Below are 230,686 nucleotides of genomic sequence, written 5' to 3' on the forward strand. Positions count from 1 at the left end.
CCAATTGAATCAACGCTTCAGCCGAAGTAGAGTGGGTGGGGCAGTGAGAGATCCCCAGGGAGACAGTAATGGTTTTCCCTACAGGATTCGAACGTTGTTCGAGGGTGTTGCGTATGCGCTCCGCCACCCAGTAAGCCTCTCTGGAGGAAGCGTGGGGGATGAGAGCGATGAATTCTTCTCCGCCGTACCGACAGCACACATCACCCGGCCTGATGGAGGAGGCGATGATATTCGCAAAATGCTTCAACACGTCGTCCCCAGCCTGATGACCGTAGGTGTCATTGATGGATTTAAACCTGTCTATATCCATCATGATAATGGAAAAGGAGGTTTCCTCCTCGAGCCATTTCTGCATGATTGCTTCAAGTGTTCTTCGATTTGTCAATCCGGTTAACGGATCCGTCATCGCTTCCAGTGTCAATTGATCGGTTTGTTTGGCAATCTCTCTGACGGCATAGCGTATGGCATCTGTCAGCAAATTTGCCTCTCTGTTCCAATGCCGCCCTCCTTCGGGGAGCTCCACCTTCTCCGTGCCGATTTTGCCCACGAGGTTGGCAAGTGAAACAAAAGGCTGTGCCAGACGGCGTGCTAACAGGATGACCACCAACATCAACAGTGCAAACGGAGTCAAGGTATACAAGAGAATAGCGAGAATTTGCGCGTTCAGTTGTTCGGTAATGACACGGATCGGCGACACGACGACGACCCCCCAACCGTTAGCAGGGACATTTACGTAACCCGCTAGCAGCTCTTCCCCTCTCAGGTTAACCGACTCTTCACGACCGTTTCTATGCTGCAGAAGCTTTTTGACAACCTGATTCTCACTGATATCCTCACCGATTCGATTTTTGTCGCGGTGGAACAGCACATGTCCGTTAGATCCTACGATGTAAAAATAGGAGCCTAGCTCGTCCAAAGGGTTGTTCGCGAAGATCATGTTCATTACGTTTTTTTCCTGGAGGTAAAGGGATCCTCCTATGTAACCGCGGTACATGCCGTTATGATCGTAAATGGGCTCGCTCATGAATACCATGAGCCGTCCAGAAGCAGTGGAAATGTAGGGTCTGGAGACGTACGGCTTTTTCAAGGTCAATGCGGCTCTCGCTTCTTCTGTCACGATATGCTTGCCACCTGTGCCGAGTGATTTCGGAGACACGCTGCGGATTAATCCCGTTTCATCCACCAAGGCAATGGAATTGAAGTAATTGCTGCTGTTGCGCAATAGCTCCAAGGTAGAGGAAATCTCTTCAGCAGGCATGGCGTTCATGTTGGTAAGGATGGAGGCGGAATAGCGCAGGCTGTTTTGCATGGAGATAAACAAAGAGTCGATGGTCTGACTCATCTTTACCGCGCTAGAGTAATTCAAGGTAAGTGTCGTGTCGATCAGTGATTTTTTTTTCGATTGGTAGGAGGCCATTAACAGAATCGTCAAAGTGAGTAAAACGGAAAGGGATACGAGTCCCGTCAAAAGTGTCGTCAAACTAATGTTTTGCCTTTGCTCATCTTTCTTTCTGGGTAGCACGGCGATCAAACAACCCCCTCAAGTTCCATAAATGCAATGCGGACAAAAATGATCAAAACTCTATCATTTTAATCCATTCATGGCATTTGATCTATATGTAAATAGCGAAATTTTCATAAGGAATATGAAAAAAAACAGTGCGCACCGGATAGCACCGTAGCACACTGTTTGATTTGGATATCTTTTTTTATAGTGCCTTGTCGTTCACGCTGTCGAGCCAAGCATGAATGTCACCTATTACGGACTGGACGCACCCATCTTCAAACGGAGAATAGAGCTTTGCGACTTTGACCAACTCCGTAAACGACTTGCTGCCGCCTTCACGACACAAGGTCAGGTAATCCTCCCAAGCCTGTTCGCGATTTTCCTGGGCACGCTTCCAGAATTGGAAGGCGCAAATTTGGGCCAATGTGTAGTCGATGTAATAGAACGGGTCGCGATAGATGTGGCCTTGCTGCTGCCAGAAGCCGCCTTCCTCGAGGAATTCATTTTCGTCGTAATTGCGATGAGGGAGGTATTTACGTTCAATTTGGCGCCATGTTTGTTTCCGCTCCGCGGGAGTCATCTCCGGATTTTCATAGATCGCATGCTGGAACTCGTCTACGGCCACCCCATACGGAATGAAGGTGAGCCCGCTTTCCAAGTGCGAGAATTTGTACTTCTCCGTATCCTCCTGAAAGAACAGCTCCATCCAGGGCCAGGTCAAAAACTCCATGCTCATGGAGTGAATTTCACAGGCTTCGTAAGTCGGGAAATGATACTCCGGGACTTCGAACCCGCGACTTACATATACCTGAAACGCGTGCCCTGCTTCGTGGGTCAGGACGTCAATGTCTCCAGAGGTGCCATTGAAATTCGCGAATATGTACGGCAGCTCGTATCGGCTGATGTATGTGCAGTAGCCCCCATTTGCTTTTCCCTTTTTACTGAGCAGGTCGAGGCAATCGTTTTCCAGCATGAAAGAGAAAAATTCATCCGTTTCCGATGAAAGCTCGGCATACATCTTTTTGCCGTTTTCGACGATCCACTCGGGGGACCCCTTTGGCGTCGGATTCCCTGTAGCGAAGTCGAAGCCCAGATCGTAGTACTTCATAACATCGACACCGATGCGCTCACGCTGCCGCTCTGCAAGCTTCGAAGCGACAGGAACGATGTGCTCGTAAACTTGCTTGCGGAAATTGGCTACGTGCTCCGCGCTGTAGTCGGTTCGATTGAGGCGCGCATAAGCCAGCTCCACGAAGTTAGAAAATCCGAGCTTCTCTGCAATCCGGGAGCGGACCTTGACCAAATCGTCGAAAATGCGGTCTAGCTCTTCCGAATGGGTTTTAAAAAATGCGTATTTCGCCTCGTGGGCGCGTTTGCGTGTCTCTCTGTCCTGTGAGCTCTGGAAGGGGATCAGCTGCGGGATCGTCCGCTCCTCGCCGTCAAACTGGATTTTAGCGGAAGCGATCAGTGCGACATACCGGCTGACCAGCTTGTTTTCTTCCTGCAGATCACCCACGACGTCTGGCGAAAAGGTCGTGAGGGTAGTATTGGCTATGCGAAAGAGCTGTGCTCCCCATTTTTCCTCAAGCTGAGGACGGAATCGGGAGTGGACGATCGCCTCGTAGTAACGGGAGATGAGTCCTTGGTACATGGGTCCTACTTCATCCCAATAATCCTGTTCCTCTTTGTAGGTAGGGTCCTCCGTATTGATGGTATGGCGGATCTGTGCGACTTCCCGTGCAGATTCCACTTCTTGACGCAGCTGGATCAGCTGTCCCATCACCTTGTCTTGCGCTTCAAAGCTTGCAGCTTCCTGGAAAGAAGCCAAAAGCTGGTCAAATCGCTGCTGCACTTGATCCATATCGACTCGTTCATAAGCTATTTGAGAAAACTTCATGGAGGCTCCACCTCACCTTCAAAATTTTCCGATCCATTATATTTTAATGTGTAAGAATTTGTTATTGCAATAAGTAAGCAAACAGAAGCTCGTTATTTTTTCCAGAAGCTGGGTGGCGGTTGCGAGTGCATTCATGGATATGGATGAAAAGTGGTGTTTTTGTATAGAAACCGTTATAATGAAGCAAGCGTAAACGAAGCGTGATATGTAGGCTCTGCCCAAAGGGGGAGCCGAGTTTTCCATGGGTTGGATTGGATTGCAGCACGCACAATCGCCGGAGAACGAACAGTGGAAAGTGAGGAATACCCATGCTGCTGACTACCATAAATGATCCTCAAGATTTGAAAAAGTGCTCACAGCCGCAGCTATATACGTTGGCAACAGAAATCCGCCAGTTTCTCGTAGAGAATCTGTCCAAAACAGGCGGCCATTTGGCTCCAAATCTCGGCGTGGTCGAGCTGACGCTGGCCCTGCACTATGCTTTTGAAAGCCCTAGGGACAAATTGATTTGGGACGTGGGCCATCAGGCGTATGTACATAAAATGTTGACGGGGCGCCGTGAGATGTTCCCGACTCTGCGTCAATACAAAGGATTGTGCGGGTTTCCAAAAATGATCGAAAGTCCTCATGACGTCTGGGAAACCGGGCACAGCAGTACATCTTTGTCTGCTGCGATGGGGATGGCAACGGCACGGGACCTGAAAAAAGAAAAAAATCACGTGGTTGCCGTGATCGGGGATGGAGCACTGACAGGCGGAATGGCGCTCGAAGCACTGAACCATATCGGTCATGAGCGCAAAAATGTGATTGTCGTACTGAATGACAATGAGATGTCAATCGCTCCAAATGTGGGGGCTTTGCATAACTATTTGGGCAAATTGCGTTCCACCGAGAATTATCAATGGGCCAAGGATGAGCTGGAGGGGCTTTTGAAATCCATCCCGGCGGTTGGCGGGAAATTGGCGAACATGGCCGAGCGCTTCAAGGACAGCATGAAGTATTTGCTGGTTTCCGGCGTTCTATTCGAAGAACTCGGATTTACGTACATCGGTCCGATTGATGGCCATGACATAGGTCTTCTGCTGGATACAATGAAGACAGCGAAGCAGACAAAAGGGCCAGTCCTGATTCATGCGATTACGAAAAAAGGAAAAGGGTATGCCCCGGCTGAAGCGGACTCTGTCAAATGGCACGGGATCGGCACCTATAAGATCGAGTCTGGAGATACACCGAAATCAGCGCCGACGTATACGTCCATCTTCGCTGATACGATGATGAAGCTGGCGAGTGAGGATCAGAGGATCGTAGCCGTTACGCCGGCAATGCCTGCAGGCTCCGGATTGATTCCATTCGGACAGAAATATCCAGATCGATTGTTTGACGTAGGTATTGCGGAGCAGCATGCTTGTACCTTTGCAGCGGGTCTGGCGACACAGGGCTTAAAGCCCGTCCTGGCCATTTACTCCACGTTTTTGCAGCGGGCATACGATCAGCTGATTCACGATGTAGCGCGTCAAAAGCTGAATGTCGTCTTTGCGGTGGACCGTGCGGGATTGGTTGGCGCGGACGGGGAGACTCATCAAGGGATGTACGATACGGCTTTCATGCGAATCATTCCCAACATGGTCATCATGGCTCCAAAAGACGAGAATGAGCTGCGTCACATGATGAAAACAGCAGCTGTGTACGAAGACGGCCCCATTTCCTACCGTTACCCGCGTTTGCCAGCACGGGGAGTGGAAATGGACGAAGATCTGAAGGTGCTCCCAATCGGTAAAGCGGAAATTGTGGAAGAGGGCAAGCACGTTGCCATCGTATCCTTTGGCCATATCTTCGAGGTTGCCGAGCAGGCAGCGAAACAGCTTCGTGCTGAAGGCTTCGAGCCAATGCTGATCAATGCACGCTTCTGCAAGCCGTTGGACGAAGAGCTGTTGCTGCGTCTCGCTCATGAAGGCTATCGGATCATTACCGTAGAGGAAGGTTCGGAGATGGGCGGCTTCGGCACCGCTGTACTCGAATGCTACAATCGTGCCGGCTGTGACGATGTGCATGTGGAAATGGTTGCCGTACCAGACTATTTTGTCGAGCACGGCAGTGTCAAAGAACAACGGCTAGAAGTAGGACTCACGGCAGAGGACATCGCTTCCCGCGTGCGCGCTTTGATGCCTTCGAAGGGCGTAGTGGAAGCATGAGCATACGAAAAGAACGCGTAGATGTCCTGCTCGTGGAGCGGGGCTTGTACGAAACGAGAGAAAAAGCAAAAGCGGCAGTGATGGCCGGGCTCGTGCAAGTGGCTGGCGAGCGGTGTGACAAGCCGGGAACCAAATTCCCGGAGGATGTCGCCATCACGGTCAAGGGCGAGGTCCATCCCTATGTCGGGCGGGGTGGACTCAAGCTGGAAAAAGCATTGCGGGTATTTGGGATCGACATGACGAATCGGGTCATGATGGATATCGGTGCATCCACCGGGGGATTTACGGACTGTGCCCTGCAGCATGGTGCGCGTCTCGTTTATGCGATCGACGTGGGCTACGGTCAATTGGCCTGGAGCCTGCGGCAGGACGAGCGGGTCGTCGTGATGGAGCGAACCAATTTCCGTCATCTGGATCCCGAAACGTTTGACCATGAGATGCCTGACTCGGCGTCCATCGATGTATCCTTCATATCCTTGCGTTTGATATTGCCGGTTTTGTACCGCTTTCTCAAGCAGGGGGGAGACGTGGTCGCTCTTGTGAAGCCGCAGTTTGAGGCAGGCAAGGAGAAGGTCGGGAAAAATGGCATTGTACGCGACCCAGAGACGCATCAAGCCGTTTTGACAGACATCGGCGAATTTGCACGAGGTCTTGGGTTCGCACTCAAAGGTTTGGATTTTTCCCCGATCACAGGGGGAGAAGGCAATATTGAATTCGTCATGCATGCTGCAAAAAGCGACGCGGGACTGGATTCGGAGGAGTGGCTGAAACTGGTAACTGAGGTAGTCGCTTCTGCTCACGCCGTGTTAAAATAAGGAAAGTTACAAAGCCTCGGGAGTTTTGTCCGAATCGAGGCTTTTTATTTATGCAAGAGAAGTTGTATACTTGTATAAAGGATTTCCAACCAACCAGTTTGGGGTGGACCATGTGAAGAAAATTGGAATCATAGCGAATAAAGGGAAACCAGAGGCCCGGATAGTTGCAAGAGAGCTTCTGTATTTGATCGAGGCGCGCGGTGCTCAGGTTTTTCTGGATGAAAACATCTCATCTGACCTGGGACGTGCCGAACTTGGAACGACAGTGGAAGACATCGGGAAGCATGCCGATCTGGTGTGTGTTCTCGGCGGAGACGGAACTCTCCTGGGGATTGCTCGCCAGCTGGCGGGACGCTCATTGCCGATACTGGGGATCAATCTGGGGACGCTGGGCTTTTTGTCGGAAGCAGAGCCAGAGGACTTGCCGCATGCAGTCGATAATCTTCTGTCAGGCAAATATGATATTGAAGAACGCACCATGCTGGAAGCCACTCTCGTCCGCAAAGAAGAGCAGTTGGGAACGTATACAGCGATGAATGACATCGGGATTGCGAAAGGCTCCTTCTGTCGGATCATACAGTGTGCCGTTTATTTGGACAATGCGTATATCGCTACCTTCAGTGGAGATGGCGTCATCGTTTCGACACCGACCGGATCGACTGCGTACTCCTTGTCGGCAGGTGGACCGATTGTAGCGCCCAATGTGGACATGCTATTACTGACACCGGTTGCCCCGCATTCCCTTACAGCGCGGCCGATGGTGCTTTCCGGTAATGAAGTGATCCGAGTCGACGTGGATGCTGTCCATCAGGAAATGGGCTTGTCGATCGACGGACAGTTCGGCTACAGGCTTGAGGGCGGCGATCAAATCTACATTAAGAAGTCGCCTCACGTAACTCCGCTGATCAAGTGGAGGACAGGTGGCTTTTTCGAAGCAATTCGCACGAAATTACAAGGGGAATGGGAGTAAATCATATGAACAAAGGGCAACGACATATCCGGATCAGGGACATCATCAGCAGTGTGGAGGTAGAGACCCAGGACGAGCTGGTGGAGCGTTTGCGTGCGGCCGGATTTAATGTGACGCAAGCAACCGTGTCCCGAGACATCAAGGAGTTGCACCTCGTAAAAGTGCCGCTGCCAGACGGAAGGTACAAATACTCAGTTCCTACCGAGCAAAAGTTTAATCCTCTGCAAAAATTGAAACGCATGCTCGTCGATTCATTTATGAGCATCGACAAGGCGGATCACTTTATCGTATTGAAGACACTTTCGGGACATGCAAATGCGGTAGCCGAGCTGATTGATAACCTCCCGTGGGAAGAAATCATGGGCACGATCAGCGGGGACAACACGATCCTCATCATTTGCCGTTCCAAGGAAAATACCGATGAAGTGACAAAGCGCTTAATGGAAATGCTGTAAAGGTGGTCGCTTGCCATGTTAGTAGAACTCTCCATTCGTAATTTTGCCATCATCAAATCGGTTACGGTTTCCTTTCAAAAGGGTTTGAATATCCTCACCGGTGAAACGGGTGCAGGGAAATCCATCATCATCGATGCACTAGGCCTGCTGCTCGGAGGCAGAGCGTCTGCTGACTTCGTTCGTTACGGCGAGGCGCGTGCCGAGGTCGAAGGGCTGTTTGAACTGCCAACGGGTCATCCGGCATTGGCGGTGTGCGAGAGCGTCGGTGTCCAAATCGAGCAGGACGGTATGCTGGTTGTGCGGAGGGATATCTCCAATCAGGGAAAAAGCATCATCCGGTTGAACGGACAGCTGGTGACCCTCGCGATGCTGAGGGAGCTGGGGCCTTGGCTGGTGACCGTGCACGGACAGCACGATACGCATATGCTGATGCAAGCGGACAAGCACATCAACTGGCTGGATGCCTATGGGGAGTCTGCTCTCGGGAGCGCGAAGGCCGAGTACACCAATCTGTACACGGCATTCCGCAAAACGAAGCAGGACTTGGATCGAATGGCTCGCAATGAGCGGGAGCTGGTGCAGCGAATCGATCTTTTGCAATACCAGTTGAATGAGATCGAATCAGCGGCGCTCGCGCCAGGCGAAGACGAAAAGCTGCAGCAGCAGCGCAAAAAGTGGATGAACATTGAGAAGGTTTATTCATCGATCCAGGATGCGTATCGCTCCTTGTACGGGGATCAGAGGGGGATGGATTGGCTGGGTCACGCCATGGGTGAGCTGGAGCGCGTGGCGGGGTACGAGGAACAGCTGACACCGATTCTGGAAACGGTGCAAAGCGCGTATTACCAGATCGAAGACGTCGTTCACCAGCTGCGGCAGCTGTCCTATCAGATGGACTTCGAACCGGCCCAGCTGGCGGAGGTCGAGAGCCGTCTGGATCAGATCCAGTCGCTGAAGCGCAAATACGGAAAAAGCGTAGATGATATACTCGAGTACGCCGCGACCATCTCAGATGAGCTGGATGAAATGCATCACTACGAGGACCGGTTGCAGCAGGTTCAGGAACGACTCGCGGAGCTTGCGGCCGATTTGGCTGTCGAAGCGCTCGAATTGTCTGTGATCCGTCAGGAATGCGCACAAAAGCTGGCGGTGGAAATCGAGCAGCAGCTCAAGGAGCTTCATATGGAACGTGCCCGCTTCGCCATTGATGTCAGACAAACTCCGGATGACGACGGGGTCGAGATTGAAGGCATCAAACGGCACGTGGACGCGAACGGGATGGATCAGATTGAGTTTCTCATCTCCCCCAATCCAGGCGAGCCGCTTCGTCCGTTAGCCAAGATCGCTTCTGGCGGTGAGCTCTCTCGGGTCATGCTCGCGATCAAGACGATCCTCGCGGGAACAGACCAGGTGGAGACGCTCATTTTTGACGAGGTAGACACAGGGGTGAGCGGCAGAGCCGCACAGGCAATCGCGGAAAAGCTGGCGCGTGTCGCCGGGAAACGCCAAGTGCTGTGCATTACCCATTTGCCACAGGTAGCTTCGATGGCAGACGCCCATTTCCTCATCAAAAAAGAAATGAGCGAGTACGAGACCATGACCATCGTCACCAGGCTGTCTGAGGACGAACGTGTCATTGAGCTTGCACGCATGCTGAGCGGCGCAGAAGTCACGGCGAAAACAGAAGAACATGCCAGAGAAATGATTTTGCTCGGGCGCGAAAGAAAGACTGTCAACTGATCCATGTTGGCAGTCTTTTTTTCCTGACATAATCCGCTTCCTTGGAGGCAACATTAAAGGTACACAAGGTGGAGGTGTCACATAGGTGTAGGTAGGGAACGGTAGGAGTGATTGCTGGTGATCCGACAGAACAAAAGAAAATGGATGGGAAGTTTCCTTCTCCTCATCACGGCCCTAGTCGTGAGTTCCACCCCGTTCCGCGATCTGTCATCCTTTCCCCATGAACTTCGCATGATGGAAGGGAGCCTCGAACAGTTGCGCGTCTCCGTGCCAGTAATGGGCACTCTTGTCAACAGCAACCCCGACATTTTGCACGTCAATGGGACGCAGGCGCGTGAAGTGTCCGTTGATCTGAGCAAGCCAATGTCCGTCGAGCCTCGTCGGGCTGGCGAAGCAAGGCTGCAGGTGAAATGGCGAAACATCCCGCTGACAGCAGTAAAAGTCAATGTACTGCCCGATTTGCGCATTTATCCGGGCGGTCAATCCATTGGCGTGAAGCTGCAGACAGCTGGTGTCCTCGTCGTCGGTCACCATCTGGTGGACGATGGTAAGACCAAGTACTCACCTGGTGAGCAGTCTGGGGTACATGTGGGAGACACAATTGTCAAAATGAATGATTTGTACATTAACGACATGAATGATGTAAAGCGGATGATCAATGAGGCAGGAAAGAAAAATCACCCGGTTCAACTCCTCGTCGTACGCGGAAAAGAAAAGCTGAATCTCACGCTGCATCCCGCCAAAGACAAAAAAGACAACGAATTCCGGATGGGCTTGTACATTCGTGACTCTGCCGCTGGGGTAGGCACGCTCACCTTTTATGATCCCCAGTCCAAAGCATATGGTGCACTGGGACACGTGATTTCCGATGTGGATACGGGTCAGGCGATCGTCGTCGGAGATGGGCAGATCGTGCAAGCAAGCGTGACATCCATTGAAAAAGGTCAGAGTGGAAATCCGGGTGAAAAGTTTGCCCGTTTCTACAATGAAAGTGAAGTTCTGGGGAATATCACGAAAAACACGCCATTTGGCATTTTCGGCAAGATGAAGGATGAACCAAAACGAAGCTTCTATGACGAGCCGCTGCCGGTGGCGCTCGCCGAACAGGTAGAGGAAGGTCCGGCAAAAATATTGACTGTGGTGAATGGGCAAAAAGTCGAGGAATTCGATATCGAAATTGCCAATGTCATCAAGCAGCACTTTCCTGCCACAAAAGGCATGATCATTAAAGTGACGGACAAACGTCTCCTGGAAAAAACGGGCGGGATTGTTCAAGGAATGAGTGGCAGCCCGATCATCCAGAAAGGGAAAATCGTCGGAGCTGTCACCCATGTTTTTGTCAATGATCCAACGTCTGGTTATGGTTGTTACATCGAATGGATGCTGCAGGACGCCGGAGTAAACGTCCGCAAGAATCCTGATTCGCAGTCAAAATCAAACACGGACACTGCAGCCTGAAAAAGAGACGAGCCGTCACGCTACGATAAGCGAGGCGGCTTTTTCATTCATTCCCATCAGGCATCTGACAAATGGACGTATTCTTTGTCGAAATATCACTTAAATCATTCAATCTTTCGTCATTGGCAGGAAAGGGTTTCGGTTTGTCGAATTGGTTTAGAAGTGAAAAGAATGGCTTGGACTGATCCTTTTAGATTATAGACCTCTGAGATGCCACCTTCTTTCCAAAAGATCGTCCATTGTTAGGAGGAACGACTTTGAGCAAGATTGAAGTGTTGTTGGCAGATGATAACCGCGAATTTGTAAACCTGTTGGAAGAGTACATTAGTAGCCAGTATGACATGAATGTCGTAGGCGTAGCGTACAACGGTAACGAAGTAGTTCGACTGCTCCAAGAACGTGTGCCCGATGTTCTGATTTTGGATATTATTATGCCGCATTTGGATGGATTGGCTGTTTTGGAACAAATCCAGGCCATGCGTCTTTCTCCGCAACCCAAAATTATTATGTTGACTGCATTCGGACAGGAAGAAATCACGAAAAAAGCGGTAGAACTGGGTGCTGCCTACTACATCCTCAAGCCGTTTGACATGGAGGTACTGGCACAGCGCATTCGTCAAATGATTTCGACCAAGCCTGCTTCCAATTTTGTTTCGTCAGTGAAGCAGCAAGCTCCTCTGGCAGTGAGAGGACGTAATCTGGACGCAAGCATCACCAGCATTATCCATGAAATTGGTGTTCCAGCACATATCAAGGGTTATTTGTATTTGCGTGAAGCGATTACCATGGTGTACAACGATGTGGAGCTCCTCGGTTCGATCACCAAAGTCCTGTACCCGGACATCGCGAAAAAGTTCAACACAACAGCCAGCCGCGTAGAGCGCGCCATTCGCCATGCGATCGAGGTGGCTTGGTCCCGCGGGAATCTGGATTCCATCTCCAGCTTGTTTGGCTACACGATCTCCAATACCAAGGCGAAGCCGACCAACTCCGAATTCATCGCGATGGTGGCGGACAAGCTGCGGATTGAAGCGAAGATCAGTTAATTCCTGTCTTCGTAATAGCGCTAATTTGCTGCGATGCATGTGACTACCCTGTTTTTGGTTACGACCACCAAGGACAGGGTACTTTTATTTCCTGAAAGGAAGCTCACATCGTAGGCATGATAGAGAGCAGATTCTTTCATGAAAATGTCGCAAACGCTTGAACGACCAGGATATACATGTAAAATAGAGGAGAAACTATTCTGAGTGAGGCAGGTGTGTAATTGATGCGCAACCTAGATGAGATTCTCGCATTCAACCGTCAATTTGTGGAGAATAAAGAATATGAAAAATACCAGACAACCAAATTTCCTGATAAACGGTTAGTTGTCCTTTCTTGTATGGATACGCGTTTAGAGGAGCTCCTACCGAAAGCGATGAATATGAGAAACGGGGACATCAAGCATGTAAAAAGTGCGGGTGCGATCGTCTCCCACCCGTTTGGCAGTATCATGCGCAGTATTTTGGTGGCAATCTATGAGCTCAATGCAGCGGAAGTCATGGTGGTCGGACACTACGATTGCGGGATGAGTGCCATGGACAGCAGCCGTACGATGCAGAAAATGATGGAACAAGGCGTATCTCCTCAAACGTTCTCGACTTTGCAGCACGCTGGCATCAATCTGAATCAGTGGCTGCGCGGATTTGATTGTGTAGATGACAGTGTCAAAAACAGCGTCGAAACGATCAAAAACCATCCGCTGCTGCCGGAAAGCGTGGCTGTCCACGGATTGCTGATCGACCCTGCGACCGGCAGACTCGACGTGGTCGTCAACGGATACGATCAAGCGTAGTGGATGGGAGATCCAAAGGTCACAACGATTTCTCGAAAGACATTACTGCATAAGTGGTTCCAAGCGGCCCTCAGACTTCTCGGCCTTGGAGCGGTTGCCTGCTTGTACAGCTATGGCTGGGAACGAAAGTGGATCGAAGTCACGCAAGTTCCCATTGAAGTGCCGAGTCTTCCCGAAACGTTCAAAGGTATGAAGCTGGTGCATTTCAGCGACCTTCATCTGGGCCATTACTGCGAGCCTGAGGACGTCAGGCATGTAGTCGAACTCATCATGCAGGAGCGTCCGGATATGATCTGCTTTACAGGCGATCTGGTGGATGAGAGCACACGCTACCTATCTGCTGTCGTCCCGATTCTTCGGCAGCTGCGAGCTCCTTTTGGCAAATACGCCGTTCTGGGCAATCACGACTATCGCATGCGGGAGCAGCATGTCGTGCGTGACGCACTGTCCAGCAGTGGATTCGAGGTCCTGGACAATCGGCATATTCGAGTGGAGAAACAAGGCAGCGCTCTTTGTGTCGCAGGTGTGGATGACGTGTTGTTTGGTGTACCTGACTTGACACGGGCGGTCGCAGAGATTCCTGCAGGGGATACCGTCATTCTGCTCGCACACGAGCCGGATTTCGCTCAGGAGGCAGCGGCTTTCCCAATTCATTTGCAATTATCCGGTCACAGTCACGGAGGGCAGGTCCGACTCCCGTTGATTGGACCGATATTGACGCCCAAGCTTTCGCAAAAATACGTGCAAGGCTTGTACCGGGTAGAGAAAAAGGACATGCAAGTGTACACAACGAGAGGGATTGGCACGACCATCCTTCCGATCCGGTTCCTTTGCAGACCGGAAGTAACCGTGCTTACCTTGCGTTAATACGCTTCTTTCATCCAGTGGACGAATTGCTGAAAAGCTTCGTCCTCTTTTTTTGGATGCAAATAGGCGATCAATGTGGGGCGCAGGAGCTGTCCGTCAGCGATGTCGTGGGCAACAAGGGTTCCAGTTGCGATCTCCTCCCGAACGGTTCGCTCGGGCAGCATGGTGATCCCGAGCCGCTGCTCCACCATTTTTTTGACGGCGCTAAAGCTGTCCAGCTCCATGATGACATTTGGGAAGACGCCATGCTGAGCGAGAAAGTGATCGATGCGCTGGCGATAAGGTGCCGTATGGTTGCCAAAGAGGATCATTTCTTCCGTACCCCATTCTGGAAAACCGGGGAAGCCTTCTGCCCATGGATGCTCAGGCGCAGTGACCAACAGGATGCGATCGCTCGGCAAAAACTCCTGGTAAATATGCGGGTGATACATCTCGCTTCCGAGAAAGGCAATATCGGCTGTCCCCGTCAGCAAGGCATTGAGGGACTCTTCATATAAGGTCGAACGCACGTAACAGGTAAACTGCGGGTTGGCCTGACGATACTTCCCAATCAACCGGGGCAGCTCATACGCAATGAAAGCCTTGCCTGCCACGATGTTCATGGATTGACGCTGCTCTTTTTTCTCGGTAAACGAACGCATTTGTTCGACGATATTGGCGGCGATGGGAAGCAATCGGCGTCCTTCCGCTGTCAAGGAGACCCCGGACGCGGTGCGTACAAAGAGTGTAGTAGCAATTTGGCGTTCCAGCTGCTTGAGTCGGTGCGTAACGGTTGACTGCGCGAGAAACAAAGCCTGCGCCGCCCGGTTGATCGATCCATGACGAGCGATGGTTAAAAACACTTCAAGACTCTCTTTATCCATGTAAGCTGCTCCTTAGCAATTTGTTCGATATCTTGTTAGCAACATTCTATAACAAGGCAGGTGATTTTTGGAATAAGATAGTGGCAGGAGGTGTTCTTCATGGTAAAAAAGGATGAAGTCAAAAAGGCGGTTCAAGAACAATTCGGAAGAAACGCCGAGCAATACGTCCAAAGCCAGACGCATGCGAAAGGCGATGACTTGGATCTGTTGGTGCCTTGGATGCAGCCTCAAAAAAATTGGACGGTTCTCGATATTGCGACTGGCGGCGGGCATGTAGCCAGAAAGCTGGCACCCCATGTGGGCCTCGTAGTGGCGACGGATCTGACGCGTCCCATGCTGGAGGCAGCCAGCCGGGCGAATCGCGAACAAGATGTCGATGGCATTCTTTACGTGCAGGCCGATGCAGAAGCACTGCCATTCCTCGATGAAGCGTTTGACGCTGTAACGTGTCGAATTGCTGCTCACCACTTCCCGGATCCGGATGCCTTTGTCCGTGAAGTGAGTCGCGTGCTGAGACCAGGGGGAAGCTTTCTCCTGATTGATAATGTGGCCCCTGATGATCCTGATCTGGCCGCATTTATGAATAAAATTGAAAAGCTGCGCGATCCAAGCCACGTGCGCTGTCTATCGCCGGGCGAATGGCGAAGCCTCATGGAGAAGCATGGGTTGGCTGGCAGGATGCAGCGGCATCGCATGAAAAAATTCGACTTTCCGCAATGGGCGAAACGAACCTCAGAGTCATTGCAGCAAGAAGAAGCGGTCGAAAATGAGCTGCTGCAGGCAACGGAACAGCAAAAAGCCTATCTGGAAATGGCAGTGGAAAATGGCAGAGTACGCACTCATCAGATTGAAGAATGGATGGTGCTTTATCAAAAAACGAGAGGAGATCATTGAGATGGGTAACGCATTTGAATGGATGGGCATTGATCACGTGCAACTGGCGGCTCCAGCTGGCTGCGAGGAAGAAGCACGACGATTTTTTGGGGATTTGCTCGGAATGACAGAGGTCCCTAAACCGGAAAAACTGAAAGTGCGCGGGGGCGTGTGGTTTCAATGCGGCCCGCAGATGATTCACATTGGCGTAGAAGCAGCCTTTCAGCCAGCTAAAAAGGCTCATCCAGCTTTCTTGGTTCACCAGATTGAGGGATTGATGAAACACCTGGAGGAGAAGGGAGTCGCGATCCGAATCGACGAAGAAATCCCAGGCTTGATCCGCTTTTTCGCAGAGGATCCGTTTGGCAACCGATTGGAATTTATGGAGGCGAAGTGAAATGGGGATTGATTTTCATGCGGAAGAAAATCAAGGCGCGTACATAGGAAGAGCAGCGGATGAAACCTGGCTCCAAGCTATGCGTTCCCTCGTCAATCCAAAAGGAAAAAAAGTAATGGACATCGGCTGTGGAGGAGGGATCTATTGCAAAGCGTGGGTAGAGCTGGGGGCTGAATCCGTGATCGGTGCGGATTTTTCCGAAGTCATGCTCAAGGCTGCGTGGGAAAATTGCCGGGGTGACGAGCGAATCAAGTTTATCCGCCGAGCAGCGCACGCTACCGGGCTGCCTGCGGGCAGTGCCGATATCGTCTTTGCACGTGCACTGATCCATCATCTGCCTGAGCTCGACCCATTTTTTGAAGAAGCTTTTCGCCTGCTGTCTCCAGGGGGGATCCTTATCGTGCAGGACCGTACCATGAAGGATGTTCTGATGCCGGCTTCCCCCAGCCACTTCAGAGGATATTTTCTGGAAAAATTCCCACAGCTGCTAGCCAAGGAATCGCGAAGAAGGCCAGAGGATGAGAGCGTGCGGGAAACGATGCGAAAAAACGGATTTGTCCAGGTTGACACCCGCGCCTTGTGGGAAGTCAGGCGCACCTATGAGGCGTGGTCCGAACTGGAAACCGATCTGCTGGCGAGGACAGGGCGCTCCATTTTGCATGAGCTGTCGGATGAAGAGCTGCAGCAGCTTGTGGAGCATATCGGAGAAAAGGTTTCCCATCAACAAAACATAGAGGAGCAAGATCACTGGACAATTTGGATAGGAGTGAAAGGTTGAGGCAAACTAGGGAAGCAATCATGAACCTAATTGTGAAATCGTCTGTCACAAATTTGGATATGCTTGTTTCATAATTGGCAAAGCTATATAATGGAATTGCCATTGTATTCCGGTTTGCGTCATCTTGGTAAAGGAGTTGTCGACCTTATGAAAGTGATTCTGTTTGATTTCCTCATGTTTATTTTCACGTTTTTTATCGCTTGGGGCTGTGTGAGCTCTTTCAAAGCGAAAAACAAGTTTGCAATCGGTTTCGGGATTATCTCTTTGCTGGTATTCCTTTTTGCCGATGGACTGATCATTTACTACGCAACCAAAGCGACTGCGTAGAAGCAAACAAAGAATGGAAGTCTGAAGAGAGGGTGCGCGAGATGCGCAGCCTCTTTTTCGTGTTTTACGCATGGGCCGAGGAAATTTTTAGCATACTAAAGGCGGAGGTGAAGCGGGTGATCAAGCGAAAAAAAACGGGCGCCTTTACGTACACGTCTGTGATCATGGCGGATCACAAGACCAAATTGCTCTGCAAACGGCTTCACTCCGACCATATTGCGCTCATCGATCATCCCGATGTCGATGAGATGGCTGCTAGATCGTTGCAGGATGCGGGCGTATCAGTCGTCATTAATCTCTCACCCTATATGACGGGTAAATATCCGGCAGAAGGGGCGCGCAAACTTTTACAGGACGGGATCAAGCTCTTCGAAGTCCCGCTAAGGCTCTATGACGTTACACTGATTGAACAACTCGATGGCTGCCAGGCCAGGATTGAAGACGATCAGCTGATCATTCACGCTGGGCAGGGAGAATGCCAAAGCATTCCCCTTGAGGCAGTCACCGAAGAACATATACAGGCCAAGTGGCTGGAGGCCAACCGATCTCTCGACGAGACGCTCTCACGCTTTATCGATAATACCCTTCAGTATGCCGGACGCGAGAAGGATCTTTTTTTAAAGCCGCTCTGCCGCCTTCCCTTGCGCACCCGCATGGATGATCGGCATGTCGTGGTTGTCGTCCGCGGGAAGCATTATCGCGAAGATTTACAGACATTGCATGCGTACATACGCGAGTACCGCCCTGTACTGATAGGGGTGGATGGCGGAGCGGATGCCCTCATGCAAGCGGGGTATATCCCTGATTTAATCGTCGGAGACATGGACAGCGTTTCTGACAAGGCCTTGCTATGTGGTGCGGAGATTGTCGTCCACGCCTTTGCGGATGGGCGAGCCCCCGGGCAATGCAGGGTGCAGGAGCTCGGCGTACCTTATCATCTTCTCCCTGCCCCAGGGACCAGTGAAGATGTCGCGATGCTGCTGGCCTATGAAGAACAAGCCGAGCTGATTGTCACGATCGGCACGCACACCAATATGATCGATTTTCTGGAAAAAGGGCGAAAAGGGATGGCGAGCACGCTGATAGTCCGAACCAAAATCGGCACAAAGCTGATCGATGCCAAAGGAGTCAACCAGCTATATCAACCACGCTGGTCGTGGAAGCTATGGGGCTGGTGCCTGGCCGCCATGCTGACTCCTGTGGGAGCTGCGCTGGTGATCAATCCCGTAGCCCGTCATGCTGCCCAAATGCTGTGGACGCAATGGCGTACTTGGGCCTATTAGGGAGGCGGATGTATGATTCCTTTTCGTTATCACCTCTTATCACTTGCAGCTGTCTTTTGCGCAATGGGGGTAGGGATCCTCTTGGGAGGCATGGCTGGGCATTCCTGGTTCACGGTCGGCGAACAGGAAGTGCTGGCAAAGATGGAGGCAAAATATGATAGGGCCCTGAAAAGCAACAATGAGCTCAAGCAGCAAATGAGTCGTTTGCTCATGGAAGTCGAGCGCAGCAATGAGGAAGTGATACACCTCATGGCGATGCGTTACTCACAGGACCTGTCCGGAAGCAGGGTGTTTGTCTGGAACCAGCCTGGTCTTCAGCCTGATTCCATCACGCGCCTGCTGCGATCTGTCGGCGTGGATGTGATTCCGTACCAGGAGGGAGACTCACTGGAAAATGGACTGCTCCTGGTGTTCGCTCGCAACGAACCAGCTTGGCTGTCTGAATTGCCGTCTCCCCGTCGCTGGGTGCAAATCGAGCAGATGCCTGATTCACCTGCCAAACAGTGGGCTCTTCTGGAAAAAGTGCAGAAAATGTTGACGGAAATGAGGGTGGAGCATGAAAAAAGTTAGTGTGGTCATCCCGGCCTACAACGAAGGTGATGCAATCGGGGCTACACTGCGTGCCATACGGGAACGATTTTTTTGTCAGGAGCTCATTGTTGTCGATGATGGGAGTGTGGATGGGACGGGAGAGTTGGCCAAGAAATGGGCTGACCTCGTAGTGCGTTTTCCGGTAAACCGCGGGAAAGGAACGGCTTTGCAAACAGGCTGGCAGCTGGCAAAAGGCGATGTGGTCATGCTCTTGGACGGAGACCTGCGTGAGAGTGCAGCCGAGGCCGCTCACTTGCTGTCGCCTGTGCTAAAGGATGAGTGCGATATGGCTGTAGCTGTCCTCCCGCCTCCTCGGTTACAAGCAGGAATGGGGCTGGCAAAGGGACTTGCTCATCACGGCATCCGCATGCTGACCGGATTTGAGGCGGCTGCTCCTTTGTCGGGTCAGCGAGCCATTCGCAGAGAAATCCTTCAGCAGATGGGCAAGCTCGATAAAGGCTTTGGAGTTGAGGTGGGCCTGACTGTCGATGCTCTCCGAGCCGGGTACCGCGTTCAGGAGATACCCGTGTCATTTTCGCATCGCGAGACGGGAAACGACTGGCCAGGCTACTGTCATCGCGGAAAGGAATTCGTCGCGATCAGCCGTACGCTGTGCCGGAAATGGTGGGAGGGAAATCGATGGAGCCGCAATGGCTAGTAGCAGCTGCGATTGGACTCGTCACGCCAGTAATGCTTCATCGCCCGTTATTTGCCTACGCTCGGAAGAAGCTGAGTAGGCGTGGGATGCGTCGGTTGAATTATCGAGGGCTTGAAGTGGTAACGGGGGAGGAGTCATTCTCGTCGCTTCGTCCATCATTGCGATGCTCTTCATGCTGGGATATGTCATTGCCGCATCGTCTGACGGGAAGGAAGGAATGCTGCTCGGGGCAGGACTCTTGGCGACAGCCCTTTGGGATGGCAGGATGATTGCTCGACAGATCAGCAGACCAAAGGGTTTCGAGGTCACTTTGGGACGCTGTGGAAGGAGCGGAGAATCACCAGTGGAATGCGGAAAGTCTGGGGAGGGGGAAGCACCGCGGTCGTCATTGCATGGGGGCTCGGGGTTTCCGATGTTTGGTCGGGGATGCTTGCTGCCTGTTTGCTGGCAATCTCCCCCAACCTGCTTAATCTGTTTGACCTGCGACCCGTGAGAGCCATCAAAGTGTATTGGCTGCTCCTGTCCCTGGCGATGGTCATCGGGTGTTGCACAGGAGGAGTATCCAGCAGCTATGTCCACGTGCTTTGGCAGCTGCCCGTGCTGGTAGCGACGTGCCTGTTTTTTCGGCACGATGCCGGCGGGCGCATCATGCTGGGGGATACGGGGGCAAACGCATTGGGGTTTTGCGCCGGGTACATGTTTGTCGTCAGCGCGCCTGTGGGCGCTCAGGCACTCCTGCTTCTGGTATTCATCCTCTTGCACATCGTAGCGGAATTCTTCTCGATTTCGAGTTTGATTGAAAAGCATGGCTGGCTGGAGCGCATCGACAGGTGGGGGCGACCGGCAGAGCCGAAATGAAAAAGAAGAACCAGGCTGAAATCCTGCCTGGTTACTCGTCTTCGTCTGTCTCTGGAATCATGAATCGCGGTTGTACCCGATTCTTTTTTCGTTCATGATGCAAAATGAATCCTGCAATAAAAAGGACGGGGATGGCAAAGCAGAGGATGCCGAGCACGAGCTTTCCCCATAAAAAGCCGATCTCCGAGGATATGGAGTAGAAGAAGGCATCTCGGATTAATTTAATGCCGTACATGGCGATGGCTGCTGGAATCACCATGATCAGAAGGGCGATGACTTTCTGTACAACCAAGGGTGTTTCACACCTTTCTATCTCATCCCATTCATCATAGCGAAAGCAATCCGGCTTGTCCATAAGCGACCTGCACACGAGCGAGCGCACGCTAGGCAACTACGCCTGTCCATCCCTGAACCATTGGAGTACAATGGTAACGAGTATGATTGTTAAAAGTGAGGGGGCACACATGCACAAGCTGCTCATCGTTGGTGCCGGACGTGGCGGAACAGCACTCCTGCGCATGCTGAACCAAATGGAGCGCATCGAGATCGTAGCCGTAGTAGATCACCGAACCGACGCCCCAGGTCTTGAACTGGCACGCTCATTCGGCATCAAGACCGATACCGATTATCGCCCTTATCTAAATGACGATCTGGATGTCATCCTGGAAGCGACAGGAGACTTGGGCGAGTATAAGCACTTGCGCCATTTGAAACAGGACAAGACCGTACTGATCCCAGGGACTTTTACCCGCATCGTGATGAAGCTGATCCGGGAGAGAGACAAGCTGATCGCAGTCATGACGCAAAATGAACGAGAGCGGGAAACCATGCTGGATTCCACTCACGATGCCATCATCGGGGTGAATCGGAGGGGCATCATCACCCTTTTCAACAAGGCAGCAGAGCGTTTGATGGGCATCGATGCCAGCAAAGTGTTGGATACGAAAGTAACGGAACGTATACCTAACACTCGGTTACATATCGTATTAGAGACGGGCACACCCGAATTGAATCAGGAGCAGATATTGCCCAATCAGACCCGCATCATTACCAATCGCGTCCCGGTTCGAAATGAGCGGGGAGAAGTGGTGGGCGCTGTCGCCATTTTCCGCGACATCACGGAGATCATGGCGCTCGCCGAGGAAGTGACAGACCTAAAAGAACTGCAGAGCATGCTGCAGGCCATCATCGATTCGTCCGATGAAGCGATCTCCGTCGTGGACAGGAACGGGAACGGCCTGTTGATCAATCCCGCCTATACGAGGCTCACGGGCTTGACGCCCGATGAGATTATCGGAAAGCCTGCTACCGTGGATATTTCCGAAGGCGAAAGCATGCACATGCAGGTACTGCGGACCAAAAAGCCAGTCCGGGGAGTGCCGATGAAGCTGGGCCTCAAACGCAAAGACGTCGTCGTAAACGTAGCACCAGTCATGGTTGACGGCGAGTTGAAAGGCAGTGTCGGGGTCATACACGACGTCTCCGAATTCAAGCGGCTGACCGAAGAACTGGAAAAAGCACGCCGCATTATTCGCACGCTGGAGGCGAAATATAGCTTTGCAGACATTATTGGGTACAGTGAGCCCATGCGTGCAGCCATGGATCAAGCACAGAAGGCAGCGTTGACCCCTGCTACCGTATTGCTTCGCGGTGAGTCCGGGACAGGTAAGGAACTGTTCGCACATGCGATTCATAATGCCAGTGAGCGCAAGTACAAGCAGTTCATCCGCGTCAACTGCGCCGCCATTTCCGAAAGCCTGCTGGAGAGCGAGCTGTTCGGTTACGAAGAAGGGGCGTTCACCGGTGCACGCAGGGGCGGCAAGCGCGGGCTTTTTGAAGAAGCGAGCGGTGGTACCATCTTTCTCGATGAAATTGGCGAGCTGTCGATGAGCATGCAGGTCATGCTTCTCCGTGTCCTGCAAGAGCGGGAAGTCGTCCGTGTCGGCGGCACCAAGCCTATCCCTATTGATGTACGGATCATTACCGCGACGCATGTGAATTTGGAATCTGCGATTAGCGCGGGGAAGTTTCGTGAGGACCTGTATTATCGCCTGCACGTCGTTCCCATTCAAATCCCTCCCCTGCGGCAGCGGTTGGAGGATATCAAGCCCTTGGCCATGCACTTGCTCCGAAAATACAATCTGGAGTACGGACGAAACGTGGAAGAAATCGATGAACAGGCTCTGCAACAGCTGCTCTCCTACCACTGGCCAGGAAACGTCCGTGAACTGGAAAATGTATTGGGACGAGCGATGATCCACATGAGGATCTATGAGCGAACCATCCTGCCTGAGCATTTGCCGCCACTGGATCGGAGGCTCGCATCTACAAGCAGTGATCCTCGGAAGGGCACTGGAGCCTCCGGCAAGACATTGAAAGAAGCCGTAGAAGAGGCAGAACGTGACCATATTTTGCGGGAGCTCGCCGCTGCTTCCGGTAATCGCACGTTGGCAGCGAAACGTTTGGATATCTCGATTCGCAGCCTTTACTACAAGCTGGAGAAGCTAGGGATTGTGGAAGATCAGAGTTAAAGCGGACGACCATGCAAGAAGTTGCATGCATACTATTGCAAGGTTGTGCAAAAAACTGCACACTTAATTAAGGGAGCCCGCATCCATAAACAGCTAAATAAAGCGCTTTCAAACCAACTAAACTATTGGCACGACTTTTGCATTAACAGCATGACGGGGAAATGATCCAGATGAAACCTATGTATCCCATCTAGGAGCAACCATGACGAACAACGATTCATACTAGGGAGGTCTCTTCAGTGAACATCTTTGACTACATGCAAAAGTACGATTACGAGCAATTGGTTTTTTGTCAGGACGAAAATTCCGGTTTGAAAGCCATTATTTGCATTCATGATACGACATTGGGTCCAGCACTCGGCGGTACGCGGATGTGGCCGTACAAAACAGAAGAAGAGGCGATCATTGACGTTCTGCGCCTCGGACGCGGCATGACATACAAAAATGCAGCTGCTGGTCTGAACATCGGCGGAGGAAAAGCGGTCATCATCGGCGATCCTCGCCAGCATAAAAGCGAAGAGCTGTTCCGCGCGTTTGGCCGATACATCCAAGGCTTGAACGGACGCTACATCACGGCAGAAGACGTAGGTACCACTGTAGCGGATATGGACATGATCCATTTGGAAACCGATTATGTGACAGGGGTATCCCCTGCATTTGGCTCCAGCGGCAATCCATCGCCGGTGACCGCTTACGGTGTCTACCGCGGAATGAAAGCGGCTGCGAAGCTCGCTTACGGCAGTGATGACCTTTCCGGCCGCGTAGTAGCCGTACAGGGTGTGGGCAACGTGGCATACAATCTTTGCCGCCACCTGCATGAAGAAGGTGCGCATTTGATTGTGACTGACATCAACGAAGAAAACGTCAACCGCGCAGTCAATGATTTTGGCGCGAAAGCAGTTGGCGTGAATGAAATCTTCGGCGTGGATTGCGACATTTTCTCTCCATGCGCGTTGGGAGCGATCATCAACGATGACACGATCCCGCTGTTGAAAGCGAAAGTCATTGCGGGTGCCGCTAACAATCAGCTGAAAGAAGATAGACACGGCGATCAAATTCATGGCATGGGCATCATCTACGCACCTGACTATGTCATCAACGCGGGTGGCGTGATCAACGTAGCAGACGAGCTGCAAGGCTACAATCGCGAACGCGCCCTGAAAAAAGTAGAGACCATTTACGACAATATCCTGAAAGTGTTTGAAATCGCTGAGCGCGACGGAATGGCTTCTTATCAGGCTGCTGACCGCATGGCAGAAGAGAGAATTGCCAGCGTTGCGAAATCACGTAATACTTTCCTGCAAAACGGCAAGACTGTTTACCAGCGCTAATTTTCTTGAGAGCACAGCACAATTCCCCTGGCCATCACTCTGGTAGTCAGATGGCCAGGGGGTACATATGGTTTTTTCATTGAATATTCATATTCGCTTCAAAACGTGGGTGAGCTCACACGACATTGATGGGACTTTGAGCGGCTTTTTCATGTTCTGAACGCAAGATAGGGTGAGCGTCCGCTACTTGCATTGCCGCTTTAAAACAACCCGCTTATACACGGTCGCTCATCGTGAGCAGGCATCGGTAGAGGTTTTCTTATGAAAGGAGAGATCGGTTATGTCTCAAGAGTTTGATCTGGTCGTTTTGGGCGGAGGGACTGGAGGATACGTGGCGGCGATTCGCGCCTCCCAGCTCGGGATGAAAGTGGCAATCGTCGAAAAGGAAAAGCTCGGCGGAACCTGCTTGCATCGCGGCTGCATTCCTTCCAAAGCGCTTTTGCGAAGTGCAGAGGTCTTTGCCACGCTCAAAGAAAGCGACAAATACGGGGTGTCTGCGGGCGTTGTCGGCTACGATTTTGCCAAAATTCAGGAGCGCAAGCAAGGGATCATTGAACAGCTGCACAAAGGAATCCAGTACCTGATGAAAAAAGGCAGCATCACGGTGTTTGAAGGCTTTGGGCGTGTCATGGGTCCTTCCATCTTTTCACCGCAAGCTGGCGCAGTGCGTATTGAAAAGGAAAACGGTGATCAAGAGATGATCGTCCCTCGCTTTCTTTTGCTTGCAACGGGTTCCCGCCCGCGCACGCTGCCGGGGCTCACAATCGACGGCTCTTACGTGGTGACCAGCGATGAAGCCCTGCAATGGGAACAGCTGCCTGAGTCAGTCGTGATCGTAGGAGGTGGCGTGATCGGCATCGAGTGGGCCTCTATGCTGAATGACTTTGGCGTAGACGTTACGGTAGTTGAGTACGCGGATCGCATCCTGCCGATGGAAGATGAAGAAGTGAGCAAAGAGATGGCTCGCCTATTGAAAAAGCGAAAAGTCAACATCGTAACTTCTGCCAAAGTGCTGCCTGAATCTCTGGAAAAAGGAGAAGGGCGCGTCATGATCCAGGCAGAGACGGCTGGCGGCGTGCTTTCCTTTGAAGCGCAAAAAGTTCTGGTTTCCGTAGGACGACAAGCCAATGTGGAAAACCTGGGATTGGAAGCCACTGAAATCAAGGTGGAACGCGGTGTAGTTGTCGTCAACGAGCACTTTCAAACCGCTGAATCACATATCTACGCCATCGGAGATGTCATCGGCGGGCTTCAGCTCGCACACGTGGCATCCCATGAAGGCATTTTGGCTGTGGAGCACATGGCGGGGCTGCAACCTCATGCCATGGACTACACGAAAGTTCCGAAATGCACCTACAGCCGTCCGGAAGTGGCGAATGTCGGCTTGACAGAAAAAGAAGCGAAGGATCAGGGCTTTGACGTGAAGGTAGGCAAATTCAGTTTCAAACCGTTGGGGAAAGCGATCATTTACGGAGAAAACGATGGATTTGTCAAGGTGGTCGTGGATGCCAAAACGAATGATCTGCTTGGGGTCCACATGATCGGACCGCACGTGACGGACATGATTTCGGAAGCGGGTCTCGCTCGTGTACTGGATGCTACTCCTTGGGAGATCGGTACGACGATCCATCCGCATCCGACACTGTCAGAAGCGTTGATGGAAGCAGCATTGGCGGCTGACGGCAAAGCCATTCACAATTAGCGAGGAGGGCATAGGGCGATGACAACCAAACGGCATGAACAAGTAGGTTTGACGGATGCGCAGGTACTTGACATGTACTATTACATGCTGCTTGCGCGTAAAATTGACGAGCGCCAATGGCTGTTGAATCGGGCGGGCAAGGTTCCGTTCGTCATTTCTTGCCAAGGGCAGGAGGCAGCTCAGGTCGGAGCGGCTTTTGCGCTGGAAACGGGGAAAGATTACTTGTGTCCGTATTATCGTGACCTCGGATTGGTGCTCGTATTCGGACAAACGGCGAGAGATTGCATGCTGTCCGCATTTGCGAAGGTAGAGGACCCGAATAGCGGCGGACGCCAGATGCCAGGCCACTTCGGCGGCAAAAAATACAACATCTTGACTGGCTCCAGTCCGGTGACGACACAAGTGCCGCATGCGGTAGGGATGGCGCTTGCGGGCAGAATGCAGCAAAAAGATTTCGTCGTGTACACTTCTTTCGGAGAAGGCTCCAGCAATCAAGGGGACTTCCATGAAGGGGCCAACTTTGCCGGTGTGCACAAGCTGCCTGTCATCTTCTTCTGTGAAAACAACAAGTATGCGATCTCTGTTCCGCTGAAAAAGCAGCTGGCGTGCGAGAGCGTGGCTGACCGTGCCATCGGCTATGGGTTCCCGGGTTTCAGCGTGGATGGAAATGACCCGATTGAGGTCTACCGCGTGATGAAGGAAGCGGTGGAGCGCGCGCGCAGAGGCGACGGCCCTACCTTGATCGAGGCGGTCATGTACCGATTGGTTCCACACTCCAGTGACGATGACGACCGTGTATACCGTACACGCGAGGAAGTGGAAGAGGCGAAAAAGAAGGATCCGCTGATCGTTTTCGCAGCATACCTGCGCGAAATCGGTTTGCTGGATGAAAATACGGAACAAGACATGCTGGCTCGCGTGCAGTTGGAAGTGGATGAGGCGACCGAATATGCGGAAAACGCGCCGTATCCGACGCCAGAATCCACAATGACACACGTATACGGGGAATAAGGGGGGAATCCAGATGGCGGTCATTTCGTTTATTGATGCGATTACGATGGCGATGCGTGAAGAGATGCGTCGCGATCGGAGTGTATTTGTCCTCGGGGAAGACGTCGGAGTGCGCGGTGGGGTTTTCCGTGCCACCGTGGGTTTGATTGAAGAGTTTGGCGAAGAACGCGTGATTGATACACCACTGGCTGAATCCGCGATCGTCGGTGTCGGGATTGGGGCAGCGGCGTACGGCATGCGCCCCATTGCGGAAATTCAGTTTGCCGATTTTATCATGCCTGCTGTCAACCAGATCGTCAGCGAGGCTGCAAAAATGCGCTACCGCTCCAACAACGACTGGAATTGCCCGATCACGATTCGCGCACCATTCGGAGGAGGCGTCCACGGAGCGCTCTATCACTCGCAGTCCGTGGAAGCGATGTTTACCAACATTCCTGGCCTCAAGGTCGTGGCACCTTCCACTCCTTACGATGCGAAAGGCTTGCTCAAGGCTGCCATTCGCGACGAAGATCCAGTCTTGTTCTTCGAGCACAAGCGCTGCTACCGTCTGATCAAAGGGGAAGTGCCTGATCATGACTACGTGCTGCCGATCGGAAAGGCGGATGTCAAGCGCGAGGGAACGGATATCACTGTGATTTCGTACGGATTGGCCCTGCACTTTTGTCTCCAGGCGGCAGAAAAGCTGGCGCAAGAAGGCATCAGTGCCCACGTGCTTGATTTGCGCACCCTCTATCCATTGGATAAAGAGGCGATTGTAGAGGCGGCGTCCAAGACAGGGAAAGTATTGATCGTGCATGAAGACAACAAAGAAGGCGGAGTCGGCGGAGAAGTGGCAGCCATCGTCGCTGAGCAGTGCCTGTTCGATCTCGATGCTCCGATTAAACGTCTGTGTGGTCCTGATGTACCGGCTATGCCGTACAGCCCGCCGATGGAAAAATTCTTTATGCTGAACCCGGATAAAGTATTGGAAGCAATGCGGGAATTGGCCAACTTTTAAGGCGAGGAGGACCAAGGATCATGGCAACGAAAGTAGTAATGCCCCAGCTCGGAGAGAGCGTGACCGAGGGCACCATCAGCAAATGGCTCGTCAATGTGGGAGATACGGTCAAAAAGTACGATTCGCTCGCTGAAGTGACGACAGACAAGGTCAATGCGGAAGTGCCATCTACGGTATCGGGTCGTGTCACGGAGATTGTAGTTCCAGAGGGAGAAACGGTCGCGATTGGAACGTTGATTCTGTATATAGAAGAAAGCGGGGCAAGCACGGAGACTCAGGCACCTGCCGCCCCAGCAGCGGCCCCAGAAGTGCCAGCGGCTCCTGCCGTACAAACGGCCCAGACTGCGCAAGTCACACAGAAGCCGGTACAGGAAGGTACGAAGCAGCGTTACTCCCCGGCAGTAGTGGTATTGTCTCAGGAGCACGGTATTGATCTGTCTCGCGTCGTAGGGACGGGTGCAGGTGGACGCGTCACGAGAAAAGATGTGCAAGCGATCATTGATGCAGGTGGACAAAAGCCGGCTGAGACAGTGCAAGAGAGAGTGGCAGAGCCAACTGCAGCGCCGGCAGAGACTGCTGCACCTGCAAAGATTGCACCTGCCCCAGTGGCACCGACTCCAGCTCCCGTGGATATTCCCGTTGCCAGCGGAGACCAGATCATTCCGGTCACACCGATTCGCCGCACGATCGCCAGCCGGATGGTCCAAAGCAAGCACGAAGCACCGCATGCTTGGACGATGGTAGAAGTGGATGTGACCAATCTGGTGAACTTCCGCAATCAGGTGAAAGGGGATTTCGCTCGCAAAGAGGGCCTCAATCTTACCTTCCTGCCATTCTTCATCAAGGCCGTCGTCGAATCGCTCAAAGAATATCCGATGATCAATTCGACGTGGGCGGGAGACAAGATTATCGTCAAGAAAGATATCAACATCTCGATCGCGGTAGCGACGGATGATGCTTTGTATGTACCTGTGATCAAGAATGCCGATCAAAAATCCATCTTGGGCATCGCGAAGTCCGTGGACGATTTGGCAGCCCGCACGCGTGCAGGCAAGCTGACGATGGACGACATGACAGGCGGTACGTTTACCGTCAACAATACCGGCTCTTTCGGGTCTATTCAGTCACAGCCCATCATCAACGCACCACAGGCTGCCATCATGAGTGTAGAATCGATCGTGAAACGTCCAGTCGTCATCAATGACATGATTGCGATTCGCTCCATGGTCAATCTGTGCATGTCCCTGGACCACCGAGTTCTCGACGGACTCATTTGCGGACGATTCCTGCAGAGCGTCAAGCAAAAGCTCGAGAATATCGGACCGGATACCAAACTGTATTAAACCGATGCCAAACCAGACGCTTTCACAGGTCTGGTTTTACTCGCGTTATTGTAAAAATATGACAGGTAAAAATATTTTTTATTCTACCCGAAACGGATGTAACTTTTGGCTGAATCGTTGCGTCTTAGCAAATGTATGCAAGGAGTCTATCATTTTCCGTAGAATTGATTTCCTACGTTAAGCATTTATGGTAAACTGATAGCGATCTGCTAGAGAAACATTTCCTGATTTTAGGTAAATATGGGAGGAAAAACATGGAGAAGAGTAAAAAAGCACTGCCGATCGTACTCGCATCAGCACTGGCAGCGACCCCATTGGTAGCAGTGCCGCAGCAAGCGCATGCTTTGAGTGGCGTTACCGTAACGGCTGATGACAATACGGCTGGTGAAGATAGCGAGTATGATATTGAATTTACCACTGAGGAAATTATTGAAGAGGGCGATACCATTTATGTCAAATTTGATAAAGAATTTGACGTAGACAAAAATATTGACGAAGATTCCATTGATGCTGATTTCGACATCAAGAGCGTAAAAGTCAACGGCAATGTGATTGAAATCAAAGTGGATGAAGAAATTGATGAAGAAGAGGATGTGTCTTTTACTATCACGGATGGTATCACGAATCCAGATGATGAAGATACGTACGAGGTAGCCGTTCAAACTACGAGTGAAAAAGGATATGAGTCTGACGACGTCAAAATCAAGGAAGACGGCAAAAAAAGCAGCAGCAGCTCCGATGATGAGTTCAATGTCGATCTGAGCAGCAATAAAGCGGGCGAAAAGGTTTCCATTGAATTGGGCGACTTCGATCTTGACGGCAAAGATGAGCTGGAAACAGGGGAGACCATCACCGTTATTTTCCCGGATGAAGACATGCTTCCTAGCAGCATCAACAAAGCCGATGTAAAAGTAAACGGCAGTACCGCAAAATCCGTGGACGTAGATGGAGACGAAGTCACGATTGATGTTCCAAGCGGAGCAGACGGTGATGACTACATTAACATCGAGTTCCTGAAAACTGCTGGCATCAGCAACCCGGATACAGCTGACGATTACACCTTCAAAGTGAAATATGACGGAACTACATACGAGTCGGAATCGTTTGAAATCGCCAAATCTGGTTCCAGCTCCAGCACCGTCTCTGGTGATTACACGATAAACCTTTCGGATCCAGCAGCAGGCGCGCGCTCCAGCTATACATTTGAAACCGATTTTGGAAAAGACCTGAAGGCTGATTCCGATCTGGTCATCGAGTTCCCATCCGCGGACATGGTGCCCATGATCTTGAGTCCAAATGATTTCACCGTGAACGGCAAAACCCCGAAAAAAGTGGGAGCATTGGGCAACAAAGTATACATTACGACTCCAAGCAATTTCACTGCGGACAGCACGGTAAAGGTGGTAGTAGCCTACACAGCTTGGATTACCAACCCGAAAACAGCTGGCTCCTACAATCTGAAAGCGACTGTAGCAAACAAGACGATTACGTCCAAAGCGTTCACAATTGGTGGATCTTCGGTTAATCCGACAACTCCAACAACTCCGACCAATCCGACGACTCCTACACCAAATCCAACCGGTGTAAACAACAGCACCGCAACCATCACGCTGACCAACACAGCTATGAATCAAGCGACTGGCGTCAATGTGGCGATCAAAGGTCTGGGAGTAGGACTCGCTAAGCAACGTGACTTTATCGAATTGGTGTTCCCGGCAGGCTATCGCGTGCCAGCTTATATTGCGCCTGCCAACATCAGTGTGAATGGCGTTGCGGCGAACTATGTAGCCGTTCGCGGCCAAAACGTGTTGGTGTATCCAGCGCAGGATATCCCAGCAGCTACGGCAGCGAATGTATCGATCACAGCAGCTGCAAACATCGTGAATCCAGCAGTCAAAAATGCGTATAGCATCAGCGTGTTTACTTCCGAGGAAAAAGGTCTGCAATTTGCTCGTGCGGTAGGAGTAGGGATGCCAGCTCCGGCTCAGCCAGTCGTAACGCCTCCGAAGCCAACAACGCCGACTCCGCCAACCACGCAGCCTGCTGTGAATGTCCCAACCAATGCGGCACTGTTCAAAGTGAATGCGAAAACGTTCACCTTGCACGGGAAAAACTACCCATTGCAAGTAGCCCCTTACCTGGCTGGTGGCAACACGACGATGGTACCTGCTCAATTCTTCAAGGAAGCGTTGGCTCTGACCACTCAATGGAACAATCAATCGGTTGCCATTATCAGTGGTACCAAAGTGCTGAAGTTCACCGTCGGATCGACAAAAGCACGTATTGGCAACCAGGAAGTAACGCTGCCATCTCCAGTGGTACTGAAGGAAGGCATGCCTATGATTCCAGTCCGCTTCGTTACCGATAACCTCGGCTACAAAGTCGGTTGGGATGCCAAAACGTCCAGCGTATACGTCTATCGTTAAAAATCAAAACCCCCTTGCGAGGATTGCAAGGGGGTTTCATCATGACCGTCCTTATTGAAAATAGAAAAACGTCGGGACAACCAGGGAGAGAACGATAATGCCAATGAGGATTTTGGCCACTAAGGATTGCTTCATCTCGATGATCCTCCTTTCTGTAAGTGAAAAATGGCAGATCTGAGGAAAATGGCGGTATGGGAAGGTGCGGGGTATGCTAAAATTGGGAAGAAGCAAGCTCGCGAGCAGTCTCTCAGCCAATCTTCATCATTTCAATTTTACCGAATCGTACAAGGTGTAGCAACAGGGTTGTCCACTAAATCCGATTACATCGCAAAGGGTGAATAGAGTGAAAGCACCGAATAAGATCGCGCATATCGGGATTGCCGTCAAAAGCTTGGAGCAGGTGTTGCCCTTTTACACCGAGCAGTTGGGTCTGACGCTTCTAGGCACGGAAGAAGTAGAGAGCGAACAGGTAAAAGTAGCGTTCCTGGAGATCGGAGAAAGTCGTATTGAACTTTTGGAACCGCTTTCGGAAAGCAGTCCAATCGCGAAGTACATCGAAAAAAGGGGAGAAGGCATTCACCATATTGCGCTGGATGTCGATGACGTCGCGGCACGTCTCACCGCCCTCAAAGACAACGGTGTACCTTTGATCCATGAGAAGCCAAAGGATGGGGCACACCATGCGCAGATCGGTTTCTTACATCCGAAAGCAGCCAATGGAGTCTTATTTGAGCTGTGCCAATATCCAAAGTCGCCTGATCAGGACGAGTAACCTGTCGGGCGATGAAGTTTATGACCTTTTCATGGTAGAAAAAATTTTTTTGCGGTATACTGGAACTTGTGAATATGTACCAAAATCGGGCTATGATTTGGGAGGTTACGCGTGTGATTAATCAGGAACGTTTGCTAAACGAGTTTTTGGAGCTCGTACAGATCGACAGTGAAACCAAAAATGAAGCGCAAATCAACAAAGTGTTGAAAGAGAAACTGGTTGAAATGGGCTTCACGGTTCAAGAAGACGATGCTGCTGCCAAAACTGGCCACGGCGGAAATAACCTCATCGCTACACTGGAGGGCACTGGAAACGGCCCGGCGATCCTGTTCAGCAGCCATATGGATACGGTAGTTCCTGGAAACGGAATCAAGCCGCAAGTTCGCGACGGATATGTGTATTCCGATGGCACGACCATTCTCGGGGCTGATGACAAAGCGGGCATCGCGGCAATCTTTGAAGGAATTCGCACGATGAAAGAGCAAAACCTGCCGCATCCGACCATTCAGGTCGTTCTGACAGTCGGAGAAGAATCCGGTCTGGTCGGCTCCCGTGCAATGGACGCAAGCCTGCTCAAAGCAGAAATGGGCTTCATCCTTGACTCTGAAGGCCCAGTAGGAAAAATCACTGTGGCAGGTGCAGGTCAATACCGCATCGTCACCAAAATTCACGGAAAAGCGGCTCATGCCGGCGTCAATCCTGAAGACGGAATCAGCGCCATCTCCGTGGCTAGTAAAGCAATCTCCCGCATGCCACTCGGACGCATCGATGCAGACACGACAGCAAACATCGGCCGATTTGAAGGCGGTAAGGCGTATAACATTGTGACCGACTACGTAGAAGTATGGTCGGAGGCGCGCAGCTTGGTGATGGACAAGCTGGAAGCGCAAGTGAAGAAGATGACGACTGCTTTCGAAGAGGCTGCGGCTGAAATGGGTGCAACGGTAGAAAACGATGTCATCTTCATGTACCACGGCTACAAATTCAATGAAGAGACGCCAGTCGTACAAAAAGCGATCAGTGCAGTGAAGCGTGTGGATCGCAATCCTGAGCTGGTAGCGAGCGGTGGAGGAAGCGACGGAAACGTGTTCAATGGGTACAACATTCCTAGCGTTAACTTTGCGATTGGCTACGAAGAGATTCATACCAAGAGCGAGCGCATGCCGATCGCTGAGCTGAACAAAGCTGCCGAGCTGGTTCTCGCAGTGATTGAAGCTGTACAAGAATAAGATTCCTTTCCAGGTAACAGGCGGGATTCCCTCGGGAGTCCCGTCTTTTATTCGTGAAGGCTCGGCAAAAGATTAGCTGGCCGACACGGTGAATCGTGATTGAGCCAAGCTATGCCAGTCATACACTAAAAAGAGCAATCGCGACGCAAAGGAGGTAGATTTAGCTATGCTTTGCCTGACTGTGGGGACGGTAGTGAGAGTTGTGGAAAGACGATCAGGGATGCAGCTGCTTGAGGTTCAGATTGCGGTAACGGATACGAAAGAATTGGCTGTGTCCTTTGCCCATGAGCCGCATGCTATCGGAGAGAATTTGATCGTGAACACAACGGCCGTTCGTCTTCACCTTGGGACGGGCGGCTATCATCTCGTGGTAGGCAAGGCGGATGCTGGTTCAGAGATTGACCTTTTCCCGAACCAGTGGGGGCATGTGATGAAGATGCGCTACTCTCCTTGGCAGCTGGCTGTCGATACGGTAGAAGAGCAAGATAGCCCTTTTCACGAGCTGTTCGCCCAGCAAGATCTTTCCCTGCAAGGTACGCCTGTCCTAATCGGCGAGCTGCACAGCCTGCTCCCTGCTGCGGTCATTGCCTTGAAGCAAAACGAACCGCAAGCGAAAATCGTGTACGTCATGCCAGATGCAGCATCACTGCCCATCTCCTTGAGTGGGCATGTCCATCAGCTGCAGCAATTGGGTTACCTGGATGCGACGATCACGACGGGACACGCATGGGGTGGCGACCGCGAAGCCGTTACGATTCACAGCGGGTTATTGGCAGCGCGGCATGTAGAACATGCGGATATCATCGTTTGCATTCTCGGGCCGGGTGTGGCGGGTACAGGGACACCGTATGCCTTTTCCGGCATCCAGCTGGCAGAAGTCATTCATGCGGTGTCTGCATTAGGCGGTTTCCCGATGATGATCCCGCGCATCAGCTTTGCAGATGCAAGGCGCCGTCATTTTGGTATCAGCCACCACACAACAGTCCTTTTGAAGCGGTTTGCGCTTCGACCGGTCGTCCTTGCGATGCCTCAAATGGGTAATGACTTCGATGCAGTTTTGGACCAGCAAATTGTCGAGCTTCAAAAGCTGGATAAGCATATCATTATCAGGGGAATGGTAGCGGATAGGAGCAGGATTGCCAGTATGGAGAAAGAATATGGCTTTGGCTTTACGACCATGGGCAGAAGCTGGCAAGCAGATCCAGTACCCTTTCAAACTGCTGTCATTGCGGCAGATTTGCTCAGCCATTGGCGTGCGGATTTGGCGAAGGTCTTCAGCGACGACCCGCAATGCTTCTCCTCTCGAGATAAGCTTGCAGCGTTAGATCTTTTTTGGACCAGGAACGAAGAGCAGCCTTGATTTCCCAAGCTTTTCCTACCATGCGCAATTGCTTTTCACTCACATAGGTTTTCATCTGTGATCTCCTCCGCTACAATTAGTGTGGACAAGCTTCATGGTCCCAACTTATGGCGCAATCGGAGCTTTTAGAACGATGGAATTGGAAAATGGGGGGAATAGTCATGGATAAATACGAGCACTTATATGAAAAAACGATTTCGAGCCAGTCTATCTACAATGGGCGAATCATTAAAGTCAAGGTTGATGAAGTACTCCTTCCGAATGGAAATACCGCAAAAAGGGAAATCGTGAATCATCAAGGCGCCGTAGCCGTTTTGCCTTTGACGGATGATGGGAAAATGATTGCGGTCCGCCAGTTTCGCAAGCCTCTGGAGCGTACGATTGTGGAAATCCCTGCAGGCAAGCTGGAAGCGGGAGAAGAGCCTCTCGCTTGCGCCATTCGCGAGCTGGAAGAGGAGACGGGGTATACGGCCAAGCATATGGAGCTGCTGAGCTCGTTTTACACTTCCCCCGGATTTGCAGATGAGCTTCTTCACGTATACGTGGCAACCGGTCTGACAAAAGGGGAGAGCAGACCGGATGAGGACGAGTTTGTGGACGTGCTGGAGCTGACTCTCGAAGAAGCGCAAGAGCTTCACCGAACAGGTGAGATTCGGGATGCCAAAACAGTAGTCGCGCTCTTCGCTTGGGAAAGCAGGGTGCTTCGTTCCCGTGGCTGAGTCCAACCTGGCTGAATACTTTTGTGATCTGCACATTCATATTGGGGGAACCCGCAGCGGAAAGCCCGTGAAAATTACGGCATCTAGGCAAATGACGTTGACTGCCATACTGGAGGAAGCGTCCGAGAGAAAAGGCATGGATGTCGTGGGAATCATCGACGCCCATTCCCCAGAGGTACAGGAAGAGCTGCTGGATCTTTTGCAGACCAAGGAGGCAAAAGAGCACGAGGATGGCGGAATTATATACAAGAAGACGATGCTGATACTCGGGTGCGAGGTGGAGATTAAGGAAGGGGACAGAGGAGAAGCTCACTTTCTCGTGTACATGCCGAGATTGCGCGAGATGCAGTCATTTACCAAATGGCTTGCGGCGCGGTGCAAAAATGTTCAGCTCAGCTCTCAGCGAATTCATGCCAGTCTTAGAGAGCTGCAAGCAGTTGTAGCTGGGCTGGGTGGCATGATCATCCCCGCCCATATTTTCACGCCGCACAAAGGGCTCTACGGAAGCTGTACCGACTCGATGGCGGAAGTGCTGGACCCCTCGATGATTCCAGCAGTCGAGCTGGGGTTGAGTGCAAATACAAAGATGGCCGACTGCTTGTCAGAGTTGCGTGACAAGACGTTTCTCACCAATTCGGATGCGCATTCGCTGGGGAAAATAGGCCGAGAGTACCAGACGATGCGAATGAGAGAGCGGACGTATGCAGAATGGGAAAAAGCCGTTTGGCGATTGGACGGCAGGGGAGTGGCAGTCAACTATGGCTTGCAGCCCCAACTGGGCAAGTATCATCTGACGGCGTGTCAAAACTGCCAATCGATGCTTCCGGCAGACAGTTCGGGACGATGTCCGGAATGCGGGCATAAGCGTGTCGTGCGCGGAGTCGCTGCCCGGATTGAACAGCTGGCTGATCAGCCATTCGGAAAACACCCAGCTCATCGGCCGCCTTATATTGAGCAAGTCCCGCTTGAGTTTATCCCAGGGGTAGGTCCCAAGCTGCTGCAAAAGCTGTACGCCGCATTTGGGACGCAGATGAATGTGCTGCATCGAGTGGACCATGAAGCCCTGGCTCGAGTGACAGGCGAAAAAATTGCCGACCTCATCCAAAAAGCGAGGAGCGGTTCGCTGGCTATTCAGGCAGGCGCCGCAGGAACCTACGGCAGGATCGTCCGTGAGTGAAGAGTCATAGCGCCAGCCTTGTCCGCATAAGCTGTATCGTAATCAGTGAAGCGGGAGGCGACGCAACGTGCGTTCACGAGTCGGACAAACTATCCAGGCTTATGCGAAAGATCATCAGTCGCTCTATTGGTTCACGATTGTTTTGTTTACCATGGGCATTATTTTTGGAGCCGTACTGGTCAATTCCCTGCCGCTTTCTCAAAAGCAGGAGCTGTACGGTTTCCTGCAATATTTTTTTAACAGCTTGTCTACGCAAGGCATTCCTGAGACGAACACCCATTTTCAGGAGGCCTTTGGCAACTATGCAAAAACCGTCGCAATCATGTGGGTGTTAGGCTTGTCCATCATTGGCCTGCCTATGATTTTACTCATGCTGTTCCTAAAAGGAGTAGTCGTCGGCTTTACGGTCGGCTTCCTGGTCAACCAGCTGCAATGGAAGGGTGTTATGTTTGCGCTCATGGGGGTGCTTCCGCAAAATCTATTGGTAGTCCCCGCGTTGTTCATCGTAGGCGTGAGTGGAATTTCCTTTTCGCTGCGCTTGATCAAAACGAGATTGGTCAGCAAACGCGATGGGATCATGCCTCATTTTGTCGGCTACACGGTCCTTGTTCTGTGCATGCTCGCAGTATTGACGCTGGCAGCGCTGTTCGAGACGTTCATATCGCCCAGACTCATGCAGCTGGTGCTTAATTAATAATTATTCTCATGTAAGAACTTCTGCATTTGACTTATTCGATGACCCTCTACTATAATAGGAACAGGTTTCATGCGAGCGGGGAGGGGCATTAATGTTGGAAGAAAAGTTAGAGAAAATTAAGCAACAATTACATTCACAGAACTACAAGTTGACACCACAGCGTGAAGCCACTGTTCGCGTTTTGTTGGAAAATGAAGAAGACCATCTGAGCGCGGAAGATGTCTATCTCCTGGTAAAGGATAAAGCGCCGGAAATCGGGCTTGCAACTGTATACAGGACATTAGAGCTGCTTAGCGAATTGAAGATCCTTCACAAAATGAACTTTGGCGATGGCGTGGCTCGGTACGATCTGCGTGATGACAATGCTGCTTATCATCACCATCATCTGATTTGCCTTAACTGCGGTACCGTCGATGAAATATTCGAAGACCTGCTTGTCACGGCAGAAGAAAAAGTCAAGAATGTTTATAACTTTTACATTACCGATCACCGCTTGACCTTTTACGGCATTTGCAATCGCTGTATCGATAAAGTCAACGTGGAAGACTTCAAATAAGGAAAACTTCTCTGGGAACGGAGAAGTTTTTTTCTTTTGCTCGCGGAATTATTCCGTTTGTAATGGTCATCGAACTCCTGTGGCATCATAAAAAGGTAGTAAGAGACAGGAGGTGGGCTCACAGATGATCATCGGGGTACCAAAGGAAATCAAAAATAATGAAAATCGTGTTGGATTGACTCCGGCTGGAGTGAGTTCCTATAAACAGGCAGGGCATCGGATTCTGGTCGAAACGCAGGCAGGGGCAGGATCGGGATTCAACGATGAGGATTACGCGGCGGCTGGAGCAGAGATTTTGGAAAACGCCAGCGATGTATGGCGAGAGGCCGAGATGATCTGCAAAGTGAAAGAGCCATTGGCCCAAGAGTATCCCTATTTTCGGGAAAATCAAATCTTGTTTACGTATTTACACCTGGCACCCGAAAAAGAGCTGACGGAACAGCTCGTTGCCAAAAAAGTGGTGGCGATCGCTTACGAGACGATCCAAACCGATGACCGTGCACTTCCACTGCTAATGCCAATGAGCGAGGTAGCCGGGCGGATGTCCGTGCAGATTGGAGCGCAGTTCTTGGAGAAACCGCATGGCGGTAAAGGAATTTTGCTCGGAGGAGTGCCGGGAGTTCCCCCAGGGAAGGTCGTCATTGTTGGGGGAGGTATCGTGGGCACCAATGCAGCGAAGATGGCGATCGGTCTCGGTGCAGATGTGACGATTCTGGATGTGAATGCGAATCGGCTCAGGCAATTGGACGATCAGTTTCAAGGTAGACTGCATACGCTGATGTCCAATCCTTACAATCTAGCGGAAGCGGTCAAGCATGCGGATCTGCTGATCGGTGCTGTCCTCATCCCTGGAGCTCGAGCGCCTCGCCTTGTCACGGAGGGCATGGTGAAATCCATGACACCCGGATCAGTCATCGTGGATGTAGCGATTGACCAAGGCGGGTCCATTGAAACGGTCGACCGCATTTCCACGCACAGTGACCCGACGTACGTCAAGCACGGTGTGGTGCATTATTCAGTCGCCAATATGCCGGGTGCTGTGCCGCGTACCTCGACGATCGCACTATCCAATGTCACCCTTCCTTATGGCTTGCTTTTGGCGAATAAAGGTTACCGTGCAGCCATCACCCAAAACCGAGCATTGGCGCGGGGGGTTAACGTCATCAATGGGAGCATCGTATACGAGGCGGTGGCAAGATCGCTGCAAATGACCTACACACCTTTGGACGACGTTCTGGCTGACATGCCGCTGTAACGTCGAATGGAGAAGAGGACAAGTGCATATAATGGAGGGTAGCAAAAAGGAGGGGATACGCATGCGGGTACCGTACCGCCGTATGATGGAGGCGCTGCGATTTCTGCTCTTGTTTGTGACGTGTACGCTGCTCTCTTACGGAATCATCACGTTGATCACAGCCAAACTGCTCCCGGACAATCCTTATGGAGAGCCCCACGGCAACGCTGTAAAGGTCGTAAAGCTGGTGAATTCCCCCGAAACGCAGGATCTGGATGGCTATTTGTCGCGTCTGCAGCTTTTCTACGTGACAGGGGAGTAAGTATCTGAGGAAACCTTTCCGATAAAGAAGTTTTTCTATTGAACAAAGAAGGAGTTTCTTTATCTTTGTGGAAAGCAATACAGGATACTTATCACCTGAAGGGGACAGCTTCATGGACAGTCTGATTGATCAATTCATCCATTTCCTGGCTGTAGAAAAAGGGCTATCGCGAAATACTCTAGAATCGTACCAGCGGGATATGGTGGCCTATACTACGTATTTGCAGGACCAAGGAATCACGCGTATTGAGGATTCGACGCGCACCGAAATCATCGGCTACCTGCTCGTACTCCGGGAAAAAGGGAGAGCGACAGCTACACTTTCTCGCAACATGGCATCCATCCGGGCTTTCTACCAGTTTCTCGTTCGGGACAAATACATAGACAAAGACCCATCGATACACCTCGAAACCCCGAAGATCGAGAAACGACTGCCAAAGGTGCTTTCGATTGAAGAAGTGGAGCGTTTGCTGGAAAGTCCCCCTGTTCACAATCCGGCAGGGCTGCGTGATAAAGCCATGCTGGAGCTTTTGTACGCGACAGGGATTCGTGTCTCTGAGCTGGTCAATCTGGATGCAGCTGATGTGAATTTGGATATGGGATTCGTCAAGTGCATGGGGAAAGGCTCCAAGGAGCGTATCATTCCATTGGGATCTGTCGCCGTGCAAATGGTTCGGCACTACTTGTCTGCCGGTAGGCCCAAGCTGGTAAAAGGGACAGGTGATACGGCTTTGTTCCTGAACCATCTGGGAAAGCAGATCACGCGCCAAGGCTTTTGGAAGATCATCAAGCGTTATGCGGTCAAAGCCAATATCCGTGCCGAAATCACGCCGCATACCTTGAGACACTCCTTTGCCACCCACTTGCTGGAAAATGGGGCGGATTTGCGCTCCGTTCAGGAAATGCTGGGCCATGCGGATATTTCCACGACCCAGATTTACACGCACGTCACGCGTACCCGAATCAAGGATATTTATGCCAAGACTCATCCACGTGCGTAATGCATGGATGAAAAGAAAAAGAGAGAGAACAAAGGTACAGAGGACTCCGTCATGCTATCGGGCGGAGCAAACTTTTTTGCATCAGGTCAGACGTCTGACGACTTGGCTCTGAATCATACTTTTGTGGAACTGGAGGCGTTTGCTATGCGTTTTTCTCGTATTTTTTTGATTGTGATGGATAGTGTAGGAATTGGTGAGCTGCCGGATGCTCCGAAATTTCGCGATGAGGGTGCACACACGTTGGGGCATATTGCAGAGAGAGTCGAAGGTTTCAAGCTGCCGCATCTGGAAAAGCTGGGATTGGGAAATATCGCGCCCTTGAAGAATGTACCTGCGGCCTCTGCACCACTTGCTCACTATGGAAAAATGCAGGAAATATCCATGGGGAAAGATACGACAACGGGACACTGGGAAATCATGGGTCTTCATGTCTCCACCCCGTTTAATACATACCCGGATGGTTTTCCTGCCAGTCTGATCAGCGAGTTCGAACAACGAATCGGTCGCAAGGTTTTGGGGAACAAGGTGGCTTCCGGTACGGATATTCTGGACGAACTGGGCGAAGAACACATGAAGACCGGAAACGTCATTGTGTACACTTCTGCTGACAGCGTTTTCCAGGTAGCTGCTCATGAAGACGTGATCCCTCTCGAGGAGCTTTATCGCATTTGCGAAATCGCCCGCGAGCTGACCCTGAGAGACGAGTATGCCGTTACCCGTGTCATTGCGCGTCCATTTGTAGGGGAACCAGGCAATTTCTCGCGCACTTCGAATCGCCATGACTATTCGGTGAAGCCATTTTCTCCGACTGTCATGAATCATCTTCAAGATGCAGGGCTGACCTCCATAGCCATCGGCAAGATCAGCGATATCTATGCGGAAGAGGGGATTACAAAGTCCATTCGCACCAAAGACAATATGGATGGCGTCGATCAGCTGCTTGGAACGATGAAAGAGTCCTTTAAGGGGCTCAGCTTTGTCAATCTGGTTGACTTCGATGCAAAATTTGGTCACAGGCGTGATCCTCAAGGCTATGGAGAGGCTCTCATGGAATTCGACTCGCGGATCCCTGAGCTGCTGGCGGCACTTCAGGATGGCGATCTGCTCGTGATCACAGCAGACCATGGCAACGACCCCGTACACCACGGTACCGATCACACGCGGGAATACGTTCCGCTACTCGCTTACCACAAAGGAATTGCACAGGCGCACAATCTTGGAATTCGCGAGACCTTCGCTGACTTGGGTGCGACGATTGCAGACAACTTTGAAGTGAAAGCTCCTGCGATAGGAAAAAGCTTCCTGAGTGGTTTATAAAGATTAAGCAATTATAAACATTTATATAGAAGAAACAGATAAAAAGGAGAGTTTACAATGGCAAATTTCCATGAAGCAGTAGCCTATATTCAACCAAGATTGGCAGAAAAACCAACGATCGGTCTGGTGCTCGGCTCCGGTCTCGGCGTGCTGGCGGATGAAATTGAAAATCCGGTCGTCATCCCCTATCACGAGATTCCAGGCTTTACCGTATCGACGGTAGTAGGGCACAAAGGCCAACTCGTTATCGGTACGTTGCAAGGAAAGCAAGTCGTTGCCATGCAAGGACGCTTTCACTTCTACGAAGGCCATGGCCTCGATGCGGTCGTTTTCCCGATTCGCGTCATGAAGCTGCTCGGTGTGGAAACCATCATCGTGACAAACGCTGCTGGCGGCATCAATGAAAACTATGATCCAGGAAACCTGATGCTCATCGCGGACCACATCAACATGACATTCCGCAATCCGTTGATCGGAGCGAACGATGAAGCAATGGGCGCTCGTTTCCCTGACATGTCAGAAGCGTACTCCAAAGAACTGCGCCAGCTGGCAAAAGAAGTGGCAGGCGAGCAAGGTATCGAATTGCGTGAAGGCGTATACGTCGGCCTGCTTGGACCTAGCTATGAGACCCCCGCAGAAATTCGCATGCTGCGCATTCTAGGCGGAGACGCGGTAGGCATGTCCACCGTGCCGGAAGTCATCGTTGCCCGTCACATGGGCGTAAAGGTGCTGGGGATTTCTTGCATCAGCAACATGGCAGCAGGCATTTTGGAGCAGCCATTGTCTCACGATGAAGTGATGGAGACCACGGAAAAGGTGAAAACACAGTTTTTGGCTCTGGTTAACGGAATCGTTGCCAAGCTGTAAGAGCTGACCCAAGGAGGGACTTGCTATGCGTATGGTCGATATCATCGCCAAGAAAAGAGATGGCGTCGAGCTGACTTCAGATGAAATTCAATTCCTGGTTGATGGGTACACAGATGGCAGCATTCCGGATTATCAGATGTCTGCATGGGCGATGGCCGTTTTCTTTTGCGGCATGACACCGCGGGAGACGGGAGACTTGACGATGGCGATGGCGGGGTCTGGTGAACAGCTTGACCTCTCCTCGCTTCAGGGAATCAAGGTAGACAAACACAGTACGGGCGGAGTCGGAGACAAGACGACATTGGTTGTCGCTCCTCTCGTTGCCGCTGCGGGCATACCTGTGGCTAAGATGTCTGGTCGCGGTCTGGGGTATTCGGGCGGGACCATTGACAAGCTGGAATCTTTTGCAGGTTTTGCTGTGGAACGCACACGCGAGCAATTTTTGCAGCAAGTGCGGGATATTGGCGTGTCCGTGATCGGGCAGTCAGGCAATCTGACGCCTGCAGATAAGAAGCTGTATGCCTTGCGCGATGTGACAGCGACGGTGGAAGCCGTTCCGCTGATCGCCAGCTCCATCATGTCCAAAAAAATCGCGGCAGGTGCAGACGCTATCTTGCTGGATGTGAAGGTGGGCAAGGGCGCATTCATGAAAAGCCTGGAAGAAGCGGAGACTCTCGCACGCGCGATGGTGGCGATCGGCAGCCAGGTTGGACGCAAAACAGTGGCTGTCATCAGCGACATGAACCAGCCGCTGGGCTTTGCTGTGGGCAATGCGCTGGAAGTGAAGGAAGCGATCGAGACGTTGGCAGGAAAAGGGCCGCGTGATTTGACAGAGCTGGCACTCGCGATAGGATCCCGGATGCTTGTTTTGGGCGGTCTTGTATCCGACGAGCAGGAAGGCCGCGCAAGGCTTACGGAAATCATGGCAACAGGCAAAGCGGTGGAGAAGCTGGCGGAAATGGTGGAGGCCCAGGGCGGGGACAAGCGCGATGTGTATGATACAGGCCGTCTGCCGAAAGCGACGATCATTCATGAAGTCGTTGCTGCCGAGGATGGCTATTTGACAGCCATCGATGCCGAAGCAGTCGGGCATGCCTCCGTCGTTCTGGGCGCAGGCAGATTGACCAAGGAAATGGCCATCGATCTGGCAGTTGGCCTTGTCCTGCACAAAAAGCGCGGAGACCAAGTCAAAGCGGGCGACGTGCTCATGACCATCCACGCCAATCAGAATGACCTGCTGCAAAGCGCTCTGCGGGAGCTGGAAGGCGCATTCGCTTTTTCGACACAGCCACCGACAGATCAGCCGCTGATTTACAAAATCATTGACTAGTTAATTGATTGATTGGCAAAACAAAAAGAGGTATGCGCTTTGTTGCATGCATGCCTCTTTTATGTTTAAAAATACAGTTTTTCGAGAAAATATAGTTGATTAAATCTTCAATTTCATATTCAATATGTATTACTGATAGATGTTTAGTAAAGTAAAAAATATTTGATTGGTCGGACGCTCTTTATAATGTTTTATAATTCTACTTGTCAAATTTCGTTGACACCGCTATCAATTCAGATTACTTTTAATGTAACAAACAAAATGTTAAAGATTTTTTCGAATTTCGTAAAAAATGGATGGAGGTTCCCGGAAAATCGTATTTATGAAAAAGCTAGACCATGTTGACAAGCAGATCCTGCAAATCTTACAGGAAGACGGACGAACACCGTATACAGAAATCGCGCATCAACTTGGTGTTAGTGAAGGTACGATTCGTTCCCGTATTACCCGCCTGCTACAAGATGGAGTCTTTCAATTCATCATCCATCCTGACCCGGAGAAATTGGGACTACATGTACAGGCTATAATCGGATTGACCACAAAGCTCGGCATGCAGAAAAATGTCGCGGAAGAGCTGAGCAAGATCTCAGCCGTCAGATTTGTGGGTGCATTTAGCGGTAAGCACGACTTGATTATCCAAGCGTGTTTCCATAGCAATGACGAACTGATCACCTTTGTCAATGAACGACTCTCTCAAATTGAAGGTATCGCTGCTGCTGATGTCTCGCTAGAACTGAAGCAGTACAAAGATTCCTTCTCTTTCGTTCAGGATGACGAGGTGACCTTGCAGTGAAAGGGGTTGATGCCTTCCAGCCGTAGTCGCTTTGCTTCGCGTCATGTTCGTTTTTTTTAGTCCTTTATTTTCAGAAAAAAGACAAAAAAGAAAAACGTACTGGGGGTAATTGCGTTGAAAAAGAATATTTTTGCATTGGTGAGTTCTGTAGCAGTACTCGGGACTGCATTGGCTGGTTGTGCCGGCCAACAAGCTTCTCAACCGGCAGCACAGCAGCCAGCTAACAACACTCAAACCCAAACGCCGGCTGCACCTGCTCCAGCAGAGAAAAAACCGCAAGTGCTCAGAATGAACCTGCACTCCGAGCCGCCAACTGGCGACCCAGGACTCGCTGAGGATACCACATCTGGTGCGGTCATCCTGGCTACCTTCGACGGCTTGACACGGATTGGTGCGGATGAAAAGCCGCATGAAGCTGCAGCCGAGAGCTACACCGTTTCGGATGACAAGCTCACGTACACCTTCAAAATCCGTGATCACAAATGGAGCAACGGAGATCCTGTTACAGCAAAAGACTTTGAATTTGCTTGGAAGCGCGCTCTCGATCCAAAAACGGCTTCCAACTACGCATATCAGCTGTACTACATTAAAAACGGTGAAAAAGCGAACAAAGGCGAAGCAAAGCTTGACGATGTCGGTGTGAAGGCACTCGACGACAAGACTTTGGAAGTGAAGCTAGAAAACCCAACTCCATTCTTCTTAGAACTGCTCGCGTTCCGTACCTATTTCCCAGTAAACCAAAAAGTGGTTGAGGGGAATGAGAAGTGGGCAGCTGAAGCGAAAACCCACGTAGGTAACGGTCCGTTCAAAATTGAGTCTTGGGAACACAAGAGCAAACTGGTTCTCGTGAAAAACGACAACTATTGGGACAAGGACAACGTAAAGCTCGACAAAATCGAGTTCTCGATGGTCGAGGATGAAAACACAGAATTGTCCATGTTTGAAAATGGCGAACTTGACTGGGCCGGTTCTCCAATGAGCTCCCTGCCGACAGATGCGATTCCTGCTCTGAAAGACTCCGGGAAAATGGTTACCAAACCAATCGCGGGTACTTACTGGTACAAGTTCAATACGGAAAAGCCGCCGTTTAACAACGTCAAGATTCGTAAAGCGTTTACGTATTCGATCGACCGCCAAGGCTTGATTGACAACATCCTGCAAACGGGCCAAATCCCGGCGACTGGTGCAGTTCCACCGTCCATGGTGTTGAATCCGAACGGATACTTCAAGGATAAGGATCTCGAAACAGCGAAGACGCTGTTGGATGAAGGGATGAAAGAGCTGGGCATTACCAAACTGCCAGCCATCACACTCTCGTACAACACTTCGGAAGGTCACAAAAAGATCGCTGAGGCGATTCAAGACCAGTGGAAAAAGAACCTCGGCGTAGATGTAAAGCTCGAGAACAAAGAGTGGAAGGTTTACCTCGAAGACTTGCATGAAGGGAACTTCCAAATCGGGCGAATGGGCTGGCTGGGTGACTTCAACGACCCAATCAACTTCCTCGAGCTCTACAAAGACAAGATGGGTGGAAACAATGACACCCGTTGGGAAAATCCGAAGTTCAAGGAGCTCCTGAACCAATCTGCACTGGAATCTGATCTGGACAAACGCAAAAAGATTCTGGCAGATGCCGAGCAAATCCTGATGGATGACATGCCAATCATGCCGATCTACTTCTACACGCAATCCTGGGTACAGAATCCAAGCGTTAAAGGTGTTCAAATGACAGGGCTGGGCGATGTAGACTGGAAGAGCGCTTACATCGAATAGGATCGTAATCGCGCACATTTTCTGATTCTTATGAAGGAATCGGGCTTGGCAAAGAGAGGGGAGTGCTCTCGGGCTTCTCCCTCTCGCATGCCGACCCTTTCCATATAAATTAGATGGCAAAAAAGCCAGTAGAGAAAAAAGAGATAATCTTTGCAAGAGATCTTTTTATTGGGTTATTTACACAGCCGATTTTTGCACTGTGTCGGTAACGTCCGCAGTGTAAAGATGGGACGTGAAAGCATTCATAATCTGTCAAGGGGGTAAGTTAGTTGATCCGTTATCTTGGTAAGCGCATCATCTTCATGCTCATCTCACTCTTCTTGATCGTAACAGCCACCTTCTTCATCATGAAAGCAGTACCTGGTGGTCCATTTACGTCAGAGAAAAATGTTCCGGATGAGATCAAAGCGGCTCTGGAGGCCAAATACAAACTAAACTTGCCATTGCACGAGCAGTACTTCAATTATTTGAAAGGTGTTGCTACGTGGGATTTGGGTCCGTCCTTTACGGAAAAATCCTCGACGGTCAATGACATGATCAATCGCGGATTCCCTGTATCCGCTCATTTGGGAGCACAATCACTCTTGCTGGCTGTATTTGGAGGCATCATTCTCGGTGTCATTGCAGCACTCAAGCATAACAAATGGCAAGACTATTCAGCCATGGTGATCGCAGTTTTAGGGCTATCCGTACCAGGTTTTATCCTGGCTTCATTTTACCAGTATTTCTTTTCCATTAAATGGGGCTTGTTGCCTATCGCGAAGTGGGAAGGTTTCGAGTACACGATTCTTCCGTCTCTGGCGCTTGCAGCATCTCCAATGGCATTTATCGCACGTCTGACTCGTTCCAACATGATTGAGGTGCTGGGACAGGACTATATCAAAACGGCAAAAGCAAAAGGGCTGCACACTTTCACCATCACCGTGAAGCACGCGATCCGCAATGCTCTCTTGCCGGTCATCACTTACCTGGGTCCATTGATTGCCAACATTTTGACGGGTGCATTCGTAATTGAGCGTATTTTCGGTGTTCCTGGTCTGGGCCGTGAGTTTGTTCTCTCGATTACAAACCGCGACTACACCGTAATCATGGGTACGACCGTGTTCTACTCCATCATCTTGGTTGTCATGATCCTGATCGTTGACGTAGCCTACACATTGGTTGACCCACGGATTAAGCTGGCAGACGCAGGAAGGGAGTAATGATAAGATGCAACAATTGACGAAAGAGCATTTTGAACCAATTTCCGTTGACCTTCGCCAATCAGAAGCAATCAAACGCCCTAGCCTGTCGTTCTGGGCTGACGTGTGGCGCCGTTTGAAAATGAATAAAGTCGCAATGGCATCCATGATCTTTATTGTGCTGTTGATCGTTGCGGCGATCGTGGTTCCTTTAGTGACGAACAATGACTATTTTACGACCGATTTGGCAGGAAAGAACAAAAAACCTTCCGTTGAACACTGGTTTGGTACCGATGATTTGGGACGCGATGTGTTCGTGCGTATCTGGTACGGCGCGCGCATCTCTCTGGAAGTAGGTCTTGCAGCAGCGTTCATCGACCTGATCGTAGGGGTCATTTGGGGCGGTCTTGCAGGTTTCTATGGTGGAAAAGTAGATGAGATTATGATGCGTATTGCCGATATTTTGTTTGCGATTCCATATCTTCTCGTTGTTATTTTGCTCATGGTTGTGTTAGAACCGGGAGTAGGGACGATTATTATCGCCTTGACGATAACGGGCTGGATCGGGATGGCCCGGATCGTGCGGGGGCAGATGCTTCAGCTGAAATCACAGGAGTTCGTCCTGGCAGCCCGCTCTCTGGGTGCAGATTCTAGCCGTTTGATCTTCAAGCACTTGATTCCGAACGCTTTGGGACCTATCATCGTTACACTGAGCTTGACCGTACCATCTGCTATTTTCGCAGAGTCCTTCCTTTCCTTTATCGGTTTGGGGGTAGCAGCACCTGTTGCTTCCTGGGGTACGATGTCTTCCGAGGGTCTTCCGGCCATGAAGTACTACCCGTGGCGATTGATGTTCCCGGCATTGTTTATCTCCGTGACCATCTTGGCATTTAACTTGTTCGGTGACGGTCTGCGCGACGCAGTAGACCCACGCCTGCGGAAATAGGAGGGATCATCGTTATGGAACGCATTCTTGATGTAAAAGACCTGCATGTCTCCTTCCATACGTATGCAGGGGAAGTAAAGGCAGTACGCGGCGTGAATTTCCACGTAAACCGCGGGGAAGCAGTAGCCATCGTAGGGGAGTCTGGCTGTGGTAAGTCTGTGACAGCTCAAACCTTGATGAAATTGATTCCGATGCCTCCTGGCGACATTAAAAAAGGGGAAATCCTTTTTAATGGCGAGGACATCGTCAAAAAGTCTAATAAACAGATGGAAGCAATCCGCGGGAAAGATATCGGGATGATCTTCCAGGATCCAATGACCTCTCTGAACCCAACCATGACGATTGGGAACCAGATTACAGAGGGCTTGATCAAGCACCAAAATATGTCCCGTACAGCAGCTCGTGAGCGTGCCATTGAGCTTTTGACCATGGTAGGGATTCCACAACCGGAGAAACGTATTGAGCAGTACCCACACGAATTCTCCGGGGGGATGCGTCAACGCGCGATGATCGCAATCGCATTGGCATGCTCTCCTAAGCTGCTGATCGCGGATGAGCCGACAACAGCGCTGGACGTAACCATCCAAGCACAAATCTTGGACTTGATGAAAGACCTGCAAAAGAAAACAGGCACTTCCATCATCTTGATCACCCATGACCTCGGGGTTGTGGCGGAAATGTGTGACCGCGTTATCGTAATGTATGCGGGCAAAGTGATTGAAACGGGAACAGTAGATGACATTTTCTACAACCCGCAACACCCGTACACCAAAGGACTGCTGCGTTCTGTTCCACGTCTTGACCTGAACCGTGACGAACCGCTGACTCCGATTTTCGGAACTCCGCCGGATCTGTTGCGTCCGCCAGTTGGCTGTGGCTTTACGGCACGCTGTGAATCTGCGATGCGCGTATGCCAAGAAATCGATCCTGAGTTGAACGACGTCAGCACGACCCAACGAGCAGCTTGCTGGCTCCAGCATCCGCTTGCTCAAAACCGCGCAGGATCGTAGGAGGAGGGTAAACCGTGGATAATCGTGATACGCTGATTGAAGTCCGGAATTTGAAAAAGTTTTTTAGCATTGGTGATAACACGCTGAAAGCTGTTAATGATATTTCTTTTGAAATCAAACGCGGCGAAACACTCGGTGTCGTAGGGGAGTCCGGCTGTGGGAAATCCACGGCTGGCCGTACCTTGCTCCGCTTGTACGATGCGACTGCTGGGGATGTCCTGTTTGAAGGCAAAAGCATCATGAATTTGAATAACCAAGAAATGAAGGCGATGCGCCGCAACATGCAAATGATCTTCCAAGACCCGTACGCTTCCTTGAACCCGCGTATGACAGTCGGGGATATCATTGGTGAGGCGCTGGACATTCACAATCTGGCTTCGGGTCAAAAACGTAAAGAGCGCATCCAAGAGCTCCTGTCTCTGGTAAGCTTGAACCCTGAGCATATGAACCGCTTCCCTCATGAATTCTCTGGCGGTCAACGCCAGCGGATCGGGATTGCACGTGCGCTGGCTGTAGAGCCTAAGTTCATCGTTTGTGACGAGCCGATCTCTGCGCTCGACGTATCCGTGCAAGCGCAGGTTGTAAACCTTTTGGAACAATTGCAGGAAAAAATGGGTCTGACCTACATGTTCATCGCCCATGACCTGTCCATGGTAAAATATATTTCTGACCGCGTTGCCGTTATGTACTTGGGTAAAATGGTCGAGCTGGCTGATAGTGATGCACTCTATGAAAAGCCGCTTCACCCATACACGCAAGCTTTGCTGTCCGCGATCCCGATTCCGGATCCAGAGATTGAACGTAACCGGGAGCGTATCGTTCTCCAGGGTGACGTACCAAGCCCAATGAATCCGCCAAGCGGTTGCCATTTCCGCACGAGATGCCCGAAAGCCATGCCGGAATGTGCAGCTTCTGTGCCAGAATGGAAAGAAATTGAGCCTGGTCACTTTGCTGCTTGCCATTTGTATAACTAAGCTTAACAACAAGCGGGTTCTCTGGCCTTTTGCCGGGAACTCGCTTCCCTTTCTGAACGTATAAAGCTCTCCCAAACACAATGATGTGCCAAAGCGCGTCTGCATGGCCATGGAAATGCCTCATAAGAGGTTTTTAAAGTGGTTTTACCTCTGAGAAAAACGGGTATATACCCAAGAGTATTTTCTATCAGAGGTATTTTTTTCTGCTCTTCGTCTGGTAAAATGTAGAGTATTTAGAAAATGGGGGTAGGCAATATGAAAAAAATATCAGTGCCGCGATGGAAAGGAAAGGGATCTGGGAGTCTTTCATCGTACTTTCAGAAATTGAAGTCCCTAACTGAAAAATCTACGGTGCAAGTAAAAGGTTCATTGGCAACAAAAATGATCGTGTTCGGCCTGATTCTTGTACTTATCATTATTGGATCCCTGCAATACATAGCGCTTTCCTTTTCTAAATCCACACTGATCAATATCACTTCCAAGCAAGCGAAAATGCTAGCTGAGCAGCATGCGACCAATATGAACGACTGGTTGAATTCCATTGTGGCTTCTACAGAAGCGGCAGCCTCCAAGCGCGTCATGGCCACAGATCTGGAGCCACTCGTCCGTGAGCAATTCACGCTGCTGCGGCAAAGTCACAAAGAGATTTCGAAAATTTATCTAATCGATACGACTACCGGGAAATCCATCTATTCGCTTACCGGGAAAAACGAGATTGATTTCAAGCAGAAGCAGTATTTCCAAAAAGCGATGAGTGAAGGAGCAACCGTCGTATCGGATGAAGAAATCATCGAAGGAATTAACAAGAGTTTTCTTTATATTGCGACACCGATCGGAGAAGGCAACAAAGATACGCAGCGTTTGTTTGTTGTAGGTTTTACGATTGATCAAATCGTGGAAAAGATTCATGATATTCCTTTCATGCAAAACGGATACGCTTTTGTCGTTCGTCAGGATGGTCTGGTAGTGGCTCATAAGGATGTCGAGCAAAACAACAAGCTGATCCTTGCCGGGAAAAAGGAATACAGCGACATGCTGGAAATGATGAAACAGGATGTGAGCAACAGCCTGCTCTACACCGACAATGGCAAGGCCAGCTTTGCAGCCTTTGCCCCGATGCCTACGCTGCACTGGCATGTGGTACTTTCGACTGGTGTGGATGAAGTGTACGGGGAAGTCAACAGCATGGGCTGGTACTTTGTACTCATCAGCATCCCGGTTATCGGTATCTCAGTCTGGCTTATCTGGTGGTTTGCCAAACGCATCCGGACCTCCTTGTTTGCAATCGCGCAGGACATGGACCGGATCGGTGCCGGACATTTTGATGTGCATGTAAAGGTAAATGGAAATGACGAGCTTGCCATGGTAGGACGCAAAATGAACGAGATGGCGGCAGAATTGCGCAAGCTCATTGCGCTGGTTCAAGGCCAGGCAAATCAACTGAACATCGCGACGGATGAGCTGACTTTGTTCGCAGAAGAAAACAAAGGGGCCATCAATGTAATTACGGATAACATTTCCGCGATTGCCCAGCGTGTCTCCACACAAACGAGTGAAGTGCAAGCAACGGCACATACCGTTTCGGAAATCTCTCAAGGAGTTGAGCAGGTAGCAATCGCAGCGGAATCTACTTCCGTAGCCACAACACGTACCTTTGAGCGTGCACAGGGCGGTATGCAGCTGGTGGAAGACGTCATTGGTACCGTACGTCAGGCGAGCGCCGAAGTAGAACGTACTGCAGGCCAAATGCACAGTCTCCGTGAACGGGCTCGTCAAATTACAAGTATTGTCGAAATGATCAGCAGCATTGCATCCCAGACGAATTTGCTGGCACTCAATGCAGCGATCGAAGCGGCACGCGCAGGAGATGCCGGCCGCGGATTCTCCGTAGTAGCGAGCGAGGTTCGCAAGCTGGCAGAAGAGAGCAGCTCTTTCTCTGAAAGAATCGCATCGATTGCGCACTCCATCAACGACGAGGCGATGGACATGAGCAAGCATATGGATGAGATCGTCGCGATGGTCAGCGGAGGACTCCAATCAGTCGAGTCGGTTGGAACTGCTTTCCAAAATATCGTCGCAGATATTCAATCGGCTGCAGAGCAAAGCGAATCGATGACGGCAACCTCCGAGGAAATGGCAGCGGGCAACCAGGTCGTCACGAATTCGATGCAGCGCTTGGCTTCCATGTCTGATGAAATCAGCGATTCGATCACAGGCGTTGTCGAAACGGTGGATGAGCAGCTGCATTCCATTGCACGGATTAATGAAAATGTTGAGCAACTGAAAAAGATGGCAGATGAATTGACGGACAACGTGAGCCGTTTCGTCATCTGATGAGTGGGCCCCTTGTGTGAAACGCACGAAGGGGCCTTTTTCCGCTTCCTTTCTTACCCATAATCAGTGGTTGGCAAAACCAACGTTTCTAGTGAATATTTTCCTGATCGGTTGGTGAGAATAAAACCATGAATGGAGGGAAGAGACTGCTATGAAACGGAATGGATATCTCGCTCTATGCTTCATCATGTGTTTCACCTTCTTTTCTCCGATGGTTGTTGCGGCGGCTGAAAAGTCAGGGCCCAAAAACGGAGAAATGAATTTTGCACCACACGCTCGTTCAGCGGTCATGATTGAGGCTGACACGGGAACCGTTTTGTACGACAAAAACGCGAATGAAAAAATGCCGCCTGCCAGCATTACCAAGGTAATGACGATGCTCCTCATCATGGAGGCGATCGAACGGGGAGAATTAAAGCTAACGGATAAAGTAAGGACAAGCGAGAGAGCGGCCTCGATGGGCGGTTCGCAAATATTCCTTCAGCCAGGCGAAGAAATGACGGTGGAGGACATGATCAAGGGCATCGCAATCGCATCGGGTAATGACGCGTCAGTGGCGATGGCCGAGCATCTGGGGGGGACCGAAGAAGGCTTCGTCACCCGTATGAATGAACGAGCCAAGCAGCTTGGCATGAAAAACACCCATTTCGTTAATTCGAATGGATTGCCGGCGGAAAACCACTATTCCTCGGCTCAGGATATCGCAATTATGTCAAGAGAGTTATTGAAGCACGAGGGAATCACGAAATTTACCGGAACCTATCAGGATTATTTGCGCAAGGATAGTGCAAGCCCGTTTTGGTTGGTCAACACGAACCGGCTGGTGCGTTTTTATGAAGGTGTAGATGGATTGAAGACGGGCTATACAGGGGAAGCCAAGTATTGCCTGACGGCGACGGCCAAGCGCAACAATATGCGTGTGATTGCCGTCGTCATGGGTGAGCCCGATGTGAAAACTCGCAATAGCGAAGTTTCCACGATGTTCAATTATGCGTTTACTCACTTCCAAGTCATGCCGATGTACAAAAAAGGGGAAGCGGTTCAGTCGATCACTGTTGATAAGGGTCAGCAGCCGCAGATCAATGCGGTGACTCCTCACTCTGTCAGCATGCTGATGAAGAAAGGAGAATCAGCGGATCACTATACGCGGGAGGTCGTTCTCAATCAGCGTGTAAACGCCCCCGTCAGCAAGGAACAGGTCATTGGTCATATCTTCATTCGGACCAAAGATGGGAAAGAAGTGAACCGGATCGATTTGTATCCGGAGCAAGCAGTGGCAAAAGCAGGCATGTGGGAGATTCTTAAGCGGACGACCAAGAACGTATTCATCGGCTACTAGTGACACCTTAGAACGCGAAAAGAATCGAGTTGCCTCGAAAGACATACGGCGGCTACTCGATTTTTTTGTTCTTTTGTCGACTGGCAGGAATTGGTTTAGCAGAGGAAGAAAAGAGAGTTTCATTACGGGATGAAGGAGTGTGTCAGCCATGAGTTTGCGCATCGTGATGGAAACCAGACAGGATGTATTGGTTATCCGTTTGCAGGGAGAGCTGGATCATCATACAGCAGAAGAGCTGCGAGGAAAAGTAGATGAGATTTTGCGCGCCCCCGATATTCGCCATATTGTATTGAGTTTGGCTGATTTGACGTTTATGGACAGTTCAGGCATCGGAGTCATTTTGGGCAGGTATAAGCAGATATCCGCACGTTCGGGGGACATGTATGTCACCTCCATTAATCCGACGATCTATCGGATCTTTGAGATGTCCGGCTTATTCAAAGTGATCAAGTTTCGTGAAAACGAAGCAGATGCTCTGCTTGTTCTGGGGGTGGCGTAATCGATGGCACAACGCAACTTTATGTCCGTGTCGTTTGCAGCTTTGAGCCAAAATGAAGCATTCGCTCGTGTGGCAGTGGCCTCGTTTATCTCACAGCTCGATATTACGATGGACGAACTGGAAGAGATCAAGACAGTGATTTCCGAGGCTGTGACGAATGCTATTATTCACGGATATGACGAAAATCCAGAGGGTGTGGTACATATCTCCGTGCAAATAGAAGATGGAACGATCGATCTCATGGTAGAAGACAACGGAAAAGGGATCGATGATGTGGAACAGGCGATGCAGCCACTTTATACGACAAAACCAGAATTGGAACGTTCCGGAATGGGCTTCACCATTATGGAGAATTTCATGGATTCTTTGGAAGTGGCCACCGTCGTCGGAAAAGGGACGACCGTTCGCCTGACCAAACGCCTGTCGTTTGCCAAAGCATTGCAAAATTAGGGGTAGTGCCAATGGGTGCCGATATCAAAAATGCGAGTCAACCATTTCTGACCAATGACCAAGTGAAAGATTTGATAGCCAAGAGCCAAGCTGGCGATACGGATGCACGTGAGCTTCTCGTGAATAGCAATATCAGACTGGTCTGGTCCGTCGTCCAGCGCTTTATCAACCGCGGGTATGAAGCGGATGATTTGTTTCAGATCGGTTGCATTGGCTTGCTCAAGGCCGTTGACAAGTTCGATCTTTCGTACGATGTGAGATTTTCGACCTATGCGGTGCCAATGATCATCGGAGAAATTCAACGCTTTTTGCGCGATGACGGTACGGTTAAGGTCAGTCGATCGTTAAAAGAAACAGCGAATAAGGTGCGGCGATCAAAGGATGAATTGTACAAGCAATTCGGCCGTGCCCCCACGATCGCAGAAGTGGCAGAAGCAGTGGGAATCACGCCGGGATCCACTAGTAACGGCCGCCAGTGTGCTGGAATTCGCCCTTTGATATCGAAGTTCCTATTCCGAAGTTCCTATTCTCTAGAAAGTATAGGAACTTCTCGCGATAAGGGCGAATTCTGCAGATAGCGGATGAAGGTGTGAACAAGTGGTTTGAGAAAATTGCCTTGAAGGACGCCATCAGCAGGCTGAGCGAGCGTGAGCAGCTCATCGTCTACCTGCGCTATTACAAGGATCAGACACAGTCTGAGGTAGCAGAGCGTCTAGGGATTTCGCAGGTCCAGGTCTCGCGTCTGGAAAAGCGTATCCTGCTAACGATCAAGGAGCAAATTGAACATTAGCGTTCATGCTTTGAATGAATGAAAGACACCAGAGCCGGCTGCTTTGGTGTCTTTTTGTCTGTCCATGCCACAAAAATCGCTGGGGTATGGCATTTGGGGAGGGGCACATACTAGCGAATACAGGAGAAGGAGCAAAAAGGAGGGGTTTTTTTGATCGAACCGATGTTTTTGCGCCTGCGCAAACGATTAGCCGTGAAGCCGGATGCCCTTATTACGATGGGCGATGTCTGCCAGATTTACTGGAATGGAGAACGGGAGGATGCCATTAAGAGAATGCCCATCTACCGAGTGAAGCCTGAGGACGGGAATCTCATCATCATCGATATCATGCAAGTGATCCAGCGCCTTCGATCGGCCTATCCGGAAGCGGAGCTGGATATCCAAGGCTCCCCGCAAATTATTGTCGAAGTCCTCAATCCACGCAAAAAGGCCAATCTCGTTCTGGTGGCGTTCGTTTGGGTTTTGCTGTTCGTTGGTTCTGGGCTGGCGATCATGAACTTTCACACGGATGTGAGCATGATGCAGGTCCATCAGCGCATCTTTTTTTTGATTACCGGTCAGGAGAGCAAACAGCCGTTGTGGCTTCAGATTCCCTATTCAATCGGCATCGGCATGGGGATGATCCTGTTTTTTAATCACATTTTCAAGAAAAAAATCAATGAGGAGCCGAGCCCGCTGGAAGTCGAACTGTTTATGTACCAGCAAAGTCTCGATCAATACTACATCCAGCACGAAAATAAGGAAAATCAGCGGAATAAGACATGACTCTCTGGACTGCGTTTTGTCTGGTGCTCATTGGTCTCGGAGGCGGGTTGGCTGTCGGGAGCGGATTGGTAGCGTTCATCACCGTGCTGGATATCATTCCGCGTTTGACCCAATTGACCAATTCGCATCGCTTCATTCGGGCATTTGAATGGTCCTTGGTCTCGGGGGCCCTCTTTTTTACCCTCATTGATTTTTTCGCGTGGGGAGTTCATTTGCCGTTTCTTGTTACCTCCATTTACGGACTTTTGGCCGGTATCTTTGTGGGGACCTTGGCAGCAGGACTAACCGAGGTGCTCAATGTGTTCCCGATTTTGGCCAAGCGCCTGAACATGGATGGCAATCTGCTCTATTTGCTGATGGCAGTGGTATTCGGCAAGGTGACGGGATCCATCCTTCAGTGGTTCCTGCACCTGTGAACTGGTAAATACCTCTATTCATAGGCAACTTTTGAAAAAGGAAGGATATAGGTACGGCTTTCTCATGGGCATTGAATCCGTAGACAAAAGGAGTGGAAGAATGGCGACCAAGGCAAAATCGAAACCCATCGGGTCCATGCAGATGACGAAACAGATGTATAAGCAGGAAGCTTCCAAATACCAGCCGAAGCGCAATGTCCTGCTCAACTCCATTCGCGCTTTTTGGGTGGGGGGAAGTATTTGTTTGCTTGGACAGATCTTGCAAAACATGTATATTCATTTTTTCGGTTTCACGGAAAAGACGGCGAGCAATCCGACAGTCGCGACACTGATTTTCATATCCGTCTTGCTGACGGGGCTGGGTGTCTATGACAACATCGGACAATATGCAGGGGCGGGGTCAGCTGTTCCGGTAACCGGTTTTGCCAACTCCATCGCTTCTGCGGCCATCGAGCATCGCAGTGAGGGCATGGTTCTTGGCGTAGGCGGAAATATGTTCAAACTGGCCGGCTCCGTCATTGTTTTTGGGGTAGTGGCTGCGTTTATCGCCGGTATCATCAAGACGCTGTTCAAAATGATCTTCTGAGGGAGGGAACAACGTGGATAGCAAGAAGCAAGTGTCCCAGATCAATCGGCAGACTTGGCATTTTTCGCAAGATGTGCGTTTGCAAGCCTCAGCCGTGTCCGTTGGTCCCAAAGAAGGTGAAGGTCCCTTGGCCGCATTGTTTGACAAAATCCACGATGACATGTACGCCGGTCAAAAAACGTGGGAGGATGCAGAGCGGCAGCTGATGGAGGATGCCATTTCGACGGTCTTGCAAAAGTCGGGTATCACCGAGCAGGATGTGGATGTGATTCTAGCCGGGGATCTGCTCAATCAAAATATTACGACCAACTTTACGGCTGAAAAGCTGGCGATACCCCTGCTCGGGATGTATGGAGCTTGCTCGACTTCCATGTTGACCCTCTCTACTGCGGCAGCGCTAGTCAACGCGGGGTATGCAAGCAAGGCGATAGCGGCCTGCAGCAGCCATAACGCGACAGCAGAGCGTCAATACCGCTACCCCACGGAATACGGTGGGCAAAAACCGCCTACAGCCCAATGGACCGTTACAGGGGCTGGCGCAGGCTTAGTCGGTATTGGTGGCAATGGTCCGCGCATCACCTATGCAACCATCGGCAAAGTAGTAGATATGGGCATCACAGACCCTTTTGATATGGGATCGGCGATGGCGCCTGCCGCTGTATCCACTCTGCAAACGCATTTCAAAGACACGGGACGCTCTCCGCAGACGTATGACTTGATCGTGACTGGCGACCTGGCATCGGTCGGCTATCCGATCGTGAAGGAACTCATGCTGCGCGATGGGTATCAAATGGATCAAGTGTACAATGATTGCGGTTTGATGATCTTTACCCCTGATCAAGATGTATTTGCAGGGGCGAGCGGCTGTGGGAGCAGCGCAGTGGTCACTTACAGCTACATCATGGATCAGCTGCAGAAGGGCTTGCTGAAAAAGGTTTTGGTGTGCGCGACGGGAGCGCTGCTCAGTCCCGTGAGCTATCAGCAGGGCAATTCCATTCCGTGTATCGCGCATGCAGTCGCACTAGAAGGAGGACAATGATGGAATACGTGATTGCGTTTGTCGTGGGCGGTCTTGTTTGTGTAGTGGGCCAACTTCTCATGGATGTAGGCAAGCTGACTCCTGCGCATGTCATGAGTACCCTTGTCGTGACGGGGGTTGTACTCGATTTCATAGGGGTATACGACAAGTTTATTGACTTTGCTGGAGCAGGAGCGACAGTGCCGATTACGAGCTTCGGGCACTCTTTGTATCATGGGGCGATCGGCGAGGCAGAGCAGCATGGGTTGATCGGTGTCGCGACTGGGATATTTGAAGTGACGAGCGCAGGGATATCAGCGGCAATCGCATTTGGATTCTTGGCCTCTCTCGTTTTTAAACCGAAAGGCTAGCTAGCAGGTACGCAGTCAAGGGCGGTGAACGAAGATGGAACGTCAGCGAAGAAAAGTAATCCTGGTGACAGACGGAGACCATGTCGCGCAAAAGGTAGTCGAGACGGTCGCCAAAGAATTGGGAGGACGCTGCATTTCTCTGTCTGCCGGAAATCCGACGCCGCTTCGTGGCAGCCAGATGGTAGAGCTGATTAAAATGGCTCCGCATGATCCTGTCTTCGTCATGTTTGATGATAATGGAGATTTTGGGAGAGGAAGGGGAGAGCGGGCCATCGAGTACGTGGTCAAGCATCCGGATATTGAGGTGATCGGTGCCATTGCGGTTGCTTCCAACACGCGATTCGTGCAAGGGGCAAAGGTTGCCTTTTCGGTCGACAACCATGGGCAAATCGTAGAGGAAGCGGTCGACAAGTACGGCTATGCCGACGAAGGACTGAAACATCGCATCTACGGTGATACCGTGGATATCCTGAATGCGCTTCAGGTGAAAAATGTGATTGGCATCGGCGATATCGGAAAAATGGACGGGAAAGACAGTCTGCAAAACGGGTGCCCGATCACCAGAATAGCCGTTCAATGGATATTGAAAAGGAGCGAAGCACATGACGCAAGTAACGGAAAAGCGCCGTCCTCTCTCTGACCGCGTCGACGAAAACAAAGAGTACTTAAACGACCGGCTCGGCGTCGGCACGAGCTTTGACATTGGCGCTCACGAGTTCTTCATTGGAAGCACCAAGGTCGTCATGTATTACATAAATGGGTTTGCGGACAGCCACCTCATTACCGAAATCATGCGTGATCTGAATGATCTGCGCAGCCGAGAAGTACAGGGCAATTTATTTGATCACTTGTTTTACAAGTACATTCCGTTTTATCAGCTCGCAAAAGTCAGCAAGACCGACGAGTTTATGGACAAGCTGCTCGTCGGACAGGTCGGGCTGATCATCGATCATTCTCCCGATGCCATCATCATGGATACGAAAACGCTGCCGGTGCGCACACCCCAGGAGCCGGATACCGAGCGAATTGTACGGGGAGCACATGACGGCTTTACCGAAGCGATCGTAATGAATACGGTGCTGACGCGCAGGCGGGTTCGCGATGAGAGGCTCCGCTTTGAGATCATGCAGATCGGTGAACGGACCAAGACGGATGTGGCCGTCGCTTATTTGCAAGACGTGGCGAATCCGAAGCTGGTGGACACGCTGAAGGAACGTCTGCAAAATATCCAGATTGACGGGATTCCGATGGCGGAAAAGACGGTGGAGGAATTCATTATCGGGAAGACTTTCAATCCGTTTCCCATGGTGCGATACACGGAGCGGCCCGATGTGGCAGCCGTGCATTTGCTGGAGGGGCACGTCCTCATTTACGTCGACAACTCCCCCAGTGTCATGATTACGCCAGCGACTTTTTTTCACCATGTCCAGCACGCAGAGGAGTACCGGCAAACACCGGTGGTCGGTGCCTACCTGCGCTGGGTTCGCTTTTTCGGCATATTCGCCTCTCTATTCATCCTGCCGCTCTGGCTGCTCCTGGTCATGCACCCGTCCATGATTCCAGATTCTCTTCACTTCATAGGGATCAAAAATAAAGGAAGCATTCCGCTTCTGGCGCAGTTCATAATGGCAGAGGTCGGAATCGATTTGATGCGCATGGCTGCCATTCATACACCCACCCCTCTGTCCGTGGCAATGGGCCTGCTGGCAGCGATTCTGGTGGGGGATGTGGCGATCAAGGTCGGGTTGTTCGCGCCGGAGGTCATCCTCTATTTAGCGGTTGCTGCCGTTGGGATGTTTGCGACACCGAGCTATGAATTGAGTCTCGCCAACCGGTTGGTTCGCCTCTTTTTAATTCTGATGGTGGGCTTTTTCTCGACGCCTGGTCTCATGATCGGCTTTACTGTGGTATTGATCGGCTTAGCCGCTACGCGCTCGCTGGACACGCCCTACTTGTGGCCGTTCATTCCGTTTAACTACAAGGGGTTCAAAGACATCCTGATCCGGATGGCGGTACCGAGCAAAAATAATCGTCCGAGCATCGTCCGGTCACAAAATAGTTCTAGGCAGTAATATTCTGAAAACGTCAGTGAACACCCATTGTCAAATGAACGTCCATGTAGTAAATTTGATGGGAAGCCTTACGGTGCTTGGTATGTTCGGCAACTGACTTTTGGTCGGTTGCCTTTCTCTATAGGTCAATCTACACAAATGATTCGGCGCCTAAAGATTGGGGAGGAAAGACACATGTTTTTACACGGGACAAGTCGAGTAAACGAGCAGGGCAATTTGGAAATTGGCGGTTGTGATACGACACAGCTCGCTGCCCAATACGGAACACCACTCTACGTATACGATGAAGCACAGATTCGCAGCAAATGCCGCGATTTTGTAGAGGCGTTTCGCAAATCCGGCTTTGCTTTCCAGGTAGCCTATGCTAGCAAGGCTTTCTGTACGATGGCGATGTGCAAATTGGTAGAAGAGGAAGGCTTGTCTCTCGATGTCGTGTCTGGTGGAGAGCTGTACACAGCGATGCAAGCGGGATTTCCGGTAGAACGAATTCACTTCCATGGCAACAACAAATCCTTGGATGAAATCGTGATGGCGCTCGATGCCAAGATTGGCTGTTTTGTCGTGGATAATTTTTATGAGCTGCACCTATTGGATCAGCTGGCAGCTGAACGCGGGGAAAAGGTATCGGTTCTGCTGCGTGTCACTCCAGGTGTAGAAGCACATACGCATGAATACATTTCAACTGGTCAGGTCGATTCAAAATTTGGATTTGACGTAAAACACGGGCAAGCATTGGAAGCGATGAAGTTTTCCCATGAAAGCAATCATCTTCATTTGCTGGGGGTTCACAGTCACATCGGTTCGCAAATTTTCGAAACCGAGGGCTTCCTGGTCGCCGTGAAAAAACTGGCTGAACTGCTGGGCGAAGCCAAAGACGGTTTCGGATTTTTGCCGGAAGTGTTAAATGTCGGGGGCGGTTTTGGTATCCGCTATGTAGAAGGGGATACCCCGCAGCCAGCGGAAGCCTACATCAAGGCAATCACGGAAGCTGTAAGGGACGAGCTGAACGCGCGTGAAATTCCCCTTCCTGAGCTGTGGATCGAGCCAGGACGCAGTATCGTTGGGGACGCAGGTACTACCCTGTACCGAATCGGCTCCAGCAAGGAAATTCCCAATATCCGCAAATACATCGCAGTTGACGGCGGTATGACCGATAATCTGAGACCAGCCTTGTACCAAGCGGAATATGAGGCGGCTGTCGCCAACAAGATGAACGAGCCTGCAACAGAAGTCGTATCGATTGCGGGTAAATGCTGCGAATCTGGCGATATGCTGATCTGGGACGTAAGGCTTCCCGGTACCGCAGCAGGCGACATTTTGGCTGTCCCGAGCACAGGTGCCTACGGCTATTCCATGTCCAACAACTACAATCGAATTGCACGTCCTGCCGTGGTTTTTGTAAAAGATGGAGAATCCGAGCTGGTCGTCAAACGCGAGAGCATCGCAGATGTAGTCAGCCATGATCTTTTGCCCAAGCGTGCCCAATTGCAGCGGTAATCTTGAATCATGCAAACCTCCCTGAATGATCGGGGAGGTTTTTTAGTTCGATAGAGCCATTTTTTATGAATCCTCCACATCCCTTTTACAAAATATTAACGAGGGACTGCCATAATGAAAAATGGCGAGGAGGAAAGATTCACCATGTGGTCAACGCTCATGCAAGGATTTCGACGCACCCCCTTGTTTTCATTGGATAAACGGCAATGGATGAAGTCCATCATCAGCCAGGAAGTAGAAAAAGGGCGCAGTGTTGTCATGTTTTATGTAGATATCGTCAAACTGACGGAAGTGGAGAACCGCTATGGGGATGTGATCGCCAAGCGTGTCCTCCATATTTTCGAGCGGATCCTGCCAGCGGTTTCTCGCCATGTTTTTGAAATCAGAGGGAGAATCCTTGCGATCCAAAAGCTGTGGGGCGATGATTTCGCCATTTATGTATCTTTTGGCGGCAGTGTAAATGAGGAAGACTGCCGGATGTTGTCCATCCATTTTCAGGAGCAGGCAGAAAAACAGCTCAATCGGCAGGTGAGCTTTGTCAATCGGGAGGAGCTGCGTGTCCATATCGGGTATGCCAATCTTCCGGGTCAAGACATCGTCAAAGAAATGTACACCTCCGTAAAACATGCCGTCCATATGGCGAAATACGGGATTACTTCCGAAAAATATACGAATGTTACCCAATTCCACAAACTGCTAACGGAAGAAAATATACAGATGCACTTCATGCCGATCATTCACTTGCCTGATGGGGAGACCTTGGGATGGGAAGCCTTGGCACGTGGGCCGATCGATAGTCCGTTTGCATCGCCGTCCATGCTGTTCAATTACGCAGAGGAGACGGATACGGTTTTTCGGCTGGAGCACATTTGCCGAAAGAGAGCTCTGGAGCAGCTCCGGTATCTAAAGCCGCAGCAGAAGCTATTCATCAATTTGGACCCGCGAGCCATTGATGATCCTTTTCTTTTGCGCGGGGAAGTCTTTTCCCTGTTTGAGCAATACGGTTTGAATCCGCACAATATTGTGTTTGAAATAACGGAACGCCACGCCATTTCGAATTATGCCGTCTTTCGCAAAATCATTGAGGAATACCGAAAAAAAGGCTATTTGATCGCGGTCGACGATGCAGGAGCGGGGTATTCGAGTTTGGAGTCCATTACGGAAATTTATCCGGATTTCATCAAGCTGGACATGTCCCTGATACGGAATGTGGATGTAGATCCCATCAAGCAAGCCCTGCTGGAGACATTTGTTCAGTTTGCAGACAAAGTCGGCTGTAAAATCATCGCGGAAGGTATCGAGACGCAGCGGGAGCTGGAGACGCTTATGGAGGTAGGAGTCACTTACGGACAAGGCTATTTTCTGGGCAAGCCAGACAAGGGGATGACGCAGGTCTCGGGGCAAGCGATGAACTTTTTGCGCTTCATGCAAGAAAAGCGAGAGAGCGAGCAAGGAGAGCCGCTTCTTTTTACACCGGCGATGTCCGAGATCCTCGCAAAGACGATTTGTGTGGAAAAGCATGCAAAAGTGCGTCGCGTACACGAAATCTTCGAGCAAAACCAGCGGATTGAGAGCATTGTCGTGCTGGAGGAGGGAGAGCCGATCGGGCTGATCATGCGATTTCAGCTCTATCAAATATTGGGGGGACAATACGGCATCGCCCTCTATTACGAGCGCTCCATCTCCCAGATCATGAATGCCAACCCGCTCAAAGCCTTCAAGGACGACAGGCTGGATGAGGTAGCACGGCGGGCGATGGCGCGGGACGCCTACCATCTGTATGACGTCGTGATCATCATTGGCGAAGAGAATGAGTACATCGGTATCGTGACGGTCCAAAGCCTGCTTGACAAGATGGCCTCGATCAAGCTGGAGATGGCGACCTCCGCGAATCCGTTGACGGGCCTTCCGGGAAACGTTCAGATTGAGCGGGAGCTGAACAAGCGAATCAAACAGCGCGAGTCGCAGCTCGTCATCTATTGCGACCTGGATCGCTTCAAATGGTTTAACGATCGGTATGGGTTTGAAGTAGGTGATCAAATCATCGTCAGGACGGCAAATTTGTTGAAGGAAGCCGTCAAACGCTTCGGAAGCACGACCGACTTTGTGGGACATATCGGCGGAGATGATTTTATTATCATCACGCAGGCCGATTGTGCGCAGGAGCTCGTTTCCTTCCTGATGGATGCGTTTTCTCCCTACTTTGCGGATATTTATGAGAAACGGCGTATGGGCGACGGGGCTGTTCTCTCCATGTCCATGGCAGGCGTCCGCCTCATCGGGGGAAAATATGTCAATGTCGAGGGACTCGCAGAGCGGGCAGCCTATGTGAAAAAGCTTGCAAAGGAGCAGGCAGGGACCGTTTTTCTCGACGATGGTGACTTCCGAGCCGAAGAAATGTACCGAAGTCAGGTATAAGTTGGACGACGCTTCTTACGCATGGTAAAATGGGTACGTTAACTTTACGAGGTCTGGAGGCTTACATAATGAAAAAAGCACAAATCACCATGGAAAACGGGAATGTTATCGAGCTGGAGCTGTTCGAAGGGGAAGCTCCTGGTACGGTAGCCAACTTTGAGAAACTGGCAAACGAAGGCTTTTACAACGGTCTGTCTTTCCACCGTGTCATCCCTGGGTTTGTAGCACAAGGCGGCTGCCCTTACGGAACAGGAACTGGCGGCCCTGGATATACCATCAAATGTGAAACGAAAGGCAACCCGCACAAGCATCTGCGCGGCGCTCTTTCCATGGCGCATGCCGGTAAAGACACAGGCGGAAGCCAATTCTTCATCTGCTACGATTCTTTCCCTCATCTGGACGGCGTACATACCGTATTCGGAAAAATCACTTCCGGCATGGAGCATGTAGATGCAATCAAGCAAGGCGACAAAATGGGTACTGTGAAAGTAACCGCTGAATAAGAGAGCATTCTTCCAAACACTGACGATTCCATTCGTCAGTGTTTTTGTTTGGAATCAGAACCGCGAGCGAGAAGGCTTGTAAGCATATCCAACTGCTGGTATCCTAGAAATTAGACGATTTTTTTGAGGAGGAACCAATGGATCTTTTTCATTTTGATTGGAAGACGGTGCCGTTCCGCATGATCGCGTTCGTCATCGCTTTCTCCCTGCATGAATGGGCACATGCTTTTGTCGCCTGGAAGCTGGGTGACAACACGGCCAAGGATGAAGGACGATTGACGATAAATCCGATTCCCCATATTGATCCGTTCGGCTTGATCCTGATTTTGTTTGGACCGTTTGGGTGGGCGAAACCGGTGCCGATCAATCCGCTGCATTTTCGCGGGAACAAGCGGTTGGGGATCGTGTACGTATCCGCAGCAGGGCCGCTGATCAATTTGGTGCTTTCGATCTTGTTTGCGATCGTGTATATCGTAGTCGGCCACGCAGGCGTACTGGATGGAATGAGTGAAAAATGGGCGGATGCCATTGAATTGACACTGAGGTATTGTGTGATTATCAACACTGCTTTGTTTGTGTTTAACCTATTGCCTATCGCTCCGTTAGACGGATACAAGATTTTGCGCTTCCTTTCTCCACGACGCTGGGACCGATTCTTTTACAATCTGGAGCTCTACGGTCCGTGGATTTTGCTCTTGCTCATCTTTATTCCGGGAGTCAGCGCTACCATTTTTGGTATTCCGATGGGCTTTATTATCATGTGGGTACAAGAAATTGCAATAAAAATCGTTACACTGTTCGTATAAAGGAAACGAGGGACTACCTGTGGCTTACAGCATCAAACTGGATTCCTTTGAGGGGCCGCTCGACCTGTTGCTCCATCTGATCGACAAGGCCGAAGTGGATATTTACGACATCCCCATCGCGGAAATAACCGAGCAGTATTTGGCGACGATCGATACGATGCAGCAGCTCCAACTGGACGTGGCAAGCGAGTTTGTCGTCATGGCGGCGAGTCTCCTCTCGATCAAAAGCAAGATGCTGCTGCCCAAAAAAGAGGAGCACGTCTTTCAACAGCACCTCGATATGGACATTGAAGAGATTGACCCAAGGGAAGAGCTGGTGCAGCGCCTTTTGGAATATAAGCGCTATAAAATGCTTGCAGAGCGACTGCGGGAAATGGAAATCGGGCGTAACCAGGTGTATACCCGCCCTGCCGAAAATCTGTCACCGTATGTGAAAGAGGAAGAGAACACGGTCAAAGACGTGACTCTCTACGATCTAATCTCTGCGCTGGAAAAGCTGGTGAAAAAGGTCAATGACAAGCAGCCGATCACAAAGGTATCCCGTGATGAGGTATCGATTAAAGACAGGATGCATGAAATTCGCCAGCTTGTACGGGTAGGGGGAGGAATGGTGCGCTTTTCCCAGCTTTTTTCGAGAGGAGCGACTCGTTCCGAGATCGTGACGAGCTTTCTCGCCCTCTTGGAGCTGATGAAGGCAAAGGAGATCACGTGTATCCAGAATCAATTGTTTCAGGACATCATGATTTGTGAGAACACAACGAAAGGAGTCCCTGAGGATGGACTATGACAAGCTGAAAGGCGTTATCGAGGGCTTGTTGTTCATTTCGGGCGATGAAGGCATCGATGCCAAGGAAATCAGTGAAATCACCGAGGTATCCGAAGAAGAAGTCATCGACTTGATTGAAGACATGAAAGCAGATTTTCGCCGGGCAGGCAGGGGAATTCAGATCGTGGAGGTCGCGCGCGCTTATCAGCTGACGACTCTTCCCGAGCACGTTCCTTATTTTGAACGCCTGGCGAGCTCACCCAGCCAATCCACGCTCTCTCAGGCGGCGTTGGAAACACTCGCGATCATCGCGTACAAGCAGCCGCTGACCCGTTCGGAGATCGAGGAAATTCGCGGGGTGAAATGTGAGAAAGCGCTCAATACCCTGCTAACCAAGCAGTTGATCCGTGAAGCTGGACGCGCCGAAGGGATTGGCCGCCCGATTTTGTATGCCACGACGAAAGATTTCTTGGAACATTTTGGACTAAGGGAGCTGGCAGATTTGCCGGAACCACCCGTCAATTTGGATATCGAAGAGGCGCGGATGGAAGCCTCCGCGTTGTTCGGTAAAGCAGAAGAGCCTGCAAACGACTAGGCGCTTTTGGACAGTTTTTCGTACTATCAGACGACTCGTCCCCATATACATGGTACAAACCTGTGCATCGTTGTACTTTGTAATGGGGAGGCCGTTTATGAAAGTGCGAAAATTACTGTCCGGCGTGCTCGTCGTTTTTCTTTTTATACAGGTCCTGCTGGTGTCGGCTCCTGATGTCCAGGCAGCTGCTTCGCCGCCAGGATTGTCAGCGGAGAGTGCGGCTCTGATCGATGTGGCGAGTGGACGGATCCTGTATGCCAAAAATGGCACGAAAAAAATGAGGATTGCCAGTCTGACCAAGACGATGACGGCGATCGTGGCGATCGAAAGTGGGAAATTAGACACGGTGGTCACCGTGCCGCCAGAAGCGGTCGGAGTGGAAGGCTCCTCCATTTACTTGAAGCGAAACGAAAAGCTGACCCTGGAAGAACTTCTGTACGGTCTGATGCTGCGGTCCGGAAATGATGCGGCCGTTACCATTGCCACGCACATCGGTGGATCGTTGCCAGGGTTTGTATACATGATGAATGAAAAAGCCGCCATGATCGGAATGAATCACACCAATTTCACCAATCCGCATGGTCTCGATGACAGCAACATGCATTATTCCACTGCTGAGGACATGGCCAAACTTTCCGCCTATGCGCTGCGCAATCCGGTCTTCCGGCAGATTGTGTCGACCAAGGTAAAAGACATCTCGTGGGAAGGAGAGCAGTGGGACAGACGCCTCCTGAATAAAAACAAAATGCTCCATTTATACAACGGGGCAGATGGTGTAAAAACAGGCTATACCAAGCTTGCCAAGCGCTGCCTGGCTTCTTCGGCCACTCGGGACGGACGGCAATTGGCGACGATTACCTTGAATGCCTCCGACGACTGGAACGATTCTGCAAAGCTATTGGACTGGGGTTTTGCCCATTTCCCGATAAAGGAACTCGTCAGCCAAAAGGAGAATGTGAAGCCGGATACGCCCGTCACCATGGAGGCAGGAACGCATTTGGTTGCGATGAATGCGTTTCGCTATCCGCTGCAGCCATCCGAAGCAGAGGATGTCCACAAGCGCATCGTTTTGGGAGAGTCCATCATCAATGGAAAAATGAACGGTAAGCTGGTCGGATTTATGCAGATCTACCTGAAAGACAACATGATCGGCCAGGTTCCGCTGTTGGTCAACGTAGATTCCCCTACTTCTGCCAAACCCGAGGCAGCTGGACGCTCGTTCTGGCATAACTTCTGGGAGATCGTGGCGGGAGGGCTGTGGAGTGCTTAATATCATCTGGCTAGCCCTGATCGTCATCAGCATTGTGGTGGCAGCCATCAACGGTCGCATGGAAGTCATCAATCAGGCGGCCTTTGAGGGGGCCAAGACAGGGGTGACTGTCTGCTTCGGTCTCCTGAGCATACTCGCGTTTTGGATGGGGCTCATGCGGATTGCGGAAAAATCAGGATTGCTGGAACTGCTGGCACGAGCCTTGTCCCCCATCATTTCGCTGCTTTTTCCCGATGTGCCGAAAGGTCATCCCGCGATTGGGTACATCCTGTCCAACATGAGTGCCAATCTGCTGGGGCTGGGGAATGCGGCGACCCCGATGGGACTGAAGGCGATGGAGGAACTGCAAAAACTCAACGCGAACAAACAGGTTGCATCACCAGCCATGTGCACGCTGCTGGCCATCAATACGGCGAGCATCACGATCATACCGACGACGATGATCGCGATCCGGATGCAATACGGCTCCGTCAATCCGGTGGAAATCGTCGGTACGACCTTGCTTTCTTCCTTTGGAGCGACGATTGTTGCACTGCTTATCGACCGCTGGTACCGTTACCGACACTCAAGACGTCACAGATAGGGGGGGAGCCGCATGTACCAATGGGTATCCCTGATTTCTCTATGGGCCATCCCCATTACAATCGCCTTTGTGCTGCTCTATGGTTGGCGAAAGCAAGTCCCAGTATATGAGACCTTTGTGGATGGAGCAAAAGGCGGATTGACCACGACCATCCGGATCCTGCCCCATTTGATAGCCATGATGGTAGCCGTAACGATGTTCAGGGAATCGGGTGCTCTCGAGCTGCTGCTCAAAATGATCAGGCCAGCCCTTGATTTTCTGCACTTTCCGGAGGAGCTGGTTCCGCTCGCACTGCTGCGGCCTTTGACCGGGACCGGATCACTGGCCATTGCGACAGATTTGATCGCGCAGTACGGGCCGGATTCATTTCTCGGAAGACTCGCAGCAACCATGCAGGGGAGTACGGACACGACGCTGTACGTCTTAACCGTCTATTTTGGAGCGGTGGGCATTCGCAATTCCTCCTATGCGTTAAAGGTGGGCCTGTGGTCCGATTTGGCAGGCGTGATTTTTTCCTTGCTGATCGTCACCTACGTATTCTCGTAAGTATCGCATAGCCATACTCCGAAAAACTTCCTCAGGGCGGGGAAGTTTTTCCCTTTTTCTTGTCCACACTGATAAGAATGGGTATGATGTTGTAGAGGTGAACCAAGGATGGAACGTTTACAAAAAGTACTAGCACACGCAGGAGTCGCCTCTCGTCGCCATTGTGAAGAATTGATCATTCAAGGAAACGTTCAGGTAAACGGCATTGTGGTGCGAGAATTGGGTACGAGGGTAGACCCGCAAGTAGACCGGATTACGGTGCATGGTCGGCCGATACGGATCGAGCAGCATGTCTACCTGATGCTGTACAAGCCTACCGGGGTCATTACAAGTGTTACAGATCCGCGTGGACGACGCGTTGTTACAGACCTGCTGAAAGGAATCAAGGAGCGGGTGTATCCGGTAGGACGTCTGGACTACGACACCTCCGGCCTGCTTTTATTGACCAATGACGGCGAGCTCGCCAATCGGTTAGCGCATCCGAGCTATGAGATCGACAAGGTGTATCGAGCTTGGGTGAGAGGAGTGCCGAGTCAAGACAAGGTGAAGCGGCTGGCCACAGGGATCCAGCTTGAGGACGGGATGACATCCCCGGGGGAAGCGAGGCTGCTGAAGACGGCCCCTGGTAGAGATAAATCCTTGGTGGAATTGACCATACATGAAGGGCGAAACAGGCAGGTTCGGCGTATGTGTGATGCCATCGGCCACCCGGTCATCACCCTGGAACGAATTCGGCTCGGGTTTTTGACACTGGAAGGTTTGCAGCCGGGGCAGTTCCGACCGCTGACGAGCGGGGAAGTAGAGAAGCTGAGGCAGGGGCTCGTGCAAAATCGAAAGAGCAGACCGCGAACCCGTTAGATTCGTTCAAAATCTGTTCATAAGTTATACGCTGCCGCAAAAACTAGGAACGCTATAATAGAAAGGAAAAACCATGCAATTCTATTAGCAGTAGATGGGAGTTAGGGCAAATGAACAAAAGCAATCGTACATACATTCGAGTCGCCGTTTTGGGTCTTCTGCTCGTGGCGCTTGTCTTTGCTCTCTATTCAAGCTTTGTGAAGGATCCGAACGCAGTCAAAGTAGGGAAAGCTGCACCGAATTTCAGCCTGCTGCAGTTGAACGGTCCGGAAATGGCATTGAGTGATCTGAAGGGCAAAGGAGTCGTCCTCAACTTCTGGGGAACCTGGTGCGAGCCCTGTAAAAAGGAATTGCCTGCCCTGCAGCAGCAGTACAATCAGTTCAAAGATAAAGGACTGGTCGTGGTAGGGGTCAATATTGGCGAATCTCCAGTAGCTGTTGATCCGTTTGTCAAACAATTTGGGGTCAATTTCCCTATTTTGCTGGACAGTGAATCCCAAATTACAAAGCTGTATCGCATCGGACCTATTCCGACTACCTTTTTCATCTCTCCGGATGGAGATGTAGAAGAAATCTTTATCGGACAATTAAACGAAGCGATGATCACGCAAAAAGTGTCGAAAATCTTGCCGTAAGTGAGGATCAAAATGGATCAGCGAAAATGTGAATGTGGACATACCAATCCCATCGGGACGCTGCTCTGCGAATCTTGCGGTAAGCCGCTAGACATTGTTTTGGAGGAGCAGACACAATTCCCTGACATGCGCTACGAAGGGATGGCGCGCCGTTCCCAGACGTACACGAATAAAATCATCGATCGCGTCTGGAACTGGTTTTCTTCGGTCAAAATTGCAATCGGTATCATTGTGGTGATTTTGGTCGCCTCTGCAGTAGGAACCGTTTTCCCGCAGCAGCAGTACATACCTGTACCGGTCCCGACTGAAGCCGACGTGGCCCGTTTTTACACGGAGACGTACGGCAAGCTGGGTACCATCTATTACGAATTGGGCCTACACAACCTGTATTCTTCCTGGTGGTTTGTGACACTGCTGGTCATGCTCGGCACTTCTCTTGTGATCTGCAGCCTGGACCGCGTCATTCCCCTGTACAAAGCGCTGAAAAAGCCGAGACTCAATCAGCATAAGTCCTTTTTGAAGGGACAAAAGCTGTATGCAGAAGGGCCGATGCCGGAGAATGCGACTCAGGATGAGCTGCTGGTGAATGCGGCGCAGGTCCTACGAAAGAAAGGTTATCGCATCTTCACCACGGATCGCGCCTTGATGGCGGAAAAGGGGCGGTTTAGCCGCTGGGGGCCGTATATCAACCATATCGGATTGATTCTTTTCCTGATCGGTGTGCTGATGCGCAGTTTACCGGGCTTCTTCCTGGATGAATACGTTTGGGTGCGGGAAGGGCAGACCGTAGCGATTCCGGACACCCCGTATTACGTCAAAAACGTTTCGTACCATACGGAGTACTGGTCCGAGGAAGAAATGCCGGAGAAGCTTGATTTAAAAGGCGGAGTCATTCCGAAAAGCTTTCAGACAGATGCCATCTTGTACCTGAACAAAAATGCGGACTTGCCTGGTGCAAAGCCGGAATTGGTAGAAGTCAAAAACGGGCCGATCGTGGTAAACCATCCCATGGTACACGAGAGCCTGTACTTGTATCAATCAGGAGTTCAGGAAATGCAGCTGGGTGCTCTGAACTTTGACCTGGTAGACCAGAAGAATGGAAACAAGCTACTCGGTCAAATCAAGGTCGATCTGTACAATCCTGTCAAGGAGCAGGACCTCGGCAGTGGGGTCAAGGTCCGCACGCTGGACTACTTCCCGGATTTTATGATGGGCACAGACGGGAAGCCGGCTACGAAGACCAATTTGCCGAAAAATCCGATGGTCGCCCTCGAGATCTTGGGCGACAACGGGAAGATCAATGAGAAAATGGTGTATCTGCAAGGCTCCATCATCACTCAAAAATCAGATCCTCAGTACGCATTGGTCATCCGAAAACCTGACTTGATCGATATCACAGGATTGAATGTGCGGATGGATAAAGCTGTCCCGTTAATTTACTTCGGCTCGTTCATTTTCATGATCGGGGTCGTGATGGGCTTCTTCTGGCAGCATCGACGCATTTGGGTCCAGTTCCAGGAAGACAACGTACTTCTGGCAGGACATACCAACAAAAACTGGTTTGGCTTGCGCAGAGAAGTGGATGGCCTCATCGAACAGACGAAGCTGCCATTGACCATCGAAGAAAAAACAAAGGCGTAAAAAGCTTCAAGGAGGGACACAAGACGTGCAGTTCATCCAATTGAGTGACTGGTTATTGGATATTGCGTTTCTGCTCTACGTGCTCTCGTCCATTGTATTCGTCGTTGCTATGACGGGGAAGAACTGGGCGGGGCGCGACCCCAAGCAACATGAAACACGTTATGGACGAATCGCCTACTGGTTGGCGGTGATTGGCTTTATCGCTCAGACAGGATACGTAGTGACTCGCTGGATCGGCGGAGGACACAGCCCGACCAGTAACATGTTTGAGTTCATGGCATTCCTGGACTTCTGTATTATTCTTGCCTATCTCATTATTTACAGGATATACAAGCTGACCGTGATCGGGGCATTCGTATTGCCACTGGGAGTCATCATGCTGGCTTACTCCTATGTGTTCCCGAAAGACGTAACTCCGCTGATTCCGTCCCTGCAAAGCTATTGGCTGCATATTCATGTGACGACGGCGGCGCTGGGAGAAGGGATTTTGGCAGTAGGCTTCGCCGCTGGCTTGATGTATCTGATCCGCACGGTGCCCCAAGTCGTATCCACGAAAAGCACAAAGTGGCTCGAAGTCGTGCTCGCTGTCGTGTTGATGCTCGTAGGATTCATCGGAATGGAATCGACATTTGCCCGTATGGATCAAAAAACAGTATTTCAAATGAATAAGGAAATGCAAAATGCGATGGGGCAAATGGAAAAGCCGCAGGTGGAGTACACGATGCCTGCCATCGTCGCTCCAGCGGATGCCACTGTCATCCAGCAAGGACCGATGAATCCGCTGTTTACCGCTCCGACTTGGATGGAAGGAAAGGACGCAGCCCGCAAGCTAAACACCATGCTGTGGTCCGTGGTCGCGGGAGTCGTGCTGTACGGAGTATTGCGGCTGATCTTCCGCAAACGTCTGGGAGCCGTCATTCAGCCTTCCGTCGAGGGAATTGAGCCCGAGCTTTTGGATGAAATCAGCTATCGTGCAATCAGTATCGGCTATCCCGTATTCACACTGGGTGCACTGATTTTTGCCATGATCTGGGCACAGGAAGCATGGGGCCGCTTCTGGGGCTGGGACCCGAAAGAGGTATGGGCACTCATCGTCTGGCTGTTCTACAGTGCCTACTTGCACTTGCGTCTCTCGCGCGGGTGGGTTGGCGCCAAGTCAGCTTGGATGTCCGTCATTGGCTTTGTTATCATCTTGATTACACTTGTCGTAGTCAATCTGGTGATTGCCGGTTTGCACTCATACGCAGGTGTGTAATGAATCCGTAAAAAGCTGGTTTTACGACCAGCTTTTTGGACTATCTTCCATCGGTTATAAGAAATCAAAGGGCTAAGAGGTGTTGAGCATGGAGAAAATGGCACGGATCCTGGTAGTGGATGATGAAGAACGCATCCGCCGTCTGCTGAAAATGTATTTGGAAAGAGAAAACTTCCTGATCGATGAGGCGGATAATGGAGAACAGGCAGTCGAAATGGCCGTAGGCAGCGATTACGACATCATTTTGCTCGACTTAATGCTTCCAGGCATGGATGGTATCGAAGTCTGTCAACGCATCCGCGAATTCAAAGCTACCCCGATTGTCATGCTGACAGCAAAAGGGGAAGAGACCAATCGCGTGCATGGATTTGAAGCCGGGGTAGATGACTATGTCGTGAAACCGTTCAGTCCGCGCGAAGTGATGTATCGTGTGAAAGCGATCCTGCGTCGCTCTTCGGCTACCGCTTATTTAAAAACCGAGACCTTCAACAGTCACTCGGTGCTCGTTTTCCCTGAATTGACGATCGATCACGATGCGCATAAAGTCATCGCTAGCGGGCAAGAAGTGAGCCTGACGCCAAAAGAATACGAACTGCTGCATTACCTGGCACTCTCACCCGATAAAGTGTTCACGCGTGAGGAGCTGCTCAAGGATGTATGGCATTACGAGTTTTTCGGCGATTTGCGTACGGTAGATACACACATCAAGCGTTTGCGCGAAAAATTAAACCGCGTTTCCCCTCAGGCTGCAAACATGATTGCGACTGTGTGGGGCGTCGGCTACAAACTAGAGGTGCCTAAATAAGTGGACGTCTTTTTTCGCAGCGTAGTAGGAAAGCTATGGATGACGATTATCGCCTTGTTTGCGCTGGTCCTGACGATTTTTAGCTTGCTCATAGTCCAATCCTTCGACAGCTTCTACTCGAACAGGCAGACGAAAAATCTGCAGGAGTTGGCAGAGGGCTTGTCCAGCGGGTTGTCTGCCAGCGAGAATAGCGAGGGCGCATTGGAGATGGCGGCTACCTTTGGAGTCGTGCATCATACGGGAATGATCGTCTTGGACGAAAGAAAGAACGTGATGGGAAAGAGTGAGGGAAAAGGTCTTCCGGACATACCGGTCAATGTACTGCTGGAATCACCAGAGCTAAGGGTCCAGGATGCATTAGCCGGTAAGCACCCTGCTCCAGAGCGTCTTTACTTGCCGGTAGGTACTGGCGATCAAAAGAACCCGAATACAAGCGTGCAGATAATCGCGGTGGCAGTGCCCATGGAATATTCGGCTGGGAAGCAGGGGTCAGTCGTCATGTATCAGGCGATCGAAGATTTTGATGATACGGTGAATGAAGTCCGGTTTCTGATTTTCGTCGTCGGTGTGATCGCATTTGTATCCACTACGGTATTTGCATTCTTCCTCTCCTCGAGAATTACGATCCCGTTACGCCAGATGAAGGAAACCGCCCACCGGATTGCAGAAGGGGACTTTCATGCCGAGATTCCGATTCGCACAACCGACGAGCTCGGGGAGCTGGCAGCATCTTTCAACACGATGGCAACTCGGCTCAATCAACTGGTGGATGCTTTGTCCAAAGAGAAAGAACAGCTGGCGATTGTCCTGCGCAGTATGGTGGATGGTGTCGTGATGCTGGATGCGGAAGGCAAGATTGCCCTGACGAATCCACCGGCAGAGCGGTTTTTGCGAGATTGGAAATTCCAGTATTCGGATGAGCAAGTGCCGCTGTATGATATCTATCAGCAGGTCGTGCAGACCGGACAGGAAGTGACGGAAGACATCCCGCTGCAGGGAAGAATCTGGACCCTTGTCATGGTGCCCGTAAACGACCGGGAGCAAATTCGCGGCGCAGTTGCCGCTTTGCGCGACATGACGCAGGAACGCAAGCTGGATAAGATGCGCAACGATTTCGTAGCGAATGTCTCCCATGAACTTCGAACGCCTCTCTCCATGCTGCAGGGGTACAGCGAGGCGATCGTCGACGATATTGTCGCAACTCCAGAAGAGCATAAAGAACTGGCTCAAATCATTTATGATGAATCTGTCCGGATGACCAAGCTCGTCAATGAGCTGCTGAGTCTGGCGAGGATGGAAGCGGGACATGTGGAGCTGTTCCGGGAAACGCTTGAGCTGCGTCCGTATATGGAACGAATACAGCGCAAGTTTACGAATTTGGCGAGGGAGCGGGATATCAATCTGCTTCTGGAGATGTCAACCTCTCACAGTACGGTAAACATTGATCCTGATCGTATGGAACAAGTGTTGACCAATCTCATTGACAATGCTCTACGGCATACGCCAAGCAAAGGAAGCGTGACTATTCGAGCTCGTGGCGACAAGACGCTGCTGCTTGAAATCAGCGATACGGGCAGCGGTATCCCTCAGGAAGATCTGCCGTTTGTTTTTGAACGCTTTTACAAAGCCGACAAAGCCCGGACGCGCGGTCGGGTAGGAGGCACAGGTCTCGGTCTGGCCATTGCCAAGAACCTCGTCGAAGCGCACGGCGGGACAATCAGTGTGCAGAGCAAAGTGGGAGAGGGAACGACATTCACCATTGCGTTGTCGCTGCATACGAAAACAAACAGGAGTGTAGAGAGAGATGATCAAGACCATTCTTTTTGACGTTGACGGGGTTATGCTCAGTGAAGAGCGCTACTTTGATGCATCTGCCTTGACTGTCTGGGAAATGCTGTACAGCCCGCAGTACCTGGGTCTGAAAGCTGATTCTTTTACGCCCGCACCGGTAGAGTCTGACATTCGCCGGGTGCGTGAAGAGGTGTTTGCAAAAGATGAAGCTTTGAATCTGATCAAAGCACGCGGAATCAATTCCAACTGGGACATGGTGTTCCTAGCTTTCTCGTATCAACTGATACGTCTGGCGGAGGCTTTGGAGCCGCAGCTGGGATCAGAGGTCACCAGTCTGCTCAGCGGGCAAATTGGACGTGAAGAGCTTGCAAAGCTGAGAGAGTGGGGCGCTTCCCATGCGGCTGACTTCACAGTAGATTACGCTTCTTTCACACCTGATTTTGCCAAAGGCACCGCGCAAAAGGCTGAAATGCTGCTGTACCTGAACCAAGTCGCCAAAGAACGTTGTCGGGTCGATACAGAAATGTTCTCCCGCAACAGTGATTTGTGGCAGCTCTGTCAAGAAACATTCCAGGAATGGTACCTCGGTGATGAGCGGGTAGCAGCTTCCATCGGCCGCGAAACCATGCAAACGGGTAAAAAAGGCTTCCTGACCGACGAAATTCCAATCGTCCCTCCCGCGGAGATGATCGATCTGTTCCGGACTCTGAAAGAAAAAGGCTACACGCTGGGAATTGGAACCGGACGTCCAACCATCGAAACGCATGTTCCGCTGACAGAAATGAACGTACTCGAATGGTTTGATCCGAATCGTGTGGTAACCGCCTCTCACGTACTGGAAGCGGAAGAGGAGTATCCAGACTTTGCGCCGATGTCCAAGCCTCATCCATTCTCCTACGTAAAAGGCTTGCTCGGCTTGTCTGCGCCAAACAGTGAAGTCTTCAGCTTCTCCCTGCCGATCGCGAACGGGGAAGAAGTGCTGATCGTAGGGGACTCCCCGGCAGACTTCCTGGCTGCACGTTCGATCGGCTGTAAATTCGCTGCCACCCTCACTGGCTTGTCCGGGCAAGAGGCTCGCGCCAAGTTTGAAGAAGTGAAAGCGGATTACATTCTCGATGATGTCAGAGACATCCTTTCGATCCTGGAATAAAACAGTAACGAAGAAGACTCCACCGAAGTGTATCGGCGGAGTCTTTTTCGATTCTGGCAGCGCTAGTTCCACTGAAGCGATTTCAGGCATTGGAAACGAAAAGCATGCATTAAAAAAGCGGGAATCATGTCTTTCCGCACGATGACTTCATAGCTTCCGTCTTCGTGGGAGTAAAACAGGACATCCGTATAATCTTTGTTTTCATCGAAGTACGAGCGGACTTGCTTCAGGCGCTTGCGCATGTCTTCGGATTTGACCACAATCTGATAGGCCGTATCAGCTGGATTGACGATCTCTTTTATGTCGATCAAGCCTTCGTCAAATGTGTAGTGCAGCATTCGCATTCCTCCTTACCAGATAAAATATCGTAGGTACACGTACAGATGAGAGATGATGATGGAGATGATCATCAATGGAAAAGCGACTTTCAGGAAGCCCATAAAGCTGATATTGAAGCCTTCCTTGGAAGCCAGACCGGCAACGATGACGTTTGCACTGGCGCCGATCAGCGTACCGTTACCACCCAGACATGCCCCGAGCGCGAGGCTCCACCATAGCGGCTCCAGATTGGTGATACCGAGAGCTCCCATTTCTTTGATCATAGGGATCATGGTGGCGACGAATGGGATATTATCGACAAATGCCGATGCAATCGCACTCAGCCATAGGATGAGGAGAGAGGTATGCAACGGATCTCCACCCGTCAGCTTGATCGCTTCGCCTGCCAGCTTGGCGATGACACCGGTTTCAACCAGGCCAGATACCAGAACGAACAACCCGATAAAGAAGAAGATGGTATTCCATTCGACCTTGCTGATGGCATCTTCCAAGTAATGCTCGCCGGTTAACAAGAGCAAGAGGAATGCGCCAGTAAGTGCGATGGTCGCGGATTCCAGATGAAGGGCACCGTGCAGCATAAACCCGATGATGGTCAAGGCCATGACGGTCAGCGACTTTTTCAGCAAAACGGTATCCGTGATCTCATCCCGCTCATTCAGCTGCATGATCTTGGCGCTCAGCTCTGGTGAAGTTACCAGCTGCTTGCGGTAAATGAGAACGAAACAGAGGATCGTCACTGCCATAATCACAATAACGACAGGAGCCAGATTCACCATAAAGGCCATGAAGTCCAGCTCAGGCACCGCGCTGCCGATCATGATGTTGGGAGGATCCCCAATCAAGGTGGCGGTCCCGCCCGCATTTGATGCAATAATCTCACTAATCAAGAAAGGGATCGGGTTCAATTGCAGCTGCCGTGCGATGCTGAAGGTGACAGGCACAATCAACAATACAGTCGTCACATTGTCCAGAAATGCGGACGCGACTGCAGTAATAATACTGAGGTAGACCAGGATGCGGATCGGTTGCCCCTTGGCTGCCTTCGCCGCACGGATGGCGACATACTTGAAAACTCCAGTCTGAGCGGTAACCGCGACCAGGATCATCATTCCGATGAGCAATCCCAGGGTGTTGAAATCAATGTGATGGATCGCTTGCTCCTGGGATACGATCCCAAACAGGACCATGAGGATTCCGCCGGACATCGCCACAATGGTGCGGTGGAGTTTTTCACTGATAATGAATGCGTAGGTTACTAAAAAGATGCCGATGGCGAATAACGCCTGGTTCGTCATAGTAAGCTCCTTTCTCATGCAAAGCTGCAAAGTTGTCTTGTCCTATTATATCCATAAGGAAAAAAAGGGTAAAGGAAAAGACCCGGTTTTTAGGCCGGGTCTTTTCGCGCTGGTATGAATAGCAATCTTACAGCTCGATTTGCGTGACGCTTTTCACTTCTGCCAAATCGCCCATCGTGTCCAGCAGCTCAGCCGTCAACGGTTTATCGACGGACAGCATCATGATCGCATCTCCACCAACGTCACGGCGACCCACCTGCATCGTAGCGATGTTCACGCTGTTTTCCCCGAGGATGGAGCCGACGCGCCCGATTACCCCTGGACGGTCGTTGTGGTGAATGTAGAGCAGGTAGCCTTCCGGAGCAACGTCAATGGCATAATCATCAATTTTCACGATGCGTGCGCCATATCCGTTCAATCTGGTACCCGCTACGGAACGCGTTTCTTGCGTTGTTTTCAAAGTGACGGTCAGCAAATTCGTAAAGCCCTTGTTCTGAGCAGCTTTTTGCTCGGTAACGGTAATGTCGCGAACTTTTGCCAGCAAAGGAGCGTTGACGAAGTTCACTTCTTCGCCGAGGCGGAAGGAGAGAACACCTTTCAATACAGTCCGAGTCAGAGGCGATGTATCGACATCTGTCAATTCGCCGCTGTACTTGATTTCCACCTCGGAAATCGATCCAACGGTCACCTGAGCCAGGAAGTGACCCAATTTTTCACCGAGAGTGAAGTATGGCTGCACCTTTTCCATCACGTGAGCAGGGATGGAAGGCAGGTTTACCGCGTTTTTGAACGGTTGGCCGCGCAATACCTTGAGGATTTCCTCAGATACGTCTACCGCCACGTTTTCTTGCGCCTCGATGGTAGATGCACCCAGGTGAGGAGCCGTAACGACTCTTGGATGACCGACCAGTGGATTGTCTACTGGCGGTTCGACTTCGTATACGTCGAGAGCGGCACCTGCTACCTTTCCTGTTGTGATTGCTTCGTACAGGGCCTTCTCGTCGATAATTCCACCGCGGGCGCAGTTGATGATCCGAACGCCGTCCTTCATTTTCGCAAACTCGCGGGAGCTGATGATGTGGCGAGTTTCCTTGGTCAATGGTGTGTGCACGGTAATGAAATCAGCGCTGCGGCAGATCTCATCTACAGTTGCATTGGTGACACCCATTTTTTGCGCGCGCTCTTCGGTCAGGAACGGGTCGAAGCCCATGACGGTCATACCGAATGCTTTTGCACGTTTGGCTACTTCAGAGCCGATACGGCCCATACCGAGAATGCCGAGGACCTTGTTGTTCAGCTCGACACCTTGGAAGCTTTTGCGATCCCAGGTGCCATCCACGAGCTTCTTGTGAGCTTGCGGGATATTGCGGGCGACGGCCATCAGCATGGCAAAGGAATGCTCCGCAGTGGAGATGGTATTCCCGTCTGGAGCGTTGATGACAGGGATCCCCGCTTGTGTCGCTGCATTGATATCGATATTGTCTACGCCAACACCGGCACGTCCCACTGCTTTCAGCTTCTTGCCTGCAGCCAGAACTTCCGCAGTCACTTGTGTTTGGCTGCGCACGAGCAGCGCGTCGTAATCGGCAATCTCTACGAGCAGATCGGTAGGGGAGAGGTCCGTTTTGCGGACGACTTCTACATCTGGAGCGTCCAGCAATTGTTGAATTCCGAATTCGCTAAGCGGGTCTGTAATCAGTACTTTATGCATGTGCGATGAGCACCTCCTGAGCAGCTTTTACACCGGCACCCAGTTCTACTGGAGCGCCAATTTTGTGGAGCGACATTTCGATGGCAGCGATCACTTGCAGAACATCGAGCGGCTCGCAGTATCCCATGTGGCCAATGCGGAAGATTTTCCCTTTGAGGTGCTGCTGTCCGCCAGCAATCGAAATGTTGTAGTGCTTGGTCAATGCTTTGCGCATGGCCTCTGCGTCGAAAGCGCCTTGCGGGTCGCAGGAAGTAACGGTAGTTGCTGCGTAGGCATCTTCAGCCATCAGCTTGATGTTCAGGGCTCTCATCGCGGCGCGAGTCATGTCACGCATCAGCTCGTGGCGCTTCACGATGGCATCCAGGCCTTCTTCCTCCAAGATGTCGAGGACTTCGGCGAGGCCGAAAATCAGCGATACAGCTGGAGTATATGGCGTTGTTTGGTCCTTCATGCTTTTGCGGTACGCTTTGAGATCCAGGTAAAACGCAAGGGACTTGTTGTTATCGATCACGCTCCAGGCACGCTCGCTGGCTGCCAGGAAAGCAAGGCCGGTAGGGAGCATGAAAGCCTTTTGGGAACCGGTCACGACGATGTCTACACCCCAGGCATCCATTTCGCATGGAACAGCGCCCAGGCAGCTCACGGCATCCACGATGAACAGGGCATCAGACTGCTTGCGGATGACTTGAGCCAGTTCAGCAATCGGGTTTTGCACGCCAGTCGATGTCTCGCAGTAAGTCGCAAACACAGCTTTTACCTGTGGCTTTTCCTTCAGGAATGCGTCCAGCTTCTCTGGTGTTACCGCTTCGCCCCAAGGAACCTCGAGACGGTGGGCGACCACGCCGTAACGCTCACAAATTTTTGCAAATCTTTCGCCGAAATTGCCGCTGACGAGAATAGCTGCTTCATCACCAGGTTGAAGTGTATTGACAACGCCCATTTCCAGAGCGCTGGTTCCGCTGCCTGCGATAATGTACACGTCTTGCTGAGTTCCGAAGTAAGGTTTCAAACGCTCAGCCGTGCGAGCAAACAATGCAGAGAATTTTCCGCTGCGGTGTCCCATCATCGGTTGGTTCATCGCTTGTTGCACGCGAGGTGGGATAGGCGTAGGACCTGGAATTCGCAAGATCTGTTTGTCAGTAAACATGTTCTCTCTCCTCCTAAATATGAATGCGATGTAGGACTTTCACACTTAGACGCATCAGCGTGGTCAAGTGAAGAAAGCATATAAAAAACCTCCCGTTCCCACACTGCTCCTATTACAGAACAGTGAGGGACGAGAGGCTTTGCTTCGCGGTGCCACCCTCATTTACCCTTCTTTTCTCAAAGAAGAGCCTTGCTAGGTACGTGACCTAAAGAGATAACGGATCTACCGTTCGCGCCTACTGAATCAAGATATTCGACGCAACAGCTCGGAAGTGCTTATCTGTGTGGGGAACCGCCGATTCGCAGCTACCATCGGCTCTCTGAGGGTTTCCGTTTACACAGCGTTTCTTCGTCATCGCTGTTTGATTATGTGTCTCGTAAGATTTGTACTTACGATATCACGGCAAAAAGGGTAACGTCAAGCACAAAAAACGGAAAAAGAGAACATTGCTTTTAAAAAAATGTTTATCGTTCGTAAATAAAGGTTAATTCAAAAGGGCCAAACGACTTGAAATGACCAAAATACGAACGTTAAGATATTCATCTCACAAAAAGTGGGAAAAGGGGATTTTAATGTTCGGGTTTTCAGGCACTTTTATTGTATCGAAAAAGAAGAAAAGTGGAAACGGAAAAATGCTGATCATCCGTTCACTATTGATTGTGAAGAAACTGAAAAACCTCTCGTGCACGGGGTGCAGAGAGGTTTTCTTTCCATGTAAATGGAATGACTATTCCACTTTGATAGAATCAGTTGGGCATCCTTCTGCGGCGTCGCGAACGTCGTCTTGAAGGATATCCGGGATTTCAACGCTGTTTGCATTGTCGTCCAGCTTGTTGAAGGCCAAGCCTTCATCGTCGTAGTCAAATACGTCAGGAGCAGTTGCTCCACAGGCGCCGCAAGCAATGCAAGTATCTTTATCTACCCATGTTGTCATCGTGGTTTCACCTCCCATTACGAAGTGGTACGTCCACTATCATAGACCATTGTATGCTCTTGCTCAAAAGATTTCAAGATTGAATCAGTCTAAAAATGTACGACTACTTGTAAAGCGGGATTTCGGGAGCTTGCAACTTGGAGTAGAGACTGCCGCTCATTTGCTTAAAGTCACCCGGATGAATGGCATCTGTAGCGTTCAACAGACGGACAGCACTGCCAACGTCTTGGATCCCCAATGATTGGGCTTCATTGGTGCCGACCAATTTATCGATCCTTGCAGTCACGTCTTCCGGATTGTAGCTTTTCCATTGCTTATTAGCAGACATGACCGCAGCCGCCAAAAATGTACGGTAATGGAAGGGATATTGCTTCCATTGAGCGGTGCTCACCGTCTGTGGCAATGATTTCGGCAATGGCTGCTTCACTACGTATGCCGATTCCCAGGCTGCAATGGCGTGATACATCATTTCTTGCGCCGTCAGCCAGCTGTTTTGGGAAAGAGTCAAGCGAGTGGTGATGGCAGCTGGGGTGAGGGCATTACTATTCTGATCGGATCGAACCTGCTCCATACTATCCAAATAAGCCCGTACGCTGTTCGTAAAATTCGCGTGTGCTTGCACCAGCATGGGAGAAGTGGGAAGAGGGACTTCCTTTTCCAAGGCTTTCAAGGTTTGCTCAGCCGTCTTTGTCAGTTGCTTCAGCGAATCGGACTGTTCACCTTTTTCCAGGGAAGGCCATTTCGCCATCAGGTCAAAATGAGCTTCCTTCAATTCGAGCAGCGGTGCGTAAAGAGCGTAGTAAAAACGGATGAAGTCTTGCTCGTTATAGAGCTTTTGCTCTTTTAACAGCTTGTCTTTGGCGGCTTCTTTTTGCTGTGTTTCCAGTGCCGCTGCGCGCTCGGATTCGATCTGTGATTTCATGTAATGGGCGCCGAAAAAAAATCCACCAACCGAGCAAGCAAGTGATATGATGATCATATAAGCCATCATAAATTCTGATTTTTTCAATCGTTTTGTCATAAAACTCCCCCAAATGAAAATTGCTGCCAATGAATAATAGATAGATCAGTTAAAGGAGTACCAATGAACAATCGGAGCATTACGGCACAGGATTTCTATTGCGCTGTCGCCTTAAACGCCTTGATTCCTCTTGCCAATGAGCGAACGCTCCAGGCAGCTTACTACATTCTGCGAGGCAGGAGGGCAAACCAGACTCTGCAAGATATACATTTGTACCACCTTTATCCGTATTATCGGATGTTTCCCCGTTTTTCAAAAGAGGATTGGGATAAAATTGTTTCAACTTTGTTGCAGGGTGCCCTCATTGAGCATCTGGAAGTGACGGCTGCAAACGGAAAACCGTCATTTCTCGTAACCGAAAAAGGAAGAGATCAGGCGAGGGAATGGAGAACTCAATTTCAGCTCGATCTTTGGCTAGCTCCGTTCACGGATTCCACCATGGCTGCGAGAATGGAGCTGTTTTGGCAGCGTCTGCATTTGCTCGTGCAAACCATTTCCCAGATTCTCGCAGAAGATATGGGATTTTTGCCAGTCGTGTCAGATAAAAAAATCCAGCAGTGGGTAAAAGCGCAAGTTGCAGGCTCTTCCGATCGAGACCAGTGGAAACGCTTCCTGAGAGAAGAGCTTTATCATCTCTGGAGCCCTTTTCCAGCGGAAGTCCAAGCACTTTTGGTCAGACAGCTGTCTGGTGCAGCTCAAGTGGGAAAAACCTTGAGCCAGCTAGCGATGCAGCAAAACGAGCTCGCAGCCCATCTGCTCCTGAAATTTCGCTACGGTCTCGCTCAGTCGGTTCAGCGGCTGGAGGGTGAGAAAGCGCACTTTCCTTATCTTTCTCGTCTTGTCAGTCAAGCAGACAGGCTGGATACACGCTTAACGGAGAGCGCGGCACGCACCTATGCGTTGATCCAGAAAGGATGGGGCGTCGAGCAGATTGCCAAGTCAAGAAATGTCAAGGTGAGTACAGTCGAGGATCATCTGGCAGAAATTGCACTCCGATGCCCGGAGTGGGACTGTCGCTCGTATCTGGATCCACAGCTGGGAGCGCAAATTATGCGAGTGAGTGAAGCGCTGCAGACGAGCAGGCTGCGCTTGATCAAGGATCAGCTGGGGACAGGTGTCTCCTATTTGCAAATTCGTCTGGCGTTGGCGCGCAGACAAGGAGGTGCGGCGGATGAATGAGCAGCTGCTGGATAATTTGCAGGCTCATTTTGGTCATAGCTCGTTTCGACCAGGCCAGGAAGACATCATCTCGCGTGTAATGGAAGGAAGGAATGTGCTGGCGATTCTCGCGACGGGCGGCGGGAAATCCATCACGTACCAGCTGCCTGCCTTGCTTTTGCCGGGAATCACGGTAGTGGTATCGCCGCTCATTTCGCTCATGATGGATCAAGTACAGCAACTGCGCACGCGCAGAAAAATCCCTGCGACCTATCTGAATAGCTCCCAGGATTACAGTGAATCGCGGGATGTGCTGCGAGAGCTTGCGAATGGAGCGTACAAGCTCTTGTATGTGTCTCCCGAAAAACTCCAGCAGCCCTACGTTCAAGCAGTGCTAAAACGCGTGGGAGTTTCGCTGGTTGCGATTGATGAAGCGCATTGTATTTCCCAATGGGGTCACGATTTTCGCACGGATTATTTACGGCTTCCGGACGCGATCCGGCAATTGGGAAATCCGACCGTGCTTGCGGTCACTGCAACAGCTACTGCGGATGTCCGCCATGAAATCGGGAAGCTCTTCCAGATCGAATCCAGCGACATGATCGTACAGGCGCTCAATCGGGCAAACATCGCCCTAGATCTGATTGCTGCGCCAGACGAGGGCGAGCGCAGGGAGCAAGTGCTGAGAATGATGGACGAGCTGGAGGGTCCGGGTATCGTTTATTGCAGCACACGCCAAGCAGTCGAAGTCCTCGTTGCCTCGTATCAGCTGGAGGGTAGCAAAAGGATTCACGGCTATCATGGCGGGATGGAGAGCATGGAGAGGGTCCTCATACAATCGCAGTTTTTGGCAGACGAACTGGATGTGATCATCGCGACCAATGCATTTGGCATGGGGATTGACAAGCCCAATATTCGTTACGTGATCCATTATCAGATGCCTGCCAGCATGGAGGCGTACGCCCAGGAAATCGGACGTGTCGGCCGAGATGGAGGACCGGGATATGCCGTTCTCTTTCACGTAAGCGAGGACTTGCAGATTCACCAGCACATGGTGGAGAAAGAATACCCGACGCAATTGCAGGTCATGCAATTTTACCAATGGGCCCAAACGGCGAAGGACAAACCCGGGAGTGAAGCTTTGGCGGCAGTCGACCTGACAGAAGAAATGGTTCAGCTTCTTACGTTTTACACTGAACAAGCAGGATTATCCGCAGAAGTGGCAGCGACGACAGAGGAAATGCAGGATCATGTGAGGAGAATTTGGGAACAGACGGAAAAGCGCAAACGGTTGAAGAAACAAAAGCTGTTCGAAATGCTGTCTTATGTAGAAGGAACGGATGATTGCTTGCGCAAGAAGCTGAATCGCTATTTCGGCGAAGATCAGACTGCGTATTCCTTGTACTGCTGCTCGCGCTGCGGCTTGGAGAAACAAGCTTACGAGGGGAAATCCTCAGTTGCGCATGGAAAGAATCTCGAAAACTCTTGGGATTTGAGGCAGGCGTTGGAGTATCTTTTGCCGAAAAACTAAAGGAGGAAAATACCAGTGAAGGACAGTGGGCAAGAGATGGATGAAGCTAATCTACGGTTAAATCTCTGGCTGACACAAGGCTTGGTACTGGCGATTGCTGCAGGTAGCAGTTTCTTTTTTCATGGAGTAAACGGAACAAGAGAACTGTTTGTCCCGCCAGGCTGGCACGGCATCGGAATGGCGGCAGGTGTTGCCCTTTTGATTGTGCTCGCCAGTATTGCGATGGACCGTTATCTGCCGAGCAGCTGGCAGGATGATGGATCCGTGAATGAAATGGTCTTTGGCAATCTATCCCCATGGATGACGACGCTCGTATGCATTTCGGTTGGAGTCGGGGAAGAATGGCTGTTCCGCGGTGTCGTCCAGTCATTCGTTGGAAACGTTTGGACGAGTGTCATTTTCACAGTGATTCACGTCCGCTATCTGAAAAAGCCGCTCCTGTTTATCAGCGTCTTCCTTACCAGTCTATTATTAGGCTGGCTGTTTCAGCGGGAGGGGACGCTTTGGCCTTCGATTTTCGCGCATATTGCGATTGATTTGCTGCTGGCTTTTTACCTTCAGTACACGCTAAAGAAAGGAAAGGGGGAGGAACAGTGACTATCGAACCGACAGGATTGCCGCCTCGTGGCTCCCGAAAAAAGCAAACAAGAAGCCCGGTTTCGCTGAAAAAGCTATTACAATCTGGCTTGGTTCTGTTCGGTGCCCTGTTTTTCGGATTGATTGGTATCGAATTGTACCAGGCGAAAATGACTCACCCCTCCGCTGCGGAAGGCACCCCAGTGGTAAATGCCGAGAAGCCGACGGATGTGCAGGGTGCACCTGCTTCGGAACAGACTACTGCCGCTCTCCCAGCAGCTGCCAGGCAACCAGCACAGCCGGCTCCTTCCGTAACGGAGCCGCCAACGACAAAGCCATCGGCTGAAGCTGCTCCTTCTACAGCAGCTGCTCCATCGGCTGTGCAGATTGTGGGCTCTGCGCCCCCCAAGCAAGCGGGAATAAAGGAAGCGACCGGGAAAACGACTTCTGTAAGCAAGCCTGTGACCGATGCGAGAAAGGCGGAAGCCCCAATAGCTAAGGCGTCAGAAAAGCCAAAGGCAGTCAAGCATGTGGTGCAAAAGGGGGAGACGCTCTATATGCTATCCCGCAAATACTACGGCAACAACTCCAGTGTGGCGCGAATTGCTAATTACAATGGAATGTCCCTCGAAGCCCAACTGACAGCAGGAACAGTCGTGATGGTGCCAATCTCCAAGTAATCGTCTGGCGTTTTCCGGGTAATGCTATGGGAAAATGGCAGACGACGGATGGAGAGTGTTTGTGAGATACGATACGATCATCGTGGGTGGAGGGATTGGCGGCTTGCAGACAGCCATCCAGCTGGCGAGAAGCTTGCGCCGTGTTGCAGTTGTGGACATTCCAGGGGGCAGGTCGACTGTGGCGAAAGCTTACCGCAATGTACTGGGGTTCCCGGATGGGATCAGTGGAGAAGGCTTGCGCAAGATCGGCAGGGAGCAGGCTGTAAAATACGGCGCGATCCTTATTGAGGACGAAGTGACTCGTCTGGAAGGAAATCCCGATCATAGCTTTTTCGTACATACGAAAGACGGACATGCTCCGCTGCAAACACGGACGCTCGTCCTTGCGACAGGCATTCGCGATCCTTTTCCCACGATTCCCGGGATTCAGGAATGTCTGGGAACCTCCACCTTTCTTTGCCCGGACTGTGACGGCTTCGAATCTGTTGAGCAAAACACGGCAGTGATCGGTGCGTTTCCGCAAGCAATGGAGATGGCTGATGAGCTTTCGTTTTATACCTCGAAGATCTTCCTTGTCAATCACGCAAAGAGCCCTGTGGAACCCGAGATAAGGGAAGAAATCTCCCGAAAAGGGTATTCGCTTGTGGACCAGACTGTGGACCAGCTGCTGCATGTAGAGGGCAGGCTGCGCGGTCTCATCCTGGCTTCTGGGGACCGTCTGGAGGTGAACCGGGCATTTTTATCGTTTCCCGGTGCGAAGGTGCAGACAAGCCTTTTAGAACCCTTTTCTGTACAGCTCAATGAAAAAGGACATGTCCTCACCAATCCGCGGACTAAAGAAACAGACCATCCTAATCTCTGGGCTGTAGGGGACATTACCTTGCATTCGCAGCAAGTGGCCATAGCCATGGGAGATGGAGCGCTGGCCGCCATCTGGATTCAAAAACGCTTACGTGAACAAGATCAGTCAGAGCGCCGCTAGACGGCGTTTTTCTTTTGGCCCAGGAACCCGAACTAGCAGGGTTCAATAGTATGGGGAGGAAGAACGACTCGCAGGAGGAACGTTTCCAATGGTCGTCATGGGAAGAAGCCTGCTGGTAGGAGCGCTTGCCTGGATCCTGGGAAGTGGAGCATTCCATGTGTTTCCTTCGAGAACGGTCCACATCGAAACGATAGGCGAGTGGCTGTCGATGCTCCTGTTCTCACCGGCTGAACTCTTTCTCTCTCTGCTCTTTTTTTTGCTTGCATCTGGAATTTTGTTTGGCTTGATCCATTTTCACCTGTATCAGTATGGGTACCTTCGATCGTTTCATGTGGAGCATGCCTGGATGCACGCCACGATGTGTTTGTTTGCCCTCTTTCTTTTGGCCATACAATTCGTTAAAATGCCTCTGCCCACAGCGATAGTGACGGTGGCGGTATTCGTCCGCGGAGCGGCAAACCGGAGCTTGCTTTTCCTGGGAAAGCGCAAAAACTGACAGCTGCCAACAAAGTCTGCTTTTCTCTCGCCTAAATCGACAGCGCGCGCTAATGTGCCCCAGTATCGCGGTGGGTGTCGCGTGGCTATGTTCCAGATGACAAATGTGATATGATAGGACTACCTCGGATTTTCCTTTGCGTTTAAAAAATGGATGAATGCTGTCTGGTATTCGTCGGAAAATGCGGAGAACTCTTACAGGCTTACAATCATATTTTGTAGTACGACTGGATGGCGAGGAGGGACAGTCATGCGTGTTGAACGCCTTGGTCAAGATAAAATACGAATCTTTTTAACGTTTGACGACCTGTCAGAGCGCGGGATAGAGAAAGAAGACATGTGGCGTGACATTCCTAAAGTACATGAACTGTTCAACGACATGATGGAACAGGCTTATCATGAGTTAGGTTTCGAAGTGTCAGGGCCTGTTGCCGTTGAAGTGTTCGCCTTGCCAGCTCAGGGGATGGTCGTGATCGTGACTCGCGGCAAAACCGGCTCAAAGGACGGAAAAGAAGAAGAGGAGTACGATGACGAAGAAGTATACGAACTCGAAGTTACGCTTGAAGAGAGCGACCTCATCATCTACGCCTTCCGTGATTTTGAGCATATGGTCGAAGCTGCTCATCGAATAAATGCTCTGTTGACTAATGGAGGTTCCGCTTATTTTTACCAAGGCAAGTATCACTTGGTGCTGGAAGAAGTGGAGCTGGACCAGGAGCGCTACCATAAACTGATTGCGATCCTCTCTGAGTACGGGGAAGCGACGCCAACCACGATTTACGTGTTGGAGGAATACGGTAAAGTTGTCGTGGAAGACGATGCAGTTAAAGAAATATGCAGGCATTTTAAGTGATGGGATGCCTGGGTCTATAAAAAAGCACCTAGTACCTAACTAGGTGCTTTTGCTGTCTGTTTGCCAGGGACTAGACCCTCAAACCTGCAAGCAGGTCGCTCTCTTTGTCCTCTACATTCACATTTGGAAGGTTCGTCCACGCGAGAATGAAGTGATTGCGGGGTGGTACATTCGCCGCATCTCCTGAGGTCACGCCTGGAAACACGCGATCTACCGATAAGTGCTGGGTACGATGGGCACGCAGCGCAGAAGCCACCTGTTCCTTGAATGCAGGGGCATCGATAATCGTGGTTATGGTGTCGTACGAATCCGTGTAGGGAGGCGGGGCAGTCAGTGTGCCGGACGAGGCACGAGTCGCATAATAGAGCTTTCGGACACTCGAATTTTCAGGCAATCGGTGTATGGCTTGCGTGGTTGCATTCGAGATCGACTTGTGATCCGGATGTCCGGAAATGCCATGTGGAGCGAATGTCACGACAACCTCAGGACGCAGGCGCGAGATGACCTCATGAATGTTGATGATCAGCTCTTCTAGGGGGACAAAGCTCAGGTTCTTGTCCTCGTAATCCCAGATTTCCAGTGCGGATACACCCAGAATCGATGAAGCGTCTCTGAGCTCCTGTTCACGGACCCGCGGCAGCTCTTCAAGAGAACAGATAGGGGGATTTCCCGGTTTTCCTGCTTGACCCCGAGTGGCAGTGACAAGGTAGCAGCTTGCGGATTGCTCATGGTGATATTTGGAAATGGTGATGCCTGATGTGAACGTTTCATCATCCGGATGGGCAAAAATAAATAAAATGCCGTGTTTTTTCATAAAAACACCCCCATGAATAAACTTCCATAATTACGCTTCTCATTATGACACATCTCTTGCGAATTGGTAATGAAATGGACTCGTTTGGGGAGGCTATAAGTACGACTCCGATCATGTTTTGCCTTTTGTACAGCAAATTCAGACTACTCATATCAACGTTTTTGTCGATTGGTAAGAAATTGTATGATTATACCGATGAGATGAAGAAAACGCTTTCGAAATGGAAAAAAGGTTTTTTTATACCTTCTCAGACAGGGGACAAACATGTATACTAAAGGCTGCGTTTACCGATAACATTTTTGAGGTGGTAAGTAATGGGTAATCAAGACGTGGTAACCGAAAGCACCCAAGGGACTGGAAAGCAAGAGAGCATGAACTTGCTGGAATCCACTCAAGTGGTGATCAAGGAAGCACTGGAGAAACTAGGTTACCAAGAATCGATGTTTGAACTCTTGAAGGAGCCGCTACGCGTTTTGACCGTACGCATTCCGGTTCGCATGGATAACGGCGAAGTAAAGGTGTTTACGGGCTATCGTGCACAGCACAACGATGCAGTAGGTCCGACCAAGGGGGGCATTCGTTTCCACCCGGAAGTTACTGAGGATGAAGTTAAAGCACTTTCTATCTGGATGAGCCTCAAAGCAGGTATCGTCGATCTGCCATACGGTGGCGGTAAAGGCGGTATCATTTGCGACCCGCGTGAAATGTCCTTCCGTGAACTGGAAAGACTGAGCCGCGGTTACGTTCGCGCAATCAGCCAGCTTGTGGGACCAACAAAAGACATTCCGGCTCCGGACGTCTTTACGAACTCACAAATCATGGCATGGATGATGGACGAATATAGCCGTATCCGTGAATTTGACTCGCCTGGTTTCATTACGGGTAAACCAATCGCTTTGGGTGGTTCCCATGGCCGTGAAACAGCTACGGCAAAAGGTGTGACCATCTGCATCCGCGAAGCAGCAAAACGCCGCAACATCGACGTAAAAGGTGCTCGCGTGGTCATCCAAGGCTTTGGTAATGCAGGTAGCTACCTCGCGAAATTCATGCACGATGCTGGTGCCAAAGTAGTCGGAATTTCCGATGCATACGGTGCACTGCACGATCCGAACGGTTTGGATATCGATTATTTGCTCGACCGTCGTGACTCGTTTGGAACGGTTACCAAACTGTTCAACAACACAATCACAAACAAAGAGCTGTTTGAACTGGATTGCGACATTTTGGTGCCTGCAGCAATTGAAAACCAAATCACTGCTGCAAACGCTCACAATATCAAGGCTCAAATCGTAGTCGAAGCAGCAAACGGTCCAACAACTCTGGAAGCGACCAAAATTCTTACGGAACGTGGCATTCTGTTGGTTCCGGACGTACTGGCTAGTGCCGGCGGTGTGACTGTATCTTACTTCGAGTGGGTGCAAAACAACCAAGGCTACTACTGGACAGAAGAAGAAGTGGAAGCAAAATTGGAACAAGTCATGGTGCGTTCGTTTGAGAATGTTTACTCCTTGTCCCAAACTCGCCGCGTAGACATGCGACTGTCCGCCTACATGGTGGGTGCGCGTAAAATGGCTGAAGCATCTCGCTTCCGCGGTTGGGTGTAAGCATTCCCATCCGTTCTCCACATACACGCAAGTCAAAAACCCCTCCTTGTCGAGTGCAAGGAGGGGTTTCTTTATGACTGTTTCTTATTGATCGAACAAGTGCTGCAATTGCTTGAAGTCTCGTGTTTGCTGCAAGGTGACGATCAGCTTCAAGCGAGCTTTTTGACCGTTCAGGCCGTTTGAGAAAATGACGCCCAGATCTTTTAGCTGACGGCCGCCGCCTTCATAATCGTACACGTCTTGGACTTGCCCGTTGTAGCAGCGAGAGACGAGGACGATGGGCACTCCCTTAGCTAAGAGCTGTTTCAGCGTAGGGAGGATTGCAGGAGGCAGGTTGCCGAGTCCGAATGCTTCGATGACCAAACCGTCGATCGGCTGTTCCAGCAAAAATTGCAGCCACGATGGATCCATCCCCGCCACGGCCTTGATCAACGGCACGTTTGCGTCGGCATGGGAGATGACATAGTGCTCACGGATTATCGGTGCATGATGATAATGCACCTGCTTCTTGGCGATGGTGCCGATCGGACCGTATTGGGGCGATTGGAACGTTGCTACGTTGCTGGTATGCGTCTTGGTGACATGGCAGGCAGCGTGGATTTCATCGTTGAACACGACGATGACCCCTTTGTTGGCACTTTCCGGTTCTGCAGCTGCCCGGACGGAGGAAATCAGATTGACAGGACCATCCGCCCCAAGCTCATTGCTGCTGCGCATGGCTCCTGTCACGACCACAGGAACAGAGAGGGAGAGCGTCAAGTCTAGGAAGTATGCGGTTTCCTCCAAGGTATCGGTTCCGTGCGTGATGACTACACCGTCGTATGAATGCGCAGCCAGCTCTTCTTCTATGTGCTGACGCAATTGGTTCATGATGACAGGTGTCATGTGTGGGCTTGGTAAATTCAAGACATTTTTCATGGTGATATCGGCATAGCGTTCAAGGAAGGGAACAATTTTGTTGACGGCTTGATCGTCCAGAGGCTTTACACCTTCAGAGGCATCCACGGACATGGCGATGGTACCGCCTGTATTTAATACCAATATTTTTTTCAACATGATCTCTCTCCTGTAGCGGGTTTTCATCAACCAGTATTCATGGTACGATGAATATCAGCCTTGTGTAAAGGAGCAATACACAGATGATTGCTATGATCGGAGCGGCAGTTGCCCCCGGCATTGCCATCTTGAGCTATTTTTACCTGCGTGACAGTTTGGAGCCGGAGCCGATTTCGATGGTGATCCGGTCATTTATCTTTGGGGTGCTGCTGGTGATCCCCATCATGGTGATCCAGTACATCATGCAGACTGAATGGAACTGGCGGGACGGCATTGTCGCGGAAGTATTCCAGTCCGCATTTGTTGAAGAGTTCTTTAAATGGATGGTCATTTATTTTACGGCGTATAAACATGTAGAATTTGATGAGCCCTACGATGGGATCGTTTATGCAGTGGCAGTCTCACTCGGGTTTGCCACCTTGGAAAATCTGTTCTATTTGATTATCAATGGCCTGGATATTGCCTTTTGGCGCGCCTTGCTGCCTGTGTCGAGCCACGCTTTGTTTGCAGTGTGGATGGGGTATTACCTGGGTTTGGCGAAGTTCTCCAAAGGAGTTCGCAAAGAGCGAATCTTCCTGTGGGTATCCGTAGCTTTGCCGATCGCTCTTCATGCCCTATACAATGCAATCTTCCTGTCGATCCAAAACTGGCTCGTGGTTATTGTGCCCTTCATGCTGATTCTCTGGTGGCAAGGATTGAAAAAGGTGCAAAGAGCGCATGATTTCGGTTCTAAAAAGTTATCTTCCCGTCCACAATAGGTGGGAGGAGGAGACGAGACGTGTTCAAAACCCAACGAGCAAAAGTGACCATTCGCTGCAACATTTGTGGAGAAAAATTTACCCTGCGCGGTCGTCGAGAACCGGGAGGGCAGGTAGAAACTGGCTTTAAGCAATGCTTATGTGACAACGACAAGCACTTCAGTATTGATGAATCGTAGGAATGAAGCGGACAAGGATAACCTGTGTCCTCAAAGGCCGATGCAAAACTGCATCGGTCTTTTTTCTGCTTACTAGGCTCTCCCGTAATCCTATGCATAATCCATACTTCCTCCACTAACACTATGCAAAGATTTCATTACATGCCAAGGAGGATTCAGCCGTACGAACGATCTGGTTGGCAGGTGTTCTTTTGGTCCTGATTGCGACAGGCTTCGCGGAGCATACGGTAATCTCGGCCGAGGAAAGAAGCACCGCTGTATCGATAGCCGACGTGGCTGTACCTACTATTTCAATCCGGCCACAGCCACATCCCAAGGATTTGGAGCAGGCCTCAAGTCAAGGAGATTGGAAAGCTTATTTGCCGCTAATGTGTTAACTGCTGAAAGGAGGAAGAAAACAAATGGTATACGGAGCTACAGCACGAATCTTGTTTCCCGTAGCCCTGGTTGCATTGGTGGGAGCGGGGATGTGGGGGTACCAGGAGCATAACGAGAAAAATTCGGTGTTGATCAAGGCGGAAAACTCGTATCAACGCGCGTTTCACGACCTGACGTATCACGTAGACAAGCTGCATGACGAATTAGGAAAGGCATTGGTGGTCAATTCTCGTCGGCAAATGACTCCTACATTGACCAGCGTGTGGCGGCTCGCGTATGCAGCGCAGGCCGATGTGGGGCAGTTGCCACTCACGTTGATGCCATTTAATAAGACGGAGGAAATGCTGTCCCGCGTAGCGGATTTCTCCTACCGTGTTGCCGTGAGGGACCTGAGCAAGGAGCCTTTGACGGAAAAGGAGTACGGAACGCTCAAAAGTCTGCACAAGCATTCTGCGGAAATTCAAGATGAGCTGCGCAAGGTGCAAACGAATGTCCTCGACAAGCAGCTGCGTTGGATGGACGTGGAGAGCGCACTAGCTTCCGATGACAAAAAGTCAGACAACACCATTGTGGACGGCTTCCAAACGATTGAAAAGAAAGTGCAGGAATACCCGGACCTCGATTGGGGAGTGGGCATTCAAAGCTTGGATAAAAAGAAGCAGCAGCGAATCAAAGGAATTGACGGGAAAAATACCTCCAAGGAGGAAGCGCAGAGGGCAGCTCTCGATTTTTTGGGAGACAAAGCGAAGGGCGCTCACGTCGAGGTCGATGAAAATGGAAAAGGCCAGGAGTATTCCGCATATAGTGTGCGGGTTCTGTCCCCCGACAAAAAGCAGGCAATCAATCTGGATGTAACCAAACGGGGTGGGAAAGTCGTTTGGATGATGAATGAACGCCAGGTCGGGGAAGAGAAGCTGGATATGAAGCAGGCTGAAGAACATGGGCGCAAATTCTTGAAAGACCACGGCTACGATGGGATGGAGGTAACGGAAACAGACAGCTACGAGCGCAGCGCTGTATTCACGTTCGCCCCCATGCAGGATGGCGTCCGTATTTATCCAGATTCAGTGTCGGTCGAAGTAGCACTCGACAATGGTGAAGTCACTGCATTTAACTCTACGGAGTACTTGTTCAATCACAAGAAGCGCATGTTGTCCAAGCCCCGTCTGACGAAGGAAGAAGCACGCAAAAAAGTGAACCCGAGCGTGAAGGTGACAAGCGAGCGACTGGCCTTGATTGAAGGGAAGAACGACGGAAAAGAAGTGCTGGCATGGGAAATGGCGGGGAGCTTTGAAGGAAACGCGTATATGATCTATATCAATGCTTTGACGGGGGAAGAGGAAGAAGTCGTAAAAATGGACACGGGACAGGGCGAAAAGACAGAACGGTAAATCGGTGTCAAAAGCAGGGGAAGGCCTCGAATGGAGGCTTTCCCTGTTTGCCGTATGGACAAATCAGGGTATATAATGGAAATGTGAGAGGGGATAAAGGAGGAACATTTTTCATATGCTACTACCACGAATTGGTCAGACCATTAAGCTTACTTTTGCGGGTTCCTCTGAAGATCCACGTCTTCATACGTACAAGAGTCGTGTCGTGGACATCAAAGACGAGGTCGCTTCCATCGAATTGCCTACGAATGAAGAGACGGGCCGGACGGGCTTGTTTCAAGCAGGCGAGGAGTGCGAGGTGTGGTACGTGGGAGAAGACGGCTCCCGGTACGAGTTTCATTCCTCCATCGTAGGCAGACAGAGAGACCACATCCCGGTATTGTTTTTGCAATTACCATCAAAGGAAAGCATTCAACGGACACAGAGACGCAATTATTTGCGAATTGATTCATCCTTGGACATTGCTGTCAAACTGGACGATCCAATCCGTCGCTATCACTTCTTGGCGAGAACGGTGGACATCAGCGGCGGTGGATTGTCTTTCACCTGTGAAGAAAGCTACCGTCTTCAAGAAAAGGATCAGGTGCACATATGGATTTCCATGCCGAATAAGACAGGGCCAGTCCAGCACGCGTACGCGTTGTTGGAGGTCGTCAGGCAAAAGCCGGCGGAGAAAAAGGGATTGCACCAGTGGATCTCCGGCAAGTTTGTACAAATCAGTGAGCAGGATCGGGCAAAGGTAGTGCGGGCATGTTATGAAAGACAGCTGGAGCTTCGCAAAAAAGGCGTAGCTGAATGACACCTGACAGAAGGATGAGACCCCGATGACGAGCCAGTACAACGAGCGCTTTCGACGTTTCGCTAACCGCATGGAAAGAGGCATCATGATCGGAATTGTAGTTTGTGCCGTTATGCTCACCATTGGAGAAATGCTCATCCAGTACGTGCCTGCACGTGCTTTGCTCATTGAAACAGAGCGGCTGGAAGGAGTTTCTAGGCTCCCATGAGGGTTTGCGCATGCTTCCATACTATGGTACTATTATAGATAACATAGAAACAGACACACGGATTTGAGGGGCTTCGACAGAAGCTTTTCTTGTTTCTATTCCCTTTCAGAACTACTGTACATAGCAGGTGAGGATGTAAATGAACATTGCCATTGATGGACCAGCGGGAGCAGGAAAAAGTACTGTCGCAGGGAAGGTTGCAAGTCAGCTTGAATACGTGTATATCGATACGGGTTCTATGTATCGTGCGTTGGCATGGGCTGTACACCATAATCAACTTTCCATAGACGATGAACAAGCTGTTTCCGAACTATTACAAAACAACGAGATCCGCTTGGTTCGCAAAGCTGGACAGCAGCATGTGTACTGGAATGATACCGATGTGACTGCATGGATTCGTACCCCCGAAGTAAGTCAGTACGCTTCCATCGTGGCAAGTTACGGTTCCGTTCGTGAACAGATGCTGGTGCTGCAGAGGAATTTGGCAAAGCAAGGCAACGTCGTCATGGATGGTCGAGACATCGGCACACATGTACTGCCAGATGCCGAAGTCAAAATTTTCCTTACTGCTTCCATTCGGGAGCGTGCAGAAAGAAGATGGAAAGAATTGCTCGCAAAAGGAAGCCAAGCACAGCTGGCTGACCTGGAAAAAGAAATAGAAGAGCGGGACTATCGCGACATGAACAGGGAAGTGGCTCCCCTGCGCCAAGCGGAAGATGCTGTTTTGGTGGATACGACAGGGATTTCCATTGATCAGGTTGTAGAGAAAATCTTGCAAATTTGCGAGCGAATGGGAGAGTCTACCCAGTGAGTTATTATCGTACGTTTCGAGGATTTTTTCGGATTATTTTTTCGCTTGTCTATCGATGGCAAGTGATCGGGCGTGAACATATACCTAAGGAAGGCCCAGTCATTCTTTGTGCCAACCACATCTCGCTTTGGGATCCGCCGCTTCTCGGCTCGGGAATTGAGCGAATGGTGCACTTCATGGCGAAGGAAGAGCTTTTCCGCATTCCGGTCATTGGTTTTCTTATCACAAAGTTCGGTGCATTTCCGGTCAAACGCGGAGCGGGTGATCGAGCTGCGATCCGAACGACGCTGAAAGTGCTGGAAGAAGGAAAAATCTTAGGAATTTTCCCAGAAGGAACGCGCAGCAAGACCGGAGAAGTAGGAGAGGGAATGCCGGGTGTGGCAATGTTCGCGCTCAAATCGCAGGCGCAGGTGATTCCTGTCGCGATTATTGGCCCGTACCGAATGTTCCGTCCGATCAAGATCGTATACGGCAAACCCATTGATCTCACCGCACTGCGTGAGGCCAAATCGAGTGGGGATACGTTAAAGGAAACAACCAATTTGATCATGACGCACATCAAGGCGCTCCGTGATCACCATCGTTCTTGAGCAGACGGTATAGAATTACCAAAGGGTAGAATACTAATTCTGCTGGAACATACTGGCTTCATCAGTAGGAACTGCTAGCTTTCGGGCGGCAGTTAAAAATATACATGCTCCCGCTTCATGTAACGTGCTAAATCGTAACGTCTACATAGATGGCTTGGGACGGATCGTATGAAGGAGGTCTTTTGGATGATGGAAGAAACAAACGTAAGTCTAACAGATGCAGCTACTGTTTCCGTAGGTGACGTTGTCAAAGCGACTGTCACAAAAGTAGAAGACAAGCAAGCATTGGTGGATGTAGGTTACAAATACGATGGACTCATTCCGATCAGCGAACTTTCTCCACTGCATGTTGAAAAAGTTTCCGATGTAGTAGCAGTAGGCGACACCTTTGAAGTGAAGGTAATCAAGCTGAACGATGAGAAGGAAGAGCTCGTGGTATCCAAGAAAGCGGTAGCGATGGAATCTTCTTGGGAAGACCTGGAGCAAAAAATGCAAGCGGGCGAAATCATCGAAGCAGTCGTCAAGGAAGTAGTCAAAGGCGGCCTGGTTGTAGATGTAGGCGTTCGCGGATTCATCCCAGCTTCTATGGTTGAGCGTCACTTTGTAGAAGATTTCTCTGATTACAAAGGCAAATCGCTGACCCTGAAGGTAGTGGAGATGGATAAAGAGAAGAACAAAGTGATTCTTTCGCACAAAGCGGTTCTGGAAGACGAAGCCAAAAATCAAAAACAATCCATTTTGGAAAAAATCCAGCCAGGTCAAGTGCTGGAAGGTACTGTACAACGCATGACTGACTTCGGCGTATTCGTTGACATCGGAGGAGTCGATGGATTGGTTCACGTTTCCGAGCTGGCTTGGAACCGCGTAGACAAACCATCCGACGTAGTCAAAGAAGGCGACAAAGTGACCGTAAAAGTTCTCAAGGTAGACAAAGAGAACGAGCGCATCGGTCTGAGCATCAAGGAAACACAAGCAGGTCCTTGGGCAAAAGTAGCGGACGAATTCAAAGCTGGCTCTGTTGTAAAAGGTACCGTGAAACGTTTGGTTTCCTTTGGAGCATTCGTAGAAGTAGCTCCTGGCATTGAAGGTTTGGTCCATATCTCCCAAATCGCCAATCGTCGCGTGAACACTCCAGGTGAGGTCCTGAAAGAAGGTCAAGAGGTCCAAGTGAAAGTCCTGGATGTCGTACCGCAAGAACAGCGCATCAGCCTTAGCATCCGTGCCGTAGAAGAAGATCGCGAAGAACAGGCAGAGCGAGCAAGCAAAAAAGAACAACAACAGTTCCAACAAGAAAACAACCAACCAATGGGCGTGACGTTGGGCGAACTGTTTGCAGACCTGAAAGACAAGTTCAAGTAAGCAAAGATAGACAGGGGATGCGCACTATGCGTATCCCTTTTTCTTTATCTATCCCGAAAAATGGAGGGACGATTTTTGGATCGCTCTGTACGGAAAATCGAGCATATCAAGCATGCTCTTACAACCAATCAATTTGGAGTAAACGGATTTGATGATGTAAGCTTCTTGCCGAACAGCTTGCCGAATACATCTTTTCATCACGTCTCCCTGCAAACGGAAATGGGGAAGTTTCACCTGTCCTCACCGATACTCATCAATGCCATGACAGGAGGGGCAAAGCAGACGACGGAAACCAATCGCAAGCTGGCCGTAATCGCTCGTGAGAAAGGTCTTGCGATGGCAGTGGGATCACAGATGGCGGCTCTGAAGGACCCGAGTGTCAGCGAGAGCTATCGCGTGGTCAGGGTGGAGAACCCACGGGGAATTTTATTTGCCAACGTCGGGGCGGAAGCAACGGTGGATCAGGCAAAAGCAGCAGTGGACATGCTTGAAGCGGACGGGCTGCAAATCCATTTGAATGTGATGCAGGAATTGCTGATGCCGGAAGGAGACCGGGATTTTCGCGGATATGTGGACCGTATCCAGTCGATTTCCGAGCAGGTGGATGTACCCGTCATGGTAAAAGAAGTCGGTTTCGGAATGGCGAGAAATACGGTGCTGGAGCTGATCCAGGCAGGAGTCTCGCTGATCGATGTAGGAGGACGAGGCGGAACCAATTTTGCAAAGGTGGAAAACTTGCGCAGGTCGTCACCTCTAACAATGTTTGAGGAATGGGGATTGACGACGGTGGAAAGTTTGCTAGAAGCATCGTGCGTCAGGACTTCTGACGTAGCCTACGTAGCGACTGGCGGCATCCGTCACGGTCTGGATGTGGCCAAGGCATTGGCGATGGGAGCATCCGCTGTGGGCATTGCGGGTGCCATGCTTCGATGCGTGCAGTCTCAACCGCTCGATGATTGTCTGCGTGCGGTGGACGGATGGCAGCATCAATTGCGTGTGGCGATGACGGCTCTTGGGGCGCACAAGATTGCTGACCTTCGGGAGCAATCACTCTTCATTACAGGGGCGACGGCAGAGCGAGCGCGGCTGCGTGGAATCGCATTAGAGGAATGGGCACAGAGGGGGAAGTAAACGAGGATCGACTCATGAAAGGCTGGTACTTGAGGCATACTTTGGGGAGACCGCCACATCTTGAGGAGATGAACATGAACGAGGGAACCATCGCAATGCTTTCCCAATGGAGCTTGCTATGTCTGGTATGGATGGGAAGCATGGATGCGCAGCTGCAGGAAATGGGGATATCACCGAGACGGATGCTTGCTGTCATTTGCGCTTTTCTCATTTGTACCTTTGTCAGCTGGAAGATGTACTTTGCACCGATCGAAGTCAGCCTGAGCGGTACGATACTGCCGCTGCTTGCAAGTGCCTGGTTGTATTCCCGACTCCCGAGAGTGAGGCGTAGGCTTTACGTGCTGGGAGCTTGCGCGACTGCCATACTGCTGTTTTGGATGCAATGGCTCTTTTTCACCGATCCCGTACTGCTCCTCTGGGATGAACGGGTGATTATGCCGACAGCTGCGATTCTCTCTGTCTTGGCAATGAGTCGTCACCATGTCGCGCAGCTTTTTCAAGTCTTGCTGGCACTACCCTTGGCAGACGCGCTCCATTCGCTCTTCTTTTGGAAGCTGTCCGGCAGCTGCATTTTCGGAAACGATTATTCCCAAGATCTGCTCTGGAGCTCAATATCTTTGTGGAGCCTCACAAGTTTCGTTCGGTTCACGGTCCTTCGCATCCTCAGATGGAGGAAAAACGTGTCATCTGATCCCAATGAACGAAAGTGGTGATGCCCCTTTGTTTAAAGTGTTGCTGGCCAATGAATATGTGTTTCCTCTCATGCTTGGATTCATTTTCGGCATCCTTTGCAGAATTAACTTGCTGCGGACGGACTACCGGCAATATCCAACCTATCCACATGGGAAGATCATTCACATCTCGCTCGGAGTGATTGCTTCAGCATTAGGGGCGTTAGCCATTCCTGCACTGCTCAAGGAAAATTATACGGCAGTGACCTTCCTGACAGTCGCAGCCCAGCAGTTCCGCGATGTGCGAAACATGGAACGCACGACTCTAAATGAGATCGACAAACAGGAGCTCGTTCCGCGCGGAGGCCCGTATATCGAAGGAATTGCCATGGTTTTTGAAGGACGGAACTATCTCGTGATGTTCACATCGCTGGTGACCACGACTTCGATGATCTTCTTCCATTGGTGGGGGGGAATCATTGCAGGGCTGATCGCACTCACGCTTTCCGCCAAGCTCAAGTCAGGAAAGACGTTAAAACTGATCGTGGATGTAAAACCGGCGCCTGTGCGCGTGGAAGGGAAAGATTTGTACGTAGGGGATATTTACATCATGAATGTGGGCCTTGAGGAATCGCAAAAAGTGATTCGCGAGCAGGGGATGGGGTACATACTCGTGCCAAAAGATGCGAATGCGACGGTCACGATTGCTCATCCGGGCCAACGCCAGGCTATCTTGCATGATGTAGCGACACAGCTGGGGGTATTTACGGATACGGGAGAGCCTTCACTGACTCCGCTCGTGAAACGGGATCTGCATACAGGCCGTTTGGGCGTTTTTCTCTTGCCGCAGGTGAAAGACCAGGAGCGGGCACTATCCGTCATCTCTGCTGTGCCTATACTGGAGAGCGTTTTCCGGATGCCCCAAAAGACTCAAACAGCCAAGCAGGAGGTGTAGATCATGTCCAATCAGATTTTGGCCGTGATCACCTTGAGCAAGGAAAACATCGCAGGGGGAGCGCCGATCTTTATCGAGCCGAATAAAGAAAAGATGCAGCAAACGGCATTCACGCTGGAAAAGATTTTAGACGCGATGGTGCATGAGGTGAGGGAGGATACCCTGATCATTGTTCGGCATAAGTAGTCTATGGTATGATTAGCAAATGAGAAAACCTTGCCAAGCCCATCCAGTAATGAGCGGCAGCTGTTTTAGCAGGTTTTTACGCGTATAGGAATGGAAATCATGTAGGTGACGAATCTCTTATGCGTTCAAAAAGTTAATGAGAGAGTGTGTTGTTGATTATGGGATTGCCAGTGGTAGCTATTGTGGGGAGACCCAACGTGGGCAAGTCCACAATTTTTAACCGACTGATCGGCGAGCGCATCGCCATCGTAGAAGACATGCCGGGAGTTACCCGTGACCGATTGTACGGAAAAGGGGAATGGTTAACCCATACCTTTCATGTCATCGATACAGGTGGAATTGAGTTCGGGGAGACCGACGAAATTCTCACGCAAATGCGTTACCAGGCTGAATTGGCTATTGATGAAGCGGATGTGATCATCATGATCGCGGATAGCCGTACTGGAGTGACGGATGCGGATGTGGAGCTCGCTCGCATGCTGAACCGTACTGGGAAACCAGTCGTGCTAGCCGTGAACAAGGCGGACAACCCGGAAATGCGTGCAGATATTTACGATTTCTACTCGCTGGGCTTGGGAGAGCCGTTCCCGATTTCCGGCTCGCACGGATTAGGTCTGGGAGACATGCTGGAAGAAGTGGTTCTGCATTTCCCTCAGAAAGATGAAGATGAATACAGGGAAGACGTCATCCGCGTTTCGATCATCGGACGCCCGAATGTCGGTAAATCTTCTCTGACCAATGCGATTCTGGGAGAAGAACGCGTAATCGTCAGCGACGTGGCGGGTACGACCCGTGACGCGATTGATACACCGTTCGAGCGCGATGGCCAAAGCTACATCCTCGTCGATACGGCAGGGATGCGCAAGCGCGGAAAAGTATACGAAAGTACAGAGAAATACAGCGTGATGCGTGCCATGCGTGCCATCGAGGATTCCGATGTGGTGCTCGTGGTCATCAACGGGGAAGAAGGCATCATCGAGCAGGACAAGAAAATTGCGGGTTACGCACATGAGGCTGGCCGTGGGGTCATGATCGTGGTCAACAAGTGGGATGCGGTCGAAAAGGACGATAAAACCATGCAGCGCTTCACAGAGCTGATCCGCGAAGAGTTCAAGTATCTCGATTATGCACCGATTCTGTACGTGTCGGCCAAGTCCAAGCAGCGTGTTCATACGCTTTTGCCGAAAGTGAATGAGATCGCCCAGGCGCATGCCATGCGCGTGCCGACATCTGTGCTCAACGATTTGGTTACGGATGCGACCATTCGCACACCTCCGCCATCTGACAGAGGGAAGCGTCTCAAAATCAATTATGCGACACAGGCGACAGTCAAACCGCCTACATTCATTTTGTTTGTGAATGATCCGGAACTGATGCATTTTTCCTATGAACGGTACATAGAGAACAAGATACGTGAGGCGTTCGTTTTTGAAGGCACGCCTGTACGTATTTGGACGAGGAAGAAAACGTAGGGAGAGGAAACCGTCATGGTGTTATTATCCTGGGTGATCAGTTATCTAATCGGCTCGATCAGTTTTAGTTATCTCATCGCCAAAAAAGTAGCAGGAATCGACATCCGTTCTCACGGGAGTGGAAATGCGGGTGCTACGAACACGTTGCGCGTGCTGGGGAAAGGTCCGGGAATCGCCGTATTGATTCTGGATGCGCTGAAGGGTCTCGCCGCAATGGGGATCACTCACCTCATTACAGGGGATCCTCTGGCCTATGCGGTATCTGGACTGTTTGCCATTGCAGGGCACAACTGGCCGATCTTTTTCGGATTTCGCGGGGGAAAAGGCATTGCCACCACTCTCGGTGTAGCTTTGGGCTTCTCTCCCGTGGCTTTTCTCATCGGTGCCGTAGTTGCAGTCGTCCTGATCGCAGTGACACGTTTCGTTTCACTTGGCTCACTGGCGCTGGTTACCGTTTTGCCGATTGCTGTCTATTTGTTGGATAAGCCTATATCCTTTTTCTGGACAAGTTTGATTCTGGCCGTCTTTGCCTACGTTCGCCATTATAAAAATATCCGAAATCTTATAGCAGGGACGGAAAGAAAGCTGGGAGACAAATCACACCGTAATCTAAGCTAGCTTTCGGACGTGAAACTTTTATGAGAGCGAGCGGTTGGAAGTGGAGGGAGATCGATTGATTCAAAATGTTGCCGTCATTGGCGCAGGCAGTTGGGGAACTGCACTCGCTTCGGTTTTGGCAGATAACGGACATTCCGTCACGCTCTGGGTGCGAAATGCCAAACAGGCTGAGAACATTAATACGAATCACATGAACGAAAAGTATTTGCCGGATGCCAAGCTGTCCGCCAAAATTGCTGCGACTTCGGATTTACAGGAAGCGGTATCGGGAAAACCGGTAGTGCTGCTGGCTGTACCTTCGCATGCGATGCGCCAAATGTGCCGCGAACTTGCGCCGCTGCTTACGCAGGATGTCCTGTTGATTCATGCCGTAAAAGGCTTTGAGCTGGAGAGCCTCAAGCGTATGTCTGAGGTCATCCACGAGGAATTGCCGGGGGCGATTGCGACCAGACTTGCGGTGCTCTCGGGCCCGAGCCATGCCGAGGAAGTCGTGCAGCGTCAGCCGACTACGGTAGTCGTGGCTTCCGAATCGGAAGACAGCATGCTGCGTTCGCAGGATTTGCTCATGAACCGAAATTTCCGCGTGTATACCAATCCGGATTTGGTCGGTGCTGAAATCGCAGGGGCATTGAAAAATATCATTGCGCTTGGAGCGGGGATGTCGGATGGTCTCGGTTTTGGCGACAATGCCAAAGCTGCGTTGCTGACACGCGGGCTAGCAGAAATCACCCGATTGGGTCTCAAGCTGGGAGCGATGCCACCGACCTTCTCGGGTCTGGCGGGGATCGGCGACCTCGTGGCGACGTGCACGAGCAAGCACAGCCGCAACTGGCGTGCAGGCTATCTGCTTGGCCAAGGAAAAAAGCTGGAAGAAGTTCTCGCTGAAATCGGCATGGTTGTCGAGGGAGTACGAACCACACAGGCTGCCAACGTAATTGCAAAGCGTGAAGATGTGGAAATGCCGATCGCCAATGTATTGTACGGCATTTTGTTTGAAGACAAAGATCCGCGTCAAGGCGTCGAGCAATTGATGGGTAGACTGAAGACTTACGAAATGGAGTACTTGAATCCGGATCATGCGTAGGCTTTTGCCTCACACTTTTAGGCTCCTGCACATACCATAGGGTGTAAACTTTGTAGCAGGAGGAGATCCATTCATGAATAATCCATTTTCCGGTGGCTTTTTGGATCGTTTGAAAGGCAAAGGGACCAATATCGATGAAGCGAAGCTGCGTTCCTTGGCAGGCCAGGTGAAAAAGAGCGATTTTGAGGATGAGGAAAAGCTTCGTCAAATCATCAAAACGTTAGCTACGCTCTCGGGCAAGCAACTGACTGCCGAGAAGGAAGACAAGATTGTCGAGATGTTTTACAACCAAGAAATTAATATTCATGATATGTCTAGTTTGAAAAAGCTCCTAAAATAAGAGAAATGGGCGATTATGCCTGTTACCTGATGGGAAAACCGTCATACAGTAACACTAGGAACAATCATGGCTCTACAGGGACATGGCTGACCTACAGAACCAAGAAAAAAAGAGGGATCTCATCCCTCTTTTTTTCGTTGCTTGGAATTGTTGCCGCCGACCGTTTGACTCAGCAGATTCTGAACAAGAGGGGATTGAAGAAGACCAAGCAGCTGACCCAAGTCGATATTCCCCAATGGATTGCTGTTGGTTGTGGGGGCCGATTCCGGCTCTGGAGATTCTTCGACCATTCTGGAGGCTTCGGAAGCTCCCTTTCTTCGGCGAGCCGGCTTCTCTGTAGCAGCAACGGGCTCCGCTTTTTCCTCAGATCGCTTTCCAAAGTTCTCAAAAATCTCCATTGCTCCGTACAGGGTATCCATCGTCTCTTCGACTTGGCGAATCGTGCTGCTGATGCCTTTTATGTTGTTGCGCATTTTGGAAACAGACGTCCGCAGATCGACCGCAGGCACCACTTTCTTCGGAGTGACAGCCAGGGATGCATCTGTCACTTGCTCGCTCAGCTTTTTGCTGGGAATAAGTGCGTAGGGATTGCGCCATTTTCGGTTGTTGCTCACTTTGTTGCTCATTTGCTCTCCCTCCTATGGGCGAATTCATCACGATAGTCTATGCGAATGTCCAGATGGAGGTTCGCAACCGTCAGACGGACATAGGCGAAGTATGGTATAATGAAGCAAAAAATGCAAAGGATGCTGTTTTTCCCGATGTATATCGATCCTATGACCAAGATGAACATCTCTTTGCTTGCGATTGGCCTGATGTTCGTCTGCAACCTGCTAATGATTTTTGCAAGGAAAATGAACAATGCCCTGTTGCGTTTTATAGTCAAAACGTGCGCTTTTTTATTGCTGATAGCGGTATTTGTCATGATCCTTATTGTCATTTTTGTGTGAGGAGAGAAAAGGATGTCTCAATTGACGCTATTGACCCGATCAGGAGAATTCGACGTACCTGTCGAATTGAATCAGACGGTCGTCACCATTGCCAAAAAGCACAAGGTTGTTTGGGGACATGCGTGTGAGCGCGGGGTATGCGCCCAATGTCGTACTCTTGTCATGGAGGGCGCTGAATATTTGAATGAGCCGACCAAGGAAGAAAAGCTGCGCCTGCGGAAAGCAGAGAGAACAGAAGGATTTCGGCTTGGCTGCCAGATTCAGATCGTTCAAGATGGACCTGTGAAGCTCGCTCACCGACCGTACTAACAGGAGACGTCAGGAATGGGAAAAGTAACGTTTGTACCTAGTGGAAAAAGCATCAAGTCAAGGGCGGGACAGACGCTCGTCAGTGCAGCGGCAGCAGCGCGGGTAGTCATTCCCCAACGCTGTGGTGGCCACGCTTCCTGCCTCATGTGCCGTGTTGTGCTGGAGAGTGGAGAATTATCACCACCCTCCGATCTGGAACGAAGAAAGATGCCTGAAAAAGATTTGGCACAAGGCATTCGCCTCGGGTGTCAGGCGAAGTCGACGCAGAAGGATTGTGTCGTCCGAATCCCCGAAAACCGCTTGAAATCTGTCGTTCAGGCAGCTCTGGAGCGGCAGCAACGCGAGGAAAACGAAGAGTAAAGGTTGAGGTGTACATACAGAATGTGGCAATCATGGCGCAAATCGTTCAAGCTGATCATGAGCTTGGCCGTCGTTTCCGCACTCTTGTCCGGTTGTTTGTATCCGGATGAGCGAAAAGCGGAAAATCAAGTACCTAGCACGTTTTATGTGGAAGCAACACAAAAAGCAATTGAGCAATTTCAACATGACACGGCTGTCCTGCCGATTGTGACCAAGCAGATGGACACTCCGATCTTTGAGAAATACGAAATCGATTTTCGCAAAATGATTCCGAAGTACATGCCGGATGTTCCTGGCAACGCCTTTGAGAAAGGCGGAATGTTCAAATACGTGCTGATCGATGTGGAGACAAAGCCTACCGTCAAGCTTGTGAATCTGGGAGCGGTCAGCACAGTAGCGGACGTACAGAGTGCGGTAGATCGCTATCGCAATTATTTTAACAAGCTGCCTGTGAAGGATGACCTGGGCAATGGCTATTTTTCCATCGATCATGAGGAAATAGGCGTGAAAACATGGCAAGTGCCTTCCACCTTTGGGAATGCCTTGCTTCCTCTCGTGATGAACGAGAAGGGGGAAGTGGGGATTGATTACGCGGCAGACATTGCTCAGATTCTGCGGGATACAAAAGCGACAGTGCCGAAAAAAACAGATCCGCGCTATGTGTTCTCCCGTGAATCCATGTTCGTGCCAGCAAAATCCTTTCCTTATGAACTAGTGGATGGAGAGCCTCGGCTGCTGAAACTGTAACGCATATAAAAAAACGACTCGATGTAGGGTCGTTTTTTTTGTTCTAGTTATCCCAAAAATACATATATTTGTACTGTCCACAAAACTAGTACGAGATTCCCGGGAAAATACTGGCGGTCAGGGATAATTCGGAAAAACGGTCATAGTGTAAAAATAGACAAATAGAAGGAGGTCATCGATGGTGGAACGAGTCGACATCTTTAAAGACATTGCCGAACGGACGGGCGGAGATATCTACCTGGGAGTGGTAGGGCCTGTACGTACGGGAAAATCGACCTTTATCAAGCGGTTTATGGAGCAGGTCGTCATCCCGAATATTCAATCAGAAGCAGAGCGAATCCGTGCCACGGATGAATTGCCGCAAAGTGCTTCTGGCCGAACGATCATGACGACAGAGCCAAAATTTGTTCCTAACCAGGCCGTCAATGTACATGTAACCGAAGGGCTCAGCATCAACGTCCGCCTCGTTGACTGCGTTGGCTATACGGTTCAGGGTGCAAAAGGATTTGAGGATGACAATGGACCACGGATGGTGAACACCCCATGGTATGAGGAGCCGGTCCCATTCGAGGAAGCTGCGGAAGTCGGGACGCGCAAAGTCATTCAGGAGCACTCTACCATCGGGATCGTGGTCACGACGGACGGCAGTATCGCGGAAATACCGCGAGTGGGATACATCGATGCCGAGGAGCGAGTGGTGAGCGAACTCAAGGAAGTAGGGAAGCCATTCGTCATCGTAGTCAACTCCACGAGACCGCGTTCAGATGAAGCGCAAAACCTGCGTGTGCAACTGCAAGAAAAATACGATGTTCCTGTCGTAGCTCTCTCCGTGGATCACATGTCGGAACAAGAAATCCTGCTTCTCATGAGAGAAGTGCTGTTTGAGTTCCCGGTCCATGAAGTAAACGTAAATCTGCCTAGCTGGGTCATGGTGCTGGAGAATGGGCACTGGCTGCGTCAGAACTATGAAGAAGCCGTACGTGAAACCGTGCAGGATATCCGCCGGTTACGCGACGTGGACCGTGTCGTCGGCTTTTTCAATGACTATGACTTCGTAGAGCGTGCCTCGCTCGCAGGAATGCACATGGGCCAAGGTATTGCAGAGATCGATCTCTACGCTCCAGATGAGTTGTATGATCGCATCCTGATGGAGATCGTAGGAGTCGAAATAAACGGCAAGGATCACTTGCTGAAAATCATGCAGGAGTTCTCTCATGCCAAACGGGAGTATGATCAAGTAGCGGAAGCTCTGCACATGGTGCGGAGTACAGGCTACGGGATAGCGGCTCCGTCGTTGCATGAGATGACCTTGGACGAACCTGAACTGATTCGCCAGGGCCCTCGCTTTGGTGTAAGACTGAAAGCAACAGCGCCGTCCATCCACATGATCCGCGTGGATGTCGAATCTGAATTTGCCCCAATCATCGGAACCGAAAAACAGAGCGAAGAGCTTGTCCGTTACTTGATGCAGGATTTCGACAAGGATCCGCTCTCCATCTGGAACTCGGATATCTTCGGACGCTCGCTCCACTCCATCGTACGCGAAGGAATCCAGGCGAAAATCACGATGATGCCGGACAATGCCCGCTACAAATTGCAGGAAACATTGGGACGAATTATCAATGAAGGCTCGGGCGGACTGATTGCGATCATACTTTAAGAATCAGGAGTAAAGTCCTATAAAACAAAAGGGGAGCGAAGGCATCCGACATGACGGGATGCCTTTTTTTCTTGTATTTCGCTTTATTTCGACAGGAAGGGCTTGAATTTAAGAAATCGGTGTATTACTATAAGCTTGTCAGAACGGTAAAAACAACCAATACGTGTATAAAACCATTCGTTTCGGTTAAGAAAAATAGTAATAGGGACTTGTGTTCTTTGAGGGGAGGTGAACAAAATGAACAAAACAGAACTGATTGCAAAAGTGGCTGAAACCACAGAACTCACCAAGAAAGATGCTACCAAAGCAGTTGATGCAGTCCTCGACGCTATCGCTGACGCATTGAAAACAGGTGACAAAGTCCAACTGATCGGCTTTGGTAACTTCGAAGTTCGTGAGCGTGCGGCTCGTAAAGGTCGTAACCCTCAAACTGGAGAAGAGATCGAAATCGCTTCCAGCAAAGTACCTGCGTTTAAACCAGGTAAACAACTCAAAGATTCCATCAAGTAATCGTCACATTCGTGATCGAATCACTTACATAAAAAAATCCACATTTTAGATGTGGATTTTTTTCTGCCTATAAAGACTTTACATACAATAGAGTGTCAGATGTTTTTGTTTTTTTTCATGCAATATGATAAGATGGGCTTGTTTGTCTCAGATCTCATCATCAAAGTGAAGAGAAGAGTCCCTAAGTAGGAGGTACCGAAAATGAACGTCGATTTAGATAAAATACAACAGGCCGTGCGAATGATCCTGGAGGCAGTCGGTGAAAATCCTGACCGTGAAGGATTGCTGGATACCCCTAAACGAGTTGCAAAAATGTACGCCGAAGTATTCGAAGGCATGCACATAAACGAAGAAGTTTATTTTGAAACCGTATTTAGTGAAGATCATGAGGAAATGGTCCTCGTCAAAGATATTCCATTCTACTCCATGTGTGAGCACCATCTCGTGCCATTCTTTGGAAAAGCCCATGTGGCCTATGTGCCAAGGGGAGGCCGTGTAGTCGGCTTGAGCAAACTGGCTCGTGCTGTGGATACGGTGGCCCGCCGTCCGCAATTGCAAGAAAGAATCACGTCGACTGTAGCAGATGCCATCGTTCGCAAGCTGGACCCTCATGGTGTTGTGGTGGTCGTAGAGGCTGAGCACATGTGCATGACCATGCGCGGAGTGAAGAAGCCAGGCTCCAAAACCGTTACCTCCGCCGTACGCGGCATGTTCGAGAAAGATGCGGCGGCAAGAGCCGAGGTTTTCAGTCTGATCCGTCCGTAATCGGGATGAAAAAAACGGAAATACTATTGACGCTACAGGTAAATTATTGTATAGTCTAGATGTACGTCGGGATGTGGCGCAGCCCGGTAGCGCGCACCCTTGGGGTGGGTGAGGTCCAGGGTTCGAATCCCTGCATTCCGACCATCTGCATCTTAAAGTCAGGAGCCTGAATGTATCAGGCTCCTTTTTTTGTGTCTTCAATATGATTCCATTTTCGCTATTGGCTTCCTGTTCTTTCTTTTCTATAATAAGGGAGAGACAAGCGAGGAAAGGTTGTTAGTAGCCATGAATGTACCCGTATCGCTTCAGCCATATCTGAACCAGCTAACCACTTCTTATGGTGCCAGTACGGCTCAGGCTGCTCTTCCTGCCGTGGATGAAGGAATGTTTTCTGACGTGCTGCAAGCCGAGCTGGCAGCAGGTCAACGAGTGATTTCTGCCGAAGAAATTATCGCTGAGCTGGACGGATCCCCGGAGTGGCATTTTCCACAGCAAAGCGTTGACCGGCATCTGGATGATTCGAATGTGACAAACGGTTCGACGAGTGGACGAGCTGCGCATTCTACCACCGAGGTTCTTGAAAAAATCGATCGCATGGCAAGATCCATCGGCGTCGATAAAAATCTCGTGCGAGAAGTGGTTCGAGCAGAGTCCAATTTTAATCCCAACGCAGTATCTCGTGCGGGGGCAAAGGGCTTGATGCAGCTGATGGATCCTACCGCCCGGGCGATGAACGTACGAAATGCCTACAATCCGGATGAGAATCTGGCAGGCGGCACCAAGTACCTGAAAAGCTTGCTCGACCGCTATGACGGCAATGTAAAAGTAGCTCTCGCCGCGTACAATGCAGGACCTGGACGGATAAGCCGCCTGGGCATTGACAGCGACACGGAGCTAGAGGAAAGATACGACCAACTGCCACAAGAAACACAGCGCTATGTGGAAAAAATCATGAACAGATTGCAATCTGACCGGACATCATAGTAGTCAATGACACATAACGCATTGGCAAGGAGGAATAGCAATTGTCTCAACCAACGGTTTTCAATCAGGACTATTTCGTAGTAAAGGCAAAAGAGAACGGCGTCCATGTGATCGGTCTTACCAGAGGCTCCGATACCCGCTTTCATCATACGGAGAAGCTCGATAAAGGCGAAGTCATGATCTTTCAATTCACCGAGCACACTTCAGCGATTAAGGTGCGGGGAAAAGCAGTGATCTACTCCCAGCATGGGACGATCGATACGACCGAATAGGGAGTACCTTTTGCGCAAAAGCAGGCATAGCCTGCTTTTTTTGTTTGTACAATGGTGGAGAGGAGGGATGTCTGTGCCACGTAGACTGTTTGCCGCCATCGCCGTTTCTGCCTTTTTAGCCCTGATGCTGTCACTTGTCCCGAATGCAGGCTGGAATCAAACGGATGTTCCAACGTTTCAAGCTTCCCGCCCCATCCACTTGAGCGAGCAAAATGCGCTGGATTTGTTTACAACCGTGGAGACACATTATAATATTAAGCGTATAAAATGGGAGAACTCGTCGGTATATGTCGATCTGGCGGTGAAACCGAAAGAAACAGTGGAGCTTACTCGCGTTTATCGTGATTTTTACAGCTTGACACACGAGCTGTTTACCAATACCGATAATGTCAAACAAGTATACTTCCGCATGCTGGAGGAGACGGATGAGCCGAGAGAGCAAAGACTGCTGGTTGCGATCGATTCGAGTCGTGCGAAAGAGTCGGCCGTAAGCAAACCGATCGCGGATCTTCAGGATGTGGACCGTTATGTAAAAGGTTCGTTCCCGGTACGAATCGATCCGTATTTTTATGAGAGAATTAGTCCCTGATGATAGAAGTATGGTATGATAGTAAGGACGGCCATTTGACCGGGCAATACAGATAGACCGACAGTGTGCGGAAAACATCAGACATCATCAGGTTGTGCACAGCTTGTGGAGGAGGACGCATGAGCAAAGAACATACCCCCTATGTAGAAGAAGTTCGACTGATCATCGAGCAGATCTACAAGAGAAGCACCCACGCGTATGTAGAATATTACGTAGACGTTCCTTCCATGGCGGAAAATCGCCTGGCACTCTTGTACCTCTTTTTGAAGGAACAAGGGATGACCACGGAACGTTCTGTAACACTCTGCACGGCAACGGGACTTGTCCAATTGGGTTTGGACATTCATGAATACGTAAAGAACGACTATGAACGGACACTGGCAGCAGAGCGGAATCGACAATTGACCGTGCTGGCGGGGGATTATTACAGTGCCCGCTATTACGCTCTCCTGGCAGAAGCCAGTGAAATTCAAGCGATCCAAGTACTGTCTGCAGCGGTACAGCGCGTAAATGAAGCGAAGATGAGGCTGTACCTGGCAGGAAAAGATGCAAGGCTCCCATCCGCAGAAGAGTATTGGGACCTGCGCAATACGATCGACACGGGTCTGTACGTAGCTGTTGTGGAAGCGTACGCAGATTCGGAAGAGCAGCGGCGTTTTTGGACCAACCTGATGAAAGAGACGGCGAAGGTAGAGAGCGTCATCGGGGAATGGGAGCAGCTGAAATGGCAAGAACAAGTTCCATTTGGTTTTGCCCGTTTTTTGCTGCAAAAACCTGGGACTACGCTCGCGCAGGTGATGTCAGGCATTGAGTTAAAAGCGATGGAAATGATCGGATTGTGCGAGCAGATGGTCCGTACGCTGCACCCGGTAGAGACGCGAAACATGCTCGCAACGATGACAGCCCGTTATTCCCATCGGATTAACCGCCTGAAACGGGTTATTGAGGAGATGTAATCCAAGTGAACCAGACCCAGATGAATGAAAAGGCACAATACGTTCATTCCGTATTCGAGAGCATCGCGGATGAATACGACAAGATGAATAATGTCATCAGCTTTGGCAGCCATGTAGCTTGGCGAAATTACACCATGAAGCAAATGAACATCAAGCCCGGGCAGAAAGCGTTGGATGTGGCATGCGGAACAGCTGATTGGACGATCGCACTCGCTGAGGCAGTCGGAAAAGACGGAAGTGTGGTCGGACTGGATTTCAGCCAAAACATGCTGGATGTAGGGGCGTACAAGGTATCTCAAAAAGGTGTCGGGCATATCGTCGATCTCGTGAATGGCGATGCGATGAAGCTTCCTTACGAGGACAATACCTTTGATTTTGCCACGATTGGTTTTGCTCTGCGAAATGTCCCGGATATTCAAACCGTGCTGAATGAAATGGCTCGCGTGGTAAAGCCGGGAGGGAAGGTCGTGTCACTTGAAGTGTCCAAGCCTCCTTTTATTCCTTATCGCAAGCTCTTTTACTTCTACTTCTATAATATTTTGCCGTTGGTAGCGAAATGGACGGTAAACAAATACGAACAGTATGCATGGCTGCCAAAGTCGCTGACCAATTTCCCGGATAGCCGCGAGCTCGCTCGCATGTTTCAGGAGGCCGGTCTGGATCCTGTGCAAGTCAAACTGTTCATGGGGGGCGTATCTGCCCTGCATATCGGTACCAAACCATAACGTATCATAAGCACCCGCCCAGCATACGATTCTCTCACATCGAAGATCGGGTAGGCTGCTTCTGGTATTTCTTCAGTGGATAGGAAGTGTATTATAATGAGTCTTCGTAAATTGAAAATTATTTTGGAAATGATCAAGTTTGAACATTCCCTTTTTGCATTGCCCTTTGCTTTCATGGGTGCTGTTTTGGGTAATATTGTAATTGAGAAGACTTGGCCTACCTGGATGGAAATCTTTTGGGTCACCGTAGCAATGGTAGGTGCCCGCAGTGCAGCCATGTCATTGAATCGGGTCATTGACCGATATATCGATGCGAAAAACCCGCGGACAGCGAATCGGGCGATTCCAGCAGGATTGATTTCGATTGTGGAAGTCATCTTGTTTATCGTCGTTTCCTTCGCTGTACTTTTCATCGCCGCGTTCCAATTAAATGATCTCGCAGTGAAGCTGCTGCCGCTCGCCGTATTCGTTCTGGTACTGTACTCCTATACCAAACGCTTTACGTGGCTGTGCCACTTCATTCTCGGGGTCGCAATCGGCTTTGGTCCTTTGGGCGGATGGGTAGCAACCACAGGGCAAGTGGATGGAATTGGACTTCTCTTGTTCGCTTCTGTCCTGTTTTGGACGGCAGGGTTTGATATCATTTATGCGTGCCAGGATAGCGAGTTTGATCGAAAGGAAGGCCTGTTCTCCATGCCGAGCCGCTTTGGAGTGGCCAATGCCTTGATGGTCGCACGCGTATGTCACATCCTTACGTTCGTCGGCCTCATGTCTTTGTACGTCGTGGCGGATTTGTCCATCTGGTTCCTGCTTGGCGTACTGATCTCCGGGGCGATATTGATTTATGAGCACACCCTGGTAAAACCGACGGACTTGTCCAAACTGGATGTCGCCTTTTTTAATATGAATGGAATTTTGAGTGTTGTCATGTTTGCGTTTACCATGATCGATCTGGTGATCTCATGAGTGGGCAAAAATGGGCAGTCGGAATTACGGGAGCGAGTGGAGCGATTTATGGCGTTCGGCTGGTGCAGGAGCTGCTTAGAGCCGGGCATATCGTTCATTTGATGATTACGGAGGCAGGCTGGCAGGTCTTTCACGACGAGCTCGATTGGGAGACAGACAACCGTCCTGCATTTCTTCAGGAAAAATTGCAGCAGGATTTACCTGGAGAACTGCACTACTGGGGATTGCGTGATTTTAATTGCCCAGCCGCGAGCGGTTCCTATCGCTGTGACGGCATGATTGTGGTTCCGTGCTCGATGGGGACTGTCTCCGGTATCGCTCACGGGGCTTCCGGCAACCTGTTGGAGCGGGTGGCGGACGTGATGATTAAAGAAGGGCGACGGCTCGTCCTAGTCCCTCGTGAAACGCCGCTCAGTGCCATCCATCTGGAAAATATGCTCAAGCTGAGTCGACTGGGAGTCAAGATCGTGCCAGCGATGCCTGGTTATTATCAAAAGCCGCAAACGATGGACGATCTGATCCATTTTGTTGTAGGAAAAGCTTTGGATGCAATCGATGTACCACACTCGCTGTTTCGGCGTTGGGGGGAATAATTCGCATGCAAAAGCCTTTGCGAATTGGACAGATCCTGTATACGAATGTACTTCCGGTCTATTTTTATTTTGATCAGGAGCGTTTTGAGGACCGTATCGATTTCATCCGCCAGGTTCCGGCCACATTGAATCTGGCCATGTCCCGTGGTGAGATCGATTTGGGACCGATTTCTTCCTTTAGCTATGCAGAGCATGCCTCCCAGTACGTAGCGCTTTCGGATCTGTCCGTCAGCGCCAAGGGGAGAGTAGGCTCCCTTTTCTTATTCAGCAAAAAGCCGATCGAGCAGCTGAACGGGACAAAGATTGCGTTGACCAATACGTCCGCAACCACGGTCAACCTGCTGAAGATCATTCTTCGTAAGTTTTACGATTATGAGATTTCATACGTTACACAGGAGCCCGTTTTAGACAGAATGCTTCTGGATGCTGAAGCGGCTCTGCTGATTGGTGACGATGCGATTTTGGCCATGAGAAAGAAGGGAGACCTCCACGTCTACGATCTGGGAGAGTTGTGGCACAGGTTCACCGGCTATTCCATGACGTTTGCGATCTGGGCTGTGCGCAAGCAAGTTTTGGCCGAGCACAGCGCACTATTGGAAGAGGTGCATGCCTCCTTCCTGACGAGCAAAGAAATGACGAGAAAAAACCCCGGGCCTCTCATCGATTACGTCTCCACGCATTATGGTGGGGACAAGGAAGAATGGACCCGGTACTTTCAAGGCTTGCAGCATGATTTCGGCGACGAGCAGCGGATTGGACTCGAGTATTACTACCGATGCGCCGCGGAGCTGGGACTTCTACCGGCGCCAGCAACCGTCGACATCTGGCAGGCTGGTGGGCGGCAGACCAATACTACGTTGACGAGATAGGTGGAACGGATGAACCTAGTCGATATTTACTTCAAGATGAAAAAGGACGTCCAGTACATTGAAGATGAACTGGAAAAGTCGATTGATACAGACATGCGTGAGCTGAACCAATCCTCCACGCATCTTCTGAAGGCAGGGGGAAAACGGATTCGTCCTGTTTTCGTTCTGCTCGGGGGAAAATGGGGGGAGTATGATGTCAAGCGACTCAAGCATGTGGCAGTTCCACTCGAGCTCATCCATATGGCATCCCTCGTCCATGACGATGTAATCGATGATGCCGATAAGCGCCGCGGCAAGGATACCGTTCGGATGAAATGGGACAACAAAGTGGCGATGTATGCAGGGGATTACATTTTTGCGCGGGCATTGGCAATCGCTGCTGAGCTTCCCATCCCCAAGCTGCATCAGATTCTTTCAAATGCCATGGTAGAGCTGTGCAAGGGTGAAATTGAACAAGTAAAAGACTTGAACAACTGGAATCAAAATTTCCGCACCTATTTGCGACGGATCAAACGCAAGACGGCGCTCTTGATCGCGATTAGCTGCCAGCTTGGGGCAGTGGCGAGCGGAGCGAGCGAAGAACTCATTCGGAAAATGTACTGGTATGGGTACAACGTAGGCATGGCATTCCAGATCACGGATGATATCCTCGACTTCACGGGAACGGAGAAGCAGCTCGGCAAGCCTGCGGGAAGCGATCTTGTCCATGGAAACATCACGCTGCCAGCGCTTTACACCGCCCACTTCGGACGCTCCCGTGACCGTTTCCAGAGCTGGATTCAAGAGCAGACATTCTGGGATCATGTCGATGAGGCGATTCAACTCGTCCGTTCCGATGAAGGGATCGCCTTCTCGCAGAAGCTGGCGGAACGATATATTGCCCGTGCACATGCGATTTTGGCCGATCTGCCGAACAATCAAGCGAAGACTTCTTTGACGGGAATCGCTGATTTTATCGTAGAACGCAAATTTTAATGGTTTTTTAACCGTGTGACTGTTGCTTGACCCCTTTTCTTTTGATAAAATTTTCGTTGGTGTGGGATACACCAATACATAGCTCTAATGGAGGCATACTTACAATGGAAAAAACATTCCTTATGGTAAAACCAGACGGCGTACAACGTAACCTGATCGGGGAAATCGTTTCCCGTTTTGAGAAAAAAGGATATCAACTGGTAGGCGCGAAGCTGATGACCGTTAGCCGCGAACTGGCTGAAGAGCATTATGCAGAACACAAAGAGCGTCCTTTCTTCGGTGAACTGGTAGACTTCATCACTTCCGGTCCGGTATTCGCTATGGTATGGCAAGGTAACAACGTGATCACAACTGCTCGCGCGATGATGGGCAAAACAAACCCAGTAGACGCAGCTTCCGGAACCATCCGCGGCGATTTCGCTACTTCCGTTGGCATGAACATCATCCACGGTTCCGATTCTCCAGAAAGCGCTGAGCGTGAAATCGGTCTCTGGTTCTCCGCTGACGAAGTTCTTTCTTTCGAAAAAACGATCCAACGCTGGATCTAAGAAGCACCCTTCAAAAACCCCGGTTACGGGGTTTTTTTCATTTTTTCGTCATAATCCCCGTAAAAGCAAGATAGGAATTTGACGAAAATTAGCGAATCAAGAAGAGGTCAAGCTGTGAAAGGGAGTAGATTCCAATGGAAGATAAGGACTTTCTTCAATTTATCGCAAACGTAAAAAAAATGACCGGAATTGACCTTGCCCTTTACAAGGAAGCACAAATGAAGCGCAGATTGTCTTCGCTGCGCGTCAAGCGGGGATACTCATCGTTTACTCAATATTTCGAGGCTATTTCGAAGGACAAAGAGCTCTTTTACGAGTTCTTGGATCGAATGACCATAAACGTATCCGAATTTTTCCGCAATCCTGGCAGGTGGGAGGTCCTGGAGAACAAGATCCTGCCTCGTTTAGCGAAGCAATCACCTCGAATCAAATGCTGGAGTGCCGCTTGCTCGACCGGGGAAGAGCCGTACACGCTTTCTCTCATTTTGCTGCGAAAGCGTCTGGAGGCAAGTGTGCTCGCTTCCGATATCGATGAAGGGGCGATCTCCAAAGCCAAGCAGGGGGTCTATACCGACCGTTCCTTGCAGGACTGTCCGAAAGATCTGATCGGCAAGTATTTTACAAAAGATACGCTTAGCTACCGTATTTCCGATGAAGTGAAAAACCGGGTTACGTTTAAAAAACACAACCTGCTCGCCGATACGTTCGACTCGCAGTTTGATCTCATCATTTGCCGAAATGTCATGATTTATTTTACGGAAGAGGCAAAGCATGAGCTGTACCATAAATTCAGCCACGCTCTGAAACCGGGCGGGGTGCTGTTCGTAGGAAGTACGGAGCAAATTTTCCAGCCGCAGCAATATCAGCTGGAGACAGAAGATACTTTCTTTTATCGAAAAATGGGATGATTCCTTGCTATTGGGTATATCTCTGCCCTTTTTTCCCAAGAATAGAAATACCAATGTTCAGTTCTTTCAGGGGGCAGCAGATGGATAAACACAAGGTCATTGAAGCATATCGCCGAGGTCTCATCACACTTCAAGAGTGCGGGCAAATTTTGGGGCAGATAAGACGCAGCTGGATGATCTGCTCCGAGTGGATCACTCCCGCCAACCGCTGGGTTCCAATCCCTTTTTAATCGTTGATCATTTTTGAATCAGCGTCACGACGACATGCAGCGCTTCTCCATGGCGGAGGGGCGTTTTTCCTGTAAATGGCCAGGAAATCAATCCGTTTGTGACTTTAGTATTTCCACGACGTAATAGGTATGATATTATAGCGCTTAAAAGTGATAAAGGACAGCGTCCCGATCTGAGAGAGTATAAGGAACTGGGGATAGTGCTGCCTGGAGGATGGAGGAAGCGAGAACATGCGTTACTTGACAGCAGGAGAATCTCACGGACCGCAGTTGACGGCGATCATTGAAGGTGTACCGAGCAATTTGCCCATTTCCGTTGAGGCCATTAACGAGCAATTGGCACGACGCCAAAAGGGACACGGTCGTGGAAGAAGGATGCAAATTGAAAAGGACCAGGTGAAAATCCTCTCTGGCGTACGCCATGGCTATACGACGGGAGCCCCGATTACACTGGTCGTGGAAAATAAAGATTGGGCGCATTGGCAAGGAATCATGAGTGCGGAGCCAGTAGAAGGGGCAGAGGAAAAACGCCGCGTATCTCGCCCGCGTCCTGGTCATGCGGATCTGAACGGTGCGATCAAATATCATCAACGCGATATGCGAAATATTCTGGAACGTTCCAGTGCACGCGAGACAGCGATCCGTGTAGCAGTGGGGGCTGTCGCTCGTCAGTTGCTCGGAGCGTTCGGGATTCGTCTGGGTGGGCAAGTCCTGCAAATTAACGAAGTGGTGGCAAAGCGTGAAAACGTAACCCTCGATGAACTGATTGCTCGTACGGAAGAGTCACCGGTTCGTTGCTTGGATAAAGAAGCGGAACAACGCATGATGGCTGCTATCGATAAAGCCAAGGAAGACGGGGATTCTCTGGGGGGCATCGTAGAGGTCATCGTGGAAGGAGTACCGATCGGTCTCGGTTCTCATGTCCAATGGGATCGCAAGCTCGACGGACGTTTGGCACAGGCAATCATGAGCATCCAAGCCTTCAAAGGCGTAGAGATCGGCATTGGGTTTGAAGCGGCTGGTCTGGCAGGTTCTCAAGTTCACGATGAAATCGTCTGGAGCGAAGAGTCAGGCTACAGCCGTAAATCCAATCGTGCAGGCGGTCTGGAAGGCGGAATGACGACAGGAATGCCGGTAGTTGTTCGTGGTGTGATGAAGCCGATTCCGACTTTGTACAAGCCGCTGATGAGTGTGGACATCGACTCGAGAGAAGCGTTCTCGGCTAGCATTGAACGCTCTGACAGCTGTGCGGTCCCTGCAGCGAGCGTTGTCGCAGAGGCTGTCGTAGCATGGGAGATCGCAAATGCCATGTGCGAGAAGTTCCCGTCTGATTCGATGGATGACATGCTGGAGAATGTACGCCAATACCGTGAATACACGGAGAAATTCTAATGAAACACGAGACCCTGACTGTAGAATTGGGAGAACGTTCATATCCCATCGTGATTGGGGAAGGTTTGCTGCAGCAAGCACCGAAGCTTCTGCAGCAAGCAGGAGTCTCCTCCAAGAGCCAATTGTTGATAGTGACCGATGAACATGTGGCCAGTCATTACTTGCAGCCGCTGCTGGATGCTTTGGCACAGGCTGGCTACCGAGCATCGGCGAGCGTGATCGCTGCCGGGGAACAATCCAAGAGTCTGGCCGTTTATGAGCGCATCATGACGGAGGCCATCCAGGCAGGGCTGGATCGCAAATCGGCGGTTTTGGCACTGGGTGGCGGCGTTGTCGGAGATTTAGCTGGTTTTGTAGCAGCTACGTATATGCGCGGGATTGATTTTGTCCAGCTTCCTACGACGCTGCTCGCACACGACAGCTCTGTCGGCGGCAAGGTCGCGATCAACCATCCGTTGGGGAAAAATCTGATCGGTGCCTTTCATCAGCCGCGTGTCGTTATTTATGATACGTCTGCACTTCACTCTCTCCCGAAAAGGGAAGTGGCTGCAGGTTTCGCAGAGGTGGTCAAGCACGGCTTGATCTCGGATGAAGCCTTTGTGGATTGGTTGGAGGAACACGCCGACCGTCTATGGGAGCTGGATTCAGAATTGTTGGCAAAAGCCATCCATCGGGGATGTGCTGTCAAAGCAGCAATCGTCTCCGAGGATGAAACCGAGCAAGGAAAACGGGCACTGCTCAACCTCGGACATACTTTTGGACATGCGTTCGAGGCATTGAGCGCTTATTCTGTCTTGAACCACGGGGAGGCAATCTCCATCGGCATGTGCCTCGCTGCAAAGGTAGCGGAGCGAATCGGAATGGCGGATCAGGGAGTATACGAGCGGACAAAGCGTGTGCTGCGTCTCTACCACCTCCCTACGGAGTGGCCAGGGGATCTCACACCTGAGGCTGTCCTGGAAGCGATGAAGCGTGATAAGAAAACGGTTGGCGGCAAGCTCGCTTTGGTATTGCCGCGAGCGATAGGTCAAGTCGAAGTAGTGAAAGACATCGACGAAGAGATCATATTGAAAGTGATGAGAGAAGAAGTGGAGGCAAAGTAATGGGCATGCGTGGAATCAGAGGAGCAATTACAGTGGAGGCGGACACACGAGAAGAAATCGTCTCCTCGACAAAATGGCTGCTGGAAGAAATGGTCAGCCGAAATGACATCATACCAGAAGACATTGCGAGCGTCATCATTACGACGACGGAAGATCTCAATTCGACGTTCCCTGCACAGGCAGCACGTTTGCTTGATGGCGATGGCTGGCAGTACGTTCCCCTCATGTGCGCACGGGAAATTCCGGTACCAGGCGGTTTGCCGCTCTGTGTGCGAGTGATGATGCATGTCAATACAGGCAAAACGGCGAAAGAGATTCAGCACGTTTTCCTGCGGGATGCAGTCAAGCTTCGTCCTGATCTGACAAATCGGTAGTTGACATTATGGGCGCTCTCTTTTACGATAAGTGAAACGAGAGCGCCTCGTTTACCGAGCAGGAATTGATAAGCGATATGCATATGAATTCCAGAGTATTTTTACCGGTCTTAGAGTATTACCGGCTGAGAGCAGAGCAAGTAGAGCAGAGTTGAGATGAGTTAGGTTGAGGAGAGAAGAGCAGGCTGGGTATAGTTGTACGCCCAATCCAGTGCTCGCACTGGTTTTTTTTATGAAAAACCAATTTTTGTTTTTCATAAAATAAGTTCGTGGCCCGAGTGGTCACCAAGTACCGGCTCCTGCCGTTACTTGCATAGCATTTCTCCCCCTACCTCTCGCTCTAGACAGCGGGCAGGGAAGAGCGCGGGCTAGCACCGTTCTTTTCTTTCCCCCAAAAGGAGATGAGAGTCCATGAATTACCCCTCCCTGGCCGAGGTACAATCCCTATCGGCTTCGTATTCCCTTATTCCTGTAAGTATGACTTTACTGGCTGATCATGAAACGCCGATTCGCCTGTATCAAAAACTGCGGACAAGCGACTCGTTCCTTCTGGAAAGCGTGGAAGGCGGAGCGAGATGGGCGCGATTTTCGTTTATCGGCATGAATCCCTTTCAAATTGTCGAAGCAAAAGGTGAAGACATCACAGTGATTCATCGCAACGGTGAACGCTCGGTCCATCAAGGAAATCCTGTCAATTTTCTGCGGGAACAAGCAGATCGCTTCAAAAGTCCAAAGCTGCCCCGATTCCCTCGCCTGAGTGGCGGAGCGGTAGGATTTTTCGGATATAATACCCTCCGTTATTTTGAGAACCTGCCTGCGCATCGGGTAGAGCCGCTCCGCGTACCGGATATGCGCTTCTTGTTCGTCGATGAGATGATCGCCTTTGATCATCTGAAGCAGGAAATCCAGTTGATCGTCAATGTGCATGTGCAGGAAGGCGACACGCTGACTGACATTGCCCGAAAATACGAGCAAGTCTGTGAACGGCTGGAAGAGCTTGCAGCCAAAGTGAGCGCCCCCTACCAGGAAAACCGCCGAATTCAGGTAGCGGCTCATGAGCCGGCGCCGCTCTCCGTAGAGCCCAACATGACGCAAGAGCAATATGAAGGCATGGTCCAGACTGCAAAAGAATACATCGCAGCAGGTGATATCTTCCAGGTGGTTCTCTCGCAGCGTTTCTCCGTGAAGACAGAAGTTGATCCCTTTGCCGTGTACCGACTGCTGCGCACCCTGAATCCCTCCCCGTACATGTACTACCTGGAATATGAGGGGGAAACCATCGTGGGGACTTCACCCGAGCTGCTGGTACGGGTAGAAGATGAAAAAGTGGAGATGCGCCCGATCGCTGGCACTCGAAGACGTGGCGCGACGCCACAGGAAGACGAGCTGCTCGCCGCTGACCTGCTCGCGGACGACAAGGAACGAGCCGAGCATTACATGCTGCTCGATCTCGGGCGCAACGATGTAGGAAAAGTCTCCTCCTACGGCAGTGTGAAAGTAGAAGAAGCACTGGTGATCGAAAACTACTCACACGTTATGCACATGGTCTCTCATGTCACTGGTAAACTCCGCGAAGGACTGCATGCCTTCGACGCACTGCTCTCCGCATTTCCGGCTGGAACCGTATCGGGATCCCCAAAGCTTCGTGCCATGGAGATCATCGCTGAGCTGGAGCCGGATGCTCGCCATTTGTATGCCGGTGCGATCGGGTACATTTCCTTCGATGGCTCGCTCGACAGCTGCATCACGATTCGCACGCTGTTCTTCCAGGACGGATACGCGCATGTACAGGCGGGTGCGGGAATCGTCGCAGATTCCATCCCGGCGAATGAGTATCAGGAGACCATCAACAAAGCCGCTGCCATGATCACTGCTCTGGAAAAAGCGGAACAGCTCTTCTCACGCAAGGAGGAATTGACATGCTAACACAGGCATTGGAGCAAATCCTGCAAGGCAACCATCTGGATGCAGCCGTAGCCGAAGAGGCGATGGGAGAGATCATGGACGGAAAGGCGACTCCCGCTCAGATCGGCGCGTTTCTGGCCAGTCTTCGCTTAAAAGGAGAGCAAGTGGATGAGATCATCGGCTTTGCACGTGCCATGAGAGCCCGCGCGACGACATTTCCGATCGAGCTGCCAGGCTTGGTGGATACATGCGGAACTGGCGGAGACGGCAGCAATACCTTCAACATCTCGACGGCCAGTGCCTTTGTAGCGGCGAGCGACGGTGTCCGTATCGCCAAGCATGGCAATCGCGCCGTATCGAGCAAAAGCGGCAGTGCCGATGTGCTGGAAGCATTAGGGGTACCCGTTACTTTATCGCCAAAGGATGCAGCGGATTGCTTGAGAGTGACCAACCTTTGCTTCCTGTTTGCACCGCTGTATCATCAAGCCATGAAGCATGCGGCAGGACCGCGCAAAGAGCTGGCGGTACGGACCGTATTCAATCTGCTCGGCCCATTGACGAATCCGGCCAATGCGAGTCATCAGCTGATGGGCGTCTACGATGCCAAGCTCCTCCCAACAGTCGCCTCCGTCCTCGGCCAACTGAACGTATCCCGAGCGTTGGTCGTGGCTGGCGAGGATGGCTTGGATGAATTGACCGTGACTGGTGTGAGTCATATCGCTGAGCTGCGTGACGGAGAAATCAAAGCCTATCAAATTGAGCCGGAGCAATTCGGGTTAAACCGGCATGAAAAAGATGCATTGCGCGGCGGTGATGCAGCAGAAAATGCGGCGATCATCCACGATGTCTTTGCAGGCAAGCGCGGAGCGGCCAGGGATATCGTCCTGCTGAATGCGGGAGCGATCCTGTATCTTGCTGATCGGGTAAGCTCGATTGAAGCCGGAGTGATCCGTGCAGCGGAACTGATCGATGACGGACTCGTCATGAGAAAGCTAGAGCATGTCCGTCAAATTGCAGGAGGAATGATTCATGCTTCGTAAAATCGTTGAGAGAAAACGGGAAGAAGTAAGCCGACTATATAGAGAAACTTCGATGTCCTCCTTATTGGCCACAGCAAAAGGGGTAGAGAAGCCCCGTGGATTTCGCCAAGCCTTGGAGACGAGTGTGCGTCCAGTCAGCGTCATTGCTGAGGTGAAAAAAGCATCGCCGTCGAAAGGCCTGATTCGCCCGGATTTTGATCCGGTAGCCATTGCAAAAGCCTATGAAGCGGCACGTGCTGAATGTATGTCCGTGCTGACGGATGAGTCTTTTTTCCAAGGGAGCCTTTCGTATTTACGCATGATTCATGAGTCCGTCATACGCCCGCTGCTTCGCAAGGACTTTCTCATCGATGAGCTGCAAGTCGTCGAGGCGCGGACTGCAGGGGCAGATGCGATTCTGCTCATTGCGGCGATACTCGATGGCCAGCAGCTGCGCCATTTGCACCAAACTGCCGGAGAGCTTGGCATGGATGTCCTCGTGGAAGTGCACGACAGAAAAGAGTGCGAGATGGTGTTTCAATCCATTACGCCGGAGCTGCTGGGCATCAACAACCGAAACCTGAATACATTCCAAACGGATCTTCGGGTTACCCATGAAGTCATCGCAGACATCCCATCCTCCATCACGGTAGTGAGCGAGAGTGGCATATCCCTTCCAGCGGATATTGAAAATGTCGGCCGCGCCGGTGCAAGAGCTGTCCTCGTGGGCGAGCATTTCATGCGGCAGGCCGATGTGACGCAGGCCGTAGTATCCTTGGTGGGAGTTGCTGCAGGTGCCAATTCGGGGGTGAGCAGATGACTCGGATCAAAATTTGTGGAATTAAACGGGCAGAAACCTTATTGCTGTTAAAAGAGCTCGCGGTGGATTACGTCGGCTTTGTGTTTGCGCCAAGCAAGCGGCAGGTCGATGCTCCAGCGGCAAGCTCTGTTCTTTCCGCAGTTCCCGGTCACCCTCCGGCAGTCGGCGTGTTCGTGAACCCAACGATCGCGGAGTTGGACGAGATCCTGGGGCAGGTGCCTCTTGCTGTCATTCAGCTTCACGGTCAGGAATCACCCGAGTATTGTCGTGAGGTCAGAGAGCGGTACGGGCTGCATATCTGGAAAGCCCTTGCTGTAGGCGGAGAAGAGGATGCTGCTGAGGAGATCGAGCGGTACGCAGATGCAGTCGACGCGTTTCTGTTTGATACGTATGATCCGAGCCAGGCGGGTGGAACGGGAAAACGCTTTTCATGGGAGCACATCCCTCGCTTGCAGGTGGCGTGCAAGGATAAAGCGTGCATCATCGCCGGCGGAATCAATGCGGGGAATGCAGAAGAGCTGGTCAATCGCTACCAGGCAAGAGTCATTGATGTATCGAGTGGAGTAGAGACAGACGGAGAAAAAGATCCGGAGAAAATCAAAACATTGGTGGAGAGGGTGAAGGCGCATGAAGGAAGCAACGACAACTACGCGAATCGTGCCTGATGAAAAGGGGCGCTTTGGAGCGTTCGGAGGAAAATTCGTTCCGGAAACACTGATGAATGCATTGACCGAGCTGGAAGCGGCATTTGAGGAAGCGACGAAGGATCCGGCCTTTTGCCAGGAACTGAATCATTTGCTGAGTGAATATGCGGGCCGTCCTACACCGCTTACCTATGCACAGAGACTGACCGACGAGCTGGGTGGAGCGCGGATCTACCTCAAGCGGGAGGACTTGAACCACACTGGCGCCCACAAATTAAACAATGCGCTAGGCCAAGGTCTGCTGGCGAAGCGGATGGGCAAAAAGTCGATCATCGCGGAGACGGGAGCGGGTCAGCACGGAGTGGCTAGCGCAACCGTGGCTGCCAAATTGGGACTTTCCTGCAAAGTATTCATGGGGGAAGAAGACATCCGCAGACAATCTCTGAATGTGTTCCGCATGAAGCTGCTTGGGGCGGAGGTCATTCCGGCTGTTTCCGGATCCCGCACGCTGAAGGATGCAACCAACGAAGCGATCCGGTACTGGGTTTCCAACGTAGAGGAGACGTTTTACGTCATCGGCTCTGTCGTCGGCCCTCATCCGTATCCATACATCGTTCGTGAGTTCCAAAAAATCATCGGGGAAGAAACCCGCGCGCAAATCCTGCAAATGCTCGGCAAGCTGCCAGATGAAGTCATCGCCTGCGTAGGCGGGGGCAGCAATGCGATCGGGATGTTCTATCCTTTCATTCAGGATGACACCGTCGCATTGCGCGGGGTCGAAGCAGCTGGACAAGGCGTGGATACAGACAAGCACGCAGCCACTCTGAGCCTTGGCAGACCAGGGGTGATTCACGGATCCCTGACGTATTTGCTGCAGGATGAGAATGGACAAGTGCAGGAAGCTCACTCGATCTCTGCGGGACTGGATTATCCGGGTGTAGGGCCTGAGCATGCGTATTTAAAGGATAGCGGGCGAGTGACCTACACGTCCGTGACCGATGCAGAAGCACTGGAGGCCGTCCAAATTCTTTGCCGGACAGAAGGCATTATTCCTGCGCTGGAGAGCGCCCATGCGATCGCAGAGGCTGTGAAGCGTGCACCGCAAATGTCTAAAGACGAGATTCTCGTCATCTGCCTGTCCGGCCGTGGCGACAAAGATGTGTTAACCATCCAGGATGCGCTGGAGAGCGAAAAAGGAGGCGAGCGCTAATGACGGCAGCCGTGAATCGTATCGATCGCTTGTTTGAGGACCGCAGTCGCAAACGTTTTATTCCATTCATCACAGTGGGAGACCCTACTTTGGAGGCCACGTACCAGCTCGCACACGCTCTGGTAGAAGCGGGCGCAGACCTCCTGGAGCTCGGCATCCCATACTCCGACCCGCTTGCAGACGGTCCGACTATCCAGCGTGCTTCTGAGCGCGCTCTGGAAAATGGCGTATCCATTTCCGATGCCCTGCAGCTTGTCGGCAGACTGCGCGAGTCAGGGATGGAAGCCTCGTTGGTCTTGTTCTCCTATTTCAATCCGATACTGCAATATGGCGTCGAACGGTTTTTCGCAGATCTCGCCAAGTATGGGGCTGACGGTGTGGTCATTCCGGATTTGCCGATTGAGGAAAATGGCCCTGCGGTTGACGCTGCCAAAAAGTATGGCATTCATGTCATTTCGCTGGTGGCGCCGACATCTGATTCACGGATCCAAATGATCGGGGAGCAAGCGACCGGTTTTCTCTACTGCGTCTCATCGCTAGGGGTGACGGGAGCTCGAGCGAGCCTGCGAGAGGACTTGGCTGACTTTTTGGATCGCGTAAAAGCAAGCACCAAGGTTCCGACGGCTGTAGGCTTTGGCATATCTACTCCGGAGCAGGTGAGAGCAGTAGCCCCGCATACGGACGGTGTCATTGTCGGCAGTGCGATTGTGCTGGAAGTCGAGCGGCATGTCGAGCAATTGAAAGATCCCGAGCAGTCTGCCGAGGCTGTCGAAAAAATAAAAACGTTTGTACATCAGTTGGCGAGTGCGCTACAATAATGAAAAAAAAACTGACTGGAGTGAATCGTGGATGCAACCGAAGCAGCGCATACTGAACGCACCGGTATATCAACCCGGGAAACCTATTGATGACGTCAAAAGGGAATATGGTTTGACGGAAGTAATCAAGCTGGCGTCCAACGAAAATCCATATGGATCTTCGCCAAAAGCAAAGGAAGCAATTGCTGCCCAGCTGGACAATTTGGCGATCTATCCAGACGGAGCTAGCCTCAAGCTGCGTTGGGATCTGGCAGAGGTTCTCGGTGTGAAGCCGGCTCAGTTGATCTTTGGAAACGGATCGGATGAAAATCTGTTGATGATCTCCCGTGCGTATTTGAGCGAGGGCACCAACACGGTAATGGCTACCCCGACGTTTTCTCAATACCGCTCCAATGCGATTATTGAAGGTGCTGAGCTGATTGAAGTACCGCTGAAGAACGGTGTGCACGATCTCGAAGCGATGGCGGCCGCGATTAATGAGCAGACACGCGTCGTGTGGGTATGCAACCCGAACAATCCATCTGGTACGATCGTGACGGCGACAGAGCTGGAAGCTTTCCTGAAAAAAGTTCCGCAAAACGTCCTCGTCGTATTGGACGAAGCGTACTACGAGTACGTGGTGGATCCAGAGTATCCGCAAACGGTGCCGATGCTGGCAGATCACCCGAACCTCATCATCCTGCGCACGTTCTCTAAAATTTACGGACTGGCGACGCTGCGCGTAGGCTACGGAATCGCTTCCGAGGAGCTCGTTTCCCAGCTGGAGCATGTGCGTGAGCCATTCAATACCGGTACGCTGGGTCAGGTAGCTGCTCGTGCTGCTCTCCACGATCAAGAGTTCGTGAAAGCTTGCCGGGAGCGCAACCGCGAAGGGATGAAGCAATTCACCGATGCATTCGATGAATGGGGCCTGGATTACTATCCATCCCAGACGAACTTCATTCTCGTCAATCTGAATCGCGATTCGGACGAGGTATTCAAAAAGCTCCTGAGCCAAGGCATCATCATTCGTTCCGGTAACGCCCTGGGACATCCGGGCTACCAACGAATTACGATCGGTACGCCGGAGCAAAATGAAAAAGTGCTTTCCGTATTGAAGGACATTGTCACAGGCGCATTGAAATAAAGGAACTCTAGCGGTTCTTGCGTATATACCTACAGGTTCAAAAGAGAGGATGCCGGGCCACCCCCGGCATCTTTGTCTACACATAGGCAAGGAAGGATCGGAAGTTGAAATGAAAAAGACCACCATCGCAATTATCGGCGTCGGACTGATCGGCGGTTCTATCGCCTTGTCCATGCGCCGAGACCCAGAAATCCGGGTCGTCGGCTACGATGTCAGGCAGGATTGCCTGGATAAAGCATTGAATTTAGGTGTCATCCATGCAGGTACGACAGATTTGCAGACAGCGGTAAGAGAGGCTAACATTATCTTTTTGGCAGCACCTGTGGAGCAGATTTTTGTCACGCTGCGCACCTTGTCTGGGCTGGATCTGCAGCCGGATGTCATCGTGACGGATGTAGGCAGCACCAAATCCGAGATCGTCCGCCAAGCTATCAAGGTGATTCCGCCACACGTTACTTTCATCGGTGGACATCCGATGGCTGGGTCCCACAAGTCCGGAGTAACTGCTGCATCGGATCGACTGCTGGAGAACGCCTATTACGTCCTCACGCCAAATGCAGACACGCCCGAGCATTTGGTCAATCGATTGGCTGACCTTCTCACCCTGACGAGAGCAAAGGTCGTTCAGATGGATCCGGAAACTCATGATCAGGTCGTTGGGGCGGTGAGTCACTTTCCGCATGTGCTTGCCTCCGCACTCGTCAACCTGGTCGCAGGCTATGACGATGAAAATGCTTGGCATGCGCGCTTGGCTGCTGGCGGTTTTCGAGATATTACCCGCATCGCCTCCAGTAATCCGCGAATGTGGCGCGATGTCTTGCTCCAAAATCGAGATCACATCCTGAAGATCGCCAAAGACTGGTCGAAAGCACTCGATGACGTCATGGAGCTTGTCGAAACGGGAGATGCAGACCGCATTGAGCACTTTTTCCAGACAGCTCGCGATTTTCGTGATGGACTGCCGGAGCGCAAGGCAGGGGCACTGCCTCCGCTGTACGATTTGTATATCGACATTCCTGACCATCCTGGGGAAATCGGACGGATTACGACATTGCTCGGCGCGAGACAGATCAATATTATCAACCTGCAGATCAGGGAGACTCGCGAAGACATCTACGGGGCACTGCGGATCACCTTCCAGACTCAGGCGGAGATGGAAAAAGGGGAAGAGTTGCTTCGTTATTTCGAATACAATGTATATAAACGCGTGTAGTTTTTTGCTGCAATCGGACTTTACAACGAAGACGCTTCACAGCATGACTGCTAGAAGAAAAAGGGGAGTGGAACTGTGCTTCGCGTAAAACAAGCCAATCAAATCAAAGGAACGGTCAAAGTTCCAGGGGATAAGTCAATTTCTCACCGAGCGGTTATGTTTGGATCTTTGGCGGAAGGAACGACGACCATCGAAGGATTTTTGCCAGGCGCAGACTGCCTGAGTACGATCAGCTGCTTCCGTCGCATGGGGATTGAGATCGAACAGCAAGGCGACAAGGTAACCGTCCAAGGAAAAGGCTGGTACGGCTTGCAAGAACCTTCCGAGCGCCTTGATGTGGGCAATTCCGGTACGACGATCCGCTTGATGGCGGGGATCATGTCCACTCAGCCGTTTCATGTGGTAATGGAAGGCGACGAGTCGATTGCGAAACGCCCGATGCGCCGGGTAATCGGTCCCCTGCGCCAAATGGGGGCGAAGATCGACGGTCGCAAGGATGGAGAATTCACGCCGCTGGCCATCCGCGGAGGAGACCTTCACGGCATTTCCTATACCTCACCGGTTGCCAGTGCCCAGGTCAAATCGGCCATCCTGCTAGCCGGCTTGCAGGCAAAAGGGGTAACGAGCGTGACAGAGCCTCATTTGTCCCGCGATCATACGGAGCGGATGCTCCAGGCATTTGGTGTGAACGTCGTTCGTGATGGCTTGACGGTCTCGGTGGAGGGTGGACAAGCTTTGAAGGGACGCGCCATTCAAGTGCCGGGTGACATTTCCTCCGCGGCATTCCTGATCGCAGCAGTCATGATGGTGCCAGGCAGCTCTCTTCTGATTGAGAATGTAGGCATCAACCCTAGCCGTACCGGAATCATCGATGTGGTACAAGCGATGGGAGGAGATCTGGAGCTGCTAAACGAGCGAGTGGTAAACGAAGAACCGGTAGCGGATCTTCTCGTGAAGCACTCTCAGCTCCAGGGAATCGAGATCGCTGGCGATATCATCCCGCGCCTGATCGATGAGATCCCCGTCATTGCCGTAATGGCGACGCAGGCAAAAGGTCGTACGGTAATTCGCGACGCGGAAGAGCTGAAGGTAAAGGAAACCGACAGGATCGCTACAGTAGTCAGCCAACTGTCCAAATTCGGTGCGAAAGTGACTCCGACAGACGACGGCATGATCATCGAAGGGGAGTCTGTCCTCACAGGAGCTGTCATCGACAGTATGGGAGATCACCGGATCGGGATGGCTATGGCAATCGCCGGACTTGCTGCCGCAGGGGAGACTTCCATCGAGAATGATGAAGCGATCAATGTGTCTTTCCCGGGTTTTGGGCAGCTCTTGGAAAACATCAGCCAATAAACAAAGGTGACAAAAGACCCGCATTCCCAAGTGCGGGTTTTTTAATGGGCAGCGGAGTGGACAAAGATCGAATGAATCTTCACAGTAAAAAAATCTTTCAGAAGGTCCTATTTTTTAGCAAAAATGATTTGACAAGCGCTTACATTCCGTTTATTATAAAAATACAGTATGGTTTCTCTCCACTCCTATCCAATATAAAAAGCACAATCGTGCTACCACCGTTTGAATGCGCTTACAATCAACGGTGGTCTTTTTTTTTGTACTTTTTACCTAATTCGCGCATATGCTCGTACAAATCGGCATCTCGATGTGTGGGGATCGGGAGGAGGACGAGCATGTCACAGCAGGAATGGGTCATTCGCGGCGGGTCGGTCGTAACAGGACACGAAATCAGAGAAGCAGATATTTGGATAGTGGATGGGAAGATTACTCGGATAGCCAAGGACAGCATGATCAAGTCTTCTTTGGCTCCTGCTCCAGTGGAAATAGACGCGACCGGGATGTATGTGATGCCGGGATTTATTGGTATGCCCAGGCTGCCCGTGTACCGCATCAGGGATCGCAGGACCTATATAGAGAGCATTCGAAGCATGATCCAGATGGGGTGTACAAGCTTCGTCGATACGTTTTATCCCGATGCCTGGATGAATCTGAAGCAGGTGAAATATCAACAGACTCCTCATTTTAACAGCATGATTGATTACGTGTGGCATGTTGGGTTGGACGTGACGCAGTGGAATGAAAAAGAGCTGGTCAAATGGACCAAGCGCGGCTATCACGCTCTGCATGTCACCTTGCACAAACCGGATGAAATTTCCAACATAAATTGGGAAACGATTTCGCAACTCCATACGTCAAATAAGACGATTCTTCATTTACATGTACCGGTTGGCACTTCAGCCAAGGAAGAAAGAGAAGAGCTTAGGCTCGCTTGGCTCGATGTGACAAAGTATTGGAAGGTCCGTACCGTCCTATCTGAATCGACAGCACAGCTGGAGCCTGATATAGTTGATCCCTATCATCATATTTTCCGTCTCAAGAAAGAAGCGACTGACAGGGCATTGAGATTGATGCATCGACATTGGTTTCGATCCATGCCTTTCATCGCACCGCTGGAAGACGTACAGATTGATTATCGGCGCAGATGGTGCCAGGAAGAAGAGCTGCTTTGCTTATTGGTTCGATTGGCTTCGACAAATGTCGCCAAAGCAGTCGGGCTCTATCCGAAAAAAGGTGCCTTAATACCTGGGGCAGATGCAGACATTGTCTTCCTAAAAAAGGAAAACTGGTTGACAAAGTGTGATGTTTCCACTATTCTCAATTTTAGTGAAAAGCAACTTCCAACTTCTGTTATGTCGAACGGTAAGTGGATTTATCGAGATACGCGGTTTAGTAGTTCTGTAGGCATGGGAAGGTGTCTATTCGACACCAAGCCCTACACATTTGTCATTTAACCCCATAAATGGGGGTTTTTTCGTGAAGGATTCGAGCCGTGCAGCGAGAAAAAGAATCGTAGGCACGCGCAACTTTTTACATCCCCAGCAGTCTAATTATGCAAAAGGCCGCTTGGGGATCGGAATCGCAAGGAGGTAACTCTGATCATGACCGATTCCCAGCTTATCCGAGAGATTAAAGAAGGTAATCTGGAATGCTATGCTGAACTGATTCGTCGATACGAGAAAAAGATCCTCTCCTTTGTCACACATTTATTGCGTCAGGCACATTTGGAACATATCGCAGAGGATATCTGTCAGGAGACGTTTTACAAGGCGTATAAAAGCATTCATTCTTTCCGAGATGTAGAGGCTACTTTTTCTACCTGGCTCTATACGATTGCCCGTAACTCGGTGCTCAGCGAGCTGCGCAAAAGCCGAAATTCGGATGTGTATTTGGATGATACGCTGCAGGTTCCAGTCGCATCAGCCAAATCTCTGCCGGAACAGGTGTTGCTGCGCAATGAGCGTGAGCTGATGGTGCGACAAGCAATCAACAGCCTGCCGGAAAAACAACGTTCTGCTCTGATTCTTCGTGAGTACGAGCAGATGGACTATACGGAGATAGCGACTATTTTGGATCTGACCGTCAGCTCCGTGAAGTCGCTGCTGTTCCGGGCAAGGCAAAGTATCAGAGGACAGTTGGAAACCTACATCCTGGACCCTCATTTGGATGAAGCTGAAGGGATGAATCGATGATGAGATGTGAAGAAGTTCAGGAGATGTTACCTGAATACGCCGAAAATCTGCTACCAGAAGTGACGCAGCGACGTGTAGACAATCACATGGCTACCTGTTATGCCTGCCGTGCAGATTATGAAATGTGGACGGACAGCAGCGAGTGGATGAACATGGATAAGGAAGAGTATCATTCCGTGACGCCATCCCGCTCGATCGTTGACGCTGTCATGGCACGTATTCTCTCTGAAGAGAAGTGGGCCATTCCTATTGGTCGCAAAATTTTTAGCGTGACAGCGAGAATGCGTCGCATGAGTGCCAGTGTAGCTGTGATTCTACTGATGCTGTTCACTTTCACCTTGTACCTGAACACGAGTTCTACAGAACAAGCGAATTCGCTCGTGATCAACGGTGAAGTGATGGCGATGAACACACCTAAGGCGCAGGTGATCTCCTCCTCCATGCAATCGGACGACGGTACCTACGTGGTTGAAGCGCAGACGCCTGCAGGACAGGAAGAGCCTCTCGCGGGTGCTACGGCATCGATCGTACCGCTCGAAGGAAAACCCACGTCAAGCGATTTGACCAAACCCAATTACAGCATCGTGCTCAGTGTTTTTGGTATTCTCATAACAGTAATTACAATGAGCTGGCTTACTCGGGCATAATGGTATATGATCGTAGTGAAAGAAAAAGACCGTCCTCGGACGGTCTTTTGTGGCTATACATCGGGTGATACAGCCCGCGCAACTTACATATGAGGTGATTAGCAATGCCTAAAAAATGGCTCTATGTCATAGACGAAGCGGTCAAGCGAATCGAGAACGATGAAGTGGAGCTCGGCTTAACCGCTCTGCAAAAAGTTCAAGAGCACGGGCGGGACCTTCCCGAAGTCATGATGTATTTGGCAGAGGTATGGTACCGCTTGGGGCATCTGGAGGAGGCAGGGGACCTGCTTGCTGAAGTGATGGAGAAAAACCCGGGAATGGAGCCTTCTCTCCGTCGTGAATGCCAGATGCTGCTGGCGGAAATCGCACTCGATTCAAGCGATTTCGAGACGGCACAGCATTTGCTCTACGAGTGCAAGGAATCAGGATTTGAAAGCATTCAGCTGGATCTGCTCTTGGCGGACCTGTACTCTCTACAAGACTTGGATGAGGTAGCGGTCAAGTACTTGGAGCAAGCTCGCCAAAAGGAGCCGGATAACCAGGATTTGCTCGCGGCTCTGGGAAATCTCTACTTCCGCATTGGGGAAGATGACAAAGCCATGAAGGTCCTGGAGCAGGCTGGGGAGGAAAGTCTGTCCCTGTTGATGATCAAAGGGCGCTCGCTCGCACAAAACGGTCAATTCGAACAAGCCTATCAGGTTTTCCGTCAGGCTCTGCTGCTCGACCACTCCCCAGAAGTCCTCTACGGCAGCGCAATGATGGCTTTCCATCTAGGGCGTCTGGACGAAGCGGTGGAGCTGGTGAGCAATCTGCAGGCACTGGATGAAGAGTATGTGGCAGCATATCCTTTGGCAGCCGACATTCAGCTTTCCCTCGGTCAAACAGAAAAAGCGATCGACTCTCTGAAGCAATACGTGGCTTTGTCTGGTTTTGATCTCGATCAAATTCGCCGTTTGATTGCCCTTTTGACACAGGCAGGACGATACGACGAAGCCAAGGAATACCAGCAGCTGCACGATCTGTGGGATGAGCAAGCAGAAGAGGAATAAGCGAATAACGTAAGAAAAACAGGAAGTCACTTTAGGTGGCTTCCTGTTTATATTTCCGCATATTGGCAAGAATGAGGGATACAAGTAAGTCGTAAAGAAGGGATGCAAGATGAACTTAGCTGAGATTTTGGTGTATACCGATATCCGGCAGCTCCATCAAATTGCCAACCATTACGGATGCGAATGCAACCCTCATTCCAAAAACGAACTGATCACGTCGCTGCTGTCGAGTCTTCGGCACAGGCAGACAATCACACAAGAAGTCGAGCAACTGTCGAAGGAAGAAACGCATTTCTTCTTGCTGCTTCTCCTCGATAAGCGGACCGTCATGTCTCTGGAGGATTTGCTGGCCAAGGCAGGCATCGTACTGGAGAGCAGCAAGGAGAAGAGGCAAGAGGAAGCAAGAAGGTATATCGCGGCAGCCATGAAGCGTGGATGGATCTTTCCTGCCAAGAGCAAGACGGTGGGGCAGTACCAGATTCCTTTGGACATACGGGAGCCGTACCTGCATGGCTGGCTGGAAAAATGGCGAACGGAGTATGAATTGCACGCAAATGGACCAGACGCCTATCGGGACGAGGGTACTGCCCTTTGCGACGATATCATGCAATTTTTACAATTCCTTCAGCAAGAACCGGTTCCACTTACGGCTGAAGGAGGGATGTACAAGCGCCATCAGCATCAGCTGTTTCAATTCCTTCACGTAAAGGAAGAAACGCTGCAGCCGCAGAAATGGCGTTTTGGCTACGGGCTGCATTTTGATTTGTACCCGGACAGGTTCTCCTTACTCTATGACTTCTGCTACTACCATAGATGGATTGAAGAGTCTGGAGCAAAGGTAGCGCTCACCGAAGCAGGGTACGAACGGCTGCAGCACTCTTACGAGGATCAGCATTATCACGACTTGATTCGTTTTTGGATGCGCCTGTACAAGCGCGCGATTCCGAATTTGCCGATGCTGGTTCAGCTGATTCCGTTGATCGCCTCAGGCGGATGGGTCAGCCAGCAGACGCTCATGGACACGCTGCTTCCCTGGATCAAAGAGTTTTACTATGATTCCCCCGCAGATATCCTCGTGAATCGCGTATGCAAAATGATGGTTCACCTCGGATTGCTGCGAGTGGGCCAAGATGACAACGGTCAGTGGCTGTACACTGCCACGTATGCCAGCCAGACCTGGCTTCGCAAATACAATGGCTTTACGGAAACGACTATTTTATTGAAGTGAGGGATGGGTATGGAGTGGCCAAATTTCTATTCCAACGCGTACGGAACAAACAATCAAATGGTATCCGGTTTGCTCTCTGAAATGGTGATAGACGAGCAGATGCGCCAGTATCGAAAGCGTACATTGTACCAGGAAATTGACGAAGCTCTGGCAGCCAAAAACAAAGAAGTGTTCTTGCGCCTGACGGATGAATTAAAGGAAATCATGGCGTACGAGCAAGCCTAATAGAACCGGTCAGGCAAGCAATTGCCAGTCTCCGCAGATTCGTGGTACGCTAGTTTCCAGAATCTACGTATGGAAGAGGAGACGACTTATGCAGTGGAATGTGAGTGAAATCGAAAACTGGGAGGAGCTGCGGAGTTTTGTAGACACCGCACTTCTCCCTATTTATTTGTATCGTGATGGACTTGGCGTGAATGAGCATGTCCTGCGGATGAACTATTTGCTGAATGTAGCGGCAGGCATCGAGCAAAAGCTCAAAGGAAGGGTTCTTTTATTTCCGGTAAGCTATCATTTTGCTGAAGAACAGCATGCCCAGCAAACCCCGAATGGATTCGCCTACAAGGTCCTGCTGCATTTTCGCAATGATCGCGTTCGGGCAGTGGAAGAAGAGCATGGGCATGTCCTGAATCTGTCCGTCGGGGATGAAGACCTCGAATCATCCTTGCGCTTCGAAGTGACGGTCGATATCTTGTATAAGGAAATAATTCGCCATTGGCAGGCAAGAAGTGCGCAATAGAGAAAGCGTTTTCCGGTAATACTACAGGAAAACGGGAGGGACAAGGTGTAAATTTTGACAAAATGGCAACAATCACTTCACTAGCGGGGATTGGGGTCAGACATGTCCACTGGACATTCTTGACATCTCAAAAGGCGTTAGCTATGATTGGGATTGACCTAGTGTATGTGTGTGAAAACGCCATCGTTGCGCTATTTTACAGGATAAGGAGGGAAAAAAAGAGATGGGCGACAAACGCGAAATGTCCAGACGTACATTCTTGAACTACGCTCTGATGGGAACTGGCGGGTTCCTTGCAGCGGGTATGATCACTCCAATGATTCGCTTTGCGGTTGACCCCTTGCTACAAGGACATGCAGGTGGAGATAAAGTGGCAGTCGGCAGTCCGGATGAGTTTAGTGCCGAGCCGAAGCGTGTTGAATTTAAGGTACATACCAAGGACGGTTGGTATGAATCAGAATCTACGCTGTCTGCATGGGTAACCAAAAACGACAAGGGTGAGATCCTCGCTCTGTCCCCGATCTGTAAGCATTTGGGTTGTACAGTAGACTGGAATACGAGTCCTGAACATCCAAATCAGTATTTCTGTCCGTGCCACATGGGCCGTTATACCATTAACGGTGAACACATCTTGGGAACACCTCCGACAGTATCCCTCGATGAGTACGAGACGGAAGTAAAAGATGGAAAGCTGTATCTGGGGAAAGTAAAAGGAAATCCTCGTCCGGGGGTGACAGGCTAAGATGTTACAGAAAATGTATGATTGGGTCGATGAGCGCCTGAACATTACTCCGATGTGGCGTGATTTGGCCGACCATGAAGTACCTGAGCACGTGAACCCGGCGCATCATTTTTCCGCTTTCGTTTACTGCTTTGGGGGCCTAACGTTCTTTATTACCGTTATTCAAATCTTGTCTGGTATGTTCCTCACGATGTACTATGTGCCAGACATCATCAATGCTTGGGAATCTGTCAATTACCTGCAGAATGAAGTGGCTTTCGGGGTAATCGTACGCGGCATGCATCACTGGGGAGCCAGCTTAGTCATTGTGATGATGTTCCTACATACGTTGCGTGTATTCTTTACGGGTGCATACAAAAAGCCTCGCGAACTGAACTGGGTAGTCGGTATGCTGATTTTCTTCGTGATGCTCGGTCTCGGGTTCACAGGATATCTGCTGCCATGGGATAACACCGCTTACTTTGCAACCAAAGTAGGTCTGGAGATCGCAAACTCCGTTCCGTTCATTGGCCCTTATGTCAAAATGCTGTTGACTGGTGGAGACATCGTAGGGGCACAAACGCTTTCCCGTTTCTTCGCCATCCACGTGTTCTTCTTGCCAGGTGCACTGCTTGGCCTGCTCGGAGCACACTTTGTTATGATTCGCGCTCAAGGTATCTCCGGACCACTATAAACAGTCTTCGATCACTAAGGAGGAAATAGCATGGCGAAACAAGACAAAGATGCTACCTTCGTCGGAGACTCACGGGTATCGGCGAAGCGCATCCCAAACATTTCTCCATCCTACTCTGACTTCCCAGGAAAGACAGAAGCCTTCTGGCCGAACTTCCTGTTGAAAGAGTGGATGGTGGCAGCGGTTTGCTTGGTTGCTTTCCTCGTGCTGACGGTTTCTCATCCGTCGCCGTTGACTGACAAAGCCAACCCGAACGATACTTCATTCGTTCCGCTGCCTGACTGGTACTTCCTGTTCCTGTACCAAATGCTGAAATATCCTTGGGCGTCTGGTGACTGGGTAGTCTTGGGTACCATCATCATTCCAGGTATTGCTTTCGGCGGATTGATGCTGGCTCCTTGGCTGGATACCAGCAAAGAACGCCGTCCGAGCAAACGCCCAGTTGCGACTGGCTTGATGCTGACCGCACTGGTAGGCATATTCTACCTGACTTGGGCAGCGGACCATGAGCATTCTCTCAGCCATCCATCCAGCAAAACGGGTGGAGAACACGGTGGAGGCGGTGGATCCAGCGCGACTGCTCCTGCACCTGCTGACACCAGCTTCACTGCGGACGCTGTATGGAAAGCGCAATCAAGCTGCATGGGTTGCCACGGTAAGAATATGGAAGGCGGCATGGGTCCTAACCTTCAAAAAATCGGTAGCAAATATGATGCCACACAGATTGCCGACATCATCCATAATGGTAAACCACCTGCAATGCCAGGCGGTATGATCAAGGATGAGGCGGAAATCAAAAAGCTGGCTGAATACATGGCAAGCTTGAAATAAGCTAATAGGGAAAAAGCTGGCTGACGAAAAGGTCAGCTTTTTCTTTAGCGGCGTACACAGCGGGAGACGATAATCATGATCTGGATATGGGAGTGGTTCAGGCATTCGTTGGGGAAAAGATGGTTTCTATGGACACTGTTTGTGATCAACTTCTTGGGGACCATATACGGATTTATCTGGTATGGCAATCAATTAGCGGAGACACCGGTGTTCTTAACCCCTTTTGTTCCGGATAGCCCGACAGGTAGCGGACTTTTCACACTGGTTCTTCTTACCTATTTGTTGGGACGCCACATTCCTGTACTGGAAGCTTTGGCTGGCATAACCAATTTTAAATATGGTGTTTGGGCGGTCTGCATTATCTTGGCTGGGTGGATGATGGGGAATGAAGTGCGTTGGACAGACGTAATGTTGATCATCTCGCATTCAGGTATGGCAGTAGAATCTGTCCTGTACGCAAGATTTTACAAGTTGAGTCTGCTACCAGTAGGAATTGCGGCATTGTGGACCCTGAATAACGACTTTCTCGATTACGTAATGGACATCCATCCTTGGCTGCCAAGTGTACTCGATCCATACGAAGGGTTTGTCGGCTTGTTTACCGTGCTCCTCAGCTTAATTTCCATATCCGTCATCTGGTTTATAAATAATAAGTATACGATAAACAAGGTCTAATCTTGTCCTCCTTTCCATAGTCTGTACAAGGGAAAGGAGGTTTTTTGCGTTGAAGAAAAACATCCGCTACTTGTTATTTTTCTTGGCGATTGGCTTGTTCCTGTCATGGCCGATTCATAATCTGTATTCCAAGCTGGATCAGCCGATCGAAGAAAAACAGCTGGCTGCCCTGGACCAGGTCGCACATGAGCTTTTGACGAATGTAAAAAAAGGGGACATCGAGAATGCGCAAAAGCGGATTGTTCAGCTGGCTGAGCAGTTCCCGAATCAGCATTTGCCGATCCCCATTCGGATTGAGAGTCTCAATGCTGTGACGCAGTCCATCCTCGCGGCGAAACAGAGCTTTGCCTCTACCAATGTGAGTGAACAGCAGCTATTGTGGCATGCAACACAGGTGCGAGTCGCCATTGACGCACTGACCCACGTGCACCAGCCGATGTGGAGAAGCTACTATCCTTTCTTTGTTACACAGGTGCAAAATTTGCAGCAATCTGCGGTTGAACGCAATTTTACACAGTTCCAAGAGCAATTTGAAGAAAATTATCGTTTGTATCTGGCGATCAAGCCGGCGATGAGCATTCAGCTCCCGGAAAACCAGATGTCATCGATCTCGGCCTCCTACAATGCCATTTCCAAAGAATTGCGAAATTCCCAGATCGATTGGCAATTGGTCAGGGAAACATTGCGCGACCTGAATGCCTCGGTGCAAACAGCGTTTGTAGGAGAGGAGAAAAGTACGTTTGCTCTGCTGATGATGCGGCCGGATTCTCCGATGGTGATCATCTTTTCTGTGGGAATTGCGTTGTTGATGGCTTTGTCGTATGTAGCCTGGAAAAAGTACGATGGCCAGATCCGTTCTGCCTAAAGCTGTGTGGATAGGAGAAACCAATGAAAAAAGACGCGGAGCTCATGCGGGCTGCCAGCGTCTTTTTTCATTGGGAGTAAGGGGGTCTGCTAGTGGTGAATCGGCTGCTTGTTTTCGTCGAGGGTGAAGCCTTCGCCCAATACTTCATGCACATCGTTTACAATCACAAAGGCATGCGGGTCTACTTCCTGGACGATATTTTTGAAGCGCATCACTTCATTTCTGCTGACTACGACATAGATGACTTGCTTGTCAGCGCCAGAAAAGGCTCCTTTCCCGGAAAGCAAGGTCACCCCGCGGCCCAGCTCGAGAATTTGTTTGCAGATCTCTTCCGTTTGTTCCGAGATGATCGTGAGGGCTTTTCCAGCGTAGGCGCCATCTTGGAAGAAATCGATTACGCGGGCAGCGATGAAAACGACGACGAGCGTGTACATGGCGCTCTCCAGATTGAGATAAAACAGCGATGCGCCAATGACCAGGATGTCGCCCAAAAAGAGTGTGCGACCCATGCTGACACCCATGTATTTTTGGAGCAGGCGGGCGATGATATCGACTCCGCCAGTCGTGCCTCCGAAACGGAAAATGATACCGAGTCCGACACCGACGGCCACCCCGGCATAGAGGGAAGCCAGCAGGCGATCATTCATCGGGAGCGGCAGGACATTGTCAAACACCGATAGAAAAACGGAGAGCGATACCGTTCCCAGAATGGTATAAAAAAAGGACGTTCGTCCGAGGATTTTCCACCCAAGAATAAAGAGAGGAACGTTCAATACCAAAAAGACAACCCCTTGGTCCACGCCCGGGAACAGCAGCTTGATCAGAATGCTGATACCCGTGATTCCACCTTCGGCAAGGTGATTGGGAATGTTGAACGAATTGATGCCAAATCCCATGATTGCAGAACCGATGATGATGGCAATGATGCTCTTGAGACGTACATTCATAAAGTCCTCCTGTTCGCCAATCGGTGGTTGTTGCGATCCCGACTGACCTGTAATGCAGGTAAATCGCAGGTTACCTTCGACCATACGATTGCCATTATAATAGAACAATTATTTGATTGTCCATATGCTGGAAAGCGGAAGTATTGAGATTTGGCAAACGAAGCCTTTTCGGTTACGATAAGTGAAAGCCGGAAGCATGCTTAGGTAAAGGAGTGAGCCGATGGAACGGCAAAAAACCATGCAGGAAATGCAGCAGGAAGTGGACAAATACATATCGCAATTCAAAGAGGGCTACTTTTCCCCGCTTTCCATGATGGCAAGGATGACGGAAGAGGTAGGTGAACTTGCCAGAGAGATTAATCACTTCTATGGCGAGAAACCAAAGAAAACCGATGAGGGAGAAAAAACAGTAGAGGAAGAGCTGGGAGATGTGCTCTTTATCGTGATTTGTTTTGCCAATTCCCTCGGGATTGATTTGCAGGAAGCCTTTGATCGTATTATGCACAAATTCAACACGCGCGATAAAGATCGCTGGACGAGAATAGAGGAGAATCAATGATGATGGAAAAGCAGATCCGGGTGGCAGTAGCCGGAGCAAAAGGCCGAATGGGACAAGAAGTCGTAAAAATGCTGGGAGAGGATGCCAATCTCATCTACACAGGAAACCTGGATACCAGAGGGGATGACGAGTCCATCCGCGTGCAAATGGCAGAGATGAAGCCGGACGTCCTCGTGGATTTCACCACTCCCCACAGTGTTTACCGCCACATGGAGATTTGTCTGGACTACGGAGTGCGCCCTGTCGTCGGTACGACTGGACTCACGCCTGAACAACTGCAGGAGATGACAGATAAGTATAAGGAAGCAGGTCTGGGGGCTATCATTGCCCCGAACTTTGCAATTGGTGCGATTCTGTGTATGAAGTTTGCCGCCATGGCCGCGAAATACATGCCGCATGTGGAAATTATCGAGCTTCACCACGACCGCAAGCTGGATGCACCGAGTGGGACGGCACTCAAGACTGCTGAGATGATTGCGGCTGTTCGTGAAGATCTGAAGCAAGGGCATCCAGATGAAAAAGAGACCATCCCAGGTGCGCGCGGAGCAGATTACGAAGGCTTCCGTATCCACAGTGTGCGACTCCCCGGAATGGTTGCCCACCAGGAGGTGCTCTTCGGAGCGGTGGGGCAGACCCTGTCCATCCGCCATGATTCGATTAATCGGGAGTCTTTTATGCCTGGTGTCAATATGGCTGTAAAAGCAGTCGTGAACATGAGCAGCCTGATTTATGGGTTGGAGCATTTGATTGATTAAACGATCGTTTAACATTGAGGTATCCGATTGAACATAAGGGAGAGGTTTGCGTGAAAATTGCTTTAATCGCTCACGATCGGAAAAAAGAAGAGATTGTCCAGCTGGCGATGGCATATGAAACGATCTTGTCAGAGCATGTCCTTTTTGCCACAGGTACGACAGGACTTCGAATCATGGAAGCGACTTCGCTGACCGTCAGTCGAGTTCTTTCTGGACCACTCGGCGGAGATCAGCAGATCGGTGCGATGATTGCCCGCAATGAAATGGATTTGATCATCTTCTTGCGCGATCCATTGACATCACAGCCGCATGAGCCAGACATTACAGCGCTGCTTCGCCTGTGCGATGTCCACAAAATTCCGTTTGCAACCAATCTCGGTACCGCAGAGATTCTGTTGAAGGCGCTAGAACGTGGAGAGCTCGATTGGCGCGATGTGGTACATAAGGAGAATGAGCAATGAGTTCACTCGATATTTTGGCGATCGGCGCGCACCCGGATGATGTGGAAATTGGTGCGGCCGGCAGCCTGATTTTGGCAGCCAAACAGGGAAAACGCGTAGGGATTTTGGATCTGACCTACGCGGAGCTGTCATCGAATGGGAATGTAGAGCGTCGCCAGAGTGAAGCAGCGGCAGCAGACAAAGTGATGGGCGTTGCCGAGCGTTTCAATTTTGGCCTGCCAGATCGAGGATTGGAGGCAGTCAAGGAAGAGGCGATCAGCCGGATCGTAGACCTCATTCGACGGACCCGTCCGCAAATCGTTTTGGCGCCTTACTATCAAGATCGCCATCCTGACCATGAAAGTGTCAGCCGTATTGTCCGCGAAGCAATCTTTTCTTCCGGAATTCGCAAGTATCAGCCAGATGAGGCACACCCAGCTTTCCGCCCTAGTCGATTTCTTTCCTACTTTATTAATACGACGGTAACACCGCAGGTCGTTGTCGACATCACCTCCGTTTTTCAGGAAAAAATGGAGGCCCTGCGGTGTTATCGGAGCCAGTTTGAAATGGAAGAAGGCAATGTCTCCACACCGCTTACTAACGGGTATCTGGATAGTGTCGAATACCGCGAACGTCTATTTGGCCAGCAAGCTGGCGTCACCTATGCAGAAGGTTTTATGAGTGCCACGCCTTATGTATTGGCCAACCTGTAAGAAGGAGTGAGCACCCTGAAATGAATATCGGGATCACTTGTTATCCGTCATTAGGCGGATCAGGCGTCGTTGCCACGGAATTAGGCAAATTGCTGGCGGAGAGAGGCCACCAGGTGCATTTTATCACCTCGGGAATGCCGTTTCGCCTGGGCGCTTTTCATCCAAATATCTTTTACCATGAAGTAGAAGTAAACCACTACGATGTCTTTAAATACGCGCCGTACGACCTGACACTGGCCAATCGCATGGCGCAGGTCGCGCAAAACGAAAAGCTGGATCTTTTGCACGTCCATTATGCGGTGCCCCATGCTCTGTGCGCCTTTCTGGCGAAGCAGATGGTGGGCGATCACCTCAAGATCATGACGACCCTGCACGGGACAGACATCACCGTGCTAGGCTACGACTCCAATCTCAGTGATATGATCCGGTTTGGGATTGAGCGAAGCGATCTTGTGACGGCAGTTTCCAAGGATCTGATCCGCCAAACCAACGAATTGCTCCATGTCGAAAAGGAAATTGTACCGGTGTACAATTTTGTGGATAAAAGACGTTATTATCCGAAAGATGTCCGTGAGCTGAAGAAAAAGTTCGCCCCGAAAGGCGAGAAGATTCTCATGCACATTTCCAACTTTCGCCCTGTAAAGCGGGTGCCGGATGTGATCGAGATCTTTGCCAAGGTACGGGAGGAGATGCCTTCCCGCCTCATTTTAATCGGCGAAGGGCCGGAGATGGGTCTGGTCCGCAAGATGATCGCCGAGAAGGACCTGACAGGGGATGTCTGTTTCTTAGGCAAGCAAGAGGATGTAGCAGAAGTGCTGTCACTGGCAGATGTCATGCTCTTGCCATCCGAAAAGGAAAGCTTTGGTCTGGTTGCGCTGGAAGCGATGGCTTGCGGTGTCCCTGTCGTTGCTTCCACGGCGGGTGGAATACCGGAAGTCGTCCTGGACGGAGTGACGGGCTACCTGCGACCGATCGGAGATGTCGAGGGGATGGCCAAGGAAACCATTCGACTCCTGCGCGACCAAGAGCTGTACGACAACTTTTCGCGAAACAGCATCCAACGCTCCTGTGAAACGTTTTGTCATGAAACAATCGCATCTCAATACGAAGCACTCTATGCAAAAATCCTCGGTTAGCGGTGCACACTGCTTTTCGTCATCTGATGGATTTTTGAAATGAAAATAAACAACCCATACAAAAATTTCATCAGAAATTCCTCCTTTTGTAGGCGGACGGACGGAAATGGAGGGAGAGAACATGAGAAAAGAACTGGCGGTCACGATACTGCAAACACTGGAGGCACATGGCTTTGAAGCCTATTTCGTGGGTGGCTGCGTCCGCGATTGGCTGCTCGGAAGACCCGTGCACGATATAGATATATGTACGAATGCCCATCCTGGCGACGTGATTCGTCTCTTTCCCGACCATGTTCCGACTGGACTCAAGCACGGGACGGTTTCTGTGAAAATGAACGGACATTTTTTTGAGGTGACGACGTACCGGACAGAAGGAAAGTATGAGGATTATCGCCGTCCGAGCGATGTGCAGTTTGTCGATGAGCTCAATCTGGACCTTCAGCGGCGAGACTTTACGATGAATGCCATGGCTATGGATCTCAAGAATGAACTGCAGGATCCATTCAATGGGCGAGAAGATTTGGCGCAGCAACTCGTCCGGGCGGTAGGGATACCCGAAGAAAGATTTCAAGAGGATGCCCTTCGATTGCTGCGAGCTGTCCGATTTGCCGCGCAGCTCGGATTTGCGATCGAGACGAAGACACTCGCAGCGATGAAAGCGACCGCTCCCTATTTGTCGCATATTGCCGTGGAGAGGGTAAGGGAAGAGCTGAATAAAATGCTGGATAGCGCATCGCCGCAGCAGGGCTGTGAGTTGTTGACAAAGACAAAGCTATTTACGCATGCGCCACTGTTGGAACGGCTGTTCGAACGGGCAAGCAAGCAGGCGTGGAGGCTCGTCCATCTCAACCAGGTGACGCAGAAATGGTCCTTGCTGCTGTATGCAGCTGAGCTTGGCGAGGAAGCCTCTCGCAAGGTTTGCCAACAGGTACGGATGTCCAAGCGCGAGACGGAAGAAATATCGACATTTGTACGCCTGCTGCATAGCATCAAACCGCAGTGGGATTCCCCAAGCGAACTGATTTGGGGGCCGATTTTGCTCGATGTGGGATGGGAGACGAGCTGCGAGCTGGCTCGCATCCTAAAGGCCATCTGGTGGAAGGACCAGAGAGAAACCTTCATGGAGAAGGTCCAAGAGGCTTTCGAGAAAATGCCGGTGAAAACAGTGAAAGAGCTTGCTGTGACCGGACTTGATTTGCAGGTGGCATTGCAAAAAAAGCCGGGAGAATGGATATGGCGTGTTCTCAATCACTTGTTGACCCAAACAGCCTTGCATGGTTTGCCGAACACTCAGGAAGCCTTGATCGAGGCTGCGAAGAAAGAGGTTGCACGGAATGAATATTAAGCAGGTCATCCTACAGGCGTTTCACGATCATCCGGGAGAATTCATTTCCGGTGAAGAATTGAGCCAGACCTGCGGCTGCTCGCGGACAGCCGTATGGAAGCATATTGAGGAGCTGCGCAAAGACGGCTATGAGTTTGAAGCAGTGCGCAAATCGGGCTATCGACTGCTGGTTGCTCCGGATCGCTTGTCTGCTGCAGAAATAACTGCCGGTTTGCAAACAAAACGAATCGGCCAGCATGTCTTGGCACATGATGAGGTGATCTCCACCCAACCCCTCGCCCATGAAGCGGCTGCACGAGGAGCAGAAGAAGGGACCCTGGTGTTGGCGGAGCAGCAGACTGGCGGAAAGGGGCGTCTGGGCCGTCAGTGGCATTCGCCGAAAGGGACAGGTATCTGGATGAGCTTGATCGTACGCCCAGCCATTCCTTTGCCCAAGACGCCTCAGATGACTCTCTTGACAGCAGTCAGTGTGGCACGGACAATCAGGGAAGAAACGGGGCTGCCTGTTAAAATCAAATGGCCCAACGATATTTTTATTGGCGATAAGAAAGTGTGCGGGATTCTGACGGAATTGAATGCTGAATCAGACCGAGTCAACTATTTGGTCATTGGAATCGGCCTGAATGCAAACAGTGTGGAGGGTGACTTCCCCCAAGAGCTGGCTGAGATCGCGACATCGCTGCGGATTGAGGCTGGCGAACCTGTGAAACGAGTGCGCTTCATTCAGCAATTTTGCCGTCATTTTGAGGAAGAGTACGATTATTTCCTGCAGCACGGATTTGAACGGATCAAAGCAGAGTGGGAAGCCCATTCGTACACAATCGGGCGGTGGGTGAACGTCCAGACGATCTCCCAGAAGCTCGAAGGACGAGCCGTTGCGCTGGATGATGAAGGTGTATTACTGGTGGAAGATCAGTATGGCGCTATTCATAAAGTGTATTCAGCCGACGTCAATTATCGTGCAAATCCGTAAATCTTCTGCTATACTCCATAAAGTGGAGGCTGTATCACATCGTGAACGGTACTCCGGGAGTATTTTTTAGTCTTATTGCGAATAGCTAAATGAATCACGTATGGACAAGAATCTGCTCAGAGCCTGTGAGGACCGAGACAGAAGGATTCCGCATCGACGTATGATGTCTCTTTGGCATGGACAACCTTCTCCCGCATCCCGGCGAGAAGGTTTTTTGATTCCATTTGCCCACAGGTTAGGTGCGTACAGAGGTGAAAAGAATGGCAAATGGCAGACCGATTACCACATCCGACATTCGAAAAAAGAAAGAAGCGGGTATCCCCATTACGATGATGACCGCCTATGACTTCCCATCCGCCAAATTGGTGGAGGAAGCGGGAGTGGACATGATATTGGTAGGGGATTCGCTCGGGATGGTCGTCCTAGGGTATGACTCGACGATTCCCGTTACGATGGAGGATATGATCCACCATACGAAAGCCGTTACCCGTGCGGCTAAAAAAGCGTTCGTCGTGACAGATTTGCCTTTTCTCAGCTATCACGGCACGCTGGAAGAAGCCATCAAAAATGCGGGGCGCCTGATGCAGGAAGGTTCTGCAAAGGCCGTCAAAATGGAAGGCGGAAAAGAACTGGCACCCCTCGTGACACGCTGTGTGCAAGCGGGAATCCCGGTCGTCGGCCACATCGGCTTGACCCCGCAGTCTGTCCACCAGCTCGGCGGGTATAAAGTGCAAGGACGCGATCTGGCACAAGCGGAGCGACTGTTAGAGGATGCTTTGGCACTGCAGGAAGCAGGGGCATTTGCCATTGTCCTGGAATGCGTGCCACAGGAAGTCACGGGAATGATCGCGAAAAAACTGGAGATCCCAGTCATTGGCATTGGCGCTGGGGTGACATGCGATGGACAAGTCCTCGTCTTCCATGATGTAGTGGGCTATGCTTCCCAAATTACACCGAAATTTGTAAAACGCTATACGGACATCGGAAGTGCGATCCGCGAGGCGGTAGCAGGTTATGTGAAAGATGTCGAGGAACGGCGCTTTCCGGCTCCGGAGCATGTGTTTCACGCTTCGGAAGATACGATTAAACAGCTGTACGGCGAAGGAGTTGCCCACTCATGATCCAGACCTTAGAGCAAATTTCAACCATTGCAGAAATGCGCGTTCATATAAAAGAAGCAAGACGCCAGGGGAAAACCATTGGCATGGTGCCGACGATGGGGTACCTGCACGAGGGACATCTGAGCCTCGCGCGTGCAGCGAAAGAGAATTGCGATGTGGTTGTCATGAGCATTTTTGTCAATCCGCTGCAATTTGGTCCCAATGAAGACTTTGAGCGTTATCCGCGTGATATCGAGCGCGACCGAGAGCTGGCAAGATCGGCAGGTGTGGATTTCCTCTTTACTCCAGAAGTGAGTGAGATGTACCCAAAACCGATGCTAACCAACGTATCTGTTTCCCATGTAACGGAGCTGCTCTGCGGGAAATCCCGCCCCGGTCATTTTGATGGCGTTGCGACAGTGGTGACAAAGCTTTTCCAGATTGTTCAACCGGATTACGCCTTTTTTGGACAGAAGGATGCTCAGCAGGTAGCAGTGGTATCGCAAATGGTCGCTGACTTGTCCATGCCTGTACAAATCGTCCCATGCCCGATCGTTCGGGAAGCGGATGGGCTTGCGATGAGCTCCCGGAATGTGTATTTGACTCCGGAAGAGCGCGAGGAGGCTCTCGTGCTGTCTCGAAGTTTGAAGCAAGCGGAGGCTTGGCTCTACGAAGGTGTGGCGCTGCGTGACATCCAGGAGCGCATGATCGCCATGATCTCGGAAATGCCGCTGGCGGCTATTGAATATGTCGAGGTGCTTCGATACCCTGACTTGGTCCCAGTCGAGCAGCCCACACCGGGAGAATCGATCATCGTGGCATTGGCGGTCCGTTTTGGAAAGACGCGCCTGATTGATAACTTGATCACCAGCATCTGAGATTTTGTGAGACTTGGGAGGAATGAGCTGTGCTGCGCACAATGATGAAGGCAAAGATCCACCGCGCTACCGTAACAGAAGCGAATTTGAATTACGTCGGCAGTATTACCATTGATAAAAACATCCTGGATGCGTTGGATATTTTGCCAAATGAGAAAGTGCAAATCGTCAACAACAACAATGGAGCCAGGCTGGAGACGTACGTCATCGAAGGTGCACCTGGCAGCGGGGTCATCTGCTTGAACGGGGCGGCTGCCCGTCTTGTGCAGGAAGGGGATATCGTGATCATTATCGCCTATGCCATGATGACGGACGAAGAAGCTCGCACCTATAAACCCCGCGTGGCTATCATGGACGAAAAGAATCAAATCAAAGAAATGCTCGGGGAAGAAATTCACGCGACCATTCTATAACCCGGCCGTTATCTGCATAGAGCCACCCGCCTTGTGAGACAATGAAAGTACTCACGCCTCATAGGGGGTGGCTTTCGCGTGAAAATAGAAGATTGGTTCCAAACGCTGCGTTCAAAAGCGGAAACGATCGAAGAAAAATGGTCGGATGCGACAGAGCAGGAGAGGCTGCAGCTTGCCGATCAATTGTTCTATTTGCGTCAAGTTAGCGATACTGTCGTCGACCTCTGGCTGCAGTTTGAAGAACGACTGTCCATTGCCATTCGGCGGATCAAGCAAATGGAAGGTCAGCTTCCGGTGGATGACAAGCATACTCAGGTAGCCGTGACAAACGAAACTTCGGACAAGGACTCGTCGCAAAGCGAGGTGGCTTCAGCTCCACTCAAAAAAGGGAAAGAAAGCACAAGTGAGCTGAAAGAAGCCAATCCGTATGATCCCGTGTTCCGTCGAGGAGAGGGCTTTTATCATCTGCGCATGTTTCAAGATGCAAAAAAATGCTTTGAGGAACTGATGCAGCATGCCCCGGATTGGGAGAGCGGCCGATTGTACTACGCGTACAGCTTGTTGTTCTGCGAGGAGCAGGAGCATGCTTTTCGGGAATTTCGTCTATTAAGCCGTTCCGCGAGCTCTCCTACGGTCGTAGCGAGCAGTTTCAATGCGATCGGGTGCATACTGGCCGAAGAACAGCAGTGGCTCGAGGCGGCGCAAGCCTTCAAATCTTCACTCGAGATAAAGACGGATCAAGAAGAAGCTCGCTATAATCTGGCCTTGTGCTACCTCAAGGACGGCGATGCCCAGGAAGCGCTGGATGAAATCGAGAAGTGCCTGCAAAAGGATGAGGATGACTGGGAATCCCAAATGCTATGGCTTCGGGCAGCGCAGCTGCTGCAGTCGATGGATGAGTCCGCTGAGCTTGCACCGCCTTCTCCCATACAATTGCCGACCCGAGACCTGGATACCGATACCTTGCAGGAAATGGCAAGCTTGTACGAGTCGGTAGGCAATTATCATCGTGCCCAGATCTGCTACCACTTCTTGACGGAAAGGCTGCCCCGCGAAGGCTGGGCTTGGCATGGACTCGCCTGGAACACGTGGTTGATCGCAGGGACGAAGCGCGCATTGACCTTGATGAAGAAGGCCATCAGCCTTGCCCCCGATCAGGATGATTTTACTTTTAGCTACGGCTGGATGCAGCTCTTTGACGGGAAGATCGATGAGGCGGTCCGAGCTTTCCGGCAAATGCTGGAGAAAAATAGAGAGAATCGCCTCGGCCAATCGGGGATGATCTCCGCCTATGAAAAGATGGGCGAGTATGCTGCGGCCAAACGCATGGCCAAAGAGTTCACGGAAGATCAGGAACCGTATGTCCGTTCGCTTGGCTATTTTCATTTGGGGCGTCTGGCTGTAGTCGAGGAAAACTGGCGAATGGCGGAGCAGTACTTTCAACGTACTCTGCCGCACATCAGCCAGCTCCGGGAAGTGCCGATCTATATGCAGCTGTGCGCAAGCAAACTAGGGGAACAGACTTCTGTGAAAGAACTGCTTCAGCCCGAACTGTGATGAAAAAGCAGGAAAAACCCTCGCCGTTGCCGAAGTGTGAGGGGGGAGCGGATGCAAGGATCCGCCCAGGTTACGAGGTGACAAACGTTTGAATCGATTACTGGTTGTAGACTTTGAAACAACGGGAAGCCATCCGCGCCAAGGGGACAGCATTATCCAGATCGGAGCAGTCGCCATCGATGATGGACAGGTGACTGACAGCTTCTCCACCTTGGTGAATCCCGGACAGGCCATCCCGCCTTTTATTACACAATTAACGGGGATCACGGACGAAATGGTAGCAGAGGCGCCCTCCCTCGAGGAAGTCTTTCCACGGCTTCTGAGATTGCTGGATGGAAGGGCATTCGTTGCCCATAACGCGAGCTTTGATCTCCAATTTTTGCAAGAAGCCCTGCTGAGTCAGGGCTATTATGCGTTTGACGGCTATGTACTGGATACGGTCGAGCTTTCACGCTTGCTGATGCCTACTCAGAACAGCTATCGACTCGGCGAATTGGCTTCTGATTTGGAAATCGAGCATGAAAACCCCCATCAGGCGGACAGCGACGCAATGGCCACGGCTCAACTGTTTCTTCATCTGATGGACATTTTGGAAAACCTGCCGCTGGTGACGATTCAGAGATTGCAAATGCTGGTATCCTCCTTTCGTTCGGATATAGATGCCCTCTTGCGCTTTGTGGAAATGGATAAGATGGCTGCAATCCCGCTGTTGGATGAGGAAAGTGGTCCGAATGAGCCTTCAGGAATGTGGGATATATACCGGCAGCTCGCTCTTCGCAAGCGGGAAGAAAAAGGGACCGTTTCATTTCAGCGACCTGCGAACGCTGAGAGCTCTCTTGCTCCCTTCCCAGAGATGCTGGAGGGGGTCCTGGGCGAACAGGGAACCATGCCGCAGCACGTGTCTGGCTATCAACGCAGAGAGGCGCAGGAAGCCATGATGCATGCCGTGTTTGAGGCCATGCAGGACGGTACACACTTGCTCATCGAAGCGGGGACGGGAACGGGGAAATCACTCGGCTATCTGCTTCCAGGAATCATTTGGGCCAAGCAAAATCAGCAGCAGCTGATCGTCAGTACCAACACCATTCAACTGCAAGAACAATTGTTTCATAAAGAAATCTTGACCTTACAGCAAACGCTGCCATTCGATTTCAGTGCGTCCACGCTAAAAGGACGAGGCAACTACCTGTGTCTGCGGAAATTCGAGCAGGCGCTGGAGGAGCCGGTGGAAGGAAGCAGCCAGGAAATGCGGTTGGTCAAAGGTCAGATGCTGACGTGGCTGACGCAGACCCAGACGGGGGATGTGGAAGAGCTGAGCATGCCGCCCACGGGCCAGCTCTTTTGGCAGCAGGTCAAGAGCGACACAGGCTCCTGCTTGAACAGGGCATGTCCATGGTTCAGTCGCTGTTACTACTTTCAGGCCAAAGATCGGGCGAAAGATGCTGATGTCCTGATCGTCAACCACGCCTTGCTCATGAGCGATTTGCAAGCAGAAAACAGGATTTTACCGCCCTATCAGGTGGCGATCATCGATGAGGCCCACCATCTCGAGGATGCGGCAACCCAGCACATGGGCAAGCAATTTTCCACGTCACAGCTGTTGTTCTTGTTCGATCGGGCTTCCGTCGACGCAGGAGGGGCTATCTCCCGCCTTGCTGAGGAATGGGAAAGCTGGCTTGGGGCGCCGCAGAGCTTCGTTTCAGAGCAAATGGAAAAGCTCAAGCAGCTGCATCCCCAATTGAGAGACAAAGCACAGCAGTGGACACAGCTGTTGTACGCATGGGCTTCGGGTCGGGCGGAAGAGACAATGGATGCAGGTAGAGAGACCGTCCGCTATCGTGTGGAATCCTTTACAGGCAAACAGGAGCGGATCAAGAAAACGACGCGCAAGCTGATCGATAGCATGACTGCTTTTGCCGAAGCACTGGAGCAGCTCGTGCAAGGGATTCCGAGTGAAGAGAAACCGCCATTCTCCATCCGAAGCCTGCGAACGGACCTTTTCGGACTATTGAATGAATGGCAGAAGGTTGTCGAGCTGCTCTATTTCTTCTTGCTCGAACAAGACCCCCAATACGTGTACTGGATGGAAGTGGAGTCGAGGACGGCACGCAAGCATGTCCATCTATCAGCCGCATTGCTAAAAGTGTCCGATTCCTTGTCTGAACCGCTCTTTGCCCAAAAGCAGAGTCTGATCCTCACTTCCGCCACGTTGACGGTGAAAAACAGCTTTTCCTACGTCATGAGCCGCTTCGGATTGGAGGAATTGCCGCCATCGCGCGTCCGTACCTTGTCTCTGCCGTCTCCGTTTGCCTACGAAGAGCAAGGGCTGCTGCTGATTCCTGCAGATTTCCCGGCCCCAGGAAAGGAAAACGAGCATACGTATCTGGAAGCAGTGGTGCAAGGCTGCATCGATGTCGTGACGGCTTCCAAAGGCAGGACATTGATCCTGTTCACATCGCATTCGATGCTGCGCCTCGTTTATCAGGCTATGAAGGAACGCTTTGCGAATTCCGATGAGTCGTATACCCTTCTGGGACACGGCATCGACAGCAACAACCGAAGCAAGCTGGTAGGGTTGTTTCAAACCATCGAGAGAAGCGTGCTGCTCGGTACCAGCAGCTTTTGGGAAGGAGTGGACATCCCCGGGGAAGCCTTGAGCTCTCTGGTGATCGTGCGGTTGCCGTTTACCCCTCCCAATCATCCTGTTTACCAAGGACGTGCTGAGCTGCTCAAGACGGAGGGGAAAAATGCTTTCATGTCGATGGCATTGCCGCAGGCCGTCATCTTGTTCAAGCAAGGGGTCGGGAGGTTGATCCGCCATCATCTCGATCGCGGGGTTGTCATCGTGTTTGACACACGGGTCGTGGAATCCAGATACGGGCGTTCCTTCCTGCAATCGCTGCCGCCTTACCGCGTAGAGAGTGGTCCGTGGCCGGAATTGCGCGAGCGGATCGAGGCATTCCTCGGTATGCCGTCCCTGCTTGACTCATAAAATGAAAGCAATAGTCTCCCACGGATTTAGGTGATAAAATAGATGGGATGGAAAACAAAATGGCAATGGTTACTGCTGGGGATTTGTGCTGCCTTTCTCTTGGCTTACTCACTCGATCACCGGTCACAGACTGCCGTGAAGGTGGAGGATCCTTATGCCAGTGAGAGCGAGCAAGACTTTCTCGGACTTGTCATGACTTATTTTGCACTTCCACATGGCGAAAGCACGTTAGTCCGCTTACCCGGTGGCAAGACGATGCTGATCGATACGGGAAGCGCAGAGGATTGGCCCGTTTTGTTTGAACGATTGTCTGAACGAAAATTGACGAGGCTGGACTTTGTCGTGATCACAAACGATCAGCCGGAGTACGCTGGAGGCTATGCCCAGCTGACTTCGCAATTTTTGGTGGACACAGTGGTCGTACCCAAGCTGATGGAGCAGACGATCATGCGTGCCATTCCTCTCCGTCCTTCCCAGAAGCGGATTGCCGTCGCAAACCAAGGGGAATGGAAGCTGGGGGACGAAGTGAGCATGCAGGTTTTGCTGCCTGAAGAACCCCTTTTTTTATCGCCGCAAAACAATTCCCTCGTCTTTCGATTACAGCATGGCAAACTGCGTTTTTTGTTTACCAGCGGGATCAATGAAAAAGCGGAAGAGCGCCTGCTGGAACGCCACGCCGATCAGTTGAATGCAGAAGTGCTGCAGGTGGGGGACCAAGGAAGCAATCAAGGCTCTTCCCAGCCTTTTCTGACGCAGGTAGATCCGCAGGTGGCTATTATCCAAACGGGCAAGCTGCGGGATGATCGAAGGGAGAGTCATTCCGAAGTGCTGGAGCGACTCGGCGAATCGTGGGCCGAAACGTACATGACGAGCCACGATGGAAGCATCACGATTTTGTCAAATGGAAAAGACTATCGGATATTGAAGCAAAAGAAATAAGGAGGAGACCGAACGTGGCCAAACACGAAAAGATTTCGGAAGCGGTCGTCCGCCGTTTGCCGATTTATCTGCGCTACCTCAGCTATTTGCAGCAAGTGGGAGTGGCTACTGTCTCCTCGGGGCAGATGGGCAAAAATTTGGACGTCAACCCGGCACAAATTCGAAAAGACCTAGCCACGTTCGGGGATTTTGGCAAAAAAGGGATTGGCTACGATGTCAATTACCTGGTGGAGAAAATTCGCCAGATTCTCAAACTCACCGACGAAATTCGGGTCGTACTGGTTGGCGCCGGGCACTTGGGGCATGCGATCAGTAATTACAACGCTTATTTGAAGGATAACATGCGGATTGCGGCTATTTTTGACTGTGATCCCGGAAAGCTGGGAAAACAGGTTGCAGGGATACCGATCCAGCCTTTGGAAGAGCTGGCAGAGACCATCGCCGACTTGCAGATCAAGCTGGCGATCATCACGGTTCCCGCACCAGCAGCGCAATCCGTATGTGATCAGTTGACTGAAGCGGGTATTAAAGGGATACTGAACTTCGCACCGACCACGATTCGTGCCGGCAAAGATGTCCGAATCCATTACGCAGATGTGACATCCAATCTGCAGAGCTTGGCTTATTACTTAACGTAAAAGAACGGAGTGTATTCATGAAGAAAACGATCCTGATCCATGCCACTGTGATTACCGTAAACGACAGCAACGAAGTCATTCACGATGGAGCTGTCGCTTTTGAAGGGGACACCATTACGTATGTGGGCCCAACCCCTGAGGATCTTTCCGAAGCAGGCTACGACGAAGTGATTGACCAAAAAGGGGATTATCTCCTTCCAGGTCTGATCAATACACACGGACATGCCGGGATGTCACTCTTGCGCGGTTATGCGGATGATTTGCCTTTGCAGCAATGGCTGGAGGACAAAATGTGGCCGCTGGAAGCCCAGTTTACCGCGAATCACGTGAAATGGGGCACACAGCTTTCCCTGATCGAGATGATTCGGACAGGTACCACTACATTTGTGGACATGTACGATCACATGGATGAGGTGGCCAAGGCGGTTGATGCAGCAGGAATGCGCGCACGTCTGTGCCGCGGGATGATCGGTCTGTGCTCGGAGGAAGAACGACAAGCGAAGCTGAAGGATGCGACTGCATTTGCCAAGGAATGGCACAATCAGGCTGATGGCCGAATCACGGTCATGATGGCTCCGCATGCTCCTTATACGTGCGATCCGCAGTTTATCACGCAAATCATCGAAAAGGCAGACGAGCTTTCCCTGCCTTTGCACATTCACATGTCGGAAACAGCTTGGGAAGTGGGCCAAAACGAACGGGATTACGGTCTGCGCCCTGTAGCTCATTTGGAAAAGCTGGGGATGTTCAACCGTCCTACGCTGGTGGCGCATGCTGTGCATTTGACGGATGAAGAGATTGACATTTTGGCAAAATACCAAGTGAAAGTCTCCCATAACGTCGTAAGCAACCTGAAGCTGGCCAGCGGAGTGGCACCGGTGCCGAAAATGCTGGCGAAAGGCGTAAGCGTATCACTCGGTACGGACAGCTCGGCAAGCAACAACAACTTGAACCTGTTTGAAGAATTGAAGCTGGCCGCAATCCTGCATAAAGGCGTAAACAACGATCCGGTGGCTGTACCCGCGGAGGAAGCGCTGCGTATGGCGACGCGCTACGGTGCAGAAGGCGTGTTCCAAGCAGATACCCTCGGGACGATCGAAGTGGGCAAAAAAGCTGACCTCGTCGTTTTGGATAGCCATCAGGCGCATTTTCATCCCGCGCATGAGCCGATCTCGCATGTGGTGTACGCTGCGAATGGCCGCGATGTAAAAGACACGATCGTAGCGGGCAAGTACTTGATGCGCAATCATAAGCTGCTCACCATCGATGAGGAGCGCGCGATTTTTGAAGCAAACCGCGTGTTCCAGACATTGAAACGGTAAAAGGCTCCTGTCAGGTGTGGACAGGAGTAAAAAGAGTAAGGTGTAGGTAGGGGAAATTGGGTACAACAACATCAACATGCCGTGTTCATTTTCGCCACAACTCGGTCAGGGGATGATGACGAAAATGAAGGGTGGGTGTGTGTGACGAGTTACGCAGTGGTGAAGACAAGGATGCCCAGGAGACGCGGTATTCCTGTAACAAAAACCCTAGAACGTCAGGAGATGTCGTTTGCCCAGAGCTCTTCACGCGCTCACCTCCTCGGGGTGTACATGTAGTATGACCGCACAGAGCCATGCTATGATTAGCAACATTTCCGTCCCGTTCTAAAACCTTCCCGTATAGCATAGGCTTAGACAAAAACCGGGACAGGGGGATGTGGACATGTATGTCCGGCCCAAGCTGCTTTGGTGGCTCGTTCCCATCTTTCTCAGTCTATTCTTCATTGGCATCGCTTTAGGGTCAATGGGGACACAGGGCGACATGAGAGGGGGACGAGTCATGGAGCATGGATCAAATGCAGGAATTCCTTCGGTTACACTGCCTGAACTTTTGGACCAGCTAACAAAAGAACAAGAGCGGACATTCGTCGTTTATATGCAGAATCAAGCTTTGAATGGCAAATATCAGAATGAGAGCTTTGAGTTGTCCGGTGAAATCGCAGGACACAGATTGGAAATATCCCGTAACGCCGAACAGAAAGTAAACGTAGTAATAGACGGGCAAACGCAGCAACATACCTCTCTGCCGTACGCGCTATACACTCCGCATGAGCATGCGAACTTGATTAAAAGCGTCCTGCATTCCGTGAGTCCTCAGCCTGTACAAGACCCGAGCGGTCAAGGCTGGAGGGGATTTCGGCTGTCTATGCCTGCGAGCGAAGTCACGTCCTTGCTCGCCCTTTGGCTAGGCCCTTCTTTTTCCATCGAGGAGCTGACGCCAGAGTTGGCCAAGGGAATAGGGGTGACGTATCAGCTTTGGTATGAGCCTGCCACGGGGGACATCCGGCAGATGGATATGGAGTTGCAAATGAAGACGGGTACAGGGGAGAAGCGCGACGAACTGCGATTCCGCCTGTAACCTCATGAAGAAAAAGGAGTTATTGAACTGTGGCTGTAAGATTAATCGCGGGGGTAATCGCCGCATTGCTGCTTGTAGGAGCGGGCTTTACCTACCATCTGACCTCTTCTGTCGTCGGGGAACGAAGCAGCTTTGATGACCAGGTCATGCAGTGGGTTCAGGAACGCACGACGATCAGCCAGGTTGATTCGATCGATGAATACAGAGGGAAACAAAGCTACGCTGTCGTTCTGGGGAAGAACAATGCGGGAACGCCAGTGGTGGCTTGGCTGACGGACAAGACTGCTGCCTTCGACCGAATGGATATTGCGGTACCGCGTAAAAACGTGGAAGCTGCTGTACTGAAAGGCTTTCCGCAAGCAACGATCACCCATATCGTGCCTGGCATAGAAAATGAGCAGCGATTTTGGGAAGTCACGCTGCAGGATAAGGATGGACGGTTCCATTATCTGCACTATGACCTATTTAGCGGCGCTTTGCTTGCTTCGTATGTATTGTCCCCGACATCGTGATGAGGGATGTTTGGATCAGACCTTTCCTGTGGGAAAGGTCTTTTTTTGATCCCATTTTCCATCGCACATGGCAGGACAACCAAGAACTGTATAAAAAAATGATATACTCATGTGATATACTGATTGCGTTGAAGAGAGAGATTAGAACGTACTTGCAGGGGGGAGAAGCTGTGCAATTGAAAAAGGGAACAATTGGAATGTCCTTGGTAGCGACACTCGCTCTCCTGTTCGGAGGATGGTTCCTGTATCAGAAGATTGAGATCGAGGAACCGATCCGTACAGAAATTGGACAGTTGCAATCGGCGTCATTGGCGCATTTGGATGTAGGTAAAGACCGTATTGAAATAGATTTGAAAGTCACAAAGCCTGAAGCGTTCCCGCAGGAATATCGTGAGCTGCTGGAGATGACTTCGAAGCTGTCGGAGGGCAAGCAGGTCGTCATTTCTGTAGACAACCAGTCAGCTGATTTGAAAAACATTTGGACCAACGGCCAGTTTGTTTTCACGGAGGCGATGGAGCTGCATCAGTACAGCCGAATTCCTCAGCTGGTCGGACAGTGGAAAAAGGAGCATCAGCTTGATGCGGCATCGGCCTTGATGGATGACAACAACATTTACGTTTATTTGAAAAAGGGAACGGAGGATTTCTACACGATCGTTCCCCGAACCATGGAAGATGAGGTGACGGCTCGTGGGTAAAGAGTTACTGATCGGAATCGTCCCCGGGATCTTGATCTTTCTGCTTTTTTTAGGGGTGAACATCACTCCATTTGTCCTGTTTGCACTCGTGATCGGGGCTATTTTTTTCCTCATCTCGCGTCAGCAGGGCGGTCAGGGTAACAACTTTGCTCTCGGAAGCAAACGGAAACAGAGCAAACACGTTGTTCCCAAAAGCGATATTCAGTTTGCGGACATCGGCGGCCAGGAGCGCGCCAAAAAAGAACTGAAAGAAGCGCTGGACTTTCTGGTGTACAAGGACAAGATCGAGCAATACGGCATTCGCCCGATTAAAGGGGTCTTGTTGACTGGGCCTCCGGGGACGGGTAAGACCTTGATGGCAAAGGCAGCTGCCAACTACACCAACTCTGCTTTTATTGCCGCCTCTGGCTCGCAGTTTGTGGAGATGTACGTAGGGGTAGGTGCACAGCGCATTCGCGAGATGTTCAAAGAAGTCAAAGGCATGGCTGAAAAAAACGGTCAGGACAGCGCGATCATCTTCATCGATGAGATCGATGTCATCGGGGGGAAACGCGACGGCCAACAGCAAAAAGAGTACGATCAGACGTTGAATCAGCTGCTGACAGAAATGGACGGGGTCGCTACAAGCGACAAGCCTCGTGTTCTCGTGATGGCTGCTACCAACCGCAAAGACATGCTGGATGCAGCGTTGCTGCGTCCGGGGCGTTTTGACCGACACATCAATGTGGATTTGCCGGACAAGCCTGCCCGTGAGCAGATTTTGACGATTCATACGGCGAACAAGCCACTGGGTGCGGATGTTGTCTTGGAAAAAGTCGCGCAGGAGACGTTCGGTTTTTCCGGAGCACAGCTGGAGAGCGTGGCCAACGAAGCAGCCATTTACGCGATGCGTGACAATAGCAGCAAGATAGAGGCCCGACACTTTGCCTATGCGGTAGACAAGGTGATGCTTGGCGAGAAGGTAGACCGTGAAGCGTCTGCGGAAGAGAAAAAGCGGGTTGCGCTGCATGAATTGGGACACGCGATCGTAAGTGAAATGGTGCGTCCCGGCTCGGTGTCTCAGGTCACCTTGAGCCCGCGTGGTCAGGCGTTGGGTTACGTACGTCAAAATCCGATGGAAGACCGCTACTTGTATACGAAGGACGCGATGGAAAAGCAGATCATGGTAAGCCTTGGCGGTGCCGTGGCAGAAGAGATCTACTACGGCGGCCGCAGTACGGGCTCCAAGAATGACTTCGAGCAAGCACTGGGTATGGCGCAGGAAATTGTGCAGAGCGGGATGTCCCGTTTGGGTATCGTCCATCTGCAGTATGTAGATAAAACACGCATCCATGACGAGGTTGAGCATCTCTTGGAAAACCTGCTGGAAAGAACGCATGAGATTCTCGGCAAATGCGATAATGTGTTCAAGAACAGCCTGCAAACCTTGCTCGATTCGGAAGTTCTGCAAGGGGATGAATTCCGCGCATTGCTCGCACAGAACCAATCGAAGGAACATGTAGCTGTATAAGCAAAAACCCGCTTGGCCTAATCGCCGGCGGGTTTTTTGTTAGGCGCAGCATTAGTTCCATGACTTTCCCCTAGAATGCCACACTATTCTCTCAGAATAACGGATAAGAGGCGCATCTTTCGCTGGTATGTGCTGCTCCATGTGGAAACTTTTTTTCTCTTGGGTACCCAACGCCTATTTTGTTGAATAACCTACAAAAGATACGGGATAGACTTCAGGAGGCAAGGAGACTTCTATGGCAAACGTAAATCGGAGAAAGCTAAACAAAAATTTAGGGAAGACGTTCAAGCAAAGTCCCTCTGAAACGGAGATTCCACTTCTGCAGACGAATCCAGACGTGGATTGGCTCAGCGCTTTGGAGGCAGAGCTGCTCGATGTAGAACGCAATGCTCCGCAACAGCCTGCACCCAACGTATCCAAGAGCAGCCAAACTCCTCCCCCCATGCCCAAAATCCCCAAGCAGAGTGTTTCCTCCAATCAAACAACCTTTACGAAGGTGATAAAAGAACGCAACGATGACCGGGTCAGATCCTTTGTGTACACGGACGATTTGACGGATCAGTCCGTTACCAGTGAAAAAATCGCCAACCGTGCGATTGATGCTTCCAAAGTAAAACCGGGAACCGTGGACACTTCTCTGCTGAAGGATTATGCCGTGGATAGCAGCAAGCTTGCGGATCAAAGCGTCACGTCCAATAAAATCGCTCCTCTCGCCGTTCAGAGTGAGCACATTGGAAGAGGCGTCATCAACAGCGAAATGATTCAGGACCGCTCGATCTCGGGTCATAAGCTGCTCAACAACAGTATCACTGCTGACAAATTGGCAGACAAAGTGATCGACTCCGTGAAGTTTGCCGAGGGAGCCATCCAGAGCAAACATATTCAAGAGCAGGCGATCACGACGGAGCTGGTACAGGATCAGTCCATTACCTCCGCTAAGATCAAGGTTGGCGAAATTCAAGCAAGGCACTTGGCCAATTACGCAATCAATTCGGTCAAATTGGAAGATGGGGCTGTCACAACTGAAAAACTTCGGGATGCAGCTGTGACGTCGGTGAAAATCGATGATGAAGCAGTCGAATCACATCACATTCGGGAAGGCGTGATTCTCCATCACCATATTGCGGAGCAAGCCATCGATGAAAGCAATCTCGCCCCGGGATCGGTAACGGATGTCCACATCGGCTTCCAAACGATCTTTAGCCAGCATTTGCACCCTGAGGCCGTGACAAGCGACAAGATCAGCCCGTATGCAGTCCTGACGGAACATTTGGATCATTCCAGTGTCACCTCTGAAAAAGTAGCACGGGAATCCATCAGCAGTGTGCATCTGCAAACGTCAAGCATCCAGACCACACATCTTCAGGATAATGTCGTCACAACCAAGAAGATCGGGGATCAACAGGTGACTTCATCCAAGCTCGCCGACAGATCGGTTACCAACGAAAAGCTGGCAAACAGGAGCGTATGGAGCCACCATTTGCTGGAAGAGTCCGTTGAGATGAAACACGTGGCAGACGGAGCGATCACGCATGAAAAGCTGGCGAGGAAATCCATCGAAGAGCAACATTTGACGGATCGGCTCATCGGCCCTTCTCATTTGCGCGAGTACGCTGTGCAAACGCTGCATCTTTCCGATCACGTGGTCACGACCTCCAAACTCGCTCCGGAATCTGTCTCAACCGATAAAATCACGGAGCTAAGCATCGTCACGACAAAACTGGCTGACTCGGCCATAACGTCCCAAAAGCTGGCGGGAGACGCAGTAAAAACCCGTCATCTGGCAAAAGGCTCTGTGACCGGGGAAAAGCTGGCGGAAAAGGCAGTGACAGCTCAGCATCTGGCTAGTCTATCCGTGCACAATGAGCACCTGCAGCCCAAGTCCATCACCAAGGAAAAATTGCAGGACAACAGCGTGACGCGTGACAAATTGGTGGATCGGATCATAGATGGCAACAAGCTCGATCTGCAAGTGGTGACAGGTGATCACGTTGTTCTGGAGAGCCTGACCAGTAAACATTTGGCGGAAAACAGCATTACAGCCGCAAAATTGGCTCCGCAAGCAGTCGAGACAAAACATATCGCCAATCGTGCGATCACACAGGAGAAGCTCGCGGACGGGATTGTGACTTCAGAAAAAGTGGCTCCCGGGGCGATTCATGATTCCCATCTAACGGACAGAAGCATTTCACCTGATAAGCTCACGTTCCAGCCGATTGTAACCAACAGACGACTGGGGATTACTCAGCAACTGTTTGGCTTCACCCACTATCGCATGGAGGAAAACCAAAGGACTGTCGATGTAAAGGTTAGACTTCCGGTACCTTTTGCAGATGAAAATTATTGCATCGTGGCGATGACCAATCAGTCAGGAATGGGAGCCTCCCTCAAAAAGGCGATGAAAGCATCCGCCATCATCACGGTTTTTCGCCTGGAGGATACAGCGGAGGCAAACGGAATTCTACAGTGGATTGCGCTTGGCGAAAAAGGGACGGCGGCTGACGCTGAAGAAGAAGACATGGAAGAAGATGCATATTGGACCGATTCGCCAGAAGCCGCTGAGCAGGAGGACATCGACTGGGGAGAAGATAGCACGGAAGGGACGGCAGAGCTGGTTCAAAACGATATGGATCTGGCGGAAGAATCAAATGACTGATCATACGAAAATGCCTTTCTGCCATGAGCAGGAAGGTGTTTCTTTTTGTTTTCATAATGTTATTATGGTAAACTGTACGACAGGAGTCTTTCATTGAATTTGCCAGACCCCGATAGTATAATTGTTAGGTATACCTAGTCTGCTATTGTCTGGGACGGTAAATGGAGGGAAATGATCCGATGTTGACGACGATTGCCCAAGTAGGGCAGCATGTTGGACAAGAAGTACGTATGGGCTGCTGGCTGTATAACAAGCGCGGCAGCGGGAAAATCCAGTTTCTGCAATTGCGTGATGGCTCCGGATTCATCCAAGGCGTTGTCGTAAAAGCAGAAGTAGCGGAAGATGTTTGGGAAAAAGCATCGAAACTGACACAAGAAAGTTCTCTTTACATAACAGGTGTGGTACGGGCTGATGACCGTGCACCGAGCGGATATGAATTGACAGTGACGGGTGTGGAAATCATTCAGATCGCAGAAAACTATCCGATTTCCTTGAAAGAGCATGGCGTTGACTTTTTGATGGATCACCGCCATTTGTGGCTGCGCACGCCACGTCAGCGTGCAGTTATGGCTGTTCGATCCGAAGTGATTCGCGCCATGTACGAGTTTTTCCAACAAAACGGTTTTTACAAAGTCGATCCACCGATTTTGACTCCGACTTCCGCAGAAGGAACAACGAACCTGTTCCACACGAAGTATTTTGATGAAGATGCGTATCTGTCCCAATCCGGACAGCTGTATATGGAAGCAGCGGCAATGGCACTGGGCCGGGTATACTCGTTTGGACCGACCTTCCGCGCAGAGAAGTCGAAAACCCGTCGCCACTTGATTGAGTTTTGGATGATCGAGCCGGAGATGGCGTTCGTGGATCACGAAGAAAACCTGCGCATTCAGGAAGCATTTGTGTCCCATGTGGTTCAATCTGTTTTGAAAAACTGCCAACTGGAACTGAAAACGCTGGAACGCGATACAACCAAGCTGCAAAACGTGACCGGCGCGTTCCCTCGCATCAGCTACGACGATGCGATCAAGCTGCTCCAGGAAAAAGGAAGCGACATCAAGTGGGGCGATGATTTTGGGGCTCCGGATGAAACAACCATTGCCGAGCACTTCGACAAGCCGGTCTTCATCACGAACTATCCGACAGAGATCAAGGCTTTCTATATGAAGCCGCATCCTGAACGTCCGGAAGTCGTGCTCTGTGCTGACCTGATCGCGCCGGAAGGATACGGGGAGATCATCGGGGGAAGCCAACGCATTGACGATCCTGAGCTGCTGGAAAAACGCTTTGCCGAGCATGAGCTTTCCGAAGACGCTTATCGCTGGTATTTGGATCTTCGCAAATACGGCACGGTTCCTCACTCCGGCTTTGGGCTGGGGCTGGAGCGTACCATTGCGTGGATTTGCGGTCTGGACCATGTACGGGAGACCATTCCGTTCCCTCGCATGCTGTACCGTCTCTACCCATAGTTTTCTAAGCATAAGATTACACCCTGTTGCTGAAGGGCAGCAGGGTGTTCCTATTGTTGTGACACGATGTTAGAGTTTCTGCACTCCCTTGTCATTCCTACACAGAGGTGAAAAAAGCTTTATGGATTCTCAAATATTGCAACTGTTGCAAGAAGGTGCAACATCCGTCTCCAACCTGCTCTTGAAAATGTACAAGCGAATGTCGCTCTCGGATGACGAGATGATGCTGCTCATCCACCTGCTCTCATTTCAACAGGAGGGGAACCGTTTCCCGACTTTAACGGAGCTGGAGGAGCGGATGTCCATGTCGAGCATGAGACTGATTCAATCGCTGCAAAAGCTGCTGAAGGAAGATTGGATTAGCATTGACGAATTTATCGACCCCCAAACCGGGATGCGGCATGAGCAATACAATTTGACGCCTTTGTATCGGAAGCTGTACCAAACCTGGCGAGAGCAGCAAACGGATCCGCATTTGATGGAATCGATCAACGAACCGTTCCGGCAAGCAGCCGTCTCCCTGGATGAAGAGCCCGTGGCAATCTACGGACGGTTTGAACAGGCATTCGGTCGCCCGCTTTCTCCGTTTGAGCTGGAAAGCATCCATATGTGGACCGGACCGGACGGGTATTCAGAAGAGTTGGTATTGACCGCCTTGCGCGAAGCTGCCACCGTCGGGAAGCTGCATATTCGCTACATCGATCGGATTTTGCTCGAATGGCAGAAGCAGCAAATCACCAGCGTGGAAGAGGCCAGACACTACAGCATGAATTTTCGCCGACAATCCATATCGAGAGACAACCGACAACCGCTTTGATTGAATTCAATCAAGCGGTTTTTTCATTGCCTTCTTAGGGGATACGTACCCATTTCGCGTCTCCGTCATAACCTATACCATAAATGCGCGTTGCTCTGCAGGGGCAACAGAGTTGGAGGGAATGGCTTGTGGATAAAAAGAAGAAGTGGGATTTGCCTCATTGGGTAATGCCAGGCGTATTCTCTGGCAACTATGTAGTGGATGAGGCAGTTGAACGGATATCCATTGTAAAACCGACGGATAAGGGATTGGTGCCAGCGAACGATACGCCTGCAGAGACGAGAATCGAAATTGCTGCCGAACAAACTTCGCTGCCGCAGACTGAGCAACCGATTGAAATCATACTTACCCAAAAAGAATCTGTCCTTCGTGATCAAGTGGAAAAGCTAGAGCTGGAAATTACCGCTGTAAAGGAACAGCTCGTCTCCTGGGAAAAACGGTTCAAAGCGCTGGAAGAGGCACAAACCAAAGAGCTTCAATACTTATATCAGGTGGTTCTTGCCCTGAAAAAGGAGTGGGAAAACGAGCGAAATGAAGATCGCCATCATTAGCCCGGGGCCATTCTCCGTTCCACCCGTCAAAGGCAGCTCTGTTGAGCACGATATCGATGAAGTGACCAAGATGATCGAGCCGGAGCATCAGGTCACCATTTATACAAGAACCTGCGCGACGTACCCGAAATCAGCGGTGGTGGATAACCGGGAATTCATCCGCTTTCCTTACAAGGGGCCTACGCCCTATTTGCGTCGAATCATCAAACACATTCGCAAGAGAAAGCCGGATGTCATCATGGTGGAAAACCGACCGACCTATGTGCTTGCCCTGAAGCGGCATTTTCCCAAGATCCCGGTTTTCGTCAACATGCACTCTCATGTCTATGCTTCCAATGGCATGATCAGCAAAGAAAAGATGAAGAAGGTAGTACGTCTCGCCTCAGGTTTTTTTACCAATAGTGAATTCCTGCGTCGTCATTTTATGAAAGCCTGTAAGATCCCCGCTCATAAAATCCACGCCGTTCATCTGGGTGTGGACGTCAGCCCGTATCAAGTGGCAAAAATCCATTTCTCAATGCGTAAGATGCGCAAACAACTCGGCCTTCAGCCAGAGGACCGGGTCCTGTTTTACGCCGGGAGGCTGATGCGTGCCAAAGGGGTGCACGTATTGCTGAAGGCATTTCGGGAGGTCAGCGAAAAGGACCCGCTGGCACGGCTCGTGATTGTCGGAGGTACGGGCTATGGCAGCAACCGGCTGAATCCGTATGTGAAGGAATTGAAAAAGCTGGCGAAGCCGCTGGGCGACAAGGTCAAATTTGTCAAATTTGTTCCGAGCGCACAGATGCCGCTGTACTATCAGCTGGGTGACATCGTAGCCACTCCATCGGTATGGCAGGAAGCATTCTGCCGCGTCAATCTGGAAGCGATGGCTTCCGGAAAGCCTGTTATCACGACGCCTCGGGGCGGAATCGGCGAGGTCGTCACCCATCATGCAAGCGGATTTTTAATACCGCCGAAAGATTGGGGAAAAGAACTACCTGTCATTTGGGAGATTCTTTGGGGGATACCGGAGATTCGAGCTGAAATGGGAAAAAATGCATTGATGAGAGCCAAGCAGTTTTCATGGTACGCGACGGCACAAGGGTATCTGGAAGTCTTTGAGAAAGTCTGCAAGAAACAAACTTCCTCGTCTCCAGCCGATAAACCGCTTCGTAAAACTGGCTAAAAGACAGCCATTCACGCTAGGTTGCCGCCCTTTCTTTCACCACGTTGGACGCCTGCCCTGTCCTGCAAGCAAGAGACGCATACGTTATAAGTATCGCAGAGCACCTTTGGGGAGTGATACTTTTGAAAGGGTTAATCTTGTGTGCTGGACGGGGTACGCGACTGCACCCGTTCTCCTATTCGCAGCCCAAAACCCTCCTCCCTGTGGCCAATCATCCGGTTTTACACTATTGCATCCGCAAACTTCGAGAAGTGGGTGTCTATGACATCGGGATCGTCATTCACCCTTCCCAAGTGCAAATTCCACCTCTGGTAGGCGATGGTAGTCAATTCGGGGCTACCATTACGTTTATTGAGCAGAAGGATCCACTGGGAATCGCCCATGCCGTCCAATTAGCGCAACCGTTCTTGCATGACGAACCGTTTATTTTGTTACTCGGTGACAACTTGTTGATGGATTCGCTGCACGGGCTTACGCGTGCGTTTTCGACTGCAACATCCGACGGCGTTGTGATGCTAAGTGAAGTGGATAGACCACAGGATTATGGGATCGCCGAAGTACAGGATGGGCGTCTGGTCTCCGTGGAGGAAAAACCTCCATTGCCGAAAAGCAATCTGGCGGTAATTGGCGCTTACCTGTTTACCAAACCCATTTTTGAGTCGATTGCTACACTTCAGCCATCTGCCCGTGGTGAGTATGAGATCACGGACGCAATCCAGTCTATGATTCATCGTGGTTTTCACATTGCCCATGCTGTTACAAGTGGGAAGTATTCGGATGTGGGGACGATAGAACGCTGGCTGGAGGCCAATCGATGGATGCTGACGAACGATTTGGGAGATCGCCATCAGATTGGGAAGGATTCTATCGTAGAAAACTGTGAGATCGTGGGGCCGGTCTTGATTGGAGACGGCTGCCAGATCAAGAACTGTCGACTGGGGCCCTTTGTCTCCATACAGAACGGCGTCCAACTAGAAAATTGTGTTCATATCGAAAACAGCATTCTCCTCGAAAATAGCACCTTGCAAGATGTGGCATGGAAAGTGACAGACAGTGTGTTCGGCCGCTCTTCACAGTTATCCGTGAACTCAACTGACAGCAGCGGCGTCTTCATTTTGAGTGACAAATCCTCGATCCGCATACCAGCTAACAAGAGGGAGGAGCCATGAATCCGACCTTCACCGTTGTGATCCCTACGTACAATCGAGCCAAGTTTATCCGAAAAGCGATCAGAAGCGTCATCAAGCAGACCTGCAAAGACTGGAAGCTGTTGATCATGGACGATGCCTCGACGGACAGAACGAGGGGTAAGGTGGATAAATATCTGTTCCACCCCAACATCACATACTATCGGATGGAGAAAAATTCTGGCATTTCCAAAGTGATGAACCAAGCGTTGACGATGGTGGACACACCGTACCTCGTACAGCTAGACTCGGACGATTGGTTACCGAAAAAGACGTTGGCTGTGCTGAAGCGGTATATTCAAAAAAGCAAACCGAGCACGTCCTTGTACTACGGAAATGTGAAAATCTGGCGAGTGAGGCGGGGCAAATATCACAACCCGTTCCTCGTCAAACACAAGCATTTTCGCAACAAATATCAGTTCCTGAAATACAACCGCTGGATGGTGGCACCGCGCTGCTATCGAGTGGCTGCCTTACGAGAGGTCGGCGGTTGGGATACGTCCGACAAATACGAGGGGCGGATCATGGAAGACAGGCGCATCATCTTGCGCCTGATTGAACGCTATCGCGTGAGATTCATCAATAAAAAGCTGTATAACCGCACCAAGCATCGCGGACAGCTGACGGATGGCAAGATGAAGCGCAGGCGCAACTACCTGCGGAGAAAGACCTTTAAATACTTTTTAAAGCGCTGGGGCAATAAGTACAGAGCCGTATTTGGATACAAAAACGGATATTTGGTCGTCAAACGGCTGAAGAAAGTGAGGCGGCGACGGCGATGACAAAAGCGCTTGTCACCGGTTGTGCCGGTTTTATTGGATCCCATTTGACTCAGCGGCTGTTGAGAGATGGAGTCACGGTCGTAGGGGTGGATGGGTTTCTCGATAATTACGACGTTGCAGCAAAGCTTCGCAATTTGGCCGAAATCGGAAATCACCCCGCCTTTACGTTTCATTCGACGATGCTGCAATCCCAAAGATGGAAGGAGTGGCTGGATGGAGTAGACACCGTCTACCATCTGGCTGCGCTTCCCGGTGTACGAAACAGCTGGGGCAAGGCTTTTGCTGATTACGTCAATCACAATATCCTGGCGACGCAGATGCTGCTGGAAGCGTGCCTCGCGCGGCAAAAACCACCGGTCATCGTAGTCTCCTCTTCCTCATCGGTCTACGGAACCATGCAAGGGACTCTCACAGATGAATCCTCTCCGCTTCGTCCTGTTTCCCCATATGGGGTGACCAAAGAGGCGATGGAGCAAATCTGTTTGGTGTATGCAAAAGCGTATGGTCTCCCCGTCACCATGTTGAGGTATTTTACCGTCTATGGTCCCAGACAGCGTCCGGATATGGCATTCCATCGATTCTTCCGGCAAATGATGAAGGGCGATCCAGTCGTGATCTATGGAGATGGACAGCAGTCGAGAGATTTCACGTACGTGGCAGATGCTGTCGAGGCTAATATTCTTGCGGCAAGGCATGCGTCCCCAGGAGAAATCTTCAATGTGGGTGGCGACAGGGAAATCAAGCTTCTCGACGTGCTCTCCATTATGAGCGGGCTTTTGAACCTGACACCTAATTTGTCGTTCCAGCTTGGTCCAGCAGGTGACTCCCTCCGCACATGTGCAGATATTCAGCTGGCGCAGACGCGACTCGGTTATCGGCCACAAGTCCCTCTCGAAGAAGGTCTTCGCTTGCAGTTAATAGATATGCGCGCACAAGCCAAGGGATAATTCTCAAAACACTGGAGGCTAGCTGCATGCATCGGGTTCTCGTCTATCGAAGAAAATTCCTTCCGAGAAGCGAAACATTCATCTATGAGCAGCTGCTTGGGCATCAACGGGTGAAGCCGCTCGTCCTGTGCAGGCAGCGTCCTTTCAATCGCAAACAGTTCCCTTACTCGCCGGTCTATGTGCGCAAGCGTATGGCCGGCCTCTCCACATGGTTGAGGAGAAAAAAAGTAAAATGCTTGCACGCTCGTTTCGGACCCGCTGGCCTGGAACTGCTACCCTATGCGAGGCGAACCAAATTGCCGCTCATCACGTCCTTTCACGGCTTTGACGCCACCAAGCGTGTCAAAGGGAATCCTGGCTATCGCAGGGCGCTGAGGCGGCTGTTCCGAAAGGGAAAAGCGTTTACAGTCGTCAGCAATCACATGAAAAAGCGGTTGGTGCGGCTGGGCTGTCCATCGAAAAAGATCACGCTCATACGCTCAGGGATTGATTTGCGGAAGTTTCCCATGCAGCCTGCCCAGCCTGTATCCAACGAGGAGTATCGCATTCTCAGCGTCGGCAGATTGACCGAGAAAAAAGGCATGGATACCCTCGTGAAGGCGTTCGTCAGTGTACGGAAAAACCATCCTCACGCCAAGCTCATCATCGTGGGAGAAGGGGAGGAAAAGGGGAAGCTGCGGCGATTGATCAAAAAATACAAGCTTGGGAAGCAGGTCGTGCTCAAAGGCGCACTGCCGCATAAAGAAGTTCAGCGTGAGCTGGCTCGGTGCCATCTGTTCGCGATTGCGTGCAAGACGGCTCGCAATGGGGATCAGGAGGGCATTCCCAACGTCTTGATGGAGGCCATGGCCTCTGGACGTCCCGTGATTTCCACGTATCATTCTGGAATCCCCGAGCTGGTCGAGCACAAGGTGACCGGATATTTGGTGCCGGAGCGCTCTCCCACAAAAATGGCGCGAATGATCGACCACGTCCTGGAATCGCGGCATGAATGGCCAGAGGTGGCAGCGCGTGCAAGGGCAAAGGTGGAACAAAATCATAACATCGACAAGCAGCGCGCAATACTGGAGGAACTGTACTTGCGCGTGATGAAAAAATGATGGGGTGAAAGAATGAGGGTTGCCGTTATCGGTACCGGATACGTTGGACTGACAACGGCCGTCTCGCTTGCGATGAACGGCCATGATGTCCTTGGGATTGATCTCGTAGAGGCCAAAATCGTCCAGCTGCAAAAAGGAAAATCACCCATATATGAGCCAGGACTCGAGGAAGCACTGGCGCTCGTATTGAAGCGAGGGAACCTGGAGTTTACGACGAACATAGCGGATGCGCGGGAAGCCGAAATTTTATTTGTCTGTGTGGGAACACCGGAGTCTGCAGACGGAACCGCAGATTTGTCGTATGTCTATGCCGCAGCTTCTGATGTGGAGGCTCTGCACCGCAGTGCTCCCCGGAAGCGAGTCGTGGTCATAAAGAGCACCGTGCCAGTGGGAACGGGAGATCGGATCGCGGAGAAACTGCGTGAGCTAGACGGACTGCACGTCGTTTCCAACCCGGAATTTTTACGGGAGGGAAACGCGCTGGAAGATGCATTGCACCCTTCCCGAATCGTGATTGGGACCGCTCACGAAGCGGCAGCCGAGACGATGGAACAGCTGTACCAGGGGGTGAACGCCCCGCGGGTAGCAACGACCAGGGCCAACGCTGAGCTGATCAAATATGCGTCGAACGCCTTCCTCGCGACCCGAATCTCGTTTATGAATGAACTGGCCAGATTGAGCGGCGCACTTGGGACAGATATTGTGACGGTCGCACTGGGGATGGGGCTGGACAGTCGGATCGGACCCGAATTTTTACGAGCAGGCGTAGGCTACGGTGGCTCTTGTTTTCCAAAGGATACGATTGCCTTGCTGCAGCTTGCCCATCAAAACGGGATCTCCATGTCCATTCTGGAGAAAGTCCGCGAAGTGAATGCGACCCAGCCGATCTGGTTTTTGGAGCAGCTGCACAAACGCCAGGGGAATGTGGCGGGTAAGAAAATCGCGGTGCTGGGTCTGGCCTTCAAGCCTGAAACCGATGATATACGCGAAGCCCCCTCGCTGAAGATCCTGGAGGCCCTGCAAAACGCAGGGGCAACAGTAGCTGCCTACGACCCGATCGCAGCACAGGTAGTGCGACCGCTGTTCCCTCAAGTGGAGTATGTAGGCAATCCTGCCGAGGCGTTTAAAGGTGCCCATGCCGCCCTATTGATCACAGAGTGGAAGGAATGTATCCATCTGGACTGGGAGGCAATCAAGTCGGATATGGCGGTGCCTTTGCTGCTGGACGGAAGGAATGCATGGCCTTCCCAATCATTAAAGGATGCGGGCTTTGACTATACAGGCGTAGGCAGAAGCTGACTTTTCCAGGCAGGAGCAGTCAGCTTTTTTTTGTGAAAATTTTCTCGGCTATTACCGTTCTGTACAATTTGAACAAGATGGCATAATAAGATAGGATAATCATATGGATGATTTCACCAGCCAGCAAACTATGAGGGAGTGATCACGGTGAACAAAAGCAAAACACTGCCCAAACGCAGCGATGTCCCTGCCGAATACAAGTGGCGTCTAGAAGATATTTACCCGAGCGATTCTGATTGGGAAAAAGATGTGCAAAAGGCCAAGCAGCTAGCCGATCAAATCGCGGGCATGAAAGGCAAGCTCGGTCAGTCTGGCGAAGAGTTGCTGGCAGCCCTGAAACTGCAGGATGAGCTACTTGCGACACTGGACCAGGTGTATGTGTACGCCCGTATGCGTCGTGATGAGGACAATGCCAACAGTACGTACCAAGGCTTGACCGACCGGGCAACGAGCTTGAGCACGCAAGCATACGGAGCCATTTCTTACATACAGCCTGAAATTTTGGCCATCTCTACGGAAGTGATGGAGAAGTGGATTCAGGAAGTCTCGGGACTTGACCACTACCGCATTTTGCTCGAAGAAATCATGCGCTTCAAGCCGCATACGCTTTCCTCGGAGGAAGAAGCACTCCTGGCTAATATGAGTGAACTGGCATCTTCGCCGAGTAAAATCTACGGGATGCTGGCCAATGCCGATATGAAATTCCCGATGATCACAGATGAAAATGGGGAAGAAGTGGAGCTGACGAAAGGACGCTACACGCAATTTATGGAAAGCAAGGACAGACGTGTTCGAAAAGAAGCCTTCGACGCGCTCTATGAGACCTACGGCAAATTCCGCAACACGATTGCCGCCTCATTGACTTCTGCCATTAAAGGGGATGTCTTCTACGCTCGCACACGCAAGTATCCTTCAGCCCTGTATGCAGCACTGTTTGCAGACAATGTGGACCTGTCCGTGTACGACAACCTGATCGCGACCATTCATGAGCATTTGCCGTTGATGCATCGCTATATCGCGCTTCGCAAAAAACTGCTCGGGGTCGATGAGCTCCACATGTACGACCTGTACGTTCCGATTGTTCCGGAAGTCGATATGAAGATTCCGTACGATCAGGCAGTCTCCACCATCAAGGAAGCACTTCACCCACTTGGGGAAGAATACGGCCGCGTGCTTGCGGAAGGCTTCTCAAACGGGTGGATTGACGTCTACGAAAACGAAGGCAAAACGAGCGGGGCCTATTCTTGGGGAGCGTACTCGACCCATCCATTTGTGCTGATGAATTACCAGGACAACGTGAACAACATGTTTACGCTGGCGCATGAGATGGGGCATGCCCTTCATAGCTACCATTCGAATCACGCGCAGCCGTATACGTACGCGGACTACAAGATTTTCGTAGCGGAAGTGGCATCCACGCTCAATGAAGCGCTGCTCATGCATCATCTGCTCGAGACGACCACAGACAAGCAAGAGCGGATGTACTTGATCAACTACTACCTGGAACAATTCAGAGGAACCGTCTTCCGCCAGACGATGTTTGCCGAATTCGAGAAAATCGTTCACGAAAAGGAAGAGAAGGGCGAGCCGCTCACAGCAGATTCCCTTAGCGAGATCTATCGTGAACTGAATGTCGCTTACCATGGCCCAGATATGGTCGTCGACAGTCAAGTGGATATGGAATGGGCGCGGATTCCGCATTTTTACCGCAATTTCTACGTCTACAAGTACGCAACTGGTTTCTCAGCCGCGACCTCTCTCGCCAAACAGATTCTGGAAGAAGGTCAGCCAGCCGTGGACCGCTATCTCGACTTCCTCAAGGGCGGCAGCTCCGATTATCCGCTGAACTTGCTGAAAAACGCAGGTGTCGATATGACTTCTCCAGAGCCGATTCGCGAAGGCTTGGCCGTCTTCAAGGAATTGCTGGATGAAATGGAGCAGCTGGTCACAAATAGCTAATCGGTAAGTGAACGGACCGATCATAGGAAAGCAGTCAGGGTGAACGCCTTGGCTGCTTTTTTTGTTCTTTTTTTGTAAAAACAGAGAAAAAAAGGTAACGTGATTCTAGTCTCTTCGTATATACTTATGTCTTGCTGGAATATTGTCCCTCCGACTTTGGACGGAGAAAAAATTCCTCCCGTTGGCTGTTTTGCGCAGGAGGGAAAAACTGGCACAATGATGCAAGGAAATGATTGCTAATTATTTGGAGGAATCAAGGTGAAAAAACGAGCGTCGATTATGCTGGCCTCACTGTTGCTGGTGGCAACCGGATGCGGCCCTGCTCCTGAAGCTCCCCAGCAAGCAGAGGCAAAGGCGAAAGTGGTAGAGGTCTTCAAAGTACAGAAGGCGACAAAACCCGTGGTATTGAACGTGACAGGAATGGTGGAGGCAAAACGGGATGCCGTACTGCCTTTCGGAACAGGCGGAACGATTTCGGCCATCCAGGTAAGCAAAGGTGCCAAGATCGGTCAAGGGCAGCTCCTGGCGACGCTGGACACCCGCTACTACCAAAAAGAAGTGGAAGTGGCCGCAAGCCAAGTCGCAGAGGCGGCTGCACGCAAGACTCAGACGCTCAAAGGTGCGACGACGCAAGCGATCGAACAGCAGCGTCTGCAGGTGAAAAGCGCACAAAGCCAGCTCGAAAAAGCCCGGCAGGATGTCACAGTAGGCGAAAAGCTGTTAACTGGCGGAGCTATTTCGCAAAGCGAAATAAACGATCGCAGACGCGCGTTGACGCAAGCGGAGATCTCCGTAAGGGACGCGCAGCTTGCCTTGGATGAGCTCATGCGCGGGGCGCAGCCAGAGGATGTAGCGGTTGCCAACGCATCGATCAAGCAAGCGACCGGCCAGGTAGACCGCGCAAGAAAGACGTTGGATGACGCGAAGATTGAAGCGCCATTTGCAGGAACGATCGTGGATGTTTTCAAACAATCCGGAGAGCAGGCGTCACCTGGTGAGCAGATCATCCACTTGGTCGATTTGTCCGAGGTAAAGGTAACCTTGGATATCACGAATGACATGATCGGTCAGTTCACAGACAAGGCAAAGGTGCAAATTGCGTCGGATGACGGCAAGAAAAGCGGTGGAACGGTAACTTTCGTGTCTCCGGTTGTGGACAAGGAAACGGGCAAATACCGAGTTGAGGTGACGGTCCCCAATCCTGACAGCTACTGGCGCGGAGGCATGACTGCATCGGTCGAAGTGCCACGCAAAATCAACGGCTTTCTCGTTCCGTTGGAGAGCGTCGGGGTGAGCCAATCCCAGCACTATGTGATGGCCGTGGAAAACGGCCTTACCGTACGCAAGGAAGTCAAGGTGGGTCAAATGACAGGGGACCAGGTCGAGATCCTGTCGGGAATCAAAGAAGGAGACCAGCTCTTGCGCACCGGCATCACGTTTTACGTAGAGGGGCAAAAAGTAGAGGCGAGAGGAGAATAGCGGCATGAACAAGATCATTCTCTCTTTGCTGAAGCGCCGGCTGATTGTCTACCTCTTCACTTTCCTGCTGGTGATCGCAGGCGTAGGCTCTCTGTTTAGCTTCAATGTCGAGCTGGTGCCAAAAACCAACTTCCCCGTCCTCTCTGTCAACATTTCAGGTGGATCGATCCCGCCAGAAGAAATGGAAGACAAAGTCACCAAGAAGATCGAGCAGGAATTGAAGTCCATTACGGAAATCAAAGAATACACATCGACGACAGGTTCAGGTTCGGTGAGGATTCAGATCACAGCCAATGAAGGCACGGGTGAAAAAGTAAAGTCTGACGTGCAGAATGCGGTGAACCGCCTGCGCAATGGCTTCCCGAAAGCGGTAGATCGCGTGGAAGTCAATCAAATGAACTTCGGGGACGATGCCCTGATCGATTATGCCTTGGTCGGTGCAGATCCACAGTCGATGCTCAGCCTGGCCAAGACGACGATCAAGGACCGCATCGAAGCCGTACCCGGTGTGAAGGAAGCCGAGATCTCAGATCGCAGCTTTGAAAATCAGATAGCCGTTTCGCTGAATCCGGAGAAGCTCAGCGCGTACAGGACGACTCCGGCGAATGTCATCGCCCAGCTGCAGGAAACCAACTGGAAGCAAGCTGTCGGAACATTGGAAAACTCCGGATTTGACACGGTTGTCATGGTCGATGATACCTATAGCACGGTACAGGAAATGACCGTTCTACCAATCGAAACGCCTAACGGGACAGTACCGCTTAGCCAGCTCGCCACCATCGAGGATTTGCGGGGAAAAGTCAAAGACTCGGTAGCGCTGACAAACGGGAGCGTCTTCGTGCACCTGAGCGTGAAGCGGGCAGAAGGCAGTGATCTGATCACGACGCAAGGCAAGGTCGAAGAAGTCGTCCGCCAGATCAATGCAGAGGCGAACGGACAGTACCAAATGAAAGTCATGGTCGAAGCCGTCTCTTATATTCAGCACGCCGTAACCAATTTGAGCCGGGATGTCATGATCGGTGGGGCGCTCGCCATCATCATTCTGTTTGTGTTCCTGCGCAACTGGCGGGTCACGCTGGTCATTGCGACTACCCTGCCAATATCGGCCCTCATGACCTTTATCGCGATGAAGCTGGGCGGCTACAACATCGACATGGTGAGCCTGCTCTCTCTCAGTCTCTCAGTCGGTCTGATCGTCGATGCCGCCATCGTCGTGCTGGAGAGCATCTATCATTTCAGGGAAAAGGGAGAGCCCTTGACACAAGCGATTGTCAAAGGGACAAGGGAAGTACTCACCCCTGTGTTCACATCTCAATTGACGATCATCATCGTATTTTTGCCGCTAGTATTCGCTGACTTTGAGGATTGGCTCAAGCCCATTCTCGCCACGATTGCTTTTACCGTTTCATCCGCTATCGTGGCATCTACGATTGCAGCCTTCTTCTTTGTACCTGTCTTCTCCGATCGCTTTTTGCAAAAAGATAAAAAAGTGTCGTTGGAAGGCGAGGTCAAGGAGCACGTGATCGTTCGCTGGTTTAGCAAGCTGCTCCAGCTGGCCCTGCGCCATCGGGTAAAAACGCTGCTCGTTGCGGTCGCTACCTTCGTCGCAGCAGGCATGATGACGCCTCTCATGAAGATGGGGCAAGGGATCAACCCCAACGAAAATCTCGTGTTTGCCACGATAGAGATGCCGACTGGCTCCACGCTGGAAAATACGCAAAAAGCTGCGCTTGCAGGGGAAGCGGCCCTGCGTGGCATCCCTGAGGTAAACGATGTTTTCTTCTTCTCTTCAAAGGAAAACTCGGAAATTTTCATCTCCTTGCGCCCGAAAAGTGAGCGTCAGCGAGACAAGGAAACATTGACTGCTGATATCAATGAGCGCCTAAAAGCGATTCCGGGCATCGATTCGATCTCGACAAACTTCGGTGGGCAAGGAACAGACGCGCCAATCCAGCTGGATATCGTCGGGGATGACTTGGAGCAAATGCGCAAGATCGCCACAGATGTGGAAGGAATGCTCGCGACCATCCCTGGGGTCGACAACATCCGCAATGACTTTAAAGAAGGAAAAGAAAAGGTGACACTCGTACCGAAGCAGGAAGCGATGTCCCGCCTGAACGTCGATCCTCGTTCGCTGCTGCAGCAGCTCAGCACGATGATCGGGGACCAGCCGATTACTTCCATTACCAAAGACGGGATCGAGGTAGACGTCGTCGCCAAGCTCCCAGACAATTGGCTGAAGCATCCGGATCAGCTGCATCACATCATGATCAGCAGCAAGACGGGAGCTGCGGTGCCGCTGTCCGAATTGGTAGATTGGACGTACAGCAAATCCCCTGTCGTCATCACGCATGATAAAGGTGAACGGATCGTAACAGTCTCAGCAGAAATGCAGGGCACGGATCTTGGAGCTGTCGGCAGACAGGTAAATGAGAAGCTGCCTACGCTAGCCGTTCCCGCTGGCTACAGCATCGAAATTGCAGGGAAACTGAAGGAACAAAGCGCCAATATGACACAAGGAATCTTTGTATTCGCCGGTGTGCTCGCGCTGATTTACGTGGTCATGGTGGCACAGTTCGGAAGACTTTCTCAGCCGTTTATCATTTTGCTGACGATTCCAATGGCTCTAGTCGGTGTTGTGATCGGATTTGTCCTCACGCAGCGCGTATTCGGAGAGATGGCCATGATCGGGATCATCATGCTGGTCGGTATCGTCGTGTCAAATGCGATCCTGCTGATCGACCGCATCAACCTGCTGCGTGGTCGCGGGATCCATCTCGCAGAGGCGATCGTACAAGGGACCAAAGAGCGTGTGCGTCCGGTCATCATGACCAAATTGACTGCGATTTTGGGGATGCTTCCGATGGGTCTCGCCATGGCAGAGGGGTCCGATCTGGAGGCGCCGCTCGCGACAGCGGTCATCTCGGGCCTTGTCTTCCATACGATCGTGACGCTCGTTTTGGTGCCTGTCTTGTATTCTTTGTTCGAAGGGGCCAAGGAAAAGCGCCTGGCTAAAAGACTGGCTCGTCAAGCCAAGCGGCAAGCGAAGAAAGCCGAAAAAGCCCAATTGCAGCCGACTCAAATGTAAGCCGAAGGATGAAAGAGAAGGGGAGTGTGCGATTCCCCTTCTCTTTTCCTTTTCGTTCTTCTGAAAGTTCTGTAGAATAAAGGAAAAGCCATAAGGAAACACTGATAGGCGTCATGAAGGGAGAATGGACATGGATCTGCAATTGCAAGGAAAAACGGCGATCGTACTCGCTTCTTCAAAAGGATTAGGTAAAGCGACAGCCATTTGTCTCGCACAGGAAGGGGCTAACGTGACGATTTGCGGACGCGACGGGGCGGCACTGGCATCTGTTCGCGCCGATATCGAGCAAGCGACTGGCAAGGCACCGCTGGCAGTCACAATAGACGTGACCAAGGAAGAAGACATCAAGCGTGTCGTAGACGAAACGGTACGTCACTTCGGCAGTGTACATATTTTGATCAACAATTCAGGTGGACCGACGCCTGGCACCTTTGATCAATTGAGTGACGAGCATTGGATCAAAGCATTCGAGCTGAATTTGCTCAGCTATGTGCGTGCGATCCGCGCAGTATTGCCTCACATGCGCGCCAACCAATTCGGACGCATCATCAACTTTGCCTCGTCTTCCTTCAAACAGCCGCTGGACAATCTGATTCTCTCCAATACATTCCGCACCGGAGTGCTGGGCCTGGCCAAAACGCTGTCGGCCGAGCTGGGACCAGACGGCATCTTGATCAATACAATCGGACCAGGACGCATCGCGACGGATCGTGTCAAGCAGCTGGACGAAATGGATGCCGCGAAAAAAGGCATGGATGCAGACGAGGTGCGCACACAATCGGAAAATAAGATACCGCTCGGACGTTACGGTCAGCCGGATGAATTTGCCCGCATGGTTACGTTCCTCGCATCACCTGCAAACAGCTATGTGACCGGCCAGTCGTTCCTGGTAGATGGCGGCTTGGTACGGGCTATTTAACGACAGCCTGGTGCAAATAAAACGGGGAAAGGGGTCTTCGCATGAGCAAAGAAAGCTCGTTTGACATCGTATCAAAGGTCGATCTGTCTGAGGTAAACAATGCGATCCAGACGGCATTAAAGGAAATCGAAAACCGCTTTGACTTCAAGGGCACGAAAAGCAAGATCACCCTGGAAAAAGAAGAGCTGGTCCTCGTCTCCGATGACGAATTCAAGCTGGGACAAGTCAAGGATATTCTGATCGGGAAGCTCGTCAAGCGGGAAGTGCCGATCAAGAATCTGGACTATGGAAAAGTCGAGCCGGCAGCAGGCGGTACCGTTCGCCAGCGCGTCAAGCTGATCCAAGGCATCGATAAAGACAACGCAAAGAAAATCAACGCCATCATCAAGGATGCAGGCCTGAAAGTGAAAACGCAAATACAGGACGACCAGATCCGAGTGACTGGAAAAAGCAAAGATGAGCTGCAGCAGATCATCAACGCCATCCGCAAGTCAGACCTGCCTTTAGAAGTGCAATTTATCAACTATCGATAAATGCTAGAAAAGTTTTGCTTCTAACTCTCTATATTTTCGCGTATGCATGTACAAATAAGTGACAAGCACTAGCGAAAGGGAGAGTAGAGACATGAAGGTCTTTATCGTCAGTATGCGCAATCTCATTTTGGGTGGAATCGTCTTCCTGATCGTACTGGTGGCGGGCATCGTATTATTAGTGAAAGATCCATTGCACGTCTCAGATTCGTATCGTCCGGGAGAAGAAAGCGTACCAGCCTCCGCTCCGATCACACAGCCTGTCGGATCGGAAAAGCCATCACTGAATATGGACATTCAAGTAGACGGCACCACAGCGGAAGTATCCCTGCTTACGAAGAACTTCCAGTTTGTGGGGGGGAATGGCGATATGAGCCAACAGCCGATATTCGGTCAGGGCCATGCCCATTTGTACATCGATGGGGAAGCGAAAGGCATGATTTATCAGCCAGAGTTTCTTTTGAAGAAGCTGCCAAAGGGCGAGCATGAGCTGCGTGTCGAGCTGAACTACAGCAATCACCTTCCTTACAAGGTGGAGGCTACTCAAAAGTTTGTCGTGAAGTGACAAGTAAGCGTTCCAATTGCGGGACGCTTTTCTTTTTGGGGCTCGGAAGGAATATGTTGGAAGAGGGAGAATCATTCCAATACAAAGCAGAATAGTCTGAATCTTTTTGGGGGTGCTTGCATGCTGCGTCAAATCACCATTGGAGATTTGCTGGATGAGACTACGGGTCTGTATCCACAGAAAGAGGCTCTCGTCTATCAGGAAAGAGGGCTGCGGTATTCGTTCGCAGAGTTTCAGGAAATATGCAATCAGGCTGCAAGAGGCTTCATGTCGCTCGGTATTCAAAAAGGTGAAAATATTGCCATTTGGGCGACAAACGTACCGGAGTGGGTCATCTCTCAATACGCAACGGCAAAAATGGGCGGCGTCCTTGTGACCGTGAATACCAGCTATCGGACGCATGAACTGGAATATTTGCTGAGACAGTCGGAATCCACGACATTACTTTTGATAGATTCGTATCGGGACGCCGATTACCTGGGCATGCTTCGGGAAATTTGCCCCGAGCTTGCGACTTGCGAACCGGGTAACCTCCAGTCAGCGAGGCTCCCTCATTTGAAAAATGTCATTTATATCGGCGAAGAGCGCCAGCCCGGCATGTTTTTATGGCAAGATCTACTCGGTCGAGCCAGCCTGGTGACGGAGGAAGAGCGTGTGGCCAGGCAGCAGACGCTGCACTACGATGACGTCATCAACATGCAGTACACCTCTGGGACTACGGGCTTCCCCAAAGGTGTCATGCTCTCGCATAGCAATATCGTCAACAATGCAATCAAGGTGGCGGAGTGTCAACGACTGACTGTGGAAGACAGAGTGTGTATCCCGGTACCGTTTTTTCATTGCTTTGGCTGTGTGATGGGGACTTTGGCGTGCGTGGCTACGGGGGCGACGATGGTTCCTGTGACGGCCTTTGATCCTGGTCTGGTCCTGATGATTGTGGAGCAGGAGCGCTGCACGGCGCTATATGGAGTTCCGACGATGTTTATCGCAGAGCTCAGCCACCCTTCCTTTGCGGAAAGAGACCTGAGCTCTCTGCGTACAGGAATCATGGCAGGCTCCTTGTGCCCCATCGAAGTCATGAAGAATGTCGTACATAAAATGGGCATTCGGGACATTACAATCGCGTACGGCCAGACCGAATCCTCACCGGTGATCACCCAGACGGTGCCGACCGACTCCATTGAGAGAAAGGTAGAGACGGTAGGACGCGTCCACGAAGGAGTGGAGGCCAAGGTCGTCGATCCGGTCACAGGCGAGACATTGCCACCAGGGGTACAGGGAGAATTGTGCACCCGGGGATATCTGGTCATGAAGGGGTACTACAACATGCCGGAGCAGACCGCAAAGACGATCGATGCAGACGGCTGGCTCCATACGGGAGACCTGGCTACTGTGGACGAGGAGGGTACTATCGCATTACGGGTCGACTCAAGGACATGATCATCCGGGGAGGAGAAAATATTTACCCACGCGAGGTCGAGGAATTCCTGTATACTCATCCCCACATTTTGGACGTTCAGATCGTCGGCGTGCCCGATCCCGTGTACGGGGAGCAGGTGCTGGCATGCATTCGTGTAAAGCCGGGGAAACCCTGACAGAAAAAGACGTACTCGATTACTGCGACGGCAAAATTGCCCGCTTCAAAATACCGAAGTACATTCAATTCATGGATGAGTATCCTATGACTGCATCGGGTAAAATCCAAAAGTTCAAGCTGCGCGAGAATGCCATTCACGCCTTTGGTTTGCAGGGGGCAGTACGGAAACAGCCTAGAGAAGGAAAAAACGCTGGGAGCTGGCTCCCGGCGTTTCGTTTCTTGCTGGAACAATCGCCTCGCCATCCGTTTGCGCATGTGGAAAATTTGTAAAATAATGGGATTTTCAGCTCTTTACATAAAGACAGGTCTCCTCTATGATGGTGGGAAATGTAGGGAGAGGGGCAGCATGCAATGGATATCAGACGACTGGGGCCAGAGGATGCAGAGGCATTTTCTGCAGTGAGACTCGAGGCTCTGCAAAAAGACCCGGATGCTTTCGGTGCTACGTATGAAGATGAGAAAAAACGGACGCTGCCGGAGTGGAAGGAGAGACTCTCTCTTGCGACTCCCGGGGAAAGCGGTTACTTTGGCGCTTTCTCAGATGGAGAAATCGTGGGGACAATCGGCTTCTTTCGGCATAAAGGAACGAAGGCACGCCACAAAGCAGCCATTGTGGCCATGTACGTGAGAGAATCGCATAGGGGCTCAGGGCTTGCGGCAGGATTAATGAATGCGGCTTTGGACTATTTGCGTGGATTAGGCGATATCGATCAGGTACAGCTGGCGGTCGTCACGACGAATCCCGCAGCCATCCGCTTTTACGAGAAAATGGGCTTTTCGGTGTATGGCATGGAAAAGCGTGCGCTGCGAGCAGGGGAGAAGTACTTTGACGAAGCCTTGATGTACCTACTGTTTGAATAAGAGAAATGAAAAGAAAAAGCGAAGGCACGTAAAACTTCCTGCCTTCGCTTCTCTTTCTATCATTTGCTGGGAGATTACCGGCTGGCCTCGTAGGCAGCGATCTTGTCCTCGTATTGCAAGGTGATTCCGATATCGTCCAATCCGTTCAGCAAGCAGTAACGACGGTAAGAATCCACTTCGAACGGATAGGAGAGACCATCGTTGTCCTTGACGACTTGCTCCTCAAGGTCGATCGTCAATTGATAATTTTCACGCTCCGAGGCGCGCTTGAACAGTTCATCCACTTGTTCTTCGCTGAGGGTAATCGGCAGGAAGCCGTTCTTGAAGCAGTTGTTGTAGAAAATGTCAGCAAAAGAAGGTGCGATAACAGCTCGGAATCCGTAGTCAGTCAATGCCCAAGGTGCGTGCTCGCGGGAGGAGCCGCAGCCGAAGTTGTTGCGGGCAAGGAGAATGGTAGAATCCTTGTATGCAGGCGTGTTCAGAATGAACGAGTCGATCGGAGTGCCGTCGACTTGGAAACGCCATTCGTAGAACAGGAATTGACCAAAGCCGCTGCGCTCAATGCGCTTCAAAAATTGTTTGGGAATGATTGCGTCTGTATCTACATTTACACGATCGAGTGGTGCTACCAGACCGGTGTGGATGACAAATGGGTTCATTGGAATACCTCCTGGCTTGCGTTCTCATTTTTCCATTCGCGAACGTCTACAAAGTGACCCGCGATTGCTGCAGCAGCTGCCATTTCAGGGCTGACCAGGTGAGTGCGTCCGCCGCGTCCCTGGCGACCTTCAAAGTTCCGGTTGGAAGTAGAGGCGCAACGCTCACCTTCTGAAAGGATATCCGGGTTCATCGCGAGGCACATCGAGCAGCCGGATTCACGCCAGTCAAAGCCGGCTTCCTGGAAAATGAGGTGCAATCCTTCTTGTTCTGCAAGTTGTTTCACAGCTTGGGAACCAGGCACGACCATCGCGTGAACGGAAGGGGAGACCTTGCGTCCTTTTGCCACCTCAGCTGCCTTGCGCAGGTCTTCGATACGACCGTTTGTACAGGAGCCGATGAACACGCGATCGATTTTGATTTCACTCATCGGAGTGCCAGGTGTAAGCCCCATGTAAGCGAGTGCGTCCTGCGCTGCTTTGCGCTGAGCAGTTGTCTCAAATGACTCTGGACTCGGAACAGTCGCCGTGATGTTGGTACCCATACCAGGGCTGGTACCCCAAGTGACTTGCGGTGCGATCTCTGTCGCGTCGATTTCTACCACCGTGTCGTACTTGGCGCCTTCGTCTGTGCAGAGCTGCTTCCAGGCTTCTACTGCAGCCAAGAAATCCTCGCCTTGTGGAACGTAGCGCTTGTTTTTCAAGTAATCAAAAGTCGTTTGGTCAGGCGCGATCAGACCTGCGCGAGCGCCACCCTCGATGGTCATGTTGCAGACGGTCATGCGCTCTTCCATCGTGAGCTTGCGGATGGCAGCACCTGTATACTCGATGACGTAACCGGTAGCAAAGTCAGTGCCGTATTTTGCGATAATCGCCAAAATTAAGTCTTTTGCGCTGACACCGAAAGGCAAGTCGCCGTTTACACGAACTTCCATGGTTTTCGGTTTGAGCTGTTGGAGACATTGCGTCGCCAGTACGTGCTCGACTTCACTTGTTCCGATCCCGAATGCGAGGGCGCCGAAAGCACCGTGAGTAGAGGTGTGGCTGTCACCGCAAACGATCGTTTTTCCCGGGTGAGTGAGTCCGAGCTCAGGGCCGATCACGTGTACGATCCCTTGGTCAGGGCTGTTCAGGTCAGCAAGCGTGATGCCAAACTCCTTGCAATTTTCAGTCAATGTTTCCATTTGCTGACGGGAGATTGGATCCTTAACGTTAAAGCGGTCAGCGGTAGGTACGTTGTGGTCCATGGTTGCGAAGGTCAATTCCGGGCGACGAACCTGGCGACCTGCCAGACGAAGTCCCTCGAATGCTTGGGGCGAAGTGACCTCGTGTACCAGATGCAGGTCAATGTACAAGAGGCTAGGCTTACCTGCTTCTTCGTGAATCGCGTGATTGTCCCAAATCTTTTCAAACATGGTGCGGGCTGTCATAATGATGATTCCTCCTTCGTACGAAACTCTTACCAAGGTTGTATCATGGCAAAGAAAATAGTTCAAAGATATAATAATTATGAGAAGGATAGTTTTTGCCTATCGGGAGGTTTTTATGGAGTTACGACAAGTTCGCTATGTGCTTGCAGTTGCGGAAGAACGCAGTTTTTCACGCGCCGCAAACCGATTACATCTGGCTCAGCCCTCGCTCAGCCAACAGATTGCCAAACTGGAAAAATTGCTCGGAGTGAGCTTGTTTCACAGACTTCCCCAACATGTCGAACTGACAGATGCGGGCCAGCGATTTGTGCAAGTGGCGCAAACTTTGGTAGACATGTCAGAGGGGCTTGAGAGAGAAATGCGTGCTTACGCAGTGGGGGAGAGCGGAAAGCTGCTGGTTGGCAGCCTGCCGATTACAGGCGCCTACGTCCTTCCGCGCGTCATTTCAGCCTTTACCAAGCAATTTCCAGGTGTGGAGCTGCAATTGATGGAGGATACGTCGAGTCATCTGGAGCAGCTTTTGGTGAGAGGAAAAATTGACGTGAGTCTGCTGACGATGCCCATCAGCGATCCGTCTCTGGAGATTATTCCGGCAATTAACGAAGATATCTTCCTGGCCGTTCCGCCTCAGCATCCACTGGCAGATCGGGAGGAGGTCGATCTGGCCGAAGTGGCGGATCAGCCGTTTATCCTGCTGAAGGAAGGACAAGGCTTTCGCACCATTTCGCTGCGTCTCTGTGAGCAGGCGGGTTTCCGCCCTCGCATCGTGTTCGAGAGCAGCAATATCCAGACCGTGCAGTCGCTGGTGGCAGCGGGAATGGGGTTGTCGTTTGCTCCAAAAATGATCACGCTAGCGCCAGGCACAGTGGAACCGCCGGTCTATGTCAAGCTCACTTCCAAGCCGTATCGGACACTCGTCGTTGCGTATCGCAAGGACAGGCCGCTGTCTCGACCGGGAGAAGCGTTTGTGCAAAGCCTGGTAGAGCAGGGCGGACATATTTGAAAACAGAAACAGTCAAAACCCAGTACTCGTTGGACGAGCGAACTGGGTTTTTCTCATTTGCCTCTACTGGATGAGCTCCGAGAAAACGACCAGACGGCGCGCATGCTCCTGCTTTTTCTTGTTAAACTTGCCTGAGCACGTAATCAGGTTCAGGTGGGCGCCTTCTTTCTCTTCAAAGATCTGGTCAATCGGTGCCTCGCTTGCCGGGAAGCTTTCCACACGGTTCACTTGGAAAGTGAGGACTTTTCCTGCTTCGTCGCTTACCTGTATGTGATCGCCTGGCTGCAGTTTTCGCAGGTTGTAAAATACGGCCGGACCGGTGTAATGATCAAAATGCCCAGCGATCACGGCGCTGCCTTTCATACCCGGCTTTGTCCAGGGGGCGAGGATACCTACGCGGTCAAAAGCTTTAGGTACGTCCATTTGTCCATTTTGCAGTACGCCCACAGGCTCAATAAGCGTGGATAGATGAATGGCAGGAATCTGCAGTTTTTTGGGTGTGATTCCGTTAACTAGCGGAGGAGGAAGCTGTTTTTTTTCTGGAATTGCCGGACCGTATGGCACTTGCGGGAGATTTACACTGACAATGGGCGGCTCGCTTATTTGGCTGATGGAATGTTCCTCCACTGCTGAAGGCTGAGCAGCGGGCGGCTGCGTATGATGGGTACACCCGGAGATGACCATGCAGAAGAGGAATACGGATAAGAGAATGGATTTCATGGAAAACCTCCATTTGCGCCAGAAAAGATGAAAAGAGGGAAAAAATCCCTCTTTAGTCACTTGCTCCACCCATGCCTGTTTTCGGCATTGCTTTGATATGAACGCCTTTTTTCGCAGCTTTGGTGTGCATTTTATGAGCCTTGTGGTGGGCTTTCGTATGCACTTTGTGATGCTTCTTGCCATCGTGAGTCGCAGCAGAGACAGGGAGTGCCGAGCAAACAACGCAGAGTGCCAAAGCAAATGCAGCTAATTTTTTCATTTTTGTCACCATCCTATGGGTAATGGCCTTACATGCAATAGAGTTTCCTATTGCGTCGAAGTCATTTCTGGGAAATCCAGCAAAAAAGAGCAACAAAGGATATAGAGGAAATTCCATCCAAGTGCCAAGTGCCGATCGTGCACTTCCGATTACACACGGGCAGCTCGGTTATGATACACTATTTCCAGATCATTCTTGGGAGGGAACTCACATGAGAGAAGTAAAAACGGAAGCCGATTTCGAACAAGCCATTGCATCCTCCAAACCAGTCGTTGTTAAATTTTTCACCGATTGGTGCCCTGATTGCCATCGGATTGACCCCTTCATGCCAGCGGTAGAAGAAAAGTATCAAGCTGAGCTGGATATGATTTCTGTCAATCGTGATACGTTGCCAGAGCTGTCCCAAAAGCTTGATGTGTTTGGAATCCCCAGCTTTATTGCTTTCCAAGAAGGAAAAGAGCTGGTGCGTTTTGTGAGCAAGCTGGGTAAAAACCGTGAGGAAATCGAACATTTTCTAGATCGCGCCATCCAAGTTGGCAAAGGGTTGGAGCAAGCCTGAGACAGTCTGCCAAGGAAATAGGAGAAATGGAAACATGCAAGCCATGAAAAAAGACGGGGAGTGGCTCGTTGCGCACTTGACTGCCGCAGATGCAGCCACTCCGATTGGGAACCTGCTGCGAGAAGGGTGGAAGCTGCCTCGCAAGCAGGTCCATCTTTTATTTCAGCATAAAGAAGTTCTGCTGGATGGGAAGTCTGTTCCGCAGCATGCCGTGGGACAAGAAGGACAAGAGATTCGCCTTCGACTTTGTCAGCCGGAACCATTGGGCCTCGATCCGGTGGAAAAACCTGTACAGGTCTTGTACGAAGACGATCACCTCCTCATTGTAGAAAAAGAAGCGGGTGTCCTTTTGCATCCGACCGAGCCGCAGCATCTGATGACCTTGGATCACATGGTCGCCGGTCATTTTTTCCGTACGGGCCAGCAGGCAAAAGTCAGGCACGTTCATCGTCTTGATCAGGATACGTCAGGAGTTGTCCTGTATGCCAAGCATCCCTGGGCGTCCGCCATCCTGGACGAGATGCTGCGGGATCGAGTGATCAAACGAACGTATGTGGCGTTTGTCCATGGCAAGCTGGCTAAAGACAGCGGCAAAATAAATGAGCCTATCGGATCTGACCGCAATCATCCCACGCGCAGAAGAGTAACTCCCAATGGGGACAAGGCCGTCACTCACTACACGGTGCGTCAAAGGTACCGCAGCGCCACCCAAATCGAATGCCGACTGGAGACAGGGCGGACGCATCAGATTCGCGTCCATCTCAGCCACATCGGGCATCCGCTGATGGGGGACGTCCTGTATGGTGGAAAGCGTGATGGCGTGAATCGTCAGGCCCTGCACGCAGAGTCATTGCGATTTGATCATCCATTCGGGGGAGCGACGATCGAGGTTCGAGCGGGGCTACCTGCTGATCTGCGGGAACTGGAAAAGAGACTGCAATAAGTGCCAATGCATCGTTAGGTGAATAAACTGCCAGGGAGGAAAACGAAAGAGGGTGGTGTGATGAAACGACCCACAATCGGCATTCTGACCTGGCGGGAAGGCAAGAAATTTGCAGAGCCAGCGTACTTCCGGCGCCTCCTGCGGGCAGGACAAGAGCTGGGCGGCACGGTTTTTCTCTTTTCGCCAAAGGATGTTCTGGCTGGGGGAAAACAGGTGCGAGGATATGTCCTGGACAGCAGCGGCAGATGGCAAGCGCGGATTTTTGACCGACCGGATGCCGTCTTTGACCGCTACCGTTATACTCCTACCCAAGCATTCAAAGATTATGTGGCGTTTCGGCGCACGAGTAACTTTTTGTACGCAAACAATCGACTGGCGAACAAATGGCGGGTGCACGAGGTGCTAGATCGCGATGCCAGGATGCACAGATGGCTTCCGGAGACGCTTTTGTACAATCGGGCCAACCTGGGAAAGATGCTGGGAAGGCATTCTTATCTGTACGTAAAGCCGTTGAACGGGACAGGGGGGCGCAATATCCTGTGCATTGAAAAAACAGAACATGGCTATCGCCTGCTGGGAAGAAACAAGCAAAGAGCGAAAATATCCACTGTCGTAAAGCAGCTGGAGGCCCTGCATCGCTTTGTGCACAACTGGACGAGGAGTGAGAAGTACATCGTCCAGCAAGGCTTGCGGTTGCAGCTCGTTCCGAACCGAGCAGTGGATATGCGTCTGTTGATTCAAAAGGATGGAAATGGGGATTGGAGAGTCACGGGACACGGCATGCGGGTCGGGGGAGAGCGCAGCGCAACCTCCAACCTGCACGGCGGAGGAAGGGCGGTTGCCGTACCTGAGTTTTTGCGACCTCGGTTTGGGGAAGCGCGGACGGCTGAAATCGTCCGTGATTGCGAACAACTGGCGTACCAGACAGCCGAATCATTGGAAAATCATTTTGGACGGATGGTCGAATTTGGCCTGGATATCGGGATCGATGTGAATGGCCGCCCGTGGCTGATCGAGGTCAATCCCAAGCCTGCCAGGGAAGTGTTTCGCGAGATGGGGGCACTCCAGCAATACAAGCAGGCCATCAATAGACCGCTCGAGTATGCGATGTACCTCGCCCGTACGAGAGGCCAGGAGGAAAAAGAGAGCAAGTATCCACAGGCGGCCGCACGCCGATAAGCGGTAGAAGTCGTGCGAACTGGGAAAAGCCGGACCTGTAAGAGGTCCGGCTTTTATTCAGGCGGGATCAGAGATCTTGAGACAGACGAATCATATCGACCACCTGAATGCCATTTTCGAAAATAGGCTCATCGTAATGACGCAGAAAAAAGTCCCGATCGACTCCTGTGATGCGGAACCCGCATTTTTGGTATAGGCCGAGCTGGTCCAAGCTCGAATTTCCTGTCCCGATCTCAATCGTTCGGTATCCGAGCTGCCTCGCTTGCTGGATGGCATGCAGAACCAGTTTTTTTCCGATGCCTCTCCCCTGATGGGCCTCTGACACCGCTACATTTACGAGCTCGATCGTGTCTGGGCGGGTGGGTAAAAGAACGTAGACACCGATGATGGCCTCTTCGGAAGCGGCGACGTAGCAGGTTCCACGCTTGAGATAAGCTTCGACTAATAACCGGGAAGGGTCAGCAAGCAACAGCAGGTCCATCGGGGGCTGAGATTCAGAACCTAAAGGATGGATGATCATGTCTTGTCCTCCTTTGTGGATGGGTTGCCGATCCTTATGAAGACTGGAGGATCGCTTCTGACAAAGGTGTCTTTTCGTGTGAGGTAATGGTACCGTTTGAGTAGCAGAAATGGTAGTGAAAGCAATCGTCGCCGGCGAGCATGTCCGGCAAAAAGAACGGGAGATTCTCCGGAACCCCGGCATTTTCTGGATGGAGGATCCATTCGAGCTCCCTCCAGTCCAATATGCCCTCATCTATAAGTACTGGAGTCTTTATGTCGAAGTCATCGGGTACTTCCGCGATAAAAGCATGCATCCCTCCATGCGATGCTCCGTCGATGGCCCAGGTAACCATTCCTTTGTATGCGGCAGACTTGAGAGGAATTCCCGTTTCTTCGAGTACTTCCCGGAGCACTCCTGAGAGGGGGGCTTCATCTGGCTCCAGCTTGCCTCCGACACCGTTCCATAAGCCCATAATCGGGGGATGGAGGCGATTGAGCATCAGAAAGCGAGACTGTCGCTTGAGAAAGCAAATGGTGTATTTGATCACGTAGGCACCACCTTGTATGTGTCCTTCTGAGGAAAGCCAGCCTTTTCCTGTCCCATTGTAATAGACGGAGAAGGTTTACACAATCAACGAATTGCATAAAAAAGCAGGAGTTTTTGAGCAGCGTCTCGAAATAGGCAAGACAATCGAGAGGTGAAGGGTTCCGTCCGAAATTCGCGACGGTTTTTTCTACTTTCTGAAAAGGATCAGTCCGCACCCATGATTGAACTCCACTGATTGTTGGCGAGACTGTGGAGAGAAGGAGTGATGAACGTGGAGCAACTGCTTCAGCTGGCAAAGGATTATTGGCCGGTCGCGCTGTGCATCATTGTGGTGGTCATGTTGGCTCAATGGATGCTGCGCAGCCTGGTCCGTCTGATTTCTTTGCTCGCGGTGATTGGGGTCGTTCTTGTCCTCTTCTTCCAATTCAGTCCTGAAGAAGTGATCCAGATGGGGCGCCAGGCTGCATCGGCTACACAAGAAGTCGTCAATAAGACGATCAAGCCTGTACTGGACGGAGAACTGAAGGATGCCGATATAGCGTTTCAGCCGGATGGCAGCTATGAAGTTAGGACAGCGAGTATTCGCATCGTAGGGAAGAAGGGAGAGTCGAAAGCCACTGTCTACTACAAAGACGACAAGTGGGAAGTCGACATCGGTCAGTTGGGAAAAGTGTTTGAGGACCGACTCGGCAAGGCAGAGCAAGAGGGAACGAGCATGTAAAACGGAGGAAACAAAAAAGACGCGTGCCCGATTCGGGTGCTGCGTCTTTTTCGTGACCGTTTTATTCTTCCGAGCTCATGTTGGGTGGGACACGCAGCTGGCTCGCTTGCTCGTATGCATAGGCGATGCGAATCAGAACAGGCTCTGTGAAAGCAGTACCGGTAAAAACCACGCCAAAGGGCTTGCCTGATGAAGCGTAGCCGGCAGGGACAGCGACGGAAGGATAGCCTGCCCGCGCAGCAATCCCGTATCCATTCGCTCCTGGAAACAGGATACAATCCAGATTGTGCTCCTTCAGGACGGCATCGATTCCATTTTTCTGCGACATTTCCAGATCAAAGATACGCTGCTCCAAATACGCGGCTTCTGTCAGGGTTCCGCTCGTGGCATCGGATCGCTCCAGCAGCACCTGCCCAAAGCGCAGTGCCTGCTCCTCATGCTCCCGGTTGAATGCAATCACATCCGAAAGGGTACGGATGGGGTAGGAGGCAGGGAGTGTTTTGAGGTAAGCATTCACGCCCGACTTGAATTCGTGGAGGAGGACATTCGGCCCCCATTCCGTATTCTCGGAGGGAATGGTCACAGAATCGATGACCGTAGCCCCGGCCGCTTTCAATTCGGCAATGGCTGCTTCATACAGAGCTTTTTCTTCGTCATCGCATTTCTCCAGAAAGTGCGAGCGAATGATCCCGATCCGAGCTCCTTTCAATCCATCCGCATCCAGGTGTGACAGGTAGTCGGAATGGGCGAGACCAGCACTTTTCCCGGTGACAGGATCTTGCTCGTCCACTCCGGTGAGTGCACCGAGCAGGATGGCGGCATCTTCGACGGTGCGCGCCATGGGACCCGCTGTGTCCTGGCTGGTCGAGATGGGGATGATTCCGCGGCGGCTGATCAGTCCGACAGTCGGCTTGATCCCGACCAGCGAGTTGCGAATGGAAGGATGGAGAATCGAGCCGGATGTCTCGGTTCCGACTGCCACTACCGCAAAACCGGAAGCGATGGCAGAGCCTGAGCCGGAGCTCGACCCGCCCACGTCAAATTGACCGGGTCCGTATGGATTCAACACTTGTCCGCCACGGGAGCTGTAGCCGTTTGTCATATGGTCGGACATGTAGTTCGCCCACTCGGTAAGGTTCGTTTTCCCCAAGATGACAGCTCCTGCTTCGCGCAGACGAGTGGCTACCGCTGAATCTGCGGATGCATAGGAGTCCGCCAGTGCCAGTGAACCGGCTGTCGTATGCATCTGATCATGAGTCGCAATGTTGTCCTTTATCAAAACGGGAATGCCGTGAAGCGGCCCGCGGCTTCCTTTTTCCGCCCGTTCCCTGTCGAGGGCTTCCGCTATATGCAGAGCGTCCGGGTTGATTTCACTGATGGCATTGACTGCGATTCCTTGCTTGTCGTATTGCGAAATTCGCTTTAAAAACGAGAGAGTCAGCTCTCGAGAAGTGGTGGTTCCCATTTCCATAGCTTGCTGCCATTCGCGTATTGTTGATTCATGGTTCAGCTCCATCGTACTCCACCTTTTCATTCAGTTTTGATCGTTTCCATTTTACTAAATAGTAGGCCAATTGTAACGAAATGCGTACGCTCCATACAAAAAAGCTGACTCCCTGGGGAATCAGCTTTGGCTGGTTGGATTAAGCGTTGCTGGCAGAAGCTTGGAGCTTCGCTTTTTCTTCCGCTTCTACAAAACGGTTGCGCGGATGCTCACGGCATTCATCGGAGCAAGAACGCTTGTAGGTTTGCTCACATTCCGGGCAGCAGAAATGCTGTTTGTTGCAGAATGGATTGGCGCAGTTTACATAGCGGTCTTCCACTTTTCCGCAATAGTGGCAGCGGCCGATGACGACATCTTCCTCGGTGTGGTTGATCGGTACAGAGATGCGCTCGTCAAAGACGTAGCATTTGCCATCCCACAAACGACCTTGCACTTCAGGGTCTTTTCCGTACGTGACAATTCCACCGTGAAGCTGGTAAACATTCTCGAAGCCTTGGTCGAGAAGAACGCCTGTCAGTTTTTCACAACGAATACCGCCAGTGCAGTAGGTGAGAACTTTCTTGTCCTTGAATTGGCTCATGTTCTCACGGATCCACTCAGGGAACTCGCGGGAAGAGTCGACTTCAGGGCGAATGGCGCCACGGAAGTGACCGAGGTCGTATTCATAAAAGTTGCGGCCGTCCAAAATCACGACGTCGTCTTGCTGCATCATTTCATAGAATTCTTTTGGATTCAGATATTCGCCTGTTTTTTGGTTTGGATCGACGTCGTTCTCCAAACGCCAAGTCACAAGCTCGCTTTTCGGACGGACGAAGATCTTTTTAAAAGCATGCTCGTCGGCCTCATCTATTTTAAACCACATATCGGCAAAACGCGGGTCTTTTCGAACATATTCCATGTAAGCATCCGTTTGCTCAATCGTACCGGACACCGTTCCGTTAATTCCTTCAGGAGCGACGATGATCCGTCCCAGGAGTCCGTTTTCCTTACAAAATTGCAGATGCTCCGCTGCGTACTCCTCATAATTATCTACCGGAGTATACTTGTAAAACAGCAAAATGCGATATGGTTTTTGTACTTGCAATGTACAATCCACCCTTTCTTTAGCGTATATGAATTTTTTAGACGCAACCGTGATTATACCATATCGAATGGCAAAATGCGCAGTGAATCAAAGGAATTTGTGATCTTTCTATGAAAAAGCCCCCCCTTTTGAAGCCTTGCTGGAAGAGAGGGCATCTTGTAAACTATGAAAGGATATCAGCTGAGAAAGAGGAGAGACGACAATGAACATGACAAGTGAGCGTGCAGTTGCTCAGGTAAAGATAAAAAAACTCCATCCGGACGCAGTCATTCCACAATATGCACGTGCAATGGACGCAGGCTTTGATCTGGTGGCAGTCGAGGATGTCATCGTGGCTCCGGGACAATCTGCGAAAGTGCCAACGGGCTTGGCATTTGCTTTGCCGGAAGGATTTGAGCTGCAAGTCCGTCCCCGCTCCGGGATTAGTGCCAAAACGAAGCTGAGACTCTCGAATGCTCCTGGAACCGTAGATGCAGGCTATCGGGGAGAGGTGTGCATCCTTGTCGACAACATCCGCATTCCAAGCGTGGAGCGCAAAAACGTCTGCCTGGATGCAGCCGAAAAAGAGACAGAAGTAGCGCAGCAGGTAGACCCCAACAGCTATCTGATTAAAAAGGGAGACCGTCTTGCCCAGGGGGTCATTGCCATTGTTCCGATTGCTCAGTTTGAAGTCGTAGAAGAACTCGACGAAACAGAGCGCGGCGCTGGCGGATTTGGCAGCAGCGGGATCAAAGCATAAGCATCAGCAGAATGGAATGAGAAAAGCCCCTTCCTCCACGGTCACAATCGGTGATGTGCACCCCTTAAAGTAGACATTGGAAAAACCCCTACGGTTTACCGATGAAAACTTTAGGGGGTGCATTTTTATGCCAGCAAAGAAAGGCCAAAAGTTTAAACATTATTGTGAAGAGCTAAAGTTGCAGGCGGTTCAGATGAAATTAGATGGTGTTTCCCATCGAGAAATAGCAGAGAAGTTACATATCCATGATGAAGGACGAATTAAGATTTGGATGCGGAAGTATAAGAAACTCGGAGAGTTTGGGCTTCTGGATCAACGTGGCCGCCGTAAGGTATACATCGATTCGAACCGATATCTGGAGAAGTTAGAGAGGGAAAATAAGATGCTAAAAAAGTGTTTGGAAATCTGGATGCAGGAGGTGCAGTCCATAAGTATGCAACGATCAAACAAGTAGCTGGTGAATATACCATAAGTGAACTTTGCAAGTTGTTTAGAGTCTCAAGAAGTGGATACTATGCTTACCTAAAACGACAAGTAACGGATAGGAACAAGCCCGTAAAAGACTTCATCCAGGCAGTGTATAGGAAGTATGACGGAAAATATGGATATAGACAAACTCAACTATTTCTCCTGCAAGATTGCGGGGTGTGGGTCAATCATAAGAAGGTACTTCGACTAATGCAAGAAATGGGACTTCGTTCTCGAATTCGCCGCAAATATCGAAGTCATTATGTTTCGTCTGTAGGGAGACGAGTTGCCGAGAATGCCCTACAACGTGATTTCAAAGCATGTGCACCGAATCAAAAATGGGTAACGGATATCACACAATATCGTGTTGCGGATACTTGGCTCTACCTATCTGCTATTAAGGATTTGTTTAATAACGAGATTGTAGCCTACCACATGGGAGTTCGTAACGACAATGAACTGGTCCTGCGGACCTTTGAGAAAGCTTTTGAAAAAACGAAAGACGTGACTGGACTGATCGTTCACAGCGATCAAGGATTCCAGTACACGTCCTACGCTTACCACGACATGCTGCCGAAGGTTGGCGCCCAAATCAGCATGTCTCGGAGAGGCAATTGTTATGATAACGCCTCGATGGAGAGCTTCTTCTCGCATCTCAAAACGGAAGGGCTCTACCCCTATGATATCCGAAGTGTAGATGAGGCACAAAGGCGAATTGAAGAATATATTCAATTCTACAATCAAAGTCGACCACAACGAAGATTAAAAAAGCTGACGCCTGTTGAATTCAGACGTCAGCTGTCGGCCTAGCGACCGGGGTTTTTCATACTGTCCACTAAATGGGGTCTTGACCACGGACCACTGGCTGGCGACAGGGGCTTTTTTATGCGATCAACAAGGATTCGCTATACTTTTGCGGACAGAAATTGATCGATGCGCAGGCGATCTTCCTCTGAAAGGGAGCGCCCATCTTCCTTTACAAATACACAGACGCCATAAACCCAATCCAGATAACCATCTGAGGTAATCGGGAAGTTATTCGCTTCGACTCCCCGTGCGTCCTCGTTGACGATGAGTGAGATTCCCTCGAGATGATCGTCAGCAATGACCTCGTGATCTCCTCCCACCATGTCCTGCAGCTCGTCCATGTTTGTTACTTCTACGGCTTCTGCCGACTCATGCGGACGCTTTACATATACCGTAATCATGCATCATCACTCCTCAAGCTTCATCATAACCGATACGGGAGATAGACGCGATAGGACTCCGGATTAGCTGTTGGACGTTGGATATCCTATAGGGGGATCACAGAAGAGGAGACATGGACCATGAACATCGTATCCGGAAAGCTGTATTGGCCAGAGACCTTGCCTAACCCGAAACGATATCCAGAGCTTACCGAGGATATCGTGTGCGATGTTGCCATTATCGGTGGTGGAGAAGCTGGGGCGCTGTGCTCCTACTATTTGATGCAGCATGACATCGACCTCGTGTTGGTGGATAAAAAGCTGATCGGGGAAGGCAGCAGCAGTGCCAATACGGGTCTATTGCAATATGCCAACGACAAATCATTGACCGCGTGCATCCATTCGTTTGGAGAGGATAAAGGAACTCGTTTTTACCAAATGTGCAAGCACGCGGTCGACGAATTGGAGAGGATCTCATATTCCATTGATGTGTTTCCGGACTACATTAGGAGGGACTGCCTCTACTACGCAAGCCAGCTTGAGGATGTTCAGGGGTTGCAGCGGGAATATGAGAATTTGAAGAAACAGGGGTTCCCCGTCACTTATCTGGAGCAGGCGCAAGTGGAAAGGCGATTTTCCTTTTCCAAGCCTGGCGCCATTTATTCGACTGGTGTCGATGCGGAAATCAACCCGTACAAACTCGCGAACGGGATTATTCAAACAGCTGCGCGCAGAGGCATGCGCGTCTACAATGACACACAGATCGTTCATCACAAACAAGAATCAGGGGATATGGTACTCCTCACGAAGAAGGGATACAAAATCCGTTGTAAGAGAGCCGTATTTGCCACAGGATACGAGACGCAATCGATGAAACGAAATCCAAACGCAGTATTGTCCACAAGCTCTGCGATTGTTACCAATCCCGTTGAAGCATTTCTTGGATGGCCAGGTGCTTGTCTGATTTGGGAAACTGCCAGGCCATATCTATTCATACGAACGAGCCGGGAAGGTCGCATGATCGTCGGGGGGCTGGATGAAGCAACCACGGATCCGAAAAAACGGGATGCTTCATTGCCCGGAAAACGAGATCAACTGCTTGCCAAAATCCAAGAGCTCTTCCCCCATATTCCGCTCCGCGCAGAGTACTATTGGTCGGCTATGTTCGGAAGCACGCATGATGGTCTCCCGTTAATTGGCGAGCAGACTGACTATCCAGGCTGTTTGTTTACGCTCGGTTACGGGGGAAACGGAACCGTTTATGCGACGATTGGGGGGCAGATCATTACAGAACTGATCGTCAAGGGGAATCATCCGGATGCTGATTTGTTTTCGTTTCAACGCAAAGAGCATGCCACAATCTCATAAGAGCCTTGTACAAACGGTTTGTCGAATTTGACAAACCGTTTTCTTTTTTAGTACTTCATTCCTAGTTCAGGAAATATGGTTAGAGTGTGAAAAGGAAAGGAGGTGAAATACATTGGCTTCTAAATTTTTGAAAATCGCAGCTGTTTACTTTATTCTCGCGATCATTTTGGGCATCGTCATGGGGGTCACCAAAGCATTTCAATACGCATCTGTGCATGCACACCTGAACCTCGCAGGGTGGGTCACGCTTGCGATTATCGGACTTATTTATCGCGCTTATCCGCAGGCAGCAGACAACAAGCTGGCTTCCTGGCATTTTTGGCTGCACAACATCGGTTTGCCTGTCATGCAGGGGTGTTTGTTCCTCATGCTTTTCACTGGCGCAGAATCGTTCGTGGTTGGAGCGATCGTTGGTTCGTTGGTACTAGGGATCGGAATTTTGTTATTCGTCATCAACGTGTGGAAGCATGTGGGGGAGTAGAGCAAGCGGTTTGCAGCGTTGCATAGAAAGACGGGGAATGAGTCACCATAGTCCTAACTTTTGACAGGAGAGAGGGGGAATGGGACGTTGCAAAAGAGCGTGGAGAAAAAGCGCCGAATCAAGGCGTCGGAACCTCTTTATCCCTCTCTCCTCCGCACAATCCAGCAGGCGTTTCAACTGAAAAGGAATCCACTGCCTTGGTCAAAAGCGATCACGGCTGGCATCTGCTCAGGGATTCCCGTGCTGATAGGGCTTCTGGCAAATCATCTATCCTACGGGATGTTGGCAGGGATCGGGAGCTTTACGTATTTGTACGTTGCCAATATCCCGTATTCCCAGCGAGCAAAAAAACTGTTCTTTGTCATGATCGGGTTGGCGATGGCAGTAGGAATGGGAACACTGGTCGCTCCACACCCGCTTACTTCTGCCATTTTCGTCGGTCTGATCGGCGCTCTGGTCACGTTCCTTTTTGGCGCTTACAAAATACAAGGTCCAGCGGCTATTTTTTTTGTCCTCGCATTTTCCCTGGCTACGGGAATGCCGATCGATCCGACTGCAGCTCCTCTTCGTGCCGGGCTGGTCTTATGCGGGGGAGCGCTGGCATGGCTCTTGGGAATGATCGGCTGGGTCCGCGATCCACATGGTCCACAGACGACTGCCATGAAGCGGGTGTATATGGAGCTGGCGGCGTTTATGGATAGGGTAGGGAGCGGAGAGGTACAAGAGGGCAGGAAAAAGCTCGTCGCTGTTTTGAAATCAGCAGAGGAGTCGCTGGCAGTTGGGCAGACATCCTGGCATAGCTCTGGGCAATACCAGCGTCTCCTTTTATTGAACGACCAGGCAAACGCTATTTTTTTGGATGTATTGGAGTACGCAGAAAAGAAGAGGGACAAGCTCCCGCCGCATATCGGGAAGACGGTGCGGTCGATTGCCGCCGCACTGGATGAGAAGAGCAAAGGGAGCGAACGGGCGATTCGTGTGGAGGAATGGCCAGGAGGAGAGGGAATCATTCTCCGCCTTCAAAGCAATGTCCGAGAGGCTGTGCGTATTTTGATTGACCCGCAAACAGATGTAGATGCGGTGCAAAAAAGAAAACGGCAATCCCTGTGGACAGTGCTTGGCGGTTCTTTTGACAAAAATTCCATCGTTTTTCTCACCTCGATCCGATTTGGGCTGGTTCTTGCTGCAACTGCCCTCCTTGCCTATTCGTTCGAACTAAATCGGTCGTATTGGGTCACCTTGTCGTGTGCGGCCGTCATGTCGGGGGCGACCATTATCGCCACTTTTCATCGAGCGATTCAGCGTTCGATCGGAACCGTAGTCGGGATCATGGTAGCGACGATTATTTTGGCAGCGCACCCGCATGGCTTGTTTATCGCGGTGGTAATCATGTTCATGACGGCTCTGACGGAGCTGGCGATTGTACTCAATTACGGTTTGGCGGCCTTATTCATTACCCCAAACGCTCTGCTTCTCGCGGAAAGCACGGGCCAAAATCTCAGTCTGTCCTTTGTTGCATCGGCACGCATCATCGATGTTGTCATCGGCTGTGCCATTGGCTTGGTAGGGACATTGTTAATTGGAAGGCGCAAGGCATCGAGCATGCTCCCCCATCTCATCGCAAAGACGATCCGCAGCCAGCAGCAGTATTTGATGACGTTATTCTCTGAACACCGAGCCAATCTCGATCTCAAGCAATCGCTGGAACAAAGAAAAATGCAGACGAATCTGAGCAACTTACAAATCGTGTACACAACTGCCATTGGCGAGATCCCGAGCAATAAGAGACAGCTGGAGTACATGTGGCCTGTCATTTTTTCCATCGAGCAAGTGGGGTATTTGCTCGAGTCCTGTCTGAAATCGGCACGCTGCCCGATTTTGTCGGATGCGACGCTCTCACAGCTTTTGCTCGTATTTGAGACCATGGCCAAATCAGCTGAACAAAAAGCGCCGCTCGCAAAGAAGGAAATTCCGGCAATCATCGATTTTCCGCAATTGCAGAGGGAGCTCAGTGAATTGCAGGATGCATTGCAGGTGAGCACCAGGGTACAAGCGAGTGAAGCTCTTCGTTAGGCGAAGAGCTTTTTTGTGCGTTACGCCCATTTTTTCAACACGGGCAGATGACCCCCGAACTTAGCCTACCTCTTGGGCATAAAGTAGATGGAAATATGGTTGACAGGTAGGAAAAGGAAGGTATAATTCATGATAACAAAGTAATCCGATTAATTAAGTGTGAATTAAGAAGGAGTGAAAAACGTTACATGAGCAAGAAAGCCAACCCCATCCAAGCCTTTTGGAAACAATTCGGATTCATCGCATTAGCCGTTGCGATCGGGGGGTGCTCTTCGGCATCCAACACGACGCCCAGTGCGTCAGGCGAGAGCAAATCCACGCAAGCAGCTGTTGAATTGCTGAATGTTTCCTACGATCCTACCCGCGAGTTTTATCAGGATGTGAACAATGAATTTGCTGCCGAATGGAAGCAAAAGACCGGGCAGACCGTGACCATCAAGCAATCGCACGGCGGGTCAGGCAAACAATCGCGATCTGTGATTGACGGCTTGGAAGCGGATGTAGTGACACTGGCGTTGGCCTATGATATCGATGCGATGGCAGAACGGGGCTTGATCCCCGCTGATTGGCAAAAAAAACGGCCCGACAACAGCTCACCATACACTTCTACGATCGTCTTCCTGGTACGCAAGGGAAATCCCAAGCAGATCAAAGATTGGGATGATTTGATCAAGCCCGGCATTTCCGTCATCACACCCAATCCGAAAACATCAGGTGGCGCTAGATGGAACTATTTGGCTGCGTGGGGCTACGCATTGGAAAAGAACAACCATGATGAAGCAAAGGCGAAGGAATTCGTAACCAGTCTGTTTAAAAACGTTCCCGTGCTCGATTCGGGCGCACGCGGCTCTACGACGACGTTCGTTGAGCGGGGAATTGGAGATGTGCTCATCGCTTGGGAAAACGAAGCCTACCTCGCCGTCAACGAGCTTGGCAAAGACAAGTTTGAGATCGTGAATCCTTCGCTCAGCATCTTGGCAGAGCCACCCGTTACGATCGTGGACAAATATGCGGATAAGCACAAGACAAGAGAAGTCGCCGATGCCTATCTGCAGTTCTTGTACAGCCAAAAAGGGCAAGAGCTGGCGGCCAAACATTACTACCGTCCTCGAAACCAAGAGGTGCTCAAAGCCCATACCCCAGCTTTCCCGCAAATCAAGCTATACACCATTGATGAATGGTTCGGGGGATGGACGAAAGCCCAGAAAGACCATTTCTCCGACCAAGGCATCTTCGACCAAATCTATAAGCCATAACTTTACCCATCAGAGGAGTTATCTCCATGAGAAAAACATTGCGTAACAAAGGGTTCCTGCCCGGATTTGGCATGACCATGGGCTATACGATTATTTACCTGAGCCTGCTCGTGCTCATCCCGCTTTCCGTCCTTTTTTTGAAGGCGACGACGATGAGCTGGGAACAGTTTGTCGGGACGATCCTCGATGCCAGGGTGCTGGCATCGATCCGCGTGAGCATACTGTCTTCTTTTTTTGCTGCCTGCGTCAATGCAGTGTTTGGAGTGCTGGTAGCCTGGGTGCTTGCTCGTTATGAATTCTTCGGGAAGCGCATCATTGATGGAATCGTGGATTTGCCCTTCGCTTTGCCGACTGCAGTGGGAGGTATTGCCCTGACCTCGATCTATGCCGAAAACGGCTGGCTCGGGCAGTACTTGGCGGAGTGGGGCATCAAGGTCGCGTACACTCCGCTCGGCATCTGGGTCGCGCTGACGTTCATCGGGTTGCCGTTCGTCGTCCGTACCGTGCAGCCCGTCTTGCAGGACTGGGATCTGCAAATGGAGGAAGCGGCCGCCACGCTTGGCGCGACGAGGTGGAGCACCTTCATTCGTGTCATTCTGCCGCACTTGATGCCAGCGGTCGTCACGGGATTTGCATTGGCGTTTGCTCGTGCGCTGGGGGAATACGGTTCTGTCGTGTTTATCTCGGGGAATATGCCGCTGAAGACAGAGATTGTTCCGCTGCTGATCATGACCAAGCTGGAGCAATTCGATTATGCAGGCGCAACCGCGATCGCGACGGTCATGCTTGTGGCTTCCTTCGTGATGCTGCTCATCATCAATTACCTGCAATGGAGAATCAATAAATTTGATGCCGCACGATAGGAGGTGCCAAGCGTGAAGCATTTGACCGAGCCGCGCTACGTTCGCTGGCTGTTGATCAGCCTTGCCATGTTATTTCTTGCGCTGTTTCTGATCCTGCCCCTCATCGCTGTCTTCACGGAAGCGTTCAAGCAGGGAGCAGAAGTATTCGCTGCCGCGATCACAGAGCCTGAGACGTTGTCTGCTGTGAAGCTGACCTTGCTTGTGGCAGCCATCAGTGTGCCTCTGAACGTAACATTCGGCATTGCGGCAGCCTGGGCCATCGCGAAATTCTCCTTTCGGGGGAAAAATGTGCTGCTCACACTCATCGATCTTCCCTTTGCCGTATCGCCCGTCATTGCCGGACTGATCTTCGTCCTGCTGTTCGGGAGCCAGGGAGTGTTGGGGCCTTGGCTGGAGACAACGGACATCAAGATCATCTTTGCCGTCCCAGGCATTATCCTGGCGACGACCTTCGTCACTTTTCCTTTCGTTGCGCGTGAGCTGATTCCGATCATGGAAGCGCAAGGAAAAGACGAGGAAGAGGCGGCGGTATCCCTCGGTGCGAGCGGATGGAAGACGTTCTGGAGGGTGACCTTGCCCAATGTCAAATGGGGTCTGTTGTACGGGGTGATCCTGTGCAATGCAAGGGCCATGGGGGAATTTGGAGCCGTATCGGTCGTGTCCGGGCACATTCGGGGAATGACGAATACGCTGCCCTTGCACGTGGAAATCTTGTACAACGAATATCAGTTTGCTGCAGCCTTTGCCGTGGCCACACTCCTCGCTGTATTGGCGCTCGTGACGCTCATTCTCAAAAGCCTGGTGGAATGGAAGACACAGCGAGAGCACAGTGCGGAGGAAGAGCAACACCACTACGAGGGATCGGGAGAGAGAGCCGTATGAGCATAGAGGTCGTAAATATTACCAAATCCTATAAGAACTTTACGGCATTGAGTGACGTCAGCCTGCAAATACCCGAGGGTGAGTTGGTTGCATTGCTCGGCCCGTCCGGTTCTGGAAAAACAACCTTGCTGCGATTGATTGCAGGACTCGAGCAGCCGGAGCAGGGGAGCATTCTGTTCAATGGCGAAGACAATACAGACCGTGATGTGAGGGAGAGACGTGTAGGATTCGTCTTTCAGCATTACGCCCTGTTTCGACACATGAACATCTTTGACAATATCGCCTTTGGCCTCACCGTCCGCTCCCGCAAGACCCGACCGAGCAAGCAGGAAATCCACGAGCGGGTTCACTCTCTCCTGAAGCTGGTCCAGCTGGAAGGTCTCGCTCATCGTTACCCGTCCCAGCTGTCTGGAGGCCAGCGCCAACGTGTGGCTTTAGCCCGTGCGCTCGCGGTAGAGCCCAAATTTTTGCTGCTCGATGAACCGTTCGGGGCGCTCGATACGAAAGTCAGACAAGAGCTGAGGCGTTGGCTGCGTCACCTGCATGGCAAGCTGGGATTGACGATCCTGTTTGTCACGCACGACCAGGAGGAAGCGATGGAGCTGGCTGATCAGGTCGTGGTCATGAACGAAGGCAAGGTGGAGCAGGTCGGATCACCAGAAGAGATTTACAATCGCCCGGCGAACCCATTTGTCTACAGCTTTCTCGGGCGTGTCAATCTGTTTCACGGCCGGCTCCGTGACGGGAAGGTGCAGCTCGGAGAAACGGAATATGAGACGCAGTGGGGGCAAAAAACCGGGGAGTACCCGACAATCGGATACATGCGGCCGCATGATGTGGAAATCTCGCTCGTTCCTCATGTCGGTCAGTCCGTGAAGGCTCAGATCCGCCGGATTTCCCTGCTAGGTCCGATCGTGCGCTTGGATCTGAAACGGCTCGATACGGAGGAAATGTTCGAGGCCGAGCTGACGCGCCAGCGATTCTTGGAGCTGCAGCTGGAAGAGAACAAAGTCGTTTATGCTACCCTGCATAATGTCTCGTTTTACGTGGATTCCCAGCAAGCGATCGCGCCTTCACCGACACTCGTTCCGCTGCGAATCAGCATTTAGGGAATAGGTGAGGAACCGGACTGCCTGTGCGCAGGTCCGGTTCTTCTTGTGTCACGTCCGATTTTACTCGCCGCGCTGCTTGGAGCGAGTCTGCTCTTTGCCTACCGTCGTGGAAGATCGAGTCTGGGAAGGATTTTCCTTGTTGCCCATTTCATTTTTGACCCCGTTTTTCTTGGACATTCTCCCTACCTCCTACTGACTTTATGGAATGGAAACACGGTGCTAGTTTTCCCTGTTTTCCTTTCTTCTATTGATAAAAGCGGCTTTGTTTTTTGCATTATCAGGCCAACTCTGATAAGATAAGTGTTTGAACGATTCAAAAAAGGCAGGTATTGCGACGATGATAAGCACTCAGAACGTGACGCTGCGCTACGGCAAACGCGCACTGTTTGAAGATGTATCCATTAAGTTTACCCCTGGTAACTGTTACGGCCTCATCGGCGCGAACGGTGCCGGGAAGTCCACGTTTGTGAAAATTCTCTCCGGAGAGATCGAACCGACGAGCGGGCACGTGTCAGTGACACCCGGCGAGCGGATCGCCGTACTGAAGCAAAACCACTTTGAGTTTGACGATTTCGAAGTCTTGAAGACTGTTATCATGGGTCACAAGCGACTGTATGAAATCATGGAAGAGAAAACGGCTCTCTACATGAAGGAAGACTTCTCGGAAGCCGATGGAAACCGCGCGTCCCAGCTAGAAGGGGAGTTCGAGGAACTGAACGGCTGGATGGCGGAAGCGGATGCAGCGAGCTTGTTGATCGGTCTGGGCATCGGCACCGATCTGCATGACAAGCTGATGAAGGACTTGTCCGGTACGGAAAAAGTGCGAGTCCTGTTGGCGCAAGCTCTGTTTGGCAATCCGCATGTCCTTCTGCTCGATGAGCCTACCAACCACTTGGACATCGAATCCATTCGCTGGCTGGAAAACTTCCTGGCTGATTATGAGAACACCGTTATTGTGGTATCCCATGACCGTCACTTCCTGAACAAAGTGTGCACGCACATCGCGGACATTGACTTTGGCAAGATTCAAATGTATGTGGGTAACTACGACTTCTGGTACGAGTCCAGCCAATTGGCACTGAAGATGGTTCGTGACCAGAATAAGAAAAAAGAAGAAAAAATGAAGGAACTGCAGGAGTTTATCGCGCGGTTCTCCGCGAATGCATCCAAATCCAAGCAGGCTACCTCCCGTAAAAAGCTGCTGGAGAAAATTACCCTGGAGGATATCCGTCCATCCAGCCGCAAATATCCGTTCATCAACTTCAAGCCAGAGCGTGAAGCGGGTAAAAACCTCCTGCAAGTTGAAGGCTTGAGCAAAACGGTGGAAGGCGAAAAGTTGTTCGACAAGCTTCACCTGGCGATCAACAAAGGGGATAAAGTTGCGTTTGTCGGACCAAACGAGCTGGCGAAGACGACTTTCTTCCAAATCCTGATGGGTGAAGTGCAGCCGGACAACGGTACCTTCGAGTGGGGCGTCACGACCTCTCAGGCGTACTTCCCGAAAGACAACGCCGAGTACTTCTCCTCGGATCTCAATCTGGTCGATTGGCTCCGTCAATATTCCAAAGAGCAGGATGAGACATTCATTCGCGGATTCCTCGGACGCATGCTGTTCTCCGGTGATGAAGCATTGAAAAAAGCGAACGTATTGTCCGGGGGCGAAAAAGTTCGCTGCATGCTGTCCAAGATGATGCTGGCAAGCGCCAACGTGCTGATCATGGACGAACCGACGAACCACTTGGACCTCGAATCCATCACCGCATTGAACAACGGACTGATCGATTTCGACGGCACGCTGCTGTTCGTTTCTCATGACCATCAATTCGTTCAAACGATCGCAAACCGCATCATTGAATTCACGCCAAAAGGCATCATCGACAAAATGATGACGTATGATGAATACCTGGAAAGCGATGAAATCAATCGTCTGCGCGAAGAACACTACGCGTAAGCTGCGTGCAGCAAGATAAAAAAAACTCCGTCAAGCTTGGGACTGACCCCCGTCCGTAGGACAGGGATCAAAACACCTTAGCCATTTAAGCAGCCAGTTGCCGAAATTGAATCGGTGACTGGTTGTTTAGTTTCGTTTGAATGCGAATTGAGTTATAGTAATGAATGTAGTTTTGGACAATCTGTACAACGATGGCCGTCGTCGTACAGATAAAATTATCGAGATAGAACGTTTCAGACTTTAGTGTGGAATGAAACGACTCGATGGGGCATTATCAGCGGGCGTACCCTTACGGGACATGCTCATGGTAATGCCTTTTCCCTTTACTGCTGCTTGATACGCCTGAGACGTATACACGCTGCCCTGATCGCTATGAAGCATCATTCCAGGTTGGTCTGGCAGTTGATATAGCGTATCGAGGACTAACGATGTGTCTTGCTTGTCAGAAATACTGTATGCCACAATCTCACCGTTGTACAAGTCCATGATGCTCGATAAATATAAAAGTTTACTTCCGTAAGGTAAATAAGTAATGTCGGTCACTAATTTCTGCATTGGGGCACTTGCTTGAAATTGTCTCAGCAGGAGATGATCTGCTACATAAGAAGGTTGACCTGTTGTCTTGCGCTTCTTCACCTTCACTCGGCATTGTAGTTGTTCACGCTGCATGATACGTTGTACTCGTTTATGATTAATAGACATCTCAGCTCGCATCAGAGCTGTAATCTTTCTATACCCATAACGGAACTTATGTTGAATACATAATTGCCGAATCTTTCCCACAACGAGATCCTCGTTTCTTTTCCCGTATGCAGCTTTCCAACGGTAGTAGGTAGAACGAGGGATACCAAGCCACGCGCAAGCTTGGCTCACACTTACTTGCCCACGAATGGACTCCATCCAAGGAACGATTACTTCTGGTGACACCTCCTTTCCCACTCCTCTAACTTTTTTAGAACGTCCAGTTGTTGTTTTAGAAAACGATTCTCTGCTTTGACCTGTTCCAGTTCAGAATCGTACATCGGCCCTCTTCCAAAACTGTATTGCTTTCCTACAGGTTGCTGAAGACGATGAACGTCTCCACTACGATACCAGCGCATCCACTGTTGAATTTGGGTCTTATTTTTTATATTTAGTTCTTGCATGATCTGCTTTTTGGTGACGCCTGCAAGACGCATTTCAATTGCTTTCATTTTAATTTCTACGGGATAACTAACTCTTGTTGCCAACGCAAAAACACCTCCAAGGTTGTCCCCATATCTTACGACATGGTTGTTTTCTCTTGAAGGTGTTTTGATTTGTCTCACATTACGGGGTCAGTCCCCTTTTGGCGGAGTCTTTTTTTGCGCTTCTATCAAAAGCCCTCGGCCAAATCGGACGAAGGGCTTCTCATTTATGTACGAACATTACGTTGGAGTTTCCTCTATGAACTCCAGTTTGTGCAAAAAGGCTTCTTTGCTCGTAAAAATGAGTCGTTCTTTTCTCGGAGCCGTAAAGTACACCACGATGTACTCAGCATCCACATATTCAACAATGCCTCGTTTTTTCGGCCGTTCTCTAGTCTTTACGGGTTTGTTCAGCCAATCGTCCATCCATCTTTCCTCCTGCTCATTGCGTTCTCCCATTATATCAGACTCGGGCATGGCGCCCAATGGCATGGACCGTCAAGGCGATCCGAAACAGCAGTTGATCCTGCCCATTTTCGGGTTGGAGCCCCGTCAGTTCGCGGATGAGCTGCAGCCGATATTTGATCGTGTTTTTGTGCACATAGAGCCGATTGGCTGCATCGGCATGATTCCCGTCCATCTGAATAAAGACTTGCAAGGTTTGCAGCAATTGTCCGTTTTTCTCGGCATCGTATTGAACGATTTTACTGAGGCACTCCTCTGCGAGTAGCTGGGCCTCTATGTTCGGCTGCTCGGCAAACAGGATGCGTTCCAGAGCGAGTTCCCGGTAGGATTGGATACGGAGTGGGGGCCTGTCATCCGCAGCGAGTGAGGAGTCGATTGTGTGAAATGCGGTGCGCAGGCTGATCTGAGCTTCCCGATAGCTTTGTGAGATGCCCTCCCATCCCAGGTGGCATCGACCGACGCCGATCGATACGGGAAAATCCCGGTTCGGTGAGAGTGCCTGCTTCAACAGAGGGAGAATGCCGCTTTCCGGTCGGGTAGCGAGTTGATCATCAAAAGGGACGAGCAGCAGGACGTGGTTGTCCCGATCGAGCCCTGTGAGGATGTGATCGGATGTTCTGGAAAAGTGCCTGTTGATCATCTCGAGGAGAGCGTGATTTTCCTGCCAACAGGTAAGGGTCTTCTGATTGATCACTTCAGCAGTGAGTACCACTGAGATATAGTGATCATGGAGCTCCCAGCCCACTTCCTGAGCCCTGCGAGTCAGCACGTCACGGGGACCGGCATGCCCGCTGACCAGCCATTGCAAAAAATCATTGCGAAAGCGCTGATAGGTCTCATTCACCGTACGCTGGCGTTCCATTTCGAGTGACAGGAGTGCTGCGCTTTGTTCGATGGCGACTTTTTCCCAGCTATGCAGATCGCGATGCAGATCACCCAGCAGGATGCCCCCTTGTATTTGCTGTCCGCACAGCAGCCAGCGAATGTAGGAGCCATTTTCGAGCGGCACAAGCGGTTGGCTCATCAAGGAAAGGGGAGCAGGCTGTCCGCACTGTCTCTCGATCCAGGCGATTCTGTGGGAAGGGTCTGCAGAAGGCGATTTCCAGTTCCATCGATGATATGGTGCGTAGATGGTGACGGGCATGTGCAAGGTTTCATGCAGCAGCTGGGCGAGCTGACATACAGGGGCGCCTGCCATCAGATGCTGATGAAACCGTTCGTAGATGGCGTGGGTATGCTCGAGCTCGGATCGCTGCTTGTCATTGATATAGCGAACGACGGGGACGATCACATCCGACCAGGCTTTTTCCATGGGAAAAGAGAGAATGGGCATTTGCTTCCGGGAGGCATGCTCTATGACGGCGGAGGGGAGCGATTCGATATAGCGCCCCAGCTTGATCGCGAGACCTGGGGTTCCTGCATCGGCCAAGGAATCGATGAGCCGAATCAGTCCTGCTTCGATCGGTTCCGTCTGCGAGATAAAAGGAAATCCGGTCGTCAGGACAAATTCCCCTTGGCGCAGCCAGCGGTGACCGTCCGGCGAGTCGAAGGAAGTGACGCCTAAGAGCTCCTTTTCCAAAAAGGCATCGCCTGCGAGGATAGCTTGTTCGTCAAAGCCACCGACCGCAATGAGTTCGCGCACAGTGATCATTCAAATCCTCCTCTCGTTTCGTTCATTTATCGGAAATGGACAAAGGGGAGACCGTTTTTCTGGAAAATCGAACAAAGGAAAAGAGCGAATCTTTCGATAATCTTAGATTACATGTCCCTGGCATCTGACTCAATGGGACAAATTGAACAAAACAGGGGGATTTGCATGAAAGCTAGAGACTGGCTGGGCGTACTTCCGTTCGTAGGGATGCTGGGAGGCGTACCGTTCGTGAATCGAGTCGAACCGTACGTGCTCGGGATGCCGTTTGTCCTGTTTTGGATCGTGCTTTGGGTCGTACTGACGTCTGTCATCATGGCAGTCGTGAATCGTCTCGACCCTGCTGCGAGAGAGGAGGAGCATAACGGATGAACAGTGCGCTGATCATCATTTTTGCCGTCCTTCTCCTGGCGATATATTCAGGCATCCGCGCCCAAAAAGGAAAAGACATGAATATGGAGCAGTGGACCGTAGGCGGCAGAGGTTTTGGCTCCATCTTCATTTTCCTGCTTGTGGCCGGAGAGATCTACACCACGTTTACGTTCCTCGGGGGCAGTGGCTGGGCCTACTCCAAAGGGGCGCCATCCTATTACGTCCTATCTTATATCGCTCTCGCTTACGTCATTTCCTATTGGCTCTTGCCGCCGATCTGGCGGTATGCCAAACAGCACAGGCTTGTCTCCCAATCCGATTTTTTTGTCAGCAAATACAATAGCCCCATTCTCGGCATTTTGGTTGCGGCAGTAGGTGTTATCGCAATCATCCCCTACTTGATTCTGCAGTTTAAGGGACTCGGCATCATCGTATCCGAAGCCTCCTACGGATCCATTTCACCCGCAGTAGCGGTTTGGATCGGTGTGATCGGCGTCACGATCTACGTCATGATTTCCGGTATCCATGGATCGGCCTGGACCGCTGCCATCAAAGACATCCTGATCTTTTTCGTCGTGGTCTTCATGGGACTGTATTTGCCATTTCACTATTACGGTGGGATTCAACCGATGTTTGAAGCGGTAGACGCGGCGAATCCCGGGTTCTTGACGTTTCCTGATGAAGGGCTGAGCGTTTCCTGGTACATCTCCACCGTGCTTGTCACCGTGTTTGGTTTTTACATGTGGCCACATACCTTTGGCTCCGTCTATTCCGCGAAGAACGAAAATGTGTTTCGCAAAAATACGGTGATGCTGCCGCTGTATACGATCATGCTCCTGTTCGTATTTTTCGTAGGCTTTACAGCGATTTTGCAAGTTCCGGGGCTGAAAGGCGCTGATGGCGACCTGTCCTTGCTCCGGCTTTCCTTGAAAACCTTTGACCCATGGATCGTCGGGATCATTGGCGCAGCAGGGCTCTTGACTGCGCTCGTGCCGGGATCGATGCTGCTCATGACCGCGGCCACGCTGCTTGCGAAGAACGTCTACAAAGTCATGGCCCCCGATGCTTCCGAGGTACGGATCGCCAAGATAGCCAAACTGTTGGTGCCGGTCCTGTCTTTGATTTCGCTTTATTTTACGCTGAGCGGTGGGGATACCCTCGTGACGCTGCTGCTGATGGGGTACAGCCTGGTCACGCAGTTATTTCCCGCCTTGCTGTTCAGCCTGCGCAGGCAGCCATGGATCAATAAATACGGTGCTTTTGCCGGTATTACAGCAGGCGTGCTGACGGTGGCTTACGTGACCATTTCCAAAGTGACGATCGCCACCATGTTTCCGAGCTGGCCGGCTGTCATCAAGGATCTAAACATCGGAGTCGTTGCCTTGTTGATCAATATCATCGTCATGTTTGGAGTGACGCTCGTGACGCGCGCAATGCTCACCACCAGCCGTCAGCCGGCGAATACGGAGGGAACTCCGACCATTTGATCAAGCGATACGGAAAATAACGTTTGTAACCGAAAAGGAGAGGAAAATGGATGGCAGATACCGTGTTTATCAATGGGCAAGTGATTACCGTGACGCAAGATCATTCTATCGCAGAGGCGGTCGCGGTGAAGGGCAACCGGATTGTAGCCGTAGGGACCAACGCAGATGTGGAGCCTTACATGACTCCCGAAACGAAAGTCATTGACCTGCAAGGGAAGAGTCTTTTGCCCGGCTTTATCGACGCTCACCTGCACATCACGATTTATGGAACGAACAAGCTCGGAGTGGACTGCAAGGCTCGTTCCATTACTTCTATCAGCGACCTGCTCGAGGCGCTCAAGGAACAAGCGCAAAAGACTCCGAAAGGACAGTGGGTCAGAGCGTGCGGTTTCGATGAGAGTCTCATGATCGAGAAACGTTATCCGACTCTTGCAGAGCTGGATGAGGTATCCACGGAGCATCCGATATTCGTCATGCGTACATGTGCGCATCATTCGATCGCGAATACCATGGCGATGGGGATCGCGGGGTATGACCGGGATACTCCCGACCCGCAGGGAGGAAGGATCGATCGGGATGCAGCCGGAGCATTGACGGGTTTTTTGGTGGAGACCGCGCATATGAAAATGTTTGAGCTCGCGGCATTTACAGAAGAGGAGTACAAGCAGGGTCTTCGCCTGGCATCCGAAGATTTTGTCGCTCACGGAATTACGAGTGTGCATGACGCAGGAGGGTATGGGCCGGAAAACTATCGCGCGATGCAAAAGGCTGTCCAAGCAGGGGATGTGAAGGTCAGGATTTACGCCATGATTTGCGCGTTGAATCAGTCGGAAGATTTCGTTCGCAAAATGATCGATGCGGGAATGGTGACCGGGACGGGAGATGAACGCTTTCGTATCGGGCCGGCAAAGGTTTTCACAGATGGCGCGAGCATCGCCCCCACGATGGCGATGAGAGAACCTTTCGACAGCAGACCGGATGATTGCGGAATTCTCTACTATGAACAGGACGAGTTGAATACGATTTTGGGAGAGGCACATGCAAAGGGCTTCCAGATTACCGCGCATGCGCAAGGCGACAGAGCGATAGAAATGCTGCTGAACTGCTATGAGGCCGCATTGGCCGCCCATCCGCGGGAAAATCACCGGCACCGCATTGAACATGCAGGTGTGTCTGCCCCTGACCTGATCGAGAGGATGGCCCGCTTGCAAGTCGTACCGATTCCCAATCCCGCCTTTATTTACGACTACGGCGACACCTATGTAAAGAACATCGGGAAGAGAGCAGGGCATATGTTCCCGGCACGTGATCAGATCGACCACGGCATCATTGCGGCTGGAGCCTCCGACAGCCCTGTTACGAATTTCTCCCCCATCGTTGGGATCCATGCGGCTGTCAACCGTCTGAGCAAGACGGGAAAAGAGGTCGGGGTAAAGCAGAGGGTCAGCGTGATGGAAGCCATCCGTATGTTTACCTGGAACGGGGCGTACGCCAGCTTTGAAGAGGGGGTGAAGGGGAGCATCGAGGCGGGCAAGCTGGCGGATCTGATTGTGCTGGATGGAAGCATTCTCGATACGCCGAATGAGAAGATCAAGGATTTGCGGGTGGAATTGACCATGATTGACGGAGAGCTTGTCTATCAAAAGCAAGACGAGGAGGTCATGCAGTCTTGAACGTAAAAGCGGGGACCCTCACTATCCATTCGGATCGTCTGCAAAAACGGATTCAGGAATTGGCACAGATCGGGAAATTAGGGGAAACCGGCGTATGCCGACTGGCTTTGTCATCGGAGGATCGGGCGGGTGTGGATCTGGTGCGGAGCTGGATGGAGGAAGCGGGACTTCAGACACGGATCGATGACTTTGGCAATCTGATCGGCCGGGTGAATGGACGCAACCCGGATGCTCCCATCTTGATGGTCGGCTCGCATATCGATTCCCAGCCGTACGGGGGGCAATACGATGGTGCCATCGGTGTGCTCGGAGCACTGGAGGCGGTGCAGACCATGCTGGAGCAGTCCCTCGTGCCGGAGCAGAGCATCGAGGTCATCGCATTTTGCGATGAGGAAGGCTGCCGCTTTCAAAAAGGCCTGTTTGGCTCTCGCGGCATTTTGAATCGGCTCGAACCTGGAGAGCTTGATAGGGCCGACAAGAACGGAGTGACCCGCAGGCAAGCCCTGATTGATTTTGGCTGTGATCCGGACGCGTTGGAAGGGTCCGTCTATCCGGAAGGCAGCATTGGTGCTTTCCTGGAGCTGCACATTGAGCAAGGCCCCATTCTCGATCGTGCCGGCGAAGCCGTGGGAATCGTCTCTGCCATTTCCGGCCCGCTGTGGTGGACGGTAGAAATGACAGGCTTTGCTGGCCACGCGGGCTCCGTTCCCATGAGTATGCGCCAGGATGCACTGCTGGGCGCCGCCAAGGTCATTATCGCTGTCAACGAGCTGGCAAAGCTGGACCCTTCCGCCCCCACAGTCGGTACTGTCGGTCACCTGGAGGTGTTCCCTGACTCGCGAAATATCATACCGGAACGTGTGCGTTTCACGGTCGATCTGCGGGACATCGATTTGGAGCGCCGGAATGAGCGGGAGCAGGCATTGCGCGAGGTCATCGAACTGGCAGCGATGGAGGGCGGCCTGAAGTACACGATAACGGAAGATACAAACAGCGATCCGCGTTATTGTGCAGCCTGGATCAAAGACATCATTCGCGAGGAGGGCAAAGCCATGGGAATCGACCCGCGCGAGCTGATGAGCGGGCCTTTCCACGATGCGCTCGCACTCTCCTACGTGTGTGATTACGGCATGATTTTTGTGCGCTGCAAAGACGGCATCAGCCATAACCCGCAGGAGTATGCCTCCCACGATGATGTCGCGCTCGGCACCGAGTTGTTGTACAAAACGGTCCTGCGGATGACGAATCCAGCGAAATAGTCCCAAAGCCTGACGCCCATCTTATCCGAAGGTGGGCATTTTTGTGCACGGATAAGCGAGACATTATGGATGCTTTTTGCTATATTTTAGTCATGTGAAAAAAGAAGGAGTGTAGCGGCATGAAAATGCGTGTTTCCGCTGTGCAGTATCATTTGCATACCATACATAGCTTCGATGAATTTGCCCATCAGGTAGAGCACTACGTGAGAAACGCACAGGAGTACGATACCGAATTCCTGCTGTTCCCTGAACTCTTCACGACCCAACTGATGTCCATTGGTGACGAACAAGGGAACGCCCTGCCGATCACAGCCCTGCCTTCCTTCACCGAGCGATATGTGGAGCTGTTTCGCTCATTGGCAGCGAAATACGACATGTACCTCATTGGCGGGACCCATATTATCGAAGAAAACGGCAAGCTGTACAATACGGCTTTCCTCTTTTATCCCGATGGCCGTGTAGGCCAGCAAAAGAAGATCCATATCACGCCTTGGGAAGTCAAAGGGTGGAACATGGGAGCAGGCGATTCCCTGCAAATTTTTGAGACCGATAAAGGGAAAGTAGCCATGATCATTTGCTATGATATTGAATTCCCTGAGTGGGTGCGAATTGCGAAAGCACGTGGAGCGGACGTTATTTTCTGCCCATCTTGCACAGATGACCGCCATGCTTTCCACCGCGTCCGTTATACCAGCCATGCGCGCACCATCGAAAATCAGGTGTACGTCGTACTGACAGGCACCGTGGGTTCCCTGCCTACCGTTGATTTCATGCGCGCCAATTTCGGACAAGCTGCGATCCTGACGCCAAACGATGTGCCGTTCCCTCCGCGAGGCATTCTGGCTGAAGGGGAAATCAACAACGACATGCTGGTCACGGCAGATCTGGATCTCCAACTGCTGTATGATGTGCGGGAAAAAGGGTCGGTCACCACGTGGCGCGATCGCCGCGTCGATCTCTACACCGATTGGAAATAAAGTCATTCGGCAGGAGGCAGAGCATGTACCGGAAAGAACTGTTCGTGTTTGAAAAGGACAAGCCGCATGCAGCCGTCGTACGGAACTACACGCAGGATGACTTCGACGAGCTCATCCGGATCCAGGCAGAGAGCTTTCCGCCGCCCTTTCCCTCAGAGCTATGGTGGAATCGGGAGCAATTGACCAATCATGTCACGTTGTTTCCGGAAGGGGCCATTTGCGTGGAGGTGGAGGGCGTGCTGGCAGGCTCCATGACCGGGCTGCTCGTCGCGTTTGATCCTGCTCATCCCGAGCACAAGTGGGAAGAGATTACGGACAATGGGTATATACGCAACCACGATCCGAACGGAAATACCCTGTACGTCGTAGACATCTGCATACGTCCCAGCCATCGCAAGCTCGGCCTCGGCCAGCAGATGATGCAGGCGATGTACGAATTGGTCGTGCAGCGGGGACTGGACCGATTGCTTGGCGGAGGAAGGATGCCAGGGTACGGCCGCTATGCTGATCAGTGGTCACCGGAGGAATATGTGGAGCGTGTGGTCGCTGGTGAGATCAGAGATCCGGTCATCACTTTTCTCATGCGCTGTGGCCGTACCCCGGTCCGTGTCGTTGCGGACTATCTCGAAGATGAAGAATCACGAAATTACGCGACGCTGATGGAATGGAAAAACCCGTTTCGACGCAGCTGAACCCAGAGTGGCGGACGTGCGCAAGAAATCATTGCTGGCTGTATTTGAAGGAGGAAGAGTCATTCATGGAATTTGTACGCATTCAACATATCGATGACCCGCTGTTTGCAAAAATGCACCGTTTGATGCAGGAAGTGTTTCCACCTGAGGAAGTACTGGATTACGAATTGTGGAGAGAGCCTCTGGAAGATCCGGGTATCCGCGTATTTGTGGCTGTGCATGAAGGAGAAGTGGTAGGGACTACCGAATATCGTTACTATCCGGACATGAACGTGGCGATGACGGACTTTACCATCGTGGGACGTGAGGGACTTGGCGTAGGACGTTTTCTGGCCAGAGAGCGCCAAAAGGATTTGAATGCGCTGGCAAAGGATAACGGAAAAGAACTGTACGGCATGTTTGCTGAAATCTACGATCCGTATCGAGTAGAAGAGCATGAGTTTGGCGGAATCAAGCCCATGGATCCGTTCGTTCGCCGCGAGGTATTGTCCCATTTGGGCTATAAGCGCACCAACATCGAGTACGTCCATCCATCCTGGCAAAATGACGGAGAAGCGGTAACCGGCTTGGACCTTGGGTTCATGCCGACCAACGAAGACCAAACGACTCTGGAAGCTGACCTGATCGTGACCTTCCTTAAGCGCTATTACGCAGTGCTGCCGCAAAAGCCACAGGCTTGGTTGGACATGGTAGAGAAATTGAGCGGCAAGGAAACGGTTGAGCTTTTGCCGATCTAAACAAATCCACCCAAGAAATCGACTCCTGTGGAGCTGCCGGTTGGCTCCACAGGAGTTTTTTATGACAGCAAGACGAGAGGGGAGCTGAAACCATCGTGAATGCGCAAAATGTTGCGACGATCCTTTTATATATGGCAGTTCTATTTCATCTGCTCGGGATGAGCGGCTGGGTCGTTCCTTCCATGACTCAACCGATTCAACTCGCCACGCTAGGTCTGCTGTTGACAGCGATTTTCGTCCTGAGAAAAAAGAAGCGCAAGACCAAGCGGCGTCCACGCAAACCGCCAGCAGAGGTGACCGCGATGCTGGATCGTGCGGAGGGGGGAGAATCCGGACATTGATCCATGGCGTGCGGGAGGACTGGAGTGAGGTTTCCTTGCCAGTCACTCCCGGTTTTGTTGCATGCAATGACAAAGGAAAAATGGAAGGGCACGGCGAAAACAGTGAATGAGGAACGGAAAATGCTGGGGGGGTCAAAAATTCAAACACACTGTTGCGTTTGCAACAAATAGTGTTGTTGCGCATGCAACACTTCTGGAACACTCTGAAACAAGCGAATTCAGATATATGCCTATAATTAACTGAAAATTTAAAACATACTGATTTGGCATAGGAGTTGCTTGTTAGTTCTATCGCTACGGAAAATCACGCAAAGTGAGGGGAGCGCATGTCGAACCAACCTATAATTCGCGTCGAGGACGTCTCGTTTGCCTACCAGGTAAACCAGGATCAGCAAATACCCGTGCTCCAGAACGTCTCCCTCGAAGTCTTTCCCGGAGAGTATCTGGCGATCATCGGTCACAACGGTTCCGGCAAATCGACACTTTCCAAACACCTCAATGGGATTCTCACGCCGCGCGATGGAAATGTCGTGGTTAACGGCATTAACACCCGAGATAAAACGCGTATCCATGAAGTGAGAAGCCGTGTGGGCATGGTCTTCCAGCACCCGGACAACCAGATTGTGGCGACCATTGTGGAGGATGACGTGGCATTCGGCTTGGAAAATATCGGGGTTTCAGCAGAAGAGATGAAGGAGCGGATTGACTTTGCCTTGGACGCAGTCGGGATGAGTGCTTTTCGTCATCGCCCGCCACATCATCTATCCGGGGGGCAAAAGCAGCGCATCGCGATCGCGGGCATCCTGGCCATGAAGCCGCAGTGCCTCGTTCTGGATGAAGCGACGAGTATGCTGGACAGTTATGGAAGACAGGATATTTTGGCTGTGGTTCGAAGGCTGCACCGGGAAGGTATGACGATTGTGACCGTTACCCATCACATGTCAGAAGTAGCGGAAGCAGATCGGGTGGTTGTGATGGAAGGGGGCAAAGTAGTGCTGCAAGGTACCCCGCGGGAGGTATTCTCCTATCAGGAAAAGCTGCGCGAGCTTCACCTCGACGTACCAGATGCCAGCCGTATCGCACAGCTGGTCCACTCTGAATTTCCGACCTTCACCCGAGACTTGATTCATAACGAAGAAGTAGTCGCTGAGGTCAATCGTTTGCATGTCAGGACGATGGAGGCGAGTGGTTCATGACACAGCTGATGGTAGATATCCAGAATTTGTCCCATATTTACATGCAAGGCACGCCACTCGAGCACCGCGCTCTGGACAGCGTTACCCTGCAGGTAGCGCAAGGTGAGTGCATGGCCATCATCGGGCATACAGGCTCGGGAAAATCCACGCTGATCCAGCATCTCAATGGATTGATCCGCCCTCAGTCCGGTCGTGTGGTCATCAATGGGATCGACGTTTCCGAGCCCAAAGTCGATATCAAAAGCTTGCGCAGGCAGGTGGGACTCGTCTTTCAAAATCCTGAAGATCAGCTGTTTGAGAAGCTGGTAGGGGATGATGTCGCGTACGGACCGTTTAAAATGGGGCTGCCGCTGGAAGAAGTGAGAAATCGCGTGCATTGGGCGATGGAGCTGGTGGGACTGTCTTTTCAGGAGATGCGGGATCGTCCCACGTTTGCCCTGAGCGGCGGGCAAAAACGCAAGGTCGCTTTGGCAGGCGTTCTCGCCCTGCAGCCAAAAGTACTGGTGCTGGACGAACCGACGGCTGGCCTCGATCCCGTTTCGCGCAGGGAACTGCTCGAACGGATTCGCCATCTCAATCGCGAAGAGAATTTGACAGTGATTTTCGTCTCTCACAACATGGAGGAGGTCGCACAACTCGCGGACCGGGTCTATGTCATGGCAAACGGGAAGGCCGTGTGCGACGGTACGCCGCGGCAAATATTTGGAAACGAAGAACTGCTGCGCCAGCATCATATCGGAACGCCTGAATCCGTAGACATCCTGTACAGGCTGCGAGAAGCAGGCCATGGAATCAATCCGGAAGCATTTTTACCGGAAGAGGCGGCGAACGAAATCTTGAAACTGCTCAAGCGCTAAGGAGGGGAGCAAGATGTCAGCGGAATTCGAATTGACCCGCAATATAACCATTGGCCAGTATTTACCGACAGGCTCCATCGTACACCGCCTGGACCCGCGATTTAAGCTGGCTGCTTTTGTCGTCCTCATTCTGGCGATCGCCATCTGCAACACCTATGTAGGGAATGTGTTTGCCATCGTGATGTGCGTCTGGCTGTTCCAAGTATCGAAAATCCCGATCCACTACGGTATCTCCGGAATCAAGCCAGCCATTCCGTTTATCATCGTTCTCGCGATTCTACAGCTCCTCTTTTACGGTGGGATCGCAAACGGCGGGGCTGTTTACTTCGAATATGGCTTTGTCAAAATCACGAGTGAAAGCATTCGGCTCGTACTGGTATCGGCAATGCGCTTCGTAGAAGTCATCTTTCTGTCCAGTGTCCTGACGCTCAGTACCTCTACCACTGAGCTGACACACGGCATGGAACGACTGCTCGGCCCGCTCCAAAAAGTGAAGTTTCCCGTCCATGCTTTTGCGCTGATCATTACCATCGCCATTCGCTTCGTACCGACGTTCGCGATGGAGATGGAGAAAATGATGAAAGCGCAGGCTTCCCGAGGAGCGGATTTTGGCACGGGCGAATGGTGGAGAATCGTTCAGCGCACGAAAGACATGTTTCCGATTATCATCCCCCTCTTCAACGTCGCATTGGCCCGTGCGGAAGACTTGATCTTGGCGATGGAAGCCCGGTGCTACATTCCAGGAGCGGCTCGCACGAGATTTGCGCATTACACGGCGACCGGCAAAGATTACGTGGCAGTGGGGCTGAGTGTAGTCATTTCCGTCATCATGCTCGCCATACCTTGGTAGTAAGCACGGGAAGTCTCCCGATGAGGGATTTCCATAGAGAAGCAGAAATAAAGGAGGAATATGCATGGAGAAAGGCTTGACAGTGCGCAGGATCGTCATTGCAGGTGTGTTGGGAGCGATCGCTATCTTGCTCGGCGTCACGCGCCTGGGCTACATCCCGGTTCCGACGGCAGCGGGGAATGCAACGATCTTGCACATCCCGGCAGTCATTGGCGGAATCATGGAGGGCTGGGGCGTTGGCATGATCATCGGTCTCATTTTTGGAGTCTCTTCTTTCTTAAACGCCACCGTTCCCTTGTTTAAAGATCCGCTCGTAGCGATCCTGCCTCGCCTTTTCATCGGGGTGACCGCGTATTTTACCTACGTAGGGCTGAAAAATGTCAACCAGTACGTCGCGATTGGGGTTGCAGGATTTGTCGGTTCCATGACCAACACGTTGCTCGTCCTCGGGATGGCCGTCATTCGCGGTTATATGGCGGCTGGAGTAGCGGCGACAGTAGCGATCACCAGCGGTTTGCCGGAAGCGATCGTGTCCGTCATCGTGACGTTGGCAGTCGTGGCGGCGTGGAAAAAGCTGGGCTCTTCCGGGAAGCAAAAATCTAAAATTTCTGGAGATTTTTAAGCGATGACAGGAACAATCACGGACGTGCCCGGCGTAAAAGTCGGGCATGCGCAAAATACCGAGGCGTTGACTGGATGCAGTGTCATCCTGCTGGAGCGGCCGTCCGTGTGCGGCGTGGATGTCCGGGGTTCTGCCCCGGGCACCCGCGAGACGGACCTTTTGGATCCGATGAACATGGTGAGCGTGGTGCATTCCATCTGCTTGTCCGGAGGGAGCGCCTACGGGTTGGACGCAGCGACAGGAGTCATGCAGTACTTGGAGGATCAAGGAGTCGGTCTCGACGTCATGTTTGGCGTCGTGCCCATCGTCCCGGGGGCCGTCCTGTTCGATTTGGCTATCGGTGACCACAAGATTCGTCCCGATCGGCAAATGGGATATGAGGCAGCCGCAAAGGCGAGCAAAGACGCGGTCGCACAAGGGAACGTTGGGGCGGGGACGGGAGCGTCTGTCGGAAAGCTGAACGGCTTTGCAAACGCGATGAAGAGCGGCTTGGGCTGTGCATCCGTCAAACTGGATAATGGACTGGTAGTCGGTGCGATCGTGGCTGTCAACGCGGTTGGACATGTATTCGATCCGCAGTCGGGCAAAATCTTGGCCGGCCCCCGTGATGGGGAGGGTGCACTAATCGACAGTGTTGAAGTCATGAAGATATCTGCATTTTCTCCGATCCCGCCAGGCACGAATACGACCATCGCTGTCGTGGCGAGCAATGCGATCCTGACCAAGTCCGAAGCCAAGAAAGCAGCCCAAATGGCACATGACGGACTCGCAAGAACAATTCGTCCCATCCACACGATGAACGACGGAGATACCATTTTTTCCGTAGCTACGGGTGAAGTAGAAGCAACGGTTGACCTGATTGGCACGCTCTCGGCAGACGTATTGGCTGCAGCAGTCATTTCGGCCATCGTGCATGCCGAACCAGCCGGGGGACTTCCTTCCTACACCAGTCTTTCCAATAACGATGCACGCTAGCTTTCACACAAATGGATGCAGAGGAGTGATTGTCAGATGAACCAAGTAATTTCCTTTGTCGATGAGCAGGAGGTAGTACGTCTGACCCAGGAGCTGGTGCGTATCGACAGCGTGTACCGTCCTGAACTGCCAGGAGCGAATGAAGAGCGGGTAGCCCTTTTTGTAGCCGATTACCTGCGCAATATGGGGATGCAGGTATTTTACGAAGAGGTGGTGCCTGGGCGGCCAAACGTGATTGCCATTTACGATTCGGGCAGACCGGGAAAAACGCTTTTGTTCGAGGCTCACACCGATGTGGTTACCGAGGGAGACAGGGATGCCTGGAGCTATGATCCGTTTGGAGCGAGCATTTCCAAAGGCCGGATCTACGGCAGAGGATCCTGCGATACCAAGGGAAATCTCGCGGCAGCCATTTGCGCGGTCAAGGCGATCCAACGCTCCAAGCAGGCGTTCACGGGCAAAATTCTTTTATGCATCCCTTGTGACGAGGAAGGCATGATGATTGGTATCAAAGATTTCATTCGCCGCGGCTGGGCCAACAACGTGGATGCGGCAATTATTTGCGAGCCGGAAGAAAATCAATTGTGCATCACCCAAAAAGGAGCAATGCGCGCAATCCTGCGAACCTATGGGAAAATGGCGCATGGGGCTATGCCGCTGACAGGGATCAATCCGAATACGCGGATGGCCAGAGCGATCGTCGCACTGGAGGAGCTGGAGCGCAAGGAAATGGCCCGTCTGGGACAGCATCCGATGCTTGGGTGGCCGAGCATCACGCCGACGATTCTGCAAGCTCCAGTCAAAGGAGATGCGCAGATCAACGTGGTTCCGGATCAGTGCATGACGACCCTCGATATTCGCACGGTACCCGGCCAGGACCATGATGAACTCCATCGAGAGATGACTGCGATTCTGGAAGAGCTGGGCCGCCATGACGACAAGTTCAAGGCCACGCTGGAAGTGATCGAGGAGCGTCCTTGGACACTGACAGGGATGGAGGAGGAGGTCGTGCAGGCTGTGGCAAGCTCTTACCAGGAGATCACCAAAAAGGAGCCAATCTACAATGGCGTTCCTGGCGCGACTGACGGCACGTTTTTGCATAAGGCAGGAATTCCGATCTTGACGACTGGGGCAGGTGATCGTCACATTCCGCACCATGCCGATGAGTATGTCGATATTGACCAGCTAGTGGAATCGACCCAGCTGTTCGCTTTGTCTGCGTTGACCTTTTTGACCCAGCCGGTTCGTGCATAATGCATGTCCAATACCCTGTCCGTGATCGGTGGGGTATTTTTCTTTCCAAAAACTTGCTTACTCTATCCAATTTTTTTTATACTAGCAGAAGATTTAGCTCCATACCTGATACATAAAATGAATGGAATCGAGAAAAAGGGGGCTAGCGCCTGTGAATATGCGCTGGGATTTGGATGTTCTGTACACATCTTTTGATTCGCCAGAATGTCAACAAGATTGGGATAAATTGTGCCGTGAGATGGAACAGGTAAAAAGCTGGGCCGGGGAGCAGCTGCAAACGCAAGAAAACCCCATTGCCAAGATCGAAGGGTACATCACCAAGATGACTTCCATCTTGCAAACACAGACTCGCCTGTACAGTTATGCGGAGCTTACAGCAAGCGTCGACGCGAAAAATGAAAGAGCGCTGCAGTTGGTTGAGCGGATCCAGAATCAGTCTGTCGAGCTTGTCGAACCGAACGTGCAATTTCAAAAGTGGCTGGGCGAGATCAGCAATCTGGACGAATTGATCGCGCAATCCGAGCTGCTGGAAACCCACCGTTATATGCTGACAGAGCTGTCTGAGAAGAGCAAATATATGCTCAGTGAAAAAGAAGAGATCATTCTCGCCAAAATGAAGAATACAGGCTCCAATGCCTGGACCAAACTGCAAGAAATGCTGACCTCCACATTGCTGGTGGATGTGACGATCGATGGCGAGGCAAAACAGCTGCCTCTGCCTGTCGTTCGCAATCTGGCGTATGAAAAGGATGCCCAGCTGCGAAAACATGCATACGAAGCAGAGCTGGCTTCCTACAAGAGGATCGATGAAGCCTGCGCTGCAAGCTTGAACGGGATCAAAGGGGAAGTGATTACGGTAGCCAAGCTGCGCGGCTACGAAAATGCACTGGACAAGACTTTGAGGGACTCCCGCATGGACAAAGAGACGCTGGATGCCATGCTGACAGCGATCCGCGAGAGCCTGCCCGTGTTCCACAAGTACTACAGCACCAAAGCGAAATTGCTCGGCCATGCGAATGGCAAGCTGCCGTTTTACGACATGTTCGCTCCGGTAGGTGAGGCAAACATGCGCTTCAGCTACCAGGAAGCACGCGATTTTATCGTGAAACATTTCGGAAGCTTCAGTGAAAAGCTGGCGAACTACGCGGCGCGTGCATTTGACAATCGATGGATCGATGCGGAAACCCGTGAAGGCAAAAGGGGAGGGGCTTTTTGCGCCAACCTGCACGTTGTAGGAGAGAGCCGCATCATGGCGAATTATACGGGCAGCTACAATGACGTGAGCACGTTGGCCCATGAGCTCGGTCACGGCTATCATGGGGATTGCCTGGTGAACGAAGCCTTTTACAACAGTGATTATCCGATGCCGATCGCGGAAACGGCATCCATCCTGTGCGAAACCATCATCGCCAATGCAGCGCTTGCGCAAGCGACGCCGGAAGAAGCTTTCGCCATTCTGGAGAACGACATTTCCGGTTCCGGCCAAGTCATTGTCGACATTTACAGCCGCTTCCTGTTTGAGTCGGCGCTGTTCGAACGCCGTGAAAATGGCTCGCTTTCCGTCAACGAGCTGAAAGAACTGATGCTGCAGTCGCAAAAAGCCGCGTATGGAGAAGGCCTCGACGCAGATGCTTTGCACCCGTATATGTGGGTGTGCAAGCCGCATTACTACAGTGCGGATTACAATTACTACAACTTCCCTTACGCATTCGGTCTGCTGTTTGCAAAAGGATTATACGCAGTATACCTCGAGCGGAAAGAAGCGTTTGTGGAGCAGTATGATCAATTGCTTTCCGTCACCGGTAAAATGAGCATCGCGGATGTAGCTGCAATCATGGATGTGGATGTGCGTTCGGTTGATTTCTGGCGCAACTCACTGTCTTTGATCGCCAAGGATATCGATACGTTTGTGGAGCTTGCTTCCAAGCGATAAGCAAATCACGATCTGAAAAAACGTCCAGTTTCCATCTGGGCGTTTTTTTGCGCATAGCGAAGAACCTGCTAGGAGAAAGTAAGAAAAACAAATGAGGTGATTACGTGGTGAACGGACTGCAGTTGCTGGACCTCCTGCGGGAGACGGAGAACAAAATGCTGCATTTACATAGAGCCATAGACAAAGTAAGCAGCGAACCAGACTTCAAAGAGACGGTAAGCGTGTTGACCGTTGTCGTCAGAGATTATCAGCTTCAGCTCGACAAGATGAAACAGGCGCTGGGCGCTTTGGAAATCAATACAAGCCAACCACAATCATCCCAATCTTCACAAGCACAAGGGACTCATTAAACAAAAAAGAAAAGCAGCTGCCGTCTGTAAAAAACAGAAACGTAAGCTGCTTTTCTGCGTAGTAACTGTTACCTATTGAAAATCAAGGTAGCGTTTGACGCCGTAGAACGGATAGAGCTTGTGCATATACTCGACTTTTCCGAAGCGTACGTCATCTCCGTTGGCATGGACAATCATGCCATTGCCCATATAAATGGCCACATGGGATACACGTCCTTTTCCAAGCGCATCGTAAAAGAGGAGATCCCCTGGCTGAGCATCCTCCAAAGATATTTTCTTACCGCTTTGGAATTGTTCTTCGGAGGTGCGAGGGAGAGTGACACCCAGCTTATTGAAGACATACGAAGTAAAGCCGCTGCAATCAAATCCGCTGGTTGTCGTGCCGCCCAGTACATAAGGGGTTTTCAGCAAAGGCGAAATGACCGACTCCAGGCGCTGTAGGCTGGCTTTATCCACATCTCCAGAGAAATCAGGGAGATCC

At 51.1% G+C, this 230,686-nt stretch carries 231 protein-coding genes, 1 tRNA gene, 5 pseudogenes and 1 other annotated feature (2 of these 238 only partly in view); of the genes and pseudogenes, 209 read left to right on the forward strand and 28 right to left on the reverse strand.

Annotated features, from left to right (window positions below; all coding sequences use genetic code 11):
- Positions 1-1,528, reverse strand: partial view of a sensor domain-containing diguanylate cyclase gene (locus JNE38_RS12140; RefSeq protein ID WP_428993723.1) — the 5' portion only. The gene continues 65 nt to the left of window position 1, outside the view; the window shows 1,528 of its 1,593 coding nt (coding positions 1-1,528); its start codon is at positions 1,526-1,528; its stop codon lies beyond the left edge, outside the window.
- A 181-nt stretch (positions 1,529-1,709) separates the two neighbouring features.
- Positions 1,710-3,404 (reverse strand): M3 family oligoendopeptidase, encoded by a 1,695-nt coding sequence (locus tag JNE38_RS12145; protein ID WP_203356781.1) that lies wholly within the window; start codon positions 3,402-3,404, stop codon positions 1,710-1,712.
- A 308-nt stretch (positions 3,405-3,712) separates the two neighbouring features.
- Here JNE38_RS12145 and dxs point away from each other — a divergent pair, with 308 nt between their 5' ends.
- From dxs to JNE38_RS12190, 9 genes are all read left to right on the forward strand, one after another.
- Entirely contained in the window at positions 3,713-5,596 is a 1,884-nt protein-coding gene (gene dxs, locus JNE38_RS12150; RefSeq protein WP_203356782.1) for a 1-deoxy-D-xylulose-5-phosphate synthase, read from the forward strand.
- Positions 5,593-6,411: a TlyA family RNA methyltransferase gene (locus JNE38_RS12155; RefSeq protein ID WP_203356783.1), complete on the forward strand. Its 819-nt coding sequence runs from the start codon at positions 5,593-5,595 to the stop codon at positions 6,409-6,411. Before dxs ends, JNE38_RS12155 begins: the two co-directional genes overlap by 4 nt.
- 112 nt (positions 6,412-6,523) lie before the next feature.
- Positions 6,524-7,381 (forward strand): NAD(+)/NADH kinase, encoded by an 858-nt coding sequence (locus JNE38_RS12160; RefSeq protein ID WP_203356784.1) that lies wholly within the window; start codon positions 6,524-6,526, stop codon positions 7,379-7,381.
- 5 nt (positions 7,382-7,386) lie between these two features.
- On the forward strand, positions 7,387-7,836 hold the full coding sequence (gene ahrC, locus JNE38_RS12165) for a transcriptional regulator AhrC/ArgR (protein ID WP_203356785.1): 450 nt from the start codon (positions 7,387-7,389) through the stop codon (positions 7,834-7,836).
- Positions 7,837-7,851: 15 nt separating this feature from the next.
- Positions 7,852-9,576 (forward strand): DNA repair protein RecN, encoded by a 1,725-nt coding sequence (recN, locus tag JNE38_RS12170; RefSeq protein WP_203356786.1) that lies wholly within the window; start codon positions 7,852-7,854, stop codon positions 9,574-9,576.
- A gap of 117 nt (positions 9,577-9,693) precedes the next feature.
- Positions 9,694-11,034 carry a SpoIVB peptidase gene (gene spoIVB / locus JNE38_RS12175; protein ID WP_203356787.1) on the forward strand — a complete coding sequence of 447 codons (1,341 nt, stop codon included), beginning with the start codon at positions 9,694-9,696 and terminating at the stop codon, positions 11,032-11,034.
- A gap of 257 nt (positions 11,035-11,291) precedes the next feature.
- Complete coding sequence (gene spo0A / locus JNE38_RS12180) at positions 11,292-12,080, forward strand: sporulation transcription factor Spo0A (protein WP_203356788.1); 789 nt, start codon at positions 11,292-11,294, stop codon at positions 12,078-12,080.
- 224 nt (positions 12,081-12,304) lie between these two features.
- Positions 12,305-12,871 carry a beta-class carbonic anhydrase gene (locus JNE38_RS12185; RefSeq protein ID WP_203356789.1) on the forward strand — a complete coding sequence of 189 codons (567 nt, stop codon included), beginning with the start codon at positions 12,305-12,307 and terminating at the stop codon, positions 12,869-12,871.
- A 3-nt stretch (positions 12,872-12,874) separates the two neighbouring features.
- Positions 12,875-13,738 carry a metallophosphoesterase gene (locus tag JNE38_RS12190; RefSeq protein ID WP_203356790.1) on the forward strand — a complete coding sequence of 288 codons (864 nt, stop codon included), beginning with the start codon at positions 12,875-12,877 and terminating at the stop codon, positions 13,736-13,738.
- Here the strand turns inward: JNE38_RS12190 and JNE38_RS12195 are convergent.
- Positions 13,735-14,601: a LysR family transcriptional regulator gene (locus JNE38_RS12195; protein WP_203356791.1), complete on the reverse strand. Its 867-nt coding sequence runs from the start codon at positions 14,599-14,601 to the stop codon at positions 13,735-13,737. The two genes, JNE38_RS12190 and JNE38_RS12195, sit on opposite strands and share 4 nt — an antisense overlap.
- A 99-nt stretch (positions 14,602-14,700) precedes the next feature.
- Between JNE38_RS12195 and JNE38_RS12200 the strand changes: the two genes are divergently transcribed.
- The 8 genes from JNE38_RS12200 to JNE38_RS30625 all read left to right on the forward strand — a co-directional run bounded on the left by JNE38_RS12200 (position 14,701) and on the right by JNE38_RS30625 (position 20,366).
- Positions 14,701-15,495, forward strand: coding sequence for a class I SAM-dependent methyltransferase (locus JNE38_RS12200; RefSeq protein ID WP_203356792.1), 795 nt, complete (start codon positions 14,701-14,703; stop codon positions 15,493-15,495).
- A gap of 1 nt (position 15,496) precedes the next feature.
- Entirely contained in the window at positions 15,497-15,871 is a 375-nt protein-coding gene (locus tag JNE38_RS12205; protein ID WP_203356793.1) for a VOC family protein, read from the forward strand.
- Position 15,872: 1 nt separating this feature from the next.
- On the forward strand, positions 15,873-16,649 hold the full coding sequence (locus JNE38_RS12210) for a class I SAM-dependent methyltransferase (RefSeq protein WP_203356794.1): 777 nt from the start codon (positions 15,873-15,875) through the stop codon (positions 16,647-16,649).
- 147 nt (positions 16,650-16,796) lie between these two features.
- Positions 16,797-16,976, forward strand: a complete 180-nt coding sequence (locus JNE38_RS12215; protein WP_203356795.1) for a DUF2759 family protein — start codon at positions 16,797-16,799, stop codon at positions 16,974-16,976.
- Between the two features lie 164 nt (positions 16,977-17,140).
- Positions 17,141-18,259: a putative cytokinetic ring protein SteA gene (steA, locus tag JNE38_RS12220; RefSeq protein ID WP_428993724.1), complete on the forward strand. Its 1,119-nt coding sequence runs from the start codon at positions 17,141-17,143 to the stop codon at positions 18,257-18,259.
- Between the two features lie 12 nt (positions 18,260-18,271).
- A complete protein-coding gene (locus tag JNE38_RS12225) occupies positions 18,272-18,829 on the forward strand; it encodes a copper transporter (protein WP_203356797.1) in 558 nt (185 codons plus the stop codon).
- On the forward strand, positions 18,816-19,508 hold the full coding sequence (locus JNE38_RS12230; protein ID WP_203356798.1) for a glycosyltransferase family 2 protein: 693 nt from the start codon (positions 18,816-18,818) through the stop codon (positions 19,506-19,508). Before JNE38_RS12225 ends, JNE38_RS12230 begins: the two co-directional genes overlap by 14 nt.
- 348 nt (positions 19,509-19,856) lie before the next feature.
- Positions 19,857-20,366, forward strand: a complete 510-nt coding sequence (locus JNE38_RS30625; protein ID WP_238933632.1) for a hypothetical protein — start codon at positions 19,857-19,859, stop codon at positions 20,364-20,366.
- A gap of 31 nt (positions 20,367-20,397) precedes the next feature.
- On the opposite strand, the gene JNE38_RS12240 is transcribed toward JNE38_RS30625, so the two are convergent.
- Entirely contained in the window at positions 20,398-20,658 is a 261-nt protein-coding gene (locus JNE38_RS12240; protein ID WP_203356799.1) for a DUF2627 domain-containing protein, read from the reverse strand.
- A 172-nt stretch (positions 20,659-20,830) separates the two neighbouring features.
- Here JNE38_RS12240 and JNE38_RS12245 point away from each other — a divergent pair, with 172 nt between their 5' ends.
- The 10 genes from JNE38_RS12245 to JNE38_RS12290 all read left to right on the forward strand — a co-directional run bounded on the left by JNE38_RS12245 (position 20,831) and on the right by JNE38_RS12290 (position 35,068).
- A complete protein-coding gene (locus JNE38_RS12245; protein WP_203356800.1) occupies positions 20,831-22,897 on the forward strand; it encodes a sigma 54-interacting transcriptional regulator in 2,067 nt (688 codons plus the stop codon).
- Between the two features lie 239 nt (positions 22,898-23,136).
- The gene (locus JNE38_RS12250) at positions 23,137-24,228 is read left to right on the forward strand and encodes a Glu/Leu/Phe/Val dehydrogenase (protein WP_203356801.1); all 1,092 of its coding nucleotides are present in this window, start codon (positions 23,137-23,139) and stop codon (positions 24,226-24,228) included.
- 280 nt (positions 24,229-24,508) lie between these two features.
- Complete coding sequence (gene lpdA, locus JNE38_RS12255; RefSeq protein ID WP_203356802.1) at positions 24,509-25,930, forward strand: dihydrolipoyl dehydrogenase; 1,422 nt, start codon at positions 24,509-24,511, stop codon at positions 25,928-25,930.
- An 18-nt stretch (positions 25,931-25,948) separates the two neighbouring features.
- A complete protein-coding gene (locus JNE38_RS12260; protein ID WP_203356803.1) occupies positions 25,949-26,941 on the forward strand; it encodes a thiamine pyrophosphate-dependent dehydrogenase E1 component subunit alpha in 993 nt (330 codons plus the stop codon).
- A gap of 13 nt (positions 26,942-26,954) precedes the next feature.
- Entirely contained in the window at positions 26,955-27,938 is a 984-nt protein-coding gene (locus tag JNE38_RS12265; protein ID WP_203356804.1) for an alpha-ketoacid dehydrogenase subunit beta, read from the forward strand.
- A gap of 20 nt (positions 27,939-27,958) precedes the next feature.
- A complete protein-coding gene (locus tag JNE38_RS12270; protein WP_275296700.1) occupies positions 27,959-29,281 on the forward strand; it encodes a dihydrolipoamide acetyltransferase family protein in 1,323 nt (440 codons plus the stop codon).
- A gap of 254 nt (positions 29,282-29,535) precedes the next feature.
- The gene (locus tag JNE38_RS12275) at positions 29,536-31,707 is read left to right on the forward strand and encodes a copper amine oxidase N-terminal domain-containing protein (protein WP_203356805.1); all 2,172 of its coding nucleotides are present in this window, start codon (positions 29,536-29,538) and stop codon (positions 31,705-31,707) included.
- 343 nt (positions 31,708-32,050) lie between these two features.
- Positions 32,051-32,479 carry a methylmalonyl-CoA epimerase gene (gene mce / locus JNE38_RS12280; RefSeq protein ID WP_203356806.1) on the forward strand — a complete coding sequence of 143 codons (429 nt, stop codon included), beginning with the start codon at positions 32,051-32,053 and terminating at the stop codon, positions 32,477-32,479.
- Between the two features lie 92 nt (positions 32,480-32,571).
- Entirely contained in the window at positions 32,572-33,708 is a 1,137-nt protein-coding gene (locus JNE38_RS12285) for a M20/M25/M40 family metallo-hydrolase (RefSeq protein WP_203357526.1), read from the forward strand.
- Between the two features lie 166 nt (positions 33,709-33,874).
- Positions 33,875-35,068 carry a DUF3866 family protein gene (locus JNE38_RS12290; RefSeq protein WP_203356807.1) on the forward strand — a complete coding sequence of 398 codons (1,194 nt, stop codon included), beginning with the start codon at positions 33,875-33,877 and terminating at the stop codon, positions 35,066-35,068.
- Positions 35,069-35,075: 7 nt separating this feature from the next.
- On the opposite strand, the pseudogene JNE38_RS31150 reads toward JNE38_RS12290, so the two are convergent.
- Positions 35,076-35,123: pseudogene (locus JNE38_RS31150) on the reverse strand (hypothetical protein); the annotation flags it as partial.
- A gap of 106 nt (positions 35,124-35,229) precedes the next feature.
- Here JNE38_RS31150 and JNE38_RS12295 point away from each other — a divergent pair.
- The 45 genes and pseudogenes from JNE38_RS12295 (at position 35,230) to JNE38_RS12515 (ending at position 78,723) form a co-directional block, all read left to right on the forward strand.
- Positions 35,230-35,787, forward strand: coding sequence for an NUDIX domain-containing protein (locus JNE38_RS12295; protein ID WP_203356808.1), 558 nt, complete (start codon positions 35,230-35,232; stop codon positions 35,785-35,787).
- Positions 35,780-36,964, forward strand: coding sequence for an endonuclease Q family protein (locus tag JNE38_RS12300; RefSeq protein ID WP_238933633.1), 1,185 nt, complete (start codon positions 35,780-35,782; stop codon positions 36,962-36,964). Before JNE38_RS12295 ends, JNE38_RS12300 begins: the two co-directional genes overlap by 8 nt.
- Positions 36,965-37,031: 67 nt before the next feature.
- Positions 37,032-37,658 (forward strand): stage II sporulation protein M, encoded by a 627-nt coding sequence (gene spoIIM / locus JNE38_RS12305; protein WP_203356809.1) that lies wholly within the window; start codon positions 37,032-37,034, stop codon positions 37,656-37,658.
- Positions 37,659-37,752: 94 nt separating this feature from the next.
- Positions 37,753-38,217, forward strand: a complete 465-nt coding sequence (locus JNE38_RS12310; RefSeq protein WP_275296701.1) for a ferric iron uptake transcriptional regulator — start codon at positions 37,753-37,755, stop codon at positions 38,215-38,217.
- Positions 38,218-38,341: 124 nt separating this feature from the next.
- Positions 38,342-39,472 (forward strand): alanine dehydrogenase, encoded by a 1,131-nt coding sequence (ald, locus tag JNE38_RS12315; protein WP_203356810.1) that lies wholly within the window; start codon positions 38,342-38,344, stop codon positions 39,470-39,472.
- Between the two features lie 61 nt (positions 39,473-39,533).
- Complete coding sequence (locus JNE38_RS12320; protein ID WP_203356811.1) at positions 39,534-39,773, forward strand: YqzK family protein; 240 nt, start codon at positions 39,534-39,536, stop codon at positions 39,771-39,773.
- 112 nt (positions 39,774-39,885) lie between these two features.
- Complete coding sequence (gene xerD / locus JNE38_RS12325; RefSeq protein WP_203356812.1) at positions 39,886-40,773, forward strand: site-specific tyrosine recombinase XerD; 888 nt, start codon at positions 39,886-39,888, stop codon at positions 40,771-40,773.
- Positions 40,774-40,917: 144 nt separating this feature from the next.
- Positions 40,918-42,090: a phosphopentomutase gene (gene deoB / locus JNE38_RS12330; RefSeq protein ID WP_203357529.1), complete on the forward strand. Its 1,173-nt coding sequence runs from the start codon at positions 40,918-40,920 to the stop codon at positions 42,088-42,090.
- A 57-nt stretch (positions 42,091-42,147) separates the two neighbouring features.
- Positions 42,148-42,957, forward strand: coding sequence for a purine-nucleoside phosphorylase (locus JNE38_RS12335; protein ID WP_203356813.1), 810 nt, complete (start codon positions 42,148-42,150; stop codon positions 42,955-42,957).
- 25 nt (positions 42,958-42,982) lie between these two features.
- Positions 42,983-44,287: a pyrimidine-nucleoside phosphorylase gene (locus JNE38_RS12340; protein ID WP_203356814.1), complete on the forward strand. Its 1,305-nt coding sequence runs from the start codon at positions 42,983-42,985 to the stop codon at positions 44,285-44,287.
- 322 nt (positions 44,288-44,609) lie between these two features.
- Positions 44,610-45,080, forward strand: a complete 471-nt coding sequence (locus JNE38_RS12345; protein WP_203356815.1) for an Lrp/AsnC family transcriptional regulator — start codon at positions 44,610-44,612, stop codon at positions 45,078-45,080.
- A gap of 114 nt (positions 45,081-45,194) precedes the next feature.
- Positions 45,195-46,853 (forward strand): peptide ABC transporter substrate-binding protein, encoded by a 1,659-nt coding sequence (locus JNE38_RS12350; RefSeq protein WP_203356816.1) that lies wholly within the window; start codon positions 45,195-45,197, stop codon positions 46,851-46,853.
- A gap of 269 nt (positions 46,854-47,122) precedes the next feature.
- Positions 47,123-48,055, forward strand: a complete 933-nt coding sequence (locus JNE38_RS12355) for an ABC transporter permease (RefSeq protein WP_203356817.1) — start codon at positions 47,123-47,125, stop codon at positions 48,053-48,055.
- 7 nt (positions 48,056-48,062) lie between these two features.
- Positions 48,063-48,980: an ABC transporter permease gene (locus JNE38_RS12360; RefSeq protein WP_203356818.1), complete on the forward strand. Its 918-nt coding sequence runs from the start codon at positions 48,063-48,065 to the stop codon at positions 48,978-48,980.
- Between the two features lie 14 nt (positions 48,981-48,994).
- The gene (locus JNE38_RS12365; protein ID WP_203356819.1) at positions 48,995-49,990 is read left to right on the forward strand and encodes an ABC transporter ATP-binding protein; all 996 of its coding nucleotides are present in this window, start codon (positions 48,995-48,997) and stop codon (positions 49,988-49,990) included.
- Between the two features lie 14 nt (positions 49,991-50,004).
- On the forward strand, positions 50,005-50,964 hold the full coding sequence (locus JNE38_RS12370; RefSeq protein WP_203356820.1) for an ABC transporter ATP-binding protein: 960 nt from the start codon (positions 50,005-50,007) through the stop codon (positions 50,962-50,964).
- A 255-nt stretch (positions 50,965-51,219) separates the two neighbouring features.
- Positions 51,220-53,298: a methyl-accepting chemotaxis protein gene (locus JNE38_RS12375; RefSeq protein ID WP_203356821.1), complete on the forward strand. Its 2,079-nt coding sequence runs from the start codon at positions 51,220-51,222 to the stop codon at positions 53,296-53,298.
- Positions 53,299-53,449: 151 nt separating this feature from the next.
- Positions 53,450-54,637 carry a D-alanyl-D-alanine carboxypeptidase family protein gene (locus JNE38_RS12380; RefSeq protein WP_203356822.1) on the forward strand — a complete coding sequence of 396 codons (1,188 nt, stop codon included), beginning with the start codon at positions 53,450-53,452 and terminating at the stop codon, positions 54,635-54,637.
- A 148-nt stretch (positions 54,638-54,785) separates the two neighbouring features.
- A complete protein-coding gene (gene spoIIAA / locus JNE38_RS12385) occupies positions 54,786-55,136 on the forward strand; it encodes an anti-sigma F factor antagonist (protein ID WP_203356823.1) in 351 nt (116 codons plus the stop codon).
- 3 nt (positions 55,137-55,139) lie between these two features.
- Positions 55,140-55,586, forward strand: coding sequence for an anti-sigma F factor (gene spoIIAB, locus JNE38_RS12390; protein WP_203356824.1), 447 nt, complete (start codon positions 55,140-55,142; stop codon positions 55,584-55,586).
- Between the two features lie 11 nt (positions 55,587-55,597).
- Positions 55,598-56,012, forward strand: a pseudogene (locus JNE38_RS31155) (sigma-70 family RNA polymerase sigma factor); the annotation flags it as partial.
- Positions 56,013-56,157: 145 nt separating this feature from the next.
- Positions 56,158-56,376: pseudogene (locus JNE38_RS31160) on the forward strand (sigma-70 family RNA polymerase sigma factor); the annotation flags it as partial.
- Between the two features lie 162 nt (positions 56,377-56,538).
- Entirely contained in the window at positions 56,539-57,141 is a 603-nt protein-coding gene (locus tag JNE38_RS12405; RefSeq protein ID WP_428993725.1) for a stage V sporulation protein AA, read from the forward strand.
- Positions 57,138-57,557 (forward strand): stage V sporulation protein AB, encoded by a 420-nt coding sequence (locus tag JNE38_RS12410; RefSeq protein ID WP_203356826.1) that lies wholly within the window; start codon positions 57,138-57,140, stop codon positions 57,555-57,557. The genes JNE38_RS12405 and JNE38_RS12410 overlap by 4 nt, the downstream gene beginning before the upstream one ends.
- A 100-nt stretch (positions 57,558-57,657) precedes the next feature.
- The gene (gene spoVAC, locus JNE38_RS12415) at positions 57,658-58,143 is read left to right on the forward strand and encodes a stage V sporulation protein AC (RefSeq protein WP_203356827.1); all 486 of its coding nucleotides are present in this window, start codon (positions 57,658-57,660) and stop codon (positions 58,141-58,143) included.
- A gap of 13 nt (positions 58,144-58,156) precedes the next feature.
- A complete protein-coding gene (gene spoVAD / locus JNE38_RS12420) occupies positions 58,157-59,182 on the forward strand; it encodes a stage V sporulation protein AD (protein ID WP_203356828.1) in 1,026 nt (341 codons plus the stop codon).
- Entirely contained in the window at positions 59,182-59,532 is a 351-nt protein-coding gene (spoVAE, locus tag JNE38_RS12425) for a stage V sporulation protein AE (RefSeq protein ID WP_203357530.1), read from the forward strand. The genes spoVAD and spoVAE overlap by 1 nt, the downstream gene beginning before the upstream one ends.
- A gap of 34 nt (positions 59,533-59,566) precedes the next feature.
- Positions 59,567-60,172 (forward strand): stage V sporulation protein SpoVABEA, encoded by a 606-nt coding sequence (locus tag JNE38_RS12430; protein ID WP_203356829.1) that lies wholly within the window; start codon positions 59,567-59,569, stop codon positions 60,170-60,172.
- The gene (locus JNE38_RS12435; RefSeq protein ID WP_203356830.1) at positions 60,135-61,604 is read left to right on the forward strand and encodes a spore germination protein; all 1,470 of its coding nucleotides are present in this window, start codon (positions 60,135-60,137) and stop codon (positions 61,602-61,604) included. Before JNE38_RS12430 ends, JNE38_RS12435 begins: the two co-directional genes overlap by 38 nt.
- A 174-nt stretch (positions 61,605-61,778) precedes the next feature.
- Positions 61,779-63,101, forward strand: coding sequence for a diaminopimelate decarboxylase (gene lysA / locus JNE38_RS12440; RefSeq protein WP_203356831.1), 1,323 nt, complete (start codon positions 61,779-61,781; stop codon positions 63,099-63,101).
- A 144-nt stretch (positions 63,102-63,245) separates the two neighbouring features.
- The gene (locus JNE38_RS12445) at positions 63,246-65,519 is read left to right on the forward strand and encodes a GGDEF domain-containing protein (RefSeq protein WP_203356832.1); all 2,274 of its coding nucleotides are present in this window, start codon (positions 63,246-63,248) and stop codon (positions 65,517-65,519) included.
- A 68-nt stretch (positions 65,520-65,587) separates the two neighbouring features.
- Positions 65,588-66,022, forward strand: a complete 435-nt coding sequence (locus JNE38_RS12450; protein WP_203356833.1) for a peptidylprolyl isomerase — start codon at positions 65,588-65,590, stop codon at positions 66,020-66,022.
- 137 nt (positions 66,023-66,159) lie between these two features.
- Positions 66,160-66,828 carry a site-2 protease family protein gene (locus JNE38_RS12455; protein WP_203356834.1) on the forward strand — a complete coding sequence of 223 codons (669 nt, stop codon included), beginning with the start codon at positions 66,160-66,162 and terminating at the stop codon, positions 66,826-66,828.
- Positions 66,829-66,847: 19 nt separating this feature from the next.
- The gene (locus JNE38_RS12460; protein ID WP_203356835.1) at positions 66,848-67,615 is read left to right on the forward strand and encodes a segregation and condensation protein A; all 768 of its coding nucleotides are present in this window, start codon (positions 66,848-66,850) and stop codon (positions 67,613-67,615) included.
- Positions 67,605-68,189, forward strand: a complete 585-nt coding sequence (scpB, locus tag JNE38_RS12465; protein WP_203356836.1) for an SMC-Scp complex subunit ScpB — start codon at positions 67,605-67,607, stop codon at positions 68,187-68,189. The genes JNE38_RS12460 and scpB overlap by 11 nt, the downstream gene beginning before the upstream one ends.
- A gap of 97 nt (positions 68,190-68,286) precedes the next feature.
- Entirely contained in the window at positions 68,287-69,459 is a 1,173-nt protein-coding gene (locus tag JNE38_RS12470) for a D-alanyl-D-alanine carboxypeptidase family protein (protein WP_203356837.1), read from the forward strand.
- Positions 69,452-70,042 carry a nucleoside recognition domain-containing protein gene (locus tag JNE38_RS12475; RefSeq protein ID WP_203356838.1) on the forward strand — a complete coding sequence of 197 codons (591 nt, stop codon included), beginning with the start codon at positions 69,452-69,454 and terminating at the stop codon, positions 70,040-70,042. Before JNE38_RS12470 ends, JNE38_RS12475 begins: the two co-directional genes overlap by 8 nt.
- A 12-nt stretch (positions 70,043-70,054) precedes the next feature.
- Complete coding sequence (locus JNE38_RS12480; RefSeq protein WP_203356839.1) at positions 70,055-70,588, forward strand: spore maturation protein; 534 nt, start codon at positions 70,055-70,057, stop codon at positions 70,586-70,588.
- A gap of 108 nt (positions 70,589-70,696) precedes the next feature.
- Positions 70,697-71,446: a pseudouridine synthase gene (locus JNE38_RS12485; RefSeq protein WP_203356840.1), complete on the forward strand. Its 750-nt coding sequence runs from the start codon at positions 70,697-70,699 to the stop codon at positions 71,444-71,446.
- 110 nt (positions 71,447-71,556) lie between these two features.
- Positions 71,557-72,081: a thiol-disulfide oxidoreductase ResA gene (resA, locus tag JNE38_RS12490; protein ID WP_203356841.1), complete on the forward strand. Its 525-nt coding sequence runs from the start codon at positions 71,557-71,559 to the stop codon at positions 72,079-72,081.
- 12 nt (positions 72,082-72,093) lie between these two features.
- On the forward strand, positions 72,094-73,722 hold the full coding sequence (locus JNE38_RS12495; protein WP_203356842.1) for a cytochrome c biogenesis protein ResB: 1,629 nt from the start codon (positions 72,094-72,096) through the stop codon (positions 73,720-73,722).
- 25 nt (positions 73,723-73,747) lie between these two features.
- Positions 73,748-74,977 carry a c-type cytochrome biogenesis protein CcsB gene (ccsB, locus tag JNE38_RS12500; RefSeq protein WP_203356843.1) on the forward strand — a complete coding sequence of 410 codons (1,230 nt, stop codon included), beginning with the start codon at positions 73,748-73,750 and terminating at the stop codon, positions 74,975-74,977.
- Between the two features lie 88 nt (positions 74,978-75,065).
- Positions 75,066-75,782, forward strand: coding sequence for a response regulator transcription factor (locus JNE38_RS12505; protein WP_203356844.1), 717 nt, complete (start codon positions 75,066-75,068; stop codon positions 75,780-75,782).
- The gene (locus tag JNE38_RS12510) at positions 75,783-77,609 is read left to right on the forward strand and encodes an ATP-binding protein (protein ID WP_203356845.1); all 1,827 of its coding nucleotides are present in this window, start codon (positions 75,783-75,785) and stop codon (positions 77,607-77,609) included. It abuts the gene before it with no gap.
- Positions 77,587-78,723 (forward strand): HAD family hydrolase, encoded by a 1,137-nt coding sequence (locus JNE38_RS12515; protein WP_203356846.1) that lies wholly within the window; start codon positions 77,587-77,589, stop codon positions 78,721-78,723. The genes JNE38_RS12510 and JNE38_RS12515 overlap by 23 nt, the downstream gene beginning before the upstream one ends.
- A gap of 62 nt (positions 78,724-78,785) precedes the next feature.
- Here the strand turns inward: JNE38_RS12515 and JNE38_RS12520 are convergent, their stop codons facing one another.
- The 6 genes from JNE38_RS12520 to JNE38_RS12545 all read right to left on the reverse strand — a co-directional run bounded on the left by JNE38_RS12520 (position 78,786) and on the right by JNE38_RS12545 (position 85,170).
- Positions 78,786-79,061 carry a hypothetical protein gene (locus JNE38_RS12520; protein WP_203356847.1) on the reverse strand — a complete coding sequence of 92 codons (276 nt, stop codon included), beginning with the start codon at positions 79,059-79,061 and terminating at the stop codon, positions 78,786-78,788.
- A 12-nt stretch (positions 79,062-79,073) separates the two neighbouring features.
- A complete protein-coding gene (locus JNE38_RS12525) occupies positions 79,074-80,357 on the reverse strand; it encodes an ArsB/NhaD family transporter (protein ID WP_203356848.1) in 1,284 nt (427 codons plus the stop codon).
- A 127-nt stretch (positions 80,358-80,484) separates the two neighbouring features.
- Positions 80,485-82,068, reverse strand: a complete 1,584-nt coding sequence (gene serA / locus JNE38_RS12530; RefSeq protein ID WP_203356849.1) for a phosphoglycerate dehydrogenase — start codon at positions 82,066-82,068, stop codon at positions 80,485-80,487.
- Positions 82,061-83,215: a pyridoxal-phosphate-dependent aminotransferase family protein gene (locus JNE38_RS12535; RefSeq protein WP_203356850.1), complete on the reverse strand. Its 1,155-nt coding sequence runs from the start codon at positions 83,213-83,215 to the stop codon at positions 82,061-82,063. Before JNE38_RS12535 ends, serA begins: the two co-directional genes overlap by 8 nt.
- A gap of 122 nt (positions 83,216-83,337) precedes the next feature.
- Positions 83,338-83,579, reverse strand: a binding site (T-box leader).
- A 363-nt stretch (positions 83,580-83,942) separates the two neighbouring features.
- A complete protein-coding gene (locus JNE38_RS12540) occupies positions 83,943-84,149 on the reverse strand; it encodes a ferredoxin (protein WP_031305339.1) in 207 nt (68 codons plus the stop codon).
- A 103-nt stretch (positions 84,150-84,252) separates the two neighbouring features.
- Complete coding sequence (locus JNE38_RS12545) at positions 84,253-85,170, reverse strand: hypothetical protein (RefSeq protein ID WP_203356851.1); 918 nt, start codon at positions 85,168-85,170, stop codon at positions 84,253-84,255.
- A 63-nt stretch (positions 85,171-85,233) separates the two neighbouring features.
- On the opposite strand from JNE38_RS12545, the gene JNE38_RS12550 reads away from it, so the two are divergent.
- The 7 genes from JNE38_RS12550 to JNE38_RS12580 all read left to right on the forward strand — a co-directional run bounded on the left by JNE38_RS12550 (position 85,234) and on the right by JNE38_RS12580 (position 91,445).
- Positions 85,234-86,349, forward strand: a complete 1,116-nt coding sequence (locus tag JNE38_RS12550) for a YpbB family protein (protein ID WP_203356852.1) — start codon at positions 85,234-85,236, stop codon at positions 86,347-86,349.
- On the forward strand, positions 86,342-87,859 hold the full coding sequence (locus tag JNE38_RS12555; protein WP_203356853.1) for a RecQ family ATP-dependent DNA helicase: 1,518 nt from the start codon (positions 86,342-86,344) through the stop codon (positions 87,857-87,859). The genes JNE38_RS12550 and JNE38_RS12555 overlap by 8 nt, the downstream gene beginning before the upstream one ends.
- A 15-nt stretch (positions 87,860-87,874) precedes the next feature.
- Entirely contained in the window at positions 87,875-88,456 is a 582-nt protein-coding gene (locus tag JNE38_RS12560) for a CPBP family intramembrane glutamic endopeptidase (RefSeq protein WP_203356854.1), read from the forward strand.
- Entirely contained in the window at positions 88,453-89,115 is a 663-nt protein-coding gene (locus tag JNE38_RS12565) for a LysM peptidoglycan-binding domain-containing protein (RefSeq protein ID WP_203356855.1), read from the forward strand. The genes JNE38_RS12560 and JNE38_RS12565 overlap by 4 nt, the downstream gene beginning before the upstream one ends.
- A gap of 61 nt (positions 89,116-89,176) precedes the next feature.
- Positions 89,177-90,097, forward strand: coding sequence for an NAD(P)/FAD-dependent oxidoreductase (locus JNE38_RS12570; protein WP_343071617.1), 921 nt, complete (start codon positions 89,177-89,179; stop codon positions 90,095-90,097).
- Positions 90,098-90,185: 88 nt separating this feature from the next.
- Positions 90,186-90,593: a hypothetical protein gene (locus JNE38_RS12575; protein WP_203356856.1), complete on the forward strand. Its 408-nt coding sequence runs from the start codon at positions 90,186-90,188 to the stop codon at positions 90,591-90,593.
- Positions 90,594-90,842: 249 nt separating this feature from the next.
- Positions 90,843-91,445 (forward strand): genetic competence negative regulator, encoded by a 603-nt coding sequence (locus tag JNE38_RS12580; RefSeq protein ID WP_203356857.1) that lies wholly within the window; start codon positions 90,843-90,845, stop codon positions 91,443-91,445.
- A 70-nt stretch (positions 91,446-91,515) separates the two neighbouring features.
- On the opposite strand, the gene JNE38_RS12585 is transcribed toward JNE38_RS12580, so the two are convergent.
- Entirely contained in the window at positions 91,516-92,259 is a 744-nt protein-coding gene (locus JNE38_RS12585; protein ID WP_203356858.1) for a PIG-L deacetylase family protein, read from the reverse strand.
- A gap of 371 nt (positions 92,260-92,630) precedes the next feature.
- Here JNE38_RS12585 and JNE38_RS12590 point away from each other — a divergent pair, with 371 nt between their 5' ends.
- Entirely contained in the window at positions 92,631-93,863 is a 1,233-nt protein-coding gene (locus JNE38_RS12590; protein WP_428993726.1) for a Glu/Leu/Phe/Val family dehydrogenase, read from the forward strand.
- Between the two features lie 84 nt (positions 93,864-93,947).
- Here the strand turns inward: JNE38_RS12590 and JNE38_RS12595 are convergent, their stop codons facing one another.
- The gene (locus JNE38_RS12595; RefSeq protein WP_275296702.1) at positions 93,948-94,919 is read right to left on the reverse strand and encodes an asparaginase; all 972 of its coding nucleotides are present in this window, start codon (positions 94,917-94,919) and stop codon (positions 93,948-93,950) included.
- Positions 94,920-95,002: 83 nt separating this feature from the next.
- Between JNE38_RS12595 and prsW the strand changes: the two genes are divergently transcribed.
- The 16 genes from prsW (at position 95,003) to JNE38_RS12675 (ending at position 107,849) form a co-directional block, all read left to right on the forward strand.
- Positions 95,003-95,677, forward strand: a complete 675-nt coding sequence (gene prsW / locus JNE38_RS12600; RefSeq protein ID WP_203356860.1) for a glutamic-type intramembrane protease PrsW — start codon at positions 95,003-95,005, stop codon at positions 95,675-95,677.
- A gap of 20 nt (positions 95,678-95,697) precedes the next feature.
- Positions 95,698-95,856: a hypothetical protein gene (locus JNE38_RS12605; RefSeq protein WP_203356861.1), complete on the forward strand. Its 159-nt coding sequence runs from the start codon at positions 95,698-95,700 to the stop codon at positions 95,854-95,856.
- A 401-nt stretch (positions 95,857-96,257) separates the two neighbouring features.
- A complete protein-coding gene (ypeB, locus tag JNE38_RS12610) occupies positions 96,258-97,625 on the forward strand; it encodes a germination protein YpeB (RefSeq protein ID WP_203356862.1) in 1,368 nt (455 codons plus the stop codon).
- 115 nt (positions 97,626-97,740) lie between these two features.
- Positions 97,741-98,424: a flagellar brake protein gene (locus JNE38_RS12615; RefSeq protein ID WP_203356863.1), complete on the forward strand. Its 684-nt coding sequence runs from the start codon at positions 97,741-97,743 to the stop codon at positions 98,422-98,424.
- A 25-nt stretch (positions 98,425-98,449) separates the two neighbouring features.
- On the forward strand, positions 98,450-98,632 hold the full coding sequence (locus JNE38_RS12620) for a hypothetical protein (RefSeq protein ID WP_203356864.1): 183 nt from the start codon (positions 98,450-98,452) through the stop codon (positions 98,630-98,632).
- A 139-nt stretch (positions 98,633-98,771) separates the two neighbouring features.
- Positions 98,772-99,443 (forward strand): (d)CMP kinase, encoded by a 672-nt coding sequence (gene cmk / locus JNE38_RS12625; RefSeq protein WP_203356865.1) that lies wholly within the window; start codon positions 98,772-98,774, stop codon positions 99,441-99,443.
- Entirely contained in the window at positions 99,440-100,033 is a 594-nt protein-coding gene (locus JNE38_RS12630; RefSeq protein WP_203356866.1) for a lysophospholipid acyltransferase family protein, read from the forward strand. Before cmk ends, JNE38_RS12630 begins: the two co-directional genes overlap by 4 nt.
- A 186-nt stretch (positions 100,034-100,219) precedes the next feature.
- Positions 100,220-101,392 (forward strand): 30S ribosomal protein S1, encoded by a 1,173-nt coding sequence (gene rpsA, locus JNE38_RS12635; RefSeq protein WP_203356867.1) that lies wholly within the window; start codon positions 100,220-100,222, stop codon positions 101,390-101,392.
- A 75-nt stretch (positions 101,393-101,467) separates the two neighbouring features.
- Positions 101,468-102,523 (forward strand): type 2 isopentenyl-diphosphate Delta-isomerase, encoded by a 1,056-nt coding sequence (gene fni / locus JNE38_RS12640; RefSeq protein WP_203356868.1) that lies wholly within the window; start codon positions 101,468-101,470, stop codon positions 102,521-102,523.
- 74 nt (positions 102,524-102,597) lie between these two features.
- Positions 102,598-103,236 (forward strand): YphA family membrane protein, encoded by a 639-nt coding sequence (locus JNE38_RS12645; protein WP_203356869.1) that lies wholly within the window; start codon positions 102,598-102,600, stop codon positions 103,234-103,236.
- Between the two features lie 7 nt (positions 103,237-103,243).
- A complete protein-coding gene (locus tag JNE38_RS12650; protein WP_203356870.1) occupies positions 103,244-104,149 on the forward strand; it encodes a YIEGIA family protein in 906 nt (301 codons plus the stop codon).
- Between the two features lie 3 nt (positions 104,150-104,152).
- Positions 104,153-104,335: a capping complex subunit for YIEGIA gene (locus JNE38_RS12655; RefSeq protein WP_203356871.1), complete on the forward strand. Its 183-nt coding sequence runs from the start codon at positions 104,153-104,155 to the stop codon at positions 104,333-104,335.
- A gap of 158 nt (positions 104,336-104,493) precedes the next feature.
- Complete coding sequence (gene der / locus JNE38_RS12660; protein ID WP_203357533.1) at positions 104,494-105,807, forward strand: ribosome biogenesis GTPase Der; 1,314 nt, start codon at positions 104,494-104,496, stop codon at positions 105,805-105,807.
- A 15-nt stretch (positions 105,808-105,822) separates the two neighbouring features.
- Positions 105,823-106,425 carry a glycerol-3-phosphate 1-O-acyltransferase PlsY gene (gene plsY / locus JNE38_RS12665; RefSeq protein ID WP_203356872.1) on the forward strand — a complete coding sequence of 201 codons (603 nt, stop codon included), beginning with the start codon at positions 105,823-105,825 and terminating at the stop codon, positions 106,423-106,425.
- A gap of 55 nt (positions 106,426-106,480) precedes the next feature.
- The gene (locus tag JNE38_RS12670; RefSeq protein ID WP_275296703.1) at positions 106,481-107,509 is read left to right on the forward strand and encodes an NAD(P)H-dependent glycerol-3-phosphate dehydrogenase; all 1,029 of its coding nucleotides are present in this window, start codon (positions 106,481-106,483) and stop codon (positions 107,507-107,509) included.
- A 73-nt stretch (positions 107,510-107,582) separates the two neighbouring features.
- A complete protein-coding gene (locus tag JNE38_RS12675) occupies positions 107,583-107,849 on the forward strand; it encodes a stage VI sporulation protein F (protein WP_203356873.1) in 267 nt (88 codons plus the stop codon).
- A gap of 119 nt (positions 107,850-107,968) precedes the next feature.
- On the opposite strand, the gene JNE38_RS12680 is transcribed toward JNE38_RS12675, so the two are convergent.
- Entirely contained in the window at positions 107,969-108,475 is a 507-nt protein-coding gene (locus JNE38_RS12680; protein ID WP_203356874.1) for a hypothetical protein, read from the reverse strand.
- Between the two features lie 159 nt (positions 108,476-108,634).
- Here JNE38_RS12680 and JNE38_RS30635 point away from each other — a divergent pair, with 159 nt between their 5' ends.
- The 44 genes from JNE38_RS30635 to JNE38_RS12900 all read left to right on the forward strand — a co-directional run bounded on the left by JNE38_RS30635 (position 108,635) and on the right by JNE38_RS12900 (position 144,386).
- Positions 108,635-108,799 (forward strand): DUF2768 family protein, encoded by a 165-nt coding sequence (locus JNE38_RS30635; protein WP_275296719.1) that lies wholly within the window; start codon positions 108,635-108,637, stop codon positions 108,797-108,799.
- A 12-nt stretch (positions 108,800-108,811) separates the two neighbouring features.
- A complete protein-coding gene (locus tag JNE38_RS12690) occupies positions 108,812-109,108 on the forward strand; it encodes a 2Fe-2S iron-sulfur cluster-binding protein (protein ID WP_203356876.1) in 297 nt (98 codons plus the stop codon).
- A 15-nt stretch (positions 109,109-109,123) separates the two neighbouring features.
- On the forward strand, positions 109,124-109,468 hold the full coding sequence (locus JNE38_RS12695) for a 2Fe-2S iron-sulfur cluster-binding protein (protein WP_203356877.1): 345 nt from the start codon (positions 109,124-109,126) through the stop codon (positions 109,466-109,468).
- Between the two features lie 21 nt (positions 109,469-109,489).
- Positions 109,490-110,215 carry a hypothetical protein gene (locus JNE38_RS12700; protein ID WP_203356878.1) on the forward strand — a complete coding sequence of 242 codons (726 nt, stop codon included), beginning with the start codon at positions 109,490-109,492 and terminating at the stop codon, positions 110,213-110,215.
- 181 nt (positions 110,216-110,396) lie between these two features.
- Positions 110,397-111,875: a stage IV sporulation protein A gene (spoIVA, locus tag JNE38_RS12705; RefSeq protein ID WP_203357535.1), complete on the forward strand. Its 1,479-nt coding sequence runs from the start codon at positions 110,397-110,399 to the stop codon at positions 111,873-111,875.
- Between the two features lie 237 nt (positions 111,876-112,112).
- Complete coding sequence (locus JNE38_RS12710) at positions 112,113-112,385, forward strand: HU family DNA-binding protein (RefSeq protein WP_005831316.1); 273 nt, start codon at positions 112,113-112,115, stop codon at positions 112,383-112,385.
- A 201-nt stretch (positions 112,386-112,586) separates the two neighbouring features.
- On the forward strand, positions 112,587-113,150 hold the full coding sequence (gene folE, locus JNE38_RS12715) for a GTP cyclohydrolase I FolE (protein WP_203356879.1): 564 nt from the start codon (positions 112,587-112,589) through the stop codon (positions 113,148-113,150).
- A gap of 67 nt (positions 113,151-113,217) precedes the next feature.
- A tRNA-Pro gene (locus JNE38_RS12720) sits at positions 113,218-113,294 on the forward strand.
- 141 nt (positions 113,295-113,435) lie between these two features.
- A complete protein-coding gene (locus JNE38_RS12725; protein WP_203356880.1) occupies positions 113,436-114,134 on the forward strand; it encodes a lytic transglycosylase domain-containing protein in 699 nt (232 codons plus the stop codon).
- Positions 114,135-114,175: 41 nt separating this feature from the next.
- Positions 114,176-114,406, forward strand: coding sequence for a trp RNA-binding attenuation protein MtrB (mtrB, locus tag JNE38_RS12730; RefSeq protein WP_092272128.1), 231 nt, complete (start codon positions 114,176-114,178; stop codon positions 114,404-114,406).
- A gap of 67 nt (positions 114,407-114,473) precedes the next feature.
- Entirely contained in the window at positions 114,474-114,995 is a 522-nt protein-coding gene (locus tag JNE38_RS12735; protein WP_238933634.1) for a hypothetical protein, read from the forward strand.
- A gap of 119 nt (positions 114,996-115,114) precedes the next feature.
- The gene (locus JNE38_RS12740; protein WP_203356882.1) at positions 115,115-115,951 is read left to right on the forward strand and encodes a heptaprenyl diphosphate synthase component 1; all 837 of its coding nucleotides are present in this window, start codon (positions 115,115-115,117) and stop codon (positions 115,949-115,951) included.
- A gap of 5 nt (positions 115,952-115,956) precedes the next feature.
- Positions 115,957-116,676 (forward strand): demethylmenaquinone methyltransferase, encoded by a 720-nt coding sequence (locus tag JNE38_RS12745; protein WP_275296704.1) that lies wholly within the window; start codon positions 115,957-115,959, stop codon positions 116,674-116,676.
- A 96-nt stretch (positions 116,677-116,772) separates the two neighbouring features.
- Positions 116,773-117,642, forward strand: coding sequence for a UbiA-like polyprenyltransferase (locus JNE38_RS12750; RefSeq protein WP_203356883.1), 870 nt, complete (start codon positions 116,773-116,775; stop codon positions 117,640-117,642).
- The gene (locus tag JNE38_RS12755) at positions 117,639-118,235 is read left to right on the forward strand and encodes a UbiX family flavin prenyltransferase (protein WP_203356884.1); all 597 of its coding nucleotides are present in this window, start codon (positions 117,639-117,641) and stop codon (positions 118,233-118,235) included. The genes JNE38_RS12750 and JNE38_RS12755 overlap by 4 nt, the downstream gene beginning before the upstream one ends.
- A 5-nt stretch (positions 118,236-118,240) precedes the next feature.
- Positions 118,241-119,104: a menaquinone biosynthetic enzyme MqnA/MqnD family protein gene (locus JNE38_RS12760; RefSeq protein WP_203356885.1), complete on the forward strand. Its 864-nt coding sequence runs from the start codon at positions 118,241-118,243 to the stop codon at positions 119,102-119,104.
- 9 nt (positions 119,105-119,113) lie between these two features.
- The gene (locus JNE38_RS12765) at positions 119,114-120,079 is read left to right on the forward strand and encodes a polyprenyl synthetase family protein (protein WP_203356886.1); all 966 of its coding nucleotides are present in this window, start codon (positions 119,114-119,116) and stop codon (positions 120,077-120,079) included.
- 104 nt (positions 120,080-120,183) lie between these two features.
- Positions 120,184-120,627: a nucleoside-diphosphate kinase gene (gene ndk, locus JNE38_RS12770; RefSeq protein WP_055743593.1), complete on the forward strand. Its 444-nt coding sequence runs from the start codon at positions 120,184-120,186 to the stop codon at positions 120,625-120,627.
- A 134-nt stretch (positions 120,628-120,761) separates the two neighbouring features.
- Positions 120,762-121,535, forward strand: coding sequence for a CheR family methyltransferase (locus JNE38_RS12775; RefSeq protein WP_203356887.1), 774 nt, complete (start codon positions 120,762-120,764; stop codon positions 121,533-121,535).
- Positions 121,536-121,615: 80 nt separating this feature from the next.
- Positions 121,616-121,765 (forward strand): hypothetical protein, encoded by a 150-nt coding sequence (locus tag JNE38_RS12780; RefSeq protein ID WP_203357829.1) that lies wholly within the window; start codon positions 121,616-121,618, stop codon positions 121,763-121,765.
- 231 nt (positions 121,766-121,996) lie between these two features.
- Positions 121,997-123,157, forward strand: coding sequence for a chorismate synthase (aroC, locus tag JNE38_RS12785; protein WP_203356888.1), 1,161 nt, complete (start codon positions 121,997-121,999; stop codon positions 123,155-123,157).
- Positions 123,157-124,260: a 3-dehydroquinate synthase gene (gene aroB, locus JNE38_RS12790; protein ID WP_203356889.1), complete on the forward strand. Its 1,104-nt coding sequence runs from the start codon at positions 123,157-123,159 to the stop codon at positions 124,258-124,260. The genes aroC and aroB overlap by 1 nt, the downstream gene beginning before the upstream one ends.
- The gene (aroH, locus tag JNE38_RS12795) at positions 124,260-124,634 is read left to right on the forward strand and encodes a chorismate mutase (protein WP_203356890.1); all 375 of its coding nucleotides are present in this window, start codon (positions 124,260-124,262) and stop codon (positions 124,632-124,634) included. Before aroB ends, aroH begins: the two co-directional genes overlap by 1 nt.
- Before the next feature lie 411 nt (positions 124,635-125,045).
- The gene (gene trpE / locus JNE38_RS12800; RefSeq protein WP_203356891.1) at positions 125,046-126,560 is read left to right on the forward strand and encodes an anthranilate synthase component I; all 1,515 of its coding nucleotides are present in this window, start codon (positions 125,046-125,048) and stop codon (positions 126,558-126,560) included.
- On the forward strand, positions 126,554-127,579 hold the full coding sequence (gene trpD, locus JNE38_RS12805; RefSeq protein WP_203356892.1) for an anthranilate phosphoribosyltransferase: 1,026 nt from the start codon (positions 126,554-126,556) through the stop codon (positions 127,577-127,579). Before trpE ends, trpD begins: the two co-directional genes overlap by 7 nt.
- A complete protein-coding gene (gene trpC / locus JNE38_RS12810; RefSeq protein WP_203356893.1) occupies positions 127,569-128,378 on the forward strand; it encodes an indole-3-glycerol phosphate synthase TrpC in 810 nt (269 codons plus the stop codon). Before trpD ends, trpC begins: the two co-directional genes overlap by 11 nt.
- Complete coding sequence (locus JNE38_RS12815) at positions 128,375-129,043, forward strand: phosphoribosylanthranilate isomerase (protein ID WP_203356894.1); 669 nt, start codon at positions 128,375-128,377, stop codon at positions 129,041-129,043. The genes trpC and JNE38_RS12815 overlap by 4 nt, the downstream gene beginning before the upstream one ends.
- Positions 129,006-130,232 (forward strand): tryptophan synthase subunit beta, encoded by a 1,227-nt coding sequence (gene trpB, locus JNE38_RS12820; protein ID WP_203356895.1) that lies wholly within the window; start codon positions 129,006-129,008, stop codon positions 130,230-130,232. The genes JNE38_RS12815 and trpB overlap by 38 nt, the downstream gene beginning before the upstream one ends.
- Positions 130,232-131,050, forward strand: coding sequence for a tryptophan synthase subunit alpha (gene trpA / locus JNE38_RS12825; protein WP_203356896.1), 819 nt, complete (start codon positions 130,232-130,234; stop codon positions 131,048-131,050). The genes trpB and trpA overlap by 1 nt, the downstream gene beginning before the upstream one ends.
- Before the next feature lie 31 nt (positions 131,051-131,081).
- The gene (gene hisC, locus JNE38_RS12830) at positions 131,082-132,176 is read left to right on the forward strand and encodes a histidinol-phosphate transaminase (protein ID WP_203356897.1); all 1,095 of its coding nucleotides are present in this window, start codon (positions 131,082-131,084) and stop codon (positions 132,174-132,176) included.
- 109 nt (positions 132,177-132,285) lie between these two features.
- The gene (locus JNE38_RS12835; protein WP_203356898.1) at positions 132,286-133,389 is read left to right on the forward strand and encodes a prephenate dehydrogenase; all 1,104 of its coding nucleotides are present in this window, start codon (positions 132,286-132,288) and stop codon (positions 133,387-133,389) included.
- Between the two features lie 75 nt (positions 133,390-133,464).
- A complete protein-coding gene (gene aroA / locus JNE38_RS12840) occupies positions 133,465-134,745 on the forward strand; it encodes a 3-phosphoshikimate 1-carboxyvinyltransferase (RefSeq protein WP_203356899.1) in 1,281 nt (426 codons plus the stop codon).
- A gap of 335 nt (positions 134,746-135,080) precedes the next feature.
- Positions 135,081-136,199: an amidohydrolase family protein gene (locus tag JNE38_RS12845; protein WP_203356900.1), complete on the forward strand. Its 1,119-nt coding sequence runs from the start codon at positions 135,081-135,083 to the stop codon at positions 136,197-136,199.
- 147 nt (positions 136,200-136,346) lie between these two features.
- Positions 136,347-136,937 (forward strand): RNA polymerase sigma factor, encoded by a 591-nt coding sequence (locus tag JNE38_RS12850; RefSeq protein ID WP_203356901.1) that lies wholly within the window; start codon positions 136,347-136,349, stop codon positions 136,935-136,937.
- Positions 136,934-137,584 (forward strand): zf-HC2 domain-containing protein, encoded by a 651-nt coding sequence (locus JNE38_RS12855; protein WP_203356902.1) that lies wholly within the window; start codon positions 136,934-136,936, stop codon positions 137,582-137,584. The genes JNE38_RS12850 and JNE38_RS12855 overlap by 4 nt, the downstream gene beginning before the upstream one ends.
- A 104-nt stretch (positions 137,585-137,688) precedes the next feature.
- Positions 137,689-138,633 carry a tetratricopeptide repeat protein gene (locus JNE38_RS12860; protein WP_203356903.1) on the forward strand — a complete coding sequence of 315 codons (945 nt, stop codon included), beginning with the start codon at positions 137,689-137,691 and terminating at the stop codon, positions 138,631-138,633.
- A 109-nt stretch (positions 138,634-138,742) separates the two neighbouring features.
- Positions 138,743-139,861 (forward strand): hypothetical protein, encoded by a 1,119-nt coding sequence (locus JNE38_RS12865; protein ID WP_203356904.1) that lies wholly within the window; start codon positions 138,743-138,745, stop codon positions 139,859-139,861.
- Between the two features lie 9 nt (positions 139,862-139,870).
- A complete protein-coding gene (locus JNE38_RS12870) occupies positions 139,871-140,086 on the forward strand; it encodes an IDEAL domain-containing protein (RefSeq protein WP_203356905.1) in 216 nt (71 codons plus the stop codon).
- Positions 140,087-140,174: 88 nt separating this feature from the next.
- Positions 140,175-140,600 (forward strand): DUF2487 family protein, encoded by a 426-nt coding sequence (locus tag JNE38_RS12875; protein ID WP_203356906.1) that lies wholly within the window; start codon positions 140,175-140,177, stop codon positions 140,598-140,600.
- Between the two features lie 223 nt (positions 140,601-140,823).
- Positions 140,824-141,342 carry a Rieske (2Fe-2S) protein gene (locus JNE38_RS12880; protein ID WP_203356907.1) on the forward strand — a complete coding sequence of 173 codons (519 nt, stop codon included), beginning with the start codon at positions 140,824-140,826 and terminating at the stop codon, positions 141,340-141,342.
- Between the two features lies 1 nt (position 141,343).
- Entirely contained in the window at positions 141,344-142,015 is a 672-nt protein-coding gene (qcrB, locus tag JNE38_RS12885) for a menaquinol-cytochrome c reductase cytochrome b subunit (RefSeq protein ID WP_203356908.1), read from the forward strand.
- Positions 142,016-142,045: 30 nt separating this feature from the next.
- Positions 142,046-142,846 carry a menaquinol-cytochrome c reductase cytochrome b/c subunit gene (locus JNE38_RS12890; protein ID WP_203356909.1) on the forward strand — a complete coding sequence of 267 codons (801 nt, stop codon included), beginning with the start codon at positions 142,046-142,048 and terminating at the stop codon, positions 142,844-142,846.
- A 75-nt stretch (positions 142,847-142,921) separates the two neighbouring features.
- Positions 142,922-143,521 carry a DUF1405 domain-containing protein gene (locus tag JNE38_RS12895; protein WP_203356910.1) on the forward strand — a complete coding sequence of 200 codons (600 nt, stop codon included), beginning with the start codon at positions 142,922-142,924 and terminating at the stop codon, positions 143,519-143,521.
- Positions 143,522-143,570: 49 nt separating this feature from the next.
- Positions 143,571-144,386, forward strand: coding sequence for a sporulation protein YpjB (locus JNE38_RS12900; RefSeq protein ID WP_203356911.1), 816 nt, complete (start codon positions 143,571-143,573; stop codon positions 144,384-144,386).
- An 89-nt stretch (positions 144,387-144,475) separates the two neighbouring features.
- On the opposite strand, the gene JNE38_RS12905 is transcribed toward JNE38_RS12900, so the two are convergent.
- Positions 144,476-145,333 carry a YitT family protein gene (locus JNE38_RS12905; protein ID WP_203356912.1) on the reverse strand — a complete coding sequence of 286 codons (858 nt, stop codon included), beginning with the start codon at positions 145,331-145,333 and terminating at the stop codon, positions 144,476-144,478.
- Positions 145,334-145,553: 220 nt separating this feature from the next.
- On the opposite strand from JNE38_RS12905, the gene JNE38_RS12910 reads away from it, so the two are divergent.
- The 37 genes and pseudogenes from JNE38_RS12910 to JNE38_RS13090 all read left to right on the forward strand — a co-directional run bounded on the left by JNE38_RS12910 (position 145,554) and on the right by JNE38_RS13090 (position 187,865).
- On the forward strand, positions 145,554-145,892 hold the full coding sequence (locus tag JNE38_RS12910; RefSeq protein WP_203356913.1) for a nucleotide pyrophosphohydrolase: 339 nt from the start codon (positions 145,554-145,556) through the stop codon (positions 145,890-145,892).
- 2 nt (positions 145,893-145,894) lie between these two features.
- Complete coding sequence (gene dapB / locus JNE38_RS12915; RefSeq protein WP_203357537.1) at positions 145,895-146,647, forward strand: 4-hydroxy-tetrahydrodipicolinate reductase; 753 nt, start codon at positions 145,895-145,897, stop codon at positions 146,645-146,647.
- Positions 146,648-146,697: 50 nt separating this feature from the next.
- Entirely contained in the window at positions 146,698-147,108 is a 411-nt protein-coding gene (locus tag JNE38_RS12920; RefSeq protein ID WP_203356914.1) for a methylglyoxal synthase, read from the forward strand.
- A complete protein-coding gene (gene bshB1 / locus JNE38_RS12925; protein WP_203356915.1) occupies positions 147,105-147,800 on the forward strand; it encodes a bacillithiol biosynthesis deacetylase BshB1 in 696 nt (231 codons plus the stop codon). The genes JNE38_RS12920 and bshB1 overlap by 4 nt, the downstream gene beginning before the upstream one ends.
- Positions 147,801-147,820: 20 nt before the next feature.
- Positions 147,821-148,936: an N-acetyl-alpha-D-glucosaminyl L-malate synthase BshA gene (gene bshA, locus JNE38_RS12930; protein WP_203356916.1), complete on the forward strand. Its 1,116-nt coding sequence runs from the start codon at positions 147,821-147,823 to the stop codon at positions 148,934-148,936.
- Between the two features lie 121 nt (positions 148,937-149,057).
- Positions 149,058-150,281, forward strand: a complete 1,224-nt coding sequence (locus JNE38_RS12935; protein ID WP_203356917.1) for a CCA tRNA nucleotidyltransferase — start codon at positions 149,058-149,060, stop codon at positions 150,279-150,281.
- Positions 150,271-151,254, forward strand: coding sequence for a biotin--[acetyl-CoA-carboxylase] ligase (locus JNE38_RS12940; RefSeq protein ID WP_203356918.1), 984 nt, complete (start codon positions 150,271-150,273; stop codon positions 151,252-151,254). The genes JNE38_RS12935 and JNE38_RS12940 overlap by 11 nt, the downstream gene beginning before the upstream one ends.
- Positions 151,255-151,514: 260 nt before the next feature.
- Entirely contained in the window at positions 151,515-152,375 is an 861-nt protein-coding gene (gene panB / locus JNE38_RS12945) for a 3-methyl-2-oxobutanoate hydroxymethyltransferase (RefSeq protein WP_203356919.1), read from the forward strand.
- The gene (gene panC, locus JNE38_RS12950) at positions 152,372-153,232 is read left to right on the forward strand and encodes a pantoate--beta-alanine ligase (protein WP_203356920.1); all 861 of its coding nucleotides are present in this window, start codon (positions 152,372-152,374) and stop codon (positions 153,230-153,232) included. The genes panB and panC overlap by 4 nt, the downstream gene beginning before the upstream one ends.
- A 29-nt stretch (positions 153,233-153,261) precedes the next feature.
- Complete coding sequence (panD, locus tag JNE38_RS12955) at positions 153,262-153,645, forward strand: aspartate 1-decarboxylase (protein WP_203356921.1); 384 nt, start codon at positions 153,262-153,264, stop codon at positions 153,643-153,645.
- Between the two features lie 78 nt (positions 153,646-153,723).
- Entirely contained in the window at positions 153,724-155,202 is a 1,479-nt protein-coding gene (locus JNE38_RS12960; RefSeq protein ID WP_203356922.1) for a tetratricopeptide repeat protein, read from the forward strand.
- An 88-nt stretch (positions 155,203-155,290) separates the two neighbouring features.
- Entirely contained in the window at positions 155,291-158,194 is a 2,904-nt protein-coding gene (dinG, locus tag JNE38_RS12965; protein ID WP_203356923.1) for an ATP-dependent DNA helicase DinG, read from the forward strand.
- Between the two features lie 42 nt (positions 158,195-158,236).
- Complete coding sequence (locus JNE38_RS12970; RefSeq protein WP_203356924.1) at positions 158,237-159,133, forward strand: ComEC/Rec2 family competence protein; 897 nt, start codon at positions 158,237-158,239, stop codon at positions 159,131-159,133.
- A 14-nt stretch (positions 159,134-159,147) separates the two neighbouring features.
- Entirely contained in the window at positions 159,148-159,771 is a 624-nt protein-coding gene (locus JNE38_RS12975) for a redox-sensing transcriptional repressor Rex (protein ID WP_203356925.1), read from the forward strand.
- 17 nt (positions 159,772-159,788) lie between these two features.
- Positions 159,789-161,093 (forward strand): amidohydrolase, encoded by a 1,305-nt coding sequence (locus JNE38_RS12980; RefSeq protein WP_203356926.1) that lies wholly within the window; start codon positions 159,789-159,791, stop codon positions 161,091-161,093.
- Positions 161,094-161,475: 382 nt separating this feature from the next.
- Entirely contained in the window at positions 161,476-162,171 is a 696-nt protein-coding gene (locus JNE38_RS12985; RefSeq protein WP_203356927.1) for a hypothetical protein, read from the forward strand.
- A 29-nt stretch (positions 162,172-162,200) separates the two neighbouring features.
- A complete protein-coding gene (locus JNE38_RS12990; protein ID WP_203356928.1) occupies positions 162,201-162,683 on the forward strand; it encodes a cell wall elongation regulator TseB-like domain-containing protein in 483 nt (160 codons plus the stop codon).
- 170 nt (positions 162,684-162,853) lie between these two features.
- Positions 162,854-163,381, forward strand: a complete 528-nt coding sequence (locus JNE38_RS12995; protein ID WP_203356929.1) for a hypothetical protein — start codon at positions 162,854-162,856, stop codon at positions 163,379-163,381.
- Positions 163,374-164,891: an AAA family ATPase gene (locus tag JNE38_RS13000; RefSeq protein ID WP_203356930.1), complete on the forward strand. Its 1,518-nt coding sequence runs from the start codon at positions 163,374-163,376 to the stop codon at positions 164,889-164,891. Before JNE38_RS12995 ends, JNE38_RS13000 begins: the two co-directional genes overlap by 8 nt.
- 235 nt (positions 164,892-165,126) lie before the next feature.
- Positions 165,127-167,547 (forward strand): WIAG-tail domain, encoded by a 2,421-nt coding sequence (locus tag JNE38_RS13005; RefSeq protein ID WP_238933635.1) that lies wholly within the window; start codon positions 165,127-165,129, stop codon positions 167,545-167,547.
- Between the two features lie 179 nt (positions 167,548-167,726).
- Positions 167,727-169,016, forward strand: a complete 1,290-nt coding sequence (asnS, locus tag JNE38_RS13010) for an asparagine--tRNA ligase (protein ID WP_203356931.1) — start codon at positions 167,727-167,729, stop codon at positions 169,014-169,016.
- A 121-nt stretch (positions 169,017-169,137) separates the two neighbouring features.
- Positions 169,138-169,833, forward strand: a complete 696-nt coding sequence (locus JNE38_RS13015; RefSeq protein WP_203356932.1) for a DnaD domain-containing protein — start codon at positions 169,138-169,140, stop codon at positions 169,831-169,833.
- Positions 169,834-169,961: 128 nt separating this feature from the next.
- Positions 169,962-170,384: a hypothetical protein gene (locus tag JNE38_RS13020; RefSeq protein WP_203356933.1), complete on the forward strand. Its 423-nt coding sequence runs from the start codon at positions 169,962-169,964 to the stop codon at positions 170,382-170,384.
- Positions 170,365-171,552 (forward strand): glycosyltransferase family 4 protein, encoded by a 1,188-nt coding sequence (locus JNE38_RS13025; protein ID WP_203356934.1) that lies wholly within the window; start codon positions 170,365-170,367, stop codon positions 171,550-171,552. Before JNE38_RS13020 ends, JNE38_RS13025 begins: the two co-directional genes overlap by 20 nt.
- Before the next feature lie 122 nt (positions 171,553-171,674).
- Positions 171,675-172,721, forward strand: a complete 1,047-nt coding sequence (locus JNE38_RS13030) for a glucose-1-phosphate thymidylyltransferase (RefSeq protein ID WP_203356935.1) — start codon at positions 171,675-171,677, stop codon at positions 172,719-172,721.
- Positions 172,718-173,521, forward strand: coding sequence for a glycosyltransferase family 2 protein (locus tag JNE38_RS13035; RefSeq protein WP_203356936.1), 804 nt, complete (start codon positions 172,718-172,720; stop codon positions 173,519-173,521). Before JNE38_RS13030 ends, JNE38_RS13035 begins: the two co-directional genes overlap by 4 nt.
- Positions 173,518-174,468, forward strand: a complete 951-nt coding sequence (locus JNE38_RS13040; RefSeq protein WP_203356937.1) for an NAD-dependent epimerase/dehydratase family protein — start codon at positions 173,518-173,520, stop codon at positions 174,466-174,468. The genes JNE38_RS13035 and JNE38_RS13040 overlap by 4 nt, the downstream gene beginning before the upstream one ends.
- 26 nt (positions 174,469-174,494) lie before the next feature.
- Complete coding sequence (locus JNE38_RS13045) at positions 174,495-175,568, forward strand: glycosyltransferase (RefSeq protein WP_203356938.1); 1,074 nt, start codon at positions 174,495-174,497, stop codon at positions 175,566-175,568.
- Positions 175,569-175,580: 12 nt separating this feature from the next.
- A complete protein-coding gene (locus tag JNE38_RS13050; RefSeq protein WP_203356939.1) occupies positions 175,581-176,867 on the forward strand; it encodes a UDP-glucose dehydrogenase family protein in 1,287 nt (428 codons plus the stop codon).
- 147 nt (positions 176,868-177,014) lie between these two features.
- The gene (gene pepF / locus JNE38_RS13055; protein ID WP_203356940.1) at positions 177,015-178,826 is read left to right on the forward strand and encodes an oligoendopeptidase F; all 1,812 of its coding nucleotides are present in this window, start codon (positions 177,015-177,017) and stop codon (positions 178,824-178,826) included.
- A 258-nt stretch (positions 178,827-179,084) separates the two neighbouring features.
- A complete protein-coding gene (locus JNE38_RS13060; RefSeq protein ID WP_203356941.1) occupies positions 179,085-180,305 on the forward strand; it encodes an efflux RND transporter periplasmic adaptor subunit in 1,221 nt (406 codons plus the stop codon).
- Positions 180,306-180,309: 4 nt separating this feature from the next.
- Positions 180,310-183,393, forward strand: coding sequence for an efflux RND transporter permease subunit (locus JNE38_RS13065; protein WP_203356942.1), 3,084 nt, complete (start codon positions 180,310-180,312; stop codon positions 183,391-183,393).
- Between the two features lie 130 nt (positions 183,394-183,523).
- The gene (locus tag JNE38_RS13070; protein ID WP_203356943.1) at positions 183,524-184,312 is read left to right on the forward strand and encodes an SDR family oxidoreductase; all 789 of its coding nucleotides are present in this window, start codon (positions 183,524-183,526) and stop codon (positions 184,310-184,312) included.
- A gap of 41 nt (positions 184,313-184,353) precedes the next feature.
- Positions 184,354-184,845 carry a YajQ family cyclic di-GMP-binding protein gene (locus JNE38_RS13075; protein WP_203356944.1) on the forward strand — a complete coding sequence of 164 codons (492 nt, stop codon included), beginning with the start codon at positions 184,354-184,356 and terminating at the stop codon, positions 184,843-184,845.
- Between the two features lie 91 nt (positions 184,846-184,936).
- Positions 184,937-185,407, forward strand: a complete 471-nt coding sequence (locus tag JNE38_RS13080; RefSeq protein WP_203356945.1) for a hypothetical protein — start codon at positions 184,937-184,939, stop codon at positions 185,405-185,407.
- A gap of 120 nt (positions 185,408-185,527) precedes the next feature.
- Positions 185,528-187,154, forward strand: a pseudogene (locus JNE38_RS13085) (AMP-binding protein); the annotation flags it as partial.
- Positions 187,155-187,355: 201 nt separating this feature from the next.
- Positions 187,356-187,865, forward strand: a complete 510-nt coding sequence (locus JNE38_RS13090) for a GNAT family N-acetyltransferase (RefSeq protein WP_203356946.1) — start codon at positions 187,356-187,358, stop codon at positions 187,863-187,865.
- 74 nt (positions 187,866-187,939) lie between these two features.
- On the opposite strand, the gene leuD is transcribed toward JNE38_RS13090, so the two are convergent.
- Together leuD and leuC are read right to left on the reverse strand one after the other, a co-directional pair.
- Positions 187,940-188,524: a 3-isopropylmalate dehydratase small subunit gene (gene leuD / locus JNE38_RS13095; RefSeq protein ID WP_203356947.1), complete on the reverse strand. Its 585-nt coding sequence runs from the start codon at positions 188,522-188,524 to the stop codon at positions 187,940-187,942.
- Positions 188,521-189,951 carry a 3-isopropylmalate dehydratase large subunit gene (leuC, locus tag JNE38_RS13100; protein ID WP_203356948.1) on the reverse strand — a complete coding sequence of 477 codons (1,431 nt, stop codon included), beginning with the start codon at positions 189,949-189,951 and terminating at the stop codon, positions 188,521-188,523. Before leuC ends, leuD begins: the two co-directional genes overlap by 4 nt.
- 115 nt (positions 189,952-190,066) lie before the next feature.
- Here leuC and JNE38_RS13105 point away from each other — a divergent pair, with 115 nt between their 5' ends.
- Positions 190,067-190,954 carry a LysR family transcriptional regulator gene (locus JNE38_RS13105; protein ID WP_203356949.1) on the forward strand — a complete coding sequence of 296 codons (888 nt, stop codon included), beginning with the start codon at positions 190,067-190,069 and terminating at the stop codon, positions 190,952-190,954.
- Between the two features lie 63 nt (positions 190,955-191,017).
- On the opposite strand, the gene JNE38_RS13110 is transcribed toward JNE38_RS13105, so the two are convergent.
- Both JNE38_RS13110 and JNE38_RS13115 read right to left on the reverse strand, forming a co-directional pair.
- Positions 191,018-191,674: a class F sortase gene (locus tag JNE38_RS13110; protein WP_203356950.1), complete on the reverse strand. Its 657-nt coding sequence runs from the start codon at positions 191,672-191,674 to the stop codon at positions 191,018-191,020.
- Positions 191,675-191,726: 52 nt separating this feature from the next.
- A complete protein-coding gene (locus tag JNE38_RS13115; RefSeq protein ID WP_203356951.1) occupies positions 191,727-191,933 on the reverse strand; it encodes a hypothetical protein in 207 nt (68 codons plus the stop codon).
- Between the two features lie 211 nt (positions 191,934-192,144).
- On the opposite strand from JNE38_RS13115, the gene JNE38_RS13120 reads away from it, so the two are divergent.
- The 3 genes from JNE38_RS13120 to JNE38_RS13130 are packed head-to-tail and all read left to right on the forward strand — an operon-like array spanning position 192,145 to position 194,614.
- On the forward strand, positions 192,145-192,492 hold the full coding sequence (locus JNE38_RS13120; protein WP_203356952.1) for a thioredoxin family protein: 348 nt from the start codon (positions 192,145-192,147) through the stop codon (positions 192,490-192,492).
- A gap of 34 nt (positions 192,493-192,526) precedes the next feature.
- A complete protein-coding gene (locus JNE38_RS13125) occupies positions 192,527-193,435 on the forward strand; it encodes an RluA family pseudouridine synthase (RefSeq protein WP_203356953.1) in 909 nt (302 codons plus the stop codon).
- Between the two features lie 60 nt (positions 193,436-193,495).
- On the forward strand, positions 193,496-194,614 hold the full coding sequence (locus JNE38_RS13130) for a YheC/YheD family endospore coat-associated protein (RefSeq protein WP_203356954.1): 1,119 nt from the start codon (positions 193,496-193,498) through the stop codon (positions 194,612-194,614).
- Between the two features lie 67 nt (positions 194,615-194,681).
- Here JNE38_RS13130 and JNE38_RS13135 read toward each other — a convergent pair whose 3' ends face one another.
- Positions 194,682-195,134 (reverse strand): GNAT family N-acetyltransferase, encoded by a 453-nt coding sequence (locus tag JNE38_RS13135; protein ID WP_203356955.1) that lies wholly within the window; start codon positions 195,132-195,134, stop codon positions 194,682-194,684.
- 34 nt (positions 195,135-195,168) lie between these two features.
- Positions 195,169-195,663: an NUDIX hydrolase gene (locus tag JNE38_RS13140; protein ID WP_203356956.1), complete on the reverse strand. Its 495-nt coding sequence runs from the start codon at positions 195,661-195,663 to the stop codon at positions 195,169-195,171.
- Between the two features lie 264 nt (positions 195,664-195,927).
- On the opposite strand from JNE38_RS13140, the gene JNE38_RS13145 reads away from it, so the two are divergent.
- Positions 195,928-196,383: a hypothetical protein gene (locus JNE38_RS13145; protein WP_238933636.1), complete on the forward strand. Its 456-nt coding sequence runs from the start codon at positions 195,928-195,930 to the stop codon at positions 196,381-196,383.
- A 61-nt stretch (positions 196,384-196,444) separates the two neighbouring features.
- On the opposite strand, the gene JNE38_RS13150 is transcribed toward JNE38_RS13145, so the two are convergent.
- Both JNE38_RS13150 and JNE38_RS13155 read right to left on the reverse strand, forming a co-directional pair.
- A complete protein-coding gene (locus tag JNE38_RS13150) occupies positions 196,445-197,899 on the reverse strand; it encodes an amidase family protein (RefSeq protein ID WP_203356957.1) in 1,455 nt (484 codons plus the stop codon).
- 127 nt (positions 197,900-198,026) lie between these two features.
- Positions 198,027-198,971: an oxygen-dependent tRNA uridine(34) hydroxylase TrhO gene (locus JNE38_RS13155; protein WP_203356958.1), complete on the reverse strand. Its 945-nt coding sequence runs from the start codon at positions 198,969-198,971 to the stop codon at positions 198,027-198,029.
- A gap of 202 nt (positions 198,972-199,173) precedes the next feature.
- On the opposite strand from JNE38_RS13155, the gene dut reads away from it, so the two are divergent.
- From dut to JNE38_RS13170, 3 genes are all read left to right on the forward strand, one after another.
- Entirely contained in the window at positions 199,174-199,710 is a 537-nt protein-coding gene (dut, locus tag JNE38_RS13160; RefSeq protein ID WP_203356959.1) for a dUTP diphosphatase, read from the forward strand.
- A gap of 127 nt (positions 199,711-199,837) precedes the next feature.
- Complete coding sequence (locus tag JNE38_RS13165) at positions 199,838-200,164, forward strand: helix-turn-helix domain-containing protein (RefSeq protein WP_203356960.1); 327 nt, start codon at positions 199,838-199,840, stop codon at positions 200,162-200,164.
- Complete coding sequence (locus JNE38_RS13170) at positions 200,104-200,988, forward strand: IS3 family transposase (RefSeq protein WP_203354636.1); 885 nt, start codon at positions 200,104-200,106, stop codon at positions 200,986-200,988. The genes JNE38_RS13165 and JNE38_RS13170 overlap by 61 nt, the downstream gene beginning before the upstream one ends.
- A gap of 95 nt (positions 200,989-201,083) precedes the next feature.
- On the opposite strand, the gene JNE38_RS13175 is transcribed toward JNE38_RS13170, so the two are convergent.
- The gene (locus JNE38_RS13175; RefSeq protein WP_203356961.1) at positions 201,084-201,386 is read right to left on the reverse strand and encodes a DUF3846 domain-containing protein; all 303 of its coding nucleotides are present in this window, start codon (positions 201,384-201,386) and stop codon (positions 201,084-201,086) included.
- Positions 201,387-201,506: 120 nt separating this feature from the next.
- Here JNE38_RS13175 and JNE38_RS13180 point away from each other — a divergent pair, with 120 nt between their 5' ends.
- The 8 genes from JNE38_RS13180 (at position 201,507) to JNE38_RS13215 (ending at position 211,351) form a co-directional block, all read left to right on the forward strand.
- A complete protein-coding gene (locus JNE38_RS13180) occupies positions 201,507-202,733 on the forward strand; it encodes an NAD(P)/FAD-dependent oxidoreductase (RefSeq protein ID WP_203356962.1) in 1,227 nt (408 codons plus the stop codon).
- A gap of 112 nt (positions 202,734-202,845) precedes the next feature.
- Positions 202,846-203,214: a cytochrome-c oxidase gene (locus JNE38_RS13185; RefSeq protein WP_203356963.1), complete on the forward strand. Its 369-nt coding sequence runs from the start codon at positions 202,846-202,848 to the stop codon at positions 203,212-203,214.
- 87 nt (positions 203,215-203,301) lie between these two features.
- The gene (locus JNE38_RS13190; protein ID WP_238933637.1) at positions 203,302-205,287 is read left to right on the forward strand and encodes an FUSC family protein; all 1,986 of its coding nucleotides are present in this window, start codon (positions 203,302-203,304) and stop codon (positions 205,285-205,287) included.
- 188 nt (positions 205,288-205,475) lie between these two features.
- Positions 205,476-206,543, forward strand: coding sequence for a sulfate ABC transporter substrate-binding protein (locus JNE38_RS13195; RefSeq protein WP_203356964.1), 1,068 nt, complete (start codon positions 205,476-205,478; stop codon positions 206,541-206,543).
- Positions 206,544-206,569: 26 nt separating this feature from the next.
- Complete coding sequence (cysT, locus tag JNE38_RS13200) at positions 206,570-207,406, forward strand: sulfate ABC transporter permease subunit CysT (protein ID WP_203356965.1); 837 nt, start codon at positions 206,570-206,572, stop codon at positions 207,404-207,406.
- 12 nt (positions 207,407-207,418) lie between these two features.
- Positions 207,419-208,288, forward strand: coding sequence for a sulfate ABC transporter permease subunit CysW (gene cysW, locus JNE38_RS13205; RefSeq protein ID WP_203356966.1), 870 nt, complete (start codon positions 207,419-207,421; stop codon positions 208,286-208,288).
- Positions 208,285-209,397, forward strand: a complete 1,113-nt coding sequence (locus JNE38_RS13210) for a sulfate/molybdate ABC transporter ATP-binding protein (RefSeq protein ID WP_203356967.1) — start codon at positions 208,285-208,287, stop codon at positions 209,395-209,397. Before cysW ends, JNE38_RS13210 begins: the two co-directional genes overlap by 4 nt.
- A 340-nt stretch (positions 209,398-209,737) precedes the next feature.
- Positions 209,738-211,351 carry an ABC-F family ATP-binding cassette domain-containing protein gene (locus JNE38_RS13215; protein ID WP_203356968.1) on the forward strand — a complete coding sequence of 538 codons (1,614 nt, stop codon included), beginning with the start codon at positions 209,738-209,740 and terminating at the stop codon, positions 211,349-211,351.
- An 85-nt stretch (positions 211,352-211,436) separates the two neighbouring features.
- On the opposite strand, the pseudogene JNE38_RS13220 reads toward JNE38_RS13215, so the two are convergent.
- The 3 genes and pseudogenes from JNE38_RS13220 to JNE38_RS13230 form a co-directional block, all read right to left on the reverse strand.
- A pseudogene (locus tag JNE38_RS13220) lies at positions 211,437-212,580 on the reverse strand (IS3 family transposase).
- Positions 212,581-212,757: 177 nt separating this feature from the next.
- On the reverse strand, positions 212,758-212,943 hold the full coding sequence (locus JNE38_RS13225) for a hypothetical protein (RefSeq protein WP_203356969.1): 186 nt from the start codon (positions 212,941-212,943) through the stop codon (positions 212,758-212,760).
- Between the two features lie 37 nt (positions 212,944-212,980).
- Positions 212,981-214,633: a PucR family transcriptional regulator gene (locus JNE38_RS13230; RefSeq protein WP_203356970.1), complete on the reverse strand. Its 1,653-nt coding sequence runs from the start codon at positions 214,631-214,633 to the stop codon at positions 212,981-212,983.
- Between the two features lie 165 nt (positions 214,634-214,798).
- Here JNE38_RS13230 and JNE38_RS13235 point away from each other — a divergent pair, with 165 nt between their 5' ends.
- The 16 genes from JNE38_RS13235 to JNE38_RS13310 all read left to right on the forward strand — a co-directional run bounded on the left by JNE38_RS13235 (position 214,799) and on the right by JNE38_RS13310 (position 230,205).
- Entirely contained in the window at positions 214,799-215,002 is a 204-nt protein-coding gene (locus JNE38_RS13235) for a DUF3311 domain-containing protein (protein WP_203356971.1), read from the forward strand.
- On the forward strand, positions 214,999-216,489 hold the full coding sequence (locus JNE38_RS13240; protein ID WP_203356972.1) for a sodium:solute symporter family protein: 1,491 nt from the start codon (positions 214,999-215,001) through the stop codon (positions 216,487-216,489). The genes JNE38_RS13235 and JNE38_RS13240 overlap by 4 nt, the downstream gene beginning before the upstream one ends.
- A gap of 50 nt (positions 216,490-216,539) precedes the next feature.
- Positions 216,540-218,162 (forward strand): amidohydrolase, encoded by a 1,623-nt coding sequence (locus JNE38_RS13245; protein WP_203356973.1) that lies wholly within the window; start codon positions 216,540-216,542, stop codon positions 218,160-218,162.
- Positions 218,159-219,421 carry a M20 family metallo-hydrolase gene (locus tag JNE38_RS13250; protein WP_203356974.1) on the forward strand — a complete coding sequence of 421 codons (1,263 nt, stop codon included), beginning with the start codon at positions 218,159-218,161 and terminating at the stop codon, positions 219,419-219,421. The genes JNE38_RS13245 and JNE38_RS13250 overlap by 4 nt, the downstream gene beginning before the upstream one ends.
- Positions 219,422-219,540: 119 nt before the next feature.
- On the forward strand, positions 219,541-220,398 hold the full coding sequence (locus tag JNE38_RS13255) for a carbon-nitrogen hydrolase family protein (RefSeq protein ID WP_203356975.1): 858 nt from the start codon (positions 219,541-219,543) through the stop codon (positions 220,396-220,398).
- A 23-nt stretch (positions 220,399-220,421) separates the two neighbouring features.
- On the forward strand, positions 220,422-221,090 hold the full coding sequence (locus JNE38_RS13260) for a GNAT family N-acetyltransferase (protein ID WP_203356976.1): 669 nt from the start codon (positions 220,422-220,424) through the stop codon (positions 221,088-221,090).
- Positions 221,091-221,155: 65 nt separating this feature from the next.
- Positions 221,156-221,827, forward strand: coding sequence for a GNAT family N-acetyltransferase (locus JNE38_RS13265; protein ID WP_203356977.1), 672 nt, complete (start codon positions 221,156-221,158; stop codon positions 221,825-221,827).
- A 95-nt stretch (positions 221,828-221,922) separates the two neighbouring features.
- Positions 221,923-222,168: a hypothetical protein gene (locus tag JNE38_RS13270; protein WP_203356978.1), complete on the forward strand. Its 246-nt coding sequence runs from the start codon at positions 221,923-221,925 to the stop codon at positions 222,166-222,168.
- A gap of 326 nt (positions 222,169-222,494) precedes the next feature.
- Positions 222,495-223,364, forward strand: a complete 870-nt coding sequence (locus JNE38_RS13275; protein ID WP_203356979.1) for an energy-coupling factor transporter ATPase — start codon at positions 222,495-222,497, stop codon at positions 223,362-223,364.
- Positions 223,361-224,221, forward strand: a complete 861-nt coding sequence (locus tag JNE38_RS13280) for an energy-coupling factor transporter ATPase (protein ID WP_203356980.1) — start codon at positions 223,361-223,363, stop codon at positions 224,219-224,221. The genes JNE38_RS13275 and JNE38_RS13280 overlap by 4 nt, the downstream gene beginning before the upstream one ends.
- A 13-nt stretch (positions 224,222-224,234) precedes the next feature.
- Positions 224,235-225,071: an energy-coupling factor transporter transmembrane component T family protein gene (locus JNE38_RS13285; protein ID WP_203356981.1), complete on the forward strand. Its 837-nt coding sequence runs from the start codon at positions 224,235-224,237 to the stop codon at positions 225,069-225,071.
- A 64-nt stretch (positions 225,072-225,135) separates the two neighbouring features.
- Positions 225,136-225,693 carry an ECF transporter S component gene (locus JNE38_RS13290; protein WP_203356982.1) on the forward strand — a complete coding sequence of 186 codons (558 nt, stop codon included), beginning with the start codon at positions 225,136-225,138 and terminating at the stop codon, positions 225,691-225,693.
- Positions 225,694-225,696: 3 nt separating this feature from the next.
- Complete coding sequence (locus JNE38_RS13295; RefSeq protein ID WP_203356983.1) at positions 225,697-226,668, forward strand: P1 family peptidase; 972 nt, start codon at positions 225,697-225,699, stop codon at positions 226,666-226,668.
- A 36-nt stretch (positions 226,669-226,704) separates the two neighbouring features.
- Positions 226,705-227,922 (forward strand): M20 family metallopeptidase, encoded by a 1,218-nt coding sequence (locus tag JNE38_RS13300; protein ID WP_203356984.1) that lies wholly within the window; start codon positions 226,705-226,707, stop codon positions 227,920-227,922.
- A gap of 151 nt (positions 227,923-228,073) precedes the next feature.
- Complete coding sequence (locus JNE38_RS13305) at positions 228,074-229,855, forward strand: M3 family oligoendopeptidase (protein WP_203356985.1); 1,782 nt, start codon at positions 228,074-228,076, stop codon at positions 229,853-229,855.
- 104 nt (positions 229,856-229,959) lie between these two features.
- Positions 229,960-230,205, forward strand: a complete 246-nt coding sequence (locus JNE38_RS13310; protein WP_203356986.1) for a hypothetical protein — start codon at positions 229,960-229,962, stop codon at positions 230,203-230,205.
- Positions 230,206-230,277: 72 nt separating this feature from the next.
- Here JNE38_RS13310 and JNE38_RS13315 read toward each other — a convergent pair whose 3' ends face one another.
- On the reverse strand, positions 230,278-230,686 hold the end of the coding sequence (locus JNE38_RS13315; RefSeq protein WP_203356987.1) for a C40 family peptidase. It continues 503 nt past the right edge of the window; the window shows 409 of its 912 coding nt (coding positions 504-912); its start codon lies off the right edge, out of view; it ends in the stop codon at positions 230,278-230,280.

The organism is Brevibacillus choshinensis, from assembly GCF_016811915.1.
GTDB classification, from domain to species: Bacteria; Bacillota; Bacilli; order Brevibacillales; family Brevibacillaceae; genus Brevibacillus; species Brevibacillus choshinensis_A.

Coding starts and splice junctions, on each gene's coding strand:
- JNE38_RS12200 (WP_203356792.1), top strand. CDS start 14,701: ATGGTAAAAAAGGATGAAGTCAAAAAGGCGGTTCAAGAACAATTCGGA.
- JNE38_RS13025 (WP_203356934.1), top strand. CDS start 170,365: ATGAAGATCGCCATCATTAGCCCGGGGCCATTCTCCGTTCCACCCGTC.
- JNE38_RS30635 (WP_275296719.1), top strand. CDS start 108,635: ATGAACATCTCTTTGCTTGCGATTGGCCTGATGTTCGTCTGCAACCTG.
- JNE38_RS12680 (WP_203356874.1), bottom strand. CDS start 108,475: ATGAGCAACAAAGTGAGCAACAACCGAAAATGGCGCAATCCCTACGCA.
- JNE38_RS13255 (WP_203356975.1), top strand. CDS start 219,541: ATGAAAATGCGTGTTTCCGCTGTGCAGTATCATTTGCATACCATACAT.
- JNE38_RS12980 (WP_203356926.1), top strand. CDS start 159,789: ATGAAGAAAACGATCCTGATCCATGCCACTGTGATTACCGTAAACGAC.
- JNE38_RS12445 (WP_203356832.1), top strand. CDS start 63,246: ATGTGGTCAACGCTCATGCAAGGATTTCGACGCACCCCCTTGTTTTCA.
- der (WP_203357533.1), top strand. CDS start 104,494: ATGGGATTGCCAGTGGTAGCTATTGTGGGGAGACCCAACGTGGGCAAG.
- JNE38_RS13110 (WP_203356950.1), bottom strand. CDS start 191,674: ATGAAATCCATTCTCTTATCCGTATTCCTCTTCTGCATGGTCATCTCC.
- JNE38_RS13180 (WP_203356962.1), top strand. CDS start 201,507: ATGAACATCGTATCCGGAAAGCTGTATTGGCCAGAGACCTTGCCTAAC.
- JNE38_RS12360 (WP_203356818.1), top strand. CDS start 48,063: ATGCAACAATTGACGAAAGAGCATTTTGAACCAATTTCCGTTGACCTT.
- JNE38_RS12775 (WP_203356887.1), top strand. CDS start 120,762: ATGGAAGATAAGGACTTTCTTCAATTTATCGCAAACGTAAAAAAAATG.
- panB (WP_203356919.1), top strand. CDS start 151,515: ATGGCAAATGGCAGACCGATTACCACATCCGACATTCGAAAAAAGAAA.
- spoVAC (WP_203356827.1), top strand. CDS start 57,658: ATGGCGACCAAGGCAAAATCGAAACCCATCGGGTCCATGCAGATGACG.
- JNE38_RS12695 (WP_203356877.1), top strand. CDS start 109,124: ATGGGAAAAGTAACGTTTGTACCTAGTGGAAAAAGCATCAAGTCAAGG.
- JNE38_RS12620 (WP_203356864.1), top strand. CDS start 98,450: ATGACGAGCCAGTACAACGAGCGCTTTCGACGTTTCGCTAACCGCATG.
- JNE38_RS12345 (WP_203356815.1), top strand. CDS start 44,610: ATGAAAAAGCTAGACCATGTTGACAAGCAGATCCTGCAAATCTTACAG.
- JNE38_RS12540 (WP_031305339.1), bottom strand. CDS start 84,149: ATGACAACATGGGTAGATAAAGATACTTGCATTGCTTGCGGCGCCTGT.
- JNE38_RS13290 (WP_203356982.1), top strand. CDS start 225,136: ATGGAGAAAGGCTTGACAGTGCGCAGGATCGTCATTGCAGGTGTGTTG.
- JNE38_RS12780 (WP_203357829.1), top strand. CDS start 121,616: ATGGATAAACACAAGGTCATTGAAGCATATCGCCGAGGTCTCATCACA.
- JNE38_RS12190 (WP_203356790.1), top strand. CDS start 12,875: ATGGGAGATCCAAAGGTCACAACGATTTCTCGAAAGACATTACTGCAT.
- JNE38_RS12555 (WP_203356853.1), top strand. CDS start 86,342: ATGAATGAGCAGCTGCTGGATAATTTGCAGGCTCATTTTGGTCATAGC.
- JNE38_RS13080 (WP_203356945.1), top strand. CDS start 184,937: ATGAAGGTCTTTATCGTCAGTATGCGCAATCTCATTTTGGGTGGAATC.
- JNE38_RS12210 (WP_203356794.1), top strand. CDS start 15,873: ATGGGGATTGATTTTCATGCGGAAGAAAATCAAGGCGCGTACATAGGA.
- JNE38_RS12905 (WP_203356912.1), bottom strand. CDS start 145,333: ATGAATGTACGTCTCAAGAGCATCATTGCCATCATCATCGGTTCTGCA.
- lpdA (WP_203356802.1), top strand. CDS start 24,509: ATGTCTCAAGAGTTTGATCTGGTCGTTTTGGGCGGAGGGACTGGAGGA.
- JNE38_RS12575 (WP_203356856.1), top strand. CDS start 90,186: ATGGTCGTCATGGGAAGAAGCCTGCTGGTAGGAGCGCTTGCCTGGATC.
- JNE38_RS12855 (WP_203356902.1), top strand. CDS start 136,934: ATGATGAGATGTGAAGAAGTTCAGGAGATGTTACCTGAATACGCCGAA.
- JNE38_RS12505 (WP_203356844.1), top strand. CDS start 75,066: ATGGAGAAAATGGCACGGATCCTGGTAGTGGATGATGAAGAACGCATC.
- JNE38_RS13275 (WP_203356979.1), top strand. CDS start 222,495: ATGTCGAACCAACCTATAATTCGCGTCGAGGACGTCTCGTTTGCCTAC.
- folE (WP_203356879.1), top strand. CDS start 112,587: ATGAACGTCGATTTAGATAAAATACAACAGGCCGTGCGAATGATCCTG.
- JNE38_RS12335 (WP_203356813.1), top strand. CDS start 42,148: ATGGCAAATTTCCATGAAGCAGTAGCCTATATTCAACCAAGATTGGCA.
- JNE38_RS12940 (WP_203356918.1), top strand. CDS start 150,271: ATGAATATTAAGCAGGTCATCCTACAGGCGTTTCACGATCATCCGGGA.
- JNE38_RS12590 (WP_428993726.1), top strand. CDS start 92,631: ATGAACTTGCTGGAATCCACTCAAGTGGTGATCAAGGAAGCACTGGAG.
- spoIIAB (WP_203356824.1), top strand. CDS start 55,140: ATGGCACAACGCAACTTTATGTCCGTGTCGTTTGCAGCTTTGAGCCAA.
- JNE38_RS12145 (WP_203356781.1), bottom strand. CDS start 3,404: ATGAAGTTTTCTCAAATAGCTTATGAACGAGTCGATATGGATCAAGTG.
- JNE38_RS12690 (WP_203356876.1), top strand. CDS start 108,812: ATGTCTCAATTGACGCTATTGACCCGATCAGGAGAATTCGACGTACCT.
- dut (WP_203356959.1), top strand. CDS start 199,174: ATGAACATGACAAGTGAGCGTGCAGTTGCTCAGGTAAAGATAAAAAAA.
- JNE38_RS12295 (WP_203356808.1), top strand. CDS start 35,230: ATGGATAAATACGAGCACTTATATGAAAAAACGATTTCGAGCCAGTCT.
- ahrC (WP_203356785.1), top strand. CDS start 7,387: ATGAACAAAGGGCAACGACATATCCGGATCAGGGACATCATCAGCAGT.
- JNE38_RS13165 (WP_203356960.1), top strand. CDS start 199,838: ATGCCAGCAAAGAAAGGCCAAAAGTTTAAACATTATTGTGAAGAGCTA.
- JNE38_RS12595 (WP_275296702.1), bottom strand. CDS start 94,919: ATGTTGAAAAAAATATTGGTATTAAATACAGGCGGTACCATCGCCATG.
- JNE38_RS12760 (WP_203356885.1), top strand. CDS start 118,241: ATGCAAAAGCCTTTGCGAATTGGACAGATCCTGTATACGAATGTACTT.
- JNE38_RS30625 (WP_238933632.1), top strand. CDS start 19,857: ATGCGGAAAGTCTGGGGAGGGGGAAGCACCGCGGTCGTCATTGCATGG.
- dapB (WP_203357537.1), top strand. CDS start 145,895: ATGGAAAAGCAGATCCGGGTGGCAGTAGCCGGAGCAAAAGGCCGAATG.
- JNE38_RS13260 (WP_203356976.1), top strand. CDS start 220,422: ATGTACCGGAAAGAACTGTTCGTGTTTGAAAAGGACAAGCCGCATGCA.
- JNE38_RS12185 (WP_203356789.1), top strand. CDS start 12,305: ATGCGCAACCTAGATGAGATTCTCGCATTCAACCGTCAATTTGTGGAG.
- JNE38_RS13050 (WP_203356939.1), top strand. CDS start 175,581: ATGAGGGTTGCCGTTATCGGTACCGGATACGTTGGACTGACAACGGCC.
- bshA (WP_203356916.1), top strand. CDS start 147,821: ATGAATATCGGGATCACTTGTTATCCGTCATTAGGCGGATCAGGCGTC.
- JNE38_RS12865 (WP_203356904.1), top strand. CDS start 138,743: ATGAACTTAGCTGAGATTTTGGTGTATACCGATATCCGGCAGCTCCAT.
- JNE38_RS12450 (WP_203356833.1), top strand. CDS start 65,588: ATGAAAAAAGCACAAATCACCATGGAAAACGGGAATGTTATCGAGCTG.
- bshB1 (WP_203356915.1), top strand. CDS start 147,105: ATGAGTTCACTCGATATTTTGGCGATCGGCGCGCACCCGGATGATGTG.
- lysA (WP_203356831.1), top strand. CDS start 61,779: ATGTTTTTACACGGGACAAGTCGAGTAAACGAGCAGGGCAATTTGGAA.
- JNE38_RS13210 (WP_203356967.1), top strand. CDS start 208,285: ATGAGCATAGAGGTCGTAAATATTACCAAATCCTATAAGAACTTTACG.
- JNE38_RS13285 (WP_203356981.1), top strand. CDS start 224,235: ATGTCAGCGGAATTCGAATTGACCCGCAATATAACCATTGGCCAGTAT.
- spoIIAA (WP_203356823.1), top strand. CDS start 54,786: ATGAGTTTGCGCATCGTGATGGAAACCAGACAGGATGTATTGGTTATC.
- rpsA (WP_203356867.1), top strand. CDS start 100,220: ATGATGGAAGAAACAAACGTAAGTCTAACAGATGCAGCTACTGTTTCC.
- JNE38_RS12380 (WP_203356822.1), top strand. CDS start 53,450: ATGAAACGGAATGGATATCTCGCTCTATGCTTCATCATGTGTTTCACC.
- JNE38_RS12275 (WP_203356805.1), top strand. CDS start 29,536: ATGGAGAAGAGTAAAAAAGCACTGCCGATCGTACTCGCATCAGCACTG.
- JNE38_RS12880 (WP_203356907.1), top strand. CDS start 140,824: ATGGGCGACAAACGCGAAATGTCCAGACGTACATTCTTGAACTACGCT.
- JNE38_RS12270 (WP_275296700.1), top strand. CDS start 27,959: ATGGCAACGAAAGTAGTAATGCCCCAGCTCGGAGAGAGCGTGACCGAG.
- JNE38_RS13120 (WP_203356952.1), top strand. CDS start 192,145: ATGAGAGAAGTAAAAACGGAAGCCGATTTCGAACAAGCCATTGCATCC.
- JNE38_RS12985 (WP_203356927.1), top strand. CDS start 161,476: ATGTATGTCCGGCCCAAGCTGCTTTGGTGGCTCGTTCCCATCTTTCTC.
- JNE38_RS12875 (WP_203356906.1), top strand. CDS start 140,175: ATGCAGTGGAATGTGAGTGAAATCGAAAACTGGGAGGAGCTGCGGAGT.
- JNE38_RS13005 (WP_238933635.1), top strand. CDS start 165,127: ATGGCAAACGTAAATCGGAGAAAGCTAAACAAAAATTTAGGGAAGACG.
- JNE38_RS13175 (WP_203356961.1), bottom strand. CDS start 201,386: ATGATTACGGTATATGTAAAGCGTCCGCATGAGTCGGCAGAAGCCGTA.
- scpB (WP_203356836.1), top strand. CDS start 67,605: ATGGACTATGACAAGCTGAAAGGCGTTATCGAGGGCTTGTTGTTCATT.
- JNE38_RS12890 (WP_203356909.1), top strand. CDS start 142,046: ATGGCGAAACAAGACAAAGATGCTACCTTCGTCGGAGACTCACGGGTA.
- JNE38_RS12310 (WP_275296701.1), top strand. CDS start 37,753: ATGTTGGAAGAAAAGTTAGAGAAAATTAAGCAACAATTACATTCACAG.
- JNE38_RS12545 (WP_203356851.1), bottom strand. CDS start 85,170: ATGACAAAACGATTGAAAAAATCAGAATTTATGATGGCTTATATGATC.
- JNE38_RS13135 (WP_203356955.1), bottom strand. CDS start 195,134: ATGATCATCCATCCTTTAGGTTCTGAATCTCAGCCCCCGATGGACCTG.
- JNE38_RS12645 (WP_203356869.1), top strand. CDS start 102,598: ATGAACGAGGGAACCATCGCAATGCTTTCCCAATGGAGCTTGCTATGT.
- JNE38_RS12195 (WP_203356791.1), bottom strand. CDS start 14,601: ATGGATAAAGAGAGTCTTGAAGTGTTTTTAACCATCGCTCGTCATGGA.
- JNE38_RS13145 (WP_238933636.1), top strand. CDS start 195,928: ATGAACGTGGAGCAACTGCTTCAGCTGGCAAAGGATTATTGGCCGGTC.
- JNE38_RS12375 (WP_203356821.1), top strand. CDS start 51,220: ATGAAAAAAATATCAGTGCCGCGATGGAAAGGAAAGGGATCTGGGAGT.
- JNE38_RS12455 (WP_203356834.1), top strand. CDS start 66,160: ATGGATCTTTTTCATTTTGATTGGAAGACGGTGCCGTTCCGCATGATC.
- JNE38_RS12735 (WP_238933634.1), top strand. CDS start 114,474: ATGTCTGTGCCACGTAGACTGTTTGCCGCCATCGCCGTTTCTGCCTTT.
- JNE38_RS12585 (WP_203356858.1), bottom strand. CDS start 92,259: ATGAAAAAACACGGCATTTTATTTATTTTTGCCCATCCGGATGATGAA.
- JNE38_RS13280 (WP_203356980.1), top strand. CDS start 223,361: ATGACACAGCTGATGGTAGATATCCAGAATTTGTCCCATATTTACATG.
- panC (WP_203356920.1), top strand. CDS start 152,372: ATGATCCAGACCTTAGAGCAAATTTCAACCATTGCAGAAATGCGCGTT.
- JNE38_RS12480 (WP_203356839.1), top strand. CDS start 70,055: ATGTACCAATGGGTATCCCTGATTTCTCTATGGGCCATCCCCATTACA.
- JNE38_RS13125 (WP_203356953.1), top strand. CDS start 192,527: ATGCAAGCCATGAAAAAAGACGGGGAGTGGCTCGTTGCGCACTTGACT.
- JNE38_RS13245 (WP_203356973.1), top strand. CDS start 216,540: ATGGCAGATACCGTGTTTATCAATGGGCAAGTGATTACCGTGACGCAA.
- JNE38_RS12765 (WP_203356886.1), top strand. CDS start 119,114: ATGAACCTAGTCGATATTTACTTCAAGATGAAAAAGGACGTCCAGTAC.
- trpB (WP_203356895.1), top strand. CDS start 129,006: ATGAAGGAAGCAACGACAACTACGCGAATCGTGCCTGATGAAAAGGGG.
- ald (WP_203356810.1), top strand. CDS start 38,342: ATGATCATCGGGGTACCAAAGGAAATCAAAAATAATGAAAATCGTGTT.
- trpE (WP_203356891.1), top strand. CDS start 125,046: ATGAATTACCCCTCCCTGGCCGAGGTACAATCCCTATCGGCTTCGTAT.
- ypeB (WP_203356862.1), top strand. CDS start 96,258: ATGGTATACGGAGCTACAGCACGAATCTTGTTTCCCGTAGCCCTGGTT.
- JNE38_RS13075 (WP_203356944.1), top strand. CDS start 184,354: ATGAGCAAAGAAAGCTCGTTTGACATCGTATCAAAGGTCGATCTGTCT.
- resA (WP_203356841.1), top strand. CDS start 71,557: ATGAACAAAAGCAATCGTACATACATTCGAGTCGCCGTTTTGGGTCTT.
- JNE38_RS12435 (WP_203356830.1), top strand. CDS start 60,135: ATGACGCAAGTAACGGAAAAGCGCCGTCCTCTCTCTGACCGCGTCGAC.
- JNE38_RS13215 (WP_203356968.1), top strand. CDS start 209,738: ATGATAAGCACTCAGAACGTGACGCTGCGCTACGGCAAACGCGCACTG.
- JNE38_RS12495 (WP_203356842.1), top strand. CDS start 72,094: ATGGATCAGCGAAAATGTGAATGTGGACATACCAATCCCATCGGGACG.
- JNE38_RS13035 (WP_203356936.1), top strand. CDS start 172,718: ATGAATCCGACCTTCACCGTTGTGATCCCTACGTACAATCGAGCCAAG.
- JNE38_RS12290 (WP_203356807.1), top strand. CDS start 33,875: ATGCTTTGCCTGACTGTGGGGACGGTAGTGAGAGTTGTGGAAAGACGA.
- JNE38_RS12580 (WP_203356857.1), top strand. CDS start 90,843: ATGCGTGTTGAACGCCTTGGTCAAGATAAAATACGAATCTTTTTAACG.
- JNE38_RS12340 (WP_203356814.1), top strand. CDS start 42,983: ATGCGTATGGTCGATATCATCGCCAAGAAAAGAGATGGCGTCGAGCTG.
- JNE38_RS12520 (WP_203356847.1), bottom strand. CDS start 79,061: ATGCTGCACTACACATTTGACGAAGGCTTGATCGACATAAAAGAGATC.
- JNE38_RS13070 (WP_203356943.1), top strand. CDS start 183,524: ATGGATCTGCAATTGCAAGGAAAAACGGCGATCGTACTCGCTTCTTCA.
- JNE38_RS13230 (WP_203356970.1), bottom strand. CDS start 214,633: ATGATCACTGTGCGCGAACTCATTGCGGTCGGTGGCTTTGACGAACAA.
- JNE38_RS13130 (WP_203356954.1), top strand. CDS start 193,496: ATGAAACGACCCACAATCGGCATTCTGACCTGGCGGGAAGGCAAGAAA.
- JNE38_RS13115 (WP_203356951.1), bottom strand. CDS start 191,933: ATGAAAAAATTAGCTGCATTTGCTTTGGCACTCTGCGTTGTTTGCTCG.
- JNE38_RS12205 (WP_203356793.1), top strand. CDS start 15,497: ATGGGTAACGCATTTGAATGGATGGGCATTGATCACGTGCAACTGGCG.
- JNE38_RS12365 (WP_203356819.1), top strand. CDS start 48,995: ATGGAACGCATTCTTGATGTAAAAGACCTGCATGTCTCCTTCCATACG.
- JNE38_RS12815 (WP_203356894.1), top strand. CDS start 128,375: ATGACTCGGATCAAAATTTGTGGAATTAAACGGGCAGAAACCTTATTG.
- JNE38_RS12910 (WP_203356913.1), top strand. CDS start 145,554: ATGGAACGGCAAAAAACCATGCAGGAAATGCAGCAGGAAGTGGACAAA.
- JNE38_RS12515 (WP_203356846.1), top strand. CDS start 77,587: ATGATCAAGACCATTCTTTTTGACGTTGACGGGGTTATGCTCAGTGAA.
- dxs (WP_203356782.1), top strand. CDS start 3,713: ATGCTGCTGACTACCATAAATGATCCTCAAGATTTGAAAAAGTGCTCA.
- JNE38_RS12405 (WP_428993725.1), top strand. CDS start 56,539: ATGTTTTTGCGCCTGCGCAAACGATTAGCCGTGAAGCCGGATGCCCTT.
- cysT (WP_203356965.1), top strand. CDS start 206,570: ATGAGAAAAACATTGCGTAACAAAGGGTTCCTGCCCGGATTTGGCATG.
- JNE38_RS12755 (WP_203356884.1), top strand. CDS start 117,639: ATGAGTGGGCAAAAATGGGCAGTCGGAATTACGGGAGCGAGTGGAGCG.
- JNE38_RS12835 (WP_203356898.1), top strand. CDS start 132,286: ATGAAAAAGACCACCATCGCAATTATCGGCGTCGGACTGATCGGCGGT.
- JNE38_RS12525 (WP_203356848.1), bottom strand. CDS start 80,357: ATGACGAACCAGGCGTTATTCGCCATCGGCATCTTTTTAGTAACCTAC.
- JNE38_RS12740 (WP_203356882.1), top strand. CDS start 115,115: ATGAGCAAAGAACATACCCCCTATGTAGAAGAAGTTCGACTGATCATC.
- steA (WP_428993724.1), top strand. CDS start 17,141: ATGGCGGATCACAAGACCAAATTGCTCTGCAAACGGCTTCACTCCGAC.
- JNE38_RS12485 (WP_203356840.1), top strand. CDS start 70,697: ATGGAACGTTTACAAAAAGTACTAGCACACGCAGGAGTCGCCTCTCGT.
- aroC (WP_203356888.1), top strand. CDS start 121,997: ATGCGTTACTTGACAGCAGGAGAATCTCACGGACCGCAGTTGACGGCG.
- JNE38_RS13090 (WP_203356946.1), top strand. CDS start 187,356: ATGGATATCAGACGACTGGGGCCAGAGGATGCAGAGGCATTTTCTGCA.
- JNE38_RS13195 (WP_203356964.1), top strand. CDS start 205,476: ATGAGCAAGAAAGCCAACCCCATCCAAGCCTTTTGGAAACAATTCGGA.
- JNE38_RS12970 (WP_203356924.1), top strand. CDS start 158,237: ATGGGATGGAAAACAAAATGGCAATGGTTACTGCTGGGGATTTGTGCT.
- JNE38_RS13045 (WP_203356938.1), top strand. CDS start 174,495: ATGCATCGGGTTCTCGTCTATCGAAGAAAATTCCTTCCGAGAAGCGAA.
- JNE38_RS13295 (WP_203356983.1), top strand. CDS start 225,697: ATGACAGGAACAATCACGGACGTGCCCGGCGTAAAAGTCGGGCATGCG.
- asnS (WP_203356931.1), top strand. CDS start 167,727: ATGTTGACGACGATTGCCCAAGTAGGGCAGCATGTTGGACAAGAAGTA.
- JNE38_RS12675 (WP_203356873.1), top strand. CDS start 107,583: ATGAATAATCCATTTTCCGGTGGCTTTTTGGATCGTTTGAAAGGCAAA.
- deoB (WP_203357529.1), top strand. CDS start 40,918: ATGCGTTTTTCTCGTATTTTTTTGATTGTGATGGATAGTGTAGGAATT.
- JNE38_RS13225 (WP_203356969.1), bottom strand. CDS start 212,943: ATGGACGATTGGCTGAACAAACCCGTAAAGACTAGAGAACGGCCGAAA.
- JNE38_RS12725 (WP_203356880.1), top strand. CDS start 113,436: ATGAATGTACCCGTATCGCTTCAGCCATATCTGAACCAGCTAACCACT.
- JNE38_RS13015 (WP_203356932.1), top strand. CDS start 169,138: ATGGATTCTCAAATATTGCAACTGTTGCAAGAAGGTGCAACATCCGTC.
- leuD (WP_203356947.1), bottom strand. CDS start 188,524: ATGAACCCATTTGTCATCCACACCGGTCTGGTAGCACCACTCGATCGT.
- JNE38_RS12260 (WP_203356803.1), top strand. CDS start 25,949: ATGACAACCAAACGGCATGAACAAGTAGGTTTGACGGATGCGCAGGTA.
- JNE38_RS12700 (WP_203356878.1), top strand. CDS start 109,490: ATGTGGCAATCATGGCGCAAATCGTTCAAGCTGATCATGAGCTTGGCC.
- JNE38_RS12265 (WP_203356804.1), top strand. CDS start 26,955: ATGGCGGTCATTTCGTTTATTGATGCGATTACGATGGCGATGCGTGAA.
- JNE38_RS12470 (WP_203356837.1), top strand. CDS start 68,287: ATGAAAGTGCGAAAATTACTGTCCGGCGTGCTCGTCGTTTTTCTTTTT.
- JNE38_RS12850 (WP_203356901.1), top strand. CDS start 136,347: ATGACCGATTCCCAGCTTATCCGAGAGATTAAAGAAGGTAATCTGGAA.
- JNE38_RS12655 (WP_203356871.1), top strand. CDS start 104,153: ATGTCCAATCAGATTTTGGCCGTGATCACCTTGAGCAAGGAAAACATC.
- JNE38_RS12935 (WP_203356917.1), top strand. CDS start 149,058: ATGAGAAAAGAACTGGCGGTCACGATACTGCAAACACTGGAGGCACAT.
- JNE38_RS12430 (WP_203356829.1), top strand. CDS start 59,567: ATGGAACGTCAGCGAAGAAAAGTAATCCTGGTGACAGACGGAGACCAT.
- plsY (WP_203356872.1), top strand. CDS start 105,823: ATGGTGTTATTATCCTGGGTGATCAGTTATCTAATCGGCTCGATCAGT.
- JNE38_RS13235 (WP_203356971.1), top strand. CDS start 214,799: ATGAAAGCTAGAGACTGGCTGGGCGTACTTCCGTTCGTAGGGATGCTG.
- ndk (WP_055743593.1), top strand. CDS start 120,184: ATGGAAAAAACATTCCTTATGGTAAAACCAGACGGCGTACAACGTAAC.
- JNE38_RS12230 (WP_203356798.1), top strand. CDS start 18,816: ATGAAAAAAGTTAGTGTGGTCATCCCGGCCTACAACGAAGGTGATGCA.
- qcrB (WP_203356908.1), top strand. CDS start 141,344: ATGTTACAGAAAATGTATGATTGGGTCGATGAGCGCCTGAACATTACT.
- JNE38_RS12615 (WP_203356863.1), top strand. CDS start 97,741: ATGCTACTACCACGAATTGGTCAGACCATTAAGCTTACTTTTGCGGGT.
- JNE38_RS12860 (WP_203356903.1), top strand. CDS start 137,689: ATGCCTAAAAAATGGCTCTATGTCATAGACGAAGCGGTCAAGCGAATC.
- JNE38_RS12245 (WP_203356800.1), top strand. CDS start 20,831: ATGCACAAGCTGCTCATCGTTGGTGCCGGACGTGGCGGAACAGCACTC.
- trpD (WP_203356892.1), top strand. CDS start 126,554: ATGCTAACACAGGCATTGGAGCAAATCCTGCAAGGCAACCATCTGGAT.
- JNE38_RS13265 (WP_203356977.1), top strand. CDS start 221,156: ATGGAATTTGTACGCATTCAACATATCGATGACCCGCTGTTTGCAAAA.
- JNE38_RS12710 (WP_005831316.1), top strand. CDS start 112,113: ATGAACAAAACAGAACTGATTGCAAAAGTGGCTGAAACCACAGAACTC.
- leuC (WP_203356948.1), bottom strand. CDS start 189,951: ATGACAGCCCGCACCATGTTTGAAAAGATTTGGGACAATCACGCGATT.
- JNE38_RS12285 (WP_203357526.1), top strand. CDS start 32,572: ATGATTTGGGAGGTTACGCGTGTGATTAATCAGGAACGTTTGCTAAAC.
- JNE38_RS12215 (WP_203356795.1), top strand. CDS start 16,797: ATGAAAGTGATTCTGTTTGATTTCCTCATGTTTATTTTCACGTTTTTT.
- JNE38_RS12320 (WP_203356811.1), top strand. CDS start 39,534: ATGCGGGTACCGTACCGCCGTATGATGGAGGCGCTGCGATTTCTGCTC.
- JNE38_RS13240 (WP_203356972.1), top strand. CDS start 214,999: ATGAACAGTGCGCTGATCATCATTTTTGCCGTCCTTCTCCTGGCGATA.
- JNE38_RS12155 (WP_203356783.1), top strand. CDS start 5,593: ATGAGCATACGAAAAGAACGCGTAGATGTCCTGCTCGTGGAGCGGGGC.
- JNE38_RS12550 (WP_203356852.1), top strand. CDS start 85,234: ATGAACAATCGGAGCATTACGGCACAGGATTTCTATTGCGCTGTCGCC.
- aroB (WP_203356889.1), top strand. CDS start 123,157: ATGAAACACGAGACCCTGACTGTAGAATTGGGAGAACGTTCATATCCC.
- xerD (WP_203356812.1), top strand. CDS start 39,886: ATGGACAGTCTGATTGATCAATTCATCCATTTCCTGGCTGTAGAAAAA.
- serA (WP_203356849.1), bottom strand. CDS start 82,068: ATGCATAAAGTACTGATTACAGACCCGCTTAGCGAATTCGGAATTCAA.
- cmk (WP_203356865.1), top strand. CDS start 98,772: ATGAACATTGCCATTGATGGACCAGCGGGAGCAGGAAAAAGTACTGTC.
- JNE38_RS13040 (WP_203356937.1), top strand. CDS start 173,518: ATGACAAAAGCGCTTGTCACCGGTTGTGCCGGTTTTATTGGATCCCAT.
- recN (WP_203356786.1), top strand. CDS start 7,852: ATGTTAGTAGAACTCTCCATTCGTAATTTTGCCATCATCAAATCGGTT.
- hisC (WP_203356897.1), top strand. CDS start 131,082: ATGCAACCGAAGCAGCGCATACTGAACGCACCGGTATATCAACCCGGG.
- spoVAE (WP_203357530.1), top strand. CDS start 59,182: ATGGAATACGTGATTGCGTTTGTCGTGGGCGGTCTTGTTTGTGTAGTG.
- JNE38_RS12225 (WP_203356797.1), top strand. CDS start 18,272: ATGATTCCTTTTCGTTATCACCTCTTATCACTTGCAGCTGTCTTTTGC.
- aroH (WP_203356890.1), top strand. CDS start 124,260: ATGGGCATGCGTGGAATCAGAGGAGCAATTACAGTGGAGGCGGACACA.
- trpA (WP_203356896.1), top strand. CDS start 130,232: ATGACGGCAGCCGTGAATCGTATCGATCGCTTGTTTGAGGACCGCAGT.
- JNE38_RS12895 (WP_203356910.1), top strand. CDS start 142,922: ATGATCTGGATATGGGAGTGGTTCAGGCATTCGTTGGGGAAAAGATGG.
- JNE38_RS12870 (WP_203356905.1), top strand. CDS start 139,871: ATGGAGTGGCCAAATTTCTATTCCAACGCGTACGGAACAAACAATCAA.
- JNE38_RS12535 (WP_203356850.1), bottom strand. CDS start 83,215: ATGTTTACTGACAAACAGATCTTGCGAATTCCAGGTCCTACGCCTATC.
- JNE38_RS12750 (WP_203356883.1), top strand. CDS start 116,773: ATGAGTCTTCGTAAATTGAAAATTATTTTGGAAATGATCAAGTTTGAA.
- trpC (WP_203356893.1), top strand. CDS start 127,569: ATGCTTCGTAAAATCGTTGAGAGAAAACGGGAAGAAGTAAGCCGACTA.
- JNE38_RS12845 (WP_203356900.1), top strand. CDS start 135,081: ATGTCACAGCAGGAATGGGTCATTCGCGGCGGGTCGGTCGTAACAGGA.
- JNE38_RS13065 (WP_203356942.1), top strand. CDS start 180,310: ATGAACAAGATCATTCTCTCTTTGCTGAAGCGCCGGCTGATTGTCTAC.
- JNE38_RS12410 (WP_203356826.1), top strand. CDS start 57,138: ATGACTCTCTGGACTGCGTTTTGTCTGGTGCTCATTGGTCTCGGAGGC.
- JNE38_RS13150 (WP_203356957.1), bottom strand. CDS start 197,899: ATGGAGCTGAACCATGAATCAACAATACGCGAATGGCAGCAAGCTATG.
- JNE38_RS13105 (WP_203356949.1), top strand. CDS start 190,067: ATGGAGTTACGACAAGTTCGCTATGTGCTTGCAGTTGCGGAAGAACGC.
- prsW (WP_203356860.1), top strand. CDS start 95,003: ATGATTGCTATGATCGGAGCGGCAGTTGCCCCCGGCATTGCCATCTTG.
- JNE38_RS13300 (WP_203356984.1), top strand. CDS start 226,705: ATGAACCAAGTAATTTCCTTTGTCGATGAGCAGGAGGTAGTACGTCTG.